Origin of the sequence: Polynucleobacter sp. HIN5 (assembly GCF_030297555.1) — a bacterium.
GTDB lineage: Bacteria > Pseudomonadota > Gammaproteobacteria > Burkholderiales > Burkholderiaceae > Polynucleobacter.
The window spans coordinates 286,551-517,236 of the sequence record NZ_AP028136.1 but is presented as its reverse complement, the minus strand read 5'-3'; the positions used below and the strand labels follow the sequence as shown (position 1 = coordinate 517,236).

General features: G+C 46.0%; 233 protein-coding genes, 3 tRNA genes, 1 other RNA gene and 2 pseudogenes (2 of these 239 only partly in view). 81 read left to right on the top strand and 158 right to left on the bottom strand.

Features of this window, described 5'->3' with window-relative positions; all coding sequences use genetic code 11:
• The 7 genes from QUE61_RS02750 to QUE61_RS02720 all read left to right on the top strand — a co-directional run.
• Positions 1-344, top strand: the end of a protein-coding gene (locus tag QUE61_RS02750; protein WP_286307446.1) for a glycosyltransferase. Its footprint begins 619 nt before the window's first position; the window shows 344 of its 963 coding nt (coding positions 620-963); its start codon lies off the left edge, out of view; it ends in the stop codon at positions 342-344.
• A 3-nt stretch (positions 345-347) separates the two neighbouring features.
• On the top strand, positions 348-1,241 hold the full coding sequence (locus QUE61_RS02745) for a formyltransferase (protein WP_286307445.1): 894 nt from the start codon (positions 348-350) through the stop codon (positions 1,239-1,241).
• A 46-nt stretch (positions 1,242-1,287) separates the two neighbouring features.
• Positions 1,288-2,328 carry a bifunctional UDP-4-keto-pentose/UDP-xylose synthase gene (locus QUE61_RS02740; RefSeq protein WP_286307443.1) on the top strand — a complete coding sequence of 347 codons (1,041 nt, stop codon included), beginning with the start codon at positions 1,288-1,290 and terminating at the stop codon, positions 2,326-2,328.
• 11 nt (positions 2,329-2,339) lie between these two features.
• Positions 2,340-3,275, top strand: a complete 936-nt coding sequence (locus QUE61_RS02735; protein ID WP_286307441.1) for a polysaccharide deacetylase family protein — start codon at positions 2,340-2,342, stop codon at positions 3,273-3,275.
• Positions 3,276-3,296: 21 nt separating this feature from the next.
• On the top strand, positions 3,297-3,764 hold the full coding sequence (locus QUE61_RS02730; RefSeq protein ID WP_286307439.1) for a peroxiredoxin: 468 nt from the start codon (positions 3,297-3,299) through the stop codon (positions 3,762-3,764).
• 220 nt (positions 3,765-3,984) lie between these two features.
• Positions 3,985-5,649, top strand: coding sequence for a PhoH family protein (locus tag QUE61_RS02725; protein ID WP_286307437.1), 1,665 nt, complete (start codon positions 3,985-3,987; stop codon positions 5,647-5,649).
• Positions 5,630-6,163 (top strand): C40 family peptidase, encoded by a 534-nt coding sequence (locus QUE61_RS02720; protein WP_286307435.1) that lies wholly within the window; start codon positions 5,630-5,632, stop codon positions 6,161-6,163. The genes QUE61_RS02725 and QUE61_RS02720 overlap by 20 nt, the downstream gene beginning before the upstream one ends.
• On the opposite strand, the gene dnaB is transcribed toward QUE61_RS02720, so the two are convergent.
• The 6 genes from dnaB to QUE61_RS02690 form a co-directional block, all read right to left on the bottom strand.
• Entirely contained in the window at positions 6,160-7,605 is a 1,446-nt protein-coding gene (gene dnaB / locus QUE61_RS02715) for a replicative DNA helicase (RefSeq protein WP_458574719.1), read from the bottom strand. The genes QUE61_RS02720 and dnaB overlap by 4 nt on opposite strands.
• Positions 7,606-7,627: 22 nt before the next feature.
• Positions 7,628-8,080, bottom strand: coding sequence for a 50S ribosomal protein L9 (gene rplI, locus QUE61_RS02710; RefSeq protein ID WP_286307434.1), 453 nt, complete (start codon positions 8,078-8,080; stop codon positions 7,628-7,630).
• A gap of 13 nt (positions 8,081-8,093) precedes the next feature.
• The gene (gene rpsR, locus QUE61_RS02705; RefSeq protein WP_108508018.1) at positions 8,094-8,375 is read right to left on the bottom strand and encodes a 30S ribosomal protein S18; all 282 of its coding nucleotides are present in this window, start codon (positions 8,373-8,375) and stop codon (positions 8,094-8,096) included.
• A 9-nt stretch (positions 8,376-8,384) separates the two neighbouring features.
• Positions 8,385-8,690 carry a primosomal replication protein N gene (gene priB, locus QUE61_RS02700; RefSeq protein WP_286307432.1) on the bottom strand — a complete coding sequence of 102 codons (306 nt, stop codon included), beginning with the start codon at positions 8,688-8,690 and terminating at the stop codon, positions 8,385-8,387.
• A 45-nt stretch (positions 8,691-8,735) separates the two neighbouring features.
• Positions 8,736-9,107, bottom strand: a complete 372-nt coding sequence (rpsF, locus tag QUE61_RS02695) for a 30S ribosomal protein S6 (protein ID WP_286307430.1) — start codon at positions 9,105-9,107, stop codon at positions 8,736-8,738.
• Positions 9,108-9,209: 102 nt separating this feature from the next.
• On the bottom strand, positions 9,210-10,196 hold the full coding sequence (locus tag QUE61_RS02690) for an asparaginase (RefSeq protein WP_286307428.1): 987 nt from the start codon (positions 10,194-10,196) through the stop codon (positions 9,210-9,212).
• A gap of 64 nt (positions 10,197-10,260) precedes the next feature.
• Between QUE61_RS02690 and lexA the strand changes: the two genes are divergently transcribed.
• Positions 10,261-10,965, top strand: coding sequence for a transcriptional repressor LexA (gene lexA, locus QUE61_RS02685; protein WP_286307426.1), 705 nt, complete (start codon positions 10,261-10,263; stop codon positions 10,963-10,965).
• Here lexA and QUE61_RS02680 read toward each other — a convergent pair.
• The 5 genes from QUE61_RS02680 to uvrC all read right to left on the bottom strand — a co-directional run bounded on the left by QUE61_RS02680 (position 10,962) and on the right by uvrC (position 14,269).
• Positions 10,962-11,420: a hypothetical protein gene (locus QUE61_RS02680; protein ID WP_286307424.1), complete on the bottom strand. Its 459-nt coding sequence runs from the start codon at positions 11,418-11,420 to the stop codon at positions 10,962-10,964. The two genes, lexA and QUE61_RS02680, sit on opposite strands and share 4 nt — an antisense overlap.
• An 81-nt stretch (positions 11,421-11,501) precedes the next feature.
• Positions 11,502-11,575 (bottom strand) — tRNA-Cys (locus QUE61_RS02675).
• 72 nt (positions 11,576-11,647) lie between these two features.
• Positions 11,648-11,723: transfer RNA gene (locus tag QUE61_RS02670), tRNA-Gly, on the bottom strand.
• A gap of 65 nt (positions 11,724-11,788) precedes the next feature.
• Positions 11,789-12,358 (bottom strand): CDP-diacylglycerol--glycerol-3-phosphate 3-phosphatidyltransferase, encoded by a 570-nt coding sequence (pgsA, locus tag QUE61_RS02665; protein ID WP_286307422.1) that lies wholly within the window; start codon positions 12,356-12,358, stop codon positions 11,789-11,791.
• Positions 12,359-12,388: 30 nt separating this feature from the next.
• Positions 12,389-14,269, bottom strand: coding sequence for an excinuclease ABC subunit UvrC (gene uvrC, locus QUE61_RS02660; RefSeq protein WP_286307420.1), 1,881 nt, complete (start codon positions 14,267-14,269; stop codon positions 12,389-12,391).
• On the opposite strand from uvrC, the gene earP reads away from it, so the two are divergent.
• Entirely contained in the window at positions 14,268-15,311 is a 1,044-nt protein-coding gene (gene earP / locus QUE61_RS02655; protein ID WP_286307419.1) for an elongation factor P maturation arginine rhamnosyltransferase EarP, read from the top strand. The two genes, uvrC and earP, sit on opposite strands and share 2 nt — an antisense overlap.
• A 79-nt stretch (positions 15,312-15,390) precedes the next feature.
• Entirely contained in the window at positions 15,391-15,951 is a 561-nt protein-coding gene (efp, locus tag QUE61_RS02650) for an elongation factor P (protein ID WP_286307417.1), read from the top strand.
• On the opposite strand, the gene nagZ is transcribed toward efp, so the two are convergent.
• The 17 genes from nagZ to QUE61_RS02565 all read right to left on the bottom strand — a co-directional run bounded on the left by nagZ (position 15,948) and on the right by QUE61_RS02565 (position 31,240).
• A complete protein-coding gene (nagZ, locus tag QUE61_RS02645; protein ID WP_286307416.1) occupies positions 15,948-17,024 on the bottom strand; it encodes a beta-N-acetylhexosaminidase in 1,077 nt (358 codons plus the stop codon). The two genes, efp and nagZ, sit on opposite strands and share 4 nt — an antisense overlap.
• A 4-nt stretch (positions 17,025-17,028) precedes the next feature.
• Entirely contained in the window at positions 17,029-17,463 is a 435-nt protein-coding gene (acpS, locus tag QUE61_RS02640; protein WP_286307414.1) for a holo-ACP synthase, read from the bottom strand.
• Positions 17,463-18,191: a pyridoxine 5'-phosphate synthase gene (pdxJ, locus tag QUE61_RS02635; RefSeq protein ID WP_286307412.1), complete on the bottom strand. Its 729-nt coding sequence runs from the start codon at positions 18,189-18,191 to the stop codon at positions 17,463-17,465. The genes acpS and pdxJ overlap by 1 nt, the downstream gene beginning before the upstream one ends.
• Before the next feature lie 26 nt (positions 18,192-18,217).
• Complete coding sequence (gene recO, locus QUE61_RS02630; protein WP_286307411.1) at positions 18,218-18,952, bottom strand: DNA repair protein RecO; 735 nt, start codon at positions 18,950-18,952, stop codon at positions 18,218-18,220.
• Complete coding sequence (gene era / locus QUE61_RS02625) at positions 18,953-19,915, bottom strand: GTPase Era (RefSeq protein ID WP_286307409.1); 963 nt, start codon at positions 19,913-19,915, stop codon at positions 18,953-18,955.
• 1 nt (position 19,916) lies between these two features.
• Positions 19,917-20,708: a ribonuclease III gene (gene rnc, locus QUE61_RS02620; RefSeq protein WP_286307407.1), complete on the bottom strand. Its 792-nt coding sequence runs from the start codon at positions 20,706-20,708 to the stop codon at positions 19,917-19,919.
• Positions 20,708-21,511: a signal peptidase I gene (lepB, locus tag QUE61_RS02615; RefSeq protein WP_286307405.1), complete on the bottom strand. Its 804-nt coding sequence runs from the start codon at positions 21,509-21,511 to the stop codon at positions 20,708-20,710. The genes rnc and lepB overlap by 1 nt, the downstream gene beginning before the upstream one ends.
• Complete coding sequence (lepA, locus tag QUE61_RS02610) at positions 21,508-23,316, bottom strand: translation elongation factor 4 (protein ID WP_286308251.1); 1,809 nt, start codon at positions 23,314-23,316, stop codon at positions 21,508-21,510. Before lepA ends, lepB begins: the two co-directional genes overlap by 4 nt.
• A gap of 197 nt (positions 23,317-23,513) precedes the next feature.
• On the bottom strand, positions 23,514-24,983 hold the full coding sequence (locus QUE61_RS02605) for a DegQ family serine endoprotease (RefSeq protein ID WP_286307404.1): 1,470 nt from the start codon (positions 24,981-24,983) through the stop codon (positions 23,514-23,516).
• 46 nt (positions 24,984-25,029) lie between these two features.
• Entirely contained in the window at positions 25,030-26,277 is a 1,248-nt protein-coding gene (gene fabF, locus QUE61_RS02600) for a beta-ketoacyl-ACP synthase II (RefSeq protein ID WP_286307402.1), read from the bottom strand.
• 19 nt (positions 26,278-26,296) lie between these two features.
• A complete protein-coding gene (gene acpP / locus QUE61_RS02595) occupies positions 26,297-26,539 on the bottom strand; it encodes an acyl carrier protein (RefSeq protein WP_108508000.1) in 243 nt (80 codons plus the stop codon).
• Positions 26,540-26,618: 79 nt separating this feature from the next.
• Positions 26,619-27,362 (bottom strand): 3-oxoacyl-ACP reductase FabG, encoded by a 744-nt coding sequence (fabG, locus tag QUE61_RS02590; RefSeq protein WP_286307400.1) that lies wholly within the window; start codon positions 27,360-27,362, stop codon positions 26,619-26,621.
• A 14-nt stretch (positions 27,363-27,376) separates the two neighbouring features.
• Positions 27,377-28,315, bottom strand: a complete 939-nt coding sequence (gene fabD / locus QUE61_RS02585) for an ACP S-malonyltransferase (protein WP_286307398.1) — start codon at positions 28,313-28,315, stop codon at positions 27,377-27,379.
• Positions 28,316-28,330: 15 nt separating this feature from the next.
• A complete protein-coding gene (locus QUE61_RS02580; RefSeq protein ID WP_286307383.1) occupies positions 28,331-29,323 on the bottom strand; it encodes a beta-ketoacyl-ACP synthase III in 993 nt (330 codons plus the stop codon).
• Positions 29,320-30,330, bottom strand: a complete 1,011-nt coding sequence (gene plsX / locus QUE61_RS02575) for a phosphate acyltransferase PlsX (RefSeq protein WP_286307382.1) — start codon at positions 30,328-30,330, stop codon at positions 29,320-29,322. Before plsX ends, QUE61_RS02580 begins: the two co-directional genes overlap by 4 nt.
• A 72-nt stretch (positions 30,331-30,402) precedes the next feature.
• Positions 30,403-30,582, bottom strand: coding sequence for a 50S ribosomal protein L32 (gene rpmF, locus QUE61_RS02570; protein WP_108507995.1), 180 nt, complete (start codon positions 30,580-30,582; stop codon positions 30,403-30,405).
• A gap of 73 nt (positions 30,583-30,655) precedes the next feature.
• Complete coding sequence (locus tag QUE61_RS02565) at positions 30,656-31,240, bottom strand: YceD family protein (RefSeq protein WP_286307381.1); 585 nt, start codon at positions 31,238-31,240, stop codon at positions 30,656-30,658.
• Between the two features lie 14 nt (positions 31,241-31,254).
• Here QUE61_RS02565 and QUE61_RS02560 point away from each other — a divergent pair, with 14 nt between their 5' ends.
• Complete coding sequence (locus QUE61_RS02560) at positions 31,255-31,854, top strand: Maf family nucleotide pyrophosphatase (protein WP_286307380.1); 600 nt, start codon at positions 31,255-31,257, stop codon at positions 31,852-31,854.
• Position 31,855: 1 nt separating this feature from the next.
• Entirely contained in the window at positions 31,856-32,620 is a 765-nt protein-coding gene (locus QUE61_RS02555) for an SAM-dependent methyltransferase (protein ID WP_286307379.1), read from the top strand.
• A 2-nt stretch (positions 32,621-32,622) separates the two neighbouring features.
• On the opposite strand, the gene QUE61_RS02550 is transcribed toward QUE61_RS02555, so the two are convergent.
• From QUE61_RS02550 to QUE61_RS02540, 3 genes are read right to left on the bottom strand one after another with little or no spacing between them, the layout of a single operon-like run.
• Entirely contained in the window at positions 32,623-33,582 is a 960-nt protein-coding gene (locus QUE61_RS02550; protein WP_286307378.1) for a S49 family peptidase, read from the bottom strand.
• Positions 33,583-33,586: 4 nt separating this feature from the next.
• Positions 33,587-34,294, bottom strand: a complete 708-nt coding sequence (locus tag QUE61_RS02545) for an HAD-IA family hydrolase (protein ID WP_286307377.1) — start codon at positions 34,292-34,294, stop codon at positions 33,587-33,589.
• Positions 34,291-35,346 (bottom strand): RluA family pseudouridine synthase, encoded by a 1,056-nt coding sequence (locus QUE61_RS02540; protein ID WP_286307376.1) that lies wholly within the window; start codon positions 35,344-35,346, stop codon positions 34,291-34,293. Before QUE61_RS02540 ends, QUE61_RS02545 begins: the two co-directional genes overlap by 4 nt.
• A gap of 387 nt (positions 35,347-35,733) precedes the next feature.
• On the opposite strand from QUE61_RS02540, the gene QUE61_RS02535 reads away from it, so the two are divergent.
• Genes QUE61_RS02535 through QUE61_RS02515 form a run of 5 tightly spaced genes read left to right on the top strand, consistent with a single transcriptional unit; the run spans position 35,734 to position 41,635 of the window.
• A complete protein-coding gene (locus tag QUE61_RS02535; protein ID WP_286307375.1) occupies positions 35,734-38,262 on the top strand; it encodes an Rne/Rng family ribonuclease in 2,529 nt (842 codons plus the stop codon).
• 24 nt (positions 38,263-38,286) lie between these two features.
• Complete coding sequence (gene moaA, locus QUE61_RS02530) at positions 38,287-39,402, top strand: GTP 3',8-cyclase MoaA (RefSeq protein WP_286308249.1); 1,116 nt, start codon at positions 38,287-38,289, stop codon at positions 39,400-39,402.
• Between the two features lie 9 nt (positions 39,403-39,411).
• On the top strand, positions 39,412-40,017 hold the full coding sequence (gene mobA, locus QUE61_RS02525) for a molybdenum cofactor guanylyltransferase MobA (RefSeq protein WP_286307374.1): 606 nt from the start codon (positions 39,412-39,414) through the stop codon (positions 40,015-40,017).
• A 4-nt stretch (positions 40,018-40,021) separates the two neighbouring features.
• On the top strand, positions 40,022-41,323 hold the full coding sequence (gene moeA, locus QUE61_RS02520; protein ID WP_286307373.1) for a molybdopterin molybdotransferase MoeA: 1,302 nt from the start codon (positions 40,022-40,024) through the stop codon (positions 41,321-41,323).
• A gap of 12 nt (positions 41,324-41,335) precedes the next feature.
• A complete protein-coding gene (locus QUE61_RS02515; RefSeq protein WP_215371662.1) occupies positions 41,336-41,635 on the top strand; it encodes a hypothetical protein in 300 nt (99 codons plus the stop codon).
• Between the two features lie 12 nt (positions 41,636-41,647).
• Here QUE61_RS02515 and QUE61_RS02510 read toward each other — a convergent pair whose 3' ends face one another.
• Complete coding sequence (locus QUE61_RS02510) at positions 41,648-42,634, bottom strand: 2-hydroxyacid dehydrogenase (protein WP_286307372.1); 987 nt, start codon at positions 42,632-42,634, stop codon at positions 41,648-41,650.
• 114 nt (positions 42,635-42,748) lie between these two features.
• On the opposite strand from QUE61_RS02510, the gene fdxA reads away from it, so the two are divergent.
• The 3 genes from fdxA to QUE61_RS02495 are packed head-to-tail and all read left to right on the top strand — an operon-like array spanning position 42,749 to position 44,394.
• Positions 42,749-43,072 carry a ferredoxin FdxA gene (fdxA, locus tag QUE61_RS02505; protein ID WP_108509308.1) on the top strand — a complete coding sequence of 108 codons (324 nt, stop codon included), beginning with the start codon at positions 42,749-42,751 and terminating at the stop codon, positions 43,070-43,072.
• Positions 43,073-43,099: 27 nt separating this feature from the next.
• Complete coding sequence (locus tag QUE61_RS02500) at positions 43,100-43,894, top strand: thymidylate synthase (protein ID WP_286307371.1); 795 nt, start codon at positions 43,100-43,102, stop codon at positions 43,892-43,894.
• 5 nt (positions 43,895-43,899) lie between these two features.
• Positions 43,900-44,394 carry a dihydrofolate reductase gene (locus QUE61_RS02495; protein WP_286307370.1) on the top strand — a complete coding sequence of 165 codons (495 nt, stop codon included), beginning with the start codon at positions 43,900-43,902 and terminating at the stop codon, positions 44,392-44,394.
• On the opposite strand, the gene pmbA is transcribed toward QUE61_RS02495, so the two are convergent.
• Positions 44,395-45,741, bottom strand: a complete 1,347-nt coding sequence (gene pmbA, locus QUE61_RS02490; protein ID WP_286307369.1) for a metalloprotease PmbA — start codon at positions 45,739-45,741, stop codon at positions 44,395-44,397.
• Positions 45,742-45,767: 26 nt separating this feature from the next.
• On the opposite strand from pmbA, the gene mog reads away from it, so the two are divergent.
• Positions 45,768-46,385 carry a molybdopterin adenylyltransferase gene (gene mog / locus QUE61_RS02485; RefSeq protein WP_286307368.1) on the top strand — a complete coding sequence of 206 codons (618 nt, stop codon included), beginning with the start codon at positions 45,768-45,770 and terminating at the stop codon, positions 46,383-46,385.
• Here the strand turns inward: mog and orn are convergent, their stop codons facing one another.
• Positions 46,386-46,970 (bottom strand): oligoribonuclease, encoded by a 585-nt coding sequence (gene orn, locus QUE61_RS02480; protein WP_286307367.1) that lies wholly within the window; start codon positions 46,968-46,970, stop codon positions 46,386-46,388.
• Positions 46,971-46,985: 15 nt separating this feature from the next.
• Here orn and QUE61_RS02475 point away from each other — a divergent pair, with 15 nt between their 5' ends.
• The gene (locus QUE61_RS02475) at positions 46,986-48,236 is read left to right on the top strand and encodes a M48 family metallopeptidase (RefSeq protein ID WP_286307366.1); all 1,251 of its coding nucleotides are present in this window, start codon (positions 46,986-46,988) and stop codon (positions 48,234-48,236) included.
• A gap of 13 nt (positions 48,237-48,249) precedes the next feature.
• Positions 48,250-49,245, top strand: a complete 996-nt coding sequence (gene rsgA, locus QUE61_RS02470; RefSeq protein ID WP_286307365.1) for a ribosome small subunit-dependent GTPase A — start codon at positions 48,250-48,252, stop codon at positions 49,243-49,245.
• Here the strand turns inward: rsgA and QUE61_RS02465 are convergent.
• The 6 genes from QUE61_RS02465 to rpsP all read right to left on the bottom strand — a co-directional run bounded on the left by QUE61_RS02465 (position 49,190) and on the right by rpsP (position 53,005).
• A complete protein-coding gene (locus QUE61_RS02465; protein ID WP_286307364.1) occupies positions 49,190-50,146 on the bottom strand; it encodes a CobD/CbiB family protein in 957 nt (318 codons plus the stop codon). The two genes, rsgA and QUE61_RS02465, sit on opposite strands and share 56 nt — an antisense overlap.
• On the bottom strand, positions 50,143-50,874 hold the full coding sequence (locus QUE61_RS02460) for a CoA pyrophosphatase (protein ID WP_286307363.1): 732 nt from the start codon (positions 50,872-50,874) through the stop codon (positions 50,143-50,145). The genes QUE61_RS02465 and QUE61_RS02460 overlap by 4 nt, the downstream gene beginning before the upstream one ends.
• 71 nt (positions 50,875-50,945) lie before the next feature.
• Entirely contained in the window at positions 50,946-51,344 is a 399-nt protein-coding gene (gene rplS, locus QUE61_RS02455) for a 50S ribosomal protein L19 (RefSeq protein ID WP_108507973.1), read from the bottom strand.
• Between the two features lie 64 nt (positions 51,345-51,408).
• A complete protein-coding gene (gene trmD / locus QUE61_RS02450) occupies positions 51,409-52,179 on the bottom strand; it encodes a tRNA (guanosine(37)-N1)-methyltransferase TrmD (protein WP_286308248.1) in 771 nt (256 codons plus the stop codon).
• Between the two features lie 17 nt (positions 52,180-52,196).
• Positions 52,197-52,751 carry a ribosome maturation factor RimM gene (rimM, locus tag QUE61_RS02445; RefSeq protein ID WP_286307362.1) on the bottom strand — a complete coding sequence of 185 codons (555 nt, stop codon included), beginning with the start codon at positions 52,749-52,751 and terminating at the stop codon, positions 52,197-52,199.
• Positions 52,752-52,759: 8 nt separating this feature from the next.
• Positions 52,760-53,005 (bottom strand): 30S ribosomal protein S16, encoded by a 246-nt coding sequence (gene rpsP, locus QUE61_RS02440; protein WP_286307361.1) that lies wholly within the window; start codon positions 53,003-53,005, stop codon positions 52,760-52,762.
• A 237-nt stretch (positions 53,006-53,242) separates the two neighbouring features.
• On the opposite strand from rpsP, the gene QUE61_RS02435 reads away from it, so the two are divergent.
• Both QUE61_RS02435 and QUE61_RS02430 read left to right on the top strand, forming a co-directional pair.
• The gene (locus QUE61_RS02435) at positions 53,243-53,707 is read left to right on the top strand and encodes an META domain-containing protein (protein ID WP_286307360.1); all 465 of its coding nucleotides are present in this window, start codon (positions 53,243-53,245) and stop codon (positions 53,705-53,707) included.
• Positions 53,704-54,159 (top strand): hypothetical protein, encoded by a 456-nt coding sequence (locus tag QUE61_RS02430; protein ID WP_286307359.1) that lies wholly within the window; start codon positions 53,704-53,706, stop codon positions 54,157-54,159. Before QUE61_RS02435 ends, QUE61_RS02430 begins: the two co-directional genes overlap by 4 nt.
• A 7-nt stretch (positions 54,160-54,166) precedes the next feature.
• On the opposite strand, the gene QUE61_RS02425 is transcribed toward QUE61_RS02430, so the two are convergent.
• Genes QUE61_RS02425 through QUE61_RS02415 form a run of 3 tightly spaced genes read right to left on the bottom strand, consistent with a single transcriptional unit; the run spans position 54,167 to position 56,816 of the window.
• Positions 54,167-55,096, bottom strand: coding sequence for an electron transfer flavoprotein subunit alpha/FixB family protein (locus QUE61_RS02425; RefSeq protein ID WP_286307358.1), 930 nt, complete (start codon positions 55,094-55,096; stop codon positions 54,167-54,169).
• Entirely contained in the window at positions 55,096-55,845 is a 750-nt protein-coding gene (locus QUE61_RS02420) for an electron transfer flavoprotein subunit beta/FixA family protein (RefSeq protein ID WP_286307357.1), read from the bottom strand. The genes QUE61_RS02425 and QUE61_RS02420 overlap by 1 nt, the downstream gene beginning before the upstream one ends.
• Before the next feature lie 50 nt (positions 55,846-55,895).
• Positions 55,896-56,816, bottom strand: coding sequence for a histone deacetylase family protein (locus QUE61_RS02415; protein ID WP_286307356.1), 921 nt, complete (start codon positions 56,814-56,816; stop codon positions 55,896-55,898).
• A gap of 82 nt (positions 56,817-56,898) precedes the next feature.
• Here QUE61_RS02415 and QUE61_RS02410 point away from each other — a divergent pair, with 82 nt between their 5' ends.
• Positions 56,899-58,179, top strand: a complete 1,281-nt coding sequence (locus tag QUE61_RS02410; protein ID WP_286307355.1) for a lytic murein transglycosylase — start codon at positions 56,899-56,901, stop codon at positions 58,177-58,179.
• On the opposite strand, the gene cysM is transcribed toward QUE61_RS02410, so the two are convergent.
• From cysM to gyrA, 15 genes and pseudogenes are all read right to left on the bottom strand, one after another.
• Complete coding sequence (cysM, locus tag QUE61_RS02405; protein WP_286307354.1) at positions 58,176-59,102, bottom strand: cysteine synthase CysM; 927 nt, start codon at positions 59,100-59,102, stop codon at positions 58,176-58,178. The genes QUE61_RS02410 and cysM overlap by 4 nt on opposite strands.
• A 40-nt stretch (positions 59,103-59,142) precedes the next feature.
• On the bottom strand, positions 59,143-59,589 hold the full coding sequence (locus QUE61_RS02400; RefSeq protein WP_286307353.1) for a ComEA family DNA-binding protein: 447 nt from the start codon (positions 59,587-59,589) through the stop codon (positions 59,143-59,145).
• A 94-nt stretch (positions 59,590-59,683) separates the two neighbouring features.
• Positions 59,684-60,703 carry an ADP-glyceromanno-heptose 6-epimerase gene (rfaD, locus tag QUE61_RS02395; protein WP_286307352.1) on the bottom strand — a complete coding sequence of 340 codons (1,020 nt, stop codon included), beginning with the start codon at positions 60,701-60,703 and terminating at the stop codon, positions 59,684-59,686.
• Positions 60,700-61,632: a D-glycero-beta-D-manno-heptose-7-phosphate kinase gene (gene rfaE1 / locus QUE61_RS02390; protein WP_286307351.1), complete on the bottom strand. Its 933-nt coding sequence runs from the start codon at positions 61,630-61,632 to the stop codon at positions 60,700-60,702. Before rfaE1 ends, rfaD begins: the two co-directional genes overlap by 4 nt.
• Positions 61,633-61,654: 22 nt before the next feature.
• Entirely contained in the window at positions 61,655-63,019 is a 1,365-nt protein-coding gene (locus QUE61_RS02385) for a UDP-glucose dehydrogenase family protein (protein ID WP_286307350.1), read from the bottom strand.
• A gap of 47 nt (positions 63,020-63,066) precedes the next feature.
• Complete coding sequence (lapB, locus tag QUE61_RS02380) at positions 63,067-64,278, bottom strand: lipopolysaccharide assembly protein LapB (RefSeq protein ID WP_286307349.1); 1,212 nt, start codon at positions 64,276-64,278, stop codon at positions 63,067-63,069.
• A gap of 105 nt (positions 64,279-64,383) precedes the next feature.
• Positions 64,384-64,680, bottom strand: a pseudogene (locus QUE61_RS02375) (integration host factor subunit beta); the annotation flags it as partial.
• A 40-nt stretch (positions 64,681-64,720) separates the two neighbouring features.
• Complete coding sequence (gene rpsA, locus QUE61_RS02370) at positions 64,721-66,394, bottom strand: 30S ribosomal protein S1 (protein ID WP_108507959.1); 1,674 nt, start codon at positions 66,392-66,394, stop codon at positions 64,721-64,723.
• Between the two features lie 113 nt (positions 66,395-66,507).
• Positions 66,508-67,173, bottom strand: coding sequence for a (d)CMP kinase (gene cmk, locus QUE61_RS02365; protein WP_286307348.1), 666 nt, complete (start codon positions 67,171-67,173; stop codon positions 66,508-66,510).
• 23 nt (positions 67,174-67,196) lie between these two features.
• The gene (gene aroA / locus QUE61_RS02360; RefSeq protein ID WP_286307347.1) at positions 67,197-68,516 is read right to left on the bottom strand and encodes a 3-phosphoshikimate 1-carboxyvinyltransferase; all 1,320 of its coding nucleotides are present in this window, start codon (positions 68,514-68,516) and stop codon (positions 67,197-67,199) included.
• On the bottom strand, positions 68,516-69,385 hold the full coding sequence (locus tag QUE61_RS02355) for a prephenate dehydrogenase (RefSeq protein WP_286307346.1): 870 nt from the start codon (positions 69,383-69,385) through the stop codon (positions 68,516-68,518). Before QUE61_RS02355 ends, aroA begins: the two co-directional genes overlap by 1 nt.
• Entirely contained in the window at positions 69,382-70,518 is a 1,137-nt protein-coding gene (hisC, locus tag QUE61_RS02350) for a histidinol-phosphate transaminase (protein WP_286307345.1), read from the bottom strand. The genes QUE61_RS02355 and hisC overlap by 4 nt, the downstream gene beginning before the upstream one ends.
• 10 nt (positions 70,519-70,528) lie before the next feature.
• Positions 70,529-71,611 (bottom strand): prephenate dehydratase, encoded by a 1,083-nt coding sequence (gene pheA / locus QUE61_RS02345; protein ID WP_286307344.1) that lies wholly within the window; start codon positions 71,609-71,611, stop codon positions 70,529-70,531.
• Positions 71,611-72,705, bottom strand: coding sequence for a 3-phosphoserine/phosphohydroxythreonine transaminase (gene serC / locus QUE61_RS02340; protein WP_286308246.1), 1,095 nt, complete (start codon positions 72,703-72,705; stop codon positions 71,611-71,613). Before serC ends, pheA begins: the two co-directional genes overlap by 1 nt.
• A 28-nt stretch (positions 72,706-72,733) precedes the next feature.
• Positions 72,734-75,415 (bottom strand): DNA gyrase subunit A, encoded by a 2,682-nt coding sequence (gene gyrA, locus QUE61_RS02335; protein WP_286307343.1) that lies wholly within the window; start codon positions 75,413-75,415, stop codon positions 72,734-72,736.
• 146 nt (positions 75,416-75,561) lie between these two features.
• On the opposite strand from gyrA, the gene ompA reads away from it, so the two are divergent.
• The 4 genes from ompA to ssrA all read left to right on the top strand — a co-directional run bounded on the left by ompA (position 75,562) and on the right by ssrA (position 78,038).
• A complete protein-coding gene (gene ompA, locus QUE61_RS02330) occupies positions 75,562-76,164 on the top strand; it encodes an outer membrane protein OmpA (RefSeq protein WP_286307342.1) in 603 nt (200 codons plus the stop codon).
• Positions 76,165-76,256: 92 nt separating this feature from the next.
• Positions 76,257-76,955: a bifunctional 2-polyprenyl-6-hydroxyphenol methylase/3-demethylubiquinol 3-O-methyltransferase UbiG gene (gene ubiG, locus QUE61_RS02325; protein ID WP_286307341.1), complete on the top strand. Its 699-nt coding sequence runs from the start codon at positions 76,257-76,259 to the stop codon at positions 76,953-76,955.
• On the top strand, positions 76,955-77,623 hold the full coding sequence (locus QUE61_RS02320; protein ID WP_286307340.1) for an HAD family hydrolase: 669 nt from the start codon (positions 76,955-76,957) through the stop codon (positions 77,621-77,623). Before ubiG ends, QUE61_RS02320 begins: the two co-directional genes overlap by 1 nt.
• A 56-nt stretch (positions 77,624-77,679) precedes the next feature.
• Positions 77,680-78,038: a transfer-messenger RNA gene (gene ssrA, locus QUE61_RS02315) on the top strand.
• Positions 78,039-78,040: 2 nt separating this feature from the next.
• Here ssrA and QUE61_RS02310 read toward each other — a convergent pair.
• The gene (locus QUE61_RS02310; RefSeq protein ID WP_286307339.1) at positions 78,041-78,391 is read right to left on the bottom strand and encodes a hypothetical protein; all 351 of its coding nucleotides are present in this window, start codon (positions 78,389-78,391) and stop codon (positions 78,041-78,043) included.
• 86 nt (positions 78,392-78,477) lie between these two features.
• Between QUE61_RS02310 and QUE61_RS02305 the strand changes: the two genes are divergently transcribed.
• A complete protein-coding gene (locus tag QUE61_RS02305; RefSeq protein WP_286307338.1) occupies positions 78,478-79,056 on the top strand; it encodes a hypothetical protein in 579 nt (192 codons plus the stop codon).
• Here QUE61_RS02305 and QUE61_RS02300 read toward each other — a convergent pair.
• The 3 genes from QUE61_RS02300 to QUE61_RS02290 are packed head-to-tail and all read right to left on the bottom strand — an operon-like array spanning position 79,034 to position 81,814.
• Positions 79,034-80,386 carry an NAD(P)H-dependent oxidoreductase gene (locus QUE61_RS02300; RefSeq protein WP_286307337.1) on the bottom strand — a complete coding sequence of 451 codons (1,353 nt, stop codon included), beginning with the start codon at positions 80,384-80,386 and terminating at the stop codon, positions 79,034-79,036. The genes QUE61_RS02305 and QUE61_RS02300 overlap by 23 nt on opposite strands.
• A 9-nt stretch (positions 80,387-80,395) precedes the next feature.
• On the bottom strand, positions 80,396-81,253 hold the full coding sequence (locus QUE61_RS02295) for a pirin family protein (RefSeq protein ID WP_286307336.1): 858 nt from the start codon (positions 81,251-81,253) through the stop codon (positions 80,396-80,398).
• Positions 81,254-81,256: 3 nt separating this feature from the next.
• Positions 81,257-81,814 carry a carboxymuconolactone decarboxylase family protein gene (locus QUE61_RS02290; RefSeq protein WP_286307335.1) on the bottom strand — a complete coding sequence of 186 codons (558 nt, stop codon included), beginning with the start codon at positions 81,812-81,814 and terminating at the stop codon, positions 81,257-81,259.
• Positions 81,815-81,876: 62 nt separating this feature from the next.
• On the opposite strand from QUE61_RS02290, the gene QUE61_RS02285 reads away from it, so the two are divergent.
• Positions 81,877-82,671, top strand: a complete 795-nt coding sequence (locus QUE61_RS02285) for a sulfurtransferase (protein WP_286307334.1) — start codon at positions 81,877-81,879, stop codon at positions 82,669-82,671.
• Between the two features lie 6 nt (positions 82,672-82,677).
• Here QUE61_RS02285 and QUE61_RS02280 read toward each other — a convergent pair whose 3' ends face one another.
• Entirely contained in the window at positions 82,678-82,980 is a 303-nt protein-coding gene (locus QUE61_RS02280; RefSeq protein ID WP_286307333.1) for an antibiotic biosynthesis monooxygenase family protein, read from the bottom strand.
• Between the two features lie 68 nt (positions 82,981-83,048).
• Between QUE61_RS02280 and QUE61_RS02275 the strand changes: the two genes are divergently transcribed.
• Genes QUE61_RS02275 through QUE61_RS02265 form a run of 3 tightly spaced genes read left to right on the top strand, consistent with a single transcriptional unit; the run spans position 83,049 to position 85,084 of the window.
• Positions 83,049-84,029 carry a D-2-hydroxyacid dehydrogenase family protein gene (locus QUE61_RS02275; RefSeq protein WP_286307332.1) on the top strand — a complete coding sequence of 327 codons (981 nt, stop codon included), beginning with the start codon at positions 83,049-83,051 and terminating at the stop codon, positions 84,027-84,029.
• A gap of 3 nt (positions 84,030-84,032) precedes the next feature.
• Complete coding sequence (locus QUE61_RS02270; RefSeq protein WP_286307331.1) at positions 84,033-84,563, top strand: chromate transporter; 531 nt, start codon at positions 84,033-84,035, stop codon at positions 84,561-84,563.
• A complete protein-coding gene (locus QUE61_RS02265) occupies positions 84,560-85,084 on the top strand; it encodes a chromate transporter (RefSeq protein WP_286307330.1) in 525 nt (174 codons plus the stop codon). The genes QUE61_RS02270 and QUE61_RS02265 overlap by 4 nt, the downstream gene beginning before the upstream one ends.
• On the opposite strand, the gene crcB is transcribed toward QUE61_RS02265, so the two are convergent.
• From crcB to QUE61_RS02245, 4 genes are read right to left on the bottom strand one after another with little or no spacing between them, the layout of a single operon-like run.
• A complete protein-coding gene (gene crcB / locus QUE61_RS02260) occupies positions 85,077-85,463 on the bottom strand; it encodes a fluoride efflux transporter CrcB (RefSeq protein WP_286307329.1) in 387 nt (128 codons plus the stop codon). The two genes, QUE61_RS02265 and crcB, sit on opposite strands and share 8 nt — an antisense overlap.
• Positions 85,464-85,487: 24 nt before the next feature.
• Positions 85,488-86,657 (bottom strand): cyclopropane fatty acyl phospholipid synthase, encoded by a 1,170-nt coding sequence (cfa, locus tag QUE61_RS02255; protein WP_286307328.1) that lies wholly within the window; start codon positions 86,655-86,657, stop codon positions 85,488-85,490.
• A gap of 45 nt (positions 86,658-86,702) precedes the next feature.
• Complete coding sequence (locus QUE61_RS02250; protein ID WP_286307327.1) at positions 86,703-86,840, bottom strand: hypothetical protein; 138 nt, start codon at positions 86,838-86,840, stop codon at positions 86,703-86,705.
• 53 nt (positions 86,841-86,893) lie between these two features.
• Positions 86,894-87,055, bottom strand: a complete 162-nt coding sequence (locus tag QUE61_RS02245; RefSeq protein WP_286307326.1) for a hypothetical protein — start codon at positions 87,053-87,055, stop codon at positions 86,894-86,896.
• Positions 87,056-87,083: 28 nt separating this feature from the next.
• Between QUE61_RS02245 and QUE61_RS02240 the strand changes: the two genes are divergently transcribed.
• Both QUE61_RS02240 and QUE61_RS02235 read left to right on the top strand, forming a co-directional pair.
• Entirely contained in the window at positions 87,084-87,752 is a 669-nt protein-coding gene (locus tag QUE61_RS02240) for a site-2 protease family protein (RefSeq protein WP_286307325.1), read from the top strand.
• An 87-nt stretch (positions 87,753-87,839) separates the two neighbouring features.
• Entirely contained in the window at positions 87,840-88,301 is a 462-nt protein-coding gene (locus QUE61_RS02235) for a c-type cytochrome (RefSeq protein ID WP_286307324.1), read from the top strand.
• A 30-nt stretch (positions 88,302-88,331) separates the two neighbouring features.
• Here QUE61_RS02235 and QUE61_RS02230 read toward each other — a convergent pair whose 3' ends face one another.
• Genes QUE61_RS02230 through QUE61_RS02220 form a run of 3 tightly spaced genes read right to left on the bottom strand, consistent with a single transcriptional unit; the run spans position 88,332 to position 91,714 of the window.
• On the bottom strand, positions 88,332-88,985 hold the full coding sequence (locus QUE61_RS02230; RefSeq protein WP_286307323.1) for a cytochrome b/b6 domain-containing protein: 654 nt from the start codon (positions 88,983-88,985) through the stop codon (positions 88,332-88,334).
• Between the two features lies 1 nt (position 88,986).
• Positions 88,987-89,928 carry a 3-hydroxyacyl-CoA dehydrogenase family protein gene (locus QUE61_RS02225; protein ID WP_286307322.1) on the bottom strand — a complete coding sequence of 314 codons (942 nt, stop codon included), beginning with the start codon at positions 89,926-89,928 and terminating at the stop codon, positions 88,987-88,989.
• Position 89,929: 1 nt separating this feature from the next.
• On the bottom strand, positions 89,930-91,714 hold the full coding sequence (locus QUE61_RS02220) for an IlvD/Edd family dehydratase (RefSeq protein WP_286307321.1): 1,785 nt from the start codon (positions 91,712-91,714) through the stop codon (positions 89,930-89,932).
• Positions 91,715-91,786: 72 nt separating this feature from the next.
• On the opposite strand from QUE61_RS02220, the gene QUE61_RS02215 reads away from it, so the two are divergent.
• The 4 genes from QUE61_RS02215 to QUE61_RS02200 all read left to right on the top strand — a co-directional run bounded on the left by QUE61_RS02215 (position 91,787) and on the right by QUE61_RS02200 (position 96,741).
• Positions 91,787-92,716 (top strand): 2-hydroxyacid dehydrogenase, encoded by a 930-nt coding sequence (locus QUE61_RS02215; RefSeq protein WP_286307320.1) that lies wholly within the window; start codon positions 91,787-91,789, stop codon positions 92,714-92,716.
• Positions 92,717-92,728: 12 nt separating this feature from the next.
• Entirely contained in the window at positions 92,729-93,649 is a 921-nt protein-coding gene (locus QUE61_RS02210; RefSeq protein WP_353506493.1) for a dihydrodipicolinate synthase family protein, read from the top strand.
• A 67-nt stretch (positions 93,650-93,716) separates the two neighbouring features.
• Positions 93,717-94,667 carry a TAXI family TRAP transporter solute-binding subunit gene (locus QUE61_RS02205; RefSeq protein ID WP_286307319.1) on the top strand — a complete coding sequence of 317 codons (951 nt, stop codon included), beginning with the start codon at positions 93,717-93,719 and terminating at the stop codon, positions 94,665-94,667.
• Positions 94,668-94,731: 64 nt separating this feature from the next.
• Positions 94,732-96,741: a TRAP transporter permease gene (locus QUE61_RS02200; RefSeq protein WP_286307318.1), complete on the top strand. Its 2,010-nt coding sequence runs from the start codon at positions 94,732-94,734 to the stop codon at positions 96,739-96,741.
• Between the two features lie 60 nt (positions 96,742-96,801).
• Here QUE61_RS02200 and QUE61_RS02195 read toward each other — a convergent pair whose 3' ends face one another.
• Together QUE61_RS02195 and QUE61_RS02190 are read right to left on the bottom strand one after the other, a co-directional pair.
• The gene (locus QUE61_RS02195) at positions 96,802-97,938 is read right to left on the bottom strand and encodes a mandelate racemase/muconate lactonizing enzyme family protein (protein WP_286307317.1); all 1,137 of its coding nucleotides are present in this window, start codon (positions 97,936-97,938) and stop codon (positions 96,802-96,804) included.
• A 46-nt stretch (positions 97,939-97,984) separates the two neighbouring features.
• The gene (locus QUE61_RS02190; protein ID WP_286307316.1) at positions 97,985-98,242 is read right to left on the bottom strand and encodes a hypothetical protein; all 258 of its coding nucleotides are present in this window, start codon (positions 98,240-98,242) and stop codon (positions 97,985-97,987) included.
• A 210-nt stretch (positions 98,243-98,452) separates the two neighbouring features.
• Between QUE61_RS02190 and QUE61_RS02185 the strand changes: the two genes are divergently transcribed.
• From QUE61_RS02185 to ccmI, 10 genes are all read left to right on the top strand, one after another.
• Complete coding sequence (locus QUE61_RS02185) at positions 98,453-99,796, top strand: M23 family metallopeptidase (protein ID WP_286307315.1); 1,344 nt, start codon at positions 98,453-98,455, stop codon at positions 99,794-99,796.
• 6 nt (positions 99,797-99,802) lie between these two features.
• Positions 99,803-100,429: a cytochrome c biogenesis heme-transporting ATPase CcmA gene (gene ccmA, locus QUE61_RS02180; protein ID WP_286307314.1), complete on the top strand. Its 627-nt coding sequence runs from the start codon at positions 99,803-99,805 to the stop codon at positions 100,427-100,429.
• Entirely contained in the window at positions 100,426-101,112 is a 687-nt protein-coding gene (gene ccmB / locus QUE61_RS02175; protein WP_286307313.1) for a heme exporter protein CcmB, read from the top strand. The genes ccmA and ccmB overlap by 4 nt, the downstream gene beginning before the upstream one ends.
• Positions 101,113-101,183: 71 nt before the next feature.
• Complete coding sequence (gene ccmC, locus QUE61_RS02170; protein ID WP_458574718.1) at positions 101,184-101,915, top strand: heme ABC transporter permease CcmC; 732 nt, start codon at positions 101,184-101,186, stop codon at positions 101,913-101,915.
• Positions 101,915-102,094 carry a heme exporter protein CcmD gene (gene ccmD / locus QUE61_RS02165; protein ID WP_353506492.1) on the top strand — a complete coding sequence of 60 codons (180 nt, stop codon included), beginning with the start codon at positions 101,915-101,917 and terminating at the stop codon, positions 102,092-102,094. Before ccmC ends, ccmD begins: the two co-directional genes overlap by 1 nt.
• A 15-nt stretch (positions 102,095-102,109) precedes the next feature.
• The gene (gene ccmE, locus QUE61_RS02160; protein ID WP_286307311.1) at positions 102,110-102,583 is read left to right on the top strand and encodes a cytochrome c maturation protein CcmE; all 474 of its coding nucleotides are present in this window, start codon (positions 102,110-102,112) and stop codon (positions 102,581-102,583) included.
• Positions 102,580-104,517, top strand: a complete 1,938-nt coding sequence (locus tag QUE61_RS02155; RefSeq protein WP_286307310.1) for a heme lyase CcmF/NrfE family subunit — start codon at positions 102,580-102,582, stop codon at positions 104,515-104,517. The genes ccmE and QUE61_RS02155 overlap by 4 nt, the downstream gene beginning before the upstream one ends.
• A gap of 1 nt (position 104,518) precedes the next feature.
• Positions 104,519-105,043, top strand: coding sequence for a DsbE family thiol:disulfide interchange protein (locus QUE61_RS02150; RefSeq protein WP_286307309.1), 525 nt, complete (start codon positions 104,519-104,521; stop codon positions 105,041-105,043).
• On the top strand, positions 105,040-105,525 hold the full coding sequence (locus tag QUE61_RS02145) for a cytochrome c-type biogenesis protein (protein ID WP_286307308.1): 486 nt from the start codon (positions 105,040-105,042) through the stop codon (positions 105,523-105,525). The genes QUE61_RS02150 and QUE61_RS02145 overlap by 4 nt, the downstream gene beginning before the upstream one ends.
• Complete coding sequence (gene ccmI / locus QUE61_RS02140) at positions 105,525-106,394, top strand: c-type cytochrome biogenesis protein CcmI (protein ID WP_286307307.1); 870 nt, start codon at positions 105,525-105,527, stop codon at positions 106,392-106,394. The genes QUE61_RS02145 and ccmI overlap by 1 nt, the downstream gene beginning before the upstream one ends.
• 3 nt (positions 106,395-106,397) lie before the next feature.
• On the opposite strand, the gene QUE61_RS02135 is transcribed toward ccmI, so the two are convergent.
• The gene (locus QUE61_RS02135) at positions 106,398-106,838 is read right to left on the bottom strand and encodes a universal stress protein (protein WP_286307306.1); all 441 of its coding nucleotides are present in this window, start codon (positions 106,836-106,838) and stop codon (positions 106,398-106,400) included.
• A 68-nt stretch (positions 106,839-106,906) separates the two neighbouring features.
• On the opposite strand from QUE61_RS02135, the gene QUE61_RS02130 reads away from it, so the two are divergent.
• Both QUE61_RS02130 and QUE61_RS02125 read left to right on the top strand, forming a co-directional pair.
• Complete coding sequence (locus QUE61_RS02130; protein WP_286307305.1) at positions 106,907-107,344, top strand: DUF2177 family protein; 438 nt, start codon at positions 106,907-106,909, stop codon at positions 107,342-107,344.
• 8 nt (positions 107,345-107,352) lie between these two features.
• Positions 107,353-108,996, top strand: a complete 1,644-nt coding sequence (locus tag QUE61_RS02125) for a SulP family inorganic anion transporter (protein ID WP_286307304.1) — start codon at positions 107,353-107,355, stop codon at positions 108,994-108,996.
• Here QUE61_RS02125 and QUE61_RS02120 read toward each other — a convergent pair.
• Positions 108,993-110,213, bottom strand: a complete 1,221-nt coding sequence (locus QUE61_RS02120) for an MFS transporter (protein WP_286307303.1) — start codon at positions 110,211-110,213, stop codon at positions 108,993-108,995. The two genes, QUE61_RS02125 and QUE61_RS02120, sit on opposite strands and share 4 nt — an antisense overlap.
• 10 nt (positions 110,214-110,223) lie before the next feature.
• A complete protein-coding gene (locus QUE61_RS02115; protein WP_286307302.1) occupies positions 110,224-110,958 on the bottom strand; it encodes a 2OG-Fe dioxygenase family protein in 735 nt (244 codons plus the stop codon).
• A 148-nt stretch (positions 110,959-111,106) separates the two neighbouring features.
• Here QUE61_RS02115 and QUE61_RS02110 point away from each other — a divergent pair, with 148 nt between their 5' ends.
• Positions 111,107-111,874, top strand: a complete 768-nt coding sequence (locus tag QUE61_RS02110; RefSeq protein WP_286307301.1) for an SDR family oxidoreductase — start codon at positions 111,107-111,109, stop codon at positions 111,872-111,874.
• Positions 111,875-111,878: 4 nt separating this feature from the next.
• Here the strand turns inward: QUE61_RS02110 and QUE61_RS02105 are convergent, their stop codons facing one another.
• The gene (locus QUE61_RS02105; protein WP_286307300.1) at positions 111,879-112,952 is read right to left on the bottom strand and encodes an extracellular solute-binding protein; all 1,074 of its coding nucleotides are present in this window, start codon (positions 112,950-112,952) and stop codon (positions 111,879-111,881) included.
• Between the two features lie 87 nt (positions 112,953-113,039).
• Positions 113,040-114,623, bottom strand: coding sequence for an ABC transporter permease (locus QUE61_RS02100; protein WP_286307299.1), 1,584 nt, complete (start codon positions 114,621-114,623; stop codon positions 113,040-113,042).
• Between the two features lie 81 nt (positions 114,624-114,704).
• Between QUE61_RS02100 and QUE61_RS02095 the strand changes: the two genes are divergently transcribed.
• Entirely contained in the window at positions 114,705-115,775 is a 1,071-nt protein-coding gene (locus tag QUE61_RS02095; RefSeq protein ID WP_286307298.1) for an ABC transporter ATP-binding protein, read from the top strand.
• A gap of 4 nt (positions 115,776-115,779) precedes the next feature.
• Here the strand turns inward: QUE61_RS02095 and QUE61_RS02090 are convergent, their stop codons facing one another.
• The 10 genes from QUE61_RS02090 to QUE61_RS02045 form a co-directional block, all read right to left on the bottom strand.
• Complete coding sequence (locus tag QUE61_RS02090) at positions 115,780-116,703, bottom strand: DMT family transporter (RefSeq protein ID WP_286307297.1); 924 nt, start codon at positions 116,701-116,703, stop codon at positions 115,780-115,782.
• Positions 116,704-116,726: 23 nt separating this feature from the next.
• Positions 116,727-116,894, bottom strand: coding sequence for a hypothetical protein (locus QUE61_RS02085; protein WP_286307296.1), 168 nt, complete (start codon positions 116,892-116,894; stop codon positions 116,727-116,729).
• 378 nt (positions 116,895-117,272) lie between these two features.
• Complete coding sequence (gene panB / locus QUE61_RS02080; protein WP_286307295.1) at positions 117,273-118,160, bottom strand: 3-methyl-2-oxobutanoate hydroxymethyltransferase; 888 nt, start codon at positions 118,158-118,160, stop codon at positions 117,273-117,275.
• A 20-nt stretch (positions 118,161-118,180) separates the two neighbouring features.
• Positions 118,181-119,086 carry a phytanoyl-CoA dioxygenase family protein gene (locus QUE61_RS02075; RefSeq protein WP_286307294.1) on the bottom strand — a complete coding sequence of 302 codons (906 nt, stop codon included), beginning with the start codon at positions 119,084-119,086 and terminating at the stop codon, positions 118,181-118,183.
• Positions 119,087-119,095: 9 nt separating this feature from the next.
• Positions 119,096-120,421, bottom strand: coding sequence for a TRAP transporter large permease (locus QUE61_RS02070; RefSeq protein ID WP_286307293.1), 1,326 nt, complete (start codon positions 120,419-120,421; stop codon positions 119,096-119,098).
• The gene (locus tag QUE61_RS02065) at positions 120,422-120,913 is read right to left on the bottom strand and encodes a TRAP transporter small permease subunit (RefSeq protein WP_286307292.1); all 492 of its coding nucleotides are present in this window, start codon (positions 120,911-120,913) and stop codon (positions 120,422-120,424) included. It lies immediately after the preceding gene.
• Between the two features lie 63 nt (positions 120,914-120,976).
• The gene (gene dctP, locus QUE61_RS02060; protein WP_286307291.1) at positions 120,977-122,053 is read right to left on the bottom strand and encodes a TRAP transporter substrate-binding protein DctP; all 1,077 of its coding nucleotides are present in this window, start codon (positions 122,051-122,053) and stop codon (positions 120,977-120,979) included.
• 82 nt (positions 122,054-122,135) lie between these two features.
• On the bottom strand, positions 122,136-122,825 hold the full coding sequence (locus QUE61_RS02055; RefSeq protein ID WP_286307290.1) for a GntR family transcriptional regulator: 690 nt from the start codon (positions 122,823-122,825) through the stop codon (positions 122,136-122,138).
• A complete protein-coding gene (locus tag QUE61_RS02050; RefSeq protein WP_286307289.1) occupies positions 122,825-123,406 on the bottom strand; it encodes an antibiotic biosynthesis monooxygenase family protein in 582 nt (193 codons plus the stop codon). The genes QUE61_RS02055 and QUE61_RS02050 overlap by 1 nt, the downstream gene beginning before the upstream one ends.
• A gap of 9 nt (positions 123,407-123,415) precedes the next feature.
• Positions 123,416-124,231, bottom strand: coding sequence for a sterol desaturase family protein (locus QUE61_RS02045; RefSeq protein ID WP_286308240.1), 816 nt, complete (start codon positions 124,229-124,231; stop codon positions 123,416-123,418).
• Between the two features lie 138 nt (positions 124,232-124,369).
• On the opposite strand from QUE61_RS02045, the gene QUE61_RS02040 reads away from it, so the two are divergent.
• Both QUE61_RS02040 and QUE61_RS02035 read left to right on the top strand, forming a co-directional pair.
• Positions 124,370-126,040 (top strand): formate--tetrahydrofolate ligase, encoded by a 1,671-nt coding sequence (locus QUE61_RS02040; protein WP_286307288.1) that lies wholly within the window; start codon positions 124,370-124,372, stop codon positions 126,038-126,040.
• Between the two features lie 335 nt (positions 126,041-126,375).
• Entirely contained in the window at positions 126,376-126,639 is a 264-nt protein-coding gene (locus QUE61_RS02035; RefSeq protein WP_286307287.1) for a hypothetical protein, read from the top strand.
• Between the two features lie 85 nt (positions 126,640-126,724).
• Here QUE61_RS02035 and QUE61_RS02030 read toward each other — a convergent pair whose 3' ends face one another.
• The 7 genes from QUE61_RS02030 to QUE61_RS02000 all read right to left on the bottom strand — a co-directional run bounded on the left by QUE61_RS02030 (position 126,725) and on the right by QUE61_RS02000 (position 136,631).
• On the bottom strand, positions 126,725-127,099 hold the full coding sequence (locus QUE61_RS02030) for a hypothetical protein (RefSeq protein WP_068324035.1): 375 nt from the start codon (positions 127,097-127,099) through the stop codon (positions 126,725-126,727).
• Between the two features lie 2 nt (positions 127,100-127,101).
• Positions 127,102-130,224 carry an efflux RND transporter permease subunit gene (locus QUE61_RS02025; protein WP_286307286.1) on the bottom strand — a complete coding sequence of 1,041 codons (3,123 nt, stop codon included), beginning with the start codon at positions 130,222-130,224 and terminating at the stop codon, positions 127,102-127,104.
• 8 nt (positions 130,225-130,232) lie between these two features.
• Positions 130,233-131,267, bottom strand: a complete 1,035-nt coding sequence (locus QUE61_RS02020) for an efflux RND transporter periplasmic adaptor subunit (protein WP_286226363.1) — start codon at positions 131,265-131,267, stop codon at positions 130,233-130,235.
• Positions 131,264-131,836 (bottom strand): hypothetical protein, encoded by a 573-nt coding sequence (locus QUE61_RS02015; protein ID WP_286307285.1) that lies wholly within the window; start codon positions 131,834-131,836, stop codon positions 131,264-131,266. Before QUE61_RS02015 ends, QUE61_RS02020 begins: the two co-directional genes overlap by 4 nt.
• A gap of 10 nt (positions 131,837-131,846) precedes the next feature.
• Positions 131,847-133,133, bottom strand: coding sequence for a TolC family protein (locus QUE61_RS02010; protein WP_286226364.1), 1,287 nt, complete (start codon positions 133,131-133,133; stop codon positions 131,847-131,849).
• Positions 133,134-133,727: 594 nt separating this feature from the next.
• The gene (locus QUE61_RS02005; protein WP_286227493.1) at positions 133,728-134,243 is read right to left on the bottom strand and encodes a hypothetical protein; all 516 of its coding nucleotides are present in this window, start codon (positions 134,241-134,243) and stop codon (positions 133,728-133,730) included.
• Between the two features lie 195 nt (positions 134,244-134,438).
• Positions 134,439-136,631, bottom strand: a complete 2,193-nt coding sequence (locus QUE61_RS02000; RefSeq protein WP_286307284.1) for a heavy metal translocating P-type ATPase — start codon at positions 136,629-136,631, stop codon at positions 134,439-134,441.
• Positions 136,632-136,735: 104 nt separating this feature from the next.
• Between QUE61_RS02000 and cadR the strand changes: the two genes are divergently transcribed.
• Positions 136,736-137,140, top strand: coding sequence for a Cd(II)/Pb(II)-responsive transcriptional regulator (gene cadR / locus QUE61_RS01995; protein WP_286307283.1), 405 nt, complete (start codon positions 136,736-136,738; stop codon positions 137,138-137,140).
• A gap of 25 nt (positions 137,141-137,165) precedes the next feature.
• Here the strand turns inward: cadR and QUE61_RS01990 are convergent, their stop codons facing one another.
• The 8 genes from QUE61_RS01990 to QUE61_RS01955 form a co-directional block, all read right to left on the bottom strand.
• Positions 137,166-137,624, bottom strand: a complete 459-nt coding sequence (locus tag QUE61_RS01990) for a hypothetical protein (protein ID WP_286307282.1) — start codon at positions 137,622-137,624, stop codon at positions 137,166-137,168.
• Positions 137,625-137,718: 94 nt separating this feature from the next.
• The gene (locus QUE61_RS01985; RefSeq protein ID WP_062307374.1) at positions 137,719-137,985 is read right to left on the bottom strand and encodes a heavy-metal-associated domain-containing protein; all 267 of its coding nucleotides are present in this window, start codon (positions 137,983-137,985) and stop codon (positions 137,719-137,721) included.
• A gap of 11 nt (positions 137,986-137,996) precedes the next feature.
• Positions 137,997-138,467: a DUF411 domain-containing protein gene (locus tag QUE61_RS01980; RefSeq protein WP_286308239.1), complete on the bottom strand. Its 471-nt coding sequence runs from the start codon at positions 138,465-138,467 to the stop codon at positions 137,997-137,999.
• Positions 138,468-138,500: 33 nt separating this feature from the next.
• Positions 138,501-138,779, bottom strand: coding sequence for a copper-binding protein (locus QUE61_RS01975; protein ID WP_286307281.1), 279 nt, complete (start codon positions 138,777-138,779; stop codon positions 138,501-138,503).
• A complete protein-coding gene (locus QUE61_RS01970; protein WP_062307380.1) occupies positions 138,776-139,252 on the bottom strand; it encodes a cupredoxin domain-containing protein in 477 nt (158 codons plus the stop codon). The genes QUE61_RS01975 and QUE61_RS01970 overlap by 4 nt, the downstream gene beginning before the upstream one ends.
• 9 nt (positions 139,253-139,261) lie before the next feature.
• Entirely contained in the window at positions 139,262-140,665 is a 1,404-nt protein-coding gene (locus QUE61_RS01965; protein ID WP_286307280.1) for a multicopper oxidase family protein, read from the bottom strand.
• 3 nt (positions 140,666-140,668) lie between these two features.
• The gene (locus tag QUE61_RS01960; RefSeq protein WP_286307279.1) at positions 140,669-141,640 is read right to left on the bottom strand and encodes a TolC family protein; all 972 of its coding nucleotides are present in this window, start codon (positions 141,638-141,640) and stop codon (positions 140,669-140,671) included.
• A 56-nt stretch (positions 141,641-141,696) separates the two neighbouring features.
• Complete coding sequence (locus QUE61_RS01955; protein WP_286307278.1) at positions 141,697-141,972, bottom strand: hypothetical protein; 276 nt, start codon at positions 141,970-141,972, stop codon at positions 141,697-141,699.
• A gap of 174 nt (positions 141,973-142,146) precedes the next feature.
• Between QUE61_RS01955 and QUE61_RS01950 the strand changes: the two genes are divergently transcribed.
• Positions 142,147-142,497, top strand: coding sequence for a DUF3147 family protein (locus QUE61_RS01950; protein ID WP_286307277.1), 351 nt, complete (start codon positions 142,147-142,149; stop codon positions 142,495-142,497).
• A gap of 400 nt (positions 142,498-142,897) precedes the next feature.
• Here QUE61_RS01950 and QUE61_RS01945 read toward each other — a convergent pair whose 3' ends face one another.
• From QUE61_RS01945 to rpsU, 9 genes are all read right to left on the bottom strand, one after another.
• The gene (locus QUE61_RS01945; protein ID WP_286307276.1) at positions 142,898-144,259 is read right to left on the bottom strand and encodes a tyrosine-type recombinase/integrase; all 1,362 of its coding nucleotides are present in this window, start codon (positions 144,257-144,259) and stop codon (positions 142,898-142,900) included.
• Positions 144,260-144,438: 179 nt separating this feature from the next.
• Complete coding sequence (locus tag QUE61_RS01940; RefSeq protein ID WP_286307275.1) at positions 144,439-144,681, bottom strand: hypothetical protein; 243 nt, start codon at positions 144,679-144,681, stop codon at positions 144,439-144,441.
• A gap of 251 nt (positions 144,682-144,932) precedes the next feature.
• Complete coding sequence (gene mauJ / locus QUE61_RS01935) at positions 144,933-146,237, bottom strand: methylamine utilization protein MauJ (protein WP_286307274.1); 1,305 nt, start codon at positions 146,235-146,237, stop codon at positions 144,933-144,935.
• Between the two features lie 316 nt (positions 146,238-146,553).
• Positions 146,554-147,270, bottom strand: a complete 717-nt coding sequence (locus QUE61_RS01930; RefSeq protein ID WP_286307273.1) for an alpha/beta hydrolase — start codon at positions 147,268-147,270, stop codon at positions 146,554-146,556.
• Between the two features lies 1 nt (position 147,271).
• The gene (locus QUE61_RS01925; protein WP_286307272.1) at positions 147,272-148,912 is read right to left on the bottom strand and encodes an ATP-binding protein; all 1,641 of its coding nucleotides are present in this window, start codon (positions 148,910-148,912) and stop codon (positions 147,272-147,274) included.
• Positions 148,913-149,600: 688 nt separating this feature from the next.
• On the bottom strand, positions 149,601-152,036 hold the full coding sequence (gene rpoD, locus QUE61_RS01920; RefSeq protein ID WP_286307271.1) for an RNA polymerase sigma factor RpoD: 2,436 nt from the start codon (positions 152,034-152,036) through the stop codon (positions 149,601-149,603).
• A gap of 233 nt (positions 152,037-152,269) precedes the next feature.
• A complete protein-coding gene (gene dnaG, locus QUE61_RS01915; protein ID WP_286307270.1) occupies positions 152,270-154,162 on the bottom strand; it encodes a DNA primase in 1,893 nt (630 codons plus the stop codon).
• 11 nt (positions 154,163-154,173) lie between these two features.
• Entirely contained in the window at positions 154,174-154,620 is a 447-nt protein-coding gene (locus tag QUE61_RS01910; RefSeq protein ID WP_286307269.1) for a GatB/YqeY domain-containing protein, read from the bottom strand.
• Positions 154,621-154,745: 125 nt separating this feature from the next.
• Positions 154,746-154,958, bottom strand: coding sequence for a 30S ribosomal protein S21 (gene rpsU / locus QUE61_RS01905; RefSeq protein WP_011903537.1), 213 nt, complete (start codon positions 154,956-154,958; stop codon positions 154,746-154,748).
• Positions 154,959-155,044: 86 nt separating this feature from the next.
• Between rpsU and tsaD the strand changes: the two genes are divergently transcribed.
• Positions 155,045-156,106 (top strand): tRNA (adenosine(37)-N6)-threonylcarbamoyltransferase complex transferase subunit TsaD, encoded by a 1,062-nt coding sequence (gene tsaD, locus QUE61_RS01900; RefSeq protein WP_286307268.1) that lies wholly within the window; start codon positions 155,045-155,047, stop codon positions 156,104-156,106.
• A 5-nt stretch (positions 156,107-156,111) separates the two neighbouring features.
• On the opposite strand, the gene folE2 is transcribed toward tsaD, so the two are convergent.
• Genes folE2 through xseB form a run of 4 tightly spaced genes read right to left on the bottom strand, consistent with a single transcriptional unit; the run spans position 156,112 to position 160,073 of the window.
• Positions 156,112-156,936, bottom strand: a complete 825-nt coding sequence (folE2, locus tag QUE61_RS01895; protein ID WP_286307267.1) for a GTP cyclohydrolase FolE2 — start codon at positions 156,934-156,936, stop codon at positions 156,112-156,114.
• Between the two features lie 57 nt (positions 156,937-156,993).
• Entirely contained in the window at positions 156,994-158,916 is a 1,923-nt protein-coding gene (gene dxs / locus QUE61_RS01890; RefSeq protein ID WP_286307266.1) for a 1-deoxy-D-xylulose-5-phosphate synthase, read from the bottom strand.
• Between the two features lies 1 nt (position 158,917).
• Positions 158,918-159,826 carry a polyprenyl synthetase family protein gene (locus QUE61_RS01885; protein WP_286307265.1) on the bottom strand — a complete coding sequence of 303 codons (909 nt, stop codon included), beginning with the start codon at positions 159,824-159,826 and terminating at the stop codon, positions 158,918-158,920.
• 19 nt (positions 159,827-159,845) lie between these two features.
• Positions 159,846-160,073 (bottom strand): exodeoxyribonuclease VII small subunit, encoded by a 228-nt coding sequence (gene xseB, locus QUE61_RS01880; protein WP_286307264.1) that lies wholly within the window; start codon positions 160,071-160,073, stop codon positions 159,846-159,848.
• Between the two features lie 190 nt (positions 160,074-160,263).
• Between xseB and QUE61_RS01875 the strand changes: the two genes are divergently transcribed.
• Both QUE61_RS01875 and QUE61_RS01870 read left to right on the top strand, forming a co-directional pair.
• Positions 160,264-161,370: an aromatic ring-hydroxylating oxygenase subunit alpha gene (locus tag QUE61_RS01875; protein WP_286307263.1), complete on the top strand. Its 1,107-nt coding sequence runs from the start codon at positions 160,264-160,266 to the stop codon at positions 161,368-161,370.
• Between the two features lie 23 nt (positions 161,371-161,393).
• Positions 161,394-162,227, top strand: a complete 834-nt coding sequence (locus QUE61_RS01870; RefSeq protein ID WP_286307262.1) for a sulfurtransferase — start codon at positions 161,394-161,396, stop codon at positions 162,225-162,227.
• 22 nt (positions 162,228-162,249) lie between these two features.
• On the opposite strand, the gene QUE61_RS01865 is transcribed toward QUE61_RS01870, so the two are convergent.
• Genes QUE61_RS01865 through polA form a run of 3 tightly spaced genes read right to left on the bottom strand, consistent with a single transcriptional unit; the run spans position 162,250 to position 166,759 of the window.
• Positions 162,250-163,011: a ZIP family metal transporter gene (locus QUE61_RS01865; RefSeq protein ID WP_286308238.1), complete on the bottom strand. Its 762-nt coding sequence runs from the start codon at positions 163,009-163,011 to the stop codon at positions 162,250-162,252.
• A gap of 48 nt (positions 163,012-163,059) precedes the next feature.
• Positions 163,060-163,959: a dienelactone hydrolase family protein gene (locus QUE61_RS01860; protein WP_458574717.1), complete on the bottom strand. Its 900-nt coding sequence runs from the start codon at positions 163,957-163,959 to the stop codon at positions 163,060-163,062.
• A gap of 37 nt (positions 163,960-163,996) precedes the next feature.
• Complete coding sequence (gene polA / locus QUE61_RS01855) at positions 163,997-166,759, bottom strand: DNA polymerase I (RefSeq protein ID WP_286307261.1); 2,763 nt, start codon at positions 166,757-166,759, stop codon at positions 163,997-163,999.
• A 162-nt stretch (positions 166,760-166,921) separates the two neighbouring features.
• Here polA and QUE61_RS01850 point away from each other — a divergent pair, with 162 nt between their 5' ends.
• The 5 genes from QUE61_RS01850 to QUE61_RS01830 all read left to right on the top strand — a co-directional run bounded on the left by QUE61_RS01850 (position 166,922) and on the right by QUE61_RS01830 (position 169,685).
• The gene (locus tag QUE61_RS01850; RefSeq protein ID WP_286225697.1) at positions 166,922-167,290 is read left to right on the top strand and encodes a hypothetical protein; all 369 of its coding nucleotides are present in this window, start codon (positions 166,922-166,924) and stop codon (positions 167,288-167,290) included.
• An 8-nt stretch (positions 167,291-167,298) separates the two neighbouring features.
• The gene (locus tag QUE61_RS01845; protein WP_286307260.1) at positions 167,299-168,276 is read left to right on the top strand and encodes a homoserine kinase; all 978 of its coding nucleotides are present in this window, start codon (positions 167,299-167,301) and stop codon (positions 168,274-168,276) included.
• A gap of 16 nt (positions 168,277-168,292) precedes the next feature.
• Positions 168,293-169,078 (top strand): BPSS1780 family membrane protein, encoded by a 786-nt coding sequence (locus QUE61_RS01840; RefSeq protein WP_108507894.1) that lies wholly within the window; start codon positions 168,293-168,295, stop codon positions 169,076-169,078.
• 96 nt (positions 169,079-169,174) lie between these two features.
• The gene (locus QUE61_RS01835) at positions 169,175-169,411 is read left to right on the top strand and encodes a CopG family ribbon-helix-helix protein (RefSeq protein ID WP_286281502.1); all 237 of its coding nucleotides are present in this window, start codon (positions 169,175-169,177) and stop codon (positions 169,409-169,411) included.
• Entirely contained in the window at positions 169,401-169,685 is a 285-nt protein-coding gene (locus QUE61_RS01830) for a type II toxin-antitoxin system RelE/ParE family toxin (protein ID WP_286307259.1), read from the top strand. Before QUE61_RS01835 ends, QUE61_RS01830 begins: the two co-directional genes overlap by 11 nt.
• Before the next feature lie 16 nt (positions 169,686-169,701).
• On the opposite strand, the gene QUE61_RS01825 is transcribed toward QUE61_RS01830, so the two are convergent.
• Positions 169,702-172,038: a UvrD-helicase domain-containing protein gene (locus QUE61_RS01825; protein WP_286307258.1), complete on the bottom strand. Its 2,337-nt coding sequence runs from the start codon at positions 172,036-172,038 to the stop codon at positions 169,702-169,704.
• Positions 172,039-172,062: 24 nt separating this feature from the next.
• Here QUE61_RS01825 and QUE61_RS01820 point away from each other — a divergent pair, with 24 nt between their 5' ends.
• Complete coding sequence (locus tag QUE61_RS01820) at positions 172,063-174,972, top strand: valine--tRNA ligase (RefSeq protein ID WP_286307257.1); 2,910 nt, start codon at positions 172,063-172,065, stop codon at positions 174,970-174,972.
• 18 nt (positions 174,973-174,990) lie between these two features.
• Positions 174,991-175,863, top strand: coding sequence for a UTP--glucose-1-phosphate uridylyltransferase GalU (gene galU / locus QUE61_RS01815; RefSeq protein ID WP_286226995.1), 873 nt, complete (start codon positions 174,991-174,993; stop codon positions 175,861-175,863).
• 3 nt (positions 175,864-175,866) lie between these two features.
• Here the strand turns inward: galU and dnaE are convergent, their stop codons facing one another.
• Positions 175,867-179,457: a DNA polymerase III subunit alpha gene (gene dnaE, locus QUE61_RS01810; protein WP_286307256.1), complete on the bottom strand. Its 3,591-nt coding sequence runs from the start codon at positions 179,455-179,457 to the stop codon at positions 175,867-175,869.
• A 43-nt stretch (positions 179,458-179,500) separates the two neighbouring features.
• Between dnaE and gluQRS the strand changes: the two genes are divergently transcribed.
• Positions 179,501-180,454: a tRNA glutamyl-Q(34) synthetase GluQRS gene (gene gluQRS / locus QUE61_RS01805; protein ID WP_286307255.1), complete on the top strand. Its 954-nt coding sequence runs from the start codon at positions 179,501-179,503 to the stop codon at positions 180,452-180,454.
• Here the strand turns inward: gluQRS and QUE61_RS01800 are convergent, their stop codons facing one another.
• Positions 180,455-181,750: a DEAD/DEAH box helicase gene (locus QUE61_RS01800; protein ID WP_286308236.1), complete on the bottom strand. Its 1,296-nt coding sequence runs from the start codon at positions 181,748-181,750 to the stop codon at positions 180,455-180,457.
• A 297-nt stretch (positions 181,751-182,047) separates the two neighbouring features.
• Complete coding sequence (locus tag QUE61_RS01795) at positions 182,048-182,458, bottom strand: GlcG/HbpS family heme-binding protein (protein WP_286307254.1); 411 nt, start codon at positions 182,456-182,458, stop codon at positions 182,048-182,050.
• 122 nt (positions 182,459-182,580) lie between these two features.
• Between QUE61_RS01795 and QUE61_RS01790 the strand changes: the two genes are divergently transcribed.
• A complete protein-coding gene (locus QUE61_RS01790) occupies positions 182,581-185,646 on the top strand; it encodes an FAD-binding and (Fe-S)-binding domain-containing protein (RefSeq protein ID WP_286307253.1) in 3,066 nt (1,021 codons plus the stop codon).
• A 30-nt stretch (positions 185,647-185,676) separates the two neighbouring features.
• Here QUE61_RS01790 and QUE61_RS01785 read toward each other — a convergent pair whose 3' ends face one another.
• The 3 genes from QUE61_RS01785 to queG are packed head-to-tail and all read right to left on the bottom strand — an operon-like array spanning position 185,677 to position 188,152.
• A complete protein-coding gene (locus tag QUE61_RS01785) occupies positions 185,677-186,057 on the bottom strand; it encodes an AzlD domain-containing protein (RefSeq protein WP_286224023.1) in 381 nt (126 codons plus the stop codon).
• Positions 186,057-186,917: an AzlC family ABC transporter permease gene (locus tag QUE61_RS01780; RefSeq protein WP_286307252.1), complete on the bottom strand. Its 861-nt coding sequence runs from the start codon at positions 186,915-186,917 to the stop codon at positions 186,057-186,059. The genes QUE61_RS01785 and QUE61_RS01780 overlap by 1 nt, the downstream gene beginning before the upstream one ends.
• A 17-nt stretch (positions 186,918-186,934) precedes the next feature.
• Positions 186,935-188,152 carry a tRNA epoxyqueuosine(34) reductase QueG gene (gene queG / locus QUE61_RS01775; protein WP_286307251.1) on the bottom strand — a complete coding sequence of 406 codons (1,218 nt, stop codon included), beginning with the start codon at positions 188,150-188,152 and terminating at the stop codon, positions 186,935-186,937.
• 46 nt (positions 188,153-188,198) lie between these two features.
• Between queG and tsaE the strand changes: the two genes are divergently transcribed.
• The 3 genes from tsaE to QUE61_RS01760 all read left to right on the top strand — a co-directional run bounded on the left by tsaE (position 188,199) and on the right by QUE61_RS01760 (position 190,389).
• Positions 188,199-188,756 (top strand): tRNA (adenosine(37)-N6)-threonylcarbamoyltransferase complex ATPase subunit type 1 TsaE, encoded by a 558-nt coding sequence (gene tsaE / locus QUE61_RS01770; protein ID WP_286307250.1) that lies wholly within the window; start codon positions 188,199-188,201, stop codon positions 188,754-188,756.
• Positions 188,753-190,135 carry an N-acetylmuramoyl-L-alanine amidase gene (locus QUE61_RS01765; protein ID WP_286307249.1) on the top strand — a complete coding sequence of 461 codons (1,383 nt, stop codon included), beginning with the start codon at positions 188,753-188,755 and terminating at the stop codon, positions 190,133-190,135. Before tsaE ends, QUE61_RS01765 begins: the two co-directional genes overlap by 4 nt.
• 178 nt (positions 190,136-190,313) lie before the next feature.
• Positions 190,314-190,389 (top strand) — tRNA-Lys (locus tag QUE61_RS01760).
• A 239-nt stretch (positions 190,390-190,628) separates the two neighbouring features.
• Here the strand turns inward: QUE61_RS01760 and QUE61_RS01755 are convergent.
• Positions 190,629-193,145 carry a beta strand repeat-containing protein gene (locus tag QUE61_RS01755; protein WP_286307248.1) on the bottom strand — a complete coding sequence of 839 codons (2,517 nt, stop codon included), beginning with the start codon at positions 193,143-193,145 and terminating at the stop codon, positions 190,629-190,631.
• Positions 193,146-193,367: 222 nt separating this feature from the next.
• Between QUE61_RS01755 and QUE61_RS01750 the strand changes: the two genes are divergently transcribed.
• Positions 193,368-194,483: an MraY family glycosyltransferase gene (locus QUE61_RS01750; protein ID WP_286307247.1), complete on the top strand. Its 1,116-nt coding sequence runs from the start codon at positions 193,368-193,370 to the stop codon at positions 194,481-194,483.
• Positions 194,484-194,578: 95 nt separating this feature from the next.
• Here QUE61_RS01750 and QUE61_RS01745 read toward each other — a convergent pair whose 3' ends face one another.
• From QUE61_RS01745 to QUE61_RS01735, 3 genes are all read right to left on the bottom strand, one after another.
• The gene (locus QUE61_RS01745; RefSeq protein ID WP_286307246.1) at positions 194,579-195,508 is read right to left on the bottom strand and encodes a hypothetical protein; all 930 of its coding nucleotides are present in this window, start codon (positions 195,506-195,508) and stop codon (positions 194,579-194,581) included.
• 116 nt (positions 195,509-195,624) lie between these two features.
• Complete coding sequence (locus tag QUE61_RS01740; RefSeq protein ID WP_286307245.1) at positions 195,625-196,116, bottom strand: hypothetical protein; 492 nt, start codon at positions 196,114-196,116, stop codon at positions 195,625-195,627.
• Positions 196,117-196,358: 242 nt separating this feature from the next.
• Positions 196,359-196,595, bottom strand: coding sequence for a helix-turn-helix domain-containing protein (locus QUE61_RS01735; protein ID WP_286307244.1), 237 nt, complete (start codon positions 196,593-196,595; stop codon positions 196,359-196,361).
• 70 nt (positions 196,596-196,665) lie between these two features.
• On the opposite strand from QUE61_RS01735, the gene QUE61_RS01730 reads away from it, so the two are divergent.
• Both QUE61_RS01730 and QUE61_RS01725 read left to right on the top strand, forming a co-directional pair.
• A complete protein-coding gene (locus QUE61_RS01730) occupies positions 196,666-197,685 on the top strand; it encodes a YqaJ viral recombinase family nuclease (protein WP_286307243.1) in 1,020 nt (339 codons plus the stop codon).
• The gene (locus tag QUE61_RS01725) at positions 197,682-198,332 is read left to right on the top strand and encodes a recombinase RecT (RefSeq protein WP_286307242.1); all 651 of its coding nucleotides are present in this window, start codon (positions 197,682-197,684) and stop codon (positions 198,330-198,332) included. The genes QUE61_RS01730 and QUE61_RS01725 overlap by 4 nt, the downstream gene beginning before the upstream one ends.
• A gap of 88 nt (positions 198,333-198,420) precedes the next feature.
• Here QUE61_RS01725 and QUE61_RS01720 read toward each other — a convergent pair whose 3' ends face one another.
• From QUE61_RS01720 to QUE61_RS01610, 23 genes are all read right to left on the bottom strand, one after another.
• Positions 198,421-199,146, bottom strand: coding sequence for a sugar transferase (locus tag QUE61_RS01720; RefSeq protein WP_286307241.1), 726 nt, complete (start codon positions 199,144-199,146; stop codon positions 198,421-198,423).
• 23 nt (positions 199,147-199,169) lie between these two features.
• Positions 199,170-200,438: a glycosyltransferase WbuB gene (locus tag QUE61_RS01715; RefSeq protein WP_286307240.1), complete on the bottom strand. Its 1,269-nt coding sequence runs from the start codon at positions 200,436-200,438 to the stop codon at positions 199,170-199,172.
• A 31-nt stretch (positions 200,439-200,469) separates the two neighbouring features.
• A complete protein-coding gene (locus tag QUE61_RS01710; protein WP_286307239.1) occupies positions 200,470-201,204 on the bottom strand; it encodes an FkbM family methyltransferase in 735 nt (244 codons plus the stop codon).
• Positions 201,205-201,292: 88 nt separating this feature from the next.
• A complete protein-coding gene (locus QUE61_RS01705) occupies positions 201,293-202,009 on the bottom strand; it encodes a transaldolase (protein WP_286307238.1) in 717 nt (238 codons plus the stop codon).
• Positions 202,010-202,537, bottom strand: a complete 528-nt coding sequence (locus QUE61_RS01700; RefSeq protein ID WP_286307237.1) for a D-glycero-alpha-D-manno-heptose-1,7-bisphosphate 7-phosphatase — start codon at positions 202,535-202,537, stop codon at positions 202,010-202,012.
• A gap of 18 nt (positions 202,538-202,555) precedes the next feature.
• Positions 202,556-203,155 carry an SIS domain-containing protein gene (locus QUE61_RS01695; RefSeq protein WP_286307236.1) on the bottom strand — a complete coding sequence of 200 codons (600 nt, stop codon included), beginning with the start codon at positions 203,153-203,155 and terminating at the stop codon, positions 202,556-202,558.
• Positions 203,152-203,865 (bottom strand): nucleotidyltransferase family protein, encoded by a 714-nt coding sequence (locus tag QUE61_RS01690; protein ID WP_286307235.1) that lies wholly within the window; start codon positions 203,863-203,865, stop codon positions 203,152-203,154. The genes QUE61_RS01695 and QUE61_RS01690 overlap by 4 nt, the downstream gene beginning before the upstream one ends.
• The gene (locus tag QUE61_RS01685; RefSeq protein WP_286307234.1) at positions 203,865-204,848 is read right to left on the bottom strand and encodes a GHMP family kinase ATP-binding protein; all 984 of its coding nucleotides are present in this window, start codon (positions 204,846-204,848) and stop codon (positions 203,865-203,867) included. Before QUE61_RS01685 ends, QUE61_RS01690 begins: the two co-directional genes overlap by 1 nt.
• Entirely contained in the window at positions 204,832-205,842 is a 1,011-nt protein-coding gene (locus QUE61_RS01680; protein WP_286307233.1) for a Gfo/Idh/MocA family protein, read from the bottom strand. The genes QUE61_RS01685 and QUE61_RS01680 overlap by 17 nt, the downstream gene beginning before the upstream one ends.
• Positions 205,839-206,690: an SDR family NAD(P)-dependent oxidoreductase gene (locus QUE61_RS01675; RefSeq protein ID WP_286307232.1), complete on the bottom strand. Its 852-nt coding sequence runs from the start codon at positions 206,688-206,690 to the stop codon at positions 205,839-205,841. The genes QUE61_RS01680 and QUE61_RS01675 overlap by 4 nt, the downstream gene beginning before the upstream one ends.
• Positions 206,690-207,646: an NAD-dependent epimerase/dehydratase family protein gene (locus QUE61_RS01670; RefSeq protein WP_286307231.1), complete on the bottom strand. Its 957-nt coding sequence runs from the start codon at positions 207,644-207,646 to the stop codon at positions 206,690-206,692. Before QUE61_RS01670 ends, QUE61_RS01675 begins: the two co-directional genes overlap by 1 nt.
• A 15-nt stretch (positions 207,647-207,661) precedes the next feature.
• Complete coding sequence (locus QUE61_RS01665; protein WP_286307230.1) at positions 207,662-208,837, bottom strand: glycosyltransferase; 1,176 nt, start codon at positions 208,835-208,837, stop codon at positions 207,662-207,664.
• Between the two features lie 18 nt (positions 208,838-208,855).
• Positions 208,856-209,482, bottom strand: a complete 627-nt coding sequence (locus QUE61_RS01660; RefSeq protein WP_286307229.1) for a class I SAM-dependent methyltransferase — start codon at positions 209,480-209,482, stop codon at positions 208,856-208,858.
• Between the two features lie 20 nt (positions 209,483-209,502).
• Entirely contained in the window at positions 209,503-210,348 is an 846-nt protein-coding gene (locus QUE61_RS01655; protein WP_286307228.1) for an O-antigen ligase family protein, read from the bottom strand.
• Between the two features lie 347 nt (positions 210,349-210,695).
• Positions 210,696-212,123 carry an MATE family efflux transporter gene (locus QUE61_RS01650; RefSeq protein ID WP_286307227.1) on the bottom strand — a complete coding sequence of 476 codons (1,428 nt, stop codon included), beginning with the start codon at positions 212,121-212,123 and terminating at the stop codon, positions 210,696-210,698.
• On the bottom strand, positions 212,124-213,296 hold the full coding sequence (locus tag QUE61_RS01645; protein WP_286307226.1) for a glycosyltransferase: 1,173 nt from the start codon (positions 213,294-213,296) through the stop codon (positions 212,124-212,126). It abuts the gene before it with no gap.
• A 7-nt stretch (positions 213,297-213,303) separates the two neighbouring features.
• The gene (locus tag QUE61_RS01640) at positions 213,304-214,254 is read right to left on the bottom strand and encodes a class I SAM-dependent methyltransferase (protein ID WP_286307225.1); all 951 of its coding nucleotides are present in this window, start codon (positions 214,252-214,254) and stop codon (positions 213,304-213,306) included.
• Complete coding sequence (locus tag QUE61_RS01635; protein ID WP_286307224.1) at positions 214,241-215,170, bottom strand: glycosyltransferase family 2 protein; 930 nt, start codon at positions 215,168-215,170, stop codon at positions 214,241-214,243. The genes QUE61_RS01640 and QUE61_RS01635 overlap by 14 nt, the downstream gene beginning before the upstream one ends.
• Positions 215,160-216,362 (bottom strand): glycosyltransferase family 4 protein, encoded by a 1,203-nt coding sequence (locus QUE61_RS01630; RefSeq protein WP_286307223.1) that lies wholly within the window; start codon positions 216,360-216,362, stop codon positions 215,160-215,162. Before QUE61_RS01630 ends, QUE61_RS01635 begins: the two co-directional genes overlap by 11 nt.
• Complete coding sequence (locus QUE61_RS01625) at positions 216,362-217,390, bottom strand: SDR family NAD(P)-dependent oxidoreductase (RefSeq protein WP_286307222.1); 1,029 nt, start codon at positions 217,388-217,390, stop codon at positions 216,362-216,364. Before QUE61_RS01625 ends, QUE61_RS01630 begins: the two co-directional genes overlap by 1 nt.
• Positions 217,383-218,507, bottom strand: a complete 1,125-nt coding sequence (locus tag QUE61_RS01620) for a glycosyltransferase family 4 protein (RefSeq protein ID WP_286307221.1) — start codon at positions 218,505-218,507, stop codon at positions 217,383-217,385. The genes QUE61_RS01625 and QUE61_RS01620 overlap by 8 nt, the downstream gene beginning before the upstream one ends.
• A gap of 462 nt (positions 218,508-218,969) precedes the next feature.
• The gene (locus tag QUE61_RS01615; protein ID WP_286307220.1) at positions 218,970-219,911 is read right to left on the bottom strand and encodes a UDP-glucuronic acid decarboxylase family protein; all 942 of its coding nucleotides are present in this window, start codon (positions 219,909-219,911) and stop codon (positions 218,970-218,972) included.
• A gap of 240 nt (positions 219,912-220,151) precedes the next feature.
• Entirely contained in the window at positions 220,152-221,042 is an 891-nt protein-coding gene (locus QUE61_RS01610) for a Wzz/FepE/Etk N-terminal domain-containing protein (protein ID WP_286307219.1), read from the bottom strand.
• Positions 221,043-221,156: 114 nt separating this feature from the next.
• Between QUE61_RS01610 and QUE61_RS01605 the strand changes: the two genes are divergently transcribed.
• The 4 genes and pseudogenes from QUE61_RS01605 to QUE61_RS01595 all read left to right on the top strand — a co-directional run bounded on the left by QUE61_RS01605 (position 221,157) and on the right by QUE61_RS01595 (position 224,489).
• Positions 221,157-222,251, top strand: coding sequence for an EpsG family protein (locus QUE61_RS01605; protein ID WP_286307218.1), 1,095 nt, complete (start codon positions 221,157-221,159; stop codon positions 222,249-222,251).
• Between the two features lie 45 nt (positions 222,252-222,296).
• The gene (locus QUE61_RS01600) at positions 222,297-223,628 is read left to right on the top strand and encodes an undecaprenyl-phosphate glucose phosphotransferase (protein ID WP_286307217.1); all 1,332 of its coding nucleotides are present in this window, start codon (positions 222,297-222,299) and stop codon (positions 223,626-223,628) included.
• 30 nt (positions 223,629-223,658) lie between these two features.
• Positions 223,659-224,063, top strand: a pseudogene (locus QUE61_RS09515) (glycosyltransferase); the annotation flags it as partial.
• Between the two features lie 81 nt (positions 224,064-224,144).
• The gene (locus QUE61_RS01595) at positions 224,145-224,489 is read left to right on the top strand and encodes a hypothetical protein (protein ID WP_286307216.1); all 345 of its coding nucleotides are present in this window, start codon (positions 224,145-224,147) and stop codon (positions 224,487-224,489) included.
• Between the two features lie 36 nt (positions 224,490-224,525).
• On the opposite strand, the gene QUE61_RS01590 is transcribed toward QUE61_RS01595, so the two are convergent.
• The 6 genes in view from QUE61_RS01590 to galE are tightly spaced (at most 54 nt apart) and all read right to left on the bottom strand, a layout consistent with a single transcriptional unit that may run on beyond the window.
• On the bottom strand, positions 224,526-225,638 hold the full coding sequence (locus tag QUE61_RS01590; RefSeq protein ID WP_286307215.1) for a glycosyltransferase family 9 protein: 1,113 nt from the start codon (positions 225,636-225,638) through the stop codon (positions 224,526-224,528).
• Entirely contained in the window at positions 225,625-226,674 is a 1,050-nt protein-coding gene (locus QUE61_RS01585) for a glycosyltransferase family 9 protein (protein WP_286307214.1), read from the bottom strand. Before QUE61_RS01585 ends, QUE61_RS01590 begins: the two co-directional genes overlap by 14 nt.
• Positions 226,671-227,816 (bottom strand): glycosyltransferase family 9 protein, encoded by a 1,146-nt coding sequence (locus tag QUE61_RS01580; RefSeq protein ID WP_286307213.1) that lies wholly within the window; start codon positions 227,814-227,816, stop codon positions 226,671-226,673. The genes QUE61_RS01585 and QUE61_RS01580 overlap by 4 nt, the downstream gene beginning before the upstream one ends.
• Entirely contained in the window at positions 227,817-229,061 is a 1,245-nt protein-coding gene (locus QUE61_RS01575) for a glycosyltransferase (RefSeq protein ID WP_286307212.1), read from the bottom strand.
• Positions 229,058-230,350 (bottom strand): flippase, encoded by a 1,293-nt coding sequence (locus tag QUE61_RS01570; protein WP_286307211.1) that lies wholly within the window; start codon positions 230,348-230,350, stop codon positions 229,058-229,060. Before QUE61_RS01570 ends, QUE61_RS01575 begins: the two co-directional genes overlap by 4 nt.
• Positions 230,351-230,404: 54 nt before the next feature.
• Positions 230,405-230,686, bottom strand: the 3' end of a protein-coding gene (galE, locus tag QUE61_RS01565; protein WP_286307210.1) for a UDP-glucose 4-epimerase GalE. 726 nt of this gene lie beyond the right edge of the window; 282 of the gene's 1,008 nt are visible here — the last part of the coding sequence; its start codon lies off the right edge, out of view; its stop codon occupies positions 230,405-230,407.

Here is a 230,686-nt window from a genome sequence, read left to right as displayed (position 1 = left end):
AACGGTTTGCTGGAGAATCGAAATACAGCCTATATCAATTGATTCGACTTAATTTTGATTTGGTCACTGGCTTCTCAGTGATGCCACTGCAACTCTTTTCGATCCTCGGCATGCTATTAGCCGGAGCAGCAGGCTCGCTGTTCCTTCTCCTTTTAATTCGTCGCTTTGTACTAGGCGCTGAAGTTGAGGGTGTGTTCACACTCTTCGCACTCACCTTCTTTTTAATTGGTGTCATGCTATTTGGCCTTGGCCTTTTGGGGGAATACATCGGCCGGATTTACCAACAGGTTCGTCAACGGCCCCGCTACATGGTCAGCGCCGTCTTAGAGCAATCTAAATCGTAGATCTTGAATCAAACACCAAAGCGCGCAGTTGTTTTTGCCTACCACGACGTCGGCGTTGTTTGTTTACAGGCTTTAATTGATGCGGGCATGCAAATTGATTTAGTCATCACCCATGCCAATGACCCCAACGAGACGATTTGGTTTAACAGCGTTCAAAAACTCTGTGAACAGCGGGGGCTGCCATGTCGAATCGTGCAACAGAGTGAATTATTAACGTTGCTGCCCGAGATGAAGGCGATTGCACCCGATTATCTCTTTTCTTTTTATTACCGCTTCATGTTGCCCACCGAGTTACTTGAGACTGCAAGCATTTCAGCTCTCAATATGCATGGCTCACTCTTACCGAAGTACCGCGGCCGCGCACCTGTGAACTGGGCGGTATTGCATGGCGAGACTGAAACGGGTGCAACCCTACACATCATGGAAGCAAAACCCGACGCTGGAGATATTGTCGGGCAGGTGGCTGTTCCCATTGAAATTCATGAAACGGGTAAAGAGGTATTTGATAAGGTTAGTCAAGCCGCAAAACAGGTGATAGAGAATGTGCTACCCCAGCTCATGCAAGGAGACCTTCCTCGCCAAGCCAATCGATTGGCAGAAGGTTCTTATTTTGGGGGTCGCAAACCCGAGGATGGTCGCATCGATTGGACCAAGTCAGCCATGTCGATTTACAACTTGATTCGAGCGGTGGCGCCGCCCTACCCTGGCGCCTTTACCGAATTGAGCGGGGGAAAAGTGATTCTTACCAAAAGCTCGCTTCCACTGGACCTTGGGGCAGACCTACCCCCCTCAATCGCAGCATTCCTCACAAAATCCGGGTTGGGGATGCATCTCGTCGATAATCGTTACTTTGGCCTGTGCGGCGATGGCAAGGTTCTTGAGCTATTTTTAGCATAAGAGTAGTCAGTCGTTGGCTTTTGAAGTTCATCAAAGGAATGGTGTTATGAAAAAGATTTTGATTTTGGGTGTGAATGGTTTTATTGGCCATCACCTCTCAAAGCGCATATTGGAGACCACGTCGTGGGAAGTCTACGGCATGGATATGCAAAACGACCGAATTGGCGATCTTCTCAACCACCCTCGCATGCATTTCTTTGAGGGCGATATCACCATTAATCGTGAATGGGTGGAGTATCACGTTCGTAAGTGCGATGTGATCCTACCGCTCGTTGCAATCGCCACACCAGCAACCTATGTACAACAACCCCTGCGCGTTTTTGAGCTTGACTTTGAAGCCAATCTTCCCATCGTGCGCTCGGCAGTGAAGTATGGCAAGCACCTGGTCTTCCCTTCAACCTCCGAGGTCTACGGCATGTGCTCAGATGCTGAATTTAATCCAGCCTCATCCAATTTGGTTTATGGCCCCATCAATAAACCGCGCTGGATTTATGCCTGCGCCAAGCAATTAATGGATCGAGTCATCTGGGGCTATGGCATGGAAGGCTTGCGCTTTACTTTATTTAGACCATTTAACTGGATTGGCCCTGGTTTAGATAGTATCTACACGCCCAAGGAGGGTTCTTCGCGAGTGGTCACCCAGTTCCTGGGCCATATTGTGCGTGGTGAGCCGATTAATCTTGTCGATGGGGGCTCGCAAAAGCGAGCTTTTACGTACATTGACGATGGCATTGATGCCTTAATGCGCATCATCACCAATGAAGGTGATATTGCCAATGGCAAGATTTATAACGTGGGTAACCCTAAAAATAATTACTCGGTCAAAGAGTTGGCTACCATGATGCTTGCGATTGCCAAGCAAATCCCAGAGTATGCGGTCACAGCTGATCGAGTCCAATTGGTAGAAACAACCTCCAAAAACTACTATGGTGCTGGATATCAAGATGTTCAAAATCGAGTTCCTGCCATCGAAAATACGATGGCTGAACTTGGTTGGAAACCCACTATTGCGATGAACGATGCACTAAGTAAGATATTTGAAGCCTATCGCCATGATGTGGATAAAGCGCGGCATCTGGTTGAATAGCGCTGAGTCCCATGGCAAAAATTGCTCTGAAGGTTGATGTTGATACCTTACTCGGAACCCAAGTTGGAACTCCAAATCTAGCCAGGCTTTTTGCAGAGCTCGGCGTTCAAGCCACTTTCTTATTTAGTCTTGGGCCAGACCATACCGGTTGGGCATTAAAACGAATTTTTCGGCCGGGTTTTCTGAAAAAAGTATCGCGCACCTCGGTGGTGGAGCACTATGGCATCAAAACGCTTTTATACGGGGTTCTTCTTCCGGCACCTGACATTGGTAAAACTGCTGCGCATGAAATGCGCGCTGTTGATGAGGCTGGTCATGAAACCGGGATCCATACCTGGGATCATGTCTATTGGCAAGATCATGTTTATCAACGTGATGCCGCTTGGACTCGACTCCAAATGCAAAAAGCCTATGATCGTTTTTGCGAAATCTTCAAACACCCTCCGTTAACCCACGGGGCTGCAGGCTGGCAAATGAATGAAGCTGCTCTGATACAACTCGACGATTGGGGAATGCAATATGCCTCTGATGGGCGCTCCGCCCCAAATCTCGCGCCTTACCGCATTCAATTTAATCATCAGCGAAGTAAGCATGTTCAATACCCCACCACACTTCCAACCTTTGATGAGCTCATTGGTGTGGATGGAAGGGATGCCTTTGGGGCGGCCCAGACAATTCTTGGGCTCACTCAAAGCAATCCGAATGATCAAGTCTTTACCCTGCATGCCGAGCTAGAAGGACAAAAGTTGTTGCCCGCCTTTAAGGCATTGCTCCAAGGGTGGATGGCGCAAGGTCACGATCTGGTTACGATGGGCCAATTACACAAATCTTGGCTGGCGACTGGGCAACTCGATAAAATAGCCACTGAGCCATTTCAGTATGGCAGTATTGCCAATCGCAGCGGTGAACTGATGATCCAAATGCGCCATGCAACTAATTTCACATAACCATTGACGAGGGGAATGACGATGACGATTAAGATTGGGCAGACGATGCCAATGTGTGAGATCCCGGCAACATCTAACCTCACCTTTTCGCCAAAAGCATACCAAGGCAAAAAACTAGTGCTCTATTTTTATCCTAAAGATTCAACACCAGGATGCACGGTGGAGGCAGGAGAATTTCGGGATCATATTGATGCATTTAATCAAGCCAATGCTTTGGTGGTTGGGGTGTCCCGGGATAATTTGCGTTCACATGAGAACTTTCGCCAAAAATTAGGGCTACCCTTTGAATTGGTTGCCGATACCGAAGAAAAACTATGCACGATCTTTAATGTCATCAAAATGAAAAATATGTACGGCAAACAAGTTCGTGGTGTTGACCGTAGCACCTTCCTGTTTGACAGCAAAGGCCTTCTCCAAAAGGAGTGGCGCGGTATTAAGGTTGCAGGCCATGTGGCCGAAGTGCTCGCTGCCGCCAAGGCTATGTCCTAGGGATTTATACGGTACTTGCAAAGACATCAATTTGGGTTACAGTATGGCTATATGCACCGTAAGCGATGGATGCCATTAAACCCTTACCGGGGTCTATCTAGACCACGATGGGACACCGGCCCCCTTGTAAATCGTGCATATTACCCCGCCCACTGCGTCACCCCTCAAAACCGCCTTTCGCTCTTAGTAGGCGGTTTTTTCATTTAGGAGAAGTTCTCGCATGCCATTACCTCCACTGCCCACCCAAATTGCCGATCAAGTCAATTTAAGTCGTCAGAAAACGCCGGATCTCAAAAATCCTCCCAAGAAGGTAAAAAAGGTACAGGCGCCAAGCTGGGCCGAAGAGGTAGAACCAAATATTGATATGGACGATGATCTGTCAGCCGCCGAGGCAGCATTGGAACAGATTAAGACCATTGCTCCAGCCCAATACCTTGAAAAGCAATTGGACTCCAAGCCAGAGCGGCCAAAGCGCACGGTGCGCACAGGTCCACCAAGTCTATTTGTCTTAGATACCAATGTATTAATGCATGATCCCTCCTCACTCTTTCGGTTTGAGGAGCACGATTTGTATCTGCCCATGACAACCCTTGAGGAACTCGACAACCATAAAAAGGGAATGAGTGAGGTTGCACGTAATGCTCGCATGGTGAGTCGCTCGCTTGATCAGCTCATTGCCGGTACCAGCGGTCAGCTTGATGAAGGAATTCCGCTCAACAAATTGGGTAACCAAGACGCAACCGGACGATTATTTTTCCAGACCCAGTTTTCCACCTCGCCTCTTCCCGAAGGGCTGCCCGAGGGTAAAGGCGATAACCTCATTTTAGGGGTAGTGCGTGATCTGCAAAAAGCCAAACCTCAGCAAGAAGTGGTTTTGGTATCCAAAGATATCAATATGCGGATCAAGGCGAGAGCTCTGGGTCTTCCGGCCGAGGATTACTTTAATGACCAGGTTTTAGAAGATCGGGATTTAATGTACTCGGGTGTGATGGCACTACCGAGTGACTTTTGGCCTAAGCATGGCAAAGCTATGGAAAGCTGGGCGGACGGCAAGAGCGGCACCATGTTTTACCGGGTTACTGGCCCACTGGTGCCCAGCATGCTCATCAATCAATTTGTTTATCAAGAAAATCCGGACGGCACGACACCCTTTTATGCCCTGGTTCGAGAAATCAATGGTAAGACCGCTTTGCTTCAAACTCTGAAGGATTACTCCCATCAGAAAAATAATGTGTGGAGTATCACCGCGCGTAATCGCGAGCAAAACTTTGCCATGAATCTCCTCATGAATCCAGATATTGATTTTGTAACCCTGCTCGGTCAAGCTGGTACCGGCAAAACCTTACTTGCCCTTGCAGCTGGTCTTGAGCAAGTATTGGATAGTAAACGCTACAACGAGATCATCATTACTCGAGCAACCGTTCCAGTCGGTGAAGATATTGGATTTTTACCAGGCACCGAAGAAGAAAAAATGCAGCCCTGGATGGGTGCCTTTGACGACAACTTAGAAGTATTACATCGTAGTGACGACACTGCAGGAGAATGGGGTCGCGCTGCCACACAAGAACTGATCCGTTCTCGGATTAAGGTTAAAAGCATGAACTTCATGCGAGGTCGTACATTTGTGAGTAAATTTCTGATTATTGATGAAGCGCAGAACTTAACACCTAAACAGATGAAAACGCTTGTTACACGAGCTGGCCCTGGAACCAAAATTGTTTGCCTTGGGAACATTGCCCAAATTGATACTCCTTATCTTACCGAGGGCTCATCCGGCCTTACCTATGTGGTCGATCGTTTTAAAGGTTGGCGTCACAGCGGTCATATCACTTTGGCTCGTGGCGAACGTTCGCGACTAGCCGATCATGCAGCTGAAGCACTGTAATACCAATTTACTAGTTACAGTAGTGGTTGCACTGAGTGTATTAACACTCAGTGCTTGCTCCACCACCCCAACGCATAAATCTGGGGGGGTTGTCAGTAACCCGCGTATTGCCCACTTTAAAAACGATACAAGCGCCGGTAATGAGGGTATTTCGATCGCTGCAATGGGTTTAGTAGGAGTGCCTTATCGCTATGGCGGCAATACCCCAGCCGGCGGTTTTGATTGCAGTGGATTAATCGTTTATGTGTATCAAAATAGTTCGGGCATCAAGCTACCAAGAACGATTCAGCAAATGAGTAATGTTGGCAAAGGTATTGGGCAACAGGCTCCTGCGCCCGGTGACTTAGTGTTCTTTAATACCACTGGTGAGCGCCACTCTCACGCTGGAATTTATGTCGGCCAAGGTCGTTTTGTGCACGCTCCCAGCGCAGGAGGAACGGTCCGCCTTGAACGGATTGATTCGCCGTACTGGGCAGCGCGTTATACCGAAGCCCGCCGAATTACAAGTAATTAAAAGGGGCTAAAGCCGCCGCCATACGAAGGCGTATTGGGGGCCAAATTATCGAACTTGGTGAACTGCCCTTGCCAACTCAGGCGAACCGTACCAATTGGACCATTACGTTGCTTGCCAATAATGACCTCGGCAACACCTTTATCGGTTGTGGTGTCAGGGTGATATACCTCATCACGATAAATAAACAGGATTAAATCAGCGTCTTGCTCAATGGCTCCAGACTCTCGCAGATCCGACATGACAGGTCGTTTATTAGGACGTTGCTCAAGACCACGATTGAGCTGAGATAAAGCCACCACTGGGCACTGCAACTCTTTGGCCAGCGACTTTAAAGAACGTGAGATCTCAGAAATTTCAGTGGCTCTGTTTTCTCCACTACCGCCCGAACTTCCACTCATTAATTGTAGGTAATCGACCACAACCATTCCTAAGGTGCCGCCATAATTACGTGCGATGCGGCGTGCCCGCGCACGTAACTCAAGGCAGGTTAAGGAACCGGTCTCATCAATGAGGATTTGGGTATTACTCAGACGCGCAATCGCATCAGTGACACGTGGCCATTCATCATCGTTTAATTTACCAGTCCGCATCCGACTTTGGTCAACTCGACCGACGGATCCAAGTAAACGAGTTGCTAGTTGGGCTCCGGACATCTCCATCGAAAACACAACCACTGGAAGACCTTCATGTAAAGCCACATTCTCAGCAAAGTTTAGGGCTAACGCGGTCTTACCCATCGAGGGTCTGCCAGCCACAATGACCAGATCGCCTTTTTGCAAACCACTGGTTTGTTTATCGAGATCAATAAAACCAGTTGCGATTCCAGTAATGTCGCTGCCACCATCGCGGTTATACAGTTCATCAATGCGCGCAACCACTGCTTTCAAGAGGGGTTCGATTTCCAGGTAATCGGCTTTGCGACTACCCTCTTCACCAATTTGCAAAATGCGGGATTCTGCCTCATCCAGCAAAGTGCGAACCGAGCGGCCCTCGGGCATAAATGCTGTATTGACAATACTGTCTGAGACCTCAATCAAGCGCCGCAGGATACTGCGATCCCGAATGATTTCTGCATAGCCTTTGATATTGGCTGCACTTGGGGTGTTTTGCGCTAAAGAATTTAAATAATCGATACCGATGAGATCCGCCTCGGGCTCATTCTTGATCGCCTCAAACACAGTGATCACATCGGCCGGTCGGTTATCGCCGATTAAACGCTCGATGACCCGATAAATCAGGGCATGCTCGCTACGATAGAAATCCCGCTCAGAGAGGATGCCGCCTAAACGATCCCATGCAGTGTTATCCAAAAGCAAACCGCCGAGAACCGATTGCTCAGCCTCGACGGAATGGGGTGGGACTTTGAGAGCCTGCACAACCGCATCGCCAGGCCCAGGCATGCCTGGGTTCATTGCTACGGGACGGTTGCGAGGTTCAGCCATGGAACTAGTGTACCGAAGTCAACTAGGCCTGCTCACCGATCACACGAATATTAATATCAACCACAACGTCTGTATGAACAGCAACAGCCACTGGGTGGTCGCCGACCACTTTCAATGGGCCGGTTGGCATCCGAACTGCCGCTTTTTCAATTTGAAAACTCTTTTTAGCCAAGGCTTCAGCGATATCGTGGTTGGTGACCGAGCCAAATAAACGACCATCAACGCCGGCCTTTTGACTAATCTCCAACACTAAACCTTTAAGCTTCTCACCAACCGCTTGCGCAGCTGCGAGCTTCTCAGCAGCAATCTTCTCAAGCTCGGCACGACGAGCAGCAAAGTCAGCAATGGCTGCCTCGGTTGCACGACGCGCTTTACGCTGAGGAATTAAAAAGTTGCGAGCAAAACCATCTTTGACTCGAACGACATCACCAAGGTTGCCCAAATTGGTTACCTTCTCAAGCAGAATAACTTGCATCGTGGGCTCCTAATTATTTCTTATGTTGATCTGAGAATGGCAGTAATGCCAAAAAGCGAGCGCGTTTAATCGCGGTATCCAACTGACGCTGATACAACGCCTTGGTACCCGTTAAACGAGCTGGGGTAATCTTGGCGTTCTCGCCAATAAAATCTTTGAGCGTATCGACATCCTTGTAGTCAATTTGCTCAACGCCACCAACCGTAAAGCGGCAATAACGCTTCCGTTTAAAAAGTGGGTTTTGTGCAGGCTTCTTTTTGAAGTCTGTCTTTTTGTTCATTTTTCCAAAAGCCATAATGGTTTCCTATTCATTCAATGTGATCTTCGTAATATGAAAAACGAGGCGCTCATTTCGTAAAGTCTTTTGCGTTAAGAACCCTTCAAAAACTGCCACTGCTCCCAAATCCATCGTTAGTAACTCTCGATGAACATCACCAACCGCTACTGCCTCAACATTCATCCGAACTTGCCGAATTTGCTTTGCTTCACTTAACTCACCGTCATGATGTAACTGACAATGAATGACTGGCAAACCTGCTGGGGTATATCGAATGGCGTCTTTTGCGATCAGAGAAGCAGTCAGGATGAGAAGGTTTGAACTACGCTTCACAATCAGACCGACTTTTACGAATCAAAGTCTCCTTTTCAACAATAATTAGACTGCTGCCGGTGCGTCAGCTTGGGCAAGCTTACGAGCTTCCTCGCGCTGCACCTCTTTCATCATGATGGATGGCTCAGTCTCAGCCTTCTTCATCTTGACAATGAGATGACGCAACACCGCATCATTGAACTTAAATGCATGCTCGAGTTCTTCAAGCGTTTTTTGATCGCATTCAATATTCATACAAACGTAGTGCGCTTTAGCAAGCTTGTCGATCATGTAAGCCATCTGACGACGGCCCCAATCTTCGATGCGATGCACTTTGCCACCATGGGTGGTTAGGATCGACTTGTAGCGATCAATCATCGCTGGAACCTGCTCGCTTTGGTCCGGATGGACGATAAAAACGATTTCATAATGACGCATTAATCACTCCTTATGGATAAAACTGCCTAGGCGTCTTGCTTAATTCCGCTGTCAAGAATCAAGCACCAGTGCAGCAAGGGTGGAACAAATTGTTTAAATTACTTACCGAAATTCCGGCAAGCCCACTATTCTAGCAAAATAATCCTGCCAACTCAATGGATTAGCACCTGATTGGGTGCTAGCGAATAAGGCTAGCTGCAAAGCAATACGGGCTTTTGCAGGATTTAAATAACCCGCGCTCAATGCCTTTGCTAATCGGCCATTGGCAAGACTTCCACCAATATAGCCCCTACCGATTCGGGAGGCACGCACCACGGCTCCACCAGCCTTCATAAACTGCTCCAGAGCGGGCGCAAGGTTCTCATGCACGGTACCAGCACCAGTGCCTGCTAGAACAATGCCCTGAACCCCATGATTCTTTAAAAAGGTAATGGTTTCTGGTCTGGCGCCTACGTGACTTGTAATAATTTCAACCCAGGGCCATTGATTGTCTAGTGGTATTGGTAAGTCATTGCTAACTTGAACCCAATCATTAGGCAGCGCTTCCCCAAAAAAGGCGTTCGTCTGAGAGCTATGTCCCTTGACCAAAGCAAGGCCCGGTATTGGCTCAGAGCCCATCACAGCCCAAATTCCACTTTGACCATCCCTTTTCCCAGCAAATTCAATTGCATTGGATAAATTCTGCGGGCCATCGGCCTCGCGATGATCAGAAGGGAGCATCGCTCCAGTTAAAACGACCTTCTTGCCGAAATTTCTGGCAGATCCACCGCAAACAAACTCCAAGAAAGTAGCCGTTTCTTCCATCGTATCGGTGCCATGGGTAATTACGATCCCTATTACATCGGGGTCTGCTAGTCCCGTGCGAACCTGGATGCCTAATTCGCTTAGAAGGGGCTCACTCAAATCACAGCTATCAATATTTGATAACTGCATGTTTTTTAGGGGAAATTTGCTATTAATCTGGGTCAAAAGGGTTGAAATCGGCACTTGACCAGCTTGATACCCCCTGCCTGAAACGGTCTTTAGGCCAGCGATCGTACCGCCGGTGCCGATCACCAAAATGTGTAAAGGAATAGAGAAATTTGACATCTTGGAATTATCCAACCAAGCAAAAGTTCTTGAAATGCCATTTTTTACTGTATACAATCCCAGTATGAACATAAATACAGTAATTGATAGCTCATCTCTACCAAAACTAACTGCCCGGCAGGAAGAGATTTTGGGGCTCATTACCTTGGCCATCGAAGAAAGCGGACTTCCTCCAACCCGCGCTGAAATTGCAAACCGACTTGGTTTTGCATCCGCCAACGCTGCCGAGGAGCATTTGCGTGCTCTGGCCAAAAAGGGCTATATCGAATTAAGTCCTGGAACCTCACGAGGCATTCGAGTTACAAATATGCAACCGCTTTCGCAAGGTAAAAATTTTCGTCAATTGAATTTACCATCGGGTAGTTTGCAACAACTTACCCTGCCATTGATTGGTCGGGTCGCTGCAGGCTCACCCATTACCGCAATCGAGCACATTGAGAAACATATTCCAGTTGACCCCAGCCTGTTTAGTAAGGGAGCGGATTACCTACTGCGCGTCAAAGGGATGAGCATGCGTGATGCAGGTATTCTCGATGGTGATTATTTAGCCGTTAAAAAGACTGTCGACGCGCGCAATGGTGACATCGTGGTTGCTCGCATTGATGATGAAGTCACCGTGAAGCGCTTTCAACAAAAGAAGGGGGCTAATGGCTCCTACCTCGAGCTTCAAGCTGAGAATCCTGACTTTGAGAACATCATCGTTCGCGCAGATTCCAACTTCGCCCTCGAAGGACAAGCAGTTGGGCTAATCCGAGCAAACGGTCTTTAAGGTTTTCGGGTTGGCGCAATCACATTCGCATTTTTAGGCGAAGAAGTAATTGTGATAATCGATTTAGGACCAGTCAGCGATCCCTCATTGATTTCAACCGCACAGGTACGTTCACCCTTTGTAAACACCAAGAAACTGGTTTTTGATTTCGTGGCAGTAACTGTGGTCCACCCCGCTTTGGGATACTCGGATTGAAAGAACGCGTATACATCCGTTGCACCTTGTAAAGCACTGATATTGACACGGCCCACCCAGCCGTCACCACGGCCAATAATTAATGAATCAGACCCAATAATTTTGGCTCCAGCTGGCAAGGGCATATCGCCCAGCAACTGCGACTGAATTTGATTGATTTCTTCCTGAGTTCCAGTGGGGCTATCGCCAGTGGCACATGCACCCAACATTGCAGCAGCGGCAAGAGCAACAAAATGTGTTTTAGTCATTAATCGATTCATGGTTTGTTCCAAGGCTAATGGATAAAAAGTAGCAGTTGTTCCTATTTTAGGGCGGAGGGTTAATTCGTCAACAATAATGGGTGGAGGCGCGTGAGGGAATCGAACCCCCGTACGAAGCTTTGCAGGCTCCTGCCTAACCACTCGGCCAACGCGCCCTTGTTAGTTTGGAATGCACCAAACTTCAACTCAAACAAAATGGGAAGCTTTTGGGGCTTCCCATCAATGAATGGAGCGGGAAACGAGGCTCGAACTCGCGACCTCAACCTTGGCAAGGTTGCGCTCTACCAACTGAGCTATTCCCGCATTACAGGATCGACAGTTTAGCAAAGATTCGGGAATGGGGGCCTAATTGGCAAAATTTCCCGGTATTACGGCTTATTGGTTAATTGCGGTAACGCCTTTTGTAGGTAGTAAAACATGGACCAGAGCGTCAAAAAAGCTGCAATCCAAATCAGCCAAGTTCCCAAAAGAGAGCTATGGATACCCAAAATTTGCCCATTGAATAGCAAAAAGGGGATCGCAATTAACTGGGCAGTCGTTTTTAATTTACCGACCATATGGACAGCAACGCTCCGCGAGGCACCAACTTGCGCCATCCACTCACGTAGCGCAGAAATCGTGATCTCACGCCCAATAATGACCAGTGCGACCCAGGCCTGCACCCGATCCAAATTAAGCAATACCAGCAAAGCAGCAGCCACAATTAATTTATCGGCTACAGGATCTAAAAACTGACCAAAGGCCGATTCTTGGTTCATCCGTCTTGCCAAGAATCCATCTAACCAATCCGTAATTGCGGCAAATACAAAAAGGCCTGTTGAAAAGATATTTTTCTCAGTGAGCGATAACCAATCGTTGGGTAAATAGAAAATTCCTACCAATAATGGAATAGCCGCTACACGAAGCCAGGTTAAAGCGATGGGCAAATTAAATGGCATTTTTGGAGAATAAACGATTTAATTGATCGATTAATGAAGCTGACGGTATATCTGCTCCGCGAGAGTTTGAGAAATTCCCTCCACGCTCGCTAACTCCTCAACCGTTGCATTTGTAACTCCCCGGAGTCCACCAAAGCGTGCCAATAATTTTTGACGACGCTTGGCCCCGATACCCTCCATCTCTTCAAGTCTAGAAACAGTCCTTGACTTAGCACGCTTGGCGCGCATCCCTGTAATTGCAAAACGATGCGCCTCATCCCGAATCTGTGCAATCAACATGAGCGCCTGGCTATCCGAACCCAATCGGATGGGCTCCCGCTCATCAGCAAAGATCAGGGTTTCTAGACCAACCTTACGGTCCTCGCCTTTGGCAACACCAACAATTAGGCCAATATCAATACCGAGCTCACTAAAGACCTTCCTGGCTACTTCTACCTGACCCTTACCGCCATCAATGAGAACGAGTTGTGGCACTTTATCGGCTGGGATTTCCTGAAAATTTGCATAGCGGCGTTGCAATACTTGCTGCATCGCTGCGTAATCATCTCCGGCTGTAATACCGGTAATGTTAAAGCGTCGATACTCACTGGGTTGGAGTTCATTTTTAGCAAAGACTACGCAGGATGCTTGAGTGGCTTCACCGGATGTGTGGCTAATATCGAAGCACTCAATGCGTAATTGATCAAGTTGCTCCAAATCAATACCAAGGGCATCTGTGAGTGCTCGAACCCGAGCAAGCTGCCCACCCGCTTCTGCGATGCGACGCAGCAAGGCAATCTTGGCATTCCCCTCGGCCATCGCTAACCAATGCTTGCGCTGACCCTGTGGTTGATATAAAAACGAAATAGTTCGTGTGGAGCGTTCCACCAGCGCTTGGCAGATCACTGCAGCACGTTCGCCCTTTAATGCAACGTTCGTAATCATTACAGGAGGTGTCATCACCGCCAGCTCAGAAGATGAGTCAGTCGATAAATAGTGTTGCTGAATAAACGTTTCAAGAATGATTTGCAGGTCAATTGACTCATCTTCGGATGCCTTAACGCCCTTGGAAAAATAGGCACGATCTCCCAAGTGACGGCCGCCACGAACCATCGCTAAATTGACACAAATTTGGCCATCGATTTCGGCGGCTGCCAAAATATCAACGTCGCCCTCCCCTTCGGCCGCTACATCCATCGACTGCTGCTGAAGAACATTGGACAAGTCAGCAATACGATCACGAATCACAGCAGCCATCTCAAACTCCATAGCTGTACTGTAGTCTTCCATCTCACGCTCTAGTTCAGCCAAAACAACTTGGTGGTTACCTTCCAAGAATCGCAGGGCTTGACCAACATCTTGAGAATATTGCTCCTTGGTCAACTTACCAACGCATGGTGCACTACAGCGATGAATTTGATGCAAGAGACAGGGGCGACTTCGATTACGAAAAATCGTATCCTCACAAGTTCGCAAGCGAAACACTTTTTGCAAAATTTGCACACTATTGCGAACCGCCCAGGAGTTCGGGAAGGGTCCAAAGTAACGATTGCGTCGATCAATCTTGCCGCGATAGGAGGCTAAACGAGGATAATCATGCCCTGTGAGCATTAGATAGGGATAGGATTTGTCATCTCTAAAAAGAATATTGAAGGGTGGGCTGTATTCTTTAATCAGATTATTTTCAAGAATCAACGCCTCAGTTTCGGTGCGAGTAATCGTAATTTCGAAACGGATAATGCGCTTGACCATTCGCTCAATTCGGGGGGAATGGTTATTTTTCTGAAAATAGCTCGAGACTCGCCTTTTAAGATCCTTAGCTTTGCCAACATATAAGATATGACCTGACTCATCAAAAAAACGGTAGACGCCTGGTAGTCCAGGAAGTCCCTTTAAATCAATTCGTAAGGATTCAGGAAGTAAATTAGTCATGCGTTGGGATATTTTCTGCCAAATTATCGATAACTATGGCGATGCGGGTATTTGCTGGCGTCTAGCACGGTCACTGGCAACTCAATACGATCAAAATATACGCCTATTTTGCGATGATTTGTATACCCTGCAACTCATCATGATGGAGCAATCCCATCTTAAGGGTATTGAGGTTCTCCCTTGGGAAGCCAGTTATCAAAATGCCCGGCATCCGCCAGAGCTTCCCGATGTTGTAATCCAAGCATTTTCATGTGAGCTACCCACCCGCTATCTCAATAGTATTTTGGTCGCCCCCCAAAAGCCGATTCTGATTCATCTCGAGTATTTAAGTGCAGAGCCATGGGTTGCGGACTTTCATGGCAAACCATCCCCTAATACGCATGGTTTACAAAAGTATTTCTTCTTTCCGGGATTTCAAACCAATACCGGAGGCTTATTACTTGATCCCATTCCAAAAAATGATCAAGAAGACTGCCCCAAAAGCCTAAAGAAAATCTGGAGTCAGTCTCGCCCCCATTCAAAAAAAATGAGTATTTTTTCGTATCCTGGAGCGCCAATTAAAGAATGGCTTGCGAACCTCAATCAACTGCAAGAGCCATTTGATATTTTTTTAGCATTTGGTAACGCGCAACTGCTCAATCTGCAGCAGCACCATTGGCCAAATTTAAATCTGATCTCGATGCCATTTATTCCCCAAGATGATTACGACTGGCTCTTGGCACACTGTGATTTCAACATTGTGCGCGGGGAAGATTCGTTTATTCGAGTGCAGTTAGCAGGTAAGCCCTTTATTTGGAATATCTATCCCCAAGACGACGGCGCCCATCTTACGAAGCTCAAGGCATTTTTAGATCTGTACCTTGAGGGTGTCGATCCACAACTGCAAGACCTCATTACAGATGCGATGGCTTGGCAGAAGGCTCAAGACTGGTGGGACCAGCTAGCGATGTGGTCAGAACACGCCCAACACTGGCAAAAAACTTTGATTAATCGCCAATCTGATGGCGGCCTGGCGGGCAGATTAGTTCGGTTTGTCAGTTAAATCATTAACCAGTTAAAATGTTGGGTTTGAATCAATCGGCCCCATTAGGGCCCAATATCTGTAAACATCAGGAATTATTATGAAAATCGCTCAAGAACTCCGTGTGGGTAATGTTGTCATGATTAACGGTGACCCTATGGTGGTCCAGAAACACGAATACAGCCGCTCCGGCCGTAACTCGGCTGTAGTCAAAATGAAGTACAAGAACCTATTAACAGCGGCTCCAAATGAGGGTGTTTACAAAGCGGACGATAAATTCGATGTTGTGATTCTTGAGAAGAAGGAATGCACCTACTCCTATTTTGCAGACCCGATGTACACCTTTATGGACGGCGACTACAACCAATATGAGGTCGAGAAAGATAATATGGGCGATTCCCTCAATTATCTCGAGGAAGGCATGGCGGTTGAGGTAGTGTTCTATGACGGTCGCGCGATTTCTGTTGAATTACCTACCTCGGTTGTGCGTGAGATTACCTATACTGAGCCAGCTGTAAAAGGTGACACCAGCTCCGGTAAGGTTCTTAAAAGCGCCAAAATTGCAACCGGCTTTGAGATTCAAGTTCCCTTGTTCTGCAGCACCGGCGACAAGATTGAAATCGATACCCGTACCGGCGAATATCGTAGTCGCGCTAACTAATGAGTAAGGCCAAGGGTTTTTAATAAATCCTTGGCATGCAGATACTCAGCGTCTTTCTGCAATTCATCCCAGGACTGGGATTCACCCTTCGGAAATAATTTCTTGAGTCGCGTTGCAGACTCCGTGAATTTCTTTGGCGCAACGCTTAGTTCCTTGAGTAAGCGATCAGCAAGATCGGGTCGATTACAAATCAGTACCGCGTCACATCCTGCCTTAAGTGCTAATTGAGCCCCCTGCACCACATCACCAGCGACACTGGCTCCCTCCATCGAGAGGTCGTCACTAAAAATTACACCACCAAACTTTAGCTTTTTACGCAAGATGGTTTGCAACCAAATTCTGGAAAAGCCGGCGGGTAATGCATCCACCTTTGGATAAATCACGTGAGCAGGCATCACTGAGGCAAGACTGATATCAAGCCACTCATAAGGCTTCATATCATCACTCTCAATAGAATTCAGTGAGCGTTCGTCTTTGGGAATCGCAATATGGGAGTCTGCCTCAGCCCATCCATGCCCTGGAAAGTGCTTACCGCAATTGGCCATATCACCCAAACGGAGTCCCTCATTCAAGCTCTTTGCTAAAACATACACAATTTCTGGATTGCGATGAAATGAGCGATCGCCGATCACCCCACTGCGACCAAAATCTAAGTCCAAAACGGGCGTGAAACTAAAGTCAACTCCACACGCCCTTAGTTCAGCTGCAAGCACATAACCACATGCGGTTGCAGCTTTCATCGCAGTAATAGCAGAGCTTGCCCCGGTGCCAGTTTGCATCCATAGATCACCCAGGCGGTGCATGGCGGGAAGATGCATAAACCCATCAGTCTTACAGCGTTGTACTCGTCCGCCCTCATGATCAATGCAAATCAGAATATCAGAGCGGACTTGCTTGATTGATTTAGTGAGAGCGGTGACTTGTTTGCGAGATTGAAAGTTCCGCCCAAATAAAATTACGCCCCCCGTCAAGGGATTTTTAATGCGTCGGATATCGTGTTGGTTTAAGGTAAGCCCCTCAACATCCAAAATAACGGGGCCTGGGTTATGAGTCGATTTTTTTTGAGTTGCCACGGTCTCAACCTAAATAGTTTTGTGGATCAAAGGTAGTGACAATCGGTGTGCCATAACTCACGACCACAAACGCCATCACCATTTCTTGCTCGTCAGTCACTGTCACATGTGCATGCCATTGTTTATCTTCCATGAACTGCAACAGAGCCCCTGAATATTTTGTATAAGGCTTGCCACTAGGCTCATTGAGTGTTTGCAAAGACCGCCAACTCATCGGCATATGCATACCCAAGCCAATCGCTTTTGAAAACGCCTCCTTAGCAGCAAAACGGGTAGCCAAGTAGGCCATTCCCCGCTTGTGATTACGGCTAAGTCGCTGTTGAAACACCTGATACTCCTCATCACCCAAAACCCGCTTGGCTAAGCGACCTTGGGTGCGCTCATAAGCCGACTGCAGTCGACCCATCTGTAAGAGATCAGTGCCGATCCCGACAATCATTACGAACGCGCCTCATTCATGAGTCTGCGCATATCCCGAATCGTATTGGGAAGACCCTTAAAAATAGCCTCTGCAATGATCGCATGCCCAATATTTAGTTCGCTAATTTCAGGGATTTTGGCGATGGGCTGAACATTTTGCTCATTTAAACCATGCCCGGCATTGACTCGAAAACCTAAACTCTTTGCATAGCGTGCAGCCTCTGTAATTCGCTGCAGCTCGAATGATTGATGCTCTATTTGAGCATCTGCATAGGCTCCAGTGTGTAACTCAATTACATGTGCTCCAAGCTCCTTAGCGACATCAATTTGGCGAGGGTCTGGATCAATAAAGAGTGAGACCCTAATACCAGAAGCCTGCAGTTGCTTGATGGCAGAGTGCACTTGATCCCGATGAGTGATCACATCGAGCCCGCCTTCAGTAGTAATTTCGGTCCGCTTCTCAGGGACCAAGCACACATCCTGCGGCTTAACCTGAATCGCAATGCCCAGCATCTCCGCTGTAATTGCACATTCCAAGTTCATACGGGTTCGAATCAAGGGTCGAAGCGCAAATAAATCGGCATCTTTGATATGACGCCGATCCTCACGTAAATGTAAGGTGATCAAATCAGCGCCTGCTGCTTCGGCAATTTGTGCCGCCATGAGTGGATCGGGATAGGATGTCCCCCGAGCATTACGCAGGGTTGCAACGTGATCGATATTAATTCCAAGCTCTAGTGGGGCCATAGCTAATATTAAAGCCTTCGTTCCGTTTAGATCTTTTTTAGATCGATCAAGATCTGACGAGTGGTCAAAGTCTGATCTTGCAGATGAATGCCCAAGAGGAAACGCATCAATTGTTTGCTCTGGCTTAGGGTCTCTGATCCCGAAAAGTCTCCCTGCGCCATAGCTCGCAATGCCGAGCCCTCAAGTACCGGCCAATGACTGGGGTCATCGGGTTGCCATGGACGGATCCCCTTCTCGGGCTGATAGACATATCGCTCGCCATCCATTGGTTGCGAGCGGGTCTCCACACAATGATCAAGAGCTGCAGCATATCCAGTCTCTCGCAAAAGGGCCAGCTCAAAGGGTCTTAAGGTTTGCTCGATCGATGTTCCGGCGGACTCGATTTGTGAGAGCGCATAAACTGTATCAGCGTAATGGTCGTAGAGCGACTCGTAGGCATCTTCTCTAGCCAAAAACTTCACCAGTAACTCATTGAGATAGAAACCACATAAAAGTGCGTCTCCAACTAAGGCTGGAGAACCTCCGACCCATTCTGATTTGGTGAGGGTTCTGAGCTCTGATTTACCACTCCACGAGATGAGCAGTGGCTGAAAGCGCTGCAGAACTGGTCGTAAGCTCGAGTGAGGGCGCTTCGCACCTTTAGCGATTAATGCCAGTCGTCCGTGCGAACGGGTAAATACATCCAGAATTAAGCTTGTCTCTTTATAGGGAATACTGTGCAGTACAAATCCCGGCTCATCCAGAACACGAGTTCCTGCCATTTATTCCAAACCCTGAGCACGTAGTTCAGCAAGGTCATCCGCCCATCCCCGCTTCACCTTCACCCAAGTCTCTAAGAAAACTTTGCTATCAAACAATGCTTCCATGTCTAAACGAGCTTCGGTCGAGATCTTCTTTAGCCGCTCACCTTTCTGGCCAATGATCATTGCCTTATGACTGTCACGATCTACCAGAATGGTTGCAGCAATACGTCGCATTTTGCCATCTAGCTTGAACTGGTCTATCACCACAGAGCTTGAGTACGGCAACTCATCACCGGTATAACGAAACACCTTCTCGCGCAAGATCTCAGCAGCCATAAAGCGTTCGCTACGATCCGTCAGCGTATCGGGCTCGTATCGCGCCTCGCCCTCTGGTAAGTACTCTGCAATCACATCTAATAAGCGCTCAATATCATCCTTATTCTTACCACTCATTGGAATCACTTCAGCAAAGGTTTGTTCAGGACTTGCAATTGTTTGCGCTTCGCAACCCTTGGTTTGCTCGGCAATTGCCCCCCATGGCTGTGCCATTTTTTTCATGAACTCAAAAAGTTCCAGATCACGAGCGTCGGAATTATCAAAACGCGACGCAAATAAATCCAGCTTATTTGCAACTAATAGTACCGGCTTGTCATTTGGTAATAATCGCAAAACGTTGACATCATCGGCACCCCAGTAACCCGCCTCCACAATGAAACAGATGACATCAACATCATGCAAGGTACTAGTTACCGTTCGATTGAGAGTCTGATTAAGGGTATTCATGACGCGCGTCTGAAAGCCAGGAGTATCGATGAAGATAAACTGCGCCTGATCACGCGTCTGCACCCCAGCAATTCGGTAGCGGGTCGTTTGCGCTTTGCGCGATGTGATGCTAATTTTTTGCCCTACGAGTGCATTTAATAGAGTGGATTTACCCATATTGGGCCTGCCCACTAATGCGATCGTGCCGCACCTAAACATATTAGTCCTTTAACTTCAGGGGGAGCTGGCCTTTAACCGGGTCAGCTTTGGCAGCTTTCTTTTTTGCAGCACGAGTCTTCTTGGGCTTACGCGACTCTTGTGGCAAGGCTTTTTGTACAGCAACCAAAGCAATTTTTGCAGCGCCCTGTTCTGCAGCACGCCGCGATGCGCCCTCACCCTTCACGCTCACCTTGAGATTCGGGACAATGCACTCGACCTCAAACTGCTGACTGTGGGCAGCACCAGTCGTAGCCACCACGTTGTATGTGGGCAGGGGTAACTGAAAGCCCTGTAAATACTCTTGGAGCAAGGTTTTATCGTCCTTACCTAAGGTTTTAGGATCCACGTTTTGCAAGATGGTGGAATACAGTTTACGCAGACTTGCCTTCGCCGCCTCAAATCCTCCATCAATAAAAATCGCGCCTGCAATGGCTTCGAGTGTATCTGCTAGGATTGAAGGTCTACGAAATCCACCGCTTTTTAACTCCCCTTCTCCAAGCTTGAGATAGTCCGATAACATCAAGGCTTGAGCAATTTCATACAGCGCTTGTTGCTTTACCAAGTTGGCTCGTACTCGTGATAGGTCGCCCTCATCAAGATCGGCATAACGCTCATACAAAATCTCGGCAACCACACAGTTCAATACAGAGTCTCCCAAAAACTCGAGACGCTCATTATTCTTTTTACTATGACTGCGATGAGTTAAGGCTTGAGTTAATAAATCAGGCTTTTTAAATTGATATGCCAAGCGATCCTGCAGTGGGCCAAGATCGAGTGTTGCCCGGGCATTCATTACTGAAAACTTCCAATCCGGCCCAGTGAACCCATGTTCAGCCAAATGAAGAAGGCGCGACCAACTAAGTTTTGATCGGGTACAAATCCCCAGAACCGTGAATCCAAACTATTGTCGCGGTTATCACCCATCACAAAATAATGACCAGCTGGCACCTTACAGCGCAGTGAAGTTCCTTGGTATTGGCAGTTCTCCGATCCAGGGAAGCTCTCGCCTTGGTAGATCGTGCTGCGATCAGGATCATTCAAAATCTCATGGACATTACCACCAAGATCGGCTGGAAAGCTCTCTTGGTAGAGCTTGGCATACCGCATACTCTCAGGATCAAGGTAGGGGGCTCCACCCACATATTGAAGTGGCTTGCCGTTAATCGTGACCTTTTTATCCTCATAGAGGATGTCATCACCAGGAATTGCAATCACGCGTTTGATGTAATCAACTGACTGATCTTTGGGGTAACGAAAGACAACCACATCACCCCGTTTTGGGGTACCGATCTCAATGATTTTCTGATTGATTACTGGCAAACGAATGCCATAAGTGTATTTATTGACAACAATGAAATCCCCAATCTGTAGGGTTGGAATCATCGATCCGGATGGAATCTTAAATGGCTCAATCAAGAATGAGCGCAATATGAATACCGCCAAAATAACCGGGAAGAAACTTGCCGAATACTCCAACCAAAGTGGCATCCGCTCAATTCCGGCAGCTTTGCGTTGTGGGGCGAAGTAGAGTTTATCGGCAACCCATGCAATACCCGTAATGATGGCTAAGATGAATAAGATGAGGGCAAAGTTCATTTTTCTTCTACCTGAAGAATTGCCAAAAATGCTTCTTGCGGAATTTCAACATTACCTACTTGTTTCATGCGCTTCTTACCCTCTTTTTGCTTCTCGAGCAATTTACGCTTGCGGGTAATGTCACCACCATAGCACTTCGCCAATACATTCTTTCGTAATGCCTTGACGTTTTCTCTGGCAATGATATTGCTACCAATTGCCGCCTGAATTGCGACATCAAACATTTGTCTAGGAATAATGCCGCGCATCTTAGCAACCACCTCGCGACCACGCGATTGGCTATTACTTCGATGCACAATGATGGACAAGGCATCAACCCGATCCCCATTAATTAAGATATCGACCTTCACCACATCGGCCGGTCGATACTCTTTAAACTCGTAATCCATCGAGGCATAACCCCGTGAGACCGATTTCAGGCGATCAAAGAAATCCAAGACGATTTCTGCCATCGGCAACTCATAAGTGAGCTGTACCTGACGCCCTAAATAGGTCATATTGGTTTGAATGCCCCGCTTACCAGTACATAAGGTAATGACCGAGCCAACATATTCTTGGGGCATATACAGATTGACTGTCACAATCGGTTCTAAGATTGTTTCGATCTTGCTAGGGTCCGGCATTTTGGAAGGGTTATCCACCACCACATTTGTACCATCGCGTTGCTCAACCTGGTAAACAACCGTTGGTGCGGTTGTAATCAAGCTCATATCAAACTGCCGCTCCAGACGCTCTTGCACAATTTCCATATGCAATAAACCTAAGAAACCGCACCGAAATCCAAACCCTAAAGCTTGAGAGACCTCCGGATCGAACTGCAAAGATGCGTCGTTCAATTTGAGCTTTTCAAGGGACTCGCGTAACGCATCGTATTGATTGGCTTCTACTGGATATAAACCCGCAAACACCTGCGGCTTAACCTCTTTAAACCCTGGCAGTGGCTGTGGCGCAGGGGTGCGACCCTGTTGACCGGATGCATGGGTCACAGTATCGCCCACTTTGGCGGCCTTCAGTTCTTTGATACCAGCAATAATGAATCCGACCTCGCCAGCACTAAGCTGGGTGCGAGTCAGTGATTTCGGAGTAAAAACACCAACTTGCTCCACCAAATGGGTGGAGCCACTAGCCATCAGGGTAATTTTGTCTTTTGGTTTTAGGGTCCCATTAACCACTCGGACCAACATGACTACGCCCACATAGTTATCAAACCATGAGTCAATAATGAGCGCTTGCAAAGGTTGTGCAGCATCACCCGTTGGTGGCGGCACGCGCCGAATCATTTCTTCTAAAACATCAGCAACACCAAGTCCTGTTTTGGCAGAACAGGTAATGGCATCGGTTGCATCAATACCGATCACGTCCTCAATCTCTTTCTTAGCTGATTCAGGATCTGCAGATGGTAAATCGATCTTATTGAGGATTGGAATGACCTCTACACCCAGTTCAGTAGCGGTGTAGCAGTTAGCCACCGTTTGCGCTTCAACTCCTTGGCTGGCATCGACAACCAACAATGCCCCTTCACAGGCAGAAAGAGAGCGACTGACCTCATAAGAGAAATCGACGTGCCCTGGGGTATCAATCAAATTAAGGTTGTAGATCTTCCCATCTTTTGCCTTGTACGTTAGGGCAGCGGTTTGGGCCTTAATGGTGATACCACGCTCGCGCTCAATGTCCATGGAATCGAGAACCTGTTCCTCCATTTCACGGTCTGAAAGACCGCCGCACAGCTGAATAATGCGATCCGCTAGGGTCGATTTACCATGGTCAATATGGGCAATGATGGAGAAATTACGGATGTGATCCATTGGCGCTGTTCGATAGGGGTCTTGATAAAACGCCTTGTCGCAACGCAACACAATGATGCGCTGCAATAAGATGTCTTTTCCTTATTGTACTGGGAGCAGAAAAATCAGCGCTTTTCCCTGCCCCCAAGGGGAAATAACCGATGCAAAAAGGGGTGACTTTTGGTCACCCCTTAATGGTTTTGATCCTGTATCCGGATTTATTTCTGAGCGGGTCGGATGGGCACTACGATGGTGGCATCACCGCGACGCACAAAAATAGGTACTGTCTTGCTAGGGTCGAGGGCTTTGGTCACGGACTCAAATTGCTTGATCCCGGTAATATCGGCATCGCCAATTCGGACAATCACATCTCCAACCCGCAAGCCAGCTCTAGCAGCGGCACCATCACCCACATTGGTAATCTCAACCCCGCCTTTGCCGCCCAATTCCTTATTTTTGGCATCAGTCAATTCGGTAACACTGATACCCAATGATTTATTTGCTGTACCCGCTTGCGGAGCTGGAGCGTCTGACTTACGTGCAACCGTTTTATCAGGCTCTGCATCAGCAACCACGACCGTTAAATCACGGGTTGCCCCTTTGCGCCAAACTTTAACCGTTGCTGAGGTGCCAGGTTTAGTCTCACCCACAATACGAGGGAGATCGGTAGACTTATTGATATCGCGCCCGTTAAAGCTCAAGATCACGTCGCCGGCTTCAATGCCACCCTTAGCTGCAGGTGCGCCAGGTTCCGCATTGCGGACAAAAGCGCCACGTGGTTTGCCAAGACCAAGGCTCTCAGCCACCTCTTTATTGATTTCGCCAATCGCCACGCCGATTCGTCCGCGCACCAAACGGCCGGTGGTTCTTAGTTGATCCGCGACCCGAATGGCCTCATCGATTGGGATTGCAAATGAAATCCCCATATAGCCACCCGAACGACTGAAAATTTGAGAATTAATACCAATCACTTGGCCAGCCGTATTGAGTAATGGCCCACCAGAGTTTCCGGGATTGACAGCGACATCGGTTTGAATGAATGGCAAGTAGTCCCCGGTGTCACGGCTTTTAGCCGACACAATTCCTGCGGTCACGGTATTTTCCAGACCAAAGGGAGAACCAATCGCCACAACCCACTCGCCCACCTTCACCTTGGAGGAGTCACCTAGAGGTAGTTTTGGTAGTCCAGTGGCATCAATCTTTAGGACCGCAAGATCGGTACGTTTGTCCGCACCGAGTAGTTTTGCCTTGAACTCACGCTTATCTGTTAAGGTGACATAAATCGTAGTTGCACCCTCAACTACGTGTGCATTAGTCATCACAATTCCGCTGGAATCAATAATGAAGCCCGAACCAACGCCACGTTCAATTTCTTCTGGTTGGCCGCGTCGATTGCCCTGACCGCGTGGGGTATTTGGCGCTCCTGGAAGCGGAACCCCAAAAAAGCGGCGAAAGAATTCTGCTTGTTCGTCAGGGATGCCTGGAGCAGAACCTTGAGCCTGTTGATTAGATAACCTCTCAGTGGTGCGAATATTAACCACTGCGGGACTAGCCTTTTCAACTAATTCCACAAAATCTGGGATTGCGACCCGAGGTGGCTGAGTGTTTGTCTGAGAGGAAACCGTCGGTGAAAACGACAGAATTCCCCAGCTAAATACTGAGAAAACGACCAATAGAATTTTTTTCATACGAAATTGAGCATTGCTCAACCCATTAGTTGCAATACTCTAGATATTAGGGCTTTTTCCCAAATATCAAGGTACCGTTGGTACCCCCAAATCCAAAATTGTTTTTAACGGCGTAATCAATTTTGAGATCCCTGGCGGTATTGGCGCAGTAATCAAGGTCGCATTCGGGGTCTTGGTTGAAGATATTGATGGTGGGCGGTGATTTTTGATGGTGCAATGCAAGAACTGTAAAGACCGATTCAAGGCCTCCGGCGCCACCTAATAAATGCCCAGTCATTGACTTGGTAGAGTTCACCACCACTTTTTTGGCATGATCACCCAAAGCCGCTTTGATGGCATCTGTCTCATTCTTATCGCCCAAGGGTGTTGATGTGCCATGGGCGTTGACATACTGAATCTGATCTGCCGTAATCCCTGCATCACGCATTGCGTTGACCATGCAACGGCGTGGGCCATCCATATTTGGTGCGGTCATGTGATAGGCATCACCGCTCATTCCAAAGCCACATAACTCTGCATAAATTTTGGCGCCACGTGCCTTCGCATGCTCATACTCTTCGAGCACCATCACGCCAGCGCCCTCACCCAAAACAAATCCATCGCGGTCTTTATCCCATGGGCGCGAAGCAGTTGCGGGATCATCATTACGGGTCGACAATGCTCTTGCAGCAGCAAAGCCGCCGATACCCAAGGCAGAAATAGTCGACTCAGCGCCGCCAGCGATCATGACATCTGCATCACCATACTGAATCAAGCGGGCAGCTAAACCAATGCTATGCAAACCAGTTGTGCAGGCAGTAACCGCCGCGACATTTGGACCCTTGAGATTAAAGAGGATACTCAAATGCCCGGAAATCATATTAATAATCGAGCCGGGCACGAAAAATGGGGAGATACGCCGTGGCCCCCGTGACAGTAACTCGGCATTGGTATCTTCAATCATCGGCAAACCGCCAATGCCTGAGCCAACCAACACACCAATTCGCTCAGAATTTTGATCAGTTACCTCTAGGCCACTATCTTTAATGGCTTGGGTGCCTGCTGCGATTCCATAATGAATAAAGGTATCCATATGCCGAGCCTCTTTGGCAGAGATATAGTCCTCGACATTGAAATCCTTAACCTCACCAGCAAAATGCACACTAAGCGCTGAGTGGTCAAACTTAGTGACCGTGGCAATACCTGTCTTACCCGCAATCAGGTTATCCCATGCAGTTTTAACTGAATTGCCAACTGGTGAAATCAGACCTAAGCCAGTGACCACCACGCGACGTGGTTGATTTGATGCGGGCACGGCTTAGCCTAGATAAGAATTAAGCCTGTCCAGCTTTCGTTTTTGCGAAATCAATCGCAAGCTGTACAGTGGTAATTTTTTCAGCTTCTTCATCTGGTATCTCAATACCAAACTCGTCTTCTAAAGCCATTACCAATTCAACTGTGTCAAGAGAGTCTGCGCCAAGGTCATTCACAAAAGAAGACTCATTTTTGATGTCTGCTTCTGGCACGCCTAACTGCTCAGCCACGATTTTCTTAACGCGTTGTTCGATGTTGTCCATTCATTCCCTCCGGGACTTGTTAAAACGAATTACAGGATTTTATCAGTTTGTTTGTGACACCGATCATTTGACGGGAGACTCAAGCCAGATATAGGCCACCATTGACATGAAGGGTATTTCCCGTGATGTAGGCTCCAGCAGGCGAGGCCAAGAAAGCGACTGCCTGGGCGACATCCTCGGGGGTACCTAAGCGTGCCAGAGGAATATTGGCCTTGAGGCTATTTTGCTGGTCCTCGCTTAATGCGCGGGTCATATCCGTATCGATAAATCCGGGTGCTACACAATTCACCGTGATATTGCGACTACCAATCTCGCGCGCTAGGGCCCGGGTCATGCCAGCAACTCCCGCCTTGGCAGCGGCATAATTTGCCTGACCAGCATTGCCCATATGACCAACAATCGAGGTGATATTAATAATCCGGCCCGATCGGGCCTTCATCATTGGTCGCAACACGGCTTGCGATAACTTAAATACCGAACTCAGATTGGTAGCAATCACATCTGACCACTCATCCTCTTTCATGCGCATCGCTAATTGATCTTTGGTAATGCCTGCGTTGTTGACCAAAATATCAATGCGCCCAAATTGCTTGACGATATCCTCAATCATTGCATCACAGGCGGCTCCTTCTGTGACATTCAAGACTTTACCAATGCCCTTAGATGCGCTCAATCGCTCGGAGATTGCATTCGCACCCGACTCTGAGGTTGCGGTACCGATCACGATTGCGCCACAAAGGGCCAATTCATCGGCGATTGCCTGTCCGATACCGCGCGATGCGCCGGTTACTAGTGCTACTTGATTTGTTAAATCGAGGTTCATAAGAATTTCACAAATTAGGTTTTTAACTGTTGCAATGCGTCCATTAAGCTTGACTCATCGGTAATCGCCATGCCTTGAAGGCGATCATCAATGCGTTTTGTTAATCCAGCCAGCACTTTACCGGGGCCACACTCAACAACCTGAATAACTCCGCGATCCGCCATGGCACGAATGGTCTCTTGCCAACGCACCGGCTTTGCCGCTTGACGAACTAAGGCATCTTTGATTTGTTCTGGGGTCTGGAGAATGGATACGTCCACATTATTAATCACCGGCATACAAGGCGCATGAAATTCAATGTTCTCCAAATAAGACTTCAGCTTTTCAGACGCAGGTTGCAAAAGCGAGGAATGGAACGGAGCGGAGACTGGGAGGGGTAGAGCACGCTTGGCGCCAGCTGCTTTCAGTAGCTCACATGCCTTAGTCACTGCCTCGGTCGCACCGGCAATCACAATCTGGCCAGGGGCATTGAAATTAACGGCCTCAACAACCTTGCCGCACTCACGACTTGCAAGCGCACACACCTCGATCACTTGCTGATCATCAAGTCCTAATATTGCAGCCATGCCCCCCGTGCCAACGGGCACCGCCGATTGCATGGCCTCAGCACGAAACCGCACCAAAGGTAAGGCATCTTTAAAACGAATCACTCCGGCAGCAACCAAAGCTGAATACTCTCCCAAGCTATGACCCGCAACAACGCTGGGCTTGGGTCCACCAGAGGCCAACCAAGCTCGATAGCAGGCGACGCCAGCAGTCAGCATCACGGGTTGAGTGTTGGTGGTTAAGGCCAATGCCTCGGCAGGCCCCTCTGCAATTAACTTGCCAATGTTCTCACCCAGCGCATCGGATGCTTCTTGCAGAGTGGCATGTACTTCTGTTCGCGAAGCCAGCGAGTTCAGCATCCCCACGGATTGTGAGCCTTGACCTGGAAATACAAATGCAAATGTCATATCAATTTTTTCTCATTAATAGCGCAACACAACGGCGCCCCAAGCAAAACCACCACCGACTCCCTCTAGCAGAACGTGCTGACCACGCTTAATTTGACCCGATCGAATGCCATGATCGAGCGCTAGGGGAATCGATGCGGCAGAGGTATTACCATGCTCATGCACCGTAACAATCACCCGATCCATGGACATTCCCATTTTGCGCGCCGTTCCTTCCATAATCCGAATGTTAGCTTGGTGAGGAACGAGCCAGTCAATTTGCTCAGGCTGCATATTGGCTTTTTGCAAAACTTCGTGAGCGACTTGCTCTAACACCTTCACGGCTAATTTAAAGACGGCTTGGCCATCCATCCGCAAAAAGGGGACTCCTTCAATCCCACCGCAGCTTGCTCGCCCGGGGACGCACAGAATGTCGCGTTGACTACCATCCGCATGCAAGGCGCTTGCCAAGATTCCGGCATGATCGGAGGCTTCGAGCGCAATAGCCCCCGCCCCATCTCCAAACAGGACGCATGTACCTCGGTCCTTGAAATCCAAGATTCGAGAGAACACTTCAGCCCCAATGACCAAAATCTTTTGATACATACCAGCCCGAATAAATGCATCCGCGGTACTCAGGGCATACGAGAATCCAGCGCATACCGCCTGCAAATCAAACGCAGCACAACCATTCTTAAGGCCTAATTTATCTTGAATCACGCATGCGGTACTTGGAAAACCACCGAGGTGATCGGGGGTTGAGGTCGCCAAGATGATTAACTCAATGTCGTCGGCATTCCATTGCGCGTCCATAATCGCTCGCTGCGCTGCCTTGACCGCCAAATCGCTGGTTAGCTCATCGGGGGCGGCAAAGTGCCTGGCTGAAATACCGCTGCGGGTTTTGATCCAATCATCACTGGTTTCCACACCCTCTTTAGCCAAACGGTCAACCAAATCTTGATTACTCAACCTTAATGCGGGCAGGTAACTACCGGTGCCCGCAATCCGAGCAAATCGACTCTTACTCATGCGGACCTCAATGTAAATGACTCAGCAATTTTCTCGACCATCCGATTCTTGGCGGCATCGTATGCACGCTCAAGCGAGACCTTAAAAGCAAAACGATCGGCAGAACCATGGCTTTTGATCACGCAACCCTTGAGACCCAATAGAACTGCGCCGTTGTAGCGCCGATGATCCACCCGTTGGCGCACTCTTTTCAATGGCAATAGAGCAGCTAGGCCCATTAATTTAGTTAGTAAGGATCGATTAAATTCTTCGCGGATCATGCCACTCATCATTTTCGCCAAGCCTTCGCTCGCTTTTAAAACAACATTGCCAACGAAGCCATCGCAAACCACAATATCCGTGGTTCCCTTGAAGATATCATTACCTTCGACGTTGCCATAAAAATGCAATTGGCTTTGGCGCAATAGTTCCGCAGTTTGTTTGACCACCTCATTACCCTTAATGACCTCTTCGCCAATGTTCAGTAAGCCAACAGAAGGCTGGGGGTTGCCATTCACCACCCGCAACATCACATCAGCCATTTGCGCAAATTGTAAAAGGTGGATTGGCTCACAATCGGCATTTGCACCCAGATCAAGCACAGTAGTACCCCTTCCCAACTCATTCGGTATCGCAGTTGCAATTGCCGGTCGATCAATCCCATCCAAGGTTTTTAAGATATAGCGGGAGATTGCCATCAATGCGCCCGTATTGCCCGCAGAAATGACGGCATCTGCCTTGCCATCACGCACCTGCTCAATAGCGACGCGCATGGATGAGTCTTTCTTGCGACGCAAAGCAACTTCAATGGGGTCGTCCATCAAGACAATTTCAGAGGCACCGAGAATCTGGAAGCGATCTAGTAAGTTTGGATTGGATTTGCGAACCGACTGCTCAATCGCTTGGGCGTCGCCAGTTGCAACAATCTTAGCGTCAGGATGATCTTGCAGAAAATCGCAGCAGGCTGGGATGGTCACTTCCACCCCAAAATCCCCGCCCATAGCATCAACTGCCAGAGTGATACTCATTGGATGTGTATAAAACGTCGATTGTGTTTATGAAAAAAGCGGCCTGAGCCGCTTCGATCAAACAATGAGGAATTAGTCGTTCTTTGTTTTAACGACTTTACGACCACGGTAGTAGCCATTAGGGGATACGTGGTGGCGCAAATGGGCCTCACCAGTAGTGGACTCTACTGCAATCGCTGGTGCAGTCAAAAAGTCGTGCGCACGATGCATGCCACGTTTCGAAGGGGATTTTTTATTCTGTTGGACGGCCATAATGAACTCCTAAGCAAGGCGCAATTCTAGCATAGAAAGTGGTAAAAACCCGCATTCGCCAGCAAAATGATGGCTATTTCTTGAGGTTTTTCAGTACCTTAAAGGGATTAGGCTTTTCCAAGTCGGCCCCTACCCGCCGCAATTGACACTGGCCGACCGGGTGTTTGGGGGCGTGAGGCAGTGCTAGCAAGATTTCGTCTTCGATGGCTTCAAGCAAATTAAAGTGGGTTGAGGCGACCATTGCCTCCTCGTCATCTCGATCCATGGGGAACTGATCCGCCTCTACTTCCGTTCTTAGAAAAACGTAGGTCTTGTGTATTTCCAACTCCAATGCCATGGGGTCTAAGCACCGTTGACAGGCAATCGCCATCCGCCCCCGAATCTTTATCTCCATGCACGGCCGATCATCGCGATGCCAACCTAAAATTTGGCAATCAAATCCATCGCCTGGGCTTACAGAGGCTGATTCTGCTAAAAGTCTTGGAAAATCGGCAAGCCCGATAAATCCCTCGCCTTGGTAAGAGACAGGCGCTAACATATCAACTCTATGCAAGGAACTGGGGTTGATTTCTAACGATTGAATTGGGTAAAGCGAGTTCTGTGTCATCCGATCGACAATTTGTAATTCATTCAAACCATTGACATTATCAAACATCATTCAATTACTCATTCATGCCGTCCGCCCCCATCCTGATTCTTGCCTCAAGCTCACCCTATCGACAGCAGCTGCTTGAACGACTTGGGATGCCATTTGTAGCGATTGCACCTAACCTAGATGAATCCCCCCTACCCAGCGAGACTCCCAAAAATCTCACGCTTCGGTTAGCACAAGCAAAAGCGAAGGCGATCGCATCTTTGCACCCGAACACTTGGGTGATTGGCTCCGATCAAAGCGCTGATTTAAATGGTCACATGATTGGCAAGCCCGGAACACACGCCGCCGCTTTAGCTCAACTCAAACAAATGCAGGGTCAAGCAGTTGTTTTTCATACATCGCTTTGCCTTATCGGTCAAAGTTTTTGCAAAACAATCCATGTCCCGACGACTGTTCAATTTCGTAATCTACCCGAGCAGGTTTTGGATCAATACCTCCACCTAGAGAAACCCTATGATTGCGCTGGTAGCGCTAAATCAGAGGGGATGGGAATTATTCTTCTCGAAAAAATTGAGAGCGAAGATCCAACAGCACTGATTGGTTTACCGTTAATTGCCTTGACAAGCCTATTTCTTGAAGCGGGAATTTCTCTGCCTGCGACTCAAGACTCTCAATAGCATGCAAATTGGTAACTTATATTTGGTACCCAATACATTAGGTAGTGAAAACCGAGCTGCGCAACTCCATCACGTCATACCAGCCGAGAACCTTCGACTGATTGCCAAAATTAAATATTGGATTGTGGAAGACGCCAAAACGAGTCGTGCGTTTTTGAACGCCGTTCATGAAATCGAACCACTCCATCATTCATTACAAGAGATGGTGATGCAAGAGTGGCGCGGTCCAGGCCGCAAACATGGCTCAAGTCTCAAACCGGAGGAATTGCTTGCCCCCATTCAAGCCGGGCACGATGTGGGCCTATTATCAGAAGCAGGCGTTCCGGGCGTTGCTGATCCGGGCGCAGAGATTGTCCAAGTCGCACATCAGTGGGGGGCCAAAGTGAAGCCCTTAGTCGGCCCCAGCTCGATCTTGCTCGGACTGATGGCAAGCGGTCTTAATGGTCAGTTCTTTCAATTCAATGGATATCTTCCTGTCGAAGCTGCAGAGCGTTCAAAAAAACTCAAGGAGTTAGAGGGGGCCTCTAGGCAGCGCCGCGAGACCCAAATTTGGATTGAAACTCCCTATCGAAATACCGCAATGCTGCAAAGCTGCTTGAGCTCACTATCTCACCAAACGCGACTCTGTGTAGCGATCGATTTAACACTAAATAGTGAGTGGGTGTGGACAGGTTCAATTGATTCTTGGCGCAAGCGCTATACCAAACCCGAAGCACTTTCCGATCTCATCAAAAATAAGCCTGCTATTTTTCTGATGCTGGCTTAGTTTTACCGCATCTCCGCGCTTCGCGATAAGGATTTACTAATTGCGGCGCCAGTCTCGGCTCCAAAGCGCTTCGCGACACGCTCAGCAAAATTCTCTTTTAGGGTGTACTCCACCACATCGGGTGTTTTTAAAAGATCGCGTGCAACAGAATCAACCGTGCCATAGCCATCAACCAATCCCAACTGCACTGCCTGTTCGCCATTCCATACGCGACCCGAAAAAATATCCGGATCATGCTTTAAGCGCTCACCACGACCCTCTTTCACGACAGTAATAAATTGCTGATGGATTTCATCGAGCATTTTTTTAACCATCTCGACCTGCTTGGGATTTTCTTTGGAGAATGGATCGAGCATACCCTTATCCGACCCCGCTGTAATCAAGCGTCGCGAGATACCCATCTTATCCATGAGCCCTGTAAATCCAAAGCCGCCCATGACGACCCCAATCGAGCCAACAATGCTGGCTTTATCCACCAAAATCTTGTCTCCGGCCACCGCCACATAGTAGCCACCGGAAGCACAAACATCTTCGACCACGACATAAAAAGGTTTGTCGGGATACAGGCCGCGCAAACGTTTGATCTCGTCATTAATCATGCCAGCTTGAACAGGAGAGCCACCCGGACTATTGATTCGCAGTACTACCCCAGCAGCCTCTTTACTTTCAAATGCGGCGCTCAATGCTGAATTAATATCCAATGCATTTGCAACCGAATTGGGTGAGATCTCACCTTCAATACTTACGAGTGCGGTATGTTTGCCACTGCCCCCGCCACCCGGCAAGCCAATATCAAAGATTTGTGTAACAAGGCCCACCAAAACAACCAAGGTCAAGATACGCAGAATGGCTCGCCAACGTCTTGCCTTGCGATTTTCTTTTAAGTTCTCAAGCAATAAATGCTCGAGGGCACTGCGCTCCCACTGCGCGTTTGAATTGGATGACTCGGGGTTTTGATTCATACACTTAGCTCGCTTTACTGAATTCGGTAGGATCTCGGGATGGTTGATGCAAATTCTGCATCAACCAGTTTCCTAAAACCTCTACATTATCAAAGCAAGCCAAAGAATTTGCAGACCGCAAGGCATCGGCTGGGTGGGCGCCATAAGTGACTGCGATTGCATCAACTCCGGCCGCTTGGGCCATCTGAAGATCGTGCGTTGTATCCCCAATCATCAGCATCTTGCGCACTGGAACTTGAAGACGATCCGATAAGTCCATCAACATGCCTGGGTGAGGTTTGGCGAAGGACTCATCCGCAGTTCGTGTGTCATGAAATAGATGTTCTAACTGATGATGACGCAAGGATCGATCGAGCCCGCGTCTAGGCTTACCGGTTGCCACCCCCAACATAAAGCCCTGGGTCTTTAAGCTCTCAAGCAAGTCTCGCATACCCGCAAAAAGATGCAGCTCATGATCTTTTGCTAAATAGTGATAGCGAAAGCGATCCACGAGCGTTGGAAAATGCTTAGGGTCGATGGTTGGCACGACACGTCGCAGTGAATCATGAATACCTAAACCAATCACATAGCTCGCAATCGAATCCTCGGGTACCGGAAAATCAAGGTCTCGGCAGGCTTGTTGAATGCACTGAACAATCGTTGGCGTGGAATCCATAATCGTGCCATCCCAGTCCCACACGATTAACTCATAACGACGTTCGTTTGTCTTCAATCGATCTCTTTCGGTTGTAGCGTTTTAGCCAAGAAACGGCTGTCCCATTGTGCGAGAAAATCATGAAACCGTTTTGGCAGATCGGCTTCAATACGCATTTTCTCCAAAGTTTTAGGATGCGAAAAGACCGCAAGATGCGCATGGAGAAAAAGTTGCTTAACTTTCAACTCCCTGTCGCCAGCTTCCAATCCATATTTATCATCTCCCAAGATTGGGTGTCCGATTTTTTGCAAATGCACCCGAATTTGATGGGTGCGCCCAGTTTTTAACTGCGCCTCAACCAATGTAAAGCTCGCGTCATCAGATTGAAAGAGCTCAGTAACCCGAATGTTGGTGTGACTTGCTTGTCCTTTTGGGTCCACCCGAACCCGACGCTCACCGTTCTCTAGAAGATATTTCAGCAGAGGGAACTTTAACTGCTTCGTGCCACTGATTGCATCCATCGCTCCATGAGCAATTAAGCGATAACGCTTATCAGTTAAGCCCTCCCGAATCTGCCGATGCATTTCCAGAAGTGCGCTGCGCTTTTTTGCCATGATCAGGATTCCGGAAGTGTCTCGATCTAAGCGATGAACCAGCTCCAAAAATGCATTCTCTGGTCTCGCCTTACGAAATAACTCAATCGCCCCCAACTGCACACCCGAACCCCCATGGACCGCCAGTCCAGAGGGTTTATCAATTACCAACAAATATTCATCCTCAAACAAAATAGGGATATCCGTTGCCAGGGTTTTAGCCTGAGCTTCCGAGATCACTTGATCCAATTTCTTAGGCTCAGCCAATCGGGTTGGAGGTAAGCGAACCACATCGCCCTCAACCAGGCGAGAGCTTGGCAATGCCCTCTTTTTGTTAATCCGCACCTCGCCTGAGCGAATAATTCGGTAAATATGGCTTTTTGGAACCCCTTTAGCCCACCTTAATAAATAATTATCCAGTCGCTGACCGGCAAAATCCGGTCCCACGGTTTCCAAAACAGCTGCCAAAACCTTAGTTTTAGGGGCATCCTTGCTCGAAATACGTGGTTTTGAGGGGGGCTTTATCGATTTATTCATTGGAATATTCCCATTGTCGACCGTTTTGTGTCCTATAATCAAGGCTCTAAGTCATTGATGACTAAGAATTTGAATTCCGGAGCTTGGAGTCGCCCATGAATAGACTCCCGGGGTTGCCCCTCTCCCGTTTTAATGAGGCGCAAGGGTTGGCGTGATATTTGCCGCGACCCCCGAAAGCAGATGACCGTTTTTAAAACGAGCGCCTACATTGAGAACTAAAGGACATCTCTGTGGCGAGCGTTCATGTGAGACCTAAGCCAATTTAATTGGTATTTTTCCTGTTTAGGAACTTTGTTGTCTCACCCCAGCACTCTGGGGATTTTCTTCAGAGCTTATTTGTCATCCACTTCGTGTCGCTCAAGTCCGCCTCCCATTTAGGAGAGTGTTATGAAGCGCATGTTATTCAATGCAACGCAACAGGAAGAGTTGCGGGTTGCCATCGTTGATGGTCAAAAATTAATCGATATCGATATTGAAACTGCCGGCCGCGAACAGCGCAAAGGCAATATTTATAAAGGGGTCATCACCCGTATTGAGCCGTCTTTAGAGGCCTGCTTCGTCAACTATGGCGAGGAGCGGCACGGTTTTTTACCTTTTAAGGAAGTTGCAAGAACCTACTTCAAGGATGGTATTGATGTCCGCAATGCGTCGATCAAGGATGCACTGAGAGAAGGTCAAGAAATCATTGTTCAGGTTGAAAAAGAAGAGCGCGGTCAAAAAGGTGCCGCCCTAACCTCCTTTATCTCCCTAGCAGGTCGCTATTTAGTATTAATGCCAAACAATCCGCGCGGAGGTGGTGTATCTCGCCGCATTGAAGGTGAGGATCGGCAAGAGTTACGCGAAGCCATGGCGCAACTTGAGGTACCCGACGGAATGAGCATCATTGCTAGAACCGCAGGAATCGGTCGGGATGCCACCGAGTTGCAGTGGGACCTTAATTACCTCATGCAATTATGGAAAGCCATTGATGAGGCAGCCAAAGCAAACTCAGCACCCTTACTCATTTACCTAGAGTCGAGTCTTGTGATTCGTGCCATACGAGATTATTTCCAGCCTGACATTGGCGAGATTTTGATTGATACCGATGATATTTATGAGCAAGCCCAGGCATTTATGTCAGTGGTGATGCCGGATAACTTGCCTCGGGTGAAGCGTTATCAAGATGACGTACCTCTCTTCTCACGCTTCCAAATTGAGCATCAAATTGAAACCGCCTATTCCAGAACGGTTCCCCTACCCTCTGGCGGTGCGATCGTCATCGATCATACGGAGGCCTTGGTATCGGTCGATGTGAACTCCGCACGCGCAACGCGTGGGTCGGATATTGAAGAGACGGCAACCCGAACCAATCTCGAGGCGGCCGATGAAATTGCACGGCAAATGCGCCTGCGTGATCTTGGCGGTCTAATCGTGATTGACTTCATTGACATGGAGTCCTCGAAGAGTCAGCGGGACGTTGAAAATCGTCTGCGCGATGCCTTGCGCCATGATCGCGCACGGGTGCAAATGGGCAAGATTTCAAAGTTTGGTTTGATGGAGCTCTCGCGTCAGCGTTTGCGCCCAGCTCTATCAGAAGGCAGTCACGTTACTTGCCCACGATGCAATGGAACCGGTCATATTCGTGATACCGAATCCTCTGCATTACAAGTCCTGAGAATTATTCAGGAAGAAGCCATGAAGGAGAATACCGCCGCGATCCACTGCCAGGTGCCAGTGGAGGTGGTTGCCTTCTTGCTCAATGAAAAGCGGGCTGAAGTGATCAAGATTGAGACGCGCTTTAAGGTGCATATTTTGATGATCCCTAATAAGCATCTGGAGACCCCTCATTACAAATTAGAACGTCTGCGTCATGATGACCCTCGTCTAGATGAACAAAAACTGAGCTATGTCATGGTGGAGGAGGCCGCACGCGAGCTTGAAACCGATGCAGTCATTGGTCGCAAGAACGATGAAGTGCGTGCTCGCCCCGAGGCTGCAGTGAAAGGGATCACCCCGAGTCAACCAGCACCCGCAGCATCACAGCGTCCGGTTCGGGATTCCAAACTTAGTTCCTCCACTCCAGAGTCAGGTGGTTTCCTCGGGTTCATTAAAAAACTCTTTTCCTCAAGCGCTCCAACGGCAGCCCCAGAGACAAAACCAAATCCCCGATCTGAAAATCGTGGCCGCAATGGTGATCGCAACCGCAACAGGGGTCGCAATCGCAATGAGAAAACTGCTGAGCCGACCGAAGCTGCAGCGAATCGGCCAACACGTTCAGAAGGTCGTGGCCGTAACCGGGGTGAGCGTCAAAATACTCAGGAGAAGGTAGAAGCCACTATCCCAGCACCGCAAGTGGTAGGCGCCACCGATGAGACTGAAAGCGCTGGGGACGAACGCCGCCGTGGACGTAACCGTCGAGGTCGCGGTCGCAACCGTGGCGACCGAACCGAGCGCAATGACGCTAGTAACTCAGCAATGGCTTCTGAATCCAATCCGGGCTTTCCGATGGGGCTCGGCGGTCGCTCAGCAAGTATGCCGCTCACTCGAATTGTGAACACCTTCCGAGAATCTGCCGGAGGACGCCGTCCTAATCAGCGCAGGGAGCGACATGAAAAAGTGACTCCAACCACAATTGAATCGATGACTGTACCTGCAACGAGCCTGGAAGTGGTTGCTGCAGCACCTTTACCTGAGCTACCTAGAGTAGCATTCACACCCTTAGCTGAAGAGCCATTAAAGGATGTCGTGCAAGGAGCGGGAATGGTTTGGGTGGGAACAGATCAATCGAAATTGGCGGAAGTTCAAACCCAGATTCAGGCAGAAAGCCCAGCGCCCCGCGTGCCGCGAGAGCCTAAAGCGCCTGCAAGCCTGCCAACAGGCCCGATGGTGCTGATCGAGACAGGCGGTCAAGAAAAAACCATCGATAAAACGATTTAGTCGTTTAAGGCCATAATGTGAATGATGGTAAAGCCCGTCATACCGATTCGCAAAGAGACCCCCAGGGGTCCTTTGCCGTTGATCCCAAATACCCTCAGCGAGGCGCATGGCCGCACCCTTGATCGTCGTCAGCGGCCATTACGTGATTTACGCATCTCGGTCACCGATCGGTGTAATTTTCGGTGCACCTACTGCATGCCCAAAGAGGTATTTAATCAAGACTATCCATACTTGGCGCAATCCGAATTATTAAGTTTTGAAGAGATTCATCGCTTAGCCGCGATTTTTGTTTCTCTTGGGGTCGAAAAAATTCGCTTAACTGGTGGTGAGCCCTTGCTTCGAAAAGATCTCGAAACCTTAATTTCTATGCTGGCCAAACTTCGAACTCCGCAACATGAGCCGCTGGACTTAACCTTAACAACCAATGGCAGTCTTTTAACTAAAAAATCAGGACTACTAAAAGCGGCCGGCTTACAACGCCTAACGGTGAGCTTGGATGCGCTCGATGATGCGATCTTCAAAGCGATGAATGATGTCGACTATCCAGTCAGCGATGTGCTCAAAGGAATTGAGGCAGCACAAAAGGCGGGCTTCGAAGGCATCAAAGTCAATATGGTGGTTAAGAAAGGGGTGAACGACCACGAGATCCTACCAATGGCGAAGTATTTTCGTAATCGCGGCATCACGCTGCGCTTCATTGAATTCATGGATGTTGGCTCCTCGAATGGCTGGAATCTGGATCAAGTGCTACCTTCTGCCGATGTTATTGCCAGGATTGCTGAACACTTCCCCCTTGAGCAAGTCGACCCGAATTACGCCGGCGAAGTCGCTCAACGCTGGCGGTATCAGGATGGGGCTGGCGAAATTGGTGTGATCTCGAGTGTGACCCAAGCGTTTTGTCATGAATGCTCCCGTGCCCGGCTGTCCACAGATGGTCAGCTGTTTTTATGTTTATTTGCTACCGAAGGATTTGATTTCAAAACCCTCATGCGCTCTGGTCGTTCTGATCTTGAAATTGCAAACGCTGTTATGCAAACATGGTCAAACCGCGATGATCGCTACTCCGAGATCAGACATCTTCACACCAAGAATTTAGAACGCAAGCAACGTAAAGTTGAAATGTCCTATATTGGTGGTTAGGGCCTGCCGATGATTGCGCGTTCTGAAATTACCGGTCTCTTACTTGCGGGCGGTCGTGCGCAGCGCATGGGCGGGATCGATAAGGGCCTAGTACCCTTTCAAGGCAAGCCTTTAATCGAACATGCCATTCATCGCCTTGCGCCACAAGTCTCAGGTTTACTAATTAACGCCAATCGTAATCACGATATCTATTCGCACTATGGCTATCCTATTGTGGCCGATGAGAGTCAGGATTTTGCTGGACCCTTAGCGGGCTATCTGGTTGGCCTTAAGGCTTGCGATACGCCTTATATGGTGACCGCTCCTTGCGATTCTCCCCTTTTTCCAACTGATTTAGTCACGGCACTCGCCGATCGACTGGAAAAGGAAGAAGCGAATATTGCCTATGCATCTAGCCAAGATTCTGAAGGGAAAATTTGGGCGCAACCGGTGTTTTGCTTAATGAAACGAGAGGTACTTGATTCGTTGGAGCAATTTTTAGCTGACGGGCAGCGCAAGATTGATCGCTGGTTTACATCTCAAGATGCATGTACCGCTATTTTTGCAAATGAATCTGCATTTGCCAATGCCAATACTCCAGAAGAGCTAGCTCAATTAGAAAAATTTACCAACTAAAGATATGGAAACCAATCAAGCAAATCAAGAGTTCCAATCGGATTTTTTATCCGTAACGGATGCGCGGCAAGCCATTGCTGACTTAGTTACATCCAGTTACGAATCGTCGGGAATGCATCTCCGAAAAGAGACCTTGCCTCTCCATCAATGCCTCGGTCGCATCTTAGCGAGCGATCTTTTATCCCCCATCGATGTTCCTGCCCATGACAACTCTGCCATGGATGGGTATGCATTCAATAGTAGTGAACTATCTGATGATCGCCAAGATCTTGCATTAACTATCATTGGAACACTGCATGCCGGGCAAACTGAAATGCCTACCGTTAAATCTGGGCAATGCATCAAAATCATGACGGGTGCCTTGATGCCCACAACATGCGACACGGTAGTCCCCCAGGAATTTACCAAGACTCTTAGCAATGGTCTGGTAAGCTTTTCCAGTGACGTCGTTCGTGCCGGCGAGAATCGTCGCTTACGGGGCGAAGATTTGCAGTCGGGCAAAGCAGCCATTTTGCAGGGCCGAATTTTGCGCCCTGCTGACCTGGGTCTTGCGGCATCCTTGGGTATTCATCAGCTTGAAGTCTATCAGCGGACCAAGGTGGCCATCCTCTCCTCTGGCAATGAGCTCTGCGATATCCATGAGTCTTTAGCACCTGGCAAGATTTTTGACAGCAATCGCTATAGTCTGCGCGCCTGCATTGAGCGACTGGGTATGGAGGTGATTGATTGCGGGATCGTGCGAGATAACCCCGATAATCTTCGCAAGGCTTTCATTACGGCTGCCCAAACGGCTGATGTCATCATCTCCTCAGGTGGGGTCTCGGTTGGAGAGGCGGATTTCACTAAGCAAATGATGGAGGAGTTGGGTGAAGTTGGATTCTGGAAAATTGCCATGCGCCCTGGTCGACCCATGGCATTCGGTAGCCTTAAGCCAAGTTCGAGCAAGTCTACTCCTACCGTATTTTTTGGCTTACCCGGTAACCCCGTGGCGGTGATGGTGACCTTTTATCAATTTGTTCGCAACGCGCTATTACAGCTAAATGGTGCCAAGTGGGTTGAGATTCCCTTGATTCCAGTTCGATCTGCTGTCGGAATTCGAAAGAAATCCGGTCGTACCGAGTTTCAACGGGGGATTCTATTTCAGGATGACCGGGGTCAATGGGCCGTTAAAACAACGGGTAGCCAAGGTGCTGGGATTTTGCGCTCCATGAGTGAAGCCAATTGCTTCATCATTCTTCACCATGACCAGGGAAATATTGAGCCTGGCGATTGGGTGGATGTAGAGATTTTTGATGGACTGCTTTAAGATGGCGGGATCATGAAATTTACTAAAAAAGAAATTGTATTTTTAGATCCCATGCACACTGCCAAAACCTTAGTTTTGGTTTACCTGTGCTTCTCCGTCCCAATCGTACTGTTGGCTCTGTTTGTTGCCTTTATTCGAGACGGCTCAATTCCTGGGTTTACAGTCATTTCTGCCCTTGTACTTAATGCCATCCTGGGCTTTGGGCTCTTATGGATTGCCTGTAAAGTCTATAACTGGGTTGCAGAAAAATTTGGCGGTATTGAACTTGCCCTTAAAGAACTTCCCGAAGAGACGGACGATATTCAGCAGTAAAGCTTGGCAAAATTAGTTCTTCCACAATTCGGTATTGATCAAACTCGGCGGACGTTTTCCCTCGAGAGCTGCGCTAAGGTTTTCAGCCGCTAACGCAATCATGGCACGTCGAGTTTTTTCAGTCGCACTGGCAATATGGGGCGCCAGTACCACATTACTTAACTTGAGCAACTCCGGATGAACTTTCGGTTCACCCTCAAAAACATCAAGACCTGCGGCAAAGATTGTTTTTGCTTTTAATGCAGCCGCCAAAGCTGCATCATCCACAATACCACCACGGGCAATGTTAACTAGCGTAGCAGTCGGTTTCATTAGCGCAATTTCTTTGACGCCGATTAGATGATGGCTCTCTGCAGAGTATGGCACCACCAAGATCACATGGTCAGCTTCGCGAAGTAGGGTTTCTTTATCAAGATATCGAGCACCACACGCTTTTTCATCCGCCTCGCTTAAGCGTTTACGGTTGTGGTACATCACTTTCATCCCAAAGCCTAAAGCGCGCTTCGCAATCCCTTGGCCAATTCGGCCCATACCAATAATGCCCAAGGTGGTGTGATGCAAGTCCATACCTAGTGGGTTGTAAACGATGGACATCTTGTCCCATTGGCCATTCCGAATCCAATGCTCTGACTCCGTAATTCGTCGGGCTGTCGCCATTAAAAGTGCAAAGCCAAAGTCGGCCGTTGTATCCGTTAACACATCCGGGGTATTGGTAGCCATCACCCCAGCTGCGGTCATTGCAGGCACATCAAAATTGTTATAGCCAACAGAAATATTAGCCACAATCTTTAGGTCTTTCGCATCAGAGAGGGTGTTGCGATCAATTCGCTCACTCCCAAATACTAAGGCTCCCTTGACTTCGGCAAGATGCTTGCGTAATTGCTCTGGAGAAAAAATGTCATCCGCCTGATTCGATTGAACCTCAAATTTCTCCTCCAATTGTGCTAAGGCATCTGGAAAAATGGCACGGGCAACGAGGATTTTGGGTTTGGTTGTCATGGCTCTATATAGGGGTGTGATATCGGTGGAATCAAGACTTTACACCATTTGGGATAAAATCCAATGATTGATAAATTTCGTGTTTTTGATGGCATTTCTTCCTTAGAGCGAGCTATGACCTACGTTGTCACTGAATCCTGTATCCGTTGTAAATACACCGATTGCGTTGATGTATGCCCCGTTGACTGTTTTCGCGAAGGTCCAAATTTCCTGGCAATTGATCCAGATGAATGCATTGATTGTGCGGTATGCGTACCAGAGTGTCCTGTCAATGCAATTTACGCAGAAGATGATGTGCCAGGTGATCAACAAAACTTCATTGCAATCAACCTTGAGCTCGCAAAGCAGTGGCCAAGTATTACAAAATCCAAGGCGCCTCTGGCCGATGCAGATGATTGGAAAGATGTCAAAAGTAAGCTTGAGCATCTCGAGAAGTAATACCAAACTGCACTATCTTAATTTCGCATGCGCCAATTTCATGAACTCATGCACCATGTTCTCGAGCATGGCGCCCAAAAGTCGGATCGCACCGGGACCGGAACTTTATCGGTTTTTGGCTATCAGATGCGCTTTGACCTTGCAGAAGGTTTTCCACTGGTCACTACGAAGAAACTTCACCTGAAATCCATCATTTATGAGCTTTTGTGGTTTCTGAGCGGTAATACCAATAATCAATGGCTCAAAGAGCGTGGTGTATCCATTTGGGATGAGTGGGCCACTCCCAACGGTGATCTTGGGCCGGTTTATGGCTACCAATGGCGATCCTGGCCTACCCCCAATGGCGAGCATATTGATCAAATTAAAGAGATCATTCATACCATCAAAACCAATCCAGATTCCCGCCGCATTATTGTCTCTGCTTGGAATGTCGCTGATATTCCCAAAATGGCCTTGGCACCCTGCCATGCCTTTTTTCAGTTTTATGTTGCCAATGGAAAACTCTCCTGCCAACTCTATCAACGTAGTGCTGATATTTTTCTTGGTGTGCCTTTTAATATTGCCAGTTACGCATTACTAACGCATATGGTTGCAGAGCAATGTAATTTACAGCCCGGTGAGTTTATTTGGACCGGTGGAGATTGTCATTTGTACAGCAACCACCTGGAACAGGTGAAGCTTCAGCTATCACGCACACCCTATCCATTGCCGAGCCTTAAGATTCATCGCAAACCTGAGTCGATCTTTGATTATCAGTTTGAAGACTTTGAAATTATGGGCTATGAGTCTCACCCCCATATTAAAGCGCCGGTTGCGGTCTAAATCAATTGAGAACAAAACCTGCTATTTCGATGATCGTTGCTCGCTCACGCAATCATGTGATCGGCAAAGATAATCAAATGCCCTGGAAGATCTCGGCGGATTTGCAATTTTTTAAGAAAGTAACCATGGGTTACCCCATTATTATGGGGCGTAAGACCTGGGAATCGATTGGTAGGCCCTTACCTGGAAGACGCAATATTGTGGTTAGTCGCAATTCTGCCTATCAGGCAAATGGGGCTGAGCTTGTCTCGTCGCTTGAAGAGGCCTTGCAATCATTGCGCGAGTTTAAGCGAGTGTTTGTGATTGGTGGTCAACAATTATTCAATCAAGCCTTTCCATTAGCAGATCAGCTCTTCATTACCGAGATTGAGCTGGAGGTTGAGGGCGATACCTTTTTTGAGATCCCCGATCAGCAGAATTGGCAAATCGTTGAGCAGATTGCGGCAAGCGAGGGTGATATTCAGTTTAGTTATGTGACCCTAAATCGAGTTCGCCACTAACTATTTACCGCCAATCGTCATCGAACCGATCAAAATCGAGCCTGTTTCTTTGGTACCACGAATAATGGTGTCGTCTCCCACTGCGGCAATATCCATCAACATCTCTTTGAGATTGCCCGCAATTGTAATTTCCTCAACCGGATGTTGAATCTCGCCATTTTCTACCCAGTAACCAAACGCACCACGTGAGTAGTCACCCGTTACGTAATTAACGCCCTGCCCCATGAGCTCTGTCACCAGTAGACCAGTGCCCATTTCTTTAAGTAAACTGGGCAAACCTCCGGATGGGGTATGTTGACTGTGCAATCTCAGATGATGGGCACCGCCAGCGTTGCCGGTGGTTTCCATTCCTAACTTACGAGCTGAATAACTGGATAAAAAATATCCTTGCAGCTCTCCCTTAGCAACGACTGAGCGCGCTTGGGTACGAACCCCTTCTTCATCAAAAGGAGCGCTACCGGTCTGTCGTTTTAGATGCGGTAATTCAAATAAATCAAGATGGCTTGGCATCACAGGTTTACCAAGACTGTCTAGTAAAAAACTAGAGCGTCGGTAAAGTGCGGCCCCTGAAGTTGCTTGAACCAAAGATCCGATCAGCCCAACCGCAATGGGAGCCTCAAAAATGACTGGGCAACGACGCGTACTTAATGACTTCGCATTTAAACGAGAGAGGGCGCGTTGGGCCGCATATCGACCAATCCAGCTTGGTTTAGCAAGTTCAGTGGGTACCCGAGAGGTACTGTACCAATCATCGCGCTGCATCGAACTGGTCTTCCCCGTTGCATTCGCAATCGGAGCACATGAAATAAAGTGTCTTGAGTATGGATAACCACCGATAAATCCGTTACTGGTCCCCAACATAAAGTGCGCTTGATGCGCAGATACCGAAGCTCCATCGCTATTAACAATGGCTCGATCAACCGCAAAAGCCGCTTTCTCTGCCTGCCGTGCAATTGCAATTGCTTTTTTACTGTCGATTTCCCATGGATGAAATAAATCCAAATCCAATGGGTGGTGCTCGAGCAGATCCGGGTCGGCCAATCCAGCGCAATCATCTTCTGCAGTGTGTTTAGCAATGTGAAAAGCGGCTTCTACCGTGGTTCGTAATGACTCAGGTGAGAAGTCACTGGTGCTGGCATTGCCTCGGCGCTGACCCAAATAAATACTAACCCCGACTTGCTTATCAACACTCTGCTCAATCGTTTCTACCGCCCCTTTACGGACTGTGACGGATAACCCATGGCCCTCTGAAATTTCAGCAGCAGCGTCTGTGGCCCCAACTCGCTTGGCTTCTGCCAAAATAAAGTCAATAATGATTCTGAACTGATCGTGTGAATATGCAAACATCCTCTAATGATAGCTAGAATAGAACCATGAAGCAGCCAAGCCCCTTTGAACGCAGTTTTCCTAATGAAGCCAAAATTGGCTTGGTCTCAATTTCAGATCGAGCCAGTCAAGGGGTTTATGTCGATGAGGGCATTCCTAGCCTGCGAAATTGGCTATCACGCGTCATCACCACGCCGGTTGTTTTCCATGAGCGCCTGATCCCTGATGAAATAGAACACATCACCTCAAGCTTGATTGAACTCGTTGATGAAATGGGCTGCGATCTAGTCTTGACCACCGGCGGCACCGGCCCCGCACGTCGGGATGTCACCCCAGAGGCAACTCTAGAAGTGGGGACTCGTGAGATGCCTGGCTTTGGGGAGCAAATGCGTCAAATTAGTCTGCAATTCGTACCCACCGCAATTTTGTCAAGGCAGGTGGCTGTTCTGCGAGAAATTGAAGGTCATAGCGCCCTGATTCTCAATCTTCCGGGCCAGCCTAAATCCATTCAAGAGACCCTAGAAGGCTTAAAGGACTCTGAGGGTAAAGTCTTAGTTCATGGGATTTTTGCAGCTATACCGTATTGCATTGAGCTCATGGGTGGGCCGATCATTGAAACCGATGAGGCCATTGTCAAAGCCTTTAGGCCCAAGAAAAAGAAGTAATTAATCGCTAGTTGGCGTGGGTAGCCGAAAGAAGTGCTCTCGGTAGTACTTTAGCTCCTCGATCGATTCCATAATATCGGCTAATGCCGTATGGGCCTGCTGCTTTTCAAAACCTTTTACCAAATTAGGTTGCCAACGTTTTGATAATTCTTTAATGGTTGAAACATCAACATTTCGATAATGGAAATAGGCTTCAAGCTTAGGCATATACCGAGCCATAAAGCGTCGATCTTGGCAAATTGAGTTACCGCACATTGGCGCAGTGTTCGCTTTTACATATTGCTTTAAAAAGGTGATGCACTGCTGCTCAACCTCCGGCTCACTCAGCGATGAAGCCTTCACTTTATCCACCAGACCGGATTTACTGTGCGTTCCTTTATTCCAAGCATCCATGCCATTTAAGACCTCGTCCGTTTGGTGAACAACCCATACCGGCGCTGTGGCTATTACGTTCAAGTGAGCATCGGTAATGATCATCGCGATCTCCAAGATTCGGTCGCTGTCGGGCTTTAGGCCGGACATTTCCATGTCGACCCAAATCAAAGGATCATTCCCGTTGGGGGTGTGCTTCATTTGTTCGCTCATCTCTATAATACCTTCATGACCTTTACATTGATCTTCATTGCCGCCCTACTGCTAAGTGTTGGTATGCGCCACTGGTTGGCCATGCGACAAATACGCCATGTTGCCCTCCACCGCGCTAGTGTACCGAATGAATTTGCTTCGCGAGTTTCTTTGGCTGATCATCAAAAAGCAGCTGATTACACGATTGCTAAATTACGCTTAGGTCTTCTCGAAAATGCCTTTGGTGCATTTGTGTTGATCGGCTTTACCTTGCTGGGTGGCTTGGAGTGGCTTAATCAAACGCTCTTGAGCTTAGTGGGACCAGGCATTACCCAGCAAATCCTTCTTTTGGTTTCTCTGGCCTTCATTTCCGGTACATTAGATTTGCCTTTTGCCTGGAAAAAACAATTTGGGATTGAAGCAACCTTTGGCTTTAATCGCATGACCCCGCGCCTCTTTTGGCTGGATACCTTCAAAGGAATTGCCTTGGCGGCTGCGCTTGGTTTACCGCTCTTATGGTTAGTTCTCGAGCTTATGGCCACTAGTGGCACTTATTGGTGGTTGTGGACATGGGTAGTTTGGACACTATTTAATGCCCTACTGCTATGGCTCTTTCCCACGGTAATCGCACCCTTATTTAACAAATTTAAGGCGCTCGAGGATGGCCCCCTAAAAACCCAAATCGAGCAACTCTTAAAACGCTGTGACTTTGCTAGTCAAGGTCTTTTTGTCATGGATGGGAGTAAACGAAGTGCCCATGGCAATGCTTATTTCACAGGTATCGGCAAAGCCAAGCGTATTGTCTTTTTTGACACCCTGATTGAAAAGTTAGAGCCCTTAGAGGTAGAAGCAGTTCTAGCGCATGAGCTGGGTCATTTCAAGCGTCAACATATCCGTAAGCGTTTACTGGTCTCATTTGCTCTCAGTTTTGTCATGCTAGCTATTTTGGGATGGATTAGTTCACAACCCTGGTTCTATTTCGGATTGGGGGTAACCCCCGATCTCAATGGTTACAACGGTGGTCTGGCTCTTGCCCTCTTTATGTTGGTAGCGCCTGTATTTGGATTCTTTTTTACGCCACTGGGAAGTCTTGCTTCGCGTAAACATGAATACGAAGCAGATCATTTTGCAGCCCAAAAGTCATCCGCAAACGCCTTGATCTCTGCCTTGGTGAAGCTTTATCAAGATAATGCCTCCACCCTCACCCCCGATCCAATCTACACTGCTTTCTATAGTTCCCACCCTCCGGCCCCGTTGCGGATTGCGCATCTTCAGCGATTTGCATGAGTGATATTCGGTAATGGGTCCTTTTCGTGCCCTTCTAAGCGCTTCGTATGGCAGACATTACTTAGCGCAACGGATTGAGGCTGATGGATCCCATCACGGGCCATTCATTCATGTGAGTGCTCCTGGTAAACAACACCTTGGGGCAGTTGGCGATCGCTTGATTCTAGAGAGCACTTCGGCGGATCAGGCCCGTATTCTTGAGATTGAACCTCGCAAGAATTTACTGTATCGCTCAGATGCATTTAAGAGCAAGAGTATTGCCGCCAATGTTGATCAGATACTGATTGTTTTAGCAACCGCGCCCGCATTCTCGCCAGATCTTCTCGGACGCGCAGTTATTGCGGCTGAACTAAATCAAATTGATCTTCATATCATTTTGAATAAATGCGACCTGCACGATAAGCTTGTGGCGGCGCGTAATCAGCTTGCCCCATATAAATCGATGGGTTATGCCGTGCATGAAGTCTCTGCAAAATTTAATCCGCAATCGCTCGACGCGCTTGTACCGCTCTTAAAGGGCAAAGTATCGGTTTTGGTCGGCCAATCTGGCATGGGCAAATCAACGCTTCTGAACGCCTGGGTCCCCAATGCAGCCGCTGTCACCCAGGAATACTCTCAAAAACTAGATAGTGGCAAACACACCACTACAGCCTGCCGCTATTTTGATCTACCCGAATGGGGTCGCGATGCGAATGGTTTGGGAGCAATCATTGACTCACCAGGCTTTCAAGAATTTGGCCTTGCGCATGTATCGGAGAGTCAGTTACAACATGCCTTTCGGGAGTTCAAACCCTATTTGGGTCAGTGTCGCTTTCATAATTGCAAACACGACAATGAGCCTGATTGTGCGGTTCAAGCGGCTGTCTTGGCAGGAGTCATTGCGAGTGAACGCTTAGCACTCTTTAAACAGCTGGTCTCAGACTCTAGGACAGCGGATATTCAGATCCAGGGAATTAGCCCAGCCAAAGAGCGATGGTCAACATCGCTAAAACCACCATACAAACGATAAGGGCTCGCCACACCAGCCCGATTGCTGAGCGCATGGATCGCTCGCTAGGCTCGTGGCCGATTTCATAGATGGGGGGCTCACCGGCCTCGGCACGTGCCAAAGCCTCATCGCTGGTTGGCTCCCGCAGAGGCTCTCCTAAACGAACGCCTAGTGCACCACTACCCGATGCCAATAAAACAGCCGAGAGTGGATCCGTCCACTTACTGGTGAGATTACGCCAAGCATAAATGGCATCTTCAAAATTACCCACGATAGCGAAGCTAATTGCACTGAGGCGAACTGGGACCCAGTCCAATATATAGAAAAAATGCTTTGCTGCCTCAGATAAATTGAGGCCAAACTTCTCCCAACGCCTACTCGCCTTATCTGCGAGCCGGTATAAAACAACTCCGGCGGGGCCAATTGGCATTAAGAACCAAAAAAATACCCCAAATACATGGCGATGCGCCCCAATAATGGCTCGCTCCAAAGCAATCGCGATGATCTCACTTTCGGATAGATGCGAGGTATCAAACTCATCCCCCACCCACGCTTGCAGTGCTAGCCGCGCGGCAGGAAGATCATGGTTTTGAATCGCTTCATGAACCTCGGTAAAGGAGTGGCTAAATTGCCGAAAACCAAAGAACAGATACACGATGATGATGTTCCATACAAATGCCAATAATGGGTTCACGATGTATGCAAATACATAAACTGCGAATACCAATACTGTTGGTAAGCCAAATCCAACCAAGCAGGCCAAGCGGGCGCCTACGGGAGTGGCACCTTGCTCGGATTTGCCACCAAACTCCTTGGCAACCCAATCGAGCCATCCAGCACTCATTCTCCGAATCCAATGCGATGCGGTAACAGGCCGGTATTGCTCGGCAATGAGAGCGAAGAGAATAGAGAAAAAGGTCATGCTTTTAATAAATGATATAGATTTCGTAACATTCCAGCAGTAGCTCCCCAAATAAAGCGATCCGCATACGGAATGGCATAAAACCGTCGCGAGCCTTCATCACTATGCCACACCCGTATCTCGTGATTCGCTGGGTTCATCAGAAATGGCAGAGGAACCTCAAAAACATCCGCCACCTCAAATGGGTCTGGACGATATGCTCGAGGGGGCTCAACCAGAGCAACTACGGGGGTCACGCGATAACCGGACACAGTCAAATACTCCGGCATGGTCCCAATTACATCAATATGATCGCTGGGCAAGCCGATCTCTTCCTCGCTTTCGCGCAATGCGGTGGTAATAATTGATTCATCAGCAAAATCCTTGCGACCACCAGGAAAGCTAATTTGCCCAGCATGATCATGTAAATGCTCGGTTCGCTGAGTTAAGAGAACATTTAAACCGTTTGGCTGCATCACCAGCGGTAACAAAATAGCTGCTTCTGTAATCAACCCTTCCGCCTCGCGTTGCGCGATGATATTACTCGCCATCACATGCCGATTTTCATCGGTGATTTCAGGGGCCCATGGTGGTGGAGCAGCAAAATGCTGTCGTAGAACGTTAGCATCAAACAAATGGTCAGACACTCGCGCTTGATCCTCGCAGCGATGTGCAATAGGCACCCTTCGCGGATTAAAACTCGGTGGAGCAGCTAAGCTCTTTTTGATGGATGTGGATGAATGAACCATGCCATCATTTTAGGTGATTTAGATAAACAAAAAGGCGACCGAGGTCGCCTTGATTGCTGGTGCCGGATTAATTATTCAGCGCTTTGCTCAGCAACGACCTCTTTAGCACGGGCGGTTAGCTTCTCTTTAATACGTGCGGACTTACCAGAACGATCGCGCAAGTAATACAACTTGGCGCGACGGACATCACCGCGACGCTTCACTTCAATACTAGCAATCAATGGTGAGTAGGTTTGGAATGTACGCTCAACTCCCTCGCCCGATGAAATCTTGCGGACAATGAAGCTGGAATTAAGACCGCGATTGCGTTTAGCAATCACCACGCCCTCAAATGCCTGAGCGCGTTTACGGGTACCCTCAACAACATTCACGCTAACAACAACGGTATCGCCAGGAGCAAAACTTGGAATGGTTTTGTTGGCAGTTAGGCGAGCAATTTCTTCTTGCTCAATCGTTTGAATCAAATTCATTTCAACTCCTTTGGCATCGTATTGACGTTAATCCCACATGAGTGGACTCAATAGAGGATGCAATTTAATTTTCGCCAAACCTTCGGGATTCAAGCGTCTTTAAAAACGCTTCATCGTTTGGGTTTAGCAACCCATTTGCACGCGCCTTGACGATGAGGTCTGGGCGGCGCTTAAACGTCAGCTCTAACGACTTTTGCCGACGCCAATCCATTATTTTAGCGTGATGTCCGCCCAAAAGCACGTCTGGCACCGATTTATTTCCATAAACCTCTGGACGGGTGTAGTGGGGATGGTCTAAAAGGCCATTCATAAAACTATCTTGTAGAGCTGAGTCTTCGTCCCCTAAAGCCCCGGGAATTAAGCGGATTACGGCATCCATGAGGATCATGGCTGGCAATTCACCCCCCGAAACCACAAAATCACCGATTGAAACCTCAAGATCCACTTTGTCGTCAATAAACCGTTGATCAATAGCTTCATAACGACCACAAATTATGGTTAATTGTCGATAACTGAGGATATCTGTCGCTAACTTTTGTGAAAATGGCTCTCCTTGGGGGCTTAATAAACAAACCGGCCCAGGATTAATCCCTCGATTAAGATGGGAGCGCCCCACAGCCTCAAGACAAGAATCTAAGGGTTTAGCCATCATCACCATACCAGGGCCACCACCATAAGCCCGATCATCGACTGTTTTTCGGGAATCCTCAGAAAAATCCCTGATATTCCATGTGGTTACAGAAGTTAGCCTTTGCTCACAGGCGCGGCCGGTTACCCCATATTGCGTGAGAGCGGTAAACATCTCGGGGAAAAGCGTCAACACATCAAAATCCATCTTGGTCGTATTCATACTCATTGACTCCAGTTGGGCTGCCAATCCACCACGACTCTGCCAGAGGGCAAGTCGGCTGATTTCAACTGAACTGATCTAACGATGGCGGGAACAAAAGGAATCAGCTCACTGCCAATCGTCATGACTGGATGAGCACCAAATTCAGCCATGTCCTCAATATTGCCTAGCCGAATCCCCTGCTCGTTATAGACCTCGCACCCAATCAAATCAATCCAGTAATAGGCATCTTTCTCAGGAGTTGGAAATGCCTTTCTTGGGAGCAAAACCGTCTGACCCTTAAGAGCTAGTGCAGCATCCCGATCACAAATGCCATCCAAAAGCATCACCACGTAACCAGAATGAATTTTTGCGCTTTGTACGCGATAAATAGCGGGAAGTGCAGCAGAGTGAGGACCTTGTACGTAAGCCTCTTTACAGGCCAAAAGAGCAATCGGGTTGGGAGAATAAGGGCGAACTTTGATGTGGCCTTTTAGGCCCTGGGCATCGAAGACGATACCCAAATCAATCAAATCAGAGGGGGGCTGATGACCGCTCACCACTCCCCCTTCAATCATGGCCAAACTTAGGCCGCTGGATGATCCTTGATCAAACGCTTTACGGTTGGCGAAATTTGCGCACCAACGCCGGACCAATAGGTTAAACGGTCTTGAGAAATACGCATTGCCTGCTCTTTTTCAGAAGCTTTGGGATTAAAGTAACCCAAACGCTCGATGAAATTCGAGTCGCGACGATTGCGTTTGTCGGTAGCAACGATGCTAAAAAAAGGGCGCTTTTTAGAACCGCCGCGGGCAAGTCGAATGACGACCATAGGTATTTCCTTAAAATCAAATGATTACAAAATGGCTGGCTGAATCGTCTTCGCTCAAAAAGGTTTATAGACCAACGAGTGTGACGATTACAGAAAACCTCATATTCTAGACGAAATGCCCCAAAAACTCCATCACTGCACCAAAGATTATTGACCGTGACCAATAAAAATACATATAAATCAGAGGCTTATATAAAAAACTCCGAGCTGCAGGTCTCGCACCCCAAGAGAAGGCTAATGAGACTCATCGGCTCATTTCCAATTTTTTTGATCGGTTGCGCCAATATAGTGCCGCCCTGCCCTGGGAAAACGACCCCACCCTACTCCGAACTCGTTGGCACCCAATGGGAACTAAATCGCTGGAATATGCCACCAAACAGTATGGGTGAGGTTCGCCTTCGCTCGATGCCCAATGATGGTGGCCCAAAAATGAGTTTGCAATTCAGTCAGGGGCGAATGAGTGGCTACAGCGGCTGCAATCGCTTCACTGCGCAAATCATCGAAGATCCTCGTGGCTTTCAGATTGAACAGATCGCCACCACTCGTATGGCCTGCGCTTCAAATCGCGAGGATATTGAACGCGATTTCTTATATTTACTGAGGGATTACCGAAGCATTGCACGTGATGGTAATTATTTACTTATCATTGGACCCAATCGCGAAGTATTAGGCTTTAACTTAACCCAACGAAGCAATCCATGAGCACTTCATTTCGGTCAAAATTACTATTTTCTGCGCTGGGACTTTTTCTTCCAGGAACTGGATTGAATTGCTTTTATTTACTCGGTATCAAAAGCTTTTGGGGTTGGATTCAGTTTGCATCCCTAATCGCGGGCATTCTGGGTTTGATGCTCTTAAATACAAGCCCAGAGTCTTCTGCGGCAGCTTGGGTTTTGATTGTTCTTGGGTTTATTGCGCTAGAGGCCAGCTGGTTAAGTACGATTGTGTTTGGATTGCGTCCCGATGAGAAATGGGATGCGCAATTTAATCCTTCATTTCAAGGCAACCAAAAAACGGAGTCCGGTTGGCCTGTCGTAATTTGCGTAATCCTCTCGCTAATAATTGGCGCAGGGGTCATGATGAGCTTTCTGGCTATTGGCTTTGAACAATTCTTCATCTACCAAATTGAAGAGGCCAAAAAGATCAGCCAATAAGTTGGGCTTAGATCGAGGCAGTTAACTCAGGTACAAGAGTAAACAAATCGCCAACTAATCCATAGTCCGCCACTCCAAAGATTGGAGCATCAGGATCTTTGTTAATCGCCACTATCACTTTTGAGTCCTTCATGCCAGCAAGATGCTGGATTGCTCCAGAGATACCGACTGCAATATAAAGCTGTGGGGCCACAATTTTCCCGGTTTGACCTACCTGATAGTCATTGGGTACATAACCCGCATCTACCGCTGCCCGGGAAGCTCCGAGAGCGGCACCAAGCTTGTCCGCTAATGGCTCAATCAACTCCTTGTATTTCTCTGCAGAGCCAAGTCCACGACCACCAGAAACAATAATTTTTGCGGCAGCTAACTCAGGACGGTCCGATTTGGTTAACTCACGACCAACAAATTGACTCGCAGTAAATGGTTCTACTGCAGCGATAGTTTCGATTGAACAGGATCCACCAGTGCCGGCAGGATTAAAATTCGTGGTCCGTACCGTAATTACCTTTTTAGGGTCAATCGTTTGAACCGTCGCAATCGCGTTACCCGCATAAATGGGACGCTCAAATTGATCGGCAGACACAACCTTAGTGATATCGGAAAGCTGCGCAACGTCCAGCTTGGCTGCAACCCTAGGCATCACACTTTTACCGTGGGCCGTCGCAGGTGCTAAAAAATAGTCATAGCTAGAAGCAAGGGCAAGAATTTGCTCCGCAACCGACTCTGGTAATTGATCCGCAAAATACGGTGCATTGGCATAAAGAACCTTTCCAACCCCCTCAATCTTGCTAGCTTCCTGGACTATTGCATCCACATCATGGCCCACTACCAAAATATCGACCACATTGGCGCATTCCTTAGCAGCGCTTACCGCATGATGCGTGGCCATTTTTAATGATTGCTGATCGTGCTCAGCGAGAACCAGTGCAGTCATTACAGTACCTTTGCTTCATTTTTTAATTTATCAATCAAAGTTGCTACATCGGGTACTTTGATACCTGCTGAGCGCTTTGGCGGCTCCTCGACCCGAATGGTTTTCAGTCGTGGGGTGATATCAATTCCTAGATCATCAGGCTTTACGATATCTAACTGCTTTTTCTTGGCCTTCATAATGTTGGGTAGAGTGACGTAGCGCGGCTCATTTAAGCGAAGATCGGTTGTGATCACCGCAGGTAAAGAAACTGCAACGGTCTCAAGACCACCATCAACCTCACGCGTGACCGATGCCTGCCCATTACTAATGGTCACCTTAGAAGCAAATGTTGCCTGGGGAAGATTGAGCAAGGCGCCCACCATTTGGCCGGTTTGGTTACTATCATCATCAATTGCTTGCTTACCCATAATGATGAGCTGAGGCTGCTCTTTGGAATAGACTGCTTGAAGTAATTTAGCAACTGCCAAAGGCTGTAATTCGATATCGGTCTCGCATAAGATGGCCCGATCTGCACCGATCGCCAAGGCAGTTCTTAAGGTCTCTTGGCATGCCTGGGGGCCTGCTGAAAAAGCAATAATTTCTGTAACAAGGCCTGCCTCTTTGAGTCGAACCGCCTCCTCAACAGCAATTTCATCAAAGGGATTCATGCTCATTTTGACATTGGCAATGTCCACCCCCGATTGATCCGATTTGACGCGAACCTTCACGTTGTAATCGACCACTCGCTTAACTGCGACCAAAACCTTCATGAAAGACGACCTTTTTACGTATCTAAACGTCCATTTTATCGTGATTTAGATTAAATCTCGGCCAAGGTTTTCAGGTGGGCAGCAACGCTTCGGCCCAATGCCGAGAGGTTGTATCCACCCTCAAGGCAACTCACAATCTTGCCGTCACAATAGCGATTGGCAACCTCCATTAATTGCTTAGTCATCCATACATAATCGTCTTCAACCAGGCCCATTTGGCCCAAATCATCCTCGCGATGGGCATCAAAACCGGCTGAAATGATAATCAGCTGGGGTTTAAATTCATCAAGCCGTGGAATCCAGGTTTTACTAATCATGTCACGGACGATCTTGCCGTTGGTGCTTGCTGGCAAAGGTACATTGACCATATTGTCACCACCTTCAAGACCACTGTAGGGATAAAAGGGGTGCTGAAAGAAACTACACATTAATACATGAGGGTCATTGATGAACGCAGCTTCTGTACCGTTACCGTGATGGACATCAAAATCAATCACGGCCACTCGGTCTAAATCATACTTCTCAATCGCATAGCGTGTCGCGATTGCCACATTATTAAATACACAAAATCCCATTGAGCGATGAGGCTCAGCATGGTGTCCCGGAGGGCGAATCGCACAAAATGCATTATTGACCTCACCTTGCATGACTGCATCGACTGCTGCCATTGCAGCTCCAGCCGCACGCAGCGAGACCGTCCAAGTGGCAGGGTTCATGATCGTGTCTCCATCAATCATCGAGTAGCCGCTACTCGGAGCTTTACTCTTCACAAATGCTAAATGATCCTCGCTATGCACACGGGTGATGTCTGCTTCTGAAGCAAGCGGGGGATCAATCCGCTTCAGATGTGTATCAAGACGACTCTGAATTAACTGATCCTCAATCGCAGCAATTCGCTCGGGGCACTCTGGATGATGGCGGCCCATCTCGTGTTTCATAAAATCAGGATGGCTAATGTAGGCTGTGCTCATATTTGTCTCTCATCGAATAACAACTAACTATACTTAGTATGAATTTATATTAAAAACACTTTTTTATTATCTTAGCGCGATCTTGAACTTTCTACCGTTTTTATCCAGCCTAACACTAACGGTTTTGTTAGGTGCCTGTGCATCGCCCACCCCACCAACCACAACACCCAATCAACAACCTACAAATAACGAAGTAGAGGCTCATACTGGCAAAGCCACTGTACCCGGCGCTAAACGAGATCCGTCTTCACTCAAGGCGCTTCTTGATCAGGTCTCACAGCAGCAAAACATTCCTTTGGCATTTCTAGATAGTGGCTTTAAAGATATTCAACACCTATCGCAAGTCAAAAAATTAGTTGCTCCCCCGCCTGTTAGCTTTCAAAAAAACTGGCGGGTATACCGTTCGCGCTTTGTGGAACCGGTTCGGATTCGGGCCGGTCTCACCTTTATTGAGCAAAATCGGTCCGCTCTGGAAACTGCCGAATCGGAATCAGGCGTTCCCCATCAAGTCATTGCAGCCATTATTGGGGTGGAGACAATTTATGGTCGACATATGGGAAACTTTCGGGTCAAGGATGTACTAAGTACGCTGGCCTTTGACTATCCAGAAACTCAGAATCAAGCAGCGCGTGAACTCCTTTTTCAGAATCAACTGAAAGACCTCATTATTTTGTGCTGGCAAGAAGCCAAGAATCGGCAAGATGCGTTTAATCGCTGCCTCAATCAAAGTAGCTCCTATGCAGGTGCGATTGGTCTTCCCCAGTTTATGCCTGGAAGTATTTTGCAATTTGCGATCGATGGTGATGGGGATGGCGTAATTGATCTTCGCAACAGTCGGCGCGATGCAATCTTTAGCGTCGCTAATTTTCTGAAAGTTCATGGCTGGCAACCTGGGATGCCCATCTACTTTCCTGTCATTCAGAATGAGCAAACCCTAGCAAAAATTATTGAGCTGGCCGATGGTCAACCGATTACCAAAATCACGGTTGCGGAGTTAATTCAACTCGGTATTCTGGAGCCGAGCAATGGCGATCTTTTACAAGGTGGGGTTGAGCCAGGTAGTAAAGCTTTGATTGTGGATCTACCCTCGCCTGGAGCAAATCAAGAGCCCGACATCCTTTATGTTGTTGGACTCCAAAACTTCCTCAGTATTGTGAACTACAACCGTAGTTACTTTTACGCTCAAAGTGTTGCTGAATTTGCGCAGGCGCTAGGGTATCAAAACAAAAGTGCGGTTATACGTGACCAAATCGAGAAACCGGGGCCTACGCCCGCTAATAAAAATCGATCCACGACAACTAAAACGGCAAAAAAAGATAGTAAAGTGAAAAAATCGAGCAAGCCACCAAAACCTAGTAACTAGGCTGGAAATACACCTGTTGACAAATAGCGATCGCCTCGGTCGCACACAATAAATACAATCGTGGCGTTTTCAACCGTTTGAGCAACGCGAAGTGCAATCACTAAAGCACCTGCAGCTGACACACCGCAAAAGATGCCTTCTTCTTTGGCCATACGACGGGCCATTTCCTCAGCCTCCGCCTGGGTCACATACTCAATTCGATCAACACGTTCGGCTTGGTAGATTTTAGGCAAGTAGGCAGGTGCCCATTTTCGAATTCCAGGAATCTGCGAGCCCTCTTCAGGCTGTCCGCCAATAATTTGAATCTCTGGATTCATGGACTTTAGGTAGGTCGATACACCCGTAATCGTTCCCGTGGTACCCATCGCAGAAACAAAATGGGTAATCTGGCCATGTGTATCACGCCAAATCTCAGGTCCCGTGGTCTCAATATGAGCCCGCGGATTATCTGGGTTTGCAAATTGATCCAATAGCTTGCCGCGACCCTCTTTTTGCAATTGCTCTGCGTAATCGCGAGCCAACTCCATCCCACCTGAACTGGAGGTCAAAATAAGTTCCGCACCATATGCAGCCATACTCTGTCGACGCTCAAGGCTTTGGTTTTCGGGCATGACCAAAATAATTTTGTAGCCCAACATCGCCCCAACCATGGCAATCGCAATACCAGTATTACCGCTCGTTGCCTCAATTAAGGTATCGCCAGGCTTAATATCGCCACGTAACTCAGCGTGCTTAATCATGGAGAGTGCGGGTCGGTCCTTGACCGACCCGGCTGGATTATTACCTTCTAACTTACCCAAAATCACATTACCGCGCCGCTCGTTCTCCACGCCAGGAATACGCTGTAAACGAACCAAAGGAGTATTACCAATGGTTTGAGAAATCGTTGGATAGAGTGCCGCAGATGGATTGGATTGGGTCATAGACTTATTTTAGCGACAACTTCATCAAATGCTGCTGATTTCAGTAGCGCTGACGTGAACTGGTCGACCGCTCGCTCTCCGCCGCAGACGCTTTAGCTTGATACTTGGATGTCTTTTTTGTGGAACGCGCCTCTGAGCGTGGGCCACTTTTTGTCTCACGGTATCCACTTTGACCCTCAATTTTCAAACCATTCTCCATTAATTTACTCACCGAGCGCTCGCCAATACCCCGAACCCGTGATTGCAAATCATAGGAGTCATAAAACGCACCGCCTTTTTCTCGCTCAGTAATAATTGCCTTCGCTTTAGATGGCCCAAGCCCACGAATACTTTCTAACTCGGTCTGACTAGCTGTGTTGACATTGACTGGTGCAGCATTTGCAAGCGACACACTGAGAGGGAGTGCGAGTGCCAGAACCATCATGCTAATCATCGATCGCTTGGATAAGGCGTTAGCAGATGCATGAAACAGAGTTGATAAACCCATAATTTCTCCTTTGAGGTTGATAAACAAACCATGACGAATATGTCATGGCCTTCTTCAACGCCCAATGGTCGATTGGGTTGACGAAATAAATGGTCTAGAGGGGATTTGCTAAAAAATCAGAATTTGCTGATAGCCAGGCAATGTATTGGCTGACACCGTGCTCAACATCTAAGAATTCTCCCGAGTAACCTGCGGCTCTTAATTGCGTGAGATCTGCTTGCGTGAAGCACTGATATTTGCCCCGCAAGTCATCCGGAAATGGAATATATTGAATCAAACCTTGTTGCACTAAATCTGCCAATGGTAGTGCTGGTTGATTGGCTAGTTTACGCATGGTGTTTACAGTTGCCAGTGCAACGTCATTAAAGGGTTGAGCGCGACCTGTGCCGAGGTTAAAAATACCACTTTTTTCTGGGTGATCCAAAAAGAAGAGGTTCACTTTCACGACATCCTCAACCGATACAAAATCCCGTGATTGCTGACCGGGTGCGTAGCCGCCATACTCACCAAATAATTTGACTGTTTGATTTTTTTTGAACTGATGGTAATGGTGAAATGCGACCGAGGCCATCCGCCCTTTATGGGACTCACGTGGGCCATACACATTGAAATACCGAAAGCCTACAACTTGAGCTGTCGGAGCCTTCTCGGCCATGCGTGCACGCATGTATTGGTCAAACAAGAATTTTGAGTACCCATAAATATTTAACGGCTTCTCATACCGACGATCCTCTACAAATGTATCGGACCCTCCATAGGTTGCAGCCGATGATGCATAAAGAAATGGAACCTTTTGGTCAGTGCAAATCTCGTAGAGATTGATGGAGTATTGATAGTTATTGTTCATCATGAAAACTCCATCGGTCTCCATCGTGTCTGAACAAGCACCCTCATGAAATACTGCTTTCACTTTGCCAAACCAGCCTTCATGAAAGCCTTCTAAAAAATCATTCTTATCGATGTAATCGGCGATATCTAAATCAGCTAGATTGCGATATTTATCTGCGGGTCGCAAATCATCGACTGCAATAATATTTTTTTCACCACGGGCATTTAAGGCACGAACAATATTTGCACCCACAAATCCGGCGGCACCAGTCACGATATAGGTCACTGTAGCTCCTCTGCACAAACGGTTGCTGTACCCAGCTTACCGACTACGATTCCTCCAGCGCGATTAGCTAAGGCCATCGCACGCTCCAGCGGCCATTTGGCTGCCAAGGCTACTGCTAAAGTAGCAATGACGGTATCGCCAGCGCCTGATACATCAAATACCTCGCGGGCCTGCGCACGTACATGAGTTGCGCCCGCTGATGTAAATAATGTCATACCTTCCTCAGAGCGAGTCAATAGCAATGCCTCGACCTGAAGCTGCTCTCGTAATGCTTGAGCCTTTTGGGTAAGCTCCGCTTCGCTCGACCATGCGCCGACCACTTGCTGCAATTCGCTACGATTAGGCGTCAATACAGTAGCCCCCCGATACTTCGAATATGCATCACCCTTTGGGTCGACCAAAACGATCTTATTCTTGGCTTTTGCTAGAGCAATCATGCTTGCTACTTGTTCAAGCGCACCCTTTCCATAGTCGGACAAGATGACAACATCCGCTTCGGGCAATAACGCCTCGAACTGCTTGAGCTTTTGAGCAAGTGAACCCGAACTCGGGGTCTCCTCAAAGTCCAAACGAATCAATTGCTGTTGACGCGCAATCACCCTTAACTTAACGGTCGTGGGTACTTTGGGATCAGCTTGTAAGTAGCTTTGTACACCACTATCTTGCAATAAGGCTTCTACACGTTTGCCAGCCTCATCCACTCCAATCACCCCTAGAAGGCTGGTTTGCGCTCCTAAAGCCGAGGCGTTGCGGGCTACGTTAGCTGCACCCCCTAAACGCTCATCAATCTTGCCAACCTGCACCACAGGAACTGGGGCCTCAGGCGAGATACGACTAGTGTCACCAAACCAATAGCGATCGAGCATGACATCACCCACCACCAACAGGCGGGCTTTACTAAATTGAGTTCGATCGGCTTTCTCAGTCATTACTTTAGATTCAATTTATAGCTCAATTATGCCGACCAATTCCGTAATACTCAAAACCCAGCTCAGTCATCGACTGGGGTTCATACAGATTGCGCCCATCAAAAATGATCGGGTTTCTCATCGCCTGCTTTAGATGATCAAAATCAGGACTCCGGAATGCCTTCCATTCGGTCACAATGATTAGTGCGCTAGCCCCTGCTAAGGCATCCTCCGGAGTTTTTACTAAGGAAACTTTTTGAAATTGATCGGGCTTTCCTTGGAAATCGATCTCAAAAGCGTGTTGCGCCTCAGGCATTGCAACAGGATCATGAGCCATGACCTGCGCTCCACGCTTGACCAGCTCCGCAATAATGAAACGACTAGGTGCTTCACGCATATCATCCGTATTGGGCTTAAACGCCAAACCCCATACCGCAAATCGATGATTCGAAAGATCGTCACCAAAACGTTTGGTGATCTTGTCGATCAAGATTGTTTTTTGTTGACGATTTACTGCCTCGACAGCTTCTAAGATTTTTAGGTCACGCCCATGCTGTAAAGCAGTTTTGGTCAAGGCCGATACATCCTTTGGAAAGCAAGAGCCTCCATAGCCCGTTCCTGCGTATAAAAATCCATAGCCAATTCGTGAGTCTGAACCAATCCCCTGGCGAACGGCCTCAATATCAGCGCCAACCGCATCGGCTAAATTGGCAAGCTCATTCATAAACGAGATGCGCGTTGCTAGCATTGCATTGGCAGCATATTTTGTAAGCTCGGCACTCTTTACATCCATGTAATAGGTACGCTCATGATGACGATTAAATGGTGCATAGAGTTTGCGCATCAGTTCTTTGGCACGCAGTCCCGCGGCATCCTGATTGGTGCCAATCACAATGCGATCGGGGCGCATAAAATCCTCAACCGCAGCACCCTCTTTCAAAAACTCAGGATTAGAGACCACTGAGCACCATGTGAGATCCAAATTGCGCTTTTTTAATTCCTCGGTAATGGCTTGAGTCACTTTCTCAGCAGTACCAACTGGCACTGTTGACTTATCAACGATGACTTTGGGACCGTTCATATGTTTGCCAATATTGCGTGCTGCCGCAATCACATACTGCAAATCGGCTGAGCCATCTTCATCTGGCGGGGTACCCACGGCAATAAACTGAATTTCACCATGCTGAACAGCCGCTGCCACATCGGTCGAAAATTGAATGCGTCCAGCCGCGCGATTGCGGGCGATCATCTCTTGCAACCCCGGTTCGTAAATTGGAACTCCGCCCGAGTTTAAGATATCGATCTTTTTCTGATCGAGATCTAAACAGAAAACCGTATTACCGAGTTCGGCTAAACATGCCCCGGTAACTAATCCCACATATCCACTTCCAACAATAGTGACTTTCAATCTTTATTCCTCATTCAAAGTACTTACTAGATCATTTGAGTGATTGATTACATCGACGGGCCGCTCGGAACAGCGCCCTCAGTCCGTCGGGGTGAGTATGCCTCCCAATGATTACAACCAGGGCACTGCCAATAAAAACGCCTTGCCCGAAATCCGCAATTTCCGCAGGTATACCGTGCCAAAGCGGTTGTCCGCTGCTTAAGTAAGCCAAGCGTTGACTTTAAATCCGCTACCCGTGTCTCTGGACCCGTCACCTCTGCTAAGGCTAAACGGGTTTCCGCTAACTTTGATAATGCACTGAGCGTTGGAGAATGCTGCATCACATCGACCAACATGGCTTCGGCTGCCTGAGCCCCTCGAATGTGCATCACATGCTTATGCACGATATCCAAGAGCTCCCCAATGGCTTGAGTTTTAAGGAGAGCAAGTAATTGATCCAAACCAAGATCGACTTGGTTGACAGCATGATGTGCGGCCATCCACCGATCGGCTACTAAATGCATAAAGGCGGGGTTCTCTTTCGCCACGATTGCCCAGACATCGATCGCCTGCTGAGGGCGCTCATTGGCCAAGTAGTAATCACCCTGCAAGATTAAGGCGCGGGCGTGATTTGGAATTGCGGATAGAGCATGATGGATGGCTCCCTCCGCCTCAGGAAAATCAGTGCGTCGCAGCGCCTCTTGCGCAATCTCGCAATAAAACTGCGCGATCTCTAATTGATGGCTTTTGTCTTGCAAGCCCTGAAGTTCATTAGCAGCAATAATCGCTTTTTTCCAATCCTTCTCAATTTGATACATCTCAAGAAGACTTTCTTTGGCTGGTATGGCATATTTGCCGTCACCGACTTGATTGAGGGATGCCTCAGCACGATCCAATAGACCGGCTCGCAAAAAATCGCGGCCCAGCTCATATGCAGCGTGATCTCGATCACGCGGTTTCAGATCTTCGCGATTAGCCAGATGTTGATGAACGCGAATCGCACGCTCGGTCTCACCACGACGGCGAAACAAATTACCCAATGAAAAATGCAGATCAACCGTTTCTGGATCCAATTGGGCAACCTTGACTAAGGTTTCGATGGCTTGGTCGGGCTGCTCATTGAGCAATAGGTTCAAACCTTTAAACGTAGAGCGTTGCTGTTTTAGTCGTTCTCGCTCATCTTGGCGTGCCTCTAAGCGTAAATCCCAGCGAGAAGCTAGCCAACCCAAGCCGAAGAATATGGGGATGAGGAGCAACCAACCGGTTTCAATTTGAATCATTTCAGTGGCGAATGAATAGTTTAGATCCCTAAGAGATCTGCCACCACAGGATTAGGCACCCGAGCTACCTGAGTCAAGGATAATTTTTTGATCGAGCGGCTTGTAATCAACGCGCTCACGAAGCTCCTTACCCGGCTTGAAATGGGGAACACGCTTTTCTGGAATAAGGACCTTCTCACCCGATTTTGGATTGCGTCCAGTACGAGCAGGTCGATGATGCAAAACAAAACTGCCCACACCACGAAGCTCAATACGCTTCCCTTCAGCTAAGGCTTGGGTCATGGTGTCTAACAAGGTTTTTACTGCTAGCTCCACATCGCGAGGCAAGAGTTGCGGAAACTGCTCCGCAAGGCTCTCAACCAGCTCAGAACGGGTTATCGCTTGGTGCTCTTGATCTGACATAGTCTAATTAGCCCGCCACCCACGGGGTGGCGGAATCACCTTAGCTTTGATTATCCATTTTCGCCTTCAACAGGGCGCCAAGATTGGTTGTACCAGAGCCAGCATCACCCTGTAACTTATTCATGGCATCTTGTTGATCAGCGCTATCTTTTGCCTTGATCGATAAATTAATCGAACGTGATTTACGATCGATATTAATAATCATAGCAGTGACAGAATCACCCTCTTTAAGCGCATTGCGTGCATCTTCAACGCGATCGGTTGAGATCTCTGAGGCGCGCAGATAACCTTCGACCTCATCAGCGAGGGCAATCACGGCACCTTTAGCATCAACACTCTTCACTGTGCCGGTGACCATGCTGCCTTTATCACTGGTCGACGTAAAGTTGTTAAAGGGGTCGCCTGACATTTGCTTGATGCCTAGGGAGATACGCTCCTTCTCAACATCAATCGCTAAGACGACAGCTTCTAATTCATCGCCTTTCTTGAAAGCCTTAACAGCCTCTTCGCCAGGCTCATTCCAAGAGAGGTCAGACAGGTGAACTAAGCCATCGATTCCACCAGGTAGGCCAATAAAGACGCCAAAGTCGGTGATGGACTTAATTGCCCCTTTGATCTTGTCACCCTTTTGATGGCTGCGTGAGAACTCTTCCCATGGGTTTGCTTTGCATTGCTTAATACCTAAGCTAATACGACGCTTATCTTCATCAATGTCCAAGACCATCACTTCTACTTCGGTTCCCAAAGCAACTGCCTTGCTTGGGGCCACATTCTTATTGGTCCAATCCATTTCAGAGACGTGTACCAAGCCCTCAATGCCACTCTCGATTTCAACGAACGCACCGTAATCAGTCAGATTGGTCACTTTGCCAAAGAGGCGTGTATTGGGTGGGTAACGACGGGCAATACCAACCCAAGGATCATCACCCAACTGCTTAATGCCTAATGAAACCCGGTTTTTCTCTTGATCAAACTTCAGAATCTTCGCAGTTACCTCTTGACCCACCGTCAGCATCTCGCTGGGGTGACGCACACGACGCCAAGCCAAGTCAGTAATGTGGAGAAGACCATCAATACCGCCAAGATCAACGAATGCACCGTAATCGGTAATGTTCTTAATGGTGCCCTGAACAACACTACCCTCTTGAAGGTTAGACATCATCTTCGCACGCTCTTCACCTTGGCTAGCTTCAACCACGGCGCGACGCGAAAGAACAACGTTATTACGCTTACGATCTAGCTTAATGACCTTAAACTCCATGGTCTTGCCTTCATAAGGGCTGGTATCTTTAATTGGACGGGTATCGACGAGCGATCCAGGCAAAAAGGCACGAATGCCATTTACCATGACCGTCAAGCCGCCCTTCACCTTACCGGTCACTGTGCCGGTAACGATCTCAGCGCCTTCAAGAGCTTTCTCGAGGTTCATCCAAGATGCAAGGCGTTTTGCTTTGTCACGCGACAAAATCGTATCGCCATAGCCATTTTCTAGGGCATCAATTGCCACGGATACGAAATCACCAGGGTTGACTTCGAGTTCGCCCTGGTCATTTTGGAATTCTTCAACGGGTATGAATGCTTCGGACTTTAAACCGGCATTAACAACCACAAAATTATGATCAATACGAACAACTTCGGCCGAAATAACCTGGCCGGTTTTCATATTAGAACGGGTTAGGGATTCTTCAAATAGTGCTGCAAAAGATTCAGACATGAGGTTCACTTTGTGCCGCCAATTACTGACGGGTTAGGTTAATAAAACTTAAGCTAGCGGTTTTTACCGTAGGTGCTAACTTAAGCGCCAAACTTCTACTTCTACTTCTACTTCTAATTTCTACTTACTTCTTGGTACCAAGACAGTACCCGTTCAACTGCCTGATCAATCGATAAGTTCGAGGTATCGAGCAAATGCGCCCCTTCAACTTGTTTTAGAGGCGCGGTTGCTCGTTGAATGTCTCGAGCGTCTCGTTCCTGCAAATCTTGCAAAAGGACATCCATTCTAGCAGAAATTCCCTTAGCGATCAATTGCTTATATCGACGCTCCGCCCGAGCCTGCACACTGGCCGTCAAAAATACCTTTAAAACGGCATCAGTAAAGATCCGGCTTGCCATGTCCCGGCCATCGGCCACTAAGCCTGGAGCCCTCCGAAACCCTTTTTGGAGTGCCAAGAGGGCATCTCGCACCTCTGGATAAACCGCGATTTGGGATGCCAAAACCCCAATGGACTCGTCTCGAATGGCCCAGGTGACATCTATATTTCCGAGGAAAATCAGTCCATTTTTAAACTCAATCTGCATGGCGAAGGCAAGCTCACCCAAAGCGCAGCTATCAGATGGCGAGATACCCTTTTGTTGGCTTGCAAGCGCTACTAGACGATACAGGGCGCCACTGTCCAAATAATGGAATCCAAGACGGTTGGCAACTTGCATCGCCACCGTGCCTTTGCCTGAGGCGGTGGGCCCATCAATTGCAATGACCGGGGGAAGGCTCAACCCAAATACTCCTTCATAGGAAATTAATACGTGATTCGTGCCAACTCTGAAAAGTAATGCGGAAAAGTTTTAGCAACACACTGAGGATCGTTAATCACGATTGGCTTTGGACCGAATGCTGCTAAGGAGAAGCACATCGCCATCCGATGATCATCATAAGTATCGATTCCCTGCGGTGGGGTCTGCCATTGCTCATTACTTAATGGATGAATCTCAATGAAATCCTCACCCTCATGAACCGCTGCCCCTAATTTACGCAACTCGGTCGCCATCGCTGCAATCCGGTCTGTTTCTTTCACCCGCCAGCTGGCAATCTTCTCTAGGCGGGTTTTTCCTTGAGCAAATAATGCCATCACGGCCAAGGTCATGGCTGCGTCTGGGATTGTGGTGCAATCAATCGTAATCCCTCGCAATTTTCCATCGGCATGAACAACGCCGCCCGTCTCAAGAAAATCATCACCTCGCAGCACTCTTGCCCCCATTTGTTCGATGGCGTCTGCAAAGGCAATATCACCCTGAATGCTGGTTTTACCAACCCCATGAACCCGCACCGGACCACGACCAAGCACGCCGGCTGCCAAAAAATAGGATGCCGAGGATGCGTCACCCTCGACCCAGAGTGTTTGGGGGCTTTTGTATACCGCTCCAGCTTGAGTAGGCGCAATCACAAACTGATGGGGCGTTGGATTGCTAACCTCTACACCAAACCGAGCCATCAATTGAATCGTGATGTCGATGTACGGTCTGGAAATTAACTCACCAATCACTTCAATTTGAATTGGCTCACGGGCTACGAGAGGCAGTGCCATCAATAAAGCCGTCAGAAATTGACTGGAGACATCGCCCCTAACCCGAATCACCTCAGGCAAGACAAGCTTGCCTGCATGGATTTGAATGGGTGGATAACCCACCGCTTGCTCATAATCAATCTGTGCACCAATCTGCTGAAGTCCATCAACCAAATCACCAATCGGTCGCTCATGCATCCGTGGTACTCCAGAGAGTCGATACTCGCCCTCTTGCATCACTAATGCCGCGGTGAGCGGCCGAATCGCAGTTCCAGCATTGCCCATGAATAAGTCAGCGTGCTTGACTGGGAAAACACCGTCACAACCAGTCACTTCACAATCATGACCATGATCCTCAGCCTTCACCCCCAATTGACGTAAGGCATTACGCATCACCTGGGTGTCATCGGCATCAAGTAGTTGCTTAAGAGTAGTCGTACCCCTTGCTAATGCAGCGAGCAACAATGCGCGATTCGAAATACTTTTTGATCCAGGCAGGGTCATCTGACCCTTGGCGCCTTGGAAAGGTCCGATCTGCAATGACTCGCTCGCCATTACGACTCTTCCCATCGTTTGCGAGCTTCACTGGCTTTCAGAAAAACCTTCTCGAGCGCTTGCGAATCCTCCTTGGCAATCAGGTCACGAAGAGCATTTGTAATCACGAGATACTGGTCTAGCTCTTTCAAAATCGCTGATTTATTAGCAAGGCAAATATCGCGCCACATCTCAGGGCTCGAAGCAGCAATCCGCGTGAAATCCCGAAATCCAGCGCCAGCATGGCCAAGCTTTTGCTCAGTATCTTCGGAGTTCAGCACACTCGTCATTAATGCGTATGACAGCAAATGAGGCAAATGCGAAACCGCTGCGTAGATTGCATCATGCTGAATCGCCGATATCCGTTTAATGCGCGACCCCAATGCCTGCCAAAAACTCTCGACCAAAGCCACATCCGCTGCAGCATTCTCTTGTAACTGACAAATAATGGTTTGCTTTCCCTGGAATAAATCGGCCTTCGCTGCCACGACGCCATGCTGCGCTCCACCTGCGATGGGATGAGCCGGAACAAATTGACAAACCTTCTTGCCCAAAACCTCTTTGGCCGTCACAATCAGATCACTTTTAGTGCTACCTGCGTCCGTAATTAATGTGTGCGAATTGAGATGTGGTTCAATGGTTTGAAAACATGCGCGCATTTGCGCAACAGGCACGCATAAAATAATCCACTGGGCTTTTTTACTTGCGCCCTCAAGGTCATCAATACGATCAATCGCACCTAGTTTTTTGGCCTCTTCAAGATTGCTTGCGCTTCGACCTACGCCGATCACTTCAGTAACAACCCCAGCTTTCTTGAGCGCTAAGCCAATCGATCCACCAATCAGACCAACACCAACAATCGCGACCGTTCCAAACTGATTGCGGCTCATGCGCTGCCCTTTGGCTGATTCAGAATGGCATTGAGGGCTTGAATGCAAATAGCATTCTCTTCTGGCAACCCGATCGAGATTCTGAGCCACTGTGGCAGCCCATAGTTACCAACGGGTCGCACAATCACACCCCGCTTTAATAACTCGCGGTTAACGCGTGCACCCGCTTCATTGTCATTACCCACCTTGACTAAGACAAAATTTCCGGATGAGGGTAAATAGGTCAAGCCCATTTGTTCAAACGCCTTTGTCAACTGTTGATAACCGGCTCGATTTAACTCATACCCTTGTTGTAAAAATGCTTCGTCACCCAAGGCTGCGATAGCCGCCGCTTGCGCCAAACTATTCACATTAAAGGGCTGTCGAATCCGGTTTAATAAATCAGTTAAATGGGGTTGCGCGATACCATATCCAATACGTAACCCTGCTAATCCGTAGGCTTTTGAAAAGCTGCGTGAGACTACTAAATTAGGATATTTTTTTACCCAAGCAATCGCGTCGTAGCGCTGCTGTGGGGCAAGGTACTCGTTATATGCCTCATCTAACACCACCACGACATGCGCAGGCATCTCTGATATAAATGCTTCAATGGCTTTCGGCTGTAGGTAACTACCGGTTGGATTATTTGGGTTCGCTACAAATACCAACTTGGCAGTCTCCCCGAGTGATCGAATGGTCTGCAGCATGGCCGGCAGATCATGCCCGTAACTTGCATCAGCAGCAACCTCCACTGCTTTTGCACCAATCGCTTGCGTTGCCAAAGGGTAAACTGCAAACGCGTGTTCAGAAAATACGACGGCGTCGCCAGCGTGCGCTACCGCTCTAGCGGTAAGTTCCAAAATATCATTGCTGCCATTTCCCAAAGTAATCCAGTCTTCTGGAACCCCCAGACGCTTGGATAAAACGCGCTTCAGTTCAAAACCATTCGAATCTGGATAGCGGCCCAGATCATTGGCGGCCCGCAACATTGCTTCCTTAGCCGACGTTGGCATACCCAAGGGATTTTCGTTGGAGGCCAACTTCACAATCGCGCTTTCATCTAAACCAAATTCACGCGCTACCTCGCTAATGGGTCTACCGCCAACATAGGGTGCAATTGCATGCACATGATCTAAGCCAATTTTTTTGGTCATGAATCAAACCTTAATTTTTAGCGCGGGGATAGGAGCCCAGGTTTTTATAAAAAGCAGCAATCGTTTTTAACTCAGCAATCGCCGTAGCTACTTTGCCATCACTCGCATGTCCATCAATATCGATATAAAAATGGTATTCCCAAGACCCCTTGCGGGCAGGCCGCGATTCAAACCGCGTCATGGAAACTCCATGTTTTGCTAATGGCCCTAGTAGGTGATGAACAGCCCCAGGTTGATTGGCAACCGACAGTACCAAAGAAGTCTGATCTTGTCCGCATGGCTGACAAGCGTATTGGCCGATCACGACAAACCGCGTACGATTGTTTGGATCATCCTGAATCTGGGCCGAAACAATTTGCAACCCATACGCCAATTGAGCGGGCTCACCAGCAACCGCAGCAATACTTGGATCTTGACTAGCCATCCGTGCAGCCTCGGCATTACTACTAACAGCCTGCCGATGCAATTGAGGTGCGTGTACGCTTAACCATTGTTGGCATTGAGCCAAGGCCTGAGCATGAGCGCAGACTATTTTTACACCATCCAAACTTCCATGCTTGGTTAAAAGGTGATGCCGAATAGGCAAAACTACCTCACCACTAATTTGCAATGGGCTTTCTAGCAATAAATCCAAGGTTCGCGAAACGGCACCTTCACTGGAGTTCTCAACAGGCACTACCCCAAAAGTAGCGACCCCTTTTTCAACCGCCTTAAAGACCTCGTCCAAACTCGCGCATGGCAAGCTATCAATCGACTGCCCAAAGAATTGATGCGCCGCCTGCTCGGAGAAGGTTCCGGTTGGACCCAAATATGCGATGGTTTGTTTGGATTCGAGTGCGCGACATGCCGACATGATTTCGCGCCAGATCGAAGCAAGGCCATCTGCTAATAATGGGCCAGGATTTTTTTGTAAAACATTCTGGATTACCTGGCTCTCTCGCTCAGGACGAAAAATAGGGGCTGATGACTCATTTTTAATATGGCCAACCGCTTGGGCCGCCTTTGCGCGCTTCGATAAAAGCTCCAAAAGCTCTTGATCGATCGCATCAATCTGGGCACGTAGCGGAGCTAAGCGCTGATCATCATTTGACATTAGGCACGCCTTTCGAACTCACGCATGAACTCCACCAGGGTCTCGACACCAGCAATCGGCATGGCATTGTAGATACTGGCGCGCATCCCTCCTGCAGCCTTATGACCACGTAGGGCCGCCAAACCCACAGCGCTAGATTGTTCCAAAAACTCTGCATTTAAACCTTCGTCTTTCAGAAAGAATGTGACATTGGTTCTCGAGCGACACCTTGGATCCACGCGATTTTCATAGAGAGAGCTTTGATCAATGAATCCATACAGCAGGGATGATTTCTGTTGACTACGGCGCTCCATCTCCCGCACGCCACCTTGCCGCTTGATCCACTCAAATACTAAGCCGGAAACATAAATTGGGAAAGTGGGTGGGGTATTAAACATCGATTGATTGGCCGCCTCCTTTGCCCAATCCCAGATTGAAGGAGTAATGGGCATCGCATGTCCCATTAAGTCCTTGCGCACAATCACAATAGTGACCCCCGCGGGACCAATATTCTTCTGTGCGCCAGCGAAAAGTACGCCACACTCGCTCACATTCATGGCTTTTGAAAGAATATTGCTCGAGATATCAGCAACCAAAGGGGCTTTACCAAGCTTTGGAAACTCGGCAAACTCAACACCGCCAATCGTCTCATTTGCACAAATGTGTACATAAGCCGCATCTTCGGATAAGGTCCATGTCTGTTGCTCGGGAATCGACCGAAATCCCTGTGCTTGCGAACTGGCAGCGATATGAGCTTCCCCGTATTTTTGCGCTTCCTTAACTGATTTCTCAGACCAAATCCCGGTCACCACAAAATCTGCCTTGGGTTTCTTGGCTAAGGGCATCAGGTTCATCGGAATGGCTGCATTTTGACCAATTCCGCCACCTTGCAATAGCAAGATTTCGTAATCGCTTGGAATGGCCATGAGCTCGCGAAGATCGGCTAAGGTTTTTTCATAAACCGCCATAAACTCTTTGCTGCGGTGACTAATTTCCATCAGGCTTGTACCGAGGCCCTGCCAATTTAGCAGTTCATCGCGTGCTTGCTCCAAAACCTCTTCAGGTAGGGTTGCTGGGCCCGCTGCGAAGTTATAAATGCGGCGGTCAAAACTCATCATGAAGTCCGGTTAGTCGAAGCTTTGCTTAGGCATCAGGCGCTGTATCGGATTCGCGATTACTTTGCTCATCGCCTACGTCATCGCCATCCTCATCCGAATCACTCTCTGCGATGCGCTGCAATCCAGATAAATGGGTTCCCTCATCGACGTTAATGAGAGTAACACCTTGTGTGGCACGACCCATCTCCCGAATCTCGGATACGCGCGTACGAACGAGCACTCCACCAGTGGTAATCAACATAATTTGATCTTCTGGTGAAACTAGGGCTGCAGCAACGACCTTACCATTTCGCTCGCTGGTCTGAATCGCAATCATGCCCTTCGTGCCGCGCCCATGCCGGGTGTACTCGGCAATCGGGGTGCGCTTACCGTAACCATTCTCAGTGGCAGTTAAAACACTGTTTGGTGCTGCTGAATCTTCAACTGCCGCCACAGCCCCCTCTGCAACTTCGGCAGGAGCAACTAGCATGGCAATCACCTCTTGCCCATCCGAGAGGTTCATGCCGCGGACACCACGGGCGGTGCGACCCATAGGTCGCACATCATTTTCATCAAAACGAACGGCTTTGCCTGCATCCGAGAACAACATCACATCATGCTTGCCGTCTGTGATGGCTGCTCCAACCAAAAAGTCGCCTTCATCCAAGTCAACCGCAATGATTCCGGCCTTACGAGGATTCGAAAAATCCGATAACCGGGTTTTCTTCACAGTGCCTCGGCGAGTTGCCATAAATACATAGTGATCTTCTTGATAGCCCTGAATCGGCAGAATCACCGTGATCTTTTCGCCCTCTACCAGTGGGAACATGTTGACAATTGGCTTACCGCGCGAAGTCCGACTTCCTTGGGGAACCTCCCACACTTTTAACCAATACATCCGGCCGCGGTCGGAGAAACACAAAATCGTATCGTGGGTGTTAGCGACAAACAGAGTGTCGATCCAGTCCTCATCTTTGGTAGCCGCAGCTTGCTTACCTCGACCCCCACGCTTTTGCGCCCGGTATTCGCTTAAAGGTTGGCTCTTCATGTATCCAGCATGAGAGAGCGTGACCACCATATCGGTCGGAGTAATGAGATCTTCAGTAAACAGCTCTGTGGCGTTCATTTCAATATAAGAACGACGACCCGAGTCGCTACCTTCTGAACCAAACTCTGCTTTCACTTCAAGTAACTCGGTCTCAATGACTTTGGTGACACGCTCAGGCTTTGCGAGCAGATCCAATAGATCAGCAATTTGATCCATCACCTCTTTGTACTCATTCACGATCTTGTCTTGTTCAAGACCGGTTAAGCGCTGCAGACGCATTTGCAGAATTTCCTGGGCTTGATCATCGGATAAGCGGTAGAGCCCGCTGTCTTGCATGCCATATTCTGGCAAGAGGCCCTCGGGTCGGAAGGCATTGCGACCGCCGGGAGCCTCACCCTCGGCACGGGCCAGCATCTCACGCACTAACGAAGAGTCCCAGGCCTGTGCCATTAACTCCTGTTTGGCGACCACTGGATTAGCAGCTGCTTTAATGATGGCAATAAATCGATCGATATTGGCCAGGGCAACGGCTAAGCCCTCAAGCACATGGCCCCGTTCGCGCGCTTTACGTAACTCAAAAATAGTGCGCCGGGTAATTACCTCACGGCGGTGGGCCAAGAAATACTCGAGCATTTGCTTGAGGTTGAGGAGCCTTGGCTGGTTATCGACCAAGGCCACCATATTCATACCAAAGTTATCTTGTAGTTGGGTGCTCTTATATAAATTGTTGAGAACGACTTCGGGTACTTCACCCCTCTTGAGTTCAATCACGACTCGCATTCCCGACTTGTCAGATTCATCGCGCAAATCCGAAATGCCCTCAATTTTTTTCTCATTGACCAACTCGGCAATGCGCTCAAGTAGGTTTTTCTTATTCACCTGATAGGGCAACTCATCCACAATAATGGCTTGGCGCTGGCCCTTGTCCATGTCTTCAAAATGGGTCTTGGCGCGCATCACGACGCGGCCACGCCCGGTGCGATACCCCTCGCGTACTCCTTGAACGCCATAAATGATTCCGGCGGTCGGGAAATCGGGTGCTGGAATAATTTCGATTAACTCATCGATGGTGCAATCGGGCTGATGCAAAACATGCAAACAGGCCCTGATCACTTCATCTAAATTGTGAGGAGGGATATTGGTGGCCATACCCACCGCAATGCCGGAGGAGCCATTAATTAGTAGGTTGGGAACTTTTGCAGGAAGAATGAGCGGTTCTTTTTCACTGCCGTCGTAGTTGGGCCCAAAATCAACGGTTTCTTTATCCAGATCCGCTAATAGTTCATGGGCGATCTTACGCAGACGAATCTCGGTATAACGCATCGCCGCGGCGTTGTCGCCATCAACCGATCCAAAGTTACCCTGGCCATCGACCAACATGTAGCGCAACGAGAAATCCTGGGCCATGCGGACGATGGTGTCATAAACCGCCGTATCGCCATGGGGATGGTATTTACCGATCACATCACCCACGATACGGGCAGATTTCTTGAAAGCCCGGTTCCAATCGTTGTTTAATTCATACATGGCGTATAAAACCCGGCGATGTACGGGTTTTAACCCATCCCGCACGTCCGGCAAGGCTCGGCCGACGATCACGCTCATGGCGTAATCCAGATAGGACCGCCGCATTTCGTCTTCTAGGGATATTGGGAGAGTTTCTTTAGCGGCTTGTTCCATCTCGAAATAATATCATTTCGTAGACACACAACCTGTGCTAATATTCCAATAGTTAGTACCTATTTATGTTGTAGCGCTTTAGGCTTTTTTGGGCTTTTAGGCGATTCGGTTGCATTAATTTATTAAATGTTTTTTGAGGATAAAAAATGAACAAAACCCTAAAACTGATACTTGCTGCAGTGATTACGATTTCTGCCGGTTCAGCGATGGCCCAGCCAAAGAATGTTGATAACTGGGTTAACTCCACTGGAACACCATGGAGAAACGGCGATGGCACCCTGTGCTGGCGTGATGCATCTTGGACCCCAGCAACTGCTGCTCCAAATTGCGATGGCTGGCTCGCTCCTAAGCCTGCCGCTGCTAAAGCTGCTCCAAGCAAAGTGACTCAGAAGAAAATTACCTTGCAAGCAGATACTTTGTTTGATTTTGACAAGTCCACCCTAAAGTCGGCTGGTGTTGCGACTTTGAACAAGCTTGCTCAAGACATCAAAAAGATGAAGCTTGAAGTAGTCATTATTGTTGGTTACACCGACAGTGTTGGTACCGATGCGTACAACATTGCCCTCGGTCAGCGCCGCGCCAATGCGGTTAAAGCATTTTTAACAAACTCTGGCGGCGTTGAAGCCACCCGTGTTTATACCGAAAGTAAAGGTAAGGCTGATCCGGTAGCCAGCAATGCTACCGCTGAAGGCCGCGCCAAGAACCGCCGTGCTGTGATCGAAGTAGTTGGCACACAAGCTGTGAAGTAATTTAGTCCCCTGGACTTCAAAAGCCCGGCTTGCCGGGCTTTTTTATTGCTTTTTTTGTATAGTCTTACTTATTCCTTTAAATGGTATTTTCAATGAGCAATGTTGACCAAGGTGAGATTGATAAATTTAGCGCCCTAGCGCATCGGTGGTGGGATCCGACCAGTGAATTCAAACCTTTACATGCGATCAATCCCTTACGACTTGGTTGGATTGAATCGATCACGAATTTAGAGGGTAAACGAGTACTCGACGTAGGATGTGGCGGCGGTATTCTTGCGGAGTCACTCTCTAAGGCTGGAGCAACCGTGACTGGCATCGATTTATCAACCAAAGCACTCAAGGTGGCTGAATTACACCAATTAGAGAGTGGTACTACCGTACGATATCGCTCGATTTCAGCGGAGGATTTAGCAAAAGAAGAGCCTCAGTCGTATGACGTCGTCACCTGCATGGAAATGCTGGAGCACGTACCAGATCCAGCCTCCATAGTGAGGGCCTGCGCAAACCTCTGCAAACCCGGGGGACACCTCTTCTTCTCTACCCTCAATCGCAATCCAAAATCCTACCTCTTTGCCATTATTGGCGCGGAGTATATTTTGCAACTCCTACCCAAGGGTACGCATCAGTATGAGAAATTTATTAAGCCTTCTGAATTGGCTCAATTTACTCGAGCTGCTGGCTTAGAGGTATTGCAACTCAAGGGTATGACCTATAACCCCATCACACAAATTTATCGCTTAGGTAGCGATACGGATGTGAACTACATGATGGCAACCCGTAAGCCTCAATAATGAGTACGCCAGTATTTGAAGGGGTCTTTTTTGATCTTGATGGCACGCTCGCTGATACCGCGCCGGATTTAGTTGCTGCAGCCAACCGTCTACTGACTGTTAATCGGCGTGCACCCATGGCCTACGAGATCTTGCGGCCTATGGCATCTGCGGGAGCTCGGGGTCTGATTCAGAAAAGTTTTGGGATTGGTCCCGATCACCCTGAGTTTATTACCTTGCGTGATTACTTCTTAAGCTTTTATGAGGAAGCGCTTCTGGTCCACAGCAAACTTTACGAGGGTATGGAAGAGCTTTTGCAAGAACTTGATGAACAAAAGATTCCGTGGGGGATTGTCACCAATAAACAACAACGATTTACCCAACCGCTCACCGAGCAAATGGGCTTACTGAAAAGAGCGCATTGCGTAGTCTCGGGCGATACCACGCCCCACTCCAAGCCCCATCCAGAACCGATTTTGCATGCCGCTCGCCTAGCCAAGGTCGATCCCAACAGGGCCATTTATATTGGTGACGATATTCGCGACATAGTCTCCGGCAAGGCTGCTGGGATGCAAACAGCGGCCGCTCTCTATGGCTATTGTGGGTGCGAAGAACCGCCGCATTCCTGGGGTGCAGACTACCTGATTCATCGTCCACAGGACTTGCGCCAAATTCTGTTTACAAAATAACTGTGCAATTTATTCCCCAAAGACTTAAAATATTGGTCCTAGTGTAAAAATAATTCGGGGTCGACATGGTTTCGACGTGGATTACAAAGCATCAAGGGCATACCGAGGACCCGTTATCTCGTAAATCAATGGGAATGCAATAACTGCTAACGACGAACGTTACGCACTAGCCGCTTGATTGCGGCTGCCCCTGAACTGACTCTCTCTTGGGTCAGGTAGCGCAAGCTACATCAGGGTCATTTACAAGAGATAAGATCAACTCGTGTCACGAGAGTTGATACGAAAACTTAGTGAATCGCTAATGCAAAGCGTGTCGATTCGCGTTGCCTTAGTTAAATCAAATAATTAGACTAAGTATGTAGAACTTGTTGTAGCGTGTTTGCGGACGCGGGTTCGATTCCCGCCGACTCCACCAATTTAAGGTGTTTGCAGAATACTCTCCATCTGCATGGAGAGCTTTTCGTAGTAGCTTAACGCTAATTTAGTTGGGATGATATGTTTTTTTCGGGCATCCGCCTTGTCAATGGACAGCTTGATGTAGCCCATCGCCTGCAAATTTTTGATCCGTCCATGAAGGGTTGCCTGAGAGCCAAGCTCATGAGCGGTTAATAAATCTCCAACCAAGATCGTTTGTTGACGATCCCAGGCCAACATCACGCGATTTAATAGCTGCTCCTCCGTGAAATCCAATTTCTTTCCCGGATTGATGCGATCGAGCGTATCCAGGCAATTGAGAAAACGCAAATACGACAAAGAGCGATGTGACATGAATTTAATTAGAATTGGCTAATAAATGATTAATTCGAACAATATACCAAACAAACTCTAACCACAATAATCATAGTCAATTTTTCATGAGTCAAGCAAATTCTTCAAAAGAATCAGTCTTTTCTGCACAGATAATCATCGCTTGCGCTCTCGTGTACACCCTCCTTTTTTATGCCAATGATTGGCTTACTGCTTTTTTGGAGGCAGCACCCGGTGTCAACTGGATTTACCTTCCCGCTGGACTCAGACTATTTTTAGTTCTTATTTTTAGCCTGTCTGGAGCAATTGGTATTGCCATTGCTTCTACCCTAATCACTTTTGGACGCAATCTGGGTGATGACATGATCAGTATTCTTGGAATCGGCATCATTTCAGGTTTTGGCCCCTATCTTGCGCGCCTGCTTGTCATTCGTAATCTCAAAATTAATCCGGATTTGAGCAACCTCAATATACAGATGATCGCGATTAGCGTCTTGGTCTTTGCTCTTTTGAGTACCGGGCTACATCAAGTATGGTTTGTGCTGATGGGCATCCCGAGCGGCAGTCTCTCAAATGCGATCGCCATGCTCATTGGTGATATTTTGGGAGCCCTGTTATTTATCTCAATCTGTAAGTTTGGAATTGATCTCTACAAAAAATTTGCTAAGCGAGAATCGCTGCTTTAAACGAACCTTCCATCTCCATCCGAATTTTGTAAGCATCGGTTGTTTTATCGATTGATACATCATCCCAGCAAAGACTTTGTCCTTTTTTCACTGGCCTGATAACTTTAATTTGATGTGCCAAGCCTAGAGGTAATCCACCCATGGCGCTAGATTTATTAGCAGGTAATAACTTTCCCCATACGGTATAGCCACCCTCACCATCGAGGACGTCACCTGGATTGAGATCACGTTTTGCAGTGGCAATCACATCGGCATTCCAACAGTACGGTACTCCAGTCGATTCTTTGCGAAGAGCAACGCTGGCTACAGACATGCCCACCTCGAGTCCGATTAAATGCCAACGCTTGTAGAGTGTGAAATACCGTCCGCTTGGATCAGTATGGGCTTTATATTCTTCAAAGCAATTCTTAATGTAATCGGTTTCTGCCTCGACCGTGACCCAAACCCCCATGCGAATGTCATAGGGTATTTTTCGACCATCTTTTTCTAAGGAAGAAATTACTTCGACCATCCCCTTCTGTTCCAAATGGCCGCCCTCAGAAATTGGTCGAGTCACCACCGGAATATCTTCAATACTCGCTGGAGGATATAAAAGACCGTTGCTCGGTACAGCTAATCCGGTAGCATTAGCGACTGCAGTGGATTCGATTGCAGGTTTTGAACCATCTAAAAAACTGTTAAACATTTTGGGATTGAGACCACCCCGTTTTGCCTGTTCAGGAGTTAAACCGTAGTAATTCCAGACCGTCTCTGGAGTTGAATCTGCATAGTGCGGCAACCACTGATGACCTCTCCCGGCAGCCACGACTGGGAAGCCACAGGTGCGGGCCCAATCCACCAGATCGCAGATTAAGGCCGGCTGATCGCCAAAAGCAAGGGAGTAAATGACGTTCGCATCTCTCGCTTTTTTGGCTAACAGGGGTCCACAAAAGGCATCTGCCTCCACGGTAACGTTTACAACATGCTTGCCTTCTGAAAATGCCCGCAAACAATGCTCAACTGCTGCGATCGGATTACCTGTGCATTCCACAACAACGTCAACTGCTGGGTGCTGGACCATCGCTTGCCAATCATCGGACACATAGCATGTACGCTCACGAAGCGCCAAATCAATTGACTGCGCTTCCAATTGAGCCGGGGCCCATCCCACGGTACATAAATTTTGTTTAGCAACGGCGGGCATCAAATCTGCCACCGCGACCAATTGCACCCCAGGAGTTCTAGGAATTTGGGCCAGATACATCGAACCAAATTTACCGGCACCAATTAGTCCAATCCGAATAGGTTTTTGTTCAGCATCACGCTGGAGTAGTTGTTGATAAAGACTCATGACTTGCTCTTAGGGGGTGGTTAACCGATTCTGCTGATAGTCTGTGATCGCTTGCATAATCTCTTCTTGGGTATTCATGACAAAGGGTCCATGCTGAACAATCGGCTCCTGGAGTGGTCTTGCCGCAAGCCAAATGGCTTTAGCACCCTGTGCGCCAGATTGCATCGTCACTTGATCGCCCTCACCCAAAACGAGCGCTGCCTGACGTGGGGCTCGTTCTAGCTGATTACCAACGGCTAAATCACCTTCATAGACATAGAGAAAGCTATGATGCGAGACTGGTACTGGATGGCTAAACGCCTCGTGACCAGATAAGTGAATATCAAAAAATAGTGGCTCAGTACTCAATCCATAAATGGGGCCTTGAATGACAGTACCGTCAAGCGATTGGCAATCTCCTGCAATCACTTTAACCAATCCGCCTTGGGGTAAATGCACTCGTGGAATAGATGCATCTTGAATATCTTGATACCCAGCGGGCTTCATTTTTTCGCGAGCGGGTAAGTTAATCCACAACTGAAACCCGCGCATCGCACCACTTTCCTGTTGAGGCATCTCGGAATGAATGATTCCGCGACCAGCGGTCATCCATTGCACACCGCCACTTTTTAAGTGACCACGATTACCCAAATGATCCTCATGCAACATATGGCCCTCGAGCATATAGGTCACGGTTTCGAAACCACGATGCGGATGGGGTGGAAATCCAGCAACATAATCATTCGGATCGTTGGATGAAAACTCATCGAGCATCAAAAATGGATCCAGTCGTTGCCGGTCATGGCCTCCTAAACTGCGACGCAAGCGCACCCCAGCACCGTCGGAGGTTATAACTCCTGGTATCACTTGAACGATTTGACGATCCATCACTTAAGCCTTTGGAGCCTGATCTTCGGGATGAATATCCAAAGCAATCAGGAACCGAGACACCATGTTGTACGCTGCAATCACCGTTACCAACTCAACCAATGCGGTATTGCCTAAGGCTTCTTGCAGACGCTTCATTAATGCTGGGTCAACTTGAATTGCTCGGGTCATTTGCAAGGTTAGCTCAAGAGCATCTCGTTCTAATGGGCTAAAAGGGCTGGAGTCAAAATTACTTGTTCCCAAATGTCGCATTGCATCGACTTGGGCCTGGGTGCCTCCCGCTTTCAGAAAAGGCGGGGCATGATGAAAGAACTCATATTCGGCACCATTGAGAACTGCAACACCGCACATCCCAAGTTCGCGCAACTTGGGATCGAGTGAGAGTTGCTGGCGCACATTACCAATAAAATGATTCCAGCCGCGGGCCACTGGCTCACTATGCAACAGCATTCGATCCAGATTAATCAGCTGACCACCGCGACGTTTACGAATTTCGGCAACTAGATCGGCGGGCTCTTTTAGATCAAGGGGTTGGTACGGAATTAAACGATCGTTTGTCATTAAATGATGGGGTGTGTTTCAGTGCTAATAGTGTACCTATAAACTTGATCGATAATAGTGCTATGAATCACGAGCACTCGGGCTTAAGCACCTCTTCCATCCTCAATATTGCCGGCTATCAGTTTGTCCGTCTGGACGAACTCGATCAAATGAAAGAGTCGCTGCATCAGGTTGCCTCAGAACTTCGCCTTAAAGGGACAATTCTGCTGTCAGAAGAAGGTATCAATCTATTTCTAGCTGGTTCCGAATCCAATATTCAGAGTTTTCTGGCCTTTTTACGAAATGACCCACGACTAGCATCGTTTCAAACGAAGGATAGCTGGTCGGCAACGCAACCATTTCGTAAGCTGTTGATCAAGATCAAAAAAGAAATTATTCGCATGAATCATCCGACCATCGCCCCGGAAAAAGGTCGGGCGAAGTTTATTTCTCCAAAGAAATTAAAAGAATGGCTTGATCAGGGAGGGGATGATCTAGGTCGCCCGGTAGTGATGATTGATACGCGCAATGGGTTTGAAGTGGAATACGGAACGTTTAAGAATGCGTTGCATTTTAATATCACTAAATTTAGTGAATTTCCAAAGGCGATTGAGGCGCACCTACCCGAACTGAGTGATAAGACCTTGGTCAGTTTTTGCACCGGTGGGATCCGTTGTGAAAAATCAGGGTTGTATTTGCGAGAACGTGGTCTTGAACACAGCTATCAATTGGATGGCGGGATCTTGCAATACTTTGAAGATATTGGTGGCGATCACTACGTGGGCGATTGCTTCGTCTTCGATGAGCGCGAAACCCTAGAGCCCAGCCTTGCTGCCAAACCCCAGGGTAGACTAAAACCCAAGAAAAATCAGGCGTAGTCGAACTTAGTCAGACTTACCAACTAAGTTGAAATGCTCAACGGCAGGTGCTTGGGTAAAAAATGGGCCAACAATGCTGCGCCATTCGGTAAACGCTGGGGATCCCCGAAAATCCACCATATGGTTCTCAAGGGTGTCCCAATAGATCATCAGTAGGTAGCGATTGGGCGACTCAATGCTGTGATTAACCTTAAAGCCCCGAAAACCCTTTGCGGGAGCGATGGCGGTACGAACCCCCCGTAAAATCGCCTCATTGAATTCAGTTTGCTTACTTTCATCGATACGAATATCAACCACTTCTAGAATCATTTTGCTTCCTCAGAATCACGTTTAAACATCAATTATCATCGATTTATTAATTAATTCTCCGAATTCCTATGCATACCAAACCCATCATTGCCGTCCTAGGAGACTATGAACGCTGCTTACAACACTATGCAGATTGGTCGCAAATTCAAGCGCGTGCCGATGTGCGTTTTTTTCATGAGCCCCTTAATGGTGAATCGCTCTTCCAGGCGGTGCAGGATGCGCATGCCATTGCATTAATCCGCGATCGCTCCCCATTTGATGCATCGCTCATCAAACGCCTACCAAACCTCAAGTTATTTGTTTTTACTGGGGTCCGCAATGGCTTACTCGATCATGCAGCTTTACTAAACCAAGGGGTAACGGTTGCGTGCACGCGCGGCGGACCCTCTAAAGAAACCACTGCTGAACTAACTTGGGCTCTTATTCTTACTGCAAGCAAACAGATGGTCAATCAATCCCAGATGATGGCTAGCGGGCAGTGGCGTAATGCCCAGTCTGTATTACCCATGCTTCACGGTCAACGTCTTGGCATTATTGGACTAGGCGGCATCGGCAGCTTAGTCGCCAAAGTAGGTGCCGCATTTGGAATGGAATTAGTTTGCTGGAGCCCGAATATGACCAAGGAGCGTGCGAATGCAGCTGGGTGTGAGTTCTTGCCACTGGAAACGGTTCTGCAAACCTCAAAAATTGTGAGTTTGCATTTGGTAGCTGGCGAGCGCACCAAAGGACTTATGCATCAAGATCGTTTGGCGATGATGCGCAATGACTCGTTGTTGGTCAACACCTCACGCTCGAGTCTCATTGTGACCGAAGACTTAATCGCAGCACTGAAGCGTGGTCGACCAGGACAGGCTGCCCTCGATGTCTTCGATCAAGAACCGCTGCCAAAAGATTCCGAACTGCATCGCATTCCAAATTTACTCATGACCCCCCATCTTGGCTTTGTGGCTGAACCTATTTTTAAGACCTTTGCTACGGGACTCGTTGACACACTTGATGCTTGGCTTCATGGTAAGCCCGTGCCGATGCCATACCCTGTCAATTCATAAACTATGCGGCACAGCCCAGCTCGTTTATTTATTACGTTTACATTCATTGGTTTATCGGGCTTTGGTGGCGTTCTGCCGTGGGCTAGGAGAACCTTGGTTGAGCAAAAACAGTGGCTCAGCTCTCAAGAATTCAATGCGCTATTGGGAGTTTGTCAGTTAGTTCCCGGTCCCAATATTGTTAACCTTGCAGTGTGTGTGGGTGAGCGTTTTGGAGGCGTACGAGGAGCATTCGCCGCTGTTGGGGGGTTAATGCTGGCTCCCATGACCGTTGTGATTTTGCTAGCGTTACTCTACGACCACTTTGGAGAGTTTGAGCGCGTACAGGGCATTTTGCGAGGTATCTCTTCCGTGGGCGTTGGCTTAATCGCCGCTACGGGATTTAAGATGCTCAAAGATGAATTGGGTTACCCACCGATGCTGATAGTAATTGCAATTAGTATCGTGATCGCCACCATCTATCAATTAGCGCTTGGCTGGGTCGTCGCCATCACCTTGCCACTTGCGCTACTAGTCGCTTGGAGAAAAGCGCGATGATGATCGGCCTCTTAGGACTGTTTATCAAACTGTCCTTATTCTCATTAATTGCATTTGGCGGGGTCAATGCCCTTCTCCCAACTCTGTATGACATTTCGGTTAATCAAGAGGGCTGGATTGACCCGCAAACATTCATTCATTATTTTGCAATTGCGCAGGCAGCGCCCGGCCCCAACCTACTGACCGTCACCTTAATTGGCTGGAATGCCTTTGGCTTAGCGGGCGCCCTCTTGGCAACTCTAGCTGTTTGTTGGCCGTCGTGTATTTTGATTTTTTATTTACAGCGGGTGATCGCCAAACTGCAGCATTTGCAGTGGAAGAAAACCATTGAGTACTCTGCAAGCGCCCTTGCGGTTGGCTTAGTGCTTGCATCTGCCTGGCAAATTGCTATTCGGATTAATGGTAATTGGGCGGCCTATGCATTAACCATCTTTAGCATTCTGTTTGTCTTACTCAGTAAACGCCACCCTCTTTATCTAATTGGCCTCGGTGCAATCCTGGGATTTTTTGGATTTATTTAAGTGCGTTGACACTCCAAATCCCTAGAAAGGTTAGCAATAAGGATCCGCAGACATGCATGAATGCGAGGCCCAAAGCGAGCAACAACTGATCGCGCTGCATCAGTTGCACAACTTCAGCAGAAAAACTTGAGAACGTGGTTAAACCACCCAGAAACCCAGTGATGATAAAGAGACGCCATTGGGGTGAAATCGATGGTTGATCAATAAAATATGCCAGAGCAATACCAACCAAATATGCACCAAGAAGATTTGCAATCAATGTCCCCATTGGAATCACGGAAGAAAATGATTCTGTAAGAACATTGAGTAAGGCGCGCAAGAGCGCACCAAGACCTGCTCCAAAAAAGATGGCGATGAGCGATACAGAAGCGGTAGACATTCCCATAACTGGGATTATGAAGGATTACAAACTGGGCCGATAGCCCAGATAGGTTTGCTCGCGAGACCGCTTGGTCAACACCAGTTGCCAAAGTTGCCCTTGGCCAGAGCGAAAAAATCCAGCGCAGCAGCACAAATAATACCGCCACATCCGATAGAAACGCTTGGAATACTGGGTTTGTAACAGCGGCCAAGCACGCTCAAAATTACTTAACCACGCCATCAGCGTTTTATCGTAATCATGCCCAAAGTTATGCAAATCCTCGACCAAGAACCGGCGCTCTAATGCTTGCGATAGCTCCACTAAAGACGGCAAATGTCCATTCGGAAATATATAGCGATCAATCCAAGCATCGGTTTTTTTAACCGTTGCATAACTGCCAATGGTGTGCAGCAGAAAGATTCCTTGATCGCCGAGTAAACGATGGGCGATATCAAAGTAGTCCGCATAATTTTTTTGCCCAACGTGTTCAAACATCCCCACCGATACGATCTTATCGAACGATCCCGACAGATCTCGATAATCAATTAAGCGAATTTCGACCGGCAAGCCTTGGCAGCGTTTGATAGCCAAGGCCTGCTGCTCCTTAGATACGGTGATGCCCAAAACGTTCACACCATAGCGCTCGGCTGCGAATTTAGCCAGCCCGCCCCAACCACAGCCGATTTCTAGGAGCGACTCGCCTGACTTTAACTGTAGTTTCTTACAAATCAGATCAAGCTTATGTTCTTGTGCCTCGGTTAAATCCTTCGCATGGGCCCAGTAAGCGCATGAATAGGTCATGCGTGGATCAAGCATAGCCTCAAACAGATCATTGCCCGCGTTATAGTGCTGCTCACCCACCTGAAAGGCTCGATCTTTGGATTGCAAATTAAATAGTTTTGAGCGGGCGATCTCAAAAAGAAGGCGAACTTTGGCAAAACCTTGGACGCTTTCATCTAGATCATCGCGCATCAAACGATAAAAGAACTCATCTAGACGCTGGCAGTCCCACTGACCATCCATGTAAGATTCTCCGAGCCCTAGGGACCATGTTTGCAGAATCCGATCAAAAACCATCGGGTCATGAACTTGCATGTCCCAAGGCTGAATACCATTGACGGCGATACCGGCTTGCTGAAGGATTTGTTCGAGTGCAGCCGGGGCTTTAATACCCCCGGGAGGTGAATAACTTGCGGAATTACTTGACATCATGACAAGCGTTACCGACTTACTTCATCGTGCTAAAAGCACTGGTATTTAACCAAATACGTAACCCATATGGGCGGAGACCAAGGCAAACAAAATCGCCAGGCTCGTAGCGATTGCCAACATCACAATCAATGTAATGATCTTCTTATTGATGACGTCTTTGCTCTCGTTCTGCCATTCGTTCATGGTCTGCCCCTTTGTCTAAACGATATAGTCAATATTATCCACACTTTAGGTGATTATCGGCCCCGACCAGCTTTGCGCATCATGCCCTTACCACCCCCAAATCCTTGTTGTGGCTTGCCCCCCATACTTTGAGGGCCCTTCCCGACCGGTGGGCGGGCTGGAAGCTTAGGCGCTTTCACGGCGGATTTAACTAGGGGTTTCTTCTCATCGGTCACAATGGTCTCCTCTCGATATGATCTTAATATGATTTCTGACTATTCTATCCAAGCTATTGCAATTAATGCGATTCCCTTGGTTTTTGCCATTACGATTCATGAGGCTGCTCATGGCTATGCAGCCAAACGCTTTGGCGACAACACGGCTTTTCTTCTTGGTCGCGTCACACTAAATCCTATCAAACATATTGACCCGATTGGCACCGTTTTAATCCCCATAGCACTGATTTTGGCAAACTCCCCTTTCTTAGTCGGCTACGCCAAACCGGTTCCAGTACGCTTTGATCATCTACGCAACCCTCGGATCGATATGATTTGGGTGGCGCTCGCCGGGCCTGGCTCTAATTTTTTTCAGGCGATCGCTTGGGCTGTTGCCTGGATCGTGCTTCAAGGGTCAGGTATTAATGAGCCGTTTTTGATCTCCATGGCCAAAGCAGGCGTCTTTTGGAATATTGGCCTCTTGGTCTTTAATTTATTTCCCCTCCCCCCATTAGATGGTGGACGTATTCTGGCAGGGTTGTTGCCGTACCGCCAAGCTCTGCTATTAAGCAAATTAGAGCCCTGGGGCTTTTTTATTGTCTTGGGCCTCGTGTTTACCGGAGTTATTTCTCAATGGTGGATGGCTCCTTTGAGTGAGTTTTTTATCTCAATCGTTCGGGGCCTCACCTACCCCATCAGGATGATTTTTGGCGCTTAGTGAACTTGCGTGGCCTGCCACATCCTGATCACAAAATTAGAGTATTCTTGAATTTGAATTAATTCTGATTAGTCTCATGGAGGATATATGAATACTCAATCACTTCGCATTTCCATTAAAGTTCTTATCCCAGCCCTTGCCCTTACCCTGGCTGCCCCAGCGATGGCCCAATTTGCTAAGCCAGAGGATGCCATCAAATATCGCCAAAGCGCCTTTGCCCTGATGGGCGCCCATATGGGCAGGCTTGCTGCGGTGGTGAAAGGTGAGGTTCCTTACAACAAAGAGGATGTGGTCCGCAATGCCGCCATCATTAGCACGCTCTCAAGCATGCCTTGGCAAGCATTTGGTCCTGGCACCGAAGGTGGCAAGGCTGAACCAGCTATTTGGAAGGAAAGCGCCAAATTCAAGACAGCATCTGATCGGATGCAAGCTGCCGTTGCAGAGCTCAATACTGCGGCCCAATCGGGCAATCCGGAGAACTTGAAAAAGGCTCTAGGGGCAACAAGTCAAACCTGTAAAGCCTGTCACGACGATTTCCGCAAGAAATAACCTCTTGATAACTCGGCTTGGATAATCTGATCAGGCGATCAAAATATATAGGCCGAGGCTAATTAGCAAGAACACTGCCAGCGCGATCATGCGCTGGCGAAACGAATCAATCTCTACCGCTAACGGTGATTTAGTTGCAATTGATTTGTCCCCTGTGACCATGGGTCGGACTAAATTTTCTCGCTTAACAAAATAGTAGTACGAGATTGCGGCAATATGCAGCCCGACCAATGCAAAGATCAGGTATTGATTGAAGCGATGAATACTAGTGAGTAGTGCAACCGTACTATTTGATACATATTTTGCAAGTGGTCCCTGGAAAAAAATATCATCATCGGCAAACAGGCCTGTCAGAGCCTGAATCAAAATCACGGTTAGTAAGGCAATCACCGAGAGCGCGCCAAGTGGGTTATGGCCAAGACCGCCATCGACCTGACCTCGAAGGAAGGCGATCAGCTTTGATGGACTGGGAATGAAATTGGCAAAACGTGCATGCCATGAGCCCACAAAACCCCAAATCACCCGAAATAAGATCAGCGCAAGCGCTGTATATCCACAATAAGCATGCCACTGAATGGCATTGCCACCGATTTTGACAAACACGATACCGAGCACCATGCAGATCGCCAAAGCCCAATGAAATAGGCGAGTTGGCAAATCCCAAACGCGAACCAGCGTGCTCACTTTATTTGATTTCAGGAAGTTCTTTTTGCAAGAGCTTCAATCCGGCACGCAGTAAATCATCGTAACGCTGGCGCTCAGCTTTGATCGCATCGGCATCCCAGGAATAAAACCCTTGACCTGTTTTCATTCCGAGATTTCCGGAGTCGACTTTTTCTTTCAGGCATTGTGCAATCTCGCCCTTATTATTGAGCGAGGGATAGATACTAGCTCCAGCTGCCGCATGAATCTCAACGCCGGCATGATCACGCTGCAATACTGGGCCGGCCGCCAAGTAACGGAACCCGAAACCAAAGCGCACTGCTTTATCAATATCTTCAGGAGTCACAATCCCTGCATCAATAAGATCAAAGGCTTCACGCGAAAGTGCATGTTGCAGCCGATTGGCCAAAAAGCCGGGCAAGTCCTTTTTAACCGTTACCGGAACCATGCCACACGCGGTCATTAAACGACTCAAACTCTCTGCCACCAAACGCGAGGTTTTTTCACCATAGATCACCTCTACACAGGGAACTAAATGTGCGGGCATAAAAAAATGCAGGCCAATCATACGAGCAGGACTTTTTAAACCTTTGGCAATTTCACTAATGGGAAAACTAGAACTATTGCTTGCTAGAACGGTTTCAGGATTAACTACCTGCTCGAGTTGGGCAAATAAATCCTGCTTAACTTCAAGCTTTTCTGGAACGCACTCAATCACTAAATCAATTTCGGACCAATCAAAATGGTTGAGCGAATCAACCACTGACAGTAAGTGCAGCCGTTGTGGATAAGCAATTTCTTGTAATTTAGTCTCAAAATAATTGGGCAGCACAGCGCGGCGTTCAGCGCTTGCTTCAAATACTTGGGTTGCGCACCCTCCGCGAGCACAGACCAGAGCAACATCGGCCCCCATGGTTCCGCCACCCACAATTAAAACTTTAGTCTCGGCTGGATTAAATAACATCTCAATTTCCCTTTAGTAGTGGAACCACGCCGTGTGCAGCGGGAACCATAAAGTCAAAATCACACCCGACATCCGCTTGCGTAACCGTCGTTTGATAGAGATGACGATAGCCCGTTTTTGGGATATTCAAGCGCTTCGCTGGCGTTTCAAGAGCGGCGATTCGACGCGCAATTTCTGCATCATCGAGCTCTAATTGCAATAGCCGTTTTTCAACATCTAGCGTAATCATGTCGCCATCTTGAACGATGGCAAGTGGTCCGTTCTCGGCTGACTCTGGAGTAACGTGCAGGACAATCGTGCCAAAGGCGGTGCCGCTCATACGGGCATCGGAGATCCGAACCATATCCTTAACGCCAGCTTGAGCGAGTTTTTTGGGGATCGGCAAATAACCCGCTTCAGGCATACCCGGCGCACCTTTGGGGCCAGCATTTTGTAAGACCAAGATGTCCTCTGCCATGACGTCCAGATCTGGACTATCCACGCGCAAAGCCAAATCCTCGAGGGACTTAAACACGACCGCCCGACCGCGGTGCTTTAGCAAATTGGGGCTAGCTGCGGAATGCTTAATTACCGCCCCACGTGGTGCTAAATTACCTTTCAAAACAGCCAAGCCACCGACAGGGTAGATTGGTTCACTCGCAATCCGGATTACTTTGCGGGCTTTGGTAACTTTTGCGGCGTCAATCTCCTCACCCAATGTTCTGCCAGATACCGTTAGGCAATCGAGGTACAAATGGGGTTTTAACTCTCGCAAGACACCCATCAAGCCGCCGTCTTCGTATAAGTGCTCCATATAGTGCGAACCACTAGGCTTTAAATCCACCAAGACTGGAATATTTCGACCCAGGCGATCAAAGCGCTCCAAATCCAGTTTGATTCCCAGACGTGCTGCGATCGCCGTGAAATGAATCAACGCATTAGTTGAACCGCCGATCGCATGCAGAACCACAAGCGCATTCGTCAACGCTTCGGGACTTAAGATGGTGCGGGGCGAGAAGCGACCCTCGCTCGCCGTTTTACCCAGCTCAACCGCTCTGCGGCCGGTGAGCTCCGATAAACGAAAGCGTTCTGCAGTGACTGCTGGAGCAGCGGCTGTGCCAGGCAAACTCAAACCAGCGGTCTCAACCATACAGGCAATGGTACTGGCAGTGCCCATCACCATACAGGTCCCAGTGGTAGGCGCTAATTTACCGTTGATCTCATCAATTTCTGCTTGATCAATTTCCCCAGCCCGAAACTTTCCCCAATAACGACGGCAATCGGTGCAAGCCCCTAAACGATCGCCCTGATGCAAGGTGGTCAGCATCGGGCCTGTTGGAATTGATAACACTGGCACATCAAGACTGGCAGCGGCCATTAATTGAGCAGGGATTGTTTTATCGCAACCGCCAACGAGTACCACGGCATCCACCGGTTGCGAACGCATCATCTCTTCAGTATCAAGCGCCATCAAATTGCGCAAATACATGCTGGTTGGAAATGCAAACGACTCATGAATGGAAATCGTTGGGAACACCATCGGCATCCCTCCTGCTTGCATCACACCTCGCTTAATCGCTTCTATCATTTGTGGCACATTGCCATGGCAAGGGTTGAAGTCACTATAGGTGTTCGTGATTCCGATGATCGGTCGGTCAAGGGCGCTATCACTAAATCCCATTGCCTTAATAAAGGCTTTACGCATGAATAGAGAAAATTCGGTATCGCCATACCGTGTGAGGCCCTTGCGAATTCCAGCTTGGGGTGCGCTCTTCGATGCAGCTTTAGGATCGTTATTAGTGCTCAATGGGTGGTATCCAAAATGTTAAAAATATCGACTTACAATGTCACATTATTCCAATAAAAATAGAATCGAGACATGATTCCAGTCAATAGCGTATTACAAGTGGGATTTTTCCCTGAAATCATGCAAGATGAGGTCTTGCGCCGCCTAACGCCAGTCATGATGCCCGACCCCCAAGGCCTCATTCCACAAAAGGATGTTCAGGCGATTTTGACAAGGCCCAGCTATCCCATCACAACCACTCTTTTAGATCAATTGCCCCAGGTCAAGATGATTGCTTGCTGTGGCGTTGGATATGACAATTTACCGCTCGATTATTTAAAGCAAAAGGGCATCATGGCATCAAACACCCCAGGGGTGCTCAACGATGCAGTATGCGAGCTGACGATCGGTATGTTGTTTGCTCTACTGCGACAGATTCCGAAGGCGCATGAGTTTGTACTTCATAAAAATTGGAGTAAAGGGGCGTTTCCATTTACAACTTCCTTGGCAGGCAAAACAATCGGGATTGTAGGCATGGGAAGAATTGGTCAAGAGCTGGCAACTCGCCTTATGCCTTTTAAGGTAAAGATTGCCTACCATGGTCCGCATGACAAGCACCTGCCTTATCCCTACATTTCCTCATTAATTGAACTAGCAAGCATGAGCGATGTCTTGATTCTATGTTGCCCCGGCGGCAAAGAAACCGAGCGCATGATTCACAAAGAGGTACTCGACGCTTTAGGTCCCTCGTCCTACTTGATTAATGTTGCTCGCGGAAGTGTCGTCAATGAATCGGATCTGCTATTCGCCTTGCAAAACCAAATCATTGCTGGGGCCGCCTTGGATGTATTTGAAAATGAGCCAAATCCTGATCAGCGTTTTCTGGGGCTTCCTAATGTTTTACTGACGCCGCATATTGGCAGTGCCACCCAAGAGACGCGTCAAGCGATGACGAACCTTGCGGTTGATAATCTCGATGCTTTTTTTAATCAACGCCCTCTACCAACCCCTATTGCCATGTAATTGGAGATTGTGATGCCCGTACATCCCTCAAGTTTTTCTGCCGTTCTATCCCCGGTTCTAACCCCATTTAATGCCGATGGTGGCCCGAATTCCAAAAAACTCCTGCGGCAATGCCAATGGCTGCAAAGTCACGGAGTGGGTCAAGCGGTGTTTGGAACAAACTCCGAGGCAAATTCCATGTCGGCACGCCAAAAGATCATGGTGTTGGAGGAGTTGATTGATGGCGGACTCAATCCAAATAATGTGATGCCCGGTACTGGCGCCTGCTCGGTTGATGATGCAGTAGTCATGACACGAGCCGCGGTAAATGCTGGTTGCGCAGGCGTTTTAATGCTGCCACCGTTTTACTATAAAGATGTTTCCGATGATGGTTTATTTGCGTTTTACGCAGACGTCATTGAAAAGATTGCTGATGCAAATTTAAAGATTTATGTCTATAACATTCCCCCGGTCACCAAAATTGGTCTGAGTCTTTCTCTGTTGGAGCGCTTAGTGAAGGCTTATCCCAACACCGTCATTGGGATGAAAGATAGTTCAGGGGATTGGCCTTATACCGAATCTGTGATTAAAGCGTTGGCGGGTTCAGGATTTCGGGTCTATGCAGGTAGTGAGGTGTTTTTACTGCGCACCTTAAAAGCTGGGGGTGTGGGTTGTATCTCAGCCACTGCCAATGTCAATCCGAAGGCGATTGCCCAGCTTGCGGCGCGCTGGCAAGAACCGGGGGCAGACACCTTACAAGAGTCCCTATCGGCAGTGCGGGCCATTTTTGCCCAGTTCCCGATGATTCCTGGGATGAAGGCAGCAGTCGCGCACTTCAGTGGTGATCCTGAATGGCTCCGGGTGAGACCTCCTCTACTACCCCTCGATGCAGAGCAGCAAAACAAACTGGTTCACGAGCTGCAAAAAATGAACTTCCAGATGGAGGGGCTTTAGCCTAATTAAATTGGTATAGACTTATAGTCTGTTGTAACTATAAATAATGATCCCAGGAGATAACTTCATGAAATTACTTAAATTGTTGCCACTGTGCATTGCACTGCTTTGGGGCAGCGTTCAAGCACAAAATCTTTCGGTAGCGACTGGCGGCACTGGCGGCGTTTACTACCCTATGGGCGGCGGCTTAGCAGCTGTTCTATCTAAAAAAGTACCCGGCATGTCTGCGACTGCTGAGGTGACTGGCGGCTCGGTAGATAACCTCAACCTGATTGGCACCGGCAAGCCCTATATTGGCTTCTCCATGGCCGATGCCGCTAAAGATGCGCAAACTGGCCAAGGCAAGTTCTCAGGCAAAAAGGTTGACCTCAATACCTTATTGGTTCTCTATCCCAATCGCATGCACATTGTGACCACCGAGGCTTCGGGTATCAAAACGATGCAAGATTTAAAAGGCAAGCGAGTCAGCACTGGAAGTCCTGGTAGCGCCACTGAAGTAATGGCTTTTCGTGTGATTGAGGCTGCTGGTCTTGATAAAGATAAAGACATGAAGCGTGAGCGTCTTGGAGTGGCAGAGTCCGTCAATGCAGTAAAGGACCGCAAGATTGATGCGTTCTTCTGGGTAGGTGGCTTACCAACCGCCGCAGTGACTGATCTAGCGAATACCCCCGGCACCAAGATCGTAATGATCGATCACTCTAAAGAAGTGGATGCTATGAATAAAAAATATGGCAACCTCTACTTTAAAGATGTGATTCCAAAGACCACCTACAAGGGCATGGATAAAGATAATAATGTGATCTCGGTTGCCAATATCTTGGTCACCAGCTCAAAGATGTCTGAAAAAGAAGCTTACGACATTGTGAAGGCTGTATTTGATAACAAGATCGATTTGGTTCGTTCACACTTTGAGTACATTAATGTGACCCCCGAAGGTCAAAAAGCTGCCTCGACACCAGTTCCATTTCATCCTGGTGCTTTGAAGTACTTCAAAGAGAAAAACATTAAAGTAAATTAATTCGTTTTTTTGTTTTGCTTGAATGGCCGCTAATGCGGCCATTTTCTAATAGAGACCAACAACCATGAGCCAAAATGCAATCGATAGCGCAACCCAAGAAAAATTAGACGCGCTCATCAAACAAGAAGAGGGCGACTCCAATCATTACAAAGGGATCTTTGCAATCTTTTTGACCTTGGTCGCGGTCGGTATGTCTCTATTTCACCTATATGCCGCCTATTCCATTGTTCCAACCCAAGTTTTGCGCACTGTTCATGTTAGTTTTGTTCTATTTCTAGTTTTCTTAAGCTTCCCCCTCATGGCGCGTTATAAAAATCGCCTAATGTGGTGGGACATTATTTGCGCGCTTGCGTCGATTGCGATTGCGTATTACGCAATTTCTGGCGGGGATGATTTTGGTGATCGCAACACCGCACCCAACCCAACCGATATCGTTTTTGGATCAGTACTTATCTTATTGATTTTGGAGGCCGTTCGCCGAACCAACGGAATGATTTTGCTCACCGTCACTATTTTGTTTTTACTCTACGCATTATTTGGTGACTCATTACCGGCCCCATGGACTCATAAAGGCTATTCGGTTGATCGTTTGGTTGGGTTTATGTATATGACTCTTGAGGGTATCTATGGCACTGCCGTTGATGTATCAGCGACACTCATTATTCTGTTTACGATCTTTGGGGCATTCCTGCAATTTACGGGTGCCGGTAAGTTCTTTATTGACTTCTCGTTTGCCGCCATGGGTGGCAAATCATCTGGAGTAGGACGGACCATTGTTCTATCTTCATTCCTGCTTGGAGGTCCATCTGGCTCTGGTGTAGCCACCACCGTCACCGTTGGTTCTGTCGCGGCTCCCATGCTAAACAAAGTCGGTTACGAGAAAAACGCGGCTGGCGGCCTCTTAGCGGCTGGCGGCTTGGGAGCGATTATTTCCCCACCGGTACTAGGGGCAGCCGCCTTCTTAATCGCTGACTTTTTAAAAATATCGTATCTCGATGTCTTATTAATGTCGATCATTCCGACCATTTTGTTTTATCTCGGACTTTTCACCATGGTGGAAATCGATGTTCGTAAATACGGCATGAAAGCGATGCATTTTGAGGCGGTCGAAAGTGCATGGTCTCTCAGTAAAAAATACTGGTTTCATTTCTTCTCGCTGATCTCAATCGTTCTATTTATGTTGATGGGGTTTACGCCCGTCATGTCTGTGCTGTGGGCAACAATCATTTCTGCATTAAGCAGTATGTTACGTCGAGATACAGCCATCGTTCCGTATGATTGGTTTATGGGTAAACAACCCATCTTTAAAGGACTCTATGACTCTAATTTAACCAAGGCGCTCGCTTCTGGCTCAACCGGTGTTTTAGCCATTGCGGCAACCTGCGCTGGCGCCGGTCTGATTGTGGGCACGGTGGTATTAACGGGTTTAGGCTTAAAGTTCAGCTCGATTGTGATTCAGTATGCGGGCGGGTCTTTATTACTCACCGCTATTTTTACTGCTTTCATTGTTTGGATTGTGGGTCTTGCTGTACCAGTTACTGCCTCCTACATTATTTGTGCTGTGATTGCGGCACCCGCACTTATTAACTTAGGCGTACCCGCATTTGCAGCGCATATGTTTATCTTTTACTACGCAGTGTTATCGGAGGTTTCGCCACCGACCGCCCTATCGCCCTTTGCGGCGGCAGCAATTTGTAAGGGCAATCCATATAAAACAACCTTGCAAAGCTGGAAATACGTAGCGCCTGCAATTTTGGTACCGTTTATGTTCGTGCTCGATAAATCAGGGGTTAGCCTCTTACTCATGGGCTCTACCACTGCTTTGGCCCAAGCGAATTGGATGGAGATTGTTTGGTCTACGCTAACCGCTATTGTCGGAATTGTGGCCCTGGCGGGTGGTCTGCAAGGTTGGTTTATTGAGAAGACGAATATTCTTGAGCGTACCTTGATGATTGTTTCTGGTGTTGCGTTGGCCTATACCTCGCCAACTGCCGATATGATTGGCTTTGCTGGATTTGGTTTAGTACTGATTCTGCAGTTCTTTAAGTACTTTAAAGCTAAGCCCAGCGCCTAGGCGGGTTATCAATCAAAAAGCCGCTTTCATCAAGCGGCTTTTTTTATGATTCGTTTCGTACTATTTTTTGATCGTCGTCCAAGCGGATTTGCCGGCGTATTTTTTGACCGCCACCTCATCAAACTCAAATCCTAAACCTGGTGTTTTATGCAAGATCAGATCACCGTTCTTAAATGCCAATTGCTTATTAATGAGACGTCTAAAGTTTAAGACTTGGTTATCTGGGAAAAACTCTACAAAGCGGGCATTAGGTGTTGCTGCAACTAATGGGGCATGCAGATCATGGAACCAATGCGGGCAAACCGTAATCCCTTTGGAATCAGCATACGCAGCAATTCGTCTGAATTCGCTAATGCCACCACATACTGCCGCATCCGCCTGCAGGATGGTTGCGCCACCAGCATCAACCAGCTCACGAAAGCGCCAACGACCCACTTCGATTTCGCCAGTGGCGATCGTAATTGTTGTATTTTTTGCTAAGCGGGCATGCAAGTCGATCGCATCCGGAGAAAACGGCTCTTCTAACCAATAGGGATTGTATTTCTCAAAGCGGCGTACATACTCCATGGCGGTTGGCAAATCGCGCCAGGCATTATTCGCATCGAGCGTTAAAAGGACATCATCACCAACTGCACTGCGAGCGGCTTTGACTCGAGCCTCCTCCTCGCGAGGTGATAGGCGACCAACCTTCATCTTCACCGCCTTAAAGCCGAGCTTCACAAACGCTTCCATCTCCTTGCCTAATTTGGCTGGAGTTTTCCCTTCTAAGTAATAACCACCGCTGGCATAGGCAGGAACACGATCATCTACCACGCATCCCAAGTATTGATGGAGGGACAAACCAACTGAGCGGGCGTTGAGATCCCAAATTGCAGTATCCAGAATCGAGATGCCACGCATGACAGCACCTGAACGGCCCTGCAAAATCGACTCCGCATACATCTCAGACCACAGACCTTCGCTGCGATGGCTATTCTGCCCAATCAATTTAGGAGCTAATAATTGCTCAACGGCCACTTTGGCGATGCTACCTGCGGCAGATCCCACGTAACAGAAACCAACCCCCTCATGACCATCTTTACTGCGAACTTTAACGATGCAGTAATGGCGCTCGCTCACGGTCCTAGTCGCAAACGATGTCACAACATCTAAGGGAACTGGCACGCTAGCCACTTGAACGGATTCAATAATCGGCATTTTTTCCTCTTTTTGGTTAACCAATCAAAGAAAATGATTGTATCGATTATTTGCCGATGGATTCTGCGAGGCAGCGTTTCATAAAACTTTCTTTGGCCACGTCGATCAACTTACGATCTCGTGCAGTTCGCTCGCAATCCATGCGAGCTTGCTTGACGCAATCGTCGTAGCTCACGGACTTGGATCCTGGGCGAGCGGTACTTTGTGGAGCCAATTGTTCTGAGCAACTTTTGCCCCAAGCCTGCGAGAAAGGTGTGCTCAATACATAGACGGCGGTCAGCAGACGAATAATCACAGCTTGCATTGATTACCGCTCCCATAAGGTCAATGCCTGATCATACCTAGTTTTTGGATGCAAAAATGTTGCACTACGGCATAAATCCTTCGATTATCCCTCTTGATATTGGATAATCGTGGTGTGCATCAAACCCATATCTCTCGATTCGGTATTCGATCTTTAGCTCTTTGGGGCAAAGTATGTTTTGGAATTGGTCTCATACTTTGCAATCAGCTAGTGCTGTCTCAATCCAACCAAAATACCAAATCGAATCCGGCGAACAAAAAAGTGACTGCCCCCCAAAAGGGGATTCAGGTCAATCAACGAGCCCAAAGTAAAACAGTTAATAGTGGCTCCGGCTTGCAGAGTAAATCGGCTGCAGAGCAAAACCAACAGCTAACCGATCCCGGTACCGAGGAGTACAGTCAATTCGATGCACTACCTGATTTTCAGGTGCAACGTGGTTGTCTAACTCGAGGCTTTCGAGAAAGCAATCTTCCGAGTCGGATCGGAATCAACGATCCTGAGTTTTTGGAGTATTTCAAGAATCAAACGGGTCGGTTCTTCGACTCCGCAAGTGGTCCATGCATCCCTTATGTTGTTGCTTTCGGAAAAAGGGGTCGCTTTGAGTCACTCAGTATTATGAATGGACCAAGCCGGAATGAGAAATCACAGATTTTGACTTTTACTGCCTCCGGGTTTGGGGGGTTCTTAGTTCAAGAAGAAAACTTAGCATCCCAGATGCAATTCTGGACAGAGCTATTTATTCCATTGCAAGAGGTTCTGTATGACCCCCAACGTTTAGGGGATAAATTACCAGTTGAGCTTGCCTGGGAGCTCAATTCAATCGTAAAGCAACTCTATCCAGATGACTCTGCCTCGTTAGAGAATAGTCCCAAACAAGTGCGTGTCATCGTTGATTTTGGTAATCGGGATCGGTGGGCGCAAATTTGGGCGGTCGAGATTCTGAACCTTGCAACCAATCAAGTACTCGCTGATGCGTTTTGGTTAGATCGTGACGATATTCCGGGATCATTCTTTACTGCCAACGGCGACTCCATTGAGCGTAGCTTTTGGACTAACCCTCTCAGCTATCGACGGATCTCGCGAGGTGTTGGGCAAGTTCCGATTCGTTCAAAAACCAATCCCAATCATCCACAAGCCCAAGGCAAGGATCGACGCTATCGAACCCATATGGGTATTGACTATGCGGCACCTACTGGCACACCGGTATTTAGTGTGGCCAACGGGAAAGTCGCATTTCTAGGATACAGCGGAGCGTACGGCAAACTGATCATCATTGATCATCCAGGCAACTATCGAACCTATTACGCCCACTTGAGTAATTACAATAATGAATTAGTTGTTGGCAATGATATTCGGCGCGGGATGGAGATTGGCTATGTTGGCTCCACTGGTCGTTCCACCGGCCCGCATTTGCATTACGAATTACGAAAAAATGGCATCTATGTCGATCCCTATAACCCAAAAATTCAGCTCGATTTGTGGACCATGCGCCCAAGCGATAGTGGCTCGTTCACCAAACAGCTGTTAATGTTAGGCAGTATCCCCAAAGAATGAGTACGCATGTCTAAACCCTTACGGCTCGAGTCCATTGCATGCGTGCGCGGAGGTCGTACCTTATTTGAAGATCTGCGTCTTGAAATCAAACCAGGGTCTATGCTGCGAATCTCTGGGGATAATGGTTCAGGCAAATCCAGTCTTCTACGTATTCTTTGTGGCCTACTCTCACCCCATGCTGGGCAGGTATTTTGGGGATCCGATCCAATCACCGAGGACCGGGATCAATTTCATAGCGAGCTGATTTATCTTGGGCATGCCCCCGCCCTGAAGCCAGACTTTAGTGCGATCGAGAATTTAATGTCATTGGCATTACTAGGTGGACAATCGATTTCCAATGAAGAGGCGATGCAGGCTCTTCACGAGGCAGGCTTAGATCGCCAAGCCCATCGTTTTATTCGCACCTTATCGCAAGGCCAAAAGCAACGCATCGCGCTTAGTCGCTTACGTCTTCCTCAAGCAAAAACAATTTGGGTTTTGGATGAACCATTCAACGCCTTGGATCGAGAGTCAAACCTTGCATTACAAAACTTATTAATTAACCATGTCAATCATGGAGGGATCGTGGCACTTAGTAGCCATCAAGAGTTACAGATCGATGGCGACCCTTGTGTGATTCGGTTGGAACTATGAGTCAAAGCGCTTCCGGATTTGCAATCTTCCAAGGCGTGATTGCGCGCGACCTACGACTTGCTCTACGGCGCAAAAGCGATAGCCTTGCGGTCCTCATCTTTTTTGCAGTAGTAGCAAGTCTTTTTCCTTTAGGTATTGGACCAGAACAAAACCTATTGATGCAAATTGCGCCGGGCATGCTTTGGATTGCCGCCTTGTTAGCGGCAATGTTATCGCTTCATAAAATATTTGCAGAGGACTTTATCGATGGGTCTTTAGATCAAATTGCTCTAACCGCCCTTCCCTTACCACTCGTGGTGCTTGCTAAAACGATTGCGCATTGGATAAGCAGCGGCCTATTACTTGCCCTCATCTCACCAATCCTTGCCTTGCAATTTAATTTACCGATGGATACGGTAGGCATCCTATTTCTTTCGCTACTACTTGGAACTCCACTCCTCAGCCTGATTGGCTCGATCGGCGCCGGATTAACACTGGCAAGTCGGGGTGGCGGGACCCTGTTGGCCCTGATCATTTTGCCGTTAGTGACTCCTGTCCTCATTTTTGGAGCCGGGGCAGTTGATTCTTACCAGAGCGGTCTTGGGATTGAGGCCCACTTTTCTTTACTTGGCGCTATGCTTATCATCGCATTATTTTTAGCCCCCTTTGCCAGCGCTGCTAGCATTCGGATTGCCTTGGAATAAAAGACGATCAAACGCAATCGACTTACAATACTTTTCAGTCAATTAATCAGTTAGGTTTTACTACTTTGTCTTTGCTCAATCTAAATTGGTTTAAGTATGCTGCCCCACAACGTTTTTATGGGCTTGCTGGATCGCTAATCCCCTGGTTTGTGGTGAGTGGCATGATCCTGACCATCATTGGTTTAGTGATTGGTTTAGGTATTGCGCCCACCGATCATCAACAGGGTGACTCATATCGCATCATTTTTATCCACGTCCCTGCCGCCTGGATGTCGATGCTAATTTATCTGGTCATGGCATTTTGGGCAGCGATTGGACTCATTTTTAATGCTCGCTTAGCAAGTATGCTGGCCCTCTCCCTAGCCCCCACTGGAGCCATCATGACCTTCATTGCCCTGTGGACTGGTGCCGTTTGGGGTAAGCCAACCTGGGGTACTTGGTGGGTCTGGGATGCTCGCCTCACCTCAGAGCTCGTGTTGCTTTTTCTGTACTTTGGCTTTCTTTCGCTCCACGCATCCATCGAAGATGTTCGAAAAGCGGACCGAAGCGCAGCATTATTAGCGATTGTTGGGGTCATTAATGTCCCCATCATTTATTTTTCGGTTAAATGGTGGAATACCCTCCATCAAGGAGCCTCCGTAAGTTTGGCCAAAGCCCCTACGATGGCCACACAGATGTTAACTGGGATGCTCATCATGGTTTTTGCTTTTTGGATGTATTCAATTGCAGTTGCCCTGTATCGGTGTCGTAACCTCATTCTAGACCGGGAGCGCCATGCCGACTGGGTCAAGGAGGTTCTGTAATGTTTTATTGGTCAAGCTTCTCCGACTTTCTTCACATGGGTGGCTATGCCCTATTCGTTTGGGGGTCTTACCTGGTCACAATTTTGGTGCTGGTGATTGAGATAGCCCTGCTACGAAGTCGGAATAAGGCCCTTCGAAAAACCCTAATTTCTGAAATGCGCGAGTCCCAAAGAAATTAGGCAAAATAGAGGTTTATGAAACCCCGTACAAAACGCGGTCTTGCGATCGCTGGTGGTCTGGCATCATTAGGTGTTGCAGCCTATTTGGTATTACAGTCCTTTCAAAGTAATTTGGTGTTCTTTTTTAGCCCATCCCAGGTTTATGCCAATGAGGCGCCGAAGAACAAACTATTTCGGATCGGGGGTCTGGTCAAGGAAGGTAGTGTTATTCGCGACCCCGGCGGTCTGAAGGTGAGCTTTATTGTGACCGATACTGCTCACGATGTCCCCGTCCAATACGAAGGTCTTTTGCCCGATTTATTTAAAGAAGGCAAAGGAGTGGTTGCTCAAGGTCAGCTCAATCAAAACGGAGTCTTTCAAGCGAAGCAAGTTCTGGCCAAGCACGATGAGAACTATATGCCACCAGAGGCCGCCGAGGCTCTTGAAAAAGCTAAATCAAAAGATCCTCAAGCAGCGCCCACTCTGAAAGAGTATGGGGGTAAAAAATGATTGCAGAAATCGGCCAATACGCACTAATCTTGGCGCTGGTGACCGCGCTCATTCTCTCTGCGTTTCCAATGGTGGGCGCCCAGAGTAATCGCCCCCATCTCATGGCCATTGCTAGACCTGCCTCTTGGGCCCTCTTTACTTGGGTCGCAGTTGCCTTCGTTTGCCTCACAGTGAACTTCATTCAAAATGATTTCAGTGTGTTGTATGTGGCACAAAACTCCAATTCCAATTTGCCCCTGATTTATCGTATCTGTGCTGTGTGGGGCGGTCACGAAGGCTCTATCTTGTTATGGGCTCTCATGCTGGCAGCATGGACCTTAGCTGTGGCTGTTTTCTCCAAGCATCTTCCAGACAAAATGATTGCGCGCATTTTGGCTGTATTGGGTATTTTGAGTGTGGGTGTTTTGTTATTTACTATCTTGACCTCGAACCCTTTTGATCGGCTTTTTCCTCCCGCTCCTGAAGGGCGCGATCTCAATCCTCTGTTGCAAGACCCTGGGATGATTATTCATCCGCCGTTTTTATACATGGGTTATGTGGGCTCAGCCGTTGCCTTTGCATTCGCAATCGCGGCTCTTTTATCCGGTCGACTAGATGCCGCCTGGGCGCGTTGGTCGCGCCCTTGGGTTACCACCGCCTGGTGCTTCTTAACGATTGGTATTGCGCTTGGAAGCGCTTGGGCGTATTACGAACTCGGTTGGGGTGGCTGGTGGTTCTGGGACCCCGTTGAAAATGCTTCGTTTATGCCCTGGCTGGTCGGCACTGCATTAATGCACTCACTTGCCGTCACTGAAAAACGTGGTGGCTTCAAAATGTGGACTGCACTACTGGCAATTTTGGCTTTCTCACTATCACTATTAGGAACCTTCTTGGTTCGCTCGGGTGTAATCACTTCGGTTCACGCCTTTGCCACCGATCCTGAGCGTGGTGTATTTATTCTGGGCTTTTTGGGTCTGATCGTTGGTGGATCATTATTACTTTTTGCATGGCGAGCTCCAAAAGCCAATATTGGGGGTAACTTTGAAACCGTCTCACGCGAGGGCATGCTACTCGTCAATAATGTTCTCTTATTAGTTTCCGCCGCTGCAGTATTGTTGGGCACCCTCTATCCACTGATCTTGGATGCCTTAAATCTTGGGAAGATCTCAGTAGGTGAGCCTTACTTTGAGGCAGTATTCGTACCGCTTATGACACCTGCATTATTTTTGATGGGAGTGGGTCCAATTGCGCGCTGGCGCCAATCGCCTCCCATTGAACTTGCAACGAAACTGAAATGGGCTCTTGCAGCAAGCGCGATCTCTGCGATCATTGCCCCCCTTGTCCTGCGATCTTGGACTCCAATGATTGGCTTTGGGCTATTAATTGCTGCTTGGATTATTAGCTCCGGAGTTACTCAATTAATCGATCGTGCCAGAATTAATCCAAGCAAGACCTGGTGGCAAAACCTGCGGATTCAGCCAGCTGGTTACTACGGCATGCTGGTAGCGCATTTTGGGGTAGCGGTATTTATCATCGGCGTCACCGCAGTGCGTGGCTTTGAAACCGAGCAAGATGTGCGGATGCAAATTGGTAGCGTATCGCAGTCGGGTGGCTACGACTTTAAGTTGATTGGGTTAAAAACCATCAATGGCCCCAACTATGCCGCAATTCAGGGGCAGTTTGATGTCAGCAAAAACGGCAAGTCCGTGACCACACTCTTTCCTGAAAAACGTATCTATACCGCAAGCCAAATGCCCATGACGGAAGCTGCGATTGATTCAGGACTGACACGCGATTTATATGTATCCTTAGGCGAGCCAATTAATGACCGCGAATGGAGTGTACGGATCTATCACAAACCATTTGTCGATTGGATCTGGGGTGGGTGCATCCTGATGGCACTGGGTGGTTTCTTAGCGATTACCGATCGTCGCTATCGCAAGAAAGAGGCGTAAGATGCGGCGTTACCTGCTTCCCTTCGCCATCTTTTTAGTACTACTCATTTTTTTAGGAATCGGTTTGCAACTGAAGCCGCGTGAGGTACCTTCACCATTTATTGGTAAAACCGCTCCGATGTTTAATCTACCCGTGCTTGGTAAAGAGCAAACGAGTTTTTCTCCCGATCAAATGAAAGGGCAAGTTTGGGTATTGAATGTCTGGGCTTCTTGGTGTGTAGCGTGTCGAGAAGAGCACCCCTTGTTGGTTGACTTTGCAAAAACCCAAAGTACACCTTTGATTGGACTTGATTACAAAGATAAGCCCGAGGCGGCGCAAGCGTGGCTCAAGCAATTCGGCAACCCTTATCAACTCTCGGTATCTGACATTAAAGGTCAAGTCGGAATTGATTATGGAGTTTATGGAGTTCCTGAAACCTTTGTGATTGATCGCTCTGGCGTGATTCGCCTCAAACACATCGGGCCGCTCACCAAAGATGCGCTTGAGAAAAAAATCATCCCTTTGATTGCTAGCCTCCAATCATGAAACGCTTCTCTATTATTTTGACTGGACTCTTATTTAGCTTTGCTATTTCCAGCATAGGTTTTACGCAAAGTAATGCGGCACCTTCAGTCTCTGAAAACCCAGCGCTTGAAAAGAAAGTTTTAGAGGTTTCCAATGAATTACGCTGTCTAGTCTGTCAAAATCAAACCATTGCGGACTCCAATGCTGATCTCGCAGTGGATCTCAAAAACCAAGTTCGCCAACAGCTCAGCGAGGGACGTTCAAAACAAGAGATATTGAAATACATGACCGAACGCTATGGGGACTTTGTGTTGTACAACCCACCCTTGAATGCTGCCACCTTGATGCTCTGGGTTGGTCCATTCTTACTGATGCTACTGGGCCTCATCTTATTGGTTCGGCAAATTAAACAACGCAAACAAGAACTGTCTAAAGAAACATTTTCAGCAGAAGAAATTGAGCGTGCCCGACAACTGCTAGACCGCAAACTAGGAAACCAGTAATGACTCTTTTCATCCTGATTGCTGTGTTGATGACCGTAGTTGCGGTGTTACTGATCATTATTCCGTTTCGCAAAAGTAAGCTCAATCCAGAAAAAATTAGCCTTGAGCAGGATGAAAATATTGCCATTCTTCAAAATCAATTACGTCAATTTGAGCGTGATCATCAAGAAGGCCGCATTAGCTACGAGCAGTTACAACAGGCGAAACTTGATATTGAAAAACGTCTACTCCAAGAAGAGCGGGCAATCGCTGCCGATCAACTTGTTTTAGATGGTGAGTTGCATCAACGTAAGAAAAAATGGTCGACCATTTTCATTGCCACCACATTGCCAATTGGGGCAATTGTTTTATATCTCTTGGTCGGGTCACCATTGGCCCTGTACTTGCCAGAGGCTAATCAAGGCCAACCGCAGCTGACGCAACAAGATATCGAGGGAATGGTCGAGCGTTTAGCGCAACGACTTGAAAAAGATCCTAACAACGCTGAAGGATGGCAAATGTTAGGCCGATCGTATGCGGCATTAAACCGGATGACCGAAGCCCGAGCAGCCTATAAAAAGGCCTTGGAACTCAATCCCAATAATGCGCAACTATTAGTGGACTATGCCGATCTCTTGGCGTTTGAGAACAAAAGCATTAAAGGTGAACCGATGCGCCTGGTGCAAAAAGCCCTGCAGATCGACCCCAATAATCTTAAAGCGCTTGCCCTGGGAGGCACCGCTTATTTTGAAATGGGTGACTACAAAAAGGCGGAGGAATATTGGGCAAAGGCAAAAGGCCTAGTCCCTGCTGACAGCGAGTTTGCGCGAGGCATGGATGAAAACATCGCCGCAGCTCGCACTGAGGCGAGCCAACAGAAAAAGAAGTAGAAACTAGCCTAAAACCAATACTGGCAATTTGGTGTGCACGATCACGGCATGGGTTTCACTGCCAAGCATAATCCCTTTGAGGCCAGTATTTTTATGGGATGCCATCACAATCACATCGCCTTTTGATTTCTTGGCGGCTTCGATAATTCCTTCATATAGATTGACATGAAAAACATGGCGGGTATCAATTACTAATCCTTTGCCCAATTTTTCAGCAGATTTAGCCAACACTTTTTTTGCAAAGGCCTCACAGGTCTTTTTGTGTTCGGTATCAGTAAAAGCCACTCCCATGGTGCTATCCGCATATGCAATCGGAGGCAATGGATCAGACACGTAAACTAAAGTCACTTTTGCGCCATCTGCTTTTGCTAACTCAGCTACTTTCTTGAGCGATTTCATATTCACATCACTACCATCAACGGGTACGATTAAATTACGAAACATAGATACCTCCTATGAAATAGTTGAAGGATTTATACTGACATCACTATGTTAAGTCCGATTAACGGTCTGTGCGACTGGTTCTGACCAAAATGCTCAAGTATTTCATCCCCTATTTTGCCTTCCTGTTTTGTCTCTTAGTGATTGATTTAATTTGGTTATTAGGAATTGCCAAAGGCCTGTATCGCAGTGAAATGGGTTCCCTCATGTCCCCCAATCCCAATCTGATGGCCGCTTTAGGCTTTTATCTGTTGTATGGTCTTGGCGCATTGATCTTTGTGATTCATCCCGCCCTCCAAAAGCAGATGTGGTTGGATGCATTGATTTATGGAGCGCTTTTTGGATTCTTTTGCTATATGACCTATAACCTCACCAATCTGGCCGTGATTCGTGATTTTCCAAGTAAGCTCGCTATCGTTGATATCGTTTGGGGTAGTTTCTTAACGGCAACATGTTCGGTGTTTGCGTATGGAATTACCCAGCGCTTAGGGGATTGGTTCAAAGGCTAAGCTGCGCAATGGCTTTCTTTCAACCAGCCATCCTTGATTCGTTTAGCGGGTATTCACGTCAACAGTTCTCACGGGATGTACTCGCTGGTATCACGGTAGGAGTGATTGCACTACCACTGGCGATGGCATTTGCGATTGCCAGTGGCTTAAAGCCTGAAGCTGGGATCTTTGCTGCCATTATTGGAGGATTGATTGTCGCCCTATTTGGCGGCACCAAAGTGCAAATTGCAGGACCAGCTGGTGCGTTTATTGTGATCGTCTATGCCATTGTTGATCGCTATGGGGTTGCCAATCTCTTACTAGCCACTACCCTTTCAGGCGTTTTTTTATTTCTGATGGGACTTTTTCGCTTAGGAACTCTAGTTCGCTTTATTCCAATTGCCGTGATTGTTGGCTTTACGAATGGCATTGCGGTTCTCATCATCCTCTCGCAAATTAAAGATTTCTTTGGTTTGCAAATTCCCCAATTGCCATCGCAATTTTTTAGTATGGTGCAAACACTCATTGATCGGGCTACCACCTGGAGTCCAGCGACGCTGGCTCTATCAGTATCAAGTCTGATCTTTCTGATTCTATGGCGACTGTTTAATAAGCGCATCGGTAAGCTGGGGATGATTCCGGGAACCATTTGGGTTCTAGTACTCGCAACTCTGGTGACCACCATCTTTTCGTTACCAGTGGAGACAATTGGCACTCGGTTTGGAGGGATCCCGTCTGGCCTTCCCAGCCCTCAATGGCAAGGAATTACTTGGGAGAGCGCTCAATTGGTGATTGCCCCAGCGATGACCCTAGCACTATTAGGCGCCATTGAATCCCTGCTCTGCGCTCGCATTGCCGATGGCTTAACCCATGAGCGCCATCGCCCTAATCAAGAGCTCATGGGCCAGGGGATTGCTAACTTTGTGATGCCCTTCTTTGGCGGTATGCCAGTCACGGGCACCATCGCCCGCACCGTCACCAATATTGATTCCGGCGCCAGAACGCCGATCTCGGCCATTGTTCACTCGATCACACTTCTCCTCATCATCGTATTAGCAGCGCCGCTAGCCAAAAATATACCCCTAGCATGCTTAGCCGCCATCCTGATTTTCATTGCTTGGAACATGGGGGATTGGAAAAAGTTCATCGATGTCCAACAATTTCGCCTACCCTATCGCATCACCATGATCAGTGTGTTTTTACTCACCGTCACAGTGGATTTAACAGTTGCTGTGCAGGTGGGATTAATCTTGGCGTTCATCACTTTTGTCTATCGAATTTCAAGTCTCTCTCGTATTGAGAATGCCCCCATCGCTGACTTTCCATTTCTTGACGGTCAAGAGGATAAGGTAGCGGCGTATCGCATTTATGGCGCCCTCTTTTTTGGAGCTATTCAGCTACTTGAGAAAATAGAGCAACGGCTGCCCCAATGTGCGGTGCTATTGGATTTTAAGAATGTAATTTATATGGATGCGACTGGGATGGATAGTTTGATGGAGTTCATGCACCATTGCCAAACCCAGGGTGTATCGATCTATATCTGTGGCTTAAATCATCAAACCCATGATATTGCGCTGCGCTCAGGCCTCTATGACAAGATGAGTTCGGAGTATTTCTGCCATGACCTCGCCAGTGGACTTCAAAAAGCCAGAAATACCTTTTTGATGTCTTAGCGGACCCAGCCCTTACGACGCTCATAGATCACAAATAAGACTCCCCAAACGACGATCGAAGCATAAGCCCAGATCCAAGAAACTCGATCGGACTGGGATCCAGTGAGATCAAGTACAAAGCCAAAGATGGCTGGGCCTAATAATCCACCCCCAAAACCCATAAGCGAGTGCAAGCCCATTGCTGCTCCCTTGAGCTTCTCATCAGCGCTCGTCACCAGCCCTGCGGTCAGCGTCGCAGAATCTGCCATGATAAAAATAGCGTGGCCAATCGCCAGTGCCAAAATAATCCAACTGGCATGCCCCATGGAGTAAGCGAGAGCAACCCCAAAAATAGCACTGGTGATCATTACGATACACACCCATTGTTGACGACCCACCCTCAGGGCGAGCTCATTACCCATAATCGAGGCCGGCACCCCAAAGAAATTAATCACTCCGGCTAGCGTCGTGGCTGCCAGAATAAATTGCTCACCTGAGAGTTGGGTGCTCAGGATAAAAAAAGCAACCAACCAACTACGAGACGCAAAGAGTTCAAGCGAATGAACGGTATATCCGAGGATATATCCTGAGGCATTGCGATTTTGCAAAACTTGTTGCCACTTCCGGATCGGAAAAATATTACGCCAATCAATCCTTATATTGTCTTGCCAGTGAGAATGACGTGTTGGCTGAATCAGCACCAATACGATCAGGAGCGAGCATGCTGGACCCAAAGCGACCCAACGGTAAACATGATGCCAGTCACCCAAATCGAGGATCCACCCTGAGATGACGTAGGAGAAGCCGGTGCCAACCCCAAAGAACGCCGTATAAAACGCAATATGGCGGGTGATTTCCCCTTGAATAGCTCGATCGGAAAGGATTTTGAGACCTGGCATATAGGTAGCTGCTAACCCAGCGCCGCTCACCATCATACAAGCGCAAGCGCTGATAAAGCCACTGGCGATAAAGCCCATTCCCAATTGACCCGCAATCGCTAACAAACTTCCAGTCATATAAATACGCCGTGCATCCATCTGATCGGTTAGCGCCGTGGCAAATGGTACTACTGCGATATATCCAACAAAGAATGCACTGGCAATTAGACCGGATTCAAAATTAGAGAGGCCCCACTCGCCTTGCAAAGTGGTTAGGGTCACAGCATATGCAGCAAAGCCTAATAGAGCACCGACTTGGGCTACCAACATCCATGGTGTATTCCCTTTCAGAATGCTCATGACGATTTAATTATTGATCTTGCCGGTTTGAAAGCTCTTGAAAACCGTTGTGCCGAAAGGTAATCACCAAGGTGTCTCGATAGCCATGGGCTCCGATGGGTTGAATTGGTGTGGTCTCATGAATCATCTTCGCATCATTCAAAACTAAGGCTGTCCAAGAATCCTGTAAGGTAAACCGCAAACCAATCGAGCCTTGTGCTTCAAAAATACGGGTCTCCCCGCCTTTGACACCCACTCGATCCACCAAAATCACCACAACGTAGTCGACACCGTCGCGATGTGCTCCCTCAGGCGTGGGGCGACCGATACCATCACTGGTATCGATCCGAAAAGGATGGGCCTCGACAAACCATTTTGGAGATACCGGAAATAATTGCGAGATCCCCAGCATTAATTGTTGCCAAGTAGAGTTGTTCTGCAATTCGGGCTCTAGAGGCTCAAACCAACGCTCGATCCCGCCATGCAGAGCGTTGTAATCAGGCGATTGCCAATGGGCACGATGGGGTGCTAATTCAAGAGTTCCTTGATGAATCCAATAGCTAGCATGACGCCGAAACCGATAGCGCCCCCCGTCTTTTAAGTACGGATCGCGCGGCAGATCATTCCAATGGGTCTTCAATGCCCCCAGATCCTTGAGGGGGACCCTCACTAATTGGCTCAGGCTATCGGGGGATATCACCGCATAGCCCCGCTCTTGCAAGGAATGCTGCAGTTGATCAAATGGGGTAAATGGGGGAAGCAGCATCAAATTATTCTTAATACACTTGATTGATTTAATTCAAAAATAACTATTTATTACCATTTTTTTGAAACTCTATTATTAGAAAAAAAAATAGTTTTAATGAGCATCAGTTTATTATTCAACTTTCAACTATTATGCCCTGATTAAATTCATGCCAACGAACTCAAACCCCCTGCGTGTTGCTCTGGTTACCGGTGCTGGAACTGGTATTGGTAAGGCTGCTGCCAAAGCCCTGCTATCGGATGGATTCTCGGTCGTGCTTACTGGGCGTAATCTAGAACGTTTGCAAAAAGCAATTAACGATATTGGTGGAAACGAAAGCAATTGTTTAGCAGTCGCCTGTGATGTAGGCAAACCCGAAGATGTAAAAGCGTTGTTTGGGAAGCTAAAAGATCAATTCGGCCGCATTGATGTCCTTTTCAATAACGCAGGAATGGGTGCGCCTGCTATTCCTATGGATGAACTCAGTTATGAGCAGTGGATGAATGTCGTCAATAGCAATCTATGTGGTGCCTTCTTGTGCGCCCAAGAGGCTATGCGGATGATGAAAGCCCAGTCACCTCAGGGCGGTCGCATCATTAATAACGGTTCGATCTCAGCCCATGCTCCACGACCCAATACTGCCCCTTATACCGCGACCAAACATGCGATTACTGGCCTGACCAAATCCATCGCCCTCGATGGCAGGCCATTTAATATTAACTGCGGTCAAATTGATATTGGCAATGCCGCTACTGAAATGACCGAGCGTATGGCGAATGGCATTATGCAGGCCGACGGCTCGATCAAAGTCGAGCCGCGGATGGATGTTGATCATGTTGGGCAGGCTGTTTTACAGATGGCTAAACTGCCGCCCGAAAGCAATATCTTGTTCATGACCATCATGGCCAGCAAGATGCCATTTGTGGGTCGCGGTTAGTCGTCTAGCGATAGCCTGCTTGATCCAAGATACGCTGCGCCGCTACTTGATTACGGCCAATGGCAGCGATCGACACTTTTTCGACTTGATAAGGTCCGAGCGCTTTTAAAGCAGGATTATCGACTTTTACGCCCGCCACCACCGGCCATTCGTTATTACCATCGGCCAGATAGACCTGCGCCGCATCGCTGGCTAGATACTCTAAAAACTTAACGGCTGCTTGGGGATTGGGAGCGTTCTTGGCTACCCCTCCCCCAGAAATATTGATGTGCACACCACCGGCATTTTGATTGGGCCAAATATGACCCACTTTAGCAACCACCGCGATATCCTCAGGCTTGGTCGAGCGCATTAGACGTGCCAAATAGTATGAGTTGGTTAAAGCAACGGCACACTCACCTGATGCGACAGCACGGATTTGATCGGTATCGCCACCTTTGGGTGCACGCGCCATGTTGGCAACCATACCTTTAGCCCACTTCTCAGTAGCCGCAGTGCCATCACGCTCAATCAGAGCGCCCACCAATGACAACATATAGGGGTGTGAGCCCGAACGAGTGCATACCTTCCCTTTATTGATGGAATCAGCCAATTTCTCATAGGTATTCACATCATCGGGTTTCATGCGCTCTTTGTTGTACACAATAATACGTGCCCGCGTTGAAAATCCAAACCAGGTGGTTCCATCCGGATCAGCCTTAGCACGCAGGTTGGCTGGTATGCGCTGATCCAATACCTTAGACTGAATCGGCTTAAACATGCCATTGACCTGAGCACGCCACAATCGTGCTGCATCAACAAGCAAGATCACATCGGCTGGGCTTTTGGCACCTTCGCTATTCAAGCGCTCAATCAAAGCATTGTCGTCTGCCTCAATCCGGTTAATCTTGATACCAGTACTTTTTGTGAAGTTGGCATAGAGCGATTCATCGGTTTGATAATGACGCGCGGAGTACAAATTAAGAACTGTATTAGGCTCAGCCGCATGGCTAAGTGGGGCACTAATTGCAAAACCCAAACCAAGTATGAAAGATACCTTCTTGATTGAAGATGTGAAGCCTGAGCGAATTCCTTGCATGTCAAACCATTCCTATCAGCAATTACAAAGATTACATTGTAATACGAATGAGAATGATTATCAATAATATTGGTACTTATGTGGTTTTTAACGTTTCTGAGCAATGGCCCTCGATAGCAAGATCACCGGCAAAAGACCAACTAAAACAATGCTTAAGGCAGGTAAGGCTAATTCGGCCAGACGCTCATCGGCTGCTAATTGATAGGTAGCGACCGCCAAGGTGTCTAAGTTAAATGGTCGCAATAGCAAGGTGGCTGGTAGCTCTTTCATGACATCCACAAACACAAATAACAGAGCAGTTAAGACACTGCGTCTTAGTAATGGCAGATGAATCCGCCAAATCATCTCCATCGGCCTGGCGCCCAAGAGCGCAGCGGTCCCATCCATCGCTGGGGTAATACGGGTCAGGCCAGTCTCAATACTTTGCAAGCCTGCCGATAAAAAGCGAATGAGATAGGCGTAAACTAGTATCCCAACGCTTATCGACATCAACCAAGCAATATCCAATAAACCCAATAGAGACAAAATACCGACTCCCAAAACTGCACCCGGCAAGGCATAGCCAACCGTAAGCAAGCGATTAACCCCTTGCAACGTTTTACTTTGAGTGAGGCGTGCCGCATACGCCAAAAAGAGTGCGCAGAATACAGCCAATATCGCAGTAAACGCGGATAAGCTTAAGGAATTTTTTAACCACCCCCAATAGCGCGGATCAGCCTCTAGCCCCTGCTCGCTTAGAAGATCAAATAAAACGGCCATTGGCAAAACAAATGCAAAAAATAGGGTTAAGGCGCAGAATAAAAATGCGTAGAGCGCATGCGAACCGACTAAGCGTTTTGGGATCGCAGGTCGGGTATTGGTGTTAGCGAGGGCATAGCGTTGCCTAGCTCGATTGTGACGCTCCCAATAAAACACAATTAAGACAAAACTTAAGAGCATGAGGGATAAATGAACTGCAGCACTACGATCCCCAAACGATAACCAAGCCTTAAAAATGCCGGTCGCAAAGGTTTGCAAGCCAAAGTACGATACCGCGCCAAAGTCGGCTAGCACTTCCATGAGCGCCAGAGCAACACCAGTAAAAATTGCGGGTCTAGCCATGGGTAATACCAGCTTCATGAATGCTTCCACACTGGTATATCCCAAGGTCTCGGCAACCTCCATAAATCGTGCACTGCGATCTAAAAAAGAAGTACGAGCCACTAAATAAACATAGGGATACAAACACATGGAGAAGGTCCACATCGCCCCACCCAAAGAGCGCGGATCGGGCAATGCCCAGGTAAGGCCCAAATCCTCACGCAACATGGTTTGCACGGGACCAGCATACTGTAAGAAATCCACAAATAAATAGGCCATCACATAGGCAGGAACTGCAAGGGGCAGGATCAAGGCCCATTCAAAGATTGCCTTTCCTGGAAATTGATAGTTCGCTACTAGCCACGCATTACCAACGCCCAATACAAAGACGCCGATACCAACGCCTAAACACAACAGGATCGTCGTGACAATGTAATCGGTCAGCACGTAGTTCCAGAGATGAGTTAGCGTACTCTCGGCGACTATCCCATCGGATACGATGGGGGTAGGCTGCCCCAATAGAGCTGCCAAGATCAACCCCAGAATCGGAAGACTGAGAGCGAGGGCTAAGAGAATGGAGCTAGTACGCATTGACTGCGGTGGCGGGTGGAATAAATGGATAGATTGTGGTGTTTTTATGAATTTTTATGATTCAATGCGAAAATTATAGGGATGAATTCCAATCCAGCACTAATTTCCCTCGAAAACATCGCCATTGAGTTTCCCAGGCAGGAAGGCTCAGGCGTGATTCGGATTGTGAATGGCCTCAGTTTCCAGCTCCCCAAAGGGGATATTGCGTGTCTCTTGGGCCACTCCGGCTGTGGTAAATCCACGGTATTGCGAGCGATTTGCGGCTTCGAACCCGTGCAAGCGGGAGAAATCAAGATTCATGGCAAAACGGTGAGCTCACCCGGTATTCGCGTTCCACCAGCAGAGCGCAAAGTTGGTATGGTCTTTCAAGACTTTGCCCTCTTCCCACACCTAAGTGTTCTTGAGAATGTCATGTTTGGGCTGCGCACAGGTACAGCTGCAGAGCGTGAGCGTGTTGGGATGCAGTGGTTAGAACGCGTTGCGCTAAATGACAAAGCCCATGCCTACCCTCATGAACTCTCTGGGGGGCAACAACAACGCGTGGCGCTCGCACGTGCCATGGCTCCTGAACCTGATCTCATCTTGCTCGATGAGCCCTTCTCCAACCTCGATGTTGATTTGCGCGAGCGTCTGGCCAGTGAGATGCGCGACATTTTGAAAGCCAATGCCGTCACTGCCCTACTCGTGACACACGATCAATTTGAAGCCTTTGCGATTGCGGATCACATCGGAGTGATGAATGAGGGCAAAATTATTCAGTGGGACACCCCCTACGATCTTTATCACAAGCCCAATACACGCTATGTGGCTGAGTTCATTGGTCGCGGTGTCTTTATCAAAGGCAAAACCCAAGATGGGGGCGCCGTTGAAATTGAACTGGGACAGTTGCAATTAGAGCCTGGCGAGGAACTGAGTCCTGGAAAACAAATTGATGTTCTCTTACGCGCCGATGATATTCAGCACGATGATGAAAGCCCCATGCAAGCCGAGGTGGTACGCAAAGCGTTTCGGGGGGCTGATTTTTTATATACCCTCAAACTTAGTTCAGGCCAAGAGGTATTTGCATTTGTCCCCAGCCACCATAACCATTCAATTGGTGAAAAGATTGGGATCCGCTTGGGTGCTGATCACGTGGTGACCTTTAAAAACTAAGCAACTACTCGGATGGGGTTGGATTTTGATTGGGCTTGTTGCCAATTGATAGCAGGATCGCAATCCCAATTAGCACAACCACAATACCAGCGAGCTGTAATGTACTCACCGGCTCACTCAGGAAATACCAACCCAAGAATGCCGTTCCCACTGGGCCAATGGTGCCTGCCTGAGCGGTCAAACTTGAACCAATCCGGTTAACTGCCATCATAATAAAGAGCATGGGCATGAAGGTACAAAACAAGGCATTGACGAGAGCAAAGTAATACACCTCGGGCTGTTGTACAAAGAGTTGGTCTACCCCTAGGACGAGAGACTGAATACAGGTTGCAACAGTGGCAGATGCACTCGCAAGCGCTACTAATCGGATGCTGCCCACGCGTCCAACTAACTCGCCAGCAAAAATTAAGTAGATGGAATAAACCGCGGCTGCTAGAAATACCAAAATACTTCCCAAGACGACTGCGCCATGATTATTGAGCTCGATATCATGCATAAATACCATCATGATTCCTAAATAAGCAACCACCATCGCCCAATACTGCCTGCGATCAATCTCTTTTTTTAGAAAGAATTTTGAGAGTACCAACACTATTGCGGGCGTTAAATACAAAATTACGCGCTCTAATCCCGCAGAGATGTAATGCAATCCCAGAAAATCCAGATAGCTTGATAAAAAGTATCCCAATAAGCCAATCGCGCAAACTTTGATTACATCTTTCCTAATGAGGGGCTGTGGTAATGTGGCTCTCTGGTTCCACCAAACAGCTAACCAAAAGATGGGGAGTGAAAACACCATGCGGAGTGTCAGAACAACATCCGCAGTCGCACCATATTGGTAAGAAAATTTCACCACAATCGCTTTGGCGGCAAATAGTATGGCACCTAAACTCGCCAGAATGATTGAAAGATAAAAACCGGACTGCACTAGCGTTTTCTTAGAATGAGCAACTATTCTTCCCATGGAAATCGTTGGCGCGATAACTCTTCCATGATCTCTCGCTTACTCATGGTGGGTTTGGGCTCAGATTTGATCTCAGCCTTGAGTTGGCTTGAGAATTGATCTTCTTCCTTTTCTTGATCAACTGAATTTGTATTGTTTGGTTCAGATGGATTCATGATGCTGAGATTGTAAGGCTATACCCATAAGATACTGCTGACCTAAAAATAAACCCCCATCGAGACCGATGAGGGTTTTGCTTTCTGGTGGGCCCACCAGGACTTGAACCTGGGACCAAAGGATTATGAGAACAGATAACCAAATAAAACCATTATGATTTCAATGACTTACAGCGCTTAATTATTGGTGTGTGAGCATTCGTGTAGTGTTTAAGTGTTACTTAAAGTAACGCAAAACTTAAGCATTTTTAATCAAAAAATGTGGTCTTACACAATCTTGCAGTCAAGCCACTGATTTATATCTAAGATTTATTCATGAAGCACCTAATAAAAAAGGCCACCATTGGTGGCCAAAATTGGAGACATGCAACCTTCTAACTAAATGTGTTTTCGCCTTTCGACCAATCCCAAAAACTTCTCATATTCCTTTTCATCAACTGTATAACTGTGATCATCATCAGGAAACTTACCGGCTTTAACCTCGCTTATATACTCTTTGATTCCCTTAACAGCAACCTCTGTTAAGTTAGCATATCGTTTTGTAAATTTAGGCTTAAAGTCAGAAAATACACCTAAAAGATCATGACAAAGAAGAATTTGACCATCAGTTCCCACGCCTGCACCAATTCCAATAGTCGGAATTTCCAACTGCTTTGATATAACAGTTGCAATCTTCGCAGGGACAGCCTCAAATTCCAACATGAAGCATCCGGCATCCTGAATGGCAAATGCATCTTCAAGAATTTTCATAGCCGATTCAGCAGTCTTTCCTTGAATTCGAAATCCTCCAAATACTGCAACTGTATGGGGAGTCATACCAATGTGGGATGCCGTTGGAATTCCAGCGTCAACCAAAGCTTTCAAAATATGGGCTTGAGATTTCCCACCCTGCGGCTTCACCGCATCGCATGCAGCATCTTGCATGAACCGCGTAGCGTTTTGTAGTGCACGATCAACTGTGTTGTAGCTTTGATATGGCATGCATCCTAAAACAAATGTATTAGGTGCCCCCCTACGTATAGATGCTGCGTGCATCACCATCATGTCCATTGTTGCAGGTATTGTATTGGGATGACCATGCGCAATCATTGCAAGACTGTCACCAACGACGGCAACATCTACTCCAGCTGTTTCAGCCCACTTCGCTGAGGTGTAATCAGGAACTGACATGTAGACCATTTTTTCGCCGGTCTTTTTTGACTCACGAATCTCTTGTAAATTTCGCTTCTTTTTTTCAATCGCTCCAGATCCAACAGGTATGTTCAAAATATTCTCCTTTAATTTGATTACATCATTGCTTTTTCTACGTCTTCTTTTTGCTGCAACGAAAAAATCGATGAATACCCACCTGACCAATCAGGCGGAATGAGGCATGGCAATGGATCGTGATGAGCGAACTGAGCCCTCTTGCCTGTCAGAATTACCTGATCATGTTTTGGTTTTAATGGATTTACAGTATATGGAAATGCATCCGCAGAAGTTAATGTATAAAGTAACAATGGTCTGCCTAAATTTGATTGATTTGCAGGTGACCCATGGATAGTCCGGCAATTATGTAAGGTTAATGAGCCGGCAGGTCCAGTCAAGTACACGGCTTTTTCAATGTGAATCTTTTTAACATCCTCATCAGATAAACAACCAACCCATTTCCCCGATTCATCATATTGACTCATCATAGGCTCAAGCAAATGACTTTTGGGGATCACTCCCAAGGGCCCCTGATCCATTCCACAATCGTATAAATAGGTACCAATTGTTAATGGTGAGTAGTTGGTATGAGGCCAGAATGAAATATCGTAGTGCCATTTCACCTCCTCGCCACCCTTTTGCCACTTAAAGTTAAGCTTGGAATGGTGGAATTTCACATCGGGTCCAACTAAGTCAGCAACAGCATCAAGCATTGGTGACTTACTAACGTATTCCCAAAAGACTGGATGATGCTCAGTGGGATTGGAGACTCGCCTTAAACGTGGCTCAGACGATGTATGGTCAGGCTCAAGATCGAAGATTGTGTCCGACTTGGAAACTTTTTTACTTTGCTCAACAAGTTCGTTCGTAGCATCGCGTAATTTAACTAACCAGTCATCACTAATAAACTTTTCTAAAAGGATGTACCCATTTATAAAATATTCCTCGCGTTGTTTTTGACTCAAAACACGGGCTGGAATCTTCAAAATTTGTTCCGGGCTCATCATACCTCCTTATCGAAAATTCAACATAATGCTGGGTAAATAAGTCACTAGAGACGGGAAAATAATTACAACAACTAAGGTTAATATTTGAAGCCCAATAAATGGGACAACTCCCTTATACATGTGCTTGATATTAATTTCCTCTGGTGCAACAGCTCGCAAATAAAAAATTGCTGGTGCCATGGGAGGGGTTAGATATGAGGTTTGAATCATGATGAGGAACAAGACACAAAACCATACTGGATCAAAACCTGCAGCAGTTACAAGCGGAGTAAAAAGTGGTACAAAAATTAATACGATAGAGATCCAGTCCAAGAAAAATCCAGCAATAAAAATGATTAACATCATTAATCCCAGAAGAATCCAAGGACTTAATTGCATTTGATTGATAATAGTACTTGCAGTATTAATTCCGCCGCCACCAATAAAAACTCCAGTAAATAACGAGCCAGCTAGGAGAACTGCCATAATCATTGCGGTAATTAGGACAGTTTTTATAAGTGCTTCATATAAACCCTTCCAACTAAAATTACGGTACAAAACTGTTAAAAGAACAGATGCAATCGCCCCTATGGCAGCTGCCTCTGTTGGAGAGGCCAACCCCAAAAGAATTGAACCTAAAACTGCTACGATCATCAATAAAGGTGGTAATAAATTTTTTGTTGATATCCAAACTTTTTCTGAGAACGTAGGATCATCGGGCTCTGGCGGAATTCTTGGCCCATTTTCCGGCTGGATATAGCAAAGAGTAAATATATAGATGAGATAAAGGGAGGCCATAATTAGGCCAGGAAACAACATTCCATACAATAAATCACCCACGGAAACGTTTGCTAACGGGCCCATCACAACCGCCACAACCGATGGCGGAATAATCGTCCCAAGCGATCCACCAGCGCAAATTGATCCTGAAATAAGGCTTTTGTCGTATTTGTAACGTAACATGATTGGTATGGTTAATAAACCAACCACTGATTCAGTAGCGCCAATCACACCACTGGATGCTGCAAAAATAATGCACATGGTGATCGTGGCAATCGCTAAACCGCCAGGCAACCGTCTTGTCCAAATATGAATAGCCTCAAATAATTTATCGGCGATTCCTGATTTTTCAAGAATGGCACCCATGAAAACAAATAAAGGAATTGCTGCAAATACAAAATTAGATGAAATATCTTCAATTTTTTCAATAAATTGAAATATCACACGATCATTAAAAATTAGAAGTCCAAATAAAACTGCTGTAATCATCATTGAAAAAGCAACTTGAACACCCAAAAACATCAGTACAAATGCGACTGGCAACATCAAGAATGGCAAAATCTCAGTCATCATCTATGCCTTGTATTTTTTTAATGATTTAATAATTTCAGCTAGCACTTGCAAAGCTAGTAAAGCAAATGCAATCAAGAAAATAAGTCGAAATGGCCATACGGGCATATTCATTGCCGACTGACCGCTACGCTCATTCCGTAAAAATCCAGAAATTAAATGGGCGGCCAAGCCGTATGTCAGCCAAAGCATCAGCGGAAGAACTACAGAATAAGCAAATAAATCGATCAAAGCCCTGGTCTTTGCAGTCATTGACTGGCTAAAGATATCAATCCGAATAAATTGACCTTTTTGCAGAGTGTATGCCATACCCAAAAGAAAATGCGTTCCAGTCAGTACATAACCAACCTCATAAGCCCAGACTGTCGGCGCCTCAAAAATATAACGAGCAAATACTTCATAAGTTGTTGCCAAAACTAGCGGGACTAATGCAAATGAGGCAAGTATGCCTACATTACCAGTGACTCGTTCTATATTCTTGACCAGTGAATTCATTGAGATTTCTATATCAATATTTTGATTTAAGTGGGCTTAGGAAAACCTAAGCCCATATTCAAACTATTTGCTACTAACTGCTTTTGTTTTTACTGATCTCCAGCCAGAGGCGCCCTCCCATAACTTATCAAGCGCCTGTTGGCTATCAAATACTGGTGCAAAGAATGGGTACTTATTCTCTTTAGCAGTTTTAGTGGCCCAGTCAAGTCCAATTTTCCGGGCCGCATATTGAACCTCAGGGGACAACTCGATAACTGTGTTACCAGATTTACGATAGAAATCAAGCGCCTTAGCATCCTCCTGACCAACCTTGAGCCAACTTTCCAAGGTAACTAATTTAGCAACCATATCAACTAGTTTCTTATCTGCCTCTGAGAGTTTTGCCCATGCAGCCTTATTAATAACAAGCTCAAACGGCGCTGTTGGCTGATGAACTCCTGGGTAAATGATGTATTTCGCAACCTTGTGAAAGCCCATTGGGATATTTTCATAGAGAGTGCCCCATTCAGTGGCATCAATAGCACCCCGCTCTAGCATCGGATACACGTCGCCACCAGCTGTTGTAACGGGGGCTGCACCTAAATCTTTTGCCATTTCAAGCCAGGCTCCGGCAGTTCGCAGCTTCAGGCCCTTAAGGTCATTTAAGGTTCTTACTGGCTTTCTCGAATGTAAAAATGCTTCGGCTGTTCGAATAAATAATGGCATTGAAATTACATCATCAGTCTGCTCACGAAATTTTCTTTGCATCTCAGTTCCGCCGGCAACATATAGCCAATGCAACATGCGTTCTGAATCAAATGAACCCGCATACCCGCCAAACAAAACAGTGGTTGGATCTTTCCCCCAGTCATAACCCATCCAGGTATGACCGAGTTCGGCCACACCATTTTTAACAGTCTCGGGCACTTTTAAAGCATTACCCAAGGCTCCGCCAGGAAAAGTTTGAATTTTGAATCGTCCGCCACTAAACTGCTCCATCTTTTCAGCAAATGCTTTTGCCCCAAGGTCCATTAGAGGACCTCCGCTCCAGCCAGTTGCCATTTTCCAGTTATAGGTGGCTCCCTGCGCTTGAACGGTTAATGGAAAAGACATTGCAGCCGCAACCGCACCACCAGTTTTTAAAAATTCACGTTTTTTCATCTTACGTCTCCCTTATCAACTTACTCTGCTACATGAAATAAATGCTTCCCAAGATCCAACCTACTGCCTACCTGCTTCCTATCTACCCAGAATTATTAAAAGTTTTACGTGTCAAATTCTCAACACAGTCAATTAATGCATCCAAAGCTTTGCCTGCCTCTGATTCACTGCCTTTCGCAATAGCAGCAGCTAATGTGCCGTGCAAATTTGCCATCTCGGTAACGCCAGCAAAATGATGAAAATTTCCAAACCAAAAACGACGAGACATCCCATGAAGGGGAGACATGGCAGCAGCCGCAAACTCATTACGAGCAGCCTGCACGGTCAAATCGTTGAGCTCTTTATCAATTCTTCTAAATAAAACATCATCTTTGTCCTTAGCGGCCTTACGAAATTCTTTTGCTAAACGTTCAAATTCTTTTCGCTCAGATGGGGTCGCTCTTTTTGCAGCTTTTTTACAAATCAATCGCTCCAATTCACGACGAGTTTCAAGCACGCGGAGTTGTTTTTCAGTATTGAGGTCTGAAATAAAAATTCCCCGTTTTGGCACAATGGTGACCAGATGTTCGCGACTTAGCCGTTGAATTGCTTCACGAATCGGAGTTCGACCGATACCTAAAAAATTAGATAATTGCGCTTCGGACATGGGAGTCTCAGGAGGCAGCTGCATCGTGACAATCATTTCTTCAATCTGGCTATAAGCCCGATCAGAGAGTGATGCCTCATCTGGAGAAACAACAAGTGCAAGATTAGAGGATTTACGATTTGTCATTAGGCAAATTGGGCTGGAGCCTCAGCTCGATCAAACATTCCATAGTCACGCAGCACCATGAACCAAAATAATTTGATTGAATCTGCAACTGATAACTGGATCAGCTTGCGATCAATTGATGTGTTTGGTGAAAACTCAATTATTGAGATTCCACGGTTGGGATCCAAAACTCCTCGATATGATTTGTTTGCAAAATCTCTGAGCGGTGCTTGAGTGAGTATTGTTTGAACCTCATCAAACCGACCAATTAACAACAAAATTTGCTCGCGATTTGGACTTTCACTAATCTGTCCCCCTTCGTTTGATACTGAAACACGAAGGCGATAATCATCAAAAACCTTATTACGTCCACAAACTTGTGCGCCATTATGGTCAGGTTGACAACGCCACTGAGCCAAAGATTCTTCATCTTTCCAACAGGAAAATGACAAATACCAATCTCTCTTCTGAAGATTAGCAAAGCGCTCAACCGAGATAAAACCTGGATTTTGCTCCACGATTGGCTTTAGGTGAGCAGCCATTGAAAAGTACTCTTCGACATGACCAGCTTTTGGTAACACATCGAATAGAACTGATTGCATTATGCGATCCTATGATTGAAGCGCTTTTTGTTCCTGTTGATCAAGAATTGGCCCCTCCAAGGTGACCTTTTCCTCTTGTACCCCACCATTACGAAATTTTTCAACAATTGGTCTTAGTTTCGGATCGACGTGCTCTTCATTAAATCCATTTAAGAGCGTCCCAACTAAGCCACGCTTAAGATCACTAGTACCCATAATCCAGTCAGCGAGCGGGAATGTTAGATTCATATTTTTGTGCATCATGATGCCAAGATTGTGATGGGCGGCATGATGACGTCGAATCGTATTAATAAAAGGCATATTACGTACGAACCAGTTTTCCTTGACATGGCAGCAGTAATGAAATGTTTCGTAAATTAGGTAGTGACCAACCATCGTCATATACAAGATATAACCAACATTAGGATTAAAAATTTTTGAGGCTATGTATCCAAGAACTGTCCCTGCAACACCTAAAACAATTAATACCCGCCATGGGAAAAAGACGATCCGATGTTCTTTCACTGTGTCAATGGTGTAGTCTGTATCGGTGAAATATTGATGATGTTGACGTGTATGTCTGTCATATATTGCCCTAAGTGCAAATACATCAATCAGACGGTGCATCACATACTTATGCATCGCCCACTCTACAAAGTTTCCTGCGATCGCAACTGGAATAATCGTTAGCCAAGCCCACGTTGGATTACTAAGTTGACTGGCGCAATAGTAAATCGCAATTAAACCGGCAACATACATCACACCAATGTGTATTAATCCGTTATAAAAAGGACTAATTTGATTCACATAAGACTCACGAAACCTCTTCTGTCTTTCCGTCATCACCATCGGCTTAGAAAAAGTACTCATCGAAGTCTCCTTGTGTAATGAATAACACTTGATATATATTACTAACATATTAGTTGAATGTCAGTAAATTGGAAGTGTTGTTTATCAGGATTAACCCTTAAATTAGGAGAAACCATGCCCAGTGATATCGAAATTGCACAACAAGCAAAAATGTTGCGTATTGCTGAAGTCGCTAGAGACAAACTGGGAATTTCTGATGAATATTTAGAGCCTTATGGGCACTTCAAAGCCAAAGTTTCCCTACCCTACTTGGAAACGCTAAAAAATCGTCCTAATGGAAAGCTTATCCTGGTAACAGCGATTAATCCTACGCCTGCTGGAGAAGGGAAAACGACAACCACTGTTGGACTTGGCGATGCCCTCAACTACCTAGGTAAAAAAGCAATTATCTGCCTGCGTGAACCATCGCTTGGTCCTGTATTTGGAGTAAAAGGTGGTGCTGCAGGTGGTGGCTATGCCCAGATCGTACCAATGGAGGATATCAATCTTCACTTTACAGGCGATTTCTCCGCCATCGCTTTAGCTAATAATCTTTTGGCAGCTTTGATCGATAACCATATCTTCCATGGCAATACGCTTGGTATTGATAGCCGCCGAATTCAATGGAAACGCGTGGTTGACATGAACGATCGCGCGTTACGGCACATTACTAATGGGCTTGGCGGTCCAGGTAATGGGTTTCCGCGTGAAGATGGGTTTGATATCGTAGTTGCTTCTGAAGTAATGGCAATATTCTGCTTAGCCACGTCGCTTGATGATCTTAAAGAACGGCTCTCCAATATCGTAGTTGCCTATACCCGCGATCTAAAACCTATTTTTGCCAAAGATCTCAACGCTCATGGGGCTATGACGGTGTTACTCAAAGATGCATTGGCACCAAACCTTGTTCAAACCCTTGAAAACAATCCAGCCTTTGTACATGGTGGACCTTTTGCCAATATCGCGCATGGATGTAACTCGGTGATTGCAACCCAAGCAGCACTCAAACTGGCCGATTATGTGGTGACCGAAGCGGGCTTTGGTGCCGACTTGGGGGCTGAAAAATTTATTGATATCAAATGCCGCAAATCAGGCTTGCGCCCCTCTGCTGCTGTGATTGTGGTGACTGTTCGTGCTATGAAATACCATGGAAATGCCGAACTATCAGAATTAACCCAAGAAAATCTAACAGCCCTTGAAAAGGGGTTGGTCAACCTAGAGCGCCATGTTGAAAATATCACAAAGGTATACCAAATACCCTGTGTAGTTTCAATCAACCAATTCTTAAGTGATACTCCCGCAGAAATCGATCTTATTAAAAAGCGAATGCAATCTTTGGGAGTAAAAGTGGTTATTGCTTCCCATTGGGCACATGGCGGCAAAGGCGCTAAAGATCTTGCTGAAGAGGTGATCAAACTTTGTGACACGCCATCTCAAATGCAATTTGTATATGAAGAGTCTGATAGCCTCTGGGACAAGATTAATCAAATTGCTAAAAAGGTATATCGAGCTAGTGAAGTTACTGCGGACTCAAAGATTCGAGCACAAATTCAAGACTTGCAAGAAAAGGGTTATGGTCATTACCCTGTATGTGTAGCTAAAACACAGAGCTCTTTTTCAACCGACGCCAAATTACGCGGGGCGCCCAATAACCACGTCATTAATATTAGGGAAGTTCGCCTTGCTGCCGGCGCTCAATTTATCGTGATGGTATGCGGCGATATTATGACAATGCCGGGCTTGCCGAAAATCCCATCTGCTGACAAGATTGACTTGATTGGTGGAAAGGTAGTTGGATTGTTTTAAACACTCGGTTCAATTTTTTTACAAATGTACTCTTCTTACATATAGAGCACGTGTCTAATTACTTCGGTAAAAATTATCAATCAGGATAAGTCCACTGATACTTTAGATACCCAACCAAGACCCATATATCTATTGGGCTCTAGCGGTGATATTTACTGCACACCAACTACACATTTATAAAAAAATGACCTAGCGTTTTCACGCTAAGTCATTGAATTTATTGGTGGGCCCAGCTGGACTCGAACCAGCGACCCAAGGATTATGAGAACAGATAACCATAACAGACCTCTTTGATATCAAGAGGTTACGTCGCCTAAGGATCGGTGTGTGGTGTTATGTGTAGTAATAATAACTTTGCTAAAAGGAGATTAATCTTATTTGCAGGCCGAGCAAGATTTCTATCAAAAGTAGAAAGCACAAAGAAAATGTCTTCAACCAGCTATAAAGCGCAATACAAAATAAGTAATGCCTACTTATCATGGATGACTGCAGGCACATATGGAAACTTCAATGACGCACTAGCCCTAAGAAAGAAAAAGGCTGGCGCTATTGTGGTGAGGATTGAAGATGGCGCTAAGATGGTAATTTATTCATCCTGAATAAATTACTCTCCCATGACCCCGAACTCCATATAATCATTCTAGCTATCTACCGTCTTAAAACCTAGATCAAAAAAGTGGTGTCTCAGTAAACATATCTAGCCGTAATGACTTGATTTTTCAATTTAATAATTGCAATTACCTTAGTACCCTTTTCTATATTAAATTTTCCTCTTATCTCAAAATTTTCCCTATTTGCAGCAAGCTCATATTCTTGCTTGCTTGCTCCATTTAGTAATGTCAGCTTTGCGTTTCCCCCATTAATGTCAATAGGCTTTCCATGATCTCGCACATAAATTTGCACTAAATCATTTTTTGCGACAAGCTCAACATCAATATCCTTGACTACAAATATTTTTCCTCCAAATAGAGGGGCATGATCATGCCTCCCGTCAGCATTTGCAATAGATGTAGTCGATAGAAAAATAACGAACGTTAATATAAGTGATCGAATTTTCATTTTTAATATCCCTCTTGTGCATTTGTAATTAATAATGATTTTTCAGCGTCTTTCTTTCCATAGAGCCAAAACATAGCCGGCGTTAAAAAGGTATCTAATAAGGTTGAGCTAATAAGCCCAGAGAAAATTACAACCGCCACAGGATGCAATATCTCCGTTCCCGGCCGTTCCGCCTCAAAAAGCAAAGGCGCTAAAGCGAATGCTGTAACTAACGCTGTCATCAAAACTGGTGACAATCTCTCAATTGAACCTCTTACTATCATTGACTTACTAAATGCCTCACCCTCTAGCCTCATCAGATTTAGGTAGTGGCTTATTTTTAAGATTCCATTTCGCACCGAGATACCAGCTAGCGTGATAAATCCGATGAGGGCGGCAATTGACAGTGGCTGACCAGATAGCCATAAGCCAATGACTGCGCCAATCATTGCCAATGGGATGTTGGACATAATCATGAGAGAAAAAAGGGTTGATTTGTACTTTGTATAAAGTACAGCAAACATCATTAGCAATGAGCCAATTGATAAAAATCCAATCAACTTAGAGGCCATTTCTTGAGCGACAAATTGTCCTCCTAACGTAACGAAATAACCTTCGGGCATACGGAAATTATCGACTACAACCCTAATTTCTTTTACTACGTCAGATAACGCCCTATTTGATGTATTTGCAGAAATGACAATTCGCCTTTTCCCATCATCCCTGCTAATTTGATTGGGACCATCGCTATCCTCCAAGGAAGCAATCTTTGAAAGCGGTATTCTTCCAAGCGGAGTATCAATTAAAACATCAGACAACCCATCAAGCGTTCGAGAAGTCTCTGGCAATTTCAGCACAAGCCCAAAACGTTTACTTCCCTCGATGATTTGAGAAAGGCGCTCCCCTTCTACTATTGACTGCAATACCTCCATGACTTGAGATGTGGAGACTCCATATTGCGATGCAAGGTCATAATTAATTCGTACTTTAATTTGCGGAGCTAATACTTGCTTTTCAATCTCTAAGTCTACGAGACCTGAAACTCCAGATAATTTTGAGCGTAATAAATCTGCTTGACTGCGCAAAATATCCAAGTCATCACCAAAAATCTTGATGGCAATTTGTGAACGCACTCCTGATAGCATGTGGTCGATTCTGTGTGAGATAGGTTGCCCTATCGCAATCGCAGCAGGTAAGTTCACCAATCTCTTTCGAATGTCATCTTGAATATCAGCCATAGATCTTGTTAATTCTTTTGCAGGCTTAAGTCCCACATCAAGCTCACTAACATGTACGCCTTCCGCGTGCTCATCAAGCTCAGCGCGACCACTCCTTCTGCCAACATAGGTCACCTCAGGGATTTGACGAATAAGTACTTCAGCTTGCCGCGCAATCGCTGAAGATTCGGTTAAGGCAACCCCCGGATTGAGTCTCAAACCTACCAATAATGTCCCTTCATTAAACGGAGGCAAAAAAGCAGTTGGCATTACAAAAATGCTGAGCCCAGAAACGAGAACCAAGGAAGCGGCGTAAACAATATATCTTTTTGGCGCCACCAAAAATCGATTGAGCATTATTTGGTAATGCGATTTAAGCCAAACTAGGATTTTGGTATCTCCATGGCTAGCCTGTTTCATGGCTGGCAATAGGTAATAACTCAATACTGGCGTAACCGTTACCGACACGATCAAAGAGGCCAGCGTAGAAACTATAAACGCTATCCCAAGAGGGGTAAACAATTTACCTTCAATTCCCGAAAGTGCAAATAAGGGAATAAAAACCAATACTATGATGGCAGTTGCGTAGATAATCCCGGTTCTCACTTCAAGTGATGCCATCCGCACTACCTCAATAATGCTGACACGCTCACCTTCTGGCTTATCGGTATTGATTTTCAGTCTGCGAATGATATTTTCAACATCAACAACCGCATCATCCACTAGTCCACCAATAGCAATAGCAAGACCTCCTAAGGTCATAGTGTTAATGGAAAGACCAAAGTATTTAAAAACTAACGCAGTGATTAATATCGATATTGGAATTGCAGTCAATGAAATAAAAACTGGCCTGAATGTACCCAAAAACAGATACAAAATAATTGCTACAAAGATTGAAGCACCAATCAGTTTTCCCTCAAGTGTATTGATAGATGCCTCTATAAATGTAGCCTGCCTAAACGTCATTCTGGGCGCATTCATCCCTTCAGGAAGGCCTTGCTTTAATTGATTCAGTGCATTTTCAATTTTTAAACTCAAATCGATTGTGTCGGCCAATGGTTGCTTTTGAATTCCCAAGATAACTGCGGGACCCCCTTCATAACCAGCATCACCTCGCTTAACTGCTGGCGCAAATGTAACCTCAGCTATTTGCTTTAGCAAAATTTGCTGACCACCCTTTGTTGTGACTGCCAAGTTTCTCAAATCATCCAAGCTAGAAGTTCTGCCAATGTTACGAATCAGGTATTCCTTGTTATTAACCTCAATGAAGCCCCCAGAAGTATTCGATGAATGCCCCCTAAGAACCCCCTCCAGCTGCGATACCGTCACCCCTAGCTCGGACATTCGCCGCGTATTAGGCTGGACTTGAAATTGACGGACCTGACCTCCGATTGGAATAACCTGAGCAACTCCAGGAATCGCCATTAATCGAGGTCTTAAAACCCAGTCTGCATACTCGCGAACTTGCATTGGAGAAATCTTAGCCTCATCAATTGGTATTGCAATTTGCATAATTTCGCCCATGATGGAGCTGATCGGTCCCATTCGCGGTACAACCCTATCGGGTAACGTGTTTTCCATTGTGCTTAAACGCTCACTCACCATTTGACGGGCTCGATATATATCCGTGCTCCAATTAAAGGTGATGTAGATAAAAGAGAGTCCAGCGCTCGAAATTGATCTCACTGACTCGACACCCGGAAGACCATTCATTACCGTTTCCAATGGAAATGTAATTAATTGCTCAACCTCCTCAGAGGCCATTCCACCAGCTTCAGTCATTACAGTTACGGTTGGCTTATTGAGGTCTGGAAAAACATCTACCGGCATGCTCTGGAGCGCAAATGCTCCGTATGCCATGATGATTAATCCAATCAAGATGACAATCAGACGATTTTTCAAGCTAAAGTTTAATAGCCAGGTAAACATAGTAGCCCTTAGCGAATTTGATTAATTAAGGAAGCTGCGCTACTTACAACCCTATCTTGCGCAGACAATCCTGAAGTGACAACGACATACTTTCCATCGAGCGGCTCATATAAGACTACTTTTGGCTCAAACTCTTCTGGCGACTTCTTAATCCAGACAATGTTTTGATTAGCACCATTTTTAACAATTGCCGAGAATGGAATTTTGAAGCCTTTATATTTGGTCTCAGTACTAACAAACACTCTAAGCGGTTGACCAATAGGAATTCCTAGCAAATCATCATTTTTCCCAGAAAATGTAATGGGAAGTGCGAGCTCTCTCATAGATTGACCTCCGCCCAAATACTGAAGTTCAATAGTTTTTCCAGAATATTCAATGAATCCACCAGATATATTTTTGAGCATAGTGCCGTCATAAGCTAATGCCTCAACCAATAATCGACTTGGATTTACTACCTCGAAAATTAATTGCCTTGCCTCGACCACCTGCCCAGAAACAATGCCCATCGTCGAGATAATCCCCGAAACAGGCGCTCTCAATTCTTCATTGGCAACCGCGGCCTGAGCCTCCTCAATCGTTTTGCGAGGTACGGTATCACTTAACTCCCGCAATCGTTTTAAACGGCTTTCAGCTAAAGAACGGGTACCGCTAGGGCCAGCCTCTGGCGTTACGTAAGCAAGCACATCACCTTTCGTCACACTTTGCCCGGGCAATGGAAATCCTTTAGGTCCTGGTGTGATTCTTCCGGCAACAATCGCTTGAACCTTGCCGCCATAGTTTGGATCCATCATGACCTTGCCTGCCAAATCGAGTGTTTTAGGAAAATCGCCCTCTTGAGTCAATTCAGTCTCAACCTTCAACTGCCTTTGCGCTAACTTGGGTATAAAAAGATTGCCATTGGCTTGCCTTTTGGGAGTGTCAACACTCAGTGCAGCAGTTGAATTCTTTTCATCCCCATGATCAGATCCTGCGTATGACAAACTGAAAAAAAATAGTACGGCCGCAATCAAAATAGGTTTAAATAATGTAATAAAGATAATCATTTGCGATCCTTAATTTGCATAAGTATTTTTTGTATTTTCGGGATGATTTGTCCGCGTTTAGAGTAAAAGCGCCAGGAAATCGCAAGCAGAACCAATACACCGATCGCCAACTTAGCAACCAACCACCAGCTAAATTTTGTAGAGTTGGTGTGTTGATTGACAAACGTAGTTGCAATAATGTCGCTTACATCACCATCAATAATGGTGATAGTTACAGGCACGAGATCACCCTTTAAGTTTTTAGCAAGAGGGCCCTCATAGACATTGCCAGGAGCTTCTTTGAGCTCAATTTTTTGGCCGTCTAGATCAATATTGACTTGTGCAGCTTTCACAGGTTTGTTGGTTAAAAAATGATCTATGTAGAGTCGAATCAGCTTTTCATCGAAAACACCAACAACCTCATACATATCAGATTCTGCATAAAAACGGGGCAATGCTACCCCAACGGAATTAACTGCTTGACCAGCATCATGATCATGGCCCGGACCAGCAATAACTAAGTTTACAGACGCAGCTGACAGAAAAATAACTGCGGAAAGTAGAATGAGTTTGCGTTTTAAATAATTCATCGATAAATCCTTATTCCGGTAACAGCCCAAGGGCTTGGCGTAAATTTGAAATGGCCACTGCGTAATTAATTTTTGCAACAGCAGCTTGTCGGCTTGCATCCGATGCCTCTAACTCAATACGCAATCTTGTAGGTAAATCCGTCTCACCAAATCGAAACGACTTTTCAAAAAAAGATCGTGTTTCATTAGCCAATACGGCTCTTTTTTCAGATGAGTCGGCTTTTAGTCGAGCAGTCTTTACCAGCAAAACACTTGACTCAATATTCGAGAGAGTCCTCTCCCTTTCAAGCGCCAACTGCGACTCAGCTTCTACCATTTCAGCAGTTGTTGTTGCTAATTTATTTTGATAGCGAGAATCCGAACCAAACGGAATGCGTATTCCTAGAGTAATGGATTGTTGAAATGGAACACCATAAACATCCCGCCCTCTTGTTGTCAGAAGTTGCAATTCCGGTGTTGATCGCGTTTGCGCTTTAGCTAGTGAAACTGCTTTCTTAGCTACCTCAAGCTGATCAAGTAATGCTGCTACTACTGGTAAATTGAAATCTAGACTCGATAAATTATCCGGAACCTTTGGGATTGGCTCAGCAAGCTGATTTAATAATCCGGTCTTGATAGATTTTTCCACCATACCAACACCCAACAATGAGCGAACCTTTTGCTCTGCATTGATAAAGTTGGCTTGAGCTTCAGCTAGACTTGCTTCTGCATTGGCTAATGCGCCATTAGCTTGATGCAAATCTGCACGCGATAAGTCTCCAGCCCTAAATCTTTTTTCTACATCAAAACTTAGTGCCTTTGCGTTTTGAAATCTACCATTAGCCAAATCTAACTCTACGCTAGATCGTTTATATGACCAGTAAGCATCGCGAACTTCAGCGGCCACTTTCAGTTGAATTAGAAGATACTGAGAAAGCAATCTCTTATATTCAGCATCCGCTAACCCGATAGAATTGGCGCGCTCACCCCACAACCAAAGCGGGATGCCCAGACCCGCAATGGTCTCGCTTGCACCTTGATTGCTATTCGCTCTATCAGTTTTTTGAGCGATCTCAATAGATGCAGGGCTAGCCAAGAAGCTACTTGCAATCTTTTGCTTCGCTAATGCAGCATCCACTCTGAATTGATACGATTTTGACTCAGGCTGACGCTCCCAAGCTATTTCATACAGGGACTTTAATTCGCGCTTATTCAGCTTTGCATCATCGGCATAGGCAAATATTGACCAGAATATCGATGGAATGCAAAGCATCCAAACAGAAAAATTTCGCCACAACGGCATTTTCTCTCGAAACATAACAACTCCATTTGATTTAACAATTGAGAGTTGACGAGAATTTTTTAGTTGAGTTTAGGGATGGTTCTCGCCAACTTAAGCGAGAGGAATCCAATTAGGCTTATATGGCGGAGGGATACTAAGATCGGGGAAATGCAGATCGATAGCTATTACAAAGTGAAGCTTATTTAGATAAAGATAACTTACGCTGGATTCGTTGAAAAAGGACGAGTGGGTTAAATGACATGTTCCGCAATCAGAATCATTAGCTAAATTTGACCCGACCTTTTCTGTGGGCACTTTATGGTCATGCTCATGGTGCCCCGGGTGAGAAATGGTGGACTGCTCATGAAGGCAATAGCTCGCAACTACTGCAAACGACGTTTGCAGCCCAATAAAAAACACAGCAGCGAGAATTATTAATCTTTTCACAGTCTTATTTTTACACACTTCTTTAATTCGTGCACACCTTCCAAAATACATAAAAATAGGCTGATAATTGGCTTTATTGGATTAGGCGGACCAACGGACAATTCATCTGCTGATCCGAATATTTCTTAATATGATACTAGGCAATCATTTCACGATAAGTACAAGAGCCTAGCCTCCCACTATTTACTTTTTGGGCTGATCCATCCATATATAATTTTGTTGCATCATTTGATTCATCATATTTTGTTGCATGCCCATGTATTGTTCCATCATGTATTGGCGTTGCTTTAACTGCTCTGGAGTTAACTTGGAGTAATACGGACTCATTCCATTCCAATCCATCATCGGACCCATCATGTGGCCGCCCATCTTGCCCCCATTGCCACCACAACACCCCATCATTCCCGAGTTCCACATGCCTTGCATCATATTCATATTGCCTTGCATTGTGTTCCAGTGATTCTGTATGAGCTTTTGTCTTTCTTGAGGATCTTTAGTGGCACGAATCTTATCCATCTGCTCTTGCATCTTTTTAAAGTTCTCCTGGATTTGAGCCGCCTGCTTGTCAAACTCTGCAACATCAACATTTTTTTGTTGGGTCTGCGTAGTCCTAGTACCCGTTCCTGCTGATTGCGCTAAAACGGGCGTACTCAATAAAACACCTAAACTTAAACCAGCAATCCATCCTAGCTTTTTCATCATAGCGCTCCTTCTGTTGAATGCTTAATTTTCAAAAACAATCATGTCTGCATATTCCATTGAGATCTTATTTTTGGCGTCTGTCAATCTCGCAAGTTGATAAAAATCACAATTAGCTTGATTTTTTCGATAAATTGATCTGGGATTGCCAGGATTGAGCATGTCCACTAACCCTTAACCGTTGCTTAAAACACTCTAATTACGCAATAGCCGCAATCCGTTAGCCACTACCAACAAGCTAGCCCCCATGTCAGCAAAAACTGCCATCCACATAGTTGCCTGTCCTGTAAAAGTCAGCGCAAAAAATATCGCCTTAATGCCAAGCGCCAAGGTAATGTTTTGATACAAAATATTGGCCGTTGTTTGGGATAACCTAACAAAGCTAGGTATCTTTCTTAAATCATCATCCATTAATGCCACATCTGCTGCCTCAATAGCTGTATCAGTTCCTGCGCTTCCCATGGCAAATCCAATACTTGCCTTTGCTAAAGCTGGCGCATCATTAATGCCGTCACCAACCATGCCAACCTTGCCATCAGGATTTTTGTTTAGTATTTCATCAATGATTTTAAGTTTGTCTTCAGGTAATAAATTGCCCTTAATTACGTCAACACCCACTTCCTGGCCAATAGCCTCTGCCGTATAGACATTATCACCAGTAAGCATCATCGTTCTGATGCTCAAATGATGAAGGTCTTTAATGGCTTGCTTGCTGGTATCCCTCACTGTATCAGCGACTGCTATCAATGCTAATACTTGTGATGAGTTAGTAAGCATCACTACGGTTTTGCCTTGTTGCTCTAACGGAAGTAGTTGAGCTTCAATTTCAGGCGAGCATAAGCCTAGCTCCTCAATCAGGCGGTGATTACCCAGTTGATAAGTAACCCCTTCAAGAGTGCCTCGAACTCCTCTGCCCAAGATGGCCTCAAACTTATCCACTTCAATTAATGAAAGATTGTTTTCCGCAGCACTATCGGCAATCGCTAAAGATACGGGATGGTCTGAACGAGCCGCTAAGCTGGCAGCAACTTGATGCGTATGCTTGGCCTCACCGCCCAAAATAATTAAATCGGTTTGCTTAGGTTTGCCATAGGTAATCGTTCCTGTCTTATCCAGTGCCAAAACTTTCATATGGCGTCCCATCTCAAGAAAGACGCCGCCCTTTACTAAGATGCCTTTACGTGCGGCAGCAGCCAATCCACTAACAATCGTCACTGGCGTGGAAATGACCAAAGCACATGGGCAAGCAATGACTAACATCACTAACGCTTTATAAATCCAGTCATGCCACGACATACCTAGAGCCAACGGAGGAATGACAGCCACCAATACCGCAATTAAGAAAACAGTTGGCGTATAAATCTTCGCAAACTGATCAACAAATCTCTGTGTTGGGGCACGACTGCCCTGAGCCGCCTCTACCGCATGAATAATTCGGGCAAGCGTAGAGCCTGTTGAGGTTGCTGTCACCTTAAACTGAAAAGAACCTGTTTGATTAATGGTTCCCGCAAAAACAGTATCGCCTTGCACCTTATCAATTGGCAAACTCTCACCCGTTATAGGCGCTTGATTGACTGTTGAATTCCCGCTTGTGAGTACGCCATCTAACGCGATACGCTCCCCTGGGCGAACTTGAACGATTGAGCCTAAGGTAATGGATTTGACTGGAGTTGGCAACCAACTGCCATCAGCTTGAAGCACAGTAGCTATCTCTGGCGTTAAATCTAATAAGCCACTAATCGCATTACAAGCACGGTCAAGGGACTTAGCCTCAATTACTTCAGCCATTGAAAATAAGAACATCACCATAGCGGCTTCAGGCCAACTACCGATTGCCATCCCACCGGTCACCGCAACCGACATAAGGGCATTGATATTTAGATTGCCATTCTTTAGGGCAATCCAACCCTTTTTATACGTTGTTAGGCCACCACTAGCAATAGAGAATATAACCAAGGCAATCACAAGATACTGACTACTAAGTTGGTTTACCTCAAATGGGAAGAACTCAATTAACTCAGCCAAAGCGGCCGTCACACCAGCGATAGCTAGAGGCCACCAATTTGTTTTGGCTGGCTGTTGATGTCTTGAGCTTTTAGTGGGCGAACCCTCTTCAAGAACCGCTTTCATGCCAACACTCACTAAAGCAGATTGAATTGTCTCAAGCGAATCTAAGTTATGACTTACCGAAAGTTTTCGTTGAATCAAGTTGAAATCTAACCCCGCAATGCCTTCAACCGTAGCTAGCCTCTTTCGGATTAACGCCTCTTCCGTTGGGCAATCCATATTCTCAATATGAAAGACGGCTTTATTCCCACCAACAGATGATGTAGATGGTTGCGGTGTGGCAGGCGAAGAACAGCCGCAAGAAGACTGGCACTGACTCATTTCAATAACCTAACTATTTTTAACATTTGTCTATTAAAAAGCCTATAGTAGCTATAGAGTCAAGAAATTAAAATAGTTAAATAAATGCCATTGAGGTGAACCCAATGAAAATCGGTGAATTAGCCAAAGTTACAGATACTCAAGTAGAAACCATTCGTTTTTATGAACAGGAGGGTTTATTGCCTAAACCCGCTAGAACTGAAGGCAATTTTCGGATTTATGGCCAACAGCACTTACAGCGCCTCACGTTTATTCGACATTGCCGCTCATTGGACATGGCTTTAAATGAAATTAGGCAACTACTTCGTTTTAAGGACTTGCCCAATGAAAACTGCGGCTCTGTTAATAATTTTCTTGATTCCCATATAGAAACCGTAACCAACCGCATAAAAGATTTACAACAACTTGAAAAACAATTAAGAGAGCTAAGGGAGCTGTGCCACGCTAATCAAGACTCGGCTCATTGCGGAATTCTGAACGAATTGTCGCAACCTGTGAAATCACTATGAGACAATTTCTCGCCTCATAGTTAGATTATTTCTTATTAAAGAAAAGGTGCTTGACTAAGGCGGCTATAGCCAGAACTAGGGCAACTGAAACCAAAATGCCAATTATTCCAATGCCGCCACCAGCAGACAATTCTTGCTCCATACGCTCAACAGCTAACTTGGCGATATCTTTAAAGCGGCGGGTTATTACTGGCAGATTAGAGCGATTACGAATTTCCGCTTCAAAAAAGATCTCTTTAGCCCGATCTTTAGCCAACTCTAATTTGCGCTGCTTAGTAGAAGCTCTTTGCCAGACTCCAGCAACCTTATAGCGACATTGCCAGAGAGGGCTATTTGGCCTGCGGAAGATAACAACTTCGCCATCACGTAAAAATAGTGATTGTGGCTCTGCGAAATGAAGTGTTGATAGCTTGGGCTGGAGATACTGCGGAGATGAGGGTAAAACTTCTAGATTTATAAGCTTGATGACCAAACCCTTAGGCATGAATTTGCTGTAAAAGTTTTGAACTCATACAGCAAGTTTATTTTCAGCGCTTTATTTGGACAACCGATATAAAAAAATGTCTTTTAAAACGACATCATGAACACTTACACCCACCACCACAGCCGCCACCTTGCTTGGCCTGAGTAGTGCCACCAGTATCCAGTTGAGCTGGGTAACCGTCCTCTATTAAGGCCGCAATTAAGTCATCCGCCTTATCAGTAGCCCTTGTCACCTTAACTTTTCCAGTAGCTAAGTCCACAGATACATCCTGTACACCCTCCAATGGTTTAAGTGTGTTAGTGACATGTTTAACGCAAGAGCCACAAGTCATACCACTTACATCTAAATTGATTTCGCTCATCTCAAATTCCTTTATCTGTAGGATTGATAAACGCTGGGCTTACCATTTAATCCAATTAACAAAACATCGTAGGGGTCTTTTCTGCCCTTGTACTCAGGCCCATCCATACCAGGGGAGCCAACTGGCATAGCAGGAACTGTTAATCCAATTGCTTTGGGTTTTTCAACTAGCAGTCGCTTGATTTCTTTAGCAGGAACATGGCCTTCAATGGCATAACCATCAATTAAGGCTGTGTGACAAGACCCAAACTGAATAGGCATACCTAACTTCTTACGAATTTCATCATTTCCATCTGTATAAGTCTTAACAGCAAAGCCATTCTTTTCTACATGGTCAGCCCAGTCTTTACAACAACCACAGGTAGGGCTCTTCCACATCGTAATAACTGGCTTTTCAGTCACAGCAAAACTCAATGTCGGCAATAAAGCTAGGCCAAACGAAATAAGCCTTCTTTGTTGATTTACCAATCTAACAGTATTCATCACTTCATCTTTAATTAAATTCAATTGGGCCTCCTACTGAACTTTTCTAAACTGCTTTGCGAATAATTTTGTTCCCTTTTGCTCCGCTACAAATTCAACTTGATCCCCAGGGTTAACTCCCTTTAAAACTTCTGTAGTCTCAACATTAAAAACCATGGACATCGGCGCCATATCAAGGCTCTTAATTTCCTCATGCTTGATGGTGACTTTCTTATTTTCAGCATCAACACGACGAATTTCGCCCTTAGTCCACTCGGTAGCTCCGACGGCAAAACTAGCCAAACACATCATTACGGTTATTATTTTTTTCATTGCTGCACCTCAATCTTTCCAACCATTCCAGCCTGATAGTGCCCGGCAATCAAGCAAGCAAAATCAAAACTTCCAGCACGATTAAATTTCCAAATAATTTCACCTTTTTTACCAGGTGAGATATGTGCCATGTAGGGTTCATCATGCTCCATATTGGGATGCTTTACCATCATCTCGGCATGCTTATCAAGCATTTGCTTTGTGCCAATTACCATTTCGTGCAACAGCTTTCCGTTATTTTTAATCTCAAAGCGTATGGTTTCACCAACCTTGATATTGATTTTTTCTGGCTTAAATTTCATATCATCGCCCATTGATATAGCGATGGTTCGATTCACTTCATCCTTTGTGCCGCCAATACCCCACTCCTCTTGTTGAAAGGATGCCTGTTGATTCATTTTCTTATGCTGATCCCCATGCGCAAAGCTAAGCTGAGAGATTGCTAAGCTAATCATTAAAAAAATTATTTTCATTGCTTGCTCCTAGTGTTTGTGATTAGTAGTGCCTGGCTTTTTAACCTGTACTTCTACCTCGGGTTTGGATTGAACGCGATTCATCGCTGATTCGCCAGCATTATTACTGCGCTTGGCTGCGGGCATGGCGCCCTTCCACTCATACGCCCTTGTGCCTGCTGGCTGTTTAAACCAACCAGAATTTTTATAGTCGTTAGGCGCTTGATCTTTCCGAACCTTTAATACAGTAAACATGCCACCCATTTCAAGCGAGCCATAAGGGCCATCACCCGTCATCATTGGAATAGTATTAACAGGCAATGGCATCTCCATCTCCGTCATATCAGCCATACCTCGCTCACCCATAGCCATGTAGCCTGGAATAATCTTCTTTATCTTTCCAGCCAATCCCCGATGATCCACACCAATTAAATTAGCAAGATCATGACCCATAGCATTCATGGTGTGATGACTCTTATGACAATGAAATGCCCAATCACCTTCTTCATCTGCCAAAAATTCAATTTGACGCATTTGACCCACTGCCACATCTGTGGTGACTTCATACCAACGGGTTGCTTTTGGGGTTGGTCCACCATCAGTCCCGGTAATATGAAATTCATGCCCATGTAAATGAATAGGATGATTCGTCATCGTCAAATTACCGACACGGATACGAACTTTGTCATTCAAGCGGACATTTAGGGTATCAATGCCAGGAAAAACTCGGCTATTCCACGCCCAAATGTTGAAGTCCAACATTGTTGCTGGCTTAGGTGTGTAGCTTCCTGGATCAATATCAAATGAGTTCAAAAGAAAACAAAAATCACGATTCACCTCATCAATGTCTGGATGCTTCTCTTTCGGGTGAGTGACCCAAAAACCCATCATTCCCATTGCCATTTGAGTCATTTCATCAGCATGAGGGTGATACATGAACGTACCAGGGCGACGAGCTGTGAATTCATACACAAATGTCTTGCCTGATGGTATTGCCGGCTGATTTAGTCCAGCCACCCCATCCATACCATTCGGTAGACGTTGGCCATGCCAGTGTATCGATGTGTGCTCGGGCAGCTTATTTGTGACAAAAATTCTGACCTTGTCACCTTCCACCACTTCAATCGTTGGGCCTGGGGATTGACCGTTATAACCCCATAAATGTGCTTTAAACCCTGGCGCCATTTCTCGCACTACAGGCTCAGCAACAAGATGGAATTCTTTAACGCCATTGTTCATTCTCCATGGCAAGGTCCATCCATTTAAAGTCACAACTGGGTTGTAGTCTCGGCCACTATTCGGTATCAATGGTTTTTGCGTATTGGGACTATTTTGGATTACTGGCTCAGGCAAACCTGCTAAAGCATGACGACTCACACCAGCCGCAGCCATTGTCACTGCCGCCCCAGTTAAAAATTTTCTACGTGTGTTCATTAATTACCTCACATTAATATTTGAGAAATCCATCTGGACATCCATTAGATCTTTGTCTAATCGAGCAGACTGAATTAAAAAAGCTGTATTGACATCGATATAGTCCATCACAGTTTTACTTTGAGTTTCTACATCTTCTAGCAAATGAAACACATCAATGAGCATGCCGTTGTATCTCAGTAAATTCTCTTCAGAAATTTTCTTCTGAGTTGGTAAGATTTCTTCTTTATATGATTTAACGCCCTGATATTTTTCTAAATAGCTTTCATAAGAGAGGCGTGCTGTTGAGCGAGTTTTTACTGACTCTGGATTATTGATGTCCCCTAGCCCAATAGCTTTTAACTCTCTAGCGCTTAACTTTCTTTGCTCTTTGGGAGGTTCTGGTAAACGAGCATCAACATCCACTCTGACATCGCGATCATCAAAGTTCATGCGCTGAATAAAGCGCTCCTTTGCCTCTAGATATTTTCCCTGTAATGCTTTGTATTCAAGCCTTTTTTTGTATAAAGCCTTGTTCTGCTTCAAAAGCGCCAGCTCATTAATGTTCCCAACCTTGTACATACGAGCACTGAACTCAGACGCTGCCTCTACAGCATCAAGAACATCTTCCATATGTATCAGCTTTTCTTTAAGTGCTACAAACTCATAATATGACTTAGTCGTCTCGTAAATAATTGATGAACGCTTTTGTAATGCTGAGCGTTGCGCAGGCGTTAAGAGATAGTAGTCAGATGTTGACTCGGAGCCACGAAGATAATTAGTCCAATCAAGCTGTTGATTTAATGCTCTCTCAATTGCCTGATTCAAAGTAAATATATTTTGATTGGCAGGGCTCTCGCGTACGACTTGCTCCTTTGAGTAAACCCTCCAACCCCCTATTTCACCAACAAGTTTGTTTTGCTCAATCCATGAAGATGGATTAGCAAATGCCTGAGATATAGCAAGGCTTAGTACAGCAATAACAATTTTTTTCAATTTAACTCTCCAATAAGAATTTAGCCCAAATTTTGGGCGGACTTATGCTAGAAGAGTTAAAGAATGGGTGGTTTGATTAGAGCAGAGAGATCACGACTAGCAAAACTAGTCTTACCGGAATTAAAAATCGCAGTCAATGTGATTTGATCAAAGCTGGAATGAGTGGGAATGAAACCAAATCCAACACAAAGTGCGCAGGAGTTACAACCATTACCCTCGGACTTAGCGCTTAGTTTGGCGCCCTCTTCATTTGAAGCTGAGGCTTGGTGGCAATTATGAGAAATTTCTTTTGCCTCTACACCAGCCATATTGGTTTGATGTTTAAATGACATATCTAATCCCGCCCATGCCTGGACTGGCAAAAGCAATACCAGCGAAATTAAAAATATCTTTCTCAACATATGAATTATGGTAGCACAATTTTCAACGTAATGTTTAGGTAACTCTTTGCTTGGTAAATGTTAAATTTTTCGCCATTATTTACCCTAAACCATTGGGAGGCCTTGATGACTTGGTTAATCACCAAATACTTACTAACAGCCGGGATGGTTGTATTCATTAGCGAAGTTGCCAAGCGAAGCGATAAGTTAGGCGGATTCATTGCGGCATTGCCGCTGATGACACTACTTACCCTGACTTGGCTTTATGTTGAAAGCCAACCTGAAGAGAAAATAGCAAATCATGCCTATTACACATTTTGGTATGTGATTCCGACGCTGCCAATGTTTCTACTATTCCCCTACCTGCTACCTAAACTAGGTTTTTGGATGGCAATGGGGGCAAGCATAGTTGTCACTGTTATCTGCTTTGGTTTATTTGCTTTGTTGATGAAAAACTTTGAGGTTCAGCTGTTGTAATGTTTTGTCGTTTAAAACGACATTACAAATACACACCATAGATGGTTCTCACGGTTAGACAGAGTTAAGGCAAATAGACAGCGGTAGACAAAGTCGAACAGCGTCTAGGGCTGTGAATGGAGAGTGAAAACGAAAACAGCCGCCGAAAGGCGACTGTTTGAGTTCTTGGTGGCCCGGAGCGGAATCGAACCAGCCCTATCGAGGGTTGAAAAGTTAGAAATCCAGTCCACAGATTCGAACTTTGCACCAAAATCCGTTGCACACTTTATTGCACACCGCATTTTGACCCTTGTAACTCATTGAATTTATAAGTGATTTATGTGGAACAATTTCCTTTTAATCCGTTGGTCGTTAGAGCTTTAAATCGTAAGCGTTACTTTAAGTAACGTTTGCAACCAATCTAAGCAGCTAATAGCTTTTGCCCGGCTTGCCTTCCTCGCTTTTTACTTTGATAGCTTGCACTCACTTTAGCGTCAGCCTCAATCAACCGCCTAGTTTCAGCGCCTCGCAATTGCTCAGCCGCCTGGATAACTTTTAAATGGCTATAGTGACGCTCAATCATAACAACACTTGTACCCATTTGCTTGGCAAGAGTATGAATAGGTACCCGATCATGGGTTAATGCCAATGTTGCGTAAGTGTGGCGCAAGCTATAAAACACCCGCTTTTGCTCAGTCTTAGGATCCTTTAGCAAATTGTGATCTTCTAAGAAACACATAAACATCTTTTGAAAGGATTCGCTTACATCCTCTTTTTTGTCCTTAGTCCTAAAAACGTAATCTTCATTATTAGGATTAATTAAGTCTTTGAGTGGATCAGTTAATGAGCTATCTACTCCATAGTTTCTTTTAGCAATGCGCTCTAGCACCTTTACTGTGGGTTGCCTTCCAATAATCTGTCTGGTGCCAGTCTTTCCAGTAACAGTAAGTTCACAACTACGGTTTAGGTTATGTACCTCAATTCGATTGCCGTGCTCATCGACTTGATCGGTCAAAGTGGACGCAGGGCTCATCATGAAGCGGATTTGCTTCCACTTAATATCCAATAACTCAATACCAGGTCTTGCACCAGTATCTACCAACATCTCAATATAGTCGCGCATGATTAATCTGCGTTCACGGCTAGCAAGATTGCGAGCAGCATCAATCCAAGGTTCTAAATTAGCTAATAGCGCTTTTAGCTCATACAATTCAAAAGCAGGTCTGCGATCGCTCTTCTTACCACTACTTGCTACCAGCTTAGGACGATTAGCCTCTGTTAAAAAGCCCCGAATGACTGCTTCATCAAATACCCTGTTCATTGCCGCATTTTGCGTATGTAAAGTACTAGAAGTGGGCTCCTTGCCCATAAACTCAATGCGATCACGATCAAATTGCTCTAAAGCTTCGTAGTCAATATTAGTAATCATGCGATTGCCCAATGAAGGAATGATGTAATCCTTAATCACCCGAATGTAGTCTCTATAGATCACCTTGCCTTTACCAGCAGACAATTCTTGCTCCATACGCTCAACAGCTAACTTGGCGATATCTTTAAAGCGGCGGGTTATTACTGGCAGATTAGAGCGATTACGAATTTCCGCTTCAAAAAAGATCTCTTTAGCCCGATCTTTAGCCAACTCTAATTTGCGCTGCTTAGTAGAAGCTCTTTGCCAGACTCCAGCAACCTTATAGCGACATTGCCAAATGCCACTCCGCTCACGGCGATATATGACTAGCTCTCTAGGCAGCAGTTCATGGGTAGTTTCAACGATTTGCGGCATATAGTAACTTTAGTTTCTGATAGCGGCTTAGGACAACCGGTATTGGGCAAATCGCCTGATCAATTTGTCCAAAGCAAACTGGCTGATTAATGGTAATTCTTGGAATGTCATGGTGATCTCTTGGGGCTCTCTTGGAATTCGTAGCGTTACTTGAAGTAACGCTTGATCTACGCAAGCACTCATTGCGCCTCCACGAAAATAATCCCATGCTTTTCTAGCGCATCGCCAATACCAGCTACTTCAATGCTAGAAAACACTGAATGCCCCAGTCTTTGCTGAAAATAGTCATTCACAGCAAACAACGCCACCAAGTCGTCCATATCCAATTCATCACCAAGATTAATCTTGGCACTGGCATATGCTGAAGTTTTTAAAGTGTCAAAAGAGATAACTTGATTAACTGCAAGATTGCTTTGATTCATTTGCTTCTCCCGTATATATGGGGCTATCAATATCGATAACCCATATACGTACGATAGGCGTTTTGACCTACTTTTCGGATAAACAATCAATTTAAATCGAGTTTGTTAATAGGTTGTAGAGCCAGGCTAGGACAACCTAATTGGATGAATTACTGGGGGCAATTTAGCCAAAAGAACTTGTGGCTAAGAGTGGGGATTATTGGATGGTTTATGGAGAAGAATGGAGGGGTGAGCGTTACTTTAAGTAACGCTTATTTGAGCATTCCCTTTAACTCATTAATTTGATCATCAAAATACTCAAAATTAACCATAGCATTTATTGGAATATATGCCTCCGTACACCCAAGCCTATGAGTACTATCCCAGATTTCTAACACCCCATTAGACAAGATACATCTTGTAAATTCAAGCGCAGTAATTTCATTACTTATTGCCGATTGATCGCTCCTATTTGAGGTGACATTAAAATCATGAAGCGGATCAAATCTTAGTTTTTCATTTAGAAAATCCAAATAAATTCGTAGCTTTATAAGCTCATTTGCAGATTTGAAATTAAGAATAATGCCGCCTTTCGTCAATGCATAGGTATCGGCGTTAAATGACTCTAGGGCATAAAAATGTTGCTCTCTTCGCGCGACGAATCTCAAGTTGTCGGGAATATTAATAGCTAAATCTCGATCTAATGTTCCACCATTCTTAAGGATTGCATACGCCTCTGAATCTACGAGACCCCTAAATCCACCCAACTCATATAAATGCTCCTTATATATTGTCTTTAGCCTTTTAATTCCAAAACTTTCTTCTAAAGCTAGCTCAACATAATTCCTAATAAGGGGTAAATTCTTAGAAATTTCAATTAAATCTTCAGACTGATCTGGATTAACGAAGGGCTCTGTATCGGCATGAGCTATTGCATGCCTACATCCACTATATAAATACTCCCCAACATCACGTCCATCAACTTCCAGCTCTCTTAATCTTTTAACAGCCAGATGATCGTCAAGATTTCCTTTATTTGCATTCATCCAAATACCACGACTCTTGGCATTTGATATTGCTACAGTAAATGCTTTATACAAACTGAAAAATGAATAGAATGGATTTTCTAGAGAAATACCCTCTCTAAAAAATGCCAATGCAGTTCTTGCGTTCTCACTTAAATGCTGCGGAATATGCTCTGGATCTAAATAATCTGAAATTCCATTATTTCGCATGATCCCCATTGACCTTGGGCGGTCCCCACCCGTCCAATGTACGATTTCAAGCTTCCCACCTTCAAGCCAAGCTAGCGCACTAGCAAATTCCAAAATTACTTTTTTAGCTGCATCGACACTTAAATTGTATGAGTCTGCTTTTAACGCAATAGCTGGCAATGTTGGAGTGGGCGTCCCTTGCGCTTGTTCATAAGGCATAAGAATGAAATTTTTGCCTTCGTATTCAACTGATTGAATTTGGGGAGGCCAAAATATGCTTGTCTCTATAACAGCGACAGTCCAGCCGCCTCTCTCTTGTATAAGGCTTTGAGCAAAAGTGAATGGATTTATCAAGGGCTTCATATTAATTGCCTAATTTAAGTACATTCACTTTAATACTTTCTCATGTATATAAAAAGACAAAACCCCAGCTATCTCTAACTGGGGTTTGCTTTTCTGGTGGGCCCACCAGGACTTGAACCTGGGACCAAAGGATTCCGGTTTGTGTTAGTTTCCTAACTCCCTGGACTATGCCTTCATCATATTGATTGCTCAACTTAGATGGGTGCCGTCTAGTCTCTACACCTTCAACAATAAACAAGACTTTTGGCAATATCGCCAACCCGCTGACTACTGTTTGTCGGTTCTATGAGAATTTCTGCATTCTAAGCACGGCTTGTTAATGTGGCGTCGCTGGTTTTAGGAAAAAATCCATTGCTACCGAAACCACTGCTGGCTCGATGCGGTGCGGACCTTTGAATTCCAAAGAAGTGACGTCATAACCTGCAGCCTTAAGTTTGGTTACGTGAGGACGCGCACTAGTTTCAATTGACAGTTGCTCGTCTTCCAAACCGTGGGCGATGAAAATGCGGGGCGCACCATTTTGCTGAAGGACTGACATAAAGCCCCCAGAAAAAATGATCACGTGGCTAACAAAGTCGCCATTGGTCAGTCCTACTGACAGTGCATAACTGCCTCCGTCTGAAAACCCAGCAAACCCCAAGTGGGATGGATCGATATAAAAACGTGAGGCTACTTCGTGCAATGCTTTATCCAGCCGCTCTAGGTCTGGGCCATTACCACCCACAACCAAGTCCCAAGTTGGAAACTGAGACTGCGGTAACAGAAGCAAAAAGCCATGCTGACGCGCATGCTTGATCAAAAATGGCAATACCTTATCAGCACTGCCACCAGCCCCATGAAACATCACAAGTAAAGCAACTGGAACTCCGGGCTGGAGATCGTCCGGCACGATCAATACTGCATCACGCTCGCTAGCGATGCCCAGGTTGTGACGACCAGCGGGCAAGGCTTGTTTGTCGGGCAAGTTGCCGGGTCGAAAACTGAGCCGGCCCAGTAGCAAATCTCCAAGGATAGATGTGTCAAACGTTGCCATCTTAGACGGATTTACTGATGCTACGGAAAGCTGCACACTGAGCAAATGCTTCTTCGTTCAGTAACAAATTCCTGCCTTTGCAAAACTTTAGCGTCAGCTTGAGCAACTCCTTGATATCGCGGCCGCTAGCAGCTGGATAAGTTACTATCAAGCGCTCAACTAGATCATCGGGCAGTTCGGTGTTGAACTGCTGCGCTAGCGATTTCCATAGTTGTTTCGCCTGCTCTTGCGTCGGTGTCTCGAACTGGATGATAGCGATGCAGCGCGACAAGACGGCGTCATCAATATCGGCTACGCGGTTGGTGGTCATGAATAGCAAGCCGTTAAAGTACTCGAGAGTACGCAGAAACTCAGCTACGATAGCGTTGTGCTGGAGATCATTGTCGCGGCGGCGAATGTAGACATCGGCCTCGTCGAGCAACAGTACTGAATCCCAGCGTGCTGCGCGCCGCAGGATTTTCGAAAGGTTGGCTTCCACTGAGCTTGCCGTCACGCCGAGTTGACCAGAGTGTACGCGGTATAAAGGTTTCTCGACGACCTCGGCATAGACCTCTGCTGTCAGCGTCTTACCTAAGCCAGGCGCGCCTTTGCAAAGGATGGTTGTACCGCCCGACTTACCCTCGACAATGTCCTCCATTAGGAAGTTACGATCAGCGGTCAAGATATCAATCAGGTCGCGATGAGCATGCGGCAGAACCAGCTTGTCACGCAATTCTGGTTTGTAACGATAAGTCTTAACATTTTGCACATGCACCCATACATTACGGTGGTAATCCAGGTGGAATAGATGTAGATAGCAATGCTGGGGAATCCTCTCAAAACCCTCGCTGATGCCGCTTCCGCGCCAGAAGCCTGCATCGGCGGTGGTGTCAAAGTGGCGTTCTAGCAGCTCTTCGTCATTGACGCAGCGGGCGGCTGTGCCTGCCTGCAGCCGCACGCATTCGAGATGTGGACGATGTCCTTCGCTGGACATCCAGACAGTGCCAGAAACAGTAAACTGCGCACCAAACTTCGGCTGTATCTGCATGAAATGCTTTAAGTGTGTCTCGTATTCGTTTTTGAATTCTGCACATTCTTTAAAGTAACCATAACCCGTCATCAATTCGGGAATCGTGCGATCTTGAATATCTTCGGCATAAAAGGTGATGCTGTAGGTCATGCCGGTGCGCTTTAACCTCGGATCGTTAATTGGCTCACGATCTGCGGCCTGCAAGGTGTTAGCCAGAAGGCCGATGATGACGTAAGCTGCGCCATCGACAGGCTGCACATAGCGCATAGAATGGACCAGCCAGGGCAGCAACACACCGTCCTTGCCAAGTTTGTAGAGCCAGCCATCGATCATGTCGCGCGACAACCAAGCGATCAGACCAGGGATCAGATGCTCCAAGCTTGGGATTTTTCGGGCAGCCGGCGCGGCGTGGATATTGTCCAGCGCAATCATTTGGAACATCAGCTCACGCTCGTCGGCCGTGCGGCACAGGCCGTAGAGCGTGTTCAATGAGGTGGCGTCGAAAAGTCGGCTGGATACCACACGTTTACCGCGGGAAAGGCCGTACTCGCTAAGCCGCTTCGCAAGCAGCGTATCCTCATCGATCATTCCAAGAAGCGTATTGGCTAGGGTTTCTGGTATTTCGAATTCCATGTGTTCTTTTTACTCTTTTACTCGTTGAATAAATCATAGAAAGCAAAGTCTGAAACATGATTGACTGCAGTCAATGCGAGTCAAAATTGGGTCTATTTCAGGCATGATATACGCATTAGTAATACTCAAAAGACAAAAACCCCAACCATTACTGGTCAGGGTTATGTATTCTGGTGGGCCCACCAGGACTTGAACCTGGGACCAAAGGATTCCGGTTTGTGTTAGTTTCCTAACTCCCTGGACTATGCCTTCACCGTATAAAGATTTATAAATCCTTACTTAGGTGGGTGCCGTCTAGTCTCTACACCTTCAGAATCTTGCGATTCCGCTTGGCTCGGCGTTGGCATATGTAGTTTTTAACTACCTTTAGCGTTCACCGAATTTGACACCATTCACACAGCAGCTTTCGCTATCTGGTGCACAACTTTCGCTATGAGTCCTCTGCTCTAACCAACTGAGCTATGGGCCCTACTTAACTTTTTTAACACACCAAAAACCACACTAAAACCCTATTTACTACACACCATGAAAAACCCGTTGGTGTGTAAGCGGTGTGTAGTGAATTTAAACCACTCATTTCACCACTAACCGCTTGAAATCATTGAGGTCTTTACTGCTAGACCTCATGGTTAAGTCCATTATGAGTCCTCTGCTCTAACCAACTGAGCTATGGGCCCCTGAGAATTAATCAATCCTCTTCGAGGAAAGTCTTCAGCTTATCGCTGCGACTCGGATGACGCATCTTACGCAACGCCTTCGCTTCAATCTGACGAATGCGTTCACGCGTCACATCAAACTGTTTACCAACTTCTTCGAGGGTGTGATCCGTGCTCATCTCGACACCAAAGCGCATGCGCAATACTTTTGCCTCACGTGGTGTTAAGGAATCAAGCACATCCTTCACCACATCGCGCATCGAGTCATGCAATGCGGCCTCGGCTGGCGCCAGCGTATTGGAGTCTTCAATAAAGTCACCCAAATGCGAATCCTCATCATCGCCAATCGGGGTTTCCATCGAGATAGGCTCTTTCGCAATCTTCATAATCTTACGAATCTTATCTTCTGGTATCTCCATCTTTTGCGCTAAGGTTGCGGCATCCGGCTCATGTCCTGTTTCTTGCAAAATCTGGCGGCTAATACGATTCATCTTATTGATGGTTTCAATCATATGCACTGGGATACGGATCGTTCTCGCCTGATCCGCAATCGAGCGAGTAATTGCCTGACGAATCCACCAGGTCGCATACGTTGAGAACTTGTAACCACGACGGTACTCAAACTTATCGACTGCTTTCATGAGACCAATATTGCCCTCTTGAATCAGATCCAAGAACTGTAAGCCACGATTGGTGTATTTCTTAGCAATCGAGATTACCAAGCGTAAGTTTGCAACGGTCATTTCGCGCTTTGCTTCACGTGCCCGCTTCTCACCGGCAATCATTTGCTTATTGACTTCTTTGAGTTCATTGAGCGGCAGCACCACTTTGGTCTGAATATCAATCAACTTTTGTTGCAGCTCTTGAATCGCAGGGACATTGCGCTCCAAGAGGGCGCTATATGACTTTGGCTCTTTGAGAAGATTTGCAGTCCAACGCAAGTTCATGGCCATTTTTGGAAATGCTTGCAGAACTTCAGCGCGGGGGATTCCGATCTTATCGACCAAAATACTCACAATGCCACGCTCAAGCTTCCAAACTTCATCGACTTGCGCACGCATGGTATCGCAGAGTTTTTCAACACTCTTTGCGGTTAAGCGAAAGCCCAAGAGCTCGTTACGAATCGCGTCTTGCGCCTTTAGGTAACCGGGTGAGTTGTAGCCGTCGCGATCATGGGCGCGACGCATCTTGTCAAACTGAGTGCGAATCACCGCAAACTTTTCAAGGGAACGCTGCTTTAGCTCTTCCAGCTGCTTTGCACTGGCAGTGCTTGCACCACCGCCGCCACCTTCCTCATCATCACCCTCTTCACCCTCATCCATCATCTCAAGATCCTCAGGCTCATCGGCAGCCATCGGAATATCTTCAGCATTGGGATCCACTAAGCCATCAACAAATTGATCGATTTCCATTTCACCGGAAACGATCTTGTCAACATTGGCAAGGATCTCCGAGATTGTGACCGGGCAAGCAGATAAAGCCATCACCATATCTTTCAGACCGGCTTCAATCTTTTTGGCAATGACAATCTCACCCTCGCGGGTTAAAAGATCGACGGTACCCATCTCGCGCATATACATGCGCACGGGGTCGGTAGTACGACCGAACTCCGAATCAACAGTTGAGAGAGCAGCCTCAGCTTCTTCTTCAGCCTCTTCTTCCGAAGTTGCGGTGGGGCCATGTTCATTTAAGAGCAATGTTTCCGCATCGGGAGCTTGCTCATAAACAGTAATGCCGATGTCATTGAGAAGACCGATTAAGGTTTCCAGGGCGTCCACCTCTGACAACTCATCGGACATCACGTCGTTCATCTCGCCATGGGTTAGGTAACCCTTGGATTTACCCATTTTGATGAGGGTCTTCAGGCGCGCACGACGCAACTCTTGCTGCTCTTCGCTACCTAATTGTTGTGCAGCAAACTCTTTGAGGAGTGCTTTTTCTTTTGCTTTGCGGTCCCGCGCTTTTTGGCGATCGGTGCGGTTATCAACGCCAGGCTCTCCCGCCACTTCGACCTTTGGTTTACGACCACGGGTTTTTTTAATCGGCTGACCATTTTCATCAAGCTCTACAGCAGCCTCTTTGGCTTTTAATTTGGCAGCTTTGGCTTCTGCCTTTGCCTGCTCTTTAGCAGCTTTTTCTTGGGCCTTCTTTAAGGCTTTTTCTTCGGCTGCTTTTTTGGCCAATTCTTTCGCGGTCAGCTTGGGTGCCGCCTTCACTGATTTAGCACTTGGCTTGGCAGTCTTTGCCGCGGGCTTTGTGCTTTTAGAAACTACTTTTTTGGCTGGCGCCTTCATTGCTTTACCCGCTGGTTTGCTAACTTTTTTTACTGGAGTCTTTGCGGGCTTCTTAGCAACCGCCTTTACTGACTTCTTTGCCGGTGCTGGCTTTGCCTTTTTAACTGGGGCTTTTGCTTTCGCTACCGGTTTTGCTAATTTTTTAGAAGCGGCTTTGGATGCTGGTTTTTTCATGGATATCTTTGCAATCGATCAATCTAATAAGTTAGTGATTACTTACTTAAGCCGTATGTCCTGACAATCTGGTTCATTTACCCGTATCGATCATCCAAAGGTTCTCAGGCCAAGGAGGTAAGTGGCTGATTCAAATAGTTTTTTCTGGAAATGCGTATTATACTCGATTGAGTCAAGTAAGACCTACAAAAGCATAAAAAATATCGATTTAAGTCATCGACATTCTGTTATTCCTACCCCTTACTCAAACGCTGGCTAATTTGTCGATACCGCTCTAAATCCTGTGGATTTGCACGTCCTTGCGTCATTTTTTCGGTAATTTCAGTCATTTCGGCTTTCAAATGACCGAGTTCGAGCTTATTTAAGACCCCCTCAAGATCTTCTTTTGCGCCAAGATACTCAATCTCAGAACCCAAAATGCGTTGCCTGAGGATTTGGTACAAATCGGCCAATGGACTGGTTGCTAACTGATCCTGAAAAACTGCAAAGGAAGAATTTGGATTTTGAGTATTGATCTCCAGAATGTCGCATTGATGAATCAGGTCGCTCATTAAGTTATGCGCCTTATCTGATCGTTTTTTGGCGACCTCCATTGCCAATTGTCGTTGATCGGGGGTCATGTCTTTTCCAAGAATCGGGAACTGAATCAGTAAACGCATGATGTGTTCTGATAAATCGGTTGGCTTGGGTGGTTCAACGTTGGGACGAGACTGCTTTGCCGAGCGTGGGTTGGCGGGTTTTGTAATTGCCGGTTTGATAGTCTGCAGTTTAGTTTGGGCTTGAGTGGCAGGGGGTAGTGTTTTAGTCGCTGGGGTCAGTGCGCAAAATTGCTCGAGCTCACTCACACTCGATGCGGTGCGATTCGCAAGCTCACGCAGCAATTGAGAGCGCAAAGCAATGGCTGGCATCGATTGCAACCAAGGTTTGGCTACGTGATGGGTTTTTGCCCGACCCTCAGGAGTTGCTAGATCATTGCCTTCGCTCGCGAGCTTGAAAAAGAATCCCGATAATGACATCGCCTGATGAATCGCCTGCTCAAACGCAGCAGCTCCATACTGCCGAATATAACTATCGGGATCGTGCTCGCTCGGTAGGAATAAAAAACGAATTTCTTTATCGTCACTCAAGATGGGTAGGGTTGCCTCTAGCGCGCGCTGCGCGGCACGTTGACCAGCTGCATCCCCATCAAATGAGAATACGATCCGATCGGTTTGGCGTAATAACGTACGCACATGAAAGGGTGTGCATGCAGTTCCTAGGGTGGCAACCGCATTAGCGAATCCCAGTTGAGCCAAGGCTACGACATCCATATAACCCTCACACACCAACACAAATCCCCGATCCCGAATCGCCAAGCGCCCCTCAAATAATCCGTAGAGGGTATTTCCTTTGGAGAACAGTGGGGTCTCCGGAGAATTTAAATACTTTGGCTCTCCTTGATCCAGGATTCGTCCACCAAAAGCAATCACCTGTCCCTTGGGATTACGAATGGGGAACATGATCCGATCACGAAAGCGGTCATAGCGCTTAACCTTACCCAGGCTATCCGTTCCCTCGCCCTGAATAATTAAGCCAGCCTCAATCAGTAACTTAGCGGTTTCATCTTTACTATACGAATCAAATACCGCTTCGAGCCCCTGCCAGCCATCGGGCGCATAACCAAGGCCATAGCGCTTGGCAATCTCGCCAGTCAAACCACGGCCCTTGAGATAGTCAATGGCTCGTTGCGATCCTTTTAGTTGCTGGGAGTACCAATCACTCGCCATCGTCATCACCTCACCAAGCGCGAGGGCCTGCTTTTGCGCCATCACATCACGAACATTGCGCTCTTCACGAGGAACATTGAGGCCTACCGAGCGAGCGAGCTCTTCGATGGCATCGACATACGATTGGCCAGAGTACTCCATCATGAAGCCGATTGCCGAGCCATGCGCCCCACAACCAAAGCAGTGATAAAACTGCTTCGTGGGAGATACTGAAAATGAGGGTGACTTCTCTTGATGAAAGGGGCACAAGCCTTGATAGTTAGCGCCTGCCTTTTTGAGTTTGACGTGCTTTCCGACCACATCAACAATATCGACCCGATTGAGTAAATCGGAGATAAAGGATTGAGGAATGAGCGCCATGGATTAAAGCATTATTTTGCGAGAGCGGCTTTGACCAATCCAGATACCATTCCCATATCCGCTTTCCCAGCAAGTTGCGCCTTGAGCGCCCCAATCACTTTGCCCATATCTTGCGGGCCTGCAGCTCCCAAGCTCGAAATTGTCTTTTGAATCACCGCCTGCACTTCAGCCTCTGATAGTTGAGCTGGCATATAGGCTTGTAAGATACCTAACTCTTTTGATTCTTGGTCAACTAGGTCAGTGCGCCCTGCTTTCTGAAACTGCTCAATCGAGTCTTTACGCTGCTTAATGAGTTTTTCAATGATGGCAATAATTCCAGCATCATCCACCGTAATACGCTCATCCACCTCTCGCTGCTTGATCGCGGCTAACAGCAAGCGAATGGTGCCAAGACGCTCGGCCTCTTTAGCACGCATGGCTGACTTCATGTCTTCGGTAATTTGCTCTTTGAGAGTCATTCAAGTTCTCCAAATATCAATCGAATGGATCCATTATCCAAGAGATTAAAAAAATAAAGCCCGCACAGCAGGCGGGCTTTGATGATTGGCGGTTTTCGGGAATTTCCCGAAAACCCCAGGAATTATTAGTAAAGCTTTTTGGGCAACATCTGGCTACGAATCCGCTTGTAGTGACGCTTTGCAGCGGCTGCTTTTTTGCGCTTGCGCTCGGCCGTGGGTTTCTCATAGAACTCACGTGCACGAAGATCGGTCAATAGACCATTCTTCTCGATGGTGCGCTTAAAGCGGCGCAATGCCACTTCAAATGGTTCGTTTTCGCGAAGGCGGACTGTGGTCATGCTGTTTTTACTCGCTTTTACTCTTTGATTGCTAGAAAATGATCAAAATTTACTAAAACACGGATTCTAGCACGACCCCGCCCCCAATGATAGTCCTCGGTATTGAGACCTCCTGCGATGAAACTGGCCTTGCTGTTTATGACACAGGGGCCTGGGAGGCTGGAAGACCCGCCCATCAAGGCGTTTTAGGGGCCGCCTTGCACTCCCAGATTGAGATGCATCAGGATTACGGTGGGGTTGTGCCTGAACTAGCCTCGCGGGACCATATTCGACGCTTAATTCCTTTACTAAACAAGGCGTTAAAAGAATCCTCCTGCAATATCAATAAGCTCGATGGGGTGGCCTATACCCAGGGGCCAGGCCTTGCCGGCGCTCTACTGGTGGGATCGGCCTTTGCCAATGCCTTGGCAGTGGCAATCCAAAAACCCCTAATCGGGGTCCATCACCTAGAGGGTCATCTGCTTTCGCCATTATTGGCAAACGACTCCCTAAAAAAGCCAACTTTTCCGTTTGTCGCCCTTTTAGTGTCGGGAGGGCACACCCAGCTCATGCAGGTTCGACAGATTGGCGACTACCAACTCCTTGGGGAAACGGTTGATGATGCGGCCGGTGAAGCATTTGATAAGACTGCCAAATTATTGGGCCTCGACTACCCAGGCGGGGCCGCGCTCTCGAAATTGGCAGAGTCTGGAAAAGCTGCTGGCTTTGATTTACCCAGACCGATGTTGCATTCCAAGGATTTGGATTTTTCGTTTTCGGGACTCAAGACCTCAGTTTTGCATCAAGTTAAAAAGTCACAGTCCAATGATTGCTATAACGAGTCCTTTCGTGCCAACCTCGCCTGTGCATTTGTGGAAGCAGTGACCGATGTTCTGAGTCATAAAGCAATGGCCGCACTCGAGCAAATGAATTGTCGTGATTTAGTGGTTGCTGGAGGTGTGGGTGCCAATACTCAGCTTCGCAAAAAACTCACTACGATGGCAACCGCGCGCGGGTACCAGGTTCACTATCCACCAATCGAGTTATGCACTGATAACGGAGTGATGATTGCGTTTGCAGGAGCACTTCGACTACTACAAAGTGGTTCAACTACGCATGGGGCGTTTGATATTAAGCCCCGTTGGGATCTAAGCTCTTTAAATACTTAGAGAAACTAGGGAAGACTAATGCGGGCAAACGCGCTGTGGTTATGGATGGACTCAAAGTTTTCCGCTTCCACTGTCAACGACAGAATACGCTGATCATGCTTTAGGCGGGTGGCGACATCCCGTACCAGATCCTCCACAAATTTTGGATTCTCATAGGCGTGCTCTGTGACCCATTTCTCATCAGGGCGCTTCAAAATGGCCCATAACTCGCTAGACGCTTCTGTTTCAGCAATGCGTAACACCTCTTCCACACCAAGATTGGCACCGGCATCCAGTTTGACCAAAATGGTGACATGCGAGCGCTGATTATGAGCACCATACTCTGAAATCTCTTTGGAGCAAGGGCATAAGCTCATCACCGGTACGATAGCCTTTAAATAAAGATCGGCCTCAATCGTTTGATCGGAACCTTCTTTTGCCTCAACTAAATACGTTACCTCGTAATCCATCCAACTCTCAACTGCGGAGATTGGGGCGCTTTTTTTGACAAAGTGGGTGTATTGCATTTGAATACGACCTTGCTTTGCATGCAGGAGAGGCAGCATGTTTTTGGCCATTTGCACAATCGCCAAGCCATCATAGGCGCCCTGCTGTTCTTGCAGTAACTGCACAAATCGCGACATATGCGTACCCTTTTGATCGGCGGGTAATGCCACGTCCATTTCAAAACGAGCGACCGTTGGAAATGAACCGGAGCCACTTTCTACCTGAATGGGATGCTTGATGCCACGGATCCCGACGCGCTCAATCGCTAGTGATCGCGCATCGTCACTGCCTTGCACATCAGGCAATGCTTTGGTGTTAAGAAAGCTGGTGTTGAGATCGTTCATATCATTATTTTCGCTCAAAATAATCCAACCGGTTCAATGAGCGCTTTTACAAGCGCATTATTTACCGACGGGGACCTGATCCGTTGGGGTCTTGAGGTTCAGTGACGCAGTACCCAAATCTGGGAAACGGGCAAGAATTGCTGCTTCGATTCCTGAGGCATCCAATCCGCACTGAGCCATCAGCAAGTTGTAATCCCCGTGCTCAATGAAGGCGTCTGGCAGGCCCAAAGACAATAATGGTTTAGTGATTCCCAAGAGGTTCATGGCCTCCATACAGGCACTTCCCGCGCCACCTTGAACGCAACCATCCTCAACTGTTACAAAGTAATCATGATTGCGGGCAAACGTCTGAATCAAGTCAATATCAAGCGGCTTCACAAAGCGCATATTGACGACCGTAGCATCGAGCTTCTGCGCAACATCAAGTGCTGGATATAGCAATGTTCCAAATGCAAGAATGGCTAGGCGCTTACCGGTCGTTTGCGCCTCCCGCCGAATCTCACCGCGACCGAGTGGTAAGGTGCGTAATTCTTTGGATGGTAGATTGCCAATACCGGCACCCCGTGGATAGCGAACCGCTGTGGGGTGATTTTGATGATAGGCCGTTGTCAATAAATCACGGCACTCCGCCTCATCGGCTGGGGTCATGATTAGCATATTGGGAATGCAGCGCAAATAAGCAATGTCGTATGCCCCGGCATGAGTCGCACCATCAGCGCCTACCAACCCAGCGCGATCAATTGCAAACACAATCGGTAAATCTTGCAAGGCCACATCATGAATCAATTGATCGTAGGCACGCTGTAAAAAGGTGGAATAAATGGCAACAACGGGCTTCATGCCCTCGCAGGCCATGCCAGCTGCAAAGGTAACCGAGTGCTGCTCGGCAATCCCCACATCGTAGTAACGATCGGGAAAGCGTTTTTCAAACTCGACCAAGCCGGAACCTTCGCGCATCGCAGGAGTGATACCGACCAACTTTGGATCGGCTTGCGCCATATCGCATAACCACTCCCCAAATACCTGGGTAAACGTTTTTTTACCAGCGCCACTCGATTTAATACCTTCCTGAGGATTAAATTTACCGGGACCGTGATACAAAATGGGATCCGCTTCAGCCAACATATAACCTTGGCCCTTGCGCGTAATGACGTGCAAGAATTGAGGACCGTTACCTTCTTTGGCCAAGCGGCGCACGTTTTGCATCATCGGAATTAAGGTATCCAAATCATGCCCATCGATTGGACCAAAGTACGTAAACCCGAACTCCTCAAAGATGGTCGATGGTGATACAAAACCCTTGGCATGATCTTCAAGGCGCTTGGCAAACTCCCTTAAAGGCGGCGCCATCGAGGACAGAACCGAATCAATTCCTTTTTTGGTTGCCGAATAAATATTGCCGCTAAGTAAACGTGCCAAGTAGCGATTAAGCGCCCCAACCGCTGGCGAAATTGACATGTCGTTGTCATTCAGAATCACTACGAGCGGCATGTTCTCATACACGCCTGCATTGTTCATGGCTTCAAACGCCATCCCCGCACTCATCGCGCCGTCGCCGATCACAGCAACTGCCACCCGATCCTCGCCCTTGGTTTGCGCTGCGCGCGCCATTCCCATTGCAGCAGAGATGCTGGTAGAGGAATGTGCTGTACCAAAGGTGTCGTACTCACTCTCAGAGCGTCTTGGAAATCCTGAGAGCCCGCCAAATTGCCGCAAAGAATGCATCTGATCACGTCGTCCAGTCAAAATCTTATGCGGATAACTTTGATGACCCACATCCCACACGATCCGATCGTGCGGTGTATCGAATACATAATGCAAGGCAATCGATAGCTCTACCGTTCCTAAATTCGACGAGAGGTGACCGCCCGTCTTTGATACAGAATCCACGATGTACTGTCTTAGCTCATCGGCAAGTGCCGGGAGCTCCTCACGTGTTAATTTACGTAAATCGCGAGGGTCATTGATCGAGTGCAACATACTATTTTTTGCGATCCACAACTAAATGAGCAATATGACGCAAGGCATCGGCCTGTGGCCCAAACTCATTCAGACTGTTTAGCGCTCTCCCCTTTAATTCATTAGCCAGTTCGTTTGCATAGTCTAAACCCTTCAGGGTCACATAGGTAGGCTTATCTTGCGCCGCATCTTTGCCCGCCGTTTTTCCAAGTGTTGCACTATCAGCGGTCGCATCCAGAATATCGTCCACCACCTGAAAAGCCAAGCCAATCGCCTTTGCGTAAGTATCAAGTTGAGCCATCGCTTGATCGGACAATTGGGCGGCAATCCCTCCGAGCTGGACAGCGCAAATGAGCAGAGCACCGGTCTTCATGGCATGCATTTCTTCTAGAGCGGGCAAGTCCATTTTTTTGCCCACGTTCTGCAAATCAATCGCCTGTCCACCGGCCATGCCCTTAGAACCGGAGGCGTAGGCCAAGGAAGCAATCATGCGCAGCTGTGCAAAACCGGTCTTTGGGTCAGGACCGACTGGATACGAGAGGATTTCAAAAGCACGGGTTTGCAATGCATCGCCCACTAGTAAAGCAGTCGCCTCATCATAGGCTTTATGAACTGTAGGGCGTCCGCGGCGTAAATCATCATCGTCCATGCATGGCAAATCATCGTGCACCAGGGAATAGGTATGAATCATCTCAATCGCACTCGCGGCACGATTCACAAGCGACCCATCCACTTGATCAACTGACCCTAACTCACTCGCAGCAAATACTAATAGGGGACGAATTCGTTTGCCACCACCAAGAACGGCATAGCGCATCGCGGTATGCAAATGCTGCGGCGCTACCGTATCCGGATCAAGGTACTGAAGAAGCGCGCTTTCTGCTCGTTGCGATTGGGAGGCCAACCATGCCTCGAATGAAAATGAGCTCATCGATGCAGCGTTAATCGACCTAACTCTCGATCACTTTGACTTGTTGCTCGACCTGAGCCAAAACACCCTGACAGTGTTTGAGTAAGGCAGCACCGCGCTGATAGGCGGCCAAGGTCTCCTCTAGGGATAATTTGCCGGACTCCATCGCCATCACCAAGGACTCCAACTCCTTGAGGGCTGCCTCATAGCGCATTTGGGGGTCAATGCTGGATTCGGGCGAAGCCGAGGTGGTTTTCTTACTTGCCATTTCGTCATCTTAATACCGAATTCAATTCAAGCTAATTTGCGGGTTTATTGAGGTTTTCGTCTTTTTGATAAAAGTCACAGGCAGATTTTTGCCCCATGGGTATAATCCCTCTTCCTTTCCAATATCGACATGTCGATGGTTGGATTGGTTGTTCCGCTTAGCTTCGGCTGACTTTTCGGGGGTGGGGAGAATGACTAATCTGGCTACCGCGCAATTTCTTGCGCCGTCCAATTTACAACTGCCGGTTTCGGCATATTTTGACGTTGATTTATTTCAACGGGAGCTGCAATTGCTATTTCAGCAAGGGCCTGGCTACGTCGGCCATGAACTCATGGTTCCCGAAACAGGTTCGTACCGAACCCTGCTAGCGGAAAATGAGGGGCGAATCCTAGTTCGCAACCATGAAGGCCCCAATGGCGTGGAACTGCTATCGAACGTCTGCCGCCATCGTCAAGCCTTGATGCTCAATGGTAGCGGCAAGGTCGATACTATTGTTTGCCCACTGCACCGCTGGACCTATGACCTAGAAGGTCAGTTGCTAGGTGCTCCGCATTTTGGTGATAAGCCTTGTTTGAATCTTGGTAAATCGCCTCTACAAAACTGGCAGGGTCTATTGTTTGAGGGTCCTCGCGATGTACAAGCAGACCTCGGAAAACTTTCTGTTGGACGCGATTTAGATTTCTCGGGTTATATGCTCGACCATGTCGAGGTGCACGAGTGCAATTACAACTGGAAGACCTTTATTGAGGTGTATCTCGAGGACTATCATGTAGTCCCTTTTCATCCGGGGCTTGGTAAGTTTGTGTCGTGCGATGATTTACGCTGGGAGTTTGGTGACTGGCACAGCGTCCAGACCGTCGGCATTCATAAAGAACTAAGTAAGCCCGGCACACCCACCTACCGCGCCTGGCACGACGCGGTTTTACGTCATCACCAAGGTCAGATGCCAAAGCATGGCGCCATCTGGCTGACCTACTACCCCAATGTGATGGTCGAGTGGTATCCAGGCGTGCTCTGCATTTCAACGCTGCATCCGATTGCCCCAAATAAGACCCGCAATATCGTGGAGTTCTATTACCCTGAAGAAATTACTCTTTTTGAGCGGGAGTTTATCGAGGCTGAGCGCGCAGCGTATATGGAAACCTGCATTGAGGATGATGAAATTGCCGAGCGTATGGATGCAGGTCGTGCGGCACTACTTGCTCGCGCTCAGAACGAAGTGGGTCCTTATCAAAGCCCCATGGAAGATGGTATGCAACACTTCCACGAATGGTATCGTCGTGAAATGAACTACTAATTGATCTTCACCCAGGAGGCCACATGAATCCCATCATTACCGCAAATCAACTGGAAGAACTCATCAATGAGGGTAGTGATGTCTTAATTTGTGACTGCCGTTTTGATCTCACCAACGCCAACGCCGGCTATGCAATGTACAAAAATGCCCACATCACTGGCGCCATTTATGTCAATGTCGATAAAGATTTATCAGGCCCCAAAACGGGGAAGAATGGTCGGCATCCACTCCCAAGCCCTGAGGCTTGGGCAAAAACCCGTCAACGTCTTGGGATTGCCAATCACACGCATGTGGTTGCCTACGATAGCCATGGCGGCACCTTTGCAAGCCGCTTATGGTGGATGCTGCGCTCGATTGGCCATGCCTCGGTTCAAGTACTTGATGGCGGCTTAGATGCCTGGAACGGCAGTATTGGTCATACAGGTCGTGAGCCCACTCCATTAACCACTTCGCCAGAGGCTTATCCCTACCAGGGCGTGGTCACGATTGATGAGATGGAGCAAAACGTCCAAGCCGATGCTCGCAAAATGGTGATTGATGCGCGCACTGCCGATCGCTTTCGCGGCGAGAACGAAACTTTAGACCCGGTCGGTGGTCATATTCCCGGAGCGACCAATCGCTGCTTTAAGGAGAATTTGGTCTCGGGTAAATTTAAATCACCAGAACAGCTCTATAAAGAATTTGTTCTCCTGATTGGTCAGCAAAAACCAGGAACGATTATTCATTCGTGTGGGTCTGGGGTTAGTGCTTGCCATAATCTGTTAGCGATGGAAGCAGCGGGCCTCAGTGGCTCACGCTTACATGTGGGCAGTTGGAGTGAGTGGTGTTCGGATCCAAGTCGTCCGATCGAGCGATAAAACGAGTTCGTACTCTTTTAAATTAGTGGTTGTGGTCGGTCAGTAAAACCACAATCCCGACCCCGATTGCAATCAATACGATTTGGCGTAGTGACTCCTGCCAATGGGGTCGCCGATGCATCTGCGGAATTAAATCACTCACTGCAATGTAAATAAAGCTGCTCGATGCAATCACCAGTAGATAGGGCATCACTTGGGTAGCGCGCTCTAAAAAGTAATACGCCAGCACCCCGCCAACCACTGCCATCAAACCGCTAATTCCGTTGTATAGCAATGCGCGTGCCCGAGAGAAGCCCGCATTGAGAAGTATGATGAAGTCTCCAATCTCTTGCGGGATCTCATGCGCAATGATGGCTAAGGCAGTAAAGATGCCGATTTGCACATCCACCATGAAGGCCGCAGCAATCAATACACCATCCACAAAATTATGAATACTGTCACCCACCAAAATCATCCAACCACTACTACCCGCCGCTTCTTTATCGTGGCCGTGGTGATGGTCATGACCATCGCCTTCATGATGGTGACTATGACGTAGGAGCGCGATTTTTTCCAAGAGAAAAAATCCAAGCAATCCACCCAAGAGGGTGGCAAATAGATAGTGGGCTTGCGCACCTGGGATCTCAAAGGCCTCAGGCAAAGAATGCAAAAAGGCGGTGGCCAACAAAATACCGACCGAGAGGCTCACCATGTGGTTGACGATCTTGGCCAGCAGGGTTAATGAAAGGCTTGCGGCAGCGAGCACACTCGCAAGCCCGGCGCCTGCGGTGACCAAAACAATCATTTGAAGTGTGCTCAAACCCACAGGCAATCCGCTCGACTAACTCTATTTTTAAGAAACGCCGTACTGCTTAAACCAAGCTAAGCATTTTGCCCAGCCATCTTTTGCGGGACCCTCGCGGTAGGTATTGCGGTAGTCCGCATGAAAGGCGTGAGGTGCATCCGGATAGATCTCGAACTTGGAGGCTTTCGCTGCAGAATTGGAACTTGCTTTAGCGAGCGCTGCTTTCATTTGCTCCACGGTATCGAGTGGAATACCAGTATCAGCTGAACCGTAAAGGCCCAATACTGGGGCTTTGAGATCGGCTGCAATCTCAACGGGCTGTCTTGGGTTATTAGCGGTTTTATCGCCCACCAGGCGTCCATACCAAGCCACGCCCGCCTTCACCTCAGGCATCGTTGCGGCTAACCAGGTAATGCGTCCACCCCAGCAAAATCCAGTGACACCGACTTTTTTAAGATCGCCGCCATTTTTACCAGCCCAGGCAATCGCAGCCTTGAGATCGCCCAATACTTGAGCATCGGGGGTCTTGGCCACAATATTGCTCTGAATCTCGGCAATGGTTCCAAAGGTATTGGGATCGCCTGCACGGGTAAAGAACTCTGGCGCAATCGCCATGTAACCCAACTTTGCAAAACGCCGAGTGGTGTCAGCGATGTACTCATGTACACCAAAAATCTCACTCACGACAATCACGATGGGTAATGGGCCACTCGCTTTCTCGGGACGAGAAATATAAGCCGGCATATTAAATGTCCCAACTGGAATATCCTGCTCACCCGCTTTAATGCCAGTAAAGTCGGTTTTAATCGCTTGGGCCAAAACAGGATCCGAAGCGGCTACAAACCCAATCCCCAAGGCTCCGGCGGTCACCGTTGCAGTTGAGGCTTTCAGTGAGGTCTTCATGAAATCACGTCGACCTAAATCATTTTGCTTATGATCATTACTCATTGTCTTGTCTCCTAGTTTGATTTCAACAACGCGTGCGCTAATGCGCTTCTTCCCAATTATCGCCAACTCCGATACTCACAATTAGAGGCACCTTCAGTTCGGCAATCGATCCCATCAGTTGAGGTAGAGATGATTTTAGATGCTCAAGCTCGTCAGGCGGGGCCTCAAAGACAAGCTCATCATGCACTTGCAAGAGCATACGGGTCTTCAGTTGCTCTTGTTCAAGCCAATTTTGTACCGCGACCATCGCCAACTTAATAAGATCAGCGGCTGTTCCTTGCATTGGCGCATTAATCGCCGCGCGCTCGGCTCCCTGGCGTTTTGGTCCATTGGCTTTGATATCCGGCAACCATAAGCGTCGCCCAAATACGGTTTCTACATACCCATTGGTGCGAGCCTCTTCTCGAGTGCGTTCCATATATTGAGCAACGCCTGGGTAACGCTCAAAATATTTTGCAATGTACTGCTGTGCAGCGGCGCGCTCGATCTTTAAATTGCTAGCTAATCCATAGGCACTCATGCCATAAATGAGACCAAAGTTAATCACTTTGGCATAACGCCGTTGTTCCGAACTCACTTGCTCCAGTGGAATCGCAAAGATCTCGGCGGCAGTCGCTTGATGAATATCCTTGCCCGCTTTAAACGCAGCTAATAAGTTTTCATCCTCGGCAATGTGCGCCATGATGCGCAGCTCAATTTGCGAGTAATCGGCCGAAACCAAGCGATAGCCTGCTTGAGGAACAAAGGCCTCCCGAATCCGACGACCTTCTTCGGTGCGTACTGGAATATTTTGCAAATTAGGATCATTTGACGCCAAACGGCCGGTGACCGCAACGGCTTGGGCGTAATTGGTATGGACGCGCCCTGTTTTGGGATTGATCATGCGCGGTAATTTCTCAATATAGGTTGACATCAACTTGGCCAAACTGCGGTAATCCAAAATCCGTGCAGGCAAGGGAAAGTCTTCAGCAAGCTTTTGCAAAACCTCTTCATCCGTGGACGGGGCTCCCGATGGGGTTTTTTTGACAACGGGGAGTTGCAGCTGCCCAAATAAAATTTCACCGATTTGCTTGGGGGATTGGATATTAAATGGCTGACCCGCCAGTTGATGAATTTCTTTTTCCAGGATGAGGAGTTTTTTTCCAACCTCCTGCCCCTGGATTGCTAACTTCTCACGATCAATCGTGATGCCATTATTTTCCATGATGCCCAAAACGCGCATCGCTGGCATTTCAATCTGTTCATACACGTACCGCAAGCTGGGCATGCGTTCCAATTGCGGCCATAAATGGTGATGAAGGCGTAGGGTGATGTCAGCATCTTCAGCGGCATACTCGGTCGCAGTTTTGAGATCCACCTGATCAAAGCCAATTTGATGCACGCCTTTGCCACAGACCTCTTCATATTGAATGGTCTTCACTCCCAAATGGCGCTGGGCTAAGTTATCCATGCTGTGACTGAGGTGCGACTCCAATACATAAGATTCGAGTAAGGTGTCGTGCTCCACTCCTTGCACCTGAATTTGATAATTGCCAAAGACGTGTATGTCGTATTTAAGATTTTGACCAAGCTTCTTCGCTTCAGGATTCTCAAGCCAGGGCTTTAGTCGAGCGAGCACCCAATTCCGTTCCAGTTGCTCTTCGCCAGTACGATGCGCAACCGGGATGTAACAGGCCTTACCCTCTTCAACCGATAAGGAAATCCCCACCAGCTCGGCTTGTAAGGCATCTAGGCTCGTGGTCTCGGTATCAATGCAAGTTAGTGTGGCATGTTCAATTTTCTGCAGCCATTGTTCAAACACTTCTTGCGTTGTCACGCATGTGTAGTCACGCGCAATCTCACTTTTAGATGGTGCTTGAGACTCCTGCGAAAGAGGCTCTTGCAAGACGGGGGCATCTGAATGATTCGTGGCACTCTGTGAAGTCGGAGTGGATACGCTCTTAGCGTCTAGTTCTTTCAACCATGATTTAAATGCGTAGCGCTCAAAGAGTGCTCTTAGTTGGCTTGGGTCTTCGGGCTTCGCGTGTAAATCATGTAATGAACCGATGTGCGGATTGAGGTCGCAATCGAGTTTTACTGTCAGCAGTTCTTTGGCCTTGGGCAACCAATCAAGACTCGCTCGTAAGTTATCACCCACCACTCCTTTGATTTCGCAAGCGTGGGCGATGAGTTGATCCAAATCACCATACTCAGCCAACCATTTATTTGCTGTTTTGGGTCCGGCTTTATGAACCCCTGGAACGTTATCGACGCTATCGCCAATAATGGCCAAGTAATCCACAATACGCTCTGGCGGCACGCCAAATTTGGCCACCACACCCGTGCGATCTAATTTCTCGTTGGTCATGGTGTTCACTAAAGTTACTTTGTCATTCACGAGTTGCGCAAGATCCTTATCACCCGTGGAGATCACGGTTGACCAGCCCATCTCAGCAGCTTGCCGGGCCAGAGTGCCAATCACATCATCGGCCTCGACACCGGAGATCATGAGCACTGGCCATCCGAGCGCCTTAACTACCTCATGAATCGGCTCGATTTGTGCCACCAAATCCTCGGGCATGGGGGAACGATGCGCCTTGTACTCAGGATATAAATCCTCTCGGAAGGTCTTACCCTTGGCATCAAATACACAGGCAATGTGATCGGCGCCGATTTCCGCACGGGCGCGTCGCATCATATTGACCATACCGTAGATTGCCCCGGTCGGCTCCCCAGCACTATTTCGTAGATCCGGCATGGCATGAAAGGCTCGGTAGAGATAACTAGAGCCGTCGACAAGGAGTAATTGGTGTGCTGACATGCCTCAATCGTACAATTTAGTTGCTGGGGTCTGGAAAACCCCTGATTTTGCTGTATCGGCGCAACGGTGGGGCAAATCCTAGTTTCTTAGGATAATAGGTGGCATTCTCTCTTAATAAAAATGACGATATCCCTCAATTTACCTACTAAATCTGGACTACTTATGAGGCGCTATGCTTTCATCGTATGTTCTGCCGCACTCTTATCTCATGGTGTGTTTGCCCAAACATCTGGCACACAAGCGCTAAGCAAAGAAGATCTGAACCAAATTAATAATCAGCCATTAGCTCCGTCATCCAGAAATCCTGCGGGTCTTGGCGTCAAGGAAGAGCGCAAGCCCAGCTTTGAATACACCGACCCCTCCGGTACTCAAATCCGCGAATACCGGGACAGTAATTTACCTACTGAGATCGAGGTGAAATCCGCCTTTGGTACTTATGAGATGTCACCCCCACAAACGGTATTTCCAGCAGGCGGGATGTCATCGGATAATTTGATTAGCGTTCCGAGTATTCGGATTCCGATAAAGTAATCCGACTCATGGCGGTTTATACCTCCCTCACTCTTGACGAGATCGCTCCTCGCATTGCGAACGATTTTTCAATTGGCAATGCCATCGAACTTAAAGGTATTCATGGTGGGATTGAGAACTCCAACTTCTTTCTGGATTGCCAAACCTCTGAAATCAATCACTATGTTCTGACCATCTTTGAACGGTTAAGCGCTGCGCAACTGCCCTATTACTTGGAGCTAATGCTTCATCTTGCTAATCAAGGCATCTCAATTCCCAAGCCGATTGCCAATCGTGCTGGACAGCTATGGTTTGAGATCAAAGGAAAACCGGCAGCGATTGTCACCAAACTCTCGGGTCAATCAGAGCTTACCCCCCAGAGCGAGCATTGCGATGCCGTGGGTAGAGAGTTAGCGAAAATGCATCTGGCTGGGCAATCGTTTGCGCTATCCCAACCCAATTTACGAAGCCTCTCCTGGTGGCAAGAGACCGTTCCTGTCATCGTGCCACACCTTAATACGTCTCAAAAAGAATTGCTCTTATCCGAGATGCAATTTCAGGAAGCATTTTTTCAGTCGGCGGTATATCAGTCTCTTCCTCAGGGCCCTTGCCATTGCGATCTCTTTCGGGACAATGTGCTTTTTACTCGCCACCACGGTCAAGAATCCTTAGGTGGTTTTTTTGACTTCTACTTTGCGGGCAATGACAAATGGTTGTTTGATTTAGCCGTCACTGCCAATGATTGGTGTTTGGAGGAGCCCTTTACCAATGGCTCAGGCGCTCTCAATCGCGAGCGTTTACACGCCTTATTGGCGTCCTATATGGCAGTGCGCCCACTCACCGATGGCGAAGAAGCATCGTGGAGCGCGATGTTACGTGCAGCCGCTCTGCGGTTTTGGATCTCGCGGCTTTGGGATTTTTATCTACCGCGTAATGCGCAGATGCTCACACCCCATGATCCAACGCATTTTGAGCGAATTCTACGCAACCGCCGTCACACAAGTTAAGGTAAGCTAAGCGCCTATGAATCTCAATCCCGTTGCAACCAATGAAGGCTATGTATGGGTCCGCCAGGGGGTTTGGCTCTTCAAGCAAAACCCGCTAGGCTTCTTGATGTTGGTCTTTATGTATGTTTTTCTGGCTCAGCTAGCCATCATGATTCCATTGGCTGGAGTATTTGCGGTCCTCATTTTGACCCCTGCTCTATCGGTGGGTTTTATGACCGCATGTCGTCAAACGATTCAAAAGGAACGAATTTTGCCAACGGTTTATCTGGCAGCATTTCGCTCCAATAACCCAGAGGTTAAAAAACGTATCTTGCAACTGGGGCTAGTGTATGCCCTCATGATCTTCACCATGAGCTTGATTGCCAGCATGGTGATTGATTTTCAAGCGCTCCTGCCATTCATTACCAATGACAAACCGATCACCTCTGAGGTCATGCAGCAGTTGTATTACTCACTCATGATCGGTGGTATTTTGTATATTCCAGTAGCCATGCTGATGTGGTTTGCGCCCGTCTTGGTGGCATGGGCTGATATGCCACCGAGCAAAGCTTTATTTGCGAGTTGGATGGCGTGCTGGACCAATAAAGGTGCGTTTTTTTACTACATCACCATTTGGAGCGTCGTCTTGATTGTGATTCCGCTCACTCTGGGAATGATCATGGATATCATCGGTTTGAGCCGTTACGCATCCTTTGTGGTGGCGCCCTTCTCCATGGCTGCGTTAACCGTGATGTACTGCTCGTTCTTTGCGACCTGGAAGGGTTGCTTTACGGGTAATGATTACGAGCAGTTACCGAATTAAGGAGATTTGCTTAACTTTTAAAGTTTTATTGTGAGATTGTTTTAATAATCAATTTAAAATACAATGTATACACTGTATTAAAACCCAATTAATTATATGACCACTGCCGTTTTAACCCTTCGAATAAATAGCAAAACTAAGCTCATGCTTGATAAACTTGCGGGCGCTACCCATCGCACCAAGTCCTTCTTAGCTGCAGAAGCTATAGAGCGTTATATTGAACTTGAAGCTTGGCAAGTTAATGAAATCAAAGCTGCCCTTAAAGAGGCTGATAAGAAAGACTTTATTTCGGAAAGAGAATTTGCAAAGCTAGTGAGAAAACATGCAGGTTAAGTGGTTAAGAACAGCAGCTCAAAATTTAGATGACGAAACAAATTACTTAGCCAAAGAAAATCCCAAAATTGCAAAAGCATTCTTTCCTTATGTAGTTAAAAGCGTAAATCAATTAGCAAAGTTTCCAGAGCTTGGACGACCTGGCAGGGTCTCTGGAACCAGAGAACTAGTTATTCAGAAATATCCGTATATTGTTCCTTATCGAATTAAAGACAATTCAGTGGAAGTATTGCGAGTTTTTCATACATCCAGAGTTTGGCCGAAGCTGCTTTAATTGCAACCTAGGAAACTTAATTTTCAACCGCCACCAGCTTGGCAATCGATAGCTGCAACCACTTCGCACCATGGCGTTTGAAGTTCACCTGCGCTTTGGCATCGACTCCTTCGCCCTCTAGTGCGGTCACCCGTCCTTCACCAAACTTGGTGTGGAAAACCTCTTGTCCTACTCGAAAAGAATGTCCGCGCTTCCTGTTTTGCTCTAACTGCAGAGAGCTCGTGACAATCGCGTTACTCACCTGATCATTACGTACGGGCACATCACTCTCGTTACCGCCCCACCATAACTCATCGACACTGTTTGTATTCGCAGATCGTCCTTTTTGCCACGATGTTGCTCCCCAGCGGGCATCTTTTGCTTTAGGTGTTAAGTGTTTGAGGCTCTCCGCAGGCAATTCATCCAAAAAGCGTGAGGGCATGTTGTAACGCACTTGACCATGGAGCATGCGTGACTGCGTATGCGAAAGATACAAGCGCTCTTTGGCACGCGTAATTGCCACATACATGAGACGTCGCTCTTCCTCAAGTCCACGGGGCTCTGAAATACTGTTCTCGTGAGGAAATAATCCTTCTTCCAGACCAGTCATAAACACAGCGGAGAACTCCAAACCTTTAGCCGAATGCACAGTCATCAACTGAATCGCATCCTGACCGGCCTCAGCTTGATTGTCACCAGCCTCGAGCGATGCATGAGCTAAAAATCCGGCCAGCGGTGAAATATCCTCCACTCCAGCTTGCTCAGGGCTGGGTGGCGTAGCGGCTTGAACATCTTGACCATAGCCCTCTTCGGCCACAAATGCGGTCGCAGCATTAATCAGCTCTTGTAAGTTCTCAACGCGATCTTGCCCCTCACGCTCAGTCAAATAATGCTGAATCAAGCCACTATGCTGAATCACATACTCTACCGTCTCCGGTAAGGTATTGTGTTTAGTTGAGTCACGCAAATGCTCGATCAGACGCACAAACCCCGAGATGCTATTACCGGCTTTACCCTCGATGAACGAGGCTGCTGCATAGAATGAGCACTGGTGTTGTTTGGCAGCGTCTTGCAAGGCCTCAATCGAACGCGCTCCAATCCCGCGTGCTGGAAAGTTCACAACTCGTGCAAAGGAGGTGTCGTCATTCGGATTCTCGAGTAAACGCATATAAGCTAATGCATGCTTAATCTCAGCGCGCTCAAAAAAGCGTAGGCCTCCATACACGCGGTAAGGGATATTGGCTGAGAACAACCCGTGCTCAATGATGCGTGACTGAGCATTACTACGATAGAGCACCGCAATCTCACTGCGGCTCATGCCACCACGAATCAAGGCTTTAATCTCATCAATCAGCCAAGCGCACTCCATGCCATCGCTTGCGGCCTCATAAATACGAACCGGCTCACCTACACCGGCTTCGGTACGCAGGTTCTTACCCAAGCGATCCTGATTGTGTGCAATCAAATGGTTAGCAGCATCGAGGATATGCCCGTGTGAGCGATAGTTTTGCTCCAACTTCACGGTTACAGGCTTAAATTGCTTCTCATAGAGTCGCATGTTCTCGACATCTGCACCCCGGAATGCATAGATACTCTGATCATCGTCACCAACCGCGAATACCGAGCTACTAGTCATCTGACCATTGCCGGCTAAGAGCTTGAGCCAAGCATATTGCAAGGCATTGGTATCTTGAAACTCATCAATCAAGATATGTTTAAAGCGCTCCTGATAATGCGTGCGGATTAGCTCGTGATGTTTGAGCAACTCATAACTACGCAACAAAAGCTCCGAAAAATCGCACACCCCTTCACGCTGACACTGGGCATCGTATGCCTCATACAACTGAATCATGCGGGCCTCAAAATCATCCCCCGGATCGAGATCCTTGGCACGCTTGCCCCGCTCCTTGGTATTGGCAATAAAGTACTGTAATTGCCGTGGTGGAAACTTCTCATCATCGACGTTGAGGCTCTTTAAAAGCCGTTTAATCGCGGAGAGTTGATCTTGTGTATCCAGAATCTGAAAGGTCGATGGCAGGCCCGCATCGCGATGATGCGCCCGTAGTAATCGATTACACAAGCCGTGAAAGGTGCCTACCCACATACCTCGGGTATTAATGGGCAGCATCGTACCCAAGCGGGTGAGCATTTCTTTAGCTGCTTTGTTGGTAAAAGTCACCGCCAAAACCCCAATCGGAGAAATTTGTCCCGTTTGAATCAGCCAGGCAATGCGCGTAGTCAAAACGCGGGTCTTGCCGCTACCTGCACCCGCCAAAATCAGTGCTGATTGAGGGCGCCCATCGGGGTGAGTTGGAGGTAGGGTCACCGCCTCCCGTTGTTCAGGATTGAGGTTCTCAAGTAAATCAGCGTACATCGTCCCAATTATAATTTGATGCTTATGTCTGACGCTACCCATTCCCCTGAAAAACCCTCGCTCAATCACAATCCTGACTTAGCCAAATTAGCCAAGTCATACGAGCCGGCTCCCATTGAAGCGTTCTGGGGACCCGAATGGGAAACACGCGGCATTGCCACCGCTAAGGTTGATGACGGCAAAGACAATTTTTGTATTCAGCTACCACCACCGAACGTCACAGGCACCTTGCATATGGGTCATGCGTTTAATCAAACCATCATGGATGGCTTGGTGCGCCATGCACGGATGTCCGGCAAGAATACCCTCTGGGTTCCCGGCACCGATCACGCCGGAATTGCCACCCAAATTGTGGTGGAACGCCAACTCGATGCCCAAAAAATCTCCCGCCATGATCTTGGGCGCGAGGTCTTCCTAAAGAAGGTATGGGAGTGGAAAGAAGAATCCGGTTCCACGATTACGCGGCAGATTCGGCGGCTTGGTGCATCCATTGATTGGTCACGTGAGTATTTCACGATGGATCCGAAGATGTCTGAGGCTGTGATTGAAGTTTTTGTGACACTTTTTGAACAAGGACTGATCTATCGCGGCAAGCGCCTGGTCAACTGGGATCCCGTGTTAGGTACTGCCGTTTCGGATTTAGAGGTAGTCAGCACAGAGGAACAAGGCAGCCTCTGGCATATACGCTATCCCCTCTCCGATGGAAGTGGCCACTTGGTGGTCGCAACCACGCGCCCTGAGACCCTCTTGGGTGATGTGGCGGTCATGGTGCATCCAGAGGATGAGCGCTATCGTCACCTGATTGGTAAAACTGTTGAGCTTCCCCTTTGCCAACGCAGCATCCCGATTATTGCGGATACCTATGTGGATATGAGTTTTGGGACTGGGGTAGTAAAGGTCACGCCCGCCCATGACTTTAATGACTACGCGGTAGGTCAGCGTCATCAGTTACCACTCATTAATGTCTTAACGCTCGATGCCAAAATTAACGAGCATGCTCCGAAGGCCTATCAAGGGCTCGATCGCTTTACCGCTCGTAAGCAAATTGTGGCCGATCTCGAAGCAGCTGATCTATTGGAAAAAGTTCAGCCCCACACCCTCATGGTGCCGCGGGGTGATCGAACCCAAACCGTGATTGAGCCGATGCTCACCGATCAGTGGTTTGTGGCGATGTCGAAAGCAAGTCCCAATAATCGCTACCAACCGGGTCAATCGATTGCTGGAGCCGCCTTGCATGCGGTCACCTCGGGTGACATCCAACTCGTACCTGAGAACTGGATCTCAACCTATACCCAGTGGCTCGAGAACATTCAGGACTGGTGCATCTCGCGGCAATTATGGTGGGGCCATCAAATCCCTGCATGGTATGGAGATAACGGCGAGATCTTTGTGGCGCGCAATACCGAAGAAGCCAAGGCTAAAGCCAAGGCAGCGGGCTACCACGGGGAACTTAAGCGTGATGAGGATGTCTTAGATACCTGGTTTAGTTCTGCCTTGGTACCATTTAGTTCACTGGGGTGGCCCAAACAAACCAAAGAGCTCGATCACTTTTTACCCTCCTCGGTCTTGGTCACAGGCTTTGACATCATTTTCTTTTGGGTCGCGCGCATGGTCATGATGACCTGCCACTTTACTGGGAAGGTACCATTTAAAACTGTTTATGTGCATGGCTTAGTGCGCGATGCCGAAGGCCAGAAAATGAGTAAGTCCAAGGGCAATACTCTGGACCCCATCGATTTGATTGATGGTATTGCACTCGACGACTTGGTTCAAAAACGCACTGTAGGCCTCATGAACCCCAAACAAGCGGAGAGCATTACCAAGAAAACAAAGAAAGAGTTTTCAGAAGGCATTCCGGCATTTGGTACCGATGCACTGCGCTTTACCTTTGCCTCGCTTGCCTCACTGGGACGTAATATTAACTTTGATCAAAAACGCTGCGAAGGTTATCGCAACTTTTGCAACAAATTATGGAATGCCACGCGCTTTGTCTTGATGAGTTGCCCTGGCGATGAAAAAGACAATGGCTTTGCACCTTGCGATAACCAATGCGGCCCTGAAGGCTATTTGGATTTCTCGCAAGCGGATCGCTGGATCGTCTCGCAACTGCAGCGCACCGAAGCGGATGTTGCTAAGGGCTTTGCCGACTATCGGTTTGACAATATCGCCTCAGCCATTTATCAATTTGTGTGGGATAAATACTGCGATTGGTATTTAGAGCTTGCCAAAGTTCAGTTGCAACAAGGTACTCCTGCTCAACAACGGGCAACCCGTAGAACGCTTTTGCGCGTTCTCGAGACCATTTTGCGCCTGGCTCACCCCATCATTCCATTCATCACCGAGGAGTTGTGGCAAACCATTGGTCCCAAGAGTGGTAAGGTGCTTTCCAATCAACCGTTGCAATCCATCGCACTCCAACCCTACCCTGTATCGCAAAGTGACAAGATCGATCCGGCTAGCGAGGCATGGATGGGTGAAGTTAAAAGCATTATTGACGCGTGCCGTAATTTGCGTGGAGAAATGCAAATCTCGCCTGCTCAGAAGGTGCCCTTATGGATCTATGGCGATAAAGAGTTTTTAACCAAAGCGGCTCCCTACCTAAGTGCACTGGCAAAACTTTCCGAGGTGAAAATCGTGACCGATGAATCCACTTTGGAAAAGGATGCGCCAGGAGCACCGATTGCCCTCGTCGGTCGTAATAAATTACTTCTGAAGATTGAGGTTGACCCCAAAGCAGAGCAGGCACGCCTCACCAAAGAAATTACACGTCTTGCCAATGAAATCGCCAAATGCCAAAGCAAACTGAATAATGAATCTTTTGTGTCCCGTGCTCCCGCCGCGGTCCTCGAGCAGGAGAAAAAACGGCTAGCGGATTTTGAAGTAAGCCATGCGAAGCTGACTGAGCAATTAGCCAAGTTGAAGTTGTCATCCTAAAGCCCCATAATTATTGATATGAGTTCAAAACCCATCACCAAAGCAGTCTTTCCTGTTGCAGGATTGGGTACTCGCTTTTTACCAGCTACCAAGGCATCTCCTAAAGAAATGCTCAATGTGGTGGATAAACCATTGATTCAGTATGCAGTCGAGGAAGCCATTGCTGCTGGCATTACGGAAATGATTTTTGTGACCGGTCGCAGTAAGCGCGCGATTGAGGATCACTTTGATAAGGCGTATGAGCTTGAAGCGGAACTTGAAGCGAAAAATAAGCAAAGCCTTCTAGAGATCGTGCGCAATATCAAACCCAGCCATGTGGATTGCGTCTATGTACGCCAAGCAGAGCCATTGGGCCTCGGACATGCGGTTTTATGCGCTGAGAAATTAGTACGTGACGAACCGTTTGCCATTATCTTGGCTGACGATTTGTTGGATGGCAAAACTCCAGTCCTCAAACAAATGGTTGATCTGCATTCCAAACACAATGCTTCAGTCTTGGCTGTCGAGAAAATTCTGCCAGAGCAAACCAAATCGTATGGGGTCGTAGCAGCCAAAGCCCAAAGCGCTGGAATCCACTCCGTTACCGGCATTATTGAAAAGCCGACATCAAAGGATGCCCCATCCAATCTTGGGGTGGTGGGCCGTTATATCCTTTCGTCCTCGATCTTTGGTCACATTCGTAATCTCAAACCTGGTTCTGGCGGGGAATATCAACTCACCGATGCCATACAAACTCTCCTAAAGGATGAGCCGGTACTGGCTTATGAGTACGAGGGTGTGCGCTATGACTGCGGCAGTAAGTTGGGCTACCTTAAGGCAACTATTGAGTTTGCACTCAAACATCCTGAACTCAAAGATGAGTTTGGGTCTTATCTTAAAAATCGCTCATAAAAATTAGGCGTACTGAATTTCTACCGGATTAGGGCTTGAGCCTGTTTTACTTCCCAAAATCTGATGCAAGTTGCGTAGGCAATTGTCATCCGGGTAAAGACGGACATCTTCTGGAAACTGGACTAAACAAGCTCCGCCTTTAGCCATTACAGCGGCAGTCAATGGCAGTCCTTTCGGTGGATTTTGTAGGGCGCTCCCCATTGGGGCTTTGACTAAAAATGGATTGATCTGGGCTTTCAGAACCTTTAGATCAATGCCGGTATCTAAGTTGAGATGAACGTTTCTGGCAAAGCGTAGACGTGCGCCCACAATATCCATCACACTCTCAGCAACAATTCGCAAGCCTCCTGAGAATTTATCAGGACTGACATTCACCTTAGCAATTAATAACTCATCTTCTTTAAGCCAAGAGCGATTGGGTTCGTACACTTCGCTATAGAGCGTGAGCTCAACGGCTGCACCACCATCATCAATCGTGGCAATCATCATCCGTCCACGCTGCCCCATCAGCATCCGTGACGAGGTAATGATGCCGGCGACGAGTTGATCCTTACCCTCTGTGAGCTTGATGAGTGGTTGACGAATAAAGTGCGTTACTTCAGGCCGGTAGGCATCAAACAAATGTCCGGTTAAACACAGGCCCAATGCCGCTTTTTCATCTTGCAGACGCTTCTTCTCAGAAAAAGGAAGTTCCTTCACGTACTCGGGTGCATGCGCTTGCGCCACATCCTCTGCATCAAAGAGACTTACCTGATGCACTGAGGCTTCGGCCTGCTCGGCAGCCTCGATCGCACGGGAGAGTGAGGCTAGAAGTGTGGAGCGCGCATCATAGGTATTTGCGAAGCCTTTAGCAGCATCGGTCGCAATCGAATCAAATGCCCCCGCCCGAATCAAGGCTTCAATGGCACGGCGATTGACTTGGCGGCGATCGACCCGGGCGCAGAAGTCAAAGAGATCTTTAAATAGGCCAGCTTTGCGCGCTTCTACAATAATTTGGATTGCACCCTCACCGGTACCTCGCACCGCTCCTAAGCCATAACGAATCGTACGAATCCCTACGCTTTGTTCTTGATCATTGGAATCTGCAATCGGTGTGAACTCGTACATGCCGGTATTAATATCTGGCGGCAAAATCTTCAAACCATTGTGCAGACTATCGTCATACAAAATCTTCACCTTATCGGTGTCATCCATTGAGAGCGATAAGTTGGCCGCCATAAATTCAGCGGGGTAGTAGGCCTTAAGCCACGCGGTTTGATAAGCCAAGAGCGCATAGGCAGCCGCATGGGACTTATTAAACCCATATCCTGCAAAACGCTCCATGAGGTCATAGATCTCATCGGCCTTGTGCTCGGTGAGTCCATTTTTTTGCGCCCCCTCGCGAAAGATCTGGCGATGTTGAGCCATCTCCTCGGGCTTCTTTTTACCCATCGCGCGCCGCAATAGGTCAGCACCCCCTAAGGAGTAACCTCCAATCATCTGCGCCATTTGCATAACCTGCTCTTGGTAGACCATGATGCCGTAGGTCTCACGCAATACGGGCTCAATGCGAGGATCGGGATACTCCACTTTCTGTTGCCCGTGCTTGCGTTTAATGTAATCGGGGATAAGATCCATAGGACCTGGTCGGTATAACGCCACCAAGGCAATAATGTCTTCAAAGCGATCGGGTTTGGCATCGCGCAGCATCCCTTGCATACCCCGACTTTCCAGCTGAAACACGGCAACCGTATTACCGCGCTTTAAAAGCTCAAAAGCTTTGGGATCATCGAGAGGGATATCACTGATACTCCAATCCTTACGTTCCGCATGTAGTTTCTGAATCCAACGCTCGGCACCCGCCAAAATAGTCAGTGTGGTGAGTCCCAGGAAGTCAAACTTCACCAGACCAATCGATTCCACATCATCTTTATCGAATTGGCTAATCACCCCTGCATTGGCGTCGCCCCCATCTTGGGTATAGAGCGGGCAAAAATCGGTGAGTTTGCCAGGGGCAATTAACACCCCTCCGGCATGCATCCCCACATTGCGGGTCATACCCTCGAGCTGCTGTGCCAGCGCCAAGAGTTGGCGTACTTCCTCTTCATTTTTTTCCCGCTCGGCGAGTTGCTTTTCTTCTTTTTTGGCGGACTCAATCGTGACCACTTGCCCTGGCTTAAATGGGACGAGCTTGGCAATGCCATCCACAAAGCCATAGGGCTGCTCAAGTACTCGGCCCACATCCCGAATGGCCGCTTTGGCCGCCATGGTGCCAAAGGTGGCAATTTGACTCACCGCATCCTTGCCGTACTTCTCTTTCACATAGGCAATGACGCGATCACGCCCGTGCTGACAAAAGTCGATATCAAAGTCGGGCATCGAGACGCGCTCGGGATTTAAAAATCGTTCAAAGAGTAAGTTGTAGCGTAATGGATCGAGATCGGTAATCCCCAATGAGAACGCGACCAAGGATCCGGCGCCCGACCCACGACCCGGGCCCACCGGCACGCCATTATTCTTTGCCCAGTTAATGAAGTCCGCGACGATCAAGAAGTAGCCTGGGAAACCCATCTGCGCAATCGTATTGACCTCAAAGCGCAAGCGTTCGCGATAGCGGGGCTCAAGGGCCATACGCTCTTCTTCATTGGGATAGAGTTTGCGCAGATTTTTATCCAACCCGATCTCTGCCTGTTGCATGAGGTATTGATCGAGTGGCATGCCATCGGGTGTTGGGAATTCGGGTAAACGTGCCTGTCCTAAGGTCAGGCTGAGATTACACATCTTGGCAATTTCTACCGTATTGGCAAGCGCCGTCGGGAGATCCGCAAAGCGCTCCTGCATTTGCGCTTGCGTCAGAAAATATTGCTCTTCGGTAAAACGTTTGGGACGACGCGGATCACCCAATAACTCGCCTTCGGCAATACAGACGCGCGCTTCATGCGCCGTGTAATCCTCGGGCTTCATAAACTGAATTGGGTGTGTCGCCACGACCGGAATCTTCAAATCACTAGCGAGTTGGCATGCAAGCTGAATATGCGCCTCTTCTTGAGCATGACCAAAACGCTGAAGCTCCACAAAATAGCGGCCACCAAAGACCGTTTGCCAGTGCGTGGCCAACTCGCGCGCCTTAGCCTCATCCCCATTAAGGAGTGCAACTCCCACATCCCCCAGATGTCCACCCGAGAGCGCAATTAAGCCCTCGGCCAATGTTTTCTTCTTTGATCCTTTAGTACTTGCGGGCAGCGACTCACTCAACCATTCCGGTTGGATCTCCGCTCTTCCATGACGCTGATTATGAAGCGATGCTTTGCTTAGGAGCTCGCAAAGATTGAGGTAACCGGTGTGGTTTTGTACCAGGAGCAACATGCGATATGGTTGGTCGGGCTCCTGGGTGTTGGTCACCCACACATCGGCACCAGCAATCGGCTTCAGACCGGAGGAGCGGGCAGCCGAGTAAAACTTAATGAGACCGAACAAATTGCCCAAGTCGGTAATTGCGAGGGCGCCCATGCCATCCAAAGCAGCGGCCTGCACCGCGTCATCGATGCGCACTACCCCATCGGTAATCGAGTACTCCGAATGCAAGCGAAGGTGGATAAATTGGGGCGCTGCCATATGAGATGATTTTAGCTGTGCGCACTTCCAAATCATGAGACCGATGACCTCCTCTTCAAATCCTCAATTCAATCAAGGCACTAGGTCAGGAGGTGGTCACCAAAGTCCAAAACCCTACCGCGGCCGCTTTGCTCCATCGCCCACTGGACCCCTTCATCTGGGTTCGCTCACAACCGCTTTAGGAAGCTGGCTCGATGCCAGGGCGCATGGTGGAACATGGCTGGTTCGCATCGAAGATGTGGATACTCCCAGATCAGTACCTGGGGCCGATCGGTTGATCTTGGATCAACTGCAAGCATGTGGCTTGGAATGGGACGAAGCACCGGTCTGGCAATCGCAACGAACAACTCATTACCAAAACGCTCTGGAACAACTCAACACGATCGATCGCATCTATGGCTGTCAATGCTCCCGCAAGCAAATTGAAGAGGCTTTACAGAAAAAATGTGTTTTGATTAAACCTAATCAAGAATTGATTTACCCAGGGGTGTGTCGAGAACGAAAGGTATCGATTGAAAATCATGCCTTGCGCATTTGCTTGCCACACGAGTGCCAGATCAGCTTTACGGATCGAGATTTAGGTAAGCAAATCCAAGACCTCAATACACAAGTGGGGGATTTTGTTCTGCGCCGAGCTGACGGACTCTTCACCTATCAGTTAGCGGTGGTGGTCGATGATCATTTACAAGCGATCACGCATATCGTTCGGGGCGAAGATTTACTGAGCAACACCGCACGCCAAATCCATTTACAACAATGCTTGGGTTATCAAACCCCGAGTTATTTGCATTTACCACTCGTGACCAATGACGCTGGCGAGAAACTCAGCAAACAAACGAAAGCAACTGCGGTTGATATCACTCACCCGGAGTCGATTCGAGAAAGCCTCTGCCGTGCGGCAAATCACTTGGGATTACAAAACGATCCAATTAGTGGAAGTATCACGCAGTGGTTAAACCGTAAGGTGCAGGAGTGGCAAGAACGCCACTTCATGTAGTTACTTTTTAGTGCCGCCCAAAAGTGCCCCAAGCACTGGCTTTTTTTGATTGGCACTTGGCTTGATCGATGGACTGGTTGATTCTTGCTTTGGTACTGCCGCGGTTTGCCCAGGCTCATAAGGCATGTAGAAAAATGGGTCGGCTGCAATCGCTTTAGAACCACCGCTTTTACTCTCTCGCTCACTCGTGGGTAAGCGCGCAATCGTGAGTTTGCGCTTCATAAGCTTCTCAATATCCTCGAGTAAGCGCTTTTCACTGTCATCGACTAAGGCAATTGCATCACCTTTGCTACCGGCGCGCCCAGTGCGACCAATTCGATGAATGAAGTCTTCCGCATTAAAGGGTAGCTCATGATTAATCACGCACGGCATATCAGCAATATCTAAGCCACGTGCTGCAACGTCGGTAGCAACTAAGGCATCAATCGCGCCGGTCTTAAAGGCTTCCAAAGTTGCCATCCGTTCGGTTTGACTCTTGTCCCCATGAATCGCAGCCGCTTTAATGCCATCGCGCTCCAAGGCACTCGCTAGGCGCGCACATCCCATGCGGCTATTGGTAAAGATGATGCACTGGCGGCTTAAGCCGGCCTTCACCCGGTTTTGCAAAATTGCCACAATGGCTGCGCGCTTATGTTCGGAGGGTACCAAGTGCACCACTTGATTGACCGTATCGGCTGCGGCATTTTGCCGAGCCACTTCAATGGTCACGGGATTGCGCAAGTAGGTTTGTGCGAGCTTCTTAATCTCTGGAGAAAAGGTGGCAGAGAACAATAGGGTCTGGCGCTGTGCGGGGATTAAATTGATGATGCGTTGCAGGTCGGGCAAAAAGCCCATATCGAGCATGCGATCAGCCTCATCCAATACCAAAAGTTGCACTTGTGACAAATCGGCCGTTTTACTGGTGATGTGATCGAGTAAACGCCCAGGGGTTGCAATCAAAATCTCTACCCCCGATCGCAGCAAGGCTGTTTGAGGTTTGATGTCAACACCACCAAATACAACGGCCGTGCGTAGATCCGTAAATTTGGCATAGAGGCTCGCGTTATCAGCCACCTGATCGCTTAACTCTCGGGTCGGGGTCAAAATTAAGGCCCGAATCGGGTGGCGCGCAGGCGAAGTACTCGTATTCGCCTGAGGCAAGAGCTTCTGAATAATCGGCAAGGTAAAGGCGGCGGTTTTACCAGTTCCAGTTTGGGCTGCGCCCATCACATCCCGACCTTCTAGGACGACTGGAATCGCCTTGGCCTGAATTGGGGTTGCTTGGGTATAGCCCTGCTCCTCAACCGCTTTGAGGATCTTGGGATCTAATTGGAAATCAGCAAAATTAGCGCTGGGCGCATTACCCGAATCGGGTAGGTTTGGATCAGTTTTTGTAGACACCCCTTGATTTTACAGGCTTTAGAGACCCATTTAGGATTTTGGTCAAATATTGCCAACTAAAGCATGGATCAAAAACCACCAACCAAGTTCCGACTTTCTCAATAGAACTGTTAAAAAAGTCAGGTAAACGGCCAATTTATACGAATCGGCTCACATTTTGAGCCGTATTTTTAAAAATACGGCTCATGTTTTTCTACAAACTGGCTTTTTGGATCAGGGCAAAATCGAGGCAATACCGGCACGGGCAATGCCCGCATCATCGGCTGACTTCACGCCAGAAACTCCTACCGCACCGATGGTGTGCCCATCCACATCAATATTGACCCCGCCTTCGAGCATGCCCTTAATGTGAGGAACGGTCGCAAAGGCAGTTCGGCCATTATTAATGATGTCCTCATACACCTTACTCTCGCGCTTACCCATCGCTGCAGAGCGCGCCTTGTCTTGAGCAATATAGGACGACACCGGGGCGCAACCGTCACGACGAATCAGTCCCAACAAATGCCCGCCGTCATCGCACACGGCAATCGTGACCGCCCAGTTGTGTTTCTCGGCATGGGCATTGGCGGCATCTAAAATTTTTTGCACATCGACTTGGCGCAAATAGGGTTTATTGGCTAGCATCGCGGTCTCCTTGGTATTTTGATTCTTTCTTTAGGGTCATTCTGCCATGGATTAGGACCCTCCCCCAATTTAACCCCAAATCAATACAATCAATTGTTTGTTGATTTAAATTCGTTTGATTCATGACCAAAATTGCACCCGATCCTAGCTTTACTGTAAGCAGCCTGCCGCCTGAGATTTCCACCAAACTCCAACAGCACGTTAAGGGTGAGGTATTAGTTGATGGCGCAAGTCGTGGGCGCTACGCCACCGATGCATCGATCTACCAACAGTTTCCGGTAGCAGTCCTCGTTCCTAAATCGGCGCAGGACATTGAAGCGGCTCTTGAGGTTGCCAATGAGTCAGGTATTCCCGTTTTACCCAGAGGCGGCGGCACCAGTCAATGCGGCCAGACCACGGGTGCTGCACTCGTGATTGATAACAGCAAACACTTTCGTAAGATCCTCTCTTCTGATCTCAGTGATCCGGATCACGCTACGGTAGAGGTGGAACCAGGTATGGTGCTGGATCATCTCAATGCCCACCTTAAACCCCATGGACTTTGGTATCCGGTTGATGTCTCCACAGCAGCCCAAGCGACCATCGGCGGTATGGCTGGTAATAACTCGTGTGGCAGCCGCTCCATTGCCTACGGCAATATGGTACACAACGTTTTAGGGATTAATGCCTGGCTTGCCGATGGTGAGCTTGCCAACTTTGGTCCTTATTCAGAGAGCACGGGTCGTGCCAAAGAGCTAGGCGATTATGTGAAGCACTTGGTAGACGATCTCAAGCCCGAGATTGACGCGCATTGGCCTAAAGTGATGCGCCGAGTCGCGGGTTATAACTTAGATGTCTTTCATCCCCAAAGTGAGTTGCCCTACACCTTAGATAACAGTGTCAATCTTGCTCATTTACTCGTAGGTAGTGAAGGTACTCTCGCCTATTTCAAATCCTTAACACTCAAACTTGCGCGCTTGCCCAAACACAAGGTCTTAGGGGTCGTAAACTTTGCGAGTTTTTATCAAGCGATGGATAGCGCCCAGCACATCGTGAAGTTGGGACCCACCGCCGTGGAGCTGGTTGATCGCACCATGATCGACCTCTCGCGCAATAACCCCGCATTTCGTAAAACCATTGAGACCGCGCTCGTGGATGCCCAGGCTAAAACAGTCGATGCCATTTTGCTCGTGGAGTTTAGTGGCGATGAGCATGCACCCCTCTTACAAAAACTTCAAGATCTCAACACCCTCATGAGTGATCTGGGTTTACCTGGGTCGGTCGTGATGATGCCCGACGCGGCGATGCAAAAGAACTTATGGGAAGTGCGTAAAGCAGGGCTCAATATCATGATGAGCCTTAAGGGTGATGGTAAGCCGGTGAGCTTCATTGAGGATTGTGCTGTGCCCCTAGAGTACTTAGCTGACTACACCCAAGCCTTGACCGAGGTCTTCAGTAAATATGGCTCACGCGGTACCTGGTATGCCCACGCATCAGTAGGCACCCTGCATGTGCGCCCAATACTGGATATGCGCCGCGATGGGGCTCTCAAGATGCGCGCGATTGCAGAGGAAGCGGCGGAGCTCGTGCGCAAATACAAAGGTGCCTTTAGTGGCGAGCATGGCGATGGTCTGTGCCGAGGGGAGTGGATTAGCTGGCAATTTGGTCCCAAGATTACCGAGGCGCTTGCCAAGATCAAAACACAATTTGATCCCAAAGGGCTTCTTAATCCCGGCAAGATCGTCAATCCCCCCAAGATGGATGACAGCACCTACTTTCGCTATCCACCTTCCTATCAGGTCATTACTGTTCAACCGAAGCTCGATTGGTCCGCCTGGAATGTGCAAAACAATCCCGTGACCGAAGCCGTCACCGCGGTAGGTACCGGTGGCGATCCTGCACAGGGTCTCGCCAAAGCGATTGAGATGTGCAATAACAACGGGCATTGCCGTAAGTTTGATGCCGATGTGATGTGCCCGAGTTATCGCATCACCCGCAATGAAAAAGATCTCACCCGCGGTCGTGCCAACACCTTGCGTCTAGCGATCTCAGGGCAAATTACGAGTACGAGTGATACTCCTCCTGCCCATTTGCCACTCGCCACCCAAGCAGTGAAAGAGGTGATGGATTTGTGCGTGAGCTGCAAAGGCTGCAAACGTGAGTGCCCCACGGGCGTGGACATGGCCAAAATGAAGATTGAGTATTTGTCGCAATACAAAGAGCGCTTTGGCCATACCCTACGTGATCGCTTAGTGGCCCATTTGCCGAACTATGCCCCCATCATTGCACGCATTCCTGGTTTGCCCGCGCTCATGAATCTGCGCAATCACATCCCACTCTTAGCCAAGCTCCAAGAGTGGCTTACCGGAATTAGCGCCCAGCGCTCCTTGCCGGTGTGGAAGAGCAAGCATTTTTGGAATCAAGCGCCCCTGCCATTTGCAACCCCTGAGGCACTAGCCAAAAGTGACAAACGCGTCGTGCTATTTGCCGATACCTTTAACGCCTATTTTGAGAATGAGAACTTGCAAGCGGCACTTGCCCTCTTACAAAGGTCGGGCTACGCGGTTCATGTGGCGCAACCTGCAAAAGATCAAGATGAACAACAACCATTTTGCTGTGGTCGCACCTACTTAGCCTCTGGCATGGTAAGCGAAGCAAAGGCACGACTCTCAGCACTCATTCATCACATAGCACCCTATGCAAAAGAAGGGATAGCGATTGTGGGTCTAGAGCCCTCTTGCCTATTTACGCTACGCGATGAAGCACTCACCATGGGCCTGGGTGAAGCTGCGCAAGTCGCGAGTAAGCACGCCCAACTCCTTGAAGAGTTTTTAGCCAGCGAACACAAAGCCAATCGGTTTGTGCCCAACTTCAAGGAGTCCGCTCAGTCTATATTGGTACACGGCCATTGCCATCAAAAAGCCTTTGCGGCCGTGAGCCCCGCCCTTGAATTACTGAAACTCATTCCGAATGCCAACCCCCAGCTGATTGAATCCTCGTGCTGTGGCATGGCGGGTAGCTTCGGGTATGAGGTGGAGCATATCGAGGCTTCCAAACAAATGGCAGAACTTAGTTTATTGCCACGTATTCGCAAGGAGCCCAATTCAATCGTGGTTGCTGATGGCACCAGCTGTCGTCACCAAATCGCCGATGGGGCAAGTCGCGAGGCAGTGCATATTGCGAAGGTTCTAGAACAGCATTTGAATTAGGTCGACCGACTTAGAAATTGGGGTCACGAGTTACCGCATCACACCAATCGTGACCATCAATAAAGTACCGGTGAGCAATGCCGGCACCAAACGCCGATTGGGATTGGAGAGCATTACCCCCAAAGCCAAGATGCACACCAGAATACGCAGATAGAGCGGCACCGTAGCTAAGAGCCCAATCGGTAAAAAAATCAAGCGAATCGTGAGTGCTGCCACCATCGCATAGGTCACTGCCGAGAGCCAGCGAAAGAATTCGCTATCTTGACTGACTTGCCCCGAGAGCATCACTCCTACCGCGCGGCACACATAAGTTCCAAGAGACGCTGCCAAAAGCGCAAGCCATGCGCCCCACCCTTGCTGAATCGCAAAGGCGGTATCGAGGTTTTGGGCTAGAGATGCTGTCACACTCATTAAGACACCTTTCGGTCATAGCGCCTGATCCAACGCCGATCGATCCAGTAGGCTAAAGTGCCGCCAATCAGTCCGGCGGTTAACAGGCTCGTATCGCGATCGAGCAAATAACAGATGGGGCCGGCAATGCTGCCTAGAAGAATGGCTAGGCGATAGCCACTTACCTTAATCTCGGTAAAAGTGAGCAAGAAAAAGAGGGGATTAATAAAGATGAGTCCCAAAGTAATGGGCATAGGGACCGAGCCCGCAATTAAAAATCCCACAATCGTTCCGGGTACTGAAATTAACCAGCACAAGATCCCAAGCCCCACAAAGTAACTTAGGCGATGTTTAGGTTCAATCGTTTGGAATTCTTTCAACGAAACTGCCCAGGCAGTCATTGCTAGAAGGTGCACTTTGGCATAGAGCGCCTTATTGCGATCGCGCTGATGGAGCATCGGAAACAACGTGGCGGTCATGGTTACAAAGCGGGTTGCGGTGAGCGTGGTCGCAAGCACAATGGTAAGTGATGAGGCGCCCACTAAAATCATCTCGAGCATCACGATCTGACCGGGAAGTGCAAACATTAAAAAGCTCGTTGCGGTGGTAAACCACAGATCAAAGCCATTGGTGCGTCCCATCGCCCCAAAGCCCACCATGCCAGCAAAGAGCACCATGGCAGGGGCACCTCGCGCATCGCGCACCCCACTCCAAAAGGCATCGTGCGCGCTAGTAAAGCGCGGAGTGATAGGTGAATTAGATGGCGATTGAAGCGCCTTCTCATGAGACTCGAGCGCATCGATTTCGCTCACCACCCGATCAGCCGGACGCTCAGCGCCCGTTTCAGATACATCGTTCGAATGGGTGGGCGGTGTACTCATAGTGGATCTACCCTATTTTAGCGGCTTGACCCTTGGGGATCTTGTGAGCTATCTCGACTGAGCGCCCATGAGATATGCTCGGCGACCAATGGGCTGGCGCTCGGTAAGGCCTCTTGTAAGTGCCAAACAATCTCCCTCTTTACTTCATCATCAAGATTCGATGCCAAAGCATTTCCCAGAGCAACGGCTAGATTGCGTCGCCAGCGCTCATAGCCAATGCGCAAAATGGCGCTACCTGCATGGCGCTCGATAAACTGTGCTTCGCTCCAGCTCCAGAGTTCCAGTAGTGATGCACTTCCCAATCCATTTCGCTCCCCAAAATCCGCTACGGTCGAGAGCTGGGCGTATTTATTCCAGGGGCATACGAGTTGGCAATCATCGCAGCCATAGATGCGATTACCCATGGCGCTTCGAAACTCCACTGGAATTGCGTCGTGATGCTCAATTGTTAAATAGGAAATGCAACGCCTGGCATCCATTTGATAAGGAGCAACAATTGCATTTGTGGGGCAAATATCCATGCACGCCTGGCAAGATCCGCAATGCGCCTCCACAGGCGCATCGATTGGTAATGGGACGTTAATGAGGATTTCGCCTAAGAAGAAAAACGACCCGGAGTCGCGATTAAGCAGCAAGGTGTGCTTACCCCGCCAGCCCAAACCGGCTTTGCGCGCCAACTCCACCTCCATGAGCGGCGCAGAGTCGGTAAAGACGCGGTATTGTAAGGAATGATTTAGTTCACTGAACGCCGCTTGTAGTTTTTCTTCTAGCTCCATCGCTAAGATTTGTAAGCGCGAGCGAATCACCTTGTGATAATCCCGCCCTCTGGCATAGAGTGAAACCACCGCTTGATCGCTCTCCAAGAGACGCTTCTCTTCACGCTGAACGATTTGCTCGACTGAAGACGCATCTATCTCATGCGGCTCAGGCTGCCCATGCTGCTCATGAAACTTACTTCGCTTACTCAAATACGGCATGGTGAGGCAAATGCTACGAATCGCGCCTGCTTGTAAACGGCTCGGGTCGGAACGCAGATCCTTGTGATGCTCCATATAGGCCATCTGGCCATGACGACCCTCCTCTAACCACTCTACTAAATGAGGGTGAGCATGACTGACATCGGTATCGGTAATGCGTACTTCCCCAAAACCCAACTCCTTGGCACGGGTATTTAGCCAAGTACGCAACGCTCCCCACTGGGTGTGCAATTCTTGCGAAAATGCGTGAGAATGCATGGGCAATTTAGAATCCATCCCTAAATGAGTGTGAACGCACGAGGTCATGACGCGCTTGGCAATCAACCATACGATCCATTGTAAAGATGAGAAGGCCACCGCAGAGGCGGTGCAACTGCTCGCCAATGCAATTCTTGCGTTTTATGCCTCTACCCCCGAAAAACCTCAATCACTCTTTATGAATCTGAATGGGGATCTAGGAGCAGGCAAAACCACCGCCACCCGTTACCTGCTCCAAGCAATGGGCTATCAGGGCAATGTCAAAAGTCCGACCTATAGCCTGTGTGAAGAGCACATTTTGGATTTACCCAATCAAGCACTCCACGTCTTTCACTTTGATCTCTACCGCATGCAAAGCCCAGCCGAATGGGGCGATGCTGGTCTCTTAGAGCACTTCACGCATTCCGAATACCCGACGCTGTGCATCATTGAGTGGCCAGAGAAAGCCGAGCACACGCTTCCCACGATGGATCTTGCGATCACCCTCATTCATCCCCAAGACCATGAATCCGAGCTTGCGAGAACGGTTGAAATTGCCGCACAGACCCCTAAGGGTGAAGCCGTCCTTCAATCCCTCATCACCCAATCATCAATCAATCCATGAACCCCAAACGTCGCCAGATGATTTCGCAAGGGCTGCAGTCGATGGGGTCACTGGGTGTGCTTTATCTCTTGCTAACTGAAAGTGAACTGGTGCAAGCCAATAGCGGTGCCAAACTCTTAGGGGTGCGCATTTGGCCCTCGGAGGATTACACGCGCATCACCCTAGAATCGGATAAGGCATTGCCGATTTCTCATCAACTACTCACAGGTCCTGATCGATTGGTGGTCGATATTGATGGCTTGGAACTCAACCCCACCTTGAAAGATTTGGTCGCGAAGGTCAAACCCAATGATCCCTATGTGGCGCAAATTCGGGTGGGGCAATTCCAACCGACCGTGGTACGTCTCGTATTTGATCTCAAAGAAGCGGTCAAACCCCAACTCTTCACCCTTGAGCCGATTGCCGAGTATCAATACCGCTTGATCTTTGATCTCTATCCCACTAATCCTCCCGATCCACTCATGCAACTGGTGAAAGAGTCCGCCAGAAAAGAGAAGTTATTGGCAGAAGAACAGGCGAAAAATCCAAAAGGGAGTGCAGCTGAGGATGACCCGATTGCTGCCTTTGCCAAAAAAGATACCGCTCCCAGTAAAAAGGGTGGTTCCAGTACCACTCAACAAAGCCCACTGAGTCCACCAAGCGCCACCACTGCTAACACCCAACGCATTCCCTTTAAGCGCTTAATTACGGTAGCACTTGACCCCGGTCACGGGGGCGAGGATCCAGGCGCGATTGGCGCACGAGGCTCGCACGAGAAAAACATTGTGCTCTCGATTGCCAAGCGCTTAAAGAGTAAGATCGATCAAGAAGACTCGATGCGGCCCTTTTTAACCCGCGATGGCGATTACTTTGTGCCCCTGCATCGCCGCGTCTTTAAAGCACGGCAAGTGGAAGCCGACCTTTTTATCTCGATTCATGCAGACGCGTTTATTCAGCCGCATGCGAAAGGAGCATCGGTCTTTGCACTTTCTCAACAAGGAGCGACGAGTTCTGCCGCGCGCTGGATGGCCAATAAAGAAAATGCCTCGGATCTCATTGGTGGGATCAACATCAAAACCAAGGATAAGCAAGTCGCGCATTTACTTCTTGATATGTCGACCACGGCGCAGATCAACGATTCTTTACGGGTGGGTAACTCGGTCTTACGCAACATTGGTAACTTTGCGCCACTACACAAGAACCGCGTCGAGCAAGCCGGCTTTGCGGTCTTAAAAGCTCCTGATATTCCCTCGATCCTGATTGAGACCGCGTTTATTAGTAACCCCCAAGAGGAAAAAAGGCTCAATGATGAGACCTACCAAGAGCGGATAGCAGATGCGATTTTGGCGGGCATTAAGGATTACTTTGCCAAAAACCCACCCATGGCACGGCGCAGCTAGGAGCAATTCATCGTCAGGTGAAGATAAGCCAGAAGTCAAAACGGGGGACCCAGTAAGCTCCCAACATCTTGCTATAATCTTGGTTTTGCTAAATTAATGAATTAAAGCGGTTTTCATGCAGCATTCTCATTTGGCAAATTTCTTGCTCGTTCAGTTTTGAATCTAGCAACACCACACTGGGTCGGTAGCTCAGTCGGTAGAGCAGCGGACTTTTAATCCGTTGGTCGCGAGTTCGAGTCTCGCCCGACCCACCATTACAAAGCGGGTGTAAACCGGTCGCATGGTTTACACACCGCTATAAACTATATTGATTTATCAAACGCGATCATTTTTACGATGATCGTTTGCGGGTTCTGAAAATAAGATAAGAAGCCTAGATGAGTTTAAACATTTATTAGCGTTTAAATTTACATCAACAAATTTTCAAGCCGCCATTGCGGCAAATATTTACCCTTAATATTTATCCACAGCTAAGTTAACCAATTACATGGGCCTAAAAACCAATCGTGTAGGTCGCCAGCACTGTAGTTGTAGATACGGCCTGATAGGCTTCTTGTCGATAGATACCAGTGATGCCAATGCGTTGGTTCTTGAGGATATCGTAATAGCCACCGAGCGTTGCAGTGGATCTGGTTTTGACAGGATTGGCATTAAAGTTCACCGGCGTAAGCGCACCAATCGACGCATTGCTGGCGGTATAGGTGCCATTAGCAGTATTAGTATCAGTTTCAACACCAGCACTTGCAAAGGTCGTTAAGCTTGGGGTTACTCGATAGCTAGCACCAATTCCAGCCAATGCAGTCGTGGCATTGGTATTTAAGGCGGAATACGTAAGCGGTGCGGTCACTGAGCTTGATGTTGCTTCGGTATAGCCACCCATGTTATTTTGGGTATAGCGCACACCAAAATACGGGGAGACAATCAGGTCTTGAGTAATTCCAAAGCCATATTTAGCCGTTGCTTGCACACCTAAGCTATTGAGCTGGGATGAGCCAGATCCCGCTTCTGAGGCGCCATCTCCAGAACCGACTGCTGAGCGAGTGATGGTCGCATTCTTTTGACCATATGCGGCCGCTACTTTGACTTCAGCACCAGTACCGTTTAGACGTTGATTCCAAGCGCCGAAAAGGCCAACAAGCGGTGTGCTGTTACCCAAGTTCACAGTACCGCCCGGATTGGTCACTGATAAATTTTGGTCAGCATAAGCGCCAATACGGAAATTTTTAGTGAGGCGATAAGCAGCAATGAGGAGTGCGCTTGTATTATTCAGACCATTTGCGGCTTGAACAGCAGTATTACGACCGCCTGCAGACACGCAGACATTATTGGCACCAAAGACATTACAGTCATAAGTAAAGCTATTAGCAAGTATTGAGTTTTGTAATGCATAGGTGCCTTGCAATACAGAAGCGGTGTTAACTAAAGATTGATTGGTATTGGCGATCGAAGGCCCGGCGTAGTAGGTTGGAAATAATAATTCCCAAACATCAACGCTACCCGACTCTAAAGCGAGGGTATAAGCATAGGTCTTGCCGCCACTGGTATACGTTCCAGTCAATGATGATGAAGTAAGTAGGCTGGCAGTCACACCAGAAATAACTCCAGCATAGCGAGTAGACTTTACTGAGCCACCATAAATACCGAAGTTAGTAGTGCCACTTGCACCATCCCAGCTGGTTGCAGAGGTTACTGTCAACTTACCATAAGCGGATGCAGTAGAGCCGAGAATGATTCCGTAATTTTGAGGAAGACGCCCAGTGAAGGTCAAACTATCCTGAGCGTTATTCAGTGTATTGATTGTTCCAAGGTTATTAATACTGGCGAGGGCACCACTGATTGCTCCCCCAATATCGTTGGTTATTGTGGTTATGGTTCCAGTCGCAGTATTGTCGATACCATACCCTGCTCCAGTAATAAGTCCAGTATTACTTATCGCGGCGATCGTACCTTCATTTTGAATACCATATGCAGTTATAGAGCCATAAGCTGAAATAGTTCCTGCATTTGTAATTGTTCCAGATATCAGGGTTCCATTGTAAATACCCCAGGCACCACCGCCAAGACCGGAATACGGAGATGTTGCAGTAATTTGGCCGCCAGAGAGATTGGTGATATTTGTAACTGAGCCATAGTTTCCAATAGCTTGCGCATAACCTGCAGTAGCATCTCCCGTTGCTGAGATTACTCCTGAATTTGTAACAGTAGTTATAGAATTTACAGCGCTGTTCAGGATACCAAAAGTGTTATTTCCAGATCCACCTGAATCACCCGCAATAGTCCCCGTATTTTGTATGCTACCGATTGTGGAAAAACTAGTATTTTCGATACCGATATTTGGTTGAAGTCCAGTAATTCCAGTGGCTAAAATGTTTCCACCGTTAACAATACTGTTAATCGTTGCACCATTAGTATTTTTGATAGTACTTTCATCATATACGGAGATGGTGCCCGTGTTAGTAATCTGATTAATAGTACCAGTGTTGTAAATACCAGTATAGGTATTGGTGAGCGAGCCTAGATTTTCAATCAGTCCTATAGTGCCGTTATTGCTAATTAAAGGGACTGTCGTATTCAATAGTAATGAAGGATATGAAAATACCACATCTCTTGCTACCACTACATTATCAATGTTATAACCCGCGGAAAGCAGATTGCCATTTTGGATGGGCATAAAACCTGAAATAGCATTGATGTTGATGCTATCGCTATCAATAATTAAATATTCAATATTAGACGATGGGTATGTATTGGATGGAGAAGTATTGCCAACATCAATGTTGACCGTGACAGGAGCGGTTGGAATGGTTGCGTTAATAAATCCTAAGGGGAATGAAGCAGGAAACGTGCCATTGCTATCGGTCACGTAATAAGTACTGGTATTTGCGTCATAACTTAAGGTTGCGTCTTCTTGTATTAGAAATGTTGATTGGGCATAACTTGCCGAACCCCAAAAAACACCAAGGAATATGCAAAGCGCAATATGGGATACGGAGTTTTTTAATCTAAACACTTAATTAACCTCAAATTATTGACCCCCACCCAGGAAAGGGAGTTTACGAAGGAAAGGTGATTCTAATATCAATAATACTACTTTAGGTATTTTTACTTTAATTTTTTGATGTAGTTGATCCAGCACCTTCATCTTTGAATATGTTTCAAAACTATAAGTTGCAGCCTTGGTTTAGATCCTAAATTTTTGGAATGAATTCGTTTTAAGATTTATAATGAAGTGATGTGGTTATTAATCCTCTCTTTTGCGACGAGCGTTATCCTCACCGGCTTTGTAATTCGCTATCAGCATTTGCATAATCATGTCAGTGGCGATCATGATTTTGATGGTCCCCAAAAGTTTCATACAGCCATCACCCCTCGTATCGGTGGCGTGGCCATATTAATGGGAATTGCGATTGCAACGCTCTACCAATGGATCGTCAACCCAACGCTTGGCATGCTCCTCGTGCTGGTATTGGTTGCCAGCCTTCCCGTCTTTATCGCCGGCATTGCGGAAGATCTCACCAAACGCGTGGGTGTGAAAATGCGACTCCTTGCCGGCTTTATCGCGGGTCTTCTATTTTTATGGTTTTTTGATATCACCACCATGCGCTTTGGTTTTGGCGCACTTGACGTTTGGCTGAATCACCCCTGGTTTGTAATCCTTTTTTTAGCCTTTGGGGTTACGGGGCTCTCGAACGCCTATAACATTATTGATGGCTTTAATGGACTTGCCAGCATGGTCGCCATTATTACTTGCCTTGCGATTGCCTATGTAGCCTTTAAGGTGAGTGATCCCTTGGTACTGCATCTTGCATTCATTCTAATCGGTGCAATTGCAGGGTTTTTTCTTTGGAACTATCCAAGGGGTCTCATTTTTTTAGGCGACGGTGGAGCCTATCTGATTGGCTTTGTCATTGCTGTGCTATCGATTGCGTTAGTCGCGCGCAATTCCAGCGTCTCGCCCTGGTTTGCCATCATGGTCAATGCCTATCCGATTTTTGAAACGCTCTTTACGATTTGGCGACGTAGTGTCCATCAAGGCAAGAACCCGGGTCTGCCCGATGGTGCGCATTTTCATAGTCTCATTTACCGACGCATTATGCGCTGGGCGCACCCAGGTGATCAGTCCTATTGGGCCAATGCCAAAACCTCCCCCTACCTTTGGGTGCTCTCAAGCGTAGGTGTCATTCCAGCGCTTTTATGGTGGAACTCCACCCCAGCGCTCATGGCAAGTGCCGTGGTTTTTGTAATTCTCTATAACCTCACCTATCGACAAATCGTCACCTTTCGCACTCCCAATTGGTTAGGCAGCCCCCCAAAAAAAAGTAAATCAATCAGTAAATCAATCGACTGATAGATCCAAATAATCCTTTTGCCCAATTGATCGATCCGCTAAATGCTAACCCCCTGATTTCGCTGATGAATTCAGGGGTTCGTTTTTTAAAACACTCACTCCGATAAGCGCTTAGCGGCCGATGCCTGGACTTCTTGCTGATTCATGGCGGCCAATCCAGCAAGTGATTTGAGGACACGATTTTGAATCGCGGCGGCGCGCGCATAACTCTTATCAACGTCCACTAACTTCTCAGTCACGTCCGAACGTAAACCATTGATGAGCAATTGATACCGCTCGGGGGCCTGTGCCCAGGTCAAATGGTGTGGGTAGCGCTCGTACAATTCATTAATCAGAGCCGCGAGATTCAAAATAGGCGTCTGTTGTTTATAGACCTGCCCCAGGGCAATCAAAAACGAGGGGCTCGTTTTGTGTTGATCCATGACATACCTGTATAAATGCGGATAGTCTTTTGGAATCTGCCCAACTAAGCGATCGTGGTACTGCTCTTTTAAATGAAGCGCCTCCAAACAAATATTCCCAACAGTGATTGCCCACTCTTTTTCACCCTCATCGTCGATGGTGAAAAACCAGGTGGGCAGGTTCATGTAGGTAATCGTCGATAAACCAGCGCGCTTACAAAATTCCAAGGCCACATCAACCGATTGCATCGCTCCCAAAATCTTATCGCGCTCGATCACCATGAGGCGCTCTTGCTGCAAGAGAGCAAACTCCAAACCGCGAAGTAAGCCCACCCGGGCGGGATCATGCGCACCCCAATAGTCCACTAATGCTTGCCACTGCGCTTCTTGACGCTTAGCATCTTCCCAAGGCAAAAGGCCTTTACTAAAAAAGCCGCTTTTAAAGGCATTGCGCGCAGATTTTTGTTTGCCCGCCTGAGATTTAGGTCCTGACTTATTCGCTGGCTTACGATCGATCTTGGTTTTTGGCATCTCAGTGACCGCCAGCTCTTGATTCGAGGTTACATAATCATCACCAGTGATCTCGGTGATGGCTTGAATGGCAATTACATTTGCTTGTGTCATGCTTGCTCCTTAATAAGGGTTATCGGAGCATCAAATATAGAAAGAAAAACAAGAGTTGGTAAGGCCCAAAAGGGCAAAACTACCCCCCGTTTAATCGCGAGATTTTGCTCTCGCCATTAAGCTGCGGTGACTGACACGCCTTGCAATGCTCTTTTGCGATAGGATTGATAGCCTTCTAAGTGCATCTCTAGCTTCCCAATGCCCTCATGGCGCAAAATCAGATGGGCAAATTGCACAAACGGGGTGCGGGCAAAGCCCCTATTGTTAATTTTGGGCTCCTCGCCAAAACCAATCACCCACACCCGAAATAAAGTCGACATCAGGTGGGCGCGCTTGAGATCCTCATTTTTACGACCCCGACCTTTGGGCCACACAAAGCGCTCCGCATCAAAACGGTCGAGCACATCCTGGGTATTTTTAAAGCGCGTGGCTGGAACATGGCGATTTATTAGCCGTGAGATGCGAATCTGCCGCACCAGAATATCTTCGACCTGTTTAAAAACCTCGCTTGGGAATTGGTAGCGCGTGAGTGCTTCGCGTACTTCACGCCGAATAGAGCGCTTGCGATACATCAGCGCTGGATGCAATGGAAATGTGATGGATGTCATATCAAACGTTTTGATAGAGTCATCAAAGTCCAAGTGATTAGTATGGCCAGTAAATTATCATGAAATACCAAAACTCACAGCGGATGCTATTTGGCGACAGTCCCCGCACGGATGATCAACTTGCATGAGAGGTCGCCGCCGATATTTGCGGTGGGGAATATTAAATAATTAGAAATCCAGAATTTTTAATATTCTGCGGTTCGCATGGCCCGAATAGCGGATTTGAAGCAATTTAAAATTACTTATTGGATTTTCCACCGCACCCCTGCTCCAGATTCAGGGGTACCAATGAATTCAACTCCAGCCTCTTCAAAAGTCTTTTGAATGATCTCTAGTGTTTTTGCCTGAGCACTAGGTACTCCCTCAAGTACCTCTAAACGCATCAAAGTAGAAAAACCTAGACCTGTTTTATCAGCCAAGTCCTTCCCGCTCCATCGCAACAAGGCTCGAGCAGCACGAATTTGATCGCTTGTAATCAAGTTATTTTTAATATATTATTAGTAATAATTACTAAGTATCTATTAATTATTAATATGAAAGGATTAAAAAATGCTTAATAATCAAGATTTTACACACAATCGGGCTTCTTTCCTAGGTGGCAGTGATATTGGAGCGATTCTCGGGGTCTCCAAGTACTGCTCGGCCATGGATGTGTGGTTGGAGAAAACAGGGAAGCGCGTAGATCACAAAGATAGTTTTGCCCTGCGCTTTGGTTCGTTTGCGGAGTCCTTTATTGCCGATGAATACGCTCTGCTCACCGGAGAGCATCTGATTGAACATTCAGAGGGTCTGGCTCATCCTCAGTATTCCTTTTGCGTGGGGCACATTGATCGCTTTGTGTTGGAGAAGAAAGAATTACCTCTCTTTCATTCTGACGGAGGTCTTAATGCCAAGAAGCTTTTGGAATGCAAAACCGCTAATCATTACAGTCAAAGTGATTGGGGTGAACCGGGAACCGATGCCATTCCCCTACCCTATCTCTGTCAGTGCTTGTGGTACTTAGGCATTACCAATCTATCAGAGATTGATGTTGCCGTGCTCTTGGGAGGGTCAGATCTTAGGGTCTATACGGTTACCCGAGATGTTGAGCTTGAGTCCTTAATGTTCGAGAAAGCCGCCTTCTTTTGGACCGAGCATGTTCAGAAAGACATGCCGCCCAAGCCTCAATCCATTGATGATTGCCAAGCACTCTTTCAGCGAGCGAGTATTGGTAAAACGCTAGAAGCTTCCTCGGAAGCATTAGAACTCATCCGAAAGCTCAAAGCCTTGGAGTCTCAGACTCAGGTTGAAGAGGTGCAAATTGATGGGATTAAGCAAGCCCTCATGGAAACCATGGCGGATGCTGAAGTGCTGACTTACCTTGGCAAACCTGTAATTACCTGGAAGGCTCCGAAAGCTTCCTATCGGATTGATACCAAACGCTTGGGTCTAGAGCATCCCGAGCTAGTAAAGGCTTACCAAAGTCCAGTTCAGAGCAGTCGGCGGTTTGTAGTGAAGGATTTACCAGAGGAACTGATGCCATATGAACTAATCCTTGAGGAAAAAGCAATGGAAGGGGTGGCTTTATGAAGAGAGCATCCATTCAAGATTTACCCGAGGATCTTTTGGAAGAGGATCCACCCAATCCACCCAGCGATCCCAAACTGGATACATTGGTGACGGAGGTGGCCAATACCTTTGGGATAATCACTCAAGAACTCAGTGATTGGACTAAAGAAGCGGTAGTTCCCAAAGAGGTCTTGAAATTGATCCTAAGGGTTGCTAAACGCTATCAGCTCAATCCCATATTGGGTCAGATTGACTGGGAACTCAATCTAGATGGAAGCTATGAAGTATATATACCGATTGATGGCTGGATTGCCATGGTCCACCGGGAACCCAGTTTTAAGGGGCTCACCTTTAGTCAAGCCACTGAAATCGAGGAGGGCATTCCGATTTGGATGGAGTGCTCTATCTATCGCGCAGATCTCATCCAACCGATGACTGTGCGGGAATACTACGCAGAACTCAAAACCGATCATCCCATCTGGAATCAAATGCCGAGGCGGATGTTGCGACATAAAACCCTACAACAGTGCGCACGACTGGCATTTGGGATTAGTGTGCCGGAATTGAAAATACCGATAACACCACCAATGCTGGAAAAGCCAGCGATGGTGTACGCAAGTCAGAGCGCACCGGATCGTAAGGCGATACTGAGACAAAAGTTGATATAAATAATTCATAAGCTTAATACATGCGCCACCAAAATTCATTACAACATCAACTATCCAAAGTGATTGATAATTATTAGGGCCAACAAGATCAATGACCACCGCCCTTAACAATGACCAATATGCCCTTCCAAATAATCCAAAGATCAAGACACAACAAACTGAATGATGAGCGCTTTAGATACTGATCAACATATTCATATTCGTAAACTGGATTTCCCATCTCAGTGGTACCCTTATTAATATGACCTAGTCCCAAAAGACCGCCACGCAATAAAAATCGAGTGACATTGCCCTGGGCACGATCTCTCTCATAATGCAATACTGATAATGGACGTGGACCAACAATACTCATATCACCTTTAAGGACACTCCAAAACTGAGGCAATTCATCAAGATAGAATTTCTTAACAAATTGACCAATATAAGTGCGACTATTTGGAGTCCACTCTGCGGAATAAGCAATCCAATCGTGCCGTTTTGCACCCTCAGGATCGATATATTTTGTCTTTATTAGACGAATCTTATATTTAGGAATCACCTTTCCTGCACTTATACCATTGTAATAAAAGAACATGGGGCCAGAATTTTCCGGAATAAGCCAACCCTCAATAACAAAAGCTAGTTTAAGTAGTATTAGTATTGGCACTGAAATTACTAAAAATATTAGTGCAGTTATTTTGTCAAAAAGAACTTTAAAAAAGCGGGGGGGGAGCGTTTGTTTTATTTCAAAAATATGAGGATACTTTTTAACTATTTCTGCTGTCGGAGGTTTATAAGGAAAAGCCTCTGTTGGCTCATTAATGTTTAACATCATATTAATTATTTAATTTAAATAAATTAAAGCCCAGACGGTAATATTTTTTTTAACCTAGATTCAAAGCTGAGCAAAATATCGTTTTTATTCAAATTTTTGGATACATAACTATATCCTGCCGCTCCAAGTTTTTGCCTAAAATCCTTATCGGCGCTCAAAATTAGTAGGGCCTCATAAAAAGCGTCGGGGTCCTCTGGTGGCACTATCAGGCCACAATGTAGAACTATGTTGGCAAGCTCAGTTCCCATTTGAGCACAAGCTAGTACAGGTCTTGAGCTAGCCATCATTCCGATGAGTTTGCTTGGCAAAACTAAATCTGCAGCGCCGGAAAGTTGGGGCAACAAATGTATATCAGCCGTCGCCAAAAATTGTGATAATCTCTCTGTTGGCTGCAATTCCAAAAAATGAACAAAATTTAGATCTTCACATTGCTTAACCAAATTGTCCTTAGCAATACCATCACCACAAAAAACAAAATGGATCGGGGGCGATGATTTATTATTCCGCTGAAATCGAATCGCAACCTGCCCCAATATTTCCAAGCCTTGCTTTGCGCCCATATTTCCGGAATACATAGCAATAACTGAATCGGAAGGAATTTTTAAAAGCTCTCGATAGGAAAATTTCTCTTGACCATTTGCTGCATTTAGATTTAAGGGTAATCTACGCACAGCTTGAATATCCGCCCAGTTGGGAAATAAGTAAACATTTTCAGCGAATACACCTTTACTATGAACCCTATTAACCATTGATCTTGAAATTGTACAAACTAAATCAAAGCGCTTTAGTAAAAATTTCTCAATGCCTAGAATTATTTTTTTAAGCCATATATTCTTCAGTAAACCCAAATCAAAAGCTGCGTCAACCTCAAAATCTTGAATGTGCATTACGGCCTTAGCTCCACCAATACGAGCAGTAATTAGCGCAGCAGACGCTGCAAATAGAGGTGGCTCAATGGTAAAAATAATATTCGGACGCCAAAATATTTGCGCTAAGATAATTGGAAAGCTACTAAGCGCAAAACTTGCTAGGTGCAATATCCTTGTGACACCACTTGGCCTCATTGGAACCCAAATTGGACAGCGCCAAACTTTTACGCCGCACCATGTTTCTTTACTCCAAAAGTATTTTTTATACCCTGATCTGATTTTCCATTGTGGATAATAAGGGGGAGCAGTTATTACGTGAACGACATGACCTTTCGAGGCAAGCCAGCTCGCCATTTCACTGGTATATTTTCCTATTCCAATAAGATCCGGATGAAAATTTATGGATTGAATGACTATTTTCATTTTAAAAAAAATTGAAAAAAGGCATTACAAATTAAATAAATTTTTGTTTAAATAAAAAATCAGCCTGAATAGCTTGGCCCGATAGATCATAGTTAGAATTAAAAATTCCGATAAGATTAAATTTGTGATGGTGTAACCACTCAATAATCTCATAAGCCAATTTTTGTCCAGAATACAGTTCAATGAATGAACATTCGCAATAAATAAAATCAAATTTTTCAATCAATGCCTCACAACCCTTTAAGGCCTCCATCTCAAAGCCCTGCACATCAAGCTTTAACATAGCAGGAGAATTTATATCCTCTGGCATTAAGTATGAAGTCAGCGGAGCTACGTCAACCTCGATTATATTTTTCTCTTGAGTACCTGGATAGAATTCAATTTGATTGGGGCCTATAGGTAGTAAAGATGAGGAATCTTCGTGGGCAGATACATGCATCACTGAACGAATAGTTTTGGGGCCAATTGCCACTTCTTTCAAACAGACACTGGCATCATTTCTAAATAAAGTCTTAAATTTCTTTGCGGGGGCTTTTAGGGGCTCAAATGAAATTATACGAGCATGAGGAATGCGTTCTCGACAGGCTAGAGCAAACTGTCCCTTATTAGCCCCTATATCAACAATTGTCTTAAAGCCAGGTTTCAAAACTGAGTAGTGCTCAACACCAGCAAAAACACCATACCTAAAAAATGCGAGCAATAACCTAGGAGACCTCAGGATACGACCGGCTTTTTTGATGCGAATAATATATAAGTCGATGCTCATTTATTTAACCAATCCTAGGCGGGTAAAAACTATGTTCAAGCCTTAGGATCACCAATGATCCTAAATTTGTCCGCAAAAGAAGGAATCATCAAAGCTTAAAGCCAGCGGCTACTGCATCTGTATAAAACATTTTTACGGTATCCAAAGAGTACTCCTTTAAGTCATAACCAATAAGAGGCAATTTTTTAAGAATGTCATTAGTAACCGTAATAACGTGACAACCAATTTCATCAGCCTGAAATATATTCAATAACTCTCTTGGACTTGCCCAAATTAATTCAGCTGCAGGTGCCGACTTTAATAAGCCCAAAGCAGAGGTCATGAGTGGAACTGGATCATTCCCGGTATCAGCTATACGACCAGCAAAGACTGACACGTAACTTGGAGTATTTGGATCTAAAGCGGCAACCACATTGCGAACCTGATCTAGAGTCATTATTGCAGTCACATTCAATTTAACCTTTTGATTTGCAAGTTTTTCTACTAGCGCGTAACAGGTTTCTTGCCTGGTATTAGTGATGGGAATTTTTACATAAACGTTATCTCCCCAACTGGCAATCTCCAAAGCTTGACGCTCCATTTCATTGAAATCATCAGAAAAGACCTCAAATGAGAGGGGCTTATCTTTAATAAAAGTTAGAATATCTTTACAAAATGCTCGGTAATCTGTGATGCCCGCCTTCCTCATTAAAGTGGGATTGGTTGTCAAACCTTTGATAAAAGTCTTTTGATACATATCAAGCATTCCGGCTTTATCGGCCCCATCAGCAAAAATCTTCACTTTTAAATCTTCTACTTTTTTCATTTAAAACTCTCCAAGGATAATTTTTTTTACTTCTAATAAAGATGACACAATAAAATCGGGCGCATCTGGTTTTTGTTCGGCATAACGGTAATTTATAAAAAAGGTCTTACATCCAGCAGCAGCTCCCGCCTCAACATCGCGCCAACGATCCCCGACCATAAAACTTTTAGACAAATCAATATTGTGCTCCTGGGCTGCCTCAAGCAATGCACCGGGCAACGGTTTCCTGCAACTACATCCATCGCTACTATCGTGATAGCAGGTCTTAAAGCCGTCTATTGGCAATTGAGACGCCAAAAAAGCATTCATCAGCTCAACGTCTTCCCTCTTTACAGCACCTCTCGATACATCGGGTTGATTAGTCACAACTATCAATAAATAATTTGCATCATGAAGCTTTTGGAGTGCTTCATAAACTCCCGGCAAAATTTCTAGCTCCGCCAATGAAGACGGAGGGTGGGGCTTACCATCACGCACAATTGCCCGATTAATTACCCCATCCCGATCTAAAAAGACTGCGCGCCTCAATGAATTTATATCACCAACTTATTTAGCGGTGGATTCCCATTTGGTTTGATTTGCTTTTAACTTAGGATGTGAAACCAAGAGGTGCCAAACTACTGCCTGAAAGGCTTCTGAATGTGGGGTCACATTATCGGTATTTACCGTTGGAACAATCACGCAAGCATCGGCGACTTGGGCGGTATATCCCCCATCACGACCTACCACCCCAATTACTCTAGAACCGACAGATTTGGAATACTTTAAAGCTTCAACTAAATTAGGGCTTATATTTTTTTCTAGATTGCCACCGCCAACAGAAAAAATGAACAGCATATCTTTAGAGGAAAGTTTGCTAATTTTGAGCCATTCAACAAAAATAGAGGCCCATCCCTCATCATTTGTGCGTGCAGTTAACTCAGATACGTTATCAGTGGGGGCATAAGATTCGATACCCACAATTTTTCGAAAATCATTCACGGCATGCGAACAGTTCCCTGCACTACCACCCACACCTAAAAAAAAGATTCGGCCACCATCTGTTTTAACTTGAGCCAATAGATCTGCCATTTTTTCAATTGCGGCTGTATCCATCTTTTTGATGATCTCAACTGCTTCGGTTAGATGTTGCTCTGCATAACTCATAAATCACCCTTTTCTACTTGCTTTAATAAATAAGCTTGAGTATCCACTATTCCTTGATATGACCCAATTTCATAAAATCTCTCAAAAACCTCATAGCCAGCCAACTCTCCGACTAACGATAAATTATTATAAACTTTGGAAAGATCAAATGGCCGTCTAGGAGGGTAAGCTCGTAGTACGGTTCTTTGCAGTATGCCTAAGCCATAATCGATGTAATGCATTTGAGGTCGTATTACAGTCTTGTTATATTCAATAATTTGACCGGCAGCAAACTCCACATTACTTTTATCCCAACGATTCTGATTCTTCAGTACGGTCATTAAACCTTTTTTACCACTAGCTAAATAGGTTTTTCCCACATCACCAAAATCAATAGGTAGATAAGAGTCGCCATATAGAATAAAAAAATGTTCTCCAAGCAATGGCAGGGCCTGTCTGAGTGCGCCCCCCGTCCCTAGGAGTGCTGGACCATCTATAGAATAGCTAACGTGCATATCCCATCGAGAGCCATTCCCTACAACTTCTTGAATCATTTCACCTAAAAATCCAATACATAAAACTACTGAATTAATGCCTTGTTTACGAAGATAATCGAGTTGATGGCAAATAAATGGTTTGCCAGCTACCTCAATGAGTGACTTAGGGATTTCTTCTGTTATGGGGCGTAGGCGTGTAGCCAAGCCACCCGCTAATATTGCGACTGAGAACATTAGGATGACATCATGACCTTGGTGCCTTCAAAATCAAACCTAAAGCGCACCTCTTCTAATCCAGCACCAGCCATCGCCTGACGTAATTGAGTGCGGTCTTTTGCCATGAACATCAAAAAACCGCCGCCGCCAGCCCCAACCAACTTTCCACCAATCGCGCCATTACTTATAGCCAATTGATACCACTCGTCAATCTTGGGGTTACTCATACCGCCTGATCGACGCTTTTTATGCTCCCAATGTTCATGCATGAGCTGACCAAATAACTTGGTATCCCCAACCTCCAATGCCGCCTTACTTCTATGCCCCAAATCTTTTACATAATGTAAATTGGCGATCATGTCAGCATTATTTTGCTGTGACTTTTCCTTTTGATCTTTTAATATTCCGCTAGCGCTTCTTGAAAAACCGGTAAAAAAGAGCAGTAAATTGTCCTCAAGATCAAACATAGTCTCCATGCTAATCTTCAATGGAATAGCGGTTACTTTTCCATCTCTATGGAAAGTAAAGCAAGTTAACCCCCCTACGGCAGCAGCGTATTGATCCTGCTTCCCAATAGGCTCTCCAAGGCGCTCAATCTCAATATGACATGCTAACTCAGCCAACTCCTCTTGATGTATGTGACGCTTACGATGCGTATAAAGTGCCTTCAGCAAAGCAGTAGTAAAGCTGCCCGAAGAACCGAGACCCGTACCCGCGGGAATATCTGCAAGTGTGGTGATTTCCACTTGCGGCGTACGAAAATCCATAATGTCCAAAGCCTCCCGAATAATCGGATGATGAACATCTGAAGTTTTTTCTACATGCTCCAGTTGACTGTATTTGAGATAAATACCCTCCGTAAAAGGCCGCATGACTGTTACATAGACATACTTATCAATTGCTGCTGCAATTAAAAAACCTTCATGGTCTTCATAATAAGAAGCCAGATCAGTTCCACCGCCTCCCAAGGTAATGCGAAGTGGACTACGCGCAATAATCATATCCAGAATCCTTGTAAATTTTTTCAATTATTTTTAGAGCTTGATAGGCGTCATTTAGCCCGGCCGCAGGGGTACGATCTAATTGAATATCTTCATAAAATTCAGCCATCTCCACAGCCCATGAATCGTCACCCATAGGGTACTCCCACGACACGGTCTCAGGGGGGCCCATCTGCGGAAGCATTTTGTAATAAGTCAATTTTTCTAATCCATAACTGCCGCCCAGTCCAGAAATCTCTAATTTTCCATTTTTGCCATAAATCTCCATGGAAAAAAGATTTTTCCATTCTGTACATGAAGCATGCAAAAAAGCCACTTGCTTTTTGGGAGTCTTTAAAAGCATAAATCCATTATCATCAACTGGCATACTCCAATAGTAGGTGTGGGCAAAACCATCGATTTCAGAAAAGTCACCTAAAAACCAACGCGAGAGATCTATCAGATGGGGGCCTTGGTCAATTAGCTCGCCTCCTCCTGATAATTTAGGATCGGCACGCCATTCTTTGTCATAGCCCAAACGAGCGCCATGTCCATAGCGCGCACGTATAAACATTAATTCACCTAAAACACCAGAAAGAACAATCTCTTTCGCCTTTCTTAGTGCTCGATGGTAGCGATGATTAAAGCCTACATGAACTTTTGCGCCACTTTCCTGTAATGCCAATAAAATTGGCTGCAGCTCAGCACTAGTTCGTGCTGCAGGCTTTTCCACTAATACGTTTTTACCAGAACTGACTGCAGACAAGGTAATCTCTGCTAAAGAGTCATGCAATGTTGAGATGATCACAATATCAATCTCATTCATTGAAATTAAATCTTTCCAATCATTAAATGATTTAGCGTTAAAGCGATTGGCCAGTGAGTTAGCTCTATCAATAGCTATATCAGCACATGCAATTAACTTACCGCCAGAACCTAATGCATTTGCTCTTTTTTGACCTATCAATCCGCATCCAATGATACCTATGCCAAATACACTTTTTTTTTCCGTCACTTGTCGCCCCAATGAAAATCACGATCTCTACCAATAATGCGACGCAAAGTGTAAACATCGCTCTGAGAAAGATATTCCAAGTCCTGATGCCACTGTTCCCAATTATCCCAAATAGCACTAATTAACTTACCAGTAATTCTTTTGCTAGAATCACTGGCCAAAAAGAGAGCCAAATCAGCAACTCGATCCATTGAGGCTCCGCCACCATCAAGAACCTTAATTGCCATAGATGTTTCATGAATACCTGCTGCACCCCCACTTCTTAGTACCTCTTCTAACATTCCGGTTTTCATTGCTCCAGGAGCAATGCAATTAACTCGAATGTCTTGGTCCCTTAGCTCTTCAGCTATAGTCTCACTGAATCGAACCAAACCAGCTTTTGCAGTTGCATAAGCACTAAAATTTGCACGAGGACTTGCGGCACCTCCGCCAGACAAATTGATGATGGATGCGCCACCAGATTTCTTGAGTAAAGGAATAAGGCCTTGAGATAACGCAACTGGTGCAAATAAATTAACTTGTAAAGTTTGATACCAGTCCTGAAGACTAATATCAGTAAATGGCCCAATTGGACCCTGAATTGCCGCATTGTTTACTAAAACTTTTAAATCGGGTATTACTCGTTGAATATCCTTTATTAAGGAGGTTATCTCGCTACTTTCACATAAATTACAGGTTAGAGGTATGACTTTCTGACTGCTGCGATTTGGGAGATCTTTTAATATCAGTTGAATATCTCTAATTTTTCTCGCTACAACGACTAAACTATAACCAGATAACCAAAATCGTCGAACAAGGTGCGCCCCTAATCCTTTGGAGGCGCCGGTAATTAATGCAAATTTTGTCATTACCTTCTGCTCACAAAAACCCATTCATTAGCACGTAGATATTCTACAGTTTTGATTACACCCTCCCGTATTCCAAGCTTAGGCTTCCATCCTAATGATTGAATCTTATTTGTATCTAAAAAGATAAATGGATTATCTCCAATCCATCCACGATCACCGCCAGAGTAGTCAAGTCTTGGACTAACAGCTAACTCTTGACAAATCCAACTAATTGAGTCGTTCACCTCAACATAGTCTGAGACGCCTAAATTAAAAATATTAACTTTTTCCCCAGATTTTTGTATCGCCAACATAATTGCATCAATACAGTCTTGAATGTAAAGATATGACTTACGTTGCTTGCCATTTCCTAGAACAGGCAAATAAGAGGGGTTATTTTTAAGCTTTTGGTAGAAATCAAAAATGTGACCATGTGTATAGCGTTCTCCCAAAATAGAAACGAATCTGAATATCCAAGACTGAATTCCAAAACCCTCACAATATGCTGATATTAAACCTTCACATGCGGCTTTGGAAGCCCCATACAATGAGGTTTGAATTGGAAATGGCCCATCTTCAGGTGTGGGAATCACAGGCGACTCACCATACACAGATCCTGTAGAAGAAAAAACAATTTTTTTTATGCCATTACTACGAATTGCCTCTAAGACATTAAAAGTGGCAATAGTATTCTGTTCCAAGTCTTTATGGGGATGATCAGTACCAAAGCGAACATCTGCATTCGCAGCTAAATGGAATACGATCTCACAGTCTTTTAGCGCTACCTTGAGACCATCTAAATTCAATAGATCAATCTCAATCAATTTAAACCTGGGATTAAGCAAAGCTTGACTAAGGAAACGTTTTTGACCAGTCGAAAAATTATCAATTCCTGTGACCACATACCCAAAATCTAGTAACCTATCCACCAAGTTACTACCAATGAATCCAGCACACCCAGTAACAGCAACAATCATCGGATTTTCCTATTATTAATTAAGTAAAGTTTTACGATAAGCATGATCTATTTGTTCGGACATTGCTTGAAGCGAGTAATACTTAGAAACAATCTTAGGCCCTAGGGAGGAAATGGTTTTTTTTAAACTCTCGTCATTAAGCATTGTAAATAATGCTTCTGATATTTGACTAGCGCAACATTCTGTAACCACTGCAACCCCATACTTTTGTAACTCTGGGGAAATGGCTACCTTATCAGATATAAGTACAGGCAATCCACAGGCTAAAGCCTCAATAACTGCAATTCCAAAATTTTCTCCGTAAGAAGGCAAAACGAATATATCAGCAGTCATTAGGGCTGAAAACTTCATTCTTTCTGAAACTGGACCCAAAAATGAAATACTTTCCTGGAGCCCTTTGGAATGAACCATAACCTTAAGATGTTGAACATAATCAGAACACCCAGGCCCAATAATTACAAAGTGAACATTCTTGACCTGTTGTGATAATTCAAGAAATGCTTCAATAGCTAATTCGATACCTTTCTTTTGATGAAGTCTTCCCAAGAAAAGCAAAATTCGTTTATCTGATAAATGGGGGTATTTATTATGAAAATAAGTTAAAGAATCTGAGTTAGGAATGTTTTCAACCGGGATCCCCTCTGTAATAACAATACCAGGTGCTAAGTTCGGAATAAATGAAGAGGTCATAAGCATTTCCGAAAAAGATGAGTACTGAATTGCTTTAGCAAACCTAAAATTTCTTTTTTCAAAAAGTTCTAACCAGAACTTTTTCAAGAGTGAATATCTACGAAAAAAAAGAACGGGATCTAACGTACCGTGTGGCCTGATAATGTAAGGGACCTTATACAATCTTGCAATAAAAGCTGCTGCAGTTGATGACAGCTGGTACAAACTCTGAACAAGTACTAGATCGTAATGTCTAATATCACGAAATAAACTAAGACATAAATCAAAAGAAAAAATATTGCCTATTAAAGCAAATTGTGAATTGAAAAATTTTGTAGGGACTCCTTCATAATCTTCTACAATTTTAGAGCGATTGGAAAATTCATTTTTATCGGAATGCTTGGTTGTATACAAACAAACTTCATGGCCCTTACTTAAGAGCGCTTTACAAATATTGAGAGTACCAGTTTTACCACCACCCGAAGATTGTGAAATATTTACAGCCAAAACAAGTATTTTCATGTGCGCCGAATAGAAAAATTATTTAATGCATTCAATACCCAGAGCATTATCCCAACGAGAAAATTCTTCCACTGAATCAAAAATATTATGGACAGAGTCATTGAAAAAAGCTCTTCTGACATAACTAAATCCAACCTTCTTAAGCTCCTCAGCTAAGGAAGGGTAATCCCACATCCACAAATGATTGCTATTGCCAAAATAATCAAATACAAAATTTTTCAAGCCGCGATTTCTTCTTACACGTCCCAAATAGGAATTTTGAAGAAATTTGATTGAAGAATCGGCAGATTTGTCAGAAATATACTCATTAACTAAAAAAGCAAGATCAGGCACAACTAAACGAAAAACACCATTTTTTTTCAGGAGACTATGAGTGTTAGAAATCGCTTTTCTAAAATCCATCAACGATAAGTGCTCAAGTACGTGAGAGCAATATACATAATCACATGAATTATCAGGAAAAGGCAAACCAAAACAAATGTCACCATATTTAACATTCTGAGGAAATTTATTAGCATTCTTATTTGAAAATCTACCTATAAATGGAATTTTCTCAAAACGAAGTGTTGGTGATGCGTCAAAATTATGCCAATTCGAAGGGGCACACCAACCACAACCATAATGTACAGCAATAATATTTTGCATAATATAAATCTTAAAAATAACTATTTACTAGAATTTAAAAATGAAAAAGCTGTTGTAAAACTAAAAAAAGCCATAAACAAAATAAAACCAGAAGATGGGTTATTCATAATATCACTAAAGAGAGCGCATGAAAAATACAGAATTAATATAGCAATAAATCGATAATCAGAAGTTTTAATAGATAATTTAAAGGTTGTATATAAAAATCTGAAAACCCACATAATAAAAAAAATAAAACCAAAAACACCAGTATCAATTAAAAATGAAACATAGGTAGAATCAGTAGAAGAAAATTGTGAATATTTATGATATCCAAAATTGTGATATCCCAAACCAAATCCGAATAGTGGTGATTCGTAAAACATGTCAGTCAATGAAATAAAAATATGATTTCTTGAATCAAAAAAACTATTTTCTAAAGATCCTCCTAAAATTAAAAAATCAAAATTGACTGAAAAAATAAAAATTAAAATAATTACTAGTAAAGTAAATATATATATATGTTTTTTATTATTTTGAATAAAAAAAACAAAAAGCAATAATTCAAAAAGGTAAAGCAATCCCGATCTTTTCGTTGATAAAAATATAGTGGCAAAGGAAATCGCTATAAGGAATAAGTAATACAAACCAAACTTAAGATTTGGTTTTGTAATGATAGTAAATAAAACAAGTGCTGCAAAAAAAATAGTATTTACAGGATTAAATATTCCTTCTAAAACAGGCAATCCAAAAATATTTTTTAAGTGAAACGCTGTTACGGTAAATGAAGTATCAGGGTAAAAATAAATATCCACAAAGTATAATATAAACGATGGAATTATTACTAATAATGAAAAATTTAATAAATATGTGAAAAATTCATGCATATATGTTTTATATTGCAAACAAATATGATAAAAACTTAAGCCATAAAGAAGAATTAATAAATATTGCAGAGTAATTTTTAAGACATCGTATAAATTCAATAGATTTAGTATAGAGGAAATAATACCAACTATTAATGCATAAAGAAAAAACGACAAATTCTTAAAGAAAAATTTAACAGTAAAAATTGTAATTGGAATTTTTAAATTTATAAAATTTATTAAAAGCAGAAGTGTAAGTAATGTAAAAAAAAGAATTGCACGTTTTGTTTCTTCAATTATTAGATTCCCACCAAATATGGAAAATATATAATAAAATAGAAAAATAACAAATAAATTCAGCTTAAATATCACAAATATCTATTTTTTGTGTTGATTATTAATATTAATAAATTAATAATTATAATTAAAATTATTAATTTTGGAGTAATTATCATTAATGCTATTGAGATGGAAGCGATAGTAAAGTTTTTTATAAAAAAATTAATAGATAAATTTGGAAAATTATTTACTACATATAATGGAACAAGCCAAATAGGTAATATAATATCCACGATTATCATACCAATGATAACACCTTTCAACCCATATAAGTTTCCTCCTAAGAATGCGCAAAGAATACTTAAAAGAGATGAGATAAACATTAGCTTTGAGTATTTTTTGTGTAAATTGATGGACATTAAAAGGTTCCCTGCCGTAGTCCATAGAATAAATTGAACAATATATATTAAAAATAAATCCATTAATGATGGATCGTAAATAAAATCAGATCCTAGCCATAGGATAAATATTTTTTCGCCGTATATTATTAATAATCCACTAATTAATAATGTTAAAAATAACGTGATCTCATATATTAGTTGAAATAGTGTTTTCAGTTCTTCATATTTTTTTGTCGAATATAAGTAAGTAAGTTCATGCCAGCAAGTATTTATAATTAAACTTAATATTTGTCTAGCAGAATTTACTACTGTTCTCATAACAGAAAATATTACTACTTGGCTTGATCCCAATATCAAACCCACTACAAGTAGTATTCCTTGAATATTTAACGCTTGCGATATTTGAATGTTAAAAAAATGCAAGCTCGGCTTGATTGATTTTTTAATAATTTCTATATTTGGCTTTTCAAGTTTGTAAATTTCAAGATATGGATAATTTTTATTTAAGTTTAAAATTGCATAGAAAAAAATAAATAAATTTGGTAGCACTGTACACACGGCAACGCCAATCATCTCAATGTTATTTTTTAATGCGTATATTGTTATTATTAACTGAGATATTGCTGCGATATTAGAGAGCATTATACTTTTAGATATAAATCCCTTTGATCTATAAATGCCTAAAATAATACCTAATGGTAAAGAAATTACGTAACTTAAACCTAGAATAAATATTACTGCAAAAAAATTTGTATCGCTATTTATTCTGTGAAATAAATTATTTGATTCAACTGTTAAATATAAGAATGCTATCAGGACAGCAAAAGCAATTAAGGGTAAAAGGGTAAAAAAAATAATCCCGGACTTTAGCTCTTCTTTATATGCTTTCTCATTTCCAACTGATTGATGCATCGTTAACTTATTAACGATATAAAGTTGTGCACCAATGTCAGATAGGGCCAAGTATGATACAAAAGATGTTAGGACTAACCAGTCGCCATAAGTATTTGTACCCCAATTTTCAATAAAAATTGGTGGTAATATTACTCTAGATGCAAGGTTTATTAATTGTGATAACACTCCTGCAAGACCACCTGTTACAAATTTTTTGTACATTTATTTAACTAAAATTCTACGATAAACATCTAATACTTTCTCCCCATATTCATTCCATCCATTAGCTTTTGAAACGCTTGCTAAAGCATTTTCTGCCATCCATTTTCTTTCTTCTGGGTTTTCATACAAGTATATTAATTTCTCTTTAATACTTATTGAAGACCTAATAGGAACGTTAAATCCATTAACACCATCGACAATGCAATCTGGTCCACCTGTATTAACTGTAGCAATAACCGGTAAACCACATGCCATTGCTTCTAATAATACTAATCCATAACCATCCTCAATTGATGGTAGTACAAATACACTTGACATTGACAATAATTTTAGTATTTGATTTCTTGATAATATTCCGGTAAGTTTTATTCGTTTATCAAAATTTTTATTTGAAATTAGCTTATCAGTTTCTATGCATTTTTTTCCAATTAAAATTAATTCACTATTTTTAATATTTGCAGATTTAAAAGCTTCAACAAGATAATGTATACCTTTTCTTATTGATAAAGCACCCAAGTATATAACTCGGAATTTTTTATCAATTTCTTTGGTTGCAGGATAAAATTCAGATAAATCCACGCCATAAGGTATTACCGATATTTTTTTACTTGAAAACCCTTTTTTAATAAATGTGTCCTTAGAAAAACTTGAAGCCACAAAAATATGGTCCGATTCGAGATACTCTAATTGTTCAGTTTCTATTACCCTTTCATCAGTTAAACCACCACTAATATTTTTTACCCCCATCAAATTGCACTCTTCTTCGATAATTTCTTTCTGAAATACTATGTGGGATGAGCCATGATCACAAACGTACCTCATTCCCATCCTTTTTGCCTGCCTACCTGCCTGTAAATTATGGCAACTTAGTCCATGAAAAATATCTGCATTAATTAAATTTCTTTTTGCGTAATTATCATGAAAAAAATGGGAGCCTCTGCTTAAATTTTTTTCTAAAAAAGCTGGAAGCATATTTATTCTATGCAAGAACATGTATGGCGTGACAAACCATGGAAATGAATATATTATTTTTGATTCAACAGGCATTTTTTGTTTATTTAATTTCCATGAAGGGTAACTGGAAATCATTCTTGCTAATAAATCTTTTTTATAAAGAAATTTGGCGAGAGCATGCATATGACCTGCCACCAGTGATGACAAAATAATTTTCATTATTTTTTTATACCTTAAGAGATGGTTTTTTATAAATTATTGTTAAACCAGCTATAAGTAGATCTGATTTTTTGTATTTACTCAGTAGGAGACGTGTTTTGATTGGATATTTTTTTAAGAATTTTATAGTACCGGGATCAATTGAACAGCTGAGGTGCAATTGCTGGAAGCCTTGCTCTTCCAGCTTTTCAATATATTCCTCTGCAACAAGATAGCTAAACATATTGCTATAGATCCATGTTCTTCCATCATGCTCATTGTGTGTATAGTCTCCAAATAATTTTATGTATTCCTTGTAATTTTCTTCATTAAGCAGCAAATGATTAAAACCTGATCCTAATCCATCAAATCCTGATATATGGTCCCCAGACCAAGTTCTCCATAGAGGACCAAAATTTGCATACAATATTCCATCTGGCTTTAATATTCTGTAACATTCTGATAAAACTGCAGAAAGATTTGCCAAATGCTCAAATACAGCATCAGAACCGATGATATCTAGACTATCACTGGGGATATTCTCCATATGCTCTAGATCCTGCTGCATAAAATGAATCTTAGTATTATTGCTCTTATAGTAGTTAAGTATTGTATCCCAGGATCTTTTATAGGAATAAAAATCGATACAAAATAGCTTTTCAGGTGAATATTTTAGCCAACTAGGAATATCGCGACCAGTTCCGCATCCAGCAATCAAAATTGATTTATTTTTCAACGGAGAATACCTATTTAGAAGTTTTCTTAATATTTGGTACTCCAAGCCCCTAGTACCATAAATAAAAAGATTTATCTTAAGGGAATTGGGTATTAATCCACCATATTTTTTTTTGAGAATTTCGCTTCTGATATTAAGATACAGTGGATAAATTAAAGAACGAATTGGTTTTTTAAATATCCTCTCAAAAAGACTCTCAACTGGCAAATCCCAATCTAATGGAGTCTTATCATCTTCTTGCATTTATTTTGGCTTCCCGTTTTTTTATCTCGAAAATTGTTATCCACTCTCCATAATGAAATGCACATTTTTCTATAATGTATGGATAAGTAAATATTAATGCGTCCCTATAGCCTCTTGATGAAAATCGAGAAATATTAATGCAACTAATTAGCATAGGGAATACTAAGCATATTTCAAACAGAGATTTGATAGTTTTTAATAAAGCTATATTAATGATTTTAATAAAACTATCTTTTTCTAAAAATCTCTTACATTGAATTGATCCGACTCCACGTCCTTTCCTAATGTGCCAGTATTCATATAATTTTGCAGGGGCTATATGATCAACGGCTATTGAAAAATCAATTACTTTTTTAGCGCCTATTTCTTTTAGGCTCTTACCAAAAAAACCATCTTCACCAGCGCAAATTGGCATCACATATCCTGTTGGGAAAAGCTTGGTTTTCAATATTACTTTCCTTTTGGCACTGAAACCCTCTGTCCATTCAATCTTGTCAGGGTGAGTATTAATGTTATACAAAAAATCCCCTTTTGATCCAACAAATCTAGCCAAAAGAGCATTTTGATTCGATACCCTGGAGTTCACTAGGACATAATCTGCACCCATCTGATAATGATGAATTATTCTGCTGAAAAAATCACGTCTTGGCTGTACATCAGCATTTAGTATGCAAATAATTTCACCATTAGATATTTTTATTCCGTAATTTCTTGCTTCGCATCTACCACCACCCCCTGGATGTAAAAATTTTATTCTTGAATCCTGAAAGCTTTCAACAATTACACGAGTGGAGTCTGTTGAATCATCAACAACCAGTATTTCAAAATTTTTATAATCTTGCATCAACAATGAGCTTAATGTTTTACCAATATCTTGTTCCTCATTGTATGTTGGAATCACAACACTAATAAGCATTTTTTTTACTTAATTTATTTATAGCTTGTTTTAGTCCAAATAAATCACTCTCATAATTCCATTTCTCAATTTTTTTTATGCCATTCTGCCCTAAGTAAACTCTTAATTCTTCATTTGATAGAATTGTCTTTAAGTGATTTTTTAGAGCAGCAGTATCTCCAACTTTGTAAGTATATCCATTCACACCCTGTTCAATCAAATCTTTTGTAGCACCAACATCACTGGTAGCAATAATTGGTTTACAAAAATTCATCGCTTCATTAATAACTAATCCCCATGGCTCAAACTCTGAAGGGAGCACGAAGACGTCACAAATTGAATAAAAATCAGGAAGACGACTCTGGTTAATAAATCCAAAAAATATTACATCGTTTTCGAGTCCTTTTAATTTCACTTTAGACTTTAATTCCGATGCTAATTCGCCATCCCCAACAAAAATTAAGTAAGGCCTTGAATCGGATTCAGTATTGATTAATTCAATATAAGCACTTAATAGGTCGCAAGGTCTTTTTCTTTTTATTAACTTACTGGAAAATAAAATAATCTTACGGTTAGGATTAAGGCCTAAATTTTTTTTAATTAAGTTAATATTTTTTTCATTTAATTTCCATTTCTGTTGGAAAAAATTATTATCTACAGCGTAAGGAACCATAAACACTTTCTCAATTGGTATCCCATGGGCGTAGTAGTAATCAGAATTCATTGTTCCAATTGCTAAAAAACCATCTACATTTTTTTTTAAAAAATAAAAGAATATTTTTTTTAAGGCTTTTTTAATCTTTCCCCTTTTTGCGCTGATTGCTGTTGCCTCATCTCTTATCATTACTTTTATACCTAATAATTTTGCAATCAAAATAATGCGCAAATTTAAAAATCGGGCATATCCATGTATCCACACAAAATCGTAATTTTCAGTACGTAGAATTTTATAAATTCCATGAGAAAATGGACTCCAAAATGTTATTTTTTTGTTGCCTCCTATCGAAGGTAGAAATTTAAATGAATATCCATTAGTTAGTGGCATATCCCATTTTATAATCCTTCCAAAACCTTGATCAACATAGCCCTGAAGCGAACAATCACTCGAAAAATATACTGTCAAATCAATTGATGGATCAGTAGATATTTTTGATAATAGTGGGGCTTGATACTGTATGGGGTGTGAAACAAAGTATGCAATCTTTGTAACCATTACAAACCGCTAAATAGTGTTTTGTTTCTCTGTACCCAGTCAACTAATTCTCCAACTCCCTCTTTAACTGTAACAGTAGGGACCCATTTCAATAACTTCTTAGCCTTATTTACATCGCAAACAAAAACTTGCTGATCACCTGGTCTCCAGTCGTCCCAATGTAAAGGTATCTTTTTTTGATTCTTCTTTTCTAATAAATCTATTAGCTCAATGAGTGATAGAGTATTTTCAGGACCTCCACCAATATTAAACGCTTGCCCAACAGCCTTATCTATATTATCGATAGCTGCAAGATATGCTTTAGCTAAATCCTTTACCGATAAGACATCCCTTATCTGCATTCCATCACCATAAATTGTGATCTCTTTATCGAGTGCTGCTGCAATAGCAAACCATGCGACCCATCCTTGATCCTCAACCCCAAACTGTCTTTCGCCATAAATGCAAGATTGTCTGAATGTTGTTGACTTTATCCCAAAAATTCTGGCGTAATCTAAAGTGTACTGATCGGCAGAGCCTTTTGAGCAACCATATGGTGAATAAAACTCTAATGGAAATTTCTCATCAATGCCGTTAGGTGAATCACAATATTCATATCTATTATTCCGTTCGATCACATTCAGGGCTTCGAGTTTTCCGTAAACTTTGTTTGTTGAAGCATTAATGAAAATCGTATTAGGAGATGTCAATCGTAGAGCTTCGAGAATATTAAATGTTCCTCTCGCATTAATATCGAAATCTTCGAATGGATTTAACACTGAGGTAGTTACTGCCACCTGTGCAGCCAAGTGAATAATAACGTCTGGAGTCTCTGTTTTTATAATTTCTTTCATCAAATCATAATCACGAATATCAGCTTGGAAAAACTTTAATTTAATATTATTTTTTAACCATTCTAAGTTTATAGCTCCACCTTTTCGTGACAGGTTATCTACTATTAGTACATCCCAATCATTTTCGAAAAAAAATTTAGCGCAATTAGCTCCTATAAATCCAGCCCCCCCAGTAATTAATATTTTTCTATTCATTTCGACCTTCCTTTAAAATTTTTTGATAGACAATTCTAGTTTTTTTAGCATTGATTTCCCAATGAAATTTTTGAGAATGTTGTAATCCTCTTTCAATCTGTGAATCATGATATGGTTTTTCTAATAATAACTTTTTAATGTGTTTCGTAAAAGCAGATATGTCGTCCGGATCAGCCATCAACCCAGATGAACCCACTGCCTCAGGCAAGGAACTTGTATTTGACGACACAACTGGGGTTCCACATGCCATTGCCTCTACGGGCGGCCAACCGAAACCCTCGTACAATGAAGGAAATAATAAACAATCCACAGAATTGTACAACGCCGGCATATCACTAGGCTTTAAAAAGACATTAAATATGCGATCTTTATAATTGCTTGCCTCAGTATGTCTCTTCCAATCCTCGGTGTTTTCTCCGCTTTTTACTAAAAATAAATTTGGGAAAATTTCTGCTAGTTCATCAAAAATTTTTATTGCAGTTGCATGATTTTTATAAAACTGATGGCCTGTGATCAAAATAAATTTTCCATCTTTTTGAAAGCCAAAATTCTTTCTGGCAGTTATTTTTTCCTCTTCTGAAAAGACACGAAATTCTCTTCCTAAACCATAATAAATAACGGTAATTTTCTTAGGATCACATCCACAATATTTAATTAAATCATTTCTGGTGCTTTCACTTATAGCTATGATATGTTTCGCATATTTAAAAAAATATGCGGTTAGTTCAAACAACCAACTCCTTCTTTTATTTACAACGCCAGCAATAATTCCCCTACCAGCAAGTAACGGTATTATGTCGTGCACTGTAATGACAGTTCTTTTTTTTCCAAGGACTAGAATTAGATGAGCATATCCATGATCCAAAATATGGAAAACTTTATTTTTCTTGTTAGACAATGCCACAAGAGGATAGAGCAAATACCTTGCTACTCTCATCTGTAAATTAAAGATATTTTTTGGTATGAATTTTATTGAGTGTAAGGTTGGCCTAACTTCTGAAATATTGATGTCTGGGCAATTCTCATGCATTGCAGATATCAGATTATTGGCATAATTTTCCATGCTGATTCTTTTATCTTCATGAAAATCACGAAAGAACAGAACGCTATTATTCATAATTTCTTTGTATCCGAAAAAAATATTAGCGTTATATTTTATTTGATAGTCATGTTTCAGCCAAAAACATCATATAAAATAATCTCTAATAATTTTCCACAAGATTTATTTTAATAAAATAGAGGATCATGAATCATAGCTGATTACTCATGAAACACTCCCGAATTAGACTCAATAATTCCCATTAATAGATTTACCTATACCTAAGTAAATGTTAGTTCATTAGTAAAGTCTGTAAAATGGATGCGAATAAAAAAAAGGGGGGGGTGGCATTCGAAACACCTATCAATAAATCACTCGTGATGATAACATCTTAGAACTTATGAGAGATTATCGCTTGGTTTCAATTTAGAGATATGTTCAAAAAGATTGATGCCAATAATCATTACAAATTAAGGTTTTTTTTGATTATAACTAATTAGTAAACTCTAATTTCCTTAATGAGTAAATTTTAATCTAATTTTATAAATTTTTAAAATAAGCAATCGTTTCTTTCAGGCCATCCTCAAGGGATACCCTGGGCTCCCACCCTAATTTGGCTTTAGCTAAATCAATATTGGGCTGACGCTGCTTCGGATCATCCGATGGCAATGGTTGATGAATAATCTTGGATTTACTGCCAGAAAGCTTGAGAACCATCTCGGCAAGCTCGAGCATGGTGAACTCTCCGGGGTTGCCAATATTAACGGGGCCAGTAAAACCCTTCTCTGAGTTCATCATTCTGACCATGGCGTCGATTAGGTCATCGACATAGCAAAAACTTCGGGTCTGAGAACCGTCTCCATAAATCGTGATGTCTTTACCTTGCAAGGCCTGCACGACAAAGTTGCTCACGACCCGACCATCATTGGGATGCATCCTTGGGCCATAGGTGTTGAAGATACGTACCACTTTGATATCGGTTTGGTGTTGACGAAAGTAGTCAAAAAATAGGGTTTCAGCACAGCGCTTACCCTCGTCATAACAGGACCGAATGCCAATCGGATTGACTCTGCCCCAATAGCCCTCGGGTTGAGGATGCACCTCTGGATCACCATATACCTCACTCGTAGAGGCTTGCAAAATACGGGCGCGCGTCCGCTTAGCGAGACCTAGCATATTAATCGCACCGTGCACACTGGTTTTAGTCGTTTGCACGGGATCGTATTGGTAATGCACTGGAGAGGCGGGACACGCCAAGTTATAGATCTGATTGACCTCGACATACAAAGGAAAGGTCACATCATGGCGCATGATCTCCAAATTAGGATTACCCATCAAGTGCGCAAGGTTCTGTTTGTTGCCAGTAAAAAAGTTATCCACTACCAAAACATCATTACCCTCCCGAACCAAGCGTTCAGTCAGATGAGAGCCTAAAAAGCCAGCTCCACCGGTGATGAGGATTTTGTTTTGATTAATTGTCATAGATATCTTTCAGAAATTTTAGATTACTGCGAATTTTATTCCTAGGACCTTTTAGGCTTTTGAGATAGTTCTTGCGCAGGCATATCCCAACTCGTTGAGCGATAGGCAAATACAACCTCAACCAATATAAGTGTTAGAGAAACCACAAATGAGACTAAACCAGCAACAAACGTGATCAAGACATAACCTACATTGACCAATTTTCCAGTGCCCGAGTACAGGTGCCCCGGGGCGCAAACTCTAGTACGTTAACATTTGATGTTTAAGGGCTGCGCGATTGGATATGTACCACTTGCGCACTAGGAACAAAGCCAGCCCCAGAAAGCCCCCGAGCAGTAGACCGACCAAGAGGCTATTGCGGTTTTGAGGGAATACCGGCTCTTCTTTCAGGTAAATCGGGGCCGTGAGATGAGCCGCGCGGCTTTCGTTGCCGGTGATGATGTTTTGCATGTTCGAGATTTGATCAAGCAAGTAGCGGATTTCATCGCGGGTGGCAAGGTAGGCAGCGCTCACGGCTGCGCCTGACTTATCGGCCTTGGCGATTATTTGGGTAGCGCGGTTTAGGCGCTCCTGCTCAGTATTCAATTTTTTCACAGCCTCGTCAATATAGGGCGAGATGAGCCCGGACTGAGAGGTCTTGATGAGTTCGTAGACCGCGTTTGCGCACGCTTTGGCAGTATCCTTAGAGACATCACGGATCTTTAGGTCTACGCTCCCGCTCACACCTTTGGTGATAGTGAGCTTCACTTTACTCACAAGCGCGACTTCGGCGTTTTTTGTGTCAGATAAGCCACAGAGCGCGATGGTCTCCTTAGGGTAGGAGGTCGGAAGGGCCATCCGGCTGATGAGCGCCTGAGGCTCCTCGATATTAATGCCCAGGGGGTTAAGGTTATTGTTATTGTTGTTGATATTTGCAATCTGCGCCATCTTGATTTGAGCGCTCGCCTCGTACTGCTTAGGGGTCACCAAGAGAAAAAGGGCCGAACCTACAATACCAAGTAGAGAGCACCCAACGATAGTCTTGTATGCAGATTTAAAAAATATCAACAAATGGATTAAAGAAATTTCATGCGCGCCAGCATCAAGGTTTTGTGAGTTTAGATTTTCTGTATTTTGATGAAAATTAGTCATTAAGCCTCAAAAAAATATATTAGTTATGATTGTACGTTTATCATATAGCACTTTAACTCTAACAGTATATATTTTTGAATAATAGCTTTCAAAAAATTTAATTTTAAAAATCAAATGTCCCAAGCTCAAAGTAATCCTTCATACATTGAAATCGGCTTGATAGGAGAATACTCTTTAGGGGGGCTTTGTTTTTTTAGCGCCCTAGTCATATTTAGTTTGATTTTTTATCACAAACCTAATACGAAAATAGAAAGCCAACTTTACTGGTTTTTTGCTCTTATATTGGTAATATTTAGCGCCATACGTCCAATTGGACTATCCCGAGATGACTTACATTATTTAGAAATCTCCAAGAATATTTGCTCAATTGTAGAATGTATCCAGCTGATTCAAGGTTCACGTGATTGGGGCTGGTATCTATTTGTAGCTTTACTGAAATCAGCGATGCCAGCTGAACGTGCGATTCTAGTGCTAAGTGGCATTTGTACTTTTATCCAATTACTCATTATTGATCGACTATGCCGTCATAAATTACTGGCACTAACTTTATTTATACCTCTCAGTTACTTATATTATGATTTTACCCTTCTACGGGCCGGTCTTGCGCTAACTGTTTTTTTTATGGCTTTTTATTTTTTAGTACGTTCAAAGCAATTTTTAGGATCTACCCTTTTGCTAAGTAATTATTTTTTTCACTCACAAGGTATTTTTTCTATTGGTCTCATTTTATTTAATCAAATCTCGAGATATAAATATATAGGAATCATAGTAATCACATTACTAGTTATATTTATCTATTTAGAATGGACGCCATCTTTTGAGCAACTATTGCCCCTTAGTAAAAATGAATCTGCCCCCTATTGGGACCAATATCGACAAGGTTTATTTGATAATCAAATCAACTTTCCGTTAGCACATCTACTAATTATTGGATATGTAATTTTTATTTTACTGATCAATGATTCAACTACAGAAGAGAAGAACAGGGATCAGTTGGCCTTTGCAAGTATTTTATTAGCGATATTCCTTGCTTGGTTCTTCGCACCAATTCATGCAATCCAAACTCGCTTATTTGATTTTTATGCAGCGCCTTTAGTTTTTCTAGCTGGTAATCTTCGTGGCCCTCGGATTACACAGGGGATTACTTTGCTAATAGCAATTTTGCTTTATATCCGTATGGAATTTCTTCATAATTGGATCATTGGCTAAAAATTATTAGAAAATTTAGTTTTGGTCGCTCTCTCTTAAAGTCTTATGCGAAGATCAGTCTCCTCCAATTCATTCATTCATCGAATCGTTGATACTGGAATTATCTACGCTACAGGATTTATCGCTTTACAAATTCGTTTTTGGAACAGTCCCATACCCAATGAATCATATGAAATATTCATACTTGGTGCTTGTGTTGTTTATTTATTAATTTCATCGCAAGCTTTTAGCGAAAAATTCTCATTATCTCCAACACAACAAATACTACGAGTTAGTAAGCTCTGGCTTACTTTGTTCTTAATCGTTTTGTTTGTGATTGTTTTTACTCAAAGTGGAAATCTATTATCTCGAATTTGGTTGGTCCTTTGGTCGGCACTGGCATGGTTTTTCTTAATCTCAGGCAATCTAATAGTTGATATTATTTTTTCCAAACTTCATGGACTTGCTGCCAATAAAAAAAAGGTGGCAATCATTGGTAGCGGGGTAGTGGCGACCCAGTTAGCTGACCAAATCAACCAAACTTTCAATCCCGAATATGAATTAATCTGTACCGTTTCTCAGAGTGACGACAACTCTTCAATAGAATCACTATCGGGGCAATTATTAGATGAGATCTGGATCGCCCTTCCAATTAGCGAGTCTGCAAAACTTCCTCTCCTAATAGATCAATTGCGATTTAGTTCCGCTAGTATTAAGTATGCGCCTGATCTTTTCACATTTCGCTTGATCAATCATGGATCGACCGAGATTTTAGGTGTCAATATGCTCAATGTGAATGCCTCGCCCTTTTCTGGTCAAGCACTACTCATTAAGAATTTAGAAGACTTCATCCTTTCCTTTTTAATTTTGATTCTATTGAGTCCATTACTCTTATTTTTAGCCATAGCGGTAAAGCTCACCTCTCCTGGCCCTGTACTTTATAAGCAAGAACGGGTGGGTCTAAATGGTCGGCCATTTAAGATGCTGAAGTTTCGCTCGATGCCAGTCGATGTTGAGAAAAGTGGTGTGCGATGGGGAAATTCAGAGTCCAAAACAGTACATCCTTTCTCCAGATGGATGCGGCGTATGAATTTGGATGAATTGCCTCAGTTTATTAATGTGCTTTTGGGGCAAATGTCGATTGTAGGGCCACGACCCGAGCGGGTTGAATTTATTGATGAGTTTGCAAGACAAATCCCAAATTATGCGAAAAAACATTTGGTGAAAGCTGGAATTACTGGGTGGGCTCAGATTCATGGGCTTCGCGGCGACACTGACCTCCATAAACGGATTGAATATGATCTGTACTATATTGAAAACTGGTCTTTGTTGCTCGATCTCAAAATCATTCTCTTGACTGCTATTGAGCCTTTTTTATCAAAGAAAATCGCTTCATAATCAGGCAAATTCACGCGCACATTTATTGAGATGTTTAATCAATTCATCCCTCAACTAAAAAAATCAGTTAGGCAAATTCAACTCGTTCTTGAAAAGCCCTATCAATTCCTGGATGATCAAATCGCAATCCAGCCATTTGAGCATGCCCACCTTCCTCCAAATGTGTACCAAACTTGGGTAAATCGCCAATTTGGTAAAACACTTTACAAACATATCATTCACTTTCGAACATTAAATCCGGAGCTTAATTTTTACCTATTTGATGCCCAAAAAATTGATGCGTACATGGAGGAATTTTGGGGTAATCATCCAATATTTCAAATTTATCAAAATTCTCAATTTGGGCCCTCAAAAGCGGATATTTTCAGAGTTTGCATACTCCATGAACGCGGTGGCTTTTATTTTGATATCAATAAAGGCTGTGCAATTCCATTAAAAATGCTTCTGAAGCCAGATTCAGATTGCTTAATTTCCTATGAGCAAAATAATTGCATCCTCATGCCTGAGGAACTTATTATGGAGAGAATCCAACATCCAACAAAACTTGCCATGCAATGGTCTTTTGCGTTTGCAAAAAATCACCCCATCACCGCGATGATGATTGATGAGATTTGTAACTTTTACCCCTACTTTAGGGGTAAAACCTTTGAAAATCCGAAGGATGCGATCTTAAGCTTTACCGCTACTGGCATGCTCACACGCGTAATTCGTAAAACACTCTTGGAAAACCCGAATTTACAACTTAATCAGGCAGGAATCGATTACAACGGTCATGCCATTCCAGAAATGCCAGGCTCCTGGTCGCGCTACTTCACTTCACCCGCCTACGGTAAATCCAAAAATAGACCGATTGTTTTGTAAAACTAGAAAAATTCTAGTTATTCATATTGACCTGGCTTAATTTCCGAGCATCTCATCAATTTTTGATTGAACCTGCTGTACCGAAATTTGATTCATGATGTATGGACAATGATGGGAATATTCAAATCCTAGGTTTAAAAATCCGCCGCCGTTTTCTTGGGGGACGTCAATATTTAATGAACGCTCATTGACTACGCCCCAGCGGGCCGAATTGGTTGGTCCATTCAGCACAATCGTTGGAACCTTTAAATGATCAGCCAAATGAGCAATTCCAGTATTTACGGAAATGACTACTTTTGCCTCCAAAATTACCTTGGCGAGTTGAGAAAACAACAGCTTACCCGCAAGGATCACTGTTTGGTTTTCAAAACCAATCGCTCTTGCAAGTCTTTGACTATCTGCAAGATTATGTGAGGATCCAGAAATCAAAATATTATGATCTTTTGCTATTAGATTTTTTGCCAATTCCACCCAAAAATCGACTGGCCACTCACGTTGGTTTGATCGCGTACCGCTCGCCCAAGGATGAAAAATAATATATGGTCGATTCGTTTCTATGCCAATGGACGCCAGATTTTGAGTCTCGATCTGTTCCATCTTCAATGATGGTGATCCTTGAAAAGCGATGCCCAAAGGTTTTAATAGAGCTTGAAAGTTCTTCAATTCATGAACTTTGTTTGAGTGAGGAACAACAAGGTCATACCCAAAATGACGATATTGCCCTTTCGTTTTAAAACCAATTTTGATATTTGCTTGAATAAGTACACTATAAATAGCGCTTAATTTTGTCCACTGCGAGGTATCAATCAATATATCTAAGTAGTATTTTTTTAATACCTTAAATACCATGAGTGGTTTGGTCACCGGCAAGATCACCATCTCATCATATCCAGAAAGAATCGAGTAAATACCAGCATTTGCCTTAGAAGCAAAAATAATAATTTTCGTTTCGGGGTATTGCTTTCGCAAAGGATCTAGTATGCAAGAGGATAAGATGGAGTCTCCAATTGCTGCAAACGCAAAGATACCTATAGCCTTAATTTCATAAGTCCTCTTTACTGACCTTCTCTTGAAAAGTGATAAGCAATAGAGAAGTGGAGTCCCCACCCAAAAGTCGAGGCTTTTAAGAAGCTGATTATTTCGCTCCAAGGCAATCCTCAGCGAGCAGCATTTTTGCTTTTCGAAAAATTTCATCGACAGTGGTTGAGCGCATGCAAATTGGATCATCGCACTTTGCATATCCAACCCCGTCATAACAGGGGGCGCACCCAACATCTTTAGTAGCCTTCATTACCGCTAAGGATTTTCTTTCTTCGGAGATTACAGCAGAAGCCGGGGTTGGACCAAAGATTGCTATTAGAGGGGTGTTGGTCATTGAGGCTAAATGGAGTGGCCCAGTATCATGGCTGATGACTAGATTCATCTTCGAAAAAATTTCGACCACATCTTGAATACTTGTCTTGCCGATTAAATCTTCAGTTTGAATACTAAAAAAATGGGGTCTAACCCAGGTGTCATCTTTAGAACCCACCAAGACCACTGCATAGCCTGCTGCAATCAGTTGAACTGCAAGCTGCGCATAATTTTCAACAGGCCAGCGGCGTAAAAAATCATCACGCATCATATTTTTACTACCCCCTGGTACAAGCGCAATGTATTTTTTATCAGGGTCGATCTTAAACTTAAAACTTTCGTTCGCACTTAAGATATTGCTACCAAGGGTTTGCAATGCCAAGTTGCCTTGTTTGCCAGATAATGACTTTTTGGATAAAAAATGAAAATATTCACTTACGCGAAAGTTATGTAATTGTGGAAAAAATTGCCAAATTCTGCCAAATATAAGAGTTGGGCTCCTAAGTAGGAGCGGGATTGCAAAAATACTGTATTGCCAATGGCTATGTGCAATGAAAACCTGATTGCAACGGGTAATTTGTCTATGAATTTGACGAAGAGCCTTCATTAAAGACTTCAAACGCACAAAAAAATTGCCATGCAAAATAGCGTGATCATCAATTGCGACGATCTGATCGGCCACTTTCATGCTCATTAGCAAGGATTCGAGCTGCTGTCCAACCACCCAGTCGACTGCCAAGCTTGGATTTTGATCTTTGTATTGGCTTACTGCAGCAGCAGCCTGAATCACATCCCCAATGGCGCCAAGCTTAATGATGGTCGCTCGTTTCATTGTTCAACCCATTTTTGCGGCAGGTGATTAATGAGCATTTGCGGCGTCACGCTAGTGATGCAAGGCCTCTCAGAGCAGGGGCGACTGTGACAAGGGGAGCACGGCATTGGTTTGACAAGTAAGTGACTATTCTTTCCCAGGGGTTGCCACCTCTGAATTTTACTTAGGCCATTACCGATAATTACAACATCCTTATCATAAGCAGATGCGATATGTCCTGCAACAGAATCGACGCATAAAACAACACTAGCCCCTGCGATCACCCCAGTAAATTCATCAAAATTTAGTTGCCCGACTAAATTGGTACATCGATTTCGTTTTAATAAATCCGCTTGTTTCTTTTCGCGATCGCCATGTCCGGTAATCACAATATTCCAACCTATTTCTCTGAGATGCTCAACAACTTCCATCCAATTCTCAATGGGCCATTCTTTAGCAGGATTACCTGAACCAGGATGAATAACCACATAAGGCTTCATCAATCCCAATTGATCCATTAAGGCTTCGGTAGCGAGCGGGGGTTTGAGCCAAGGACGATATTGATAGACATTCTTTACCACTCCAAGCCACGGCACAAATAAACTGGCTTGGATTTGTACCTCGTGGATTGCTTGGCCCTCACCCATATAACTCAAAAGAGGTCCGCCACCAGCGCTTGCCAACCCAATTAACGGGCATTGGAATTGTCTAAATAATGAAATAAAGGATGGCTCGTATGAGTTTAAAAAGAATATGGTGTCATATGAGTGACTGCTAAGTTCGCCAATGACTTGTTGGACTTGCTGCTGATATTTTTTTTGTTTATTTTGATTCGTTTCATTGCTACGGTTAGCCTGCCAATGATTAATAAAGTAGGACCGTCCAATACCCGGATGCCCAGTCACAATCGGAGCAGCCCAGTCTCCTACTAAAAAATCAACCTCACACTCCGGAAATTGCCGCTTTACATTCCTCAAGAGAGCTGTGCTAATGACGACATCCCCTAAATGCGCAGGATTAACTAATAAAATACGTGTTAATTTTTTCGGGAGAGTAATTTTTCTTCTAAAAAGAATTGCATAAAGCCAATAATATAAATCCTTTAACAGCAGCTGAATTAGAGCCAAGGGATTGCGGCGATTGTAGGGAAGGAAAAACATCATTTAACGTAAATCACCCTTCTTACCTTGAGACGATGTTAGCGCTTGATGCAATTGAATAAAACCATCAACAAACTGATTGGTATTACCTAATTTTGATCGCTCAATAAGTTCATCGCGCTTTTGGGTGAAATCCCCAGAGTAAAACGAGTGGATGGTTGCCTCAATGGTCTTTGCCATTTGCTCAATATCACCTTCAGCAAAACACCGGGATGCATCATCAATCACAATCGGGATTGCCCCTGAGCGACTACCAACCACCGGGATTCCACAAGCCATCGCTTCAACCAACACCCTTCCATACTGCTCCTTCCAAAAATAATCGGTCTTCGACGGTAAAACCAAAAGATCAAAGCTGACATAAAGCTCAGCTAGTTCAGTTCGTGATTTTGGAGGAATGAGCTTTACTCTATCGTCTAGCGATAGCTCTTCAATACGCTCTTCTAACTTAGCTTCTAGGGGTCCTCCTCCCACCAACACTAGAGAATATTGATCGCCCAATAAAGTAAGTGTGTCCAAAAGATCCAAAACGCCCTTTTCGGCAACAAATCGGCCTACATATCCAATCGTTTTTGGGAATTCATGAGCGCCATGATTTTTAGAATCAAGTCGATGGGAGCCGGCGCCACTCAATGCCCAAAATGGCTTGAGATCTAAACCCCACCAACTAATCTGGATTTTTGGAGCCCAGCCAAACTGATACACCACGTCCGCGCTTTCGTAATAACAGACTAAGCCGCCATCGACTAAACGCGAACGAATTGGCTGCAATAAGGCATCAATTAATAAATAGCGAAATGTTTTTCGCAAAAATACGACTATATTCGTTAAAGAGAAGTTGCTGGCAAGAAATTGAAATGGTGGGGTTTGTTTGATATTTTCAAACCCATAGAAAAGAACCGTTGCCTTATTTTTGGACAAAAAATTTGCAATCCCAGCATTTAGGACATTAATGGAAAACGCTTCATCAAGAACAATAATGCAATCCGGTTTAAATCCCTGAATGCATCTCTTGAATTCTGAAATCGGGCCCCATTTCTTTCTCAATGAATACGTCTCAATCCGCTCAAACAGGATTTTTTCTGAAAACTCCTCTTCATTGATCATTCCAGAGTAGATTGCATCGGCCTCATAATTTTGCGGCCCCACAATGCAAATTTGACTAATTCCTGAGTGCGCTGCAAAACCTCGGATTAAATAGTCCGAATAGGGTAAATAAATATCGTGCCAGTAGAGTAAAACCTTCATGGCTGATCTCGGCGACCCTGCAAAATCAAGTTTTTGAAGTAAGCGAACTCATAAAAACACGTAGCAATCGCAAATGAGTTTTTTCGATAAAACACTAAATCGGTGAGTACCGTTAATGTGAATAAGCCCAACATACTGGACCCTATGGCGCCATACAGTCCATACGTGGGAATTAAAAGATAACCAGTCAATGCGCTTACCAAAAGACTACAGGCTGATGATAAAGCCGGGTACCAATAATTCCCTTCTAATACGATAAACATATTCCGGATAGAGCCCAGCATTCCAAAAAGTGGCCTCAACATTAACCAAGGGAGGACGGCTGCTGCTGCTGCATAGTCAGGCCCATACAAATAAGGAAAAATAATCACCAAAAGAATCATCACCGGTATAAGTAAGCCATATATCGAAAAGCCAATTAAATAGGTGCGTCTTCGATAAGCCATTTCATTGGCTGAATTCATGATGGATGCTAACTTTGGCATTAGAACGGTAACCAAAATCACGCACACCACATCAATAATTTCATAAATTTTTAGTGCCGCAGCATACTGCCCAACATCATCCCAACCCAAGAATTCCTTGATTAAGAAAAACTCGACGCGCACTTGAAACGTAATCAGAAGTCCAGCAAAAATCATCTTCCATGACCGCAGTAAGGCACTCTTTGCATATTCAATCCGAAAGGAGCCGGATAAAAAGCCTTTTTTCTTCAAAATCAATTTAAAAAAAGTCGTGGTCATCAAAAATTCACTGGTCATCGCAGCAGCAATGTAGCCAATCGGTAAAGTGAATACCAACACTACGGCTTTAAGTAAATTGGCGAGTATCGCGGCCATGCTTCTACTCAAGGCAATTTTTGAAAATTCATCCTCCACACGCAAACGATATTCATACACATCACCCGCCTGAATCGGAAGGTATAGGGCCAGCAAACAAGCGATGAGAAATAGGCGCGATGCCCCAGACTCATAAAAAATAAGGCCAAGCACCAAGAGATAGGCGGCGGTTCCGCCAATGAGTCTCAGAATAAACGCTGTTTTTTCAATATCGTCACGTGATATTCCTTTTTGCTTAAAAGCCGCCATATCCCGCGGAACAATATCATCCAAGCCCATGGACGATAAGCTACCAAAAATACTGGCTGTGGCTAACACATAATTAAGCTGTCCAAATTCTTCAGGGCCATAAAAACGAGCAATCCACACACCCAGTACAAAGCTAATAACTAGGCGAAAGCCACGATCAGCTAATAAGAAAAACGAGCTTTGTAGGAGACGCTTATGCATATAGTGGATATGCAGTATATTTGTTGTGGATTTCTTGACTCATCGAAAATACGTTTACAGTACTGCTCGAATTTTCTGCTCATACTTCCACGAACTATCGCACATTGCCTGCAAATCCCGTTGAGCTCTCCAATTTAAGAGCCTTGAGGCCTTATCCACTTTTGCGTAATAAATTGGTAAATCGCCACTGCGTCGCTTTTGAACAATTCTTGGGATAGTTCTCTGAATTGAGCGTTCAAATGCATGAACTAATTCATACACACTCACTGGATTTCCAGTACCTAAATTAATCGCCTCAAACCCTGTTTGCCGGTTCATTAACGCGAGTGCGGCAGC

Bases quoted from the DNA above. Each gene is read 5' to 3' on its own strand.
- acpP (WP_108508000.1), bottom strand. From the start codon at position 26,539: ATGGACAACATCGAACAACGCGTTAAGAAAATCGTGGCTGAGCAGTTA.
- QUE61_RS02050 (WP_286307289.1), bottom strand. From the start codon at position 123,406: ATGCAATCAGTTCTATTCGATGTGTTACCAAAAGCTGGTCATGTCGAA.
- QUE61_RS01630 (WP_286307223.1), bottom strand. From the start codon at position 216,362: ATGGTTACAAAGATTGCATACTTTGTTTCACACCCCATACAGTATCAA.
- QUE61_RS02195 (WP_286307317.1), bottom strand. From the start codon at position 97,938: ATGCCGATTATTGAATCCGTTCAAGTGGCTAGCGTGCCAGTTCCCTTA.
- QUE61_RS01925 (WP_286307272.1), bottom strand. From the start codon at position 148,912: ATGGAATTCGAAATACCAGAAACCCTAGCCAATACGCTTCTTGGAATG.
- QUE61_RS01970 (WP_062307380.1), bottom strand. From the start codon at position 139,252: ATGAAAATAATTTTTTTAATGATTAGCTTAGCAATCTCTCAGCTTAGC.
- QUE61_RS02115 (WP_286307302.1), bottom strand. From the start codon at position 110,958: ATGCTGCTTCCCCCATTTACCCCATTTGATCAACTGCAGCATTCCTTG.
- dxs (WP_286307266.1), bottom strand. From the start codon at position 158,916: ATGTTGCACTCGATCAATGACCCTCGCGATTTACGTAAATTAACACGT.
- QUE61_RS02290 (WP_286307335.1), bottom strand. From the start codon at position 81,814: ATGACAAACGATCGTTTAATTCCGTACCAACCCCTTGATCTAAAAGAG.
- QUE61_RS01595 (WP_286307216.1), top strand. From the start codon at position 224,145: ATGGAGAGAATCCAACATCCAACAAAACTTGCCATGCAATGGTCTTTT.
- QUE61_RS02145 (WP_286307308.1), top strand. From the start codon at position 105,040: ATGAAACGCTTCTCTATTATTTTGACTGGACTCTTATTTAGCTTTGCT.
- QUE61_RS02560 (WP_286307380.1), top strand. From the start codon at position 31,255: ATGCCGTCCGCCCCCATCCTGATTCTTGCCTCAAGCTCACCCTATCGA.
- QUE61_RS02190 (WP_286307316.1), bottom strand. From the start codon at position 98,242: ATGCAAGCTGTGATTATTCGTCTGCTGACCGCCGTCTATGTATTGAGC.
- QUE61_RS01830 (WP_286307259.1), top strand. From the start codon at position 169,401: ATGCAGGTTAAGTGGTTAAGAACAGCAGCTCAAAATTTAGATGACGAA.
- QUE61_RS02070 (WP_286307293.1), bottom strand. From the start codon at position 120,421: ATGATGACTGAGATTTTGCCATTCTTGATGTTGCCAGTCGCATTTGTA.
- QUE61_RS01705 (WP_286307238.1), bottom strand. From the start codon at position 202,009: ATGAAAAAAGTAGAAGATTTAAAAGTGAAGATTTTTGCTGATGGGGCC.
- QUE61_RS01720 (WP_286307241.1), bottom strand. From the start codon at position 199,146: ATGATGTTAAACATTAATGAGCCAACAGAGGCTTTTCCTTATAAACCT.
- QUE61_RS02420 (WP_286307357.1), bottom strand. From the start codon at position 55,845: ATGAAGGTTTTGGTCGCAGTTAAGCGAGTGGTCGATTACAACGTGAAG.
- galU (WP_286226995.1), top strand. From the start codon at position 174,991: ATGAGTTCAAAACCCATCACCAAAGCAGTCTTTCCTGTTGCAGGATTG.
- pdxJ (WP_286307412.1), bottom strand. From the start codon at position 18,191: ATGGCCCCACTAGAGCTTGGAATTAATATCGATCACGTTGCAACCCTG.
- QUE61_RS01765 (WP_286307249.1), top strand. From the start codon at position 188,753: ATGAACCCCAAACGTCGCCAGATGATTTCGCAAGGGCTGCAGTCGATG.
- QUE61_RS01660 (WP_286307229.1), bottom strand. From the start codon at position 209,482: ATGCAAAATATTATTGCTGTACATTATGGTTGTGGTTGGTGTGCCCCT.
- fdxA (WP_108509308.1), top strand. From the start codon at position 42,749: ATGACCTACGTTGTCACTGAATCCTGTATCCGTTGTAAATACACCGAT.
- QUE61_RS01875 (WP_286307263.1), top strand. From the start codon at position 160,264: ATGACTAATCTGGCTACCGCGCAATTTCTTGCGCCGTCCAATTTACAA.
- QUE61_RS02605 (WP_286307404.1), bottom strand. From the start codon at position 24,983: ATGAAAAAAATTCTATTGGTCGTTTTCTCAGTATTTAGCTGGGGAATT.
- QUE61_RS02460 (WP_286307363.1), bottom strand. From the start codon at position 50,874: ATGGTTCATTCATCCACATCCATCAAAAAGAGCTTAGCTGCTCCACCG.
- QUE61_RS02475 (WP_286307366.1), top strand. From the start codon at position 46,986: ATGACCTTTACATTGATCTTCATTGCCGCCCTACTGCTAAGTGTTGGT.
- QUE61_RS01745 (WP_286307246.1), bottom strand. From the start codon at position 195,508: ATGACACAAGCAAATGTAATTGCCATTCAAGCCATCACCGAGATCACT.
- QUE61_RS01955 (WP_286307278.1), bottom strand. From the start codon at position 141,972: ATGTCATTTAAACATCAAACCAATATGGCTGGTGTAGAGGCAAAAGAA.
- QUE61_RS01885 (WP_286307265.1), bottom strand. From the start codon at position 159,826: ATGAGCTCATTTTCATTCGAGGCATGGTTGGCCTCCCAATCGCAACGA.
- QUE61_RS02580 (WP_286307383.1), bottom strand. From the start codon at position 29,323: ATGAGTAAGAGTCGATTTGCTCGGATTGCGGGCACCGGTAGTTACCTG.
- QUE61_RS01615 (WP_286307220.1), bottom strand. From the start codon at position 219,911: ATGACAATTAATCAAAACAAAATCCTCATCACCGGTGGAGCTGGCTTT.
- QUE61_RS01695 (WP_286307236.1), bottom strand. From the start codon at position 203,155: ATGAGTTATGCAGAGCAACATCTAACCGAAGCAGTTGAGATCATCAAA.
- QUE61_RS01570 (WP_286307211.1), bottom strand. From the start codon at position 230,350: ATGCATAAGCGTCTCCTACAAAGCTCGTTTTTCTTATTAGCTGATCGT.
- QUE61_RS02725 (WP_286307437.1), top strand. From the start codon at position 3,985: ATGCCATTACCTCCACTGCCCACCCAAATTGCCGATCAAGTCAATTTA.
- QUE61_RS01985 (WP_062307374.1), bottom strand. From the start codon at position 137,985: ATGAGCGAAATCAATTTAGATGTAAGTGGTATGACTTGTGGCTCTTGC.
- QUE61_RS02555 (WP_286307379.1), top strand. From the start codon at position 31,856: ATGCAAATTGGTAACTTATATTTGGTACCCAATACATTAGGTAGTGAA.
- QUE61_RS02110 (WP_286307301.1), top strand. From the start codon at position 111,107: ATGCCAACGAACTCAAACCCCCTGCGTGTTGCTCTGGTTACCGGTGCT.
- QUE61_RS02205 (WP_286307319.1), top strand. From the start codon at position 93,717: ATGAAATTACTTAAATTGTTGCCACTGTGCATTGCACTGCTTTGGGGC.
- mauJ (WP_286307274.1), bottom strand. From the start codon at position 146,237: ATGAAGCCCTTGATAAATCCATTCACTTTTGCTCAAAGCCTTATACAA.
- rimM (WP_286307362.1), bottom strand. From the start codon at position 52,751: ATGATTGAAGGGGGAGTGGTGAGCGGTCATCAGCCCCCCTCTGATTTG.
- uvrC (WP_286307420.1), bottom strand. From the start codon at position 14,269: ATGACTAATTTACTTCCTGAATCCTTACGAATTGATTTAAAGGGACTT.
- QUE61_RS02280 (WP_286307333.1), bottom strand. From the start codon at position 82,980: ATGATTCTAGAAGTGGTTGATATTCGTATCGATGAAAGTAAGCAAACT.
- earP (WP_286307419.1), top strand. From the start codon at position 14,268: ATGCGTTGGGATATTTTCTGCCAAATTATCGATAACTATGGCGATGCG.
- QUE61_RS02215 (WP_286307320.1), top strand. From the start codon at position 91,787: ATGATTCCAGTCAATAGCGTATTACAAGTGGGATTTTTCCCTGAAATC.
- dctP (WP_286307291.1), bottom strand. From the start codon at position 122,053: ATGAAAAAACGTGAATTTTTAAAAACTGGTGGTGCGGTTGCGGCTGCA.
- QUE61_RS02465 (WP_286307364.1), bottom strand. From the start codon at position 50,146: ATGACCTTTTTCTCTATTCTCTTCGCTCTCATTGCCGAGCAATACCGG.
- moeA (WP_286307373.1), top strand. From the start codon at position 40,022: ATGGAAACCAATCAAGCAAATCAAGAGTTCCAATCGGATTTTTTATCC.
- ccmA (WP_286307314.1), top strand. From the start codon at position 99,803: ATGTCTAAACCCTTACGGCTCGAGTCCATTGCATGCGTGCGCGGAGGT.
- serC (WP_286308246.1), bottom strand. From the start codon at position 72,705: ATGAGTTTTGACCGCCGCATTTATAACTTCGCAGCGGGCCCAGCAACC.
- QUE61_RS01585 (WP_286307214.1), bottom strand. From the start codon at position 226,674: ATGAAACGAGCGACCATCATTAAGCTTGGCGCCATTGGGGATGTGATT.
- queG (WP_286307251.1), bottom strand. From the start codon at position 188,152: ATGCATTCTCACGCATTTTCGCAAGAATTGCACACCCAGTGGGGAGCG.
- pmbA (WP_286307369.1), bottom strand. From the start codon at position 45,741: ATGTTTGCATATTCACACGATCAGTTCAGAATCATTATTGACTTTATT.
- dnaE (WP_286307256.1), bottom strand. From the start codon at position 179,457: ATGGCAGCGCCCCAATTTATCCACCTTCGCTTGCATTCGGAGTACTCG.
- pgsA (WP_286307422.1), bottom strand. From the start codon at position 12,358: ATGCCATTTAATTTGCCCATCGCTTTAACCTGGCTTCGTGTAGCGGCT.
- era (WP_286307409.1), bottom strand. From the start codon at position 19,915: ATGTTTAGGTGCGGCACGATCGCATTAGTGGGCAGGCCCAATATGGGT.
- rsgA (WP_286307365.1), top strand. From the start codon at position 48,250: ATGGGTCCTTTTCGTGCCCTTCTAAGCGCTTCGTATGGCAGACATTAC.
- QUE61_RS02200 (WP_286307318.1), top strand. From the start codon at position 94,732: ATGAGCCAAAATGCAATCGATAGCGCAACCCAAGAAAAATTAGACGCG.
- QUE61_RS01865 (WP_286308238.1), bottom strand. From the start codon at position 163,011: ATGATTGTTTTGGTCACCGCAGGCGCCGGGCTTGCGAGTGTGCTCGCT.
- QUE61_RS02030 (WP_068324035.1), bottom strand. From the start codon at position 127,099: ATGAAAATTCGATCACTTATATTAACGTTCGTTATTTTTCTATCGACT.
- gluQRS (WP_286307255.1), top strand. From the start codon at position 179,501: ATGACCTCCTCTTCAAATCCTCAATTCAATCAAGGCACTAGGTCAGGA.
- QUE61_RS01975 (WP_286307281.1), bottom strand. From the start codon at position 138,779: ATGAAAAAAATAATAACCGTAATGATGTGTTTGGCTAGTTTTGCCGTC.
- QUE61_RS02065 (WP_286307292.1), bottom strand. From the start codon at position 120,913: ATGAATTCACTGGTCAAGAATATAGAACGAGTCACTGGTAATGTAGGC.
- QUE61_RS01980 (WP_286308239.1), bottom strand. From the start codon at position 138,467: ATGAATACTGTTAGATTGGTAAATCAACAAAGAAGGCTTATTTCGTTT.
- QUE61_RS01780 (WP_286307252.1), bottom strand. From the start codon at position 186,917: ATGAGTACACCGCCCACCCATTCGAACGATGTATCTGAAACGGGCGCT.
- QUE61_RS01840 (WP_108507894.1), top strand. From the start codon at position 168,293: ATGAATCTCAATCCCGTTGCAACCAATGAAGGCTATGTATGGGTCCGC.
- QUE61_RS01710 (WP_286307239.1), bottom strand. From the start codon at position 201,204: ATGAGCATCGACTTATATATTATTCGCATCAAAAAAGCCGGTCGTATC.
- QUE61_RS02005 (WP_286227493.1), bottom strand. From the start codon at position 134,243: ATGAAAAAGCTAGGATGGATTGCTGGTTTAAGTTTAGGTGTTTTATTG.
- rplI (WP_286307434.1), bottom strand. From the start codon at position 8,080: ATGCAAGTTATTCTGCTTGAGAAGGTAACCAATTTGGGCAACCTTGGT.
- acpS (WP_286307414.1), bottom strand. From the start codon at position 17,463: ATGATTGTCGGGATCGGCACTGATCTCTTACAGATGGGTCGACTGCAG.
- QUE61_RS01785 (WP_286224023.1), bottom strand. From the start codon at position 186,057: ATGAGTGTGACAGCATCTCTAGCCCAAAACCTCGATACCGCCTTTGCG.
- rpsA (WP_108507959.1), bottom strand. From the start codon at position 66,394: ATGTCTGAATCTTTTGCAGCACTATTTGAAGAATCCCTAACCCGTTCT.
- QUE61_RS02100 (WP_286307299.1), bottom strand. From the start codon at position 114,623: ATGCGTACTAGCTCCATTCTCTTAGCCCTCGCTCTCAGTCTTCCGATT.
- ccmB (WP_286307313.1), top strand. From the start codon at position 100,426: ATGAGTCAAAGCGCTTCCGGATTTGCAATCTTCCAAGGCGTGATTGCG.
- cadR (WP_286307283.1), top strand. From the start codon at position 136,736: ATGAAAATCGGTGAATTAGCCAAAGTTACAGATACTCAAGTAGAAACC.
- QUE61_RS01605 (WP_286307218.1), top strand. From the start codon at position 221,157: ATGTCCCAAGCTCAAAGTAATCCTTCATACATTGAAATCGGCTTGATA.
- QUE61_RS01820 (WP_286307257.1), top strand. From the start codon at position 172,063: ATGTCTGACGCTACCCATTCCCCTGAAAAACCCTCGCTCAATCACAAT.
- fabD (WP_286307398.1), bottom strand. From the start codon at position 28,315: ATGACATTTGCATTTGTATTTCCAGGTCAAGGCTCACAATCCGTGGGG.
- QUE61_RS02155 (WP_286307310.1), top strand. From the start codon at position 102,580: ATGATTGCAGAAATCGGCCAATACGCACTAATCTTGGCGCTGGTGACC.
- aroA (WP_286307347.1), bottom strand. From the start codon at position 68,516: ATGGCGAGCGAGTCATTGCAGATCGGACCTTTCCAAGGCGCCAAGGGT.
- QUE61_RS02000 (WP_286307284.1), bottom strand. From the start codon at position 136,631: ATGAGTCAGTGCCAGTCTTCTTGCGGCTGTTCTTCGCCTGCCACACCG.
- ccmI (WP_286307307.1), top strand. From the start codon at position 105,525: ATGACTCTTTTCATCCTGATTGCTGTGTTGATGACCGTAGTTGCGGTG.
- fabG (WP_286307400.1), bottom strand. From the start codon at position 27,362: ATGAACCTCGATTTAACAAATCAAGTAGCACTAGTAACCGGCGCATCG.
- QUE61_RS02300 (WP_286307337.1), bottom strand. From the start codon at position 80,386: ATGAGTCTTTATCAACAACTACTCCAGCGTGATGCTGAACAAAAACCT.
- QUE61_RS01650 (WP_286307227.1), bottom strand. From the start codon at position 212,123: ATGTACAAAAAATTTGTAACAGGTGGTCTTGCAGGAGTGTTATCACAA.
- QUE61_RS01850 (WP_286225697.1), top strand. From the start codon at position 166,922: ATGAGGCGCTATGCTTTCATCGTATGTTCTGCCGCACTCTTATCTCAT.
- QUE61_RS01870 (WP_286307262.1), top strand. From the start codon at position 161,394: ATGAATCCCATCATTACCGCAAATCAACTGGAAGAACTCATCAATGAG.
- lepB (WP_286307405.1), bottom strand. From the start codon at position 21,511: ATGAACTTTGCCCTCATCTTATTCATCTTAGCCATCATTACGGGTATT.
- QUE61_RS01825 (WP_286307258.1), bottom strand. From the start codon at position 172,038: ATGTACGCTGATTTACTTGAGAACCTCAATCCTGAACAACGGGAGGCG.
- plsX (WP_286307382.1), bottom strand. From the start codon at position 30,330: ATGAGTATCACTCTGGCAGTTGATGCTATGGGCGGGGATTTTGGGGTG.
- QUE61_RS02250 (WP_286307327.1), bottom strand. From the start codon at position 86,840: ATGAACGAATGGCAGAACGAGAGCAAAGACGTCATCAATAAGAAGATC.
- efp (WP_286307417.1), top strand. From the start codon at position 15,391: ATGAAAATCGCTCAAGAACTCCGTGTGGGTAATGTTGTCATGATTAAC.
- QUE61_RS02720 (WP_286307435.1), top strand. From the start codon at position 5,630: ATGCAGCTGAAGCACTGTAATACCAATTTACTAGTTACAGTAGTGGTT.
- QUE61_RS01640 (WP_286307225.1), bottom strand. From the start codon at position 214,254: ATGCAAGAAGATGATAAGACTCCATTAGATTGGGATTTGCCAGTTGAG.
- mobA (WP_286307374.1), top strand. From the start codon at position 39,412: ATGATTGCGCGTTCTGAAATTACCGGTCTCTTACTTGCGGGCGGTCGT.
- QUE61_RS02680 (WP_286307424.1), bottom strand. From the start codon at position 11,420: ATGAATCGATTAATGACTAAAACACATTTTGTTGCTCTTGCCGCTGCT.
- QUE61_RS02020 (WP_286226363.1), bottom strand. From the start codon at position 131,267: ATGATTATCTTTATTACATTATTTAAACCTATTTTGATTGCGGCCGTA.
- lepA (WP_286308251.1), bottom strand. From the start codon at position 23,316: ATGGATCACATCCGTAATTTCTCCATCATTGCCCATATTGACCATGGT.
- QUE61_RS02415 (WP_286307356.1), bottom strand. From the start codon at position 56,816: ATGAGCACAGCCTACATTAGCCATCCTGATTTTATGAAACACGAGATG.
- QUE61_RS01635 (WP_286307224.1), bottom strand. From the start codon at position 215,170: ATGCTTATTAGTGTTGTGATTCCAACATACAATGAGGAACAAGATATT.
- QUE61_RS02400 (WP_286307353.1), bottom strand. From the start codon at position 59,589: ATGGGTTTATCAACTCTGTTTCATGCATCTGCTAACGCCTTATCCAAG.
- QUE61_RS02540 (WP_286307376.1), bottom strand. From the start codon at position 35,346: ATGAATAAATCGATAAAGCCCCCCTCAAAACCACGTATTTCGAGCAAG.
- QUE61_RS02305 (WP_286307338.1), top strand. From the start codon at position 78,478: ATGAGTCAAGCAAATTCTTCAAAAGAATCAGTCTTTTCTGCACAGATA.
- QUE61_RS02355 (WP_286307346.1), bottom strand. From the start codon at position 69,385: ATGAGCCGCAATCAGTTTGGAACGGTCGCGATTGTTGGTGTTGGTCTG.
- orn (WP_286307367.1), bottom strand. From the start codon at position 46,970: ATGAGCGAACAAATGAAGCACACCCCCAACGGGAATGATCCTTTGATT.
- QUE61_RS01665 (WP_286307230.1), bottom strand. From the start codon at position 208,837: ATGAAAATACTTGTTTTGGCTGTAAATATTTCACAATCTTCGGGTGGT.
- ccmD (WP_353506492.1), top strand. From the start codon at position 101,915: ATGTTTTATTGGTCAAGCTTCTCCGACTTTCTTCACATGGGTGGCTAT.
- QUE61_RS01930 (WP_286307273.1), bottom strand. From the start codon at position 147,270: ATGGCAACGTTTGACACATCTATCCTTGGAGATTTGCTACTGGGCCGG.
- gyrA (WP_286307343.1), bottom strand. From the start codon at position 75,415: ATGGAACAAGCCGCTAAAGAAACTCTCCCAATATCCCTAGAAGACGAA.
- tsaD (WP_286307268.1), top strand. From the start codon at position 155,045: ATGATAGTCCTCGGTATTGAGACCTCCTGCGATGAAACTGGCCTTGCT.
- QUE61_RS01725 (WP_286307242.1), top strand. From the start codon at position 197,682: ATGAAGAGAGCATCCATTCAAGATTTACCCGAGGATCTTTTGGAAGAG.
- QUE61_RS02055 (WP_286307290.1), bottom strand. From the start codon at position 122,825: ATGACAAATCGTAAATCCTCTAATCTTGCACTTGTTGTTTCTCCAGAT.
- QUE61_RS01685 (WP_286307234.1), bottom strand. From the start codon at position 204,848: ATGATTATTGCGCGTAGTCCACTTCGCATTACCTTGGGAGGCGGTGGA.
- ubiG (WP_286307341.1), top strand. From the start codon at position 76,257: ATGAGCAATGTTGACCAAGGTGAGATTGATAAATTTAGCGCCCTAGCG.
- QUE61_RS01655 (WP_286307228.1), bottom strand. From the start codon at position 210,348: ATGCATGAATTTTTCACATATTTATTAAATTTTTCATTATTAGTAATA.
- QUE61_RS01675 (WP_286307232.1), bottom strand. From the start codon at position 206,690: ATGACAAAATTTGCATTAATTACCGGCGCCTCCAAAGGATTAGGGGCG.
- QUE61_RS01790 (WP_286307253.1), top strand. From the start codon at position 182,581: ATGACCAAAATTGCACCCGATCCTAGCTTTACTGTAAGCAGCCTGCCG.
- QUE61_RS01610 (WP_286307219.1), bottom strand. From the start codon at position 221,042: ATGACTAATTTTCATCAAAATACAGAAAATCTAAACTCACAAAACCTT.
- QUE61_RS02320 (WP_286307340.1), top strand. From the start codon at position 76,955: ATGAGTACGCCAGTATTTGAAGGGGTCTTTTTTGATCTTGATGGCACG.
- QUE61_RS01990 (WP_286307282.1), bottom strand. From the start codon at position 137,624: ATGCCTAAGGGTTTGGTCATCAAGCTTATAAATCTAGAAGTTTTACCC.
- QUE61_RS02735 (WP_286307441.1), top strand. From the start codon at position 2,340: ATGGCAAAAATTGCTCTGAAGGTTGATGTTGATACCTTACTCGGAACC.
- folE2 (WP_286307267.1), bottom strand. From the start codon at position 156,936: ATGAACGATCTCAACACCAGCTTTCTTAACACCAAAGCATTGCCTGAT.
- QUE61_RS02535 (WP_286307375.1), top strand. From the start codon at position 35,734: ATGAAGCGCATGTTATTCAATGCAACGCAACAGGAAGAGTTGCGGGTT.
- trmD (WP_286308248.1), bottom strand. From the start codon at position 52,179: ATGGATTTTGATGTGTTGACGCTTTTCCCCGAGATGTTTACCGCTCTC.
- QUE61_RS02040 (WP_286307288.1), top strand. From the start codon at position 124,370: ATGCCCAGTGATATCGAAATTGCACAACAAGCAAAAATGTTGCGTATT.
- QUE61_RS02740 (WP_286307443.1), top strand. From the start codon at position 1,288: ATGAAAAAGATTTTGATTTTGGGTGTGAATGGTTTTATTGGCCATCAC.
- QUE61_RS02510 (WP_286307372.1), bottom strand. From the start codon at position 42,634: ATGACAACCAAACCCAAAATCCTCGTTGCCCGTGCCATTTTTCCAGAT.
- ccmE (WP_286307311.1), top strand. From the start codon at position 102,110: ATGAAACCCCGTACAAAACGCGGTCTTGCGATCGCTGGTGGTCTGGCA.
- QUE61_RS01670 (WP_286307231.1), bottom strand. From the start codon at position 207,646: ATGATTGTTGCTGTTACTGGGTGTGCTGGATTCATTGGTAGTAACTTG.
- QUE61_RS01945 (WP_286307276.1), bottom strand. From the start codon at position 144,259: ATGCCGCAAATCGTTGAAACTACCCATGAACTGCTGCCTAGAGAGCTA.
- rfaE1 (WP_286307351.1), bottom strand. From the start codon at position 61,632: ATGACTGAGAAAGCCGATCGAACTCAATTTAGTAAAGCCCGCCTGTTG.
- QUE61_RS02125 (WP_286307304.1), top strand. From the start codon at position 107,353: ATGGCTTTCTTTCAACCAGCCATCCTTGATTCGTTTAGCGGGTATTCA.
- QUE61_RS02515 (WP_215371662.1), top strand. From the start codon at position 41,336: ATGAAATTTACTAAAAAAGAAATTGTATTTTTAGATCCCATGCACACT.
- QUE61_RS02310 (WP_286307339.1), bottom strand. From the start codon at position 78,391: ATGTCACATCGCTCTTTGTCGTATTTGCGTTTTCTCAATTGCCTGGAT.
- pheA (WP_286307344.1), bottom strand. From the start codon at position 71,611: ATGTCAAATGATGATCAGCGCTTAGCTCCGCTACGTGCCCAGATTGAT.
- QUE61_RS01715 (WP_286307240.1), bottom strand. From the start codon at position 200,438: ATGAAAATAGTCATTCAATCCATAAATTTTCATCCGGATCTTATTGGA.
- QUE61_RS02120 (WP_286307303.1), bottom strand. From the start codon at position 110,213: ATGAGCATTCTGAAAGGGAATACACCATGGATGTTGGTAGCCCAAGTC.
- QUE61_RS01620 (WP_286307221.1), bottom strand. From the start codon at position 218,507: ATGAATAATAGCGTTCTGTTCTTTCGTGATTTTCATGAAGATAAAAGA.
- polA (WP_286307261.1), bottom strand. From the start codon at position 166,759: ATGTCAGCACACCAATTACTCCTTGTCGACGGCTCTAGTTATCTCTAC.
- QUE61_RS01845 (WP_286307260.1), top strand. From the start codon at position 167,299: ATGGCGGTTTATACCTCCCTCACTCTTGACGAGATCGCTCCTCGCATT.
- cfa (WP_286307328.1), bottom strand. From the start codon at position 86,657: ATGATGTCAAGTAATTCCGCAAGTTATTCACCTCCCGGGGGTATTAAA.
- QUE61_RS02025 (WP_286307286.1), bottom strand. From the start codon at position 130,224: ATGTTTACCTGGCTATTAAACTTTAGCTTGAAAAATCGTCTGATTGTC.
- QUE61_RS01730 (WP_286307243.1), top strand. From the start codon at position 196,666: ATGCTTAATAATCAAGATTTTACACACAATCGGGCTTCTTTCCTAGGT.
- lexA (WP_286307426.1), top strand. From the start codon at position 10,261: ATGAACATAAATACAGTAATTGATAGCTCATCTCTACCAAAACTAACT.
- QUE61_RS01740 (WP_286307245.1), bottom strand. From the start codon at position 196,116: ATGACATCCATCACATTTCCATTGCATCCAGCGCTGATGTATCGCAAG.
- ompA (WP_286307342.1), top strand. From the start codon at position 75,562: ATGAACAAAACCCTAAAACTGATACTTGCTGCAGTGATTACGATTTCT.
- QUE61_RS01835 (WP_286281502.1), top strand. From the start codon at position 169,175: ATGACCACTGCCGTTTTAACCCTTCGAATAAATAGCAAAACTAAGCTC.
- QUE61_RS02565 (WP_286307381.1), bottom strand. From the start codon at position 31,240: ATGATGTTTGATAATGTCAATGGTTTGAATGAATTACAAATTGTCGAT.
- QUE61_RS01750 (WP_286307247.1), top strand. From the start codon at position 193,368: ATGTGGTTATTAATCCTCTCTTTTGCGACGAGCGTTATCCTCACCGGC.
- QUE61_RS01600 (WP_286307217.1), top strand. From the start codon at position 222,297: ATGCGAAGATCAGTCTCCTCCAATTCATTCATTCATCGAATCGTTGAT.
- lapB (WP_286307349.1), bottom strand. From the start codon at position 64,278: ATGATTCAAATTGAAACCGGTTGGTTGCTCCTCATCCCCATATTCTTC.
- xseB (WP_286307264.1), bottom strand. From the start codon at position 160,073: ATGGCAAGTAAGAAAACCACCTCGGCTTCGCCCGAATCCAGCATTGAC.
- crcB (WP_286307329.1), bottom strand. From the start codon at position 85,463: ATGTCTACCGCTTCTGTATCGCTCATCGCCATCTTTTTTGGAGCAGGT.
- QUE61_RS02035 (WP_286307287.1), top strand. From the start codon at position 126,376: ATGTGTAGTAATAATAACTTTGCTAAAAGGAGATTAATCTTATTTGCA.
- QUE61_RS02240 (WP_286307325.1), top strand. From the start codon at position 87,084: ATGATTTCTGACTATTCTATCCAAGCTATTGCAATTAATGCGATTCCC.
- QUE61_RS02150 (WP_286307309.1), top strand. From the start codon at position 104,519: ATGCGGCGTTACCTGCTTCCCTTCGCCATCTTTTTAGTACTACTCATT.
- rpsU (WP_011903537.1), bottom strand. From the start codon at position 154,958: ATGACCACAGTCCGCCTTCGCGAAAACGAACCATTTGAAGTGGCATTG.
- QUE61_RS01860 (WP_458574717.1), bottom strand. From the start codon at position 163,959: ATGAGTAATGATCATAAGCAAAATGATTTAGGTCGACGTGATTTCATG.
- QUE61_RS02075 (WP_286307294.1), bottom strand. From the start codon at position 119,086: ATGAGCCCGGAACAAATTTTGAAGATTCCAGCCCGTGTTTTGAGTCAA.
- QUE61_RS02015 (WP_286307285.1), bottom strand. From the start codon at position 131,836: ATGAATTATTTAAAACGCAAACTCATTCTACTTTCCGCAGTTATTTTT.
- QUE61_RS02730 (WP_286307439.1), top strand. From the start codon at position 3,297: ATGACGATTAAGATTGGGCAGACGATGCCAATGTGTGAGATCCCGGCA.
- dnaG (WP_286307270.1), bottom strand. From the start codon at position 154,162: ATGGCGCTCATTCCTCAATCCTTTATCTCCGATTTACTCAATCGGGTC.
- QUE61_RS01910 (WP_286307269.1), bottom strand. From the start codon at position 154,620: ATGACTCTCAAAGAGCAAATTACCGAAGACATGAAGTCAGCCATGCGT.
- QUE61_RS02285 (WP_286307334.1), top strand. From the start codon at position 81,877: ATGAATCACGAGCACTCGGGCTTAAGCACCTCTTCCATCCTCAATATT.
- QUE61_RS02500 (WP_286307371.1), top strand. From the start codon at position 43,100: ATGCGCCAATTTCATGAACTCATGCACCATGTTCTCGAGCATGGCGCC.
- QUE61_RS02010 (WP_286226364.1), bottom strand. From the start codon at position 133,133: ATGTTTCGAGAGAAAATGCCGTTGTGGCGAAATTTTTCTGTTTGGATG.
- tsaE (WP_286307250.1), top strand. From the start codon at position 188,199: ATGACGCGCTTGGCAATCAACCATACGATCCATTGTAAAGATGAGAAG.
- cysM (WP_286307354.1), bottom strand. From the start codon at position 59,102: ATGACCCAATCCAATCCATCTGCGGCACTCTATCCAACGATTTCTCAA.
- moaA (WP_286308249.1), top strand. From the start codon at position 38,287: ATGGTAAAGCCCGTCATACCGATTCGCAAAGAGACCCCCAGGGGTCCT.
- QUE61_RS02135 (WP_286307306.1), bottom strand. From the start codon at position 106,838: ATGTTTCGTAATTTAATCGTACCCGTTGATGGTAGTGATGTGAATATG.
- QUE61_RS01580 (WP_286307213.1), bottom strand. From the start codon at position 227,816: ATGATGTTTTTCCTTCCCTACAATCGCCGCAATCCCTTGGCTCTAATT.
- QUE61_RS01645 (WP_286307226.1), bottom strand. From the start codon at position 213,296: ATGAAAATTATTTTGTCATCACTGGTGGCAGGTCATATGCATGCTCTC.
- QUE61_RS02225 (WP_286307322.1), bottom strand. From the start codon at position 89,928: ATGTTATTTAATCCAGCCGAGACTAAAGTTTTAATTGTGGGTGGCGGA.
- QUE61_RS02425 (WP_286307358.1), bottom strand. From the start codon at position 55,096: ATGACTGCACTGGTTCTCGCTGAGCACGATCAGCAATCATTAAAAATG.
- QUE61_RS02265 (WP_286307330.1), top strand. From the start codon at position 84,560: ATGATGATCGGCCTCTTAGGACTGTTTATCAAACTGTCCTTATTCTCA.
- QUE61_RS02275 (WP_286307332.1), top strand. From the start codon at position 83,049: ATGCATACCAAACCCATCATTGCCGTCCTAGGAGACTATGAACGCTGC.
- mog (WP_286307368.1), top strand. From the start codon at position 45,768: ATGAAGCAGCCAAGCCCCTTTGAACGCAGTTTTCCTAATGAAGCCAAA.
- QUE61_RS02295 (WP_286307336.1), bottom strand. From the start codon at position 81,253: ATGGATCGTCAAATCGTTCAAGTGATACCAGGAGTTATAACCTCCGAC.
- QUE61_RS01795 (WP_286307254.1), bottom strand. From the start codon at position 182,458: ATGCTAGCCAATAAACCCTATTTGCGCCAAGTCGATGTGCAAAAAATT.
- QUE61_RS02550 (WP_286307378.1), bottom strand. From the start codon at position 33,582: ATGAATCAAAACCCCGAGTCATCCAATTCAAACGCGCAGTGGGAGCGC.
- rpsP (WP_286307361.1), bottom strand. From the start codon at position 53,005: ATGGTCGTCATTCGACTTGCCCGCGGCGGTTCTAAAAAGCGCCCTTTT.
- QUE61_RS02270 (WP_286307331.1), top strand. From the start codon at position 84,033: ATGCGGCACAGCCCAGCTCGTTTATTTATTACGTTTACATTCATTGGT.
- QUE61_RS01940 (WP_286307275.1), bottom strand. From the start codon at position 144,681: ATGAATCAAAGCAATCTTGCAGTTAATCAAGTTATCTCTTTTGACACT.
- QUE61_RS02435 (WP_286307360.1), top strand. From the start codon at position 53,243: ATGAGACTCATCGGCTCATTTCCAATTTTTTTGATCGGTTGCGCCAAT.
- QUE61_RS02105 (WP_286307300.1), bottom strand. From the start codon at position 112,952: ATGCAAGGAATTCGCTCAGGCTTCACATCTTCAATCAAGAAGGTATCT.
- QUE61_RS01690 (WP_286307235.1), bottom strand. From the start codon at position 203,865: ATGTTCTCAGTCGCAATATTAGCGGGTGGCTTGGCTACACGCCTACGC.
- QUE61_RS02085 (WP_286307296.1), bottom strand. From the start codon at position 116,894: ATGAATCCATCTGAACCAAACAATACAAATTCAGTTGATCAAGAAAAG.
- rpoD (WP_286307271.1), bottom strand. From the start codon at position 152,036: ATGAAAAAACCAGCATCCAAAGCCGCTTCTAAAAAATTAGCAAAACCG.
- QUE61_RS02210 (WP_353506493.1), top strand. From the start codon at position 92,729: ATGCCCGTACATCCCTCAAGTTTTTCTGCCGTTCTATCCCCGGTTCTA.
- QUE61_RS02690 (WP_286307428.1), bottom strand. From the start codon at position 10,196: ATGTCAAATTTCTCTATTCCTTTACACATTTTGGTGATCGGCACCGGC.
- QUE61_RS01965 (WP_286307280.1), bottom strand. From the start codon at position 140,665: ATGAACACACGTAGAAAATTTTTAACTGGGGCGGCAGTGACAATGGCT.
- rpsF (WP_286307430.1), bottom strand. From the start codon at position 9,107: ATGCGTCATTATGAAATCGTTTTTATCGTCCATCCGGACCAAAGCGAG.
- dnaB (WP_458574719.1), bottom strand. From the start codon at position 7,605: ATGGCTGAACCTCGCAACCGTCCCGTAGCAATGAACCCAGGCATGCCT.
- QUE61_RS01950 (WP_286307277.1), top strand. From the start codon at position 142,147: ATGACTTGGTTAATCACCAAATACTTACTAACAGCCGGGATGGTTGTA.
- QUE61_RS01575 (WP_286307212.1), bottom strand. From the start codon at position 229,061: ATGAAGGTTTTACTCTACTGGCACGATATTTATTTACCCTATTCGGAC.
- hisC (WP_286307345.1), bottom strand. From the start codon at position 70,518: ATGACCAAAAAAATTGGCTTAGATCATGTGCATGCAATTGCACCCTAT.
- rpsR (WP_108508018.1), bottom strand. From the start codon at position 8,375: ATGGCTTTTGGAAAAATGAACAAAAAGACAGACTTCAAAAAGAAGCCT.
- QUE61_RS02430 (WP_286307359.1), top strand. From the start codon at position 53,704: ATGAGCACTTCATTTCGGTCAAAATTACTATTTTCTGCGCTGGGACTT.
- rplS (WP_108507973.1), bottom strand. From the start codon at position 51,344: ATGAATTTGATTCAAACGATTGAGCAAGAAGAAATTGCTCGCCTAACT.
- rnc (WP_286307407.1), bottom strand. From the start codon at position 20,708: ATGAATGCCCGGGCAACACTCGATCTTGGCCCACTGCAGGATCGCTTG.
- QUE61_RS01625 (WP_286307222.1), bottom strand. From the start codon at position 217,390: ATGAATAGAAAAATATTAATTACTGGGGGGGCTGGATTTATAGGAGCT.
- recO (WP_286307411.1), bottom strand. From the start codon at position 18,952: ATGGCAGGAACTCGTGTTCTGGATGAGCCGGGATTTGTACTGCACAGT.
- rpmF (WP_108507995.1), bottom strand. From the start codon at position 30,582: ATGGCCGTCCAACAGAATAAAAAATCCCCTTCGAAACGTGGCATGCAT.
- QUE61_RS02235 (WP_286307324.1), top strand. From the start codon at position 87,840: ATGAATACTCAATCACTTCGCATTTCCATTAAAGTTCTTATCCCAGCC.
- QUE61_RS02095 (WP_286307298.1), top strand. From the start codon at position 114,705: ATGAATTCCAATCCAGCACTAATTTCCCTCGAAAACATCGCCATTGAG.